Annotated in this window: 212 protein-coding genes, 1 tRNA gene and 1 riboswitch (2 of these 214 only partly in view); of the genes, 134 read left to right on the plus strand and 79 right to left on the minus strand. The window is 53.7% G+C overall.

The window, feature by feature from the left end:
- The 3 genes from ACXAF0_RS01895 to ACXAF0_RS01905 form a co-directional block, all read right to left on the minus strand.
- Window positions 1–84: the 5' portion of a hypothetical protein gene (locus tag ACXAF0_RS01895; RefSeq protein ID WP_475343088.1), read on the minus strand. Its footprint begins 210 nt before the window's first position; the window shows 84 of its 294 coding nt (coding positions 1–84); the start codon lies at window positions 82–84; the stop codon falls past the left edge of the window.
- 79 nt (window positions 85–163) lie between these two features.
- A complete protein-coding gene (locus tag ACXAF0_RS01900) occupies window positions 164–1111 on the minus strand; it encodes a 2-hydroxyacid dehydrogenase (protein ID WP_475343090.1) in 948 nt (315 codons plus the stop codon).
- Between the two features lie 168 nt (window positions 1112–1279).
- Window positions 1280–1708 carry a VOC family protein gene (locus tag ACXAF0_RS01905; RefSeq protein WP_475343093.1) on the minus strand — a complete coding sequence of 143 codons (429 nt, stop codon included), beginning with the start codon at window positions 1706–1708 and terminating at the stop codon, window positions 1280–1282.
- A 119-nt stretch (window positions 1709–1827) separates the two neighbouring features.
- Here ACXAF0_RS01905 and ACXAF0_RS01910 point away from each other — a divergent pair, with 119 nt between their 5' ends.
- Window positions 1828–2775: a LysR substrate-binding domain-containing protein gene (locus ACXAF0_RS01910; protein WP_475343096.1), complete on the plus strand. Its 948-nt coding sequence runs from the start codon at window positions 1828–1830 to the stop codon at window positions 2773–2775.
- 48 nt (window positions 2776–2823) lie between these two features.
- On the opposite strand, the gene ACXAF0_RS01915 is transcribed toward ACXAF0_RS01910, so the two are convergent.
- From ACXAF0_RS01915 to ade, 12 genes are all read right to left on the minus strand, one after another.
- Window positions 2824–3309 (minus strand): DUF6314 family protein, encoded by a 486-nt coding sequence (locus ACXAF0_RS01915; RefSeq protein ID WP_475343098.1) that lies wholly within the window; start codon window positions 3307–3309, stop codon window positions 2824–2826.
- Window positions 3310–3391: 82 nt separating this feature from the next.
- Window positions 3392–3763, minus strand: a complete 372-nt coding sequence (locus ACXAF0_RS01920) for a histidine triad nucleotide-binding protein (RefSeq protein ID WP_475343100.1) — start codon at window positions 3761–3763, stop codon at window positions 3392–3394.
- A gap of 51 nt (window positions 3764–3814) precedes the next feature.
- A complete protein-coding gene (gene rhuM / locus ACXAF0_RS01925) occupies window positions 3815–4846 on the minus strand; it encodes a RhuM family protein (protein ID WP_475343103.1) in 1032 nt (343 codons plus the stop codon).
- A 31-nt stretch (window positions 4847–4877) separates the two neighbouring features.
- Window positions 4878–5216, minus strand: a complete 339-nt coding sequence (locus ACXAF0_RS01930) for a phosphoribosyl-ATP diphosphatase (RefSeq protein WP_475343107.1) — start codon at window positions 5214–5216, stop codon at window positions 4878–4880.
- A 4-nt stretch (window positions 5217–5220) separates the two neighbouring features.
- The gene (gene hisF, locus ACXAF0_RS01935) at window positions 5221–5982 is read right to left on the minus strand and encodes an imidazole glycerol phosphate synthase subunit HisF (RefSeq protein ID WP_475343109.1); all 762 of its coding nucleotides are present in this window, start codon (window positions 5980–5982) and stop codon (window positions 5221–5223) included.
- 22 nt (window positions 5983–6004) lie between these two features.
- Entirely contained in the window at window positions 6005–6733 is a 729-nt protein-coding gene (gene hisA, locus ACXAF0_RS01940; protein WP_475343112.1) for a 1-(5-phosphoribosyl)-5-[(5-phosphoribosylamino)methylideneamino]imidazole-4-carboxamide isomerase, read from the minus strand.
- Window positions 6730–7284 (minus strand): N-acetyltransferase family protein, encoded by a 555-nt coding sequence (locus ACXAF0_RS01945; RefSeq protein WP_475343113.1) that lies wholly within the window; start codon window positions 7282–7284, stop codon window positions 6730–6732. The genes hisA and ACXAF0_RS01945 overlap by 4 nt, the downstream gene beginning before the upstream one ends.
- A complete protein-coding gene (hisH, locus tag ACXAF0_RS01950) occupies window positions 7281–7931 on the minus strand; it encodes an imidazole glycerol phosphate synthase subunit HisH (protein ID WP_475343114.1) in 651 nt (216 codons plus the stop codon). The genes ACXAF0_RS01945 and hisH (ACXAF0_RS01950) overlap by 4 nt, the downstream gene beginning before the upstream one ends.
- On the minus strand, window positions 7928–8371 hold the full coding sequence (locus ACXAF0_RS01955; protein ID WP_475343116.1) for a DUF2628 domain-containing protein: 444 nt from the start codon (window positions 8369–8371) through the stop codon (window positions 7928–7930). The genes hisH (ACXAF0_RS01950) and ACXAF0_RS01955 overlap by 4 nt, the downstream gene beginning before the upstream one ends.
- Before the next feature lie 82 nt (window positions 8372–8453).
- Complete coding sequence (gene hisB, locus ACXAF0_RS01960) at window positions 8454–9053, minus strand: imidazoleglycerol-phosphate dehydratase HisB (RefSeq protein ID WP_475343118.1); 600 nt, start codon at window positions 9051–9053, stop codon at window positions 8454–8456.
- Between the two features lie 157 nt (window positions 9054–9210).
- On the minus strand, window positions 9211–11346 hold the full coding sequence (locus ACXAF0_RS01965) for a cache domain-containing protein (protein WP_475343121.1): 2136 nt from the start codon (window positions 11344–11346) through the stop codon (window positions 9211–9213).
- Between the two features lie 142 nt (window positions 11347–11488).
- On the minus strand, window positions 11489–13219 hold the full coding sequence (gene ade, locus ACXAF0_RS01970) for an adenine deaminase (protein WP_475343125.1): 1731 nt from the start codon (window positions 13217–13219) through the stop codon (window positions 11489–11491).
- Window positions 13220–13426: 207 nt separating this feature from the next.
- On the opposite strand from ade, the gene hslV reads away from it, so the two are divergent.
- From hslV to ACXAF0_RS01985, 3 genes are all read left to right on the plus strand, one after another.
- Entirely contained in the window at window positions 13427–13987 is a 561-nt protein-coding gene (hslV, locus tag ACXAF0_RS01975; RefSeq protein ID WP_475343127.1) for an ATP-dependent protease subunit HslV, read from the plus strand.
- A gap of 181 nt (window positions 13988–14168) precedes the next feature.
- Complete coding sequence (gene hslU, locus ACXAF0_RS01980; protein WP_475343129.1) at window positions 14169–15479, plus strand: ATP-dependent protease ATPase subunit HslU; 1311 nt, start codon at window positions 14169–14171, stop codon at window positions 15477–15479.
- Between the two features lie 138 nt (window positions 15480–15617).
- The gene (locus tag ACXAF0_RS01985; RefSeq protein WP_475343131.1) at window positions 15618–16361 is read left to right on the plus strand and encodes a DUF3800 domain-containing protein; all 744 of its coding nucleotides are present in this window, start codon (window positions 15618–15620) and stop codon (window positions 16359–16361) included.
- 149 nt (window positions 16362–16510) lie between these two features.
- Here the strand turns inward: ACXAF0_RS01985 and ACXAF0_RS01990 are convergent, their stop codons facing one another.
- Both ACXAF0_RS01990 and ACXAF0_RS01995 read right to left on the minus strand, forming a co-directional pair.
- Window positions 16511–17920: an ATP-binding protein gene (locus tag ACXAF0_RS01990; protein WP_475343133.1), complete on the minus strand. Its 1410-nt coding sequence runs from the start codon at window positions 17918–17920 to the stop codon at window positions 16511–16513.
- A 272-nt stretch (window positions 17921–18192) separates the two neighbouring features.
- Entirely contained in the window at window positions 18193–18774 is a 582-nt protein-coding gene (locus tag ACXAF0_RS01995) for a malonic semialdehyde reductase (RefSeq protein ID WP_475343135.1), read from the minus strand.
- A 252-nt stretch (window positions 18775–19026) separates the two neighbouring features.
- Between ACXAF0_RS01995 and ACXAF0_RS02000 the strand changes: the two genes are divergently transcribed.
- The 7 genes from ACXAF0_RS02000 (at window position 19027) to ACXAF0_RS02030 (ending at window position 25423) form a co-directional block, all read left to right on the plus strand.
- The gene (locus ACXAF0_RS02000) at window positions 19027–20325 is read left to right on the plus strand and encodes a polysaccharide deacetylase family protein (RefSeq protein ID WP_475343137.1); all 1299 of its coding nucleotides are present in this window, start codon (window positions 19027–19029) and stop codon (window positions 20323–20325) included.
- A 185-nt stretch (window positions 20326–20510) separates the two neighbouring features.
- Window positions 20511–21743, plus strand: a complete 1233-nt coding sequence (gene coaBC / locus ACXAF0_RS02005) for a bifunctional phosphopantothenoylcysteine decarboxylase/phosphopantothenate--cysteine ligase CoaBC (protein WP_475346211.1) — start codon at window positions 20511–20513, stop codon at window positions 21741–21743.
- Window positions 21744–21817: 74 nt separating this feature from the next.
- A complete protein-coding gene (gene dut / locus ACXAF0_RS02010; protein ID WP_475343140.1) occupies window positions 21818–22282 on the plus strand; it encodes a dUTP diphosphatase in 465 nt (154 codons plus the stop codon).
- A gap of 94 nt (window positions 22283–22376) precedes the next feature.
- A complete protein-coding gene (locus ACXAF0_RS02015; RefSeq protein ID WP_008888834.1) occupies window positions 22377–22832 on the plus strand; it encodes an RrF2 family transcriptional regulator in 456 nt (151 codons plus the stop codon).
- Between the two features lie 203 nt (window positions 22833–23035).
- Window positions 23036–23986, plus strand: a complete 951-nt coding sequence (gene cysK, locus ACXAF0_RS02020; protein ID WP_475343146.1) for a cysteine synthase A — start codon at window positions 23036–23038, stop codon at window positions 23984–23986.
- Between the two features lie 212 nt (window positions 23987–24198).
- Window positions 24199–25002, plus strand: a complete 804-nt coding sequence (locus ACXAF0_RS02025; protein WP_475343148.1) for a HesA/MoeB/ThiF family protein — start codon at window positions 24199–24201, stop codon at window positions 25000–25002.
- Window positions 24992–25423: a DsrE family protein gene (locus ACXAF0_RS02030; protein ID WP_475343150.1), complete on the plus strand. Its 432-nt coding sequence runs from the start codon at window positions 24992–24994 to the stop codon at window positions 25421–25423. The genes ACXAF0_RS02025 and ACXAF0_RS02030 overlap by 11 nt, the downstream gene beginning before the upstream one ends.
- Window positions 25424–25435: 12 nt before the next feature.
- Here ACXAF0_RS02030 and ACXAF0_RS02035 read toward each other — a convergent pair whose 3' ends face one another.
- Window positions 25436–26116: a LysE family translocator gene (locus ACXAF0_RS02035; protein ID WP_475343153.1), complete on the minus strand. Its 681-nt coding sequence runs from the start codon at window positions 26114–26116 to the stop codon at window positions 25436–25438.
- Window positions 26117–26233: 117 nt separating this feature from the next.
- Here ACXAF0_RS02035 and ACXAF0_RS02040 point away from each other — a divergent pair, with 117 nt between their 5' ends.
- Both ACXAF0_RS02040 and ACXAF0_RS02045 read left to right on the plus strand, forming a co-directional pair.
- The gene (locus ACXAF0_RS02040; RefSeq protein WP_475343155.1) at window positions 26234–27121 is read left to right on the plus strand and encodes a LysR substrate-binding domain-containing protein; all 888 of its coding nucleotides are present in this window, start codon (window positions 26234–26236) and stop codon (window positions 27119–27121) included.
- 95 nt (window positions 27122–27216) lie between these two features.
- Complete coding sequence (locus ACXAF0_RS02045) at window positions 27217–27744, plus strand: MgtC/SapB family protein (RefSeq protein ID WP_475343158.1); 528 nt, start codon at window positions 27217–27219, stop codon at window positions 27742–27744.
- 38 nt (window positions 27745–27782) lie between these two features.
- On the opposite strand, the gene ACXAF0_RS02050 is transcribed toward ACXAF0_RS02045, so the two are convergent.
- Window positions 27783–28823, minus strand: coding sequence for a LacI family DNA-binding transcriptional regulator (locus ACXAF0_RS02050; protein ID WP_475343161.1), 1041 nt, complete (start codon window positions 28821–28823; stop codon window positions 27783–27785).
- A gap of 50 nt (window positions 28824–28873) precedes the next feature.
- Window positions 28874–30205 carry a GH1 family beta-glucosidase gene (locus ACXAF0_RS02055; RefSeq protein WP_475343166.1) on the minus strand — a complete coding sequence of 444 codons (1332 nt, stop codon included), beginning with the start codon at window positions 30203–30205 and terminating at the stop codon, window positions 28874–28876.
- A gap of 239 nt (window positions 30206–30444) precedes the next feature.
- Here ACXAF0_RS02055 and ACXAF0_RS02060 point away from each other — a divergent pair, with 239 nt between their 5' ends.
- The 4 genes from ACXAF0_RS02060 (at window position 30445) to ACXAF0_RS02075 (ending at window position 34673) form a co-directional block, all read left to right on the plus strand.
- The gene (locus ACXAF0_RS02060) at window positions 30445–31689 is read left to right on the plus strand and encodes an ABC transporter substrate-binding protein (RefSeq protein ID WP_475343169.1); all 1245 of its coding nucleotides are present in this window, start codon (window positions 30445–30447) and stop codon (window positions 31687–31689) included.
- Between the two features lie 91 nt (window positions 31690–31780).
- Complete coding sequence (locus ACXAF0_RS02065; RefSeq protein WP_475343174.1) at window positions 31781–32731, plus strand: carbohydrate ABC transporter permease; 951 nt, start codon at window positions 31781–31783, stop codon at window positions 32729–32731.
- Between the two features lie 2 nt (window positions 32732–32733).
- Entirely contained in the window at window positions 32734–33588 is an 855-nt protein-coding gene (locus ACXAF0_RS02070) for a carbohydrate ABC transporter permease (RefSeq protein WP_475343177.1), read from the plus strand.
- Between the two features lie 5 nt (window positions 33589–33593).
- Complete coding sequence (locus ACXAF0_RS02075) at window positions 33594–34673, plus strand: ABC transporter ATP-binding protein (protein ID WP_475343179.1); 1080 nt, start codon at window positions 33594–33596, stop codon at window positions 34671–34673.
- A 62-nt stretch (window positions 34674–34735) separates the two neighbouring features.
- On the opposite strand, the gene ddpX is transcribed toward ACXAF0_RS02075, so the two are convergent.
- Window positions 34736–35296, minus strand: coding sequence for a D-alanyl-D-alanine dipeptidase (gene ddpX, locus ACXAF0_RS02080; protein WP_475343181.1), 561 nt, complete (start codon window positions 35294–35296; stop codon window positions 34736–34738).
- A gap of 70 nt (window positions 35297–35366) precedes the next feature.
- On the opposite strand from ddpX, the gene tsaB reads away from it, so the two are divergent.
- Together tsaB and rimI are read left to right on the plus strand one after the other, a co-directional pair.
- Window positions 35367–36116 (plus strand): tRNA (adenosine(37)-N6)-threonylcarbamoyltransferase complex dimerization subunit type 1 TsaB, encoded by a 750-nt coding sequence (tsaB, locus tag ACXAF0_RS02085; RefSeq protein ID WP_475343184.1) that lies wholly within the window; start codon window positions 35367–35369, stop codon window positions 36114–36116.
- On the plus strand, window positions 36113–36631 hold the full coding sequence (gene rimI / locus ACXAF0_RS02090) for a ribosomal protein S18-alanine N-acetyltransferase (protein ID WP_475343186.1): 519 nt from the start codon (window positions 36113–36115) through the stop codon (window positions 36629–36631). The genes tsaB and rimI overlap by 4 nt, the downstream gene beginning before the upstream one ends.
- A gap of 167 nt (window positions 36632–36798) precedes the next feature.
- Here the strand turns inward: rimI and ACXAF0_RS02095 are convergent, their stop codons facing one another.
- Window positions 36799–37047, minus strand: coding sequence for a sulfurtransferase TusA family protein (locus tag ACXAF0_RS02095; protein ID WP_475343188.1), 249 nt, complete (start codon window positions 37045–37047; stop codon window positions 36799–36801).
- 252 nt (window positions 37048–37299) lie between these two features.
- Here ACXAF0_RS02095 and ACXAF0_RS02100 point away from each other — a divergent pair, with 252 nt between their 5' ends.
- The 30 genes from ACXAF0_RS02100 (at window position 37300) to ACXAF0_RS02245 (ending at window position 70678) form a co-directional block, all read left to right on the plus strand.
- A complete protein-coding gene (locus tag ACXAF0_RS02100; RefSeq protein ID WP_475343191.1) occupies window positions 37300–37722 on the plus strand; it encodes a Fur family transcriptional regulator in 423 nt (140 codons plus the stop codon).
- Between the two features lie 162 nt (window positions 37723–37884).
- Window positions 37885–38679: a GNAT family N-acetyltransferase gene (locus tag ACXAF0_RS02105; RefSeq protein ID WP_475343192.1), complete on the plus strand. Its 795-nt coding sequence runs from the start codon at window positions 37885–37887 to the stop codon at window positions 38677–38679.
- On the plus strand, window positions 38676–39581 hold the full coding sequence (locus ACXAF0_RS02110) for a lysophospholipid acyltransferase family protein (protein ID WP_475343194.1): 906 nt from the start codon (window positions 38676–38678) through the stop codon (window positions 39579–39581). Before ACXAF0_RS02105 ends, ACXAF0_RS02110 begins: the two co-directional genes overlap by 4 nt.
- A gap of 169 nt (window positions 39582–39750) precedes the next feature.
- Window positions 39751–41142: a tRNA (N6-isopentenyl adenosine(37)-C2)-methylthiotransferase MiaB gene (gene miaB / locus ACXAF0_RS02115; RefSeq protein ID WP_475343195.1), complete on the plus strand. Its 1392-nt coding sequence runs from the start codon at window positions 39751–39753 to the stop codon at window positions 41140–41142.
- A complete protein-coding gene (locus tag ACXAF0_RS02120; protein WP_475343199.1) occupies window positions 41139–42242 on the plus strand; it encodes a PhoH family protein in 1104 nt (367 codons plus the stop codon). The genes miaB and ACXAF0_RS02120 overlap by 4 nt, the downstream gene beginning before the upstream one ends.
- A complete protein-coding gene (gene ybeY / locus ACXAF0_RS02125) occupies window positions 42226–42822 on the plus strand; it encodes an rRNA maturation RNase YbeY (protein WP_475343203.1) in 597 nt (198 codons plus the stop codon). The genes ACXAF0_RS02120 and ybeY overlap by 17 nt, the downstream gene beginning before the upstream one ends.
- An 84-nt stretch (window positions 42823–42906) precedes the next feature.
- On the plus strand, window positions 42907–43848 hold the full coding sequence (locus ACXAF0_RS02130) for a hemolysin family protein (RefSeq protein ID WP_475346212.1): 942 nt from the start codon (window positions 42907–42909) through the stop codon (window positions 43846–43848).
- On the plus strand, window positions 43841–45418 hold the full coding sequence (gene lnt, locus ACXAF0_RS02135; RefSeq protein WP_475343207.1) for an apolipoprotein N-acyltransferase: 1578 nt from the start codon (window positions 43841–43843) through the stop codon (window positions 45416–45418). Before ACXAF0_RS02130 ends, lnt begins: the two co-directional genes overlap by 8 nt.
- A gap of 111 nt (window positions 45419–45529) precedes the next feature.
- Window positions 45530–46000: a helix-turn-helix domain-containing protein gene (locus tag ACXAF0_RS02140; protein WP_475343210.1), complete on the plus strand. Its 471-nt coding sequence runs from the start codon at window positions 45530–45532 to the stop codon at window positions 45998–46000.
- A gap of 307 nt (window positions 46001–46307) precedes the next feature.
- The gene (gene metK, locus ACXAF0_RS02145; protein WP_475343212.1) at window positions 46308–47480 is read left to right on the plus strand and encodes a methionine adenosyltransferase; all 1173 of its coding nucleotides are present in this window, start codon (window positions 46308–46310) and stop codon (window positions 47478–47480) included.
- Window positions 47481–47623: 143 nt separating this feature from the next.
- A complete protein-coding gene (gene trmB / locus ACXAF0_RS02150) occupies window positions 47624–48343 on the plus strand; it encodes a tRNA (guanine(46)-N(7))-methyltransferase TrmB (RefSeq protein WP_475343216.1) in 720 nt (239 codons plus the stop codon).
- A gap of 233 nt (window positions 48344–48576) precedes the next feature.
- Window positions 48577–49086, plus strand: coding sequence for an RNA polymerase sigma factor (locus ACXAF0_RS02155; RefSeq protein ID WP_475343218.1), 510 nt, complete (start codon window positions 48577–48579; stop codon window positions 49084–49086).
- A 138-nt stretch (window positions 49087–49224) separates the two neighbouring features.
- The gene (locus ACXAF0_RS02160; protein ID WP_475343219.1) at window positions 49225–50133 is read left to right on the plus strand and encodes a FecR family protein; all 909 of its coding nucleotides are present in this window, start codon (window positions 49225–49227) and stop codon (window positions 50131–50133) included.
- A gap of 149 nt (window positions 50134–50282) precedes the next feature.
- Complete coding sequence (locus ACXAF0_RS02165) at window positions 50283–53075, plus strand: TonB-dependent receptor (RefSeq protein WP_475343221.1); 2793 nt, start codon at window positions 50283–50285, stop codon at window positions 53073–53075.
- A 180-nt stretch (window positions 53076–53255) separates the two neighbouring features.
- Window positions 53256–53993 carry a calcium-binding protein gene (locus ACXAF0_RS02170; RefSeq protein WP_475343222.1) on the plus strand — a complete coding sequence of 246 codons (738 nt, stop codon included), beginning with the start codon at window positions 53256–53258 and terminating at the stop codon, window positions 53991–53993.
- Between the two features lie 167 nt (window positions 53994–54160).
- The gene (locus tag ACXAF0_RS02175) at window positions 54161–55843 is read left to right on the plus strand and encodes a type I secretion system permease/ATPase (protein WP_475343223.1); all 1683 of its coding nucleotides are present in this window, start codon (window positions 54161–54163) and stop codon (window positions 55841–55843) included.
- The gene (locus ACXAF0_RS02180; protein ID WP_475343225.1) at window positions 55840–57189 is read left to right on the plus strand and encodes an HlyD family type I secretion periplasmic adaptor subunit; all 1350 of its coding nucleotides are present in this window, start codon (window positions 55840–55842) and stop codon (window positions 57187–57189) included. The genes ACXAF0_RS02175 and ACXAF0_RS02180 overlap by 4 nt, the downstream gene beginning before the upstream one ends.
- Before the next feature lie 134 nt (window positions 57190–57323).
- Complete coding sequence (locus ACXAF0_RS02185) at window positions 57324–57920, plus strand: biliverdin-producing heme oxygenase (RefSeq protein ID WP_475343227.1); 597 nt, start codon at window positions 57324–57326, stop codon at window positions 57918–57920.
- A 200-nt stretch (window positions 57921–58120) separates the two neighbouring features.
- Window positions 58121–58621, plus strand: coding sequence for a ribosome maturation factor RimP (gene rimP, locus ACXAF0_RS02190; RefSeq protein ID WP_475343229.1), 501 nt, complete (start codon window positions 58121–58123; stop codon window positions 58619–58621).
- A 9-nt stretch (window positions 58622–58630) separates the two neighbouring features.
- Window positions 58631–60187 (plus strand): transcription termination factor NusA, encoded by a 1557-nt coding sequence (gene nusA, locus ACXAF0_RS02195; protein ID WP_475343231.1) that lies wholly within the window; start codon window positions 58631–58633, stop codon window positions 60185–60187.
- Between the two features lie 18 nt (window positions 60188–60205).
- Window positions 60206–60796 (plus strand): RNA-binding protein, encoded by a 591-nt coding sequence (locus ACXAF0_RS02200; RefSeq protein WP_475343235.1) that lies wholly within the window; start codon window positions 60206–60208, stop codon window positions 60794–60796.
- Between the two features lie 80 nt (window positions 60797–60876).
- Window positions 60877–63549: a translation initiation factor IF-2 gene (infB, locus tag ACXAF0_RS02205; protein ID WP_475343239.1), complete on the plus strand. Its 2673-nt coding sequence runs from the start codon at window positions 60877–60879 to the stop codon at window positions 63547–63549.
- 17 nt (window positions 63550–63566) lie between these two features.
- Window positions 63567–63986 (plus strand): 30S ribosome-binding factor RbfA, encoded by a 420-nt coding sequence (rbfA, locus tag ACXAF0_RS02210; protein WP_475343243.1) that lies wholly within the window; start codon window positions 63567–63569, stop codon window positions 63984–63986.
- Window positions 63986–64912, plus strand: coding sequence for a tRNA pseudouridine(55) synthase TruB (gene truB, locus ACXAF0_RS02215; RefSeq protein ID WP_475343246.1), 927 nt, complete (start codon window positions 63986–63988; stop codon window positions 64910–64912). The genes rbfA and truB overlap by 1 nt, the downstream gene beginning before the upstream one ends.
- Before the next feature lie 17 nt (window positions 64913–64929).
- Window positions 64930–65199: a 30S ribosomal protein S15 gene (rpsO, locus tag ACXAF0_RS02220; protein ID WP_062957144.1), complete on the plus strand. Its 270-nt coding sequence runs from the start codon at window positions 64930–64932 to the stop codon at window positions 65197–65199.
- A 209-nt stretch (window positions 65200–65408) separates the two neighbouring features.
- The gene (gene pnp, locus ACXAF0_RS02225) at window positions 65409–67532 is read left to right on the plus strand and encodes a polyribonucleotide nucleotidyltransferase (protein ID WP_475343251.1); all 2124 of its coding nucleotides are present in this window, start codon (window positions 65409–65411) and stop codon (window positions 67530–67532) included.
- 98 nt (window positions 67533–67630) lie between these two features.
- On the plus strand, window positions 67631–69025 hold the full coding sequence (locus ACXAF0_RS02230; protein ID WP_475346213.1) for an NAD(P)H-dependent flavin oxidoreductase: 1395 nt from the start codon (window positions 67631–67633) through the stop codon (window positions 69023–69025).
- Window positions 69026–69215: 190 nt separating this feature from the next.
- On the plus strand, window positions 69216–69656 hold the full coding sequence (irrA, locus tag ACXAF0_RS02235; RefSeq protein ID WP_063086087.1) for an iron response transcriptional regulator IrrA: 441 nt from the start codon (window positions 69216–69218) through the stop codon (window positions 69654–69656).
- Between the two features lie 214 nt (window positions 69657–69870).
- Window positions 69871–70305 carry a rubrerythrin family protein gene (locus ACXAF0_RS02240; protein WP_475343255.1) on the plus strand — a complete coding sequence of 145 codons (435 nt, stop codon included), beginning with the start codon at window positions 69871–69873 and terminating at the stop codon, window positions 70303–70305.
- Window positions 70306–70393: 88 nt separating this feature from the next.
- Window positions 70394–70678, plus strand: coding sequence for a YciI family protein (locus ACXAF0_RS02245; protein WP_475343256.1), 285 nt, complete (start codon window positions 70394–70396; stop codon window positions 70676–70678).
- Here ACXAF0_RS02245 and eutC read toward each other — a convergent pair.
- The 5 genes from eutC to ACXAF0_RS02270 form a co-directional block, all read right to left on the minus strand.
- Window positions 70675–71448 carry an ethanolamine ammonia-lyase subunit EutC gene (eutC, locus tag ACXAF0_RS02250; RefSeq protein WP_475343258.1) on the minus strand — a complete coding sequence of 258 codons (774 nt, stop codon included), beginning with the start codon at window positions 71446–71448 and terminating at the stop codon, window positions 70675–70677. The two genes, ACXAF0_RS02245 and eutC, sit on opposite strands and share 4 nt — an antisense overlap.
- On the minus strand, window positions 71449–72840 hold the full coding sequence (locus ACXAF0_RS02255) for an ethanolamine ammonia-lyase subunit EutB (RefSeq protein ID WP_475343261.1): 1392 nt from the start codon (window positions 72838–72840) through the stop codon (window positions 71449–71451).
- A 167-nt stretch (window positions 72841–73007) separates the two neighbouring features.
- Entirely contained in the window at window positions 73008–73832 is an 825-nt protein-coding gene (locus tag ACXAF0_RS02260) for an ABC transporter ATP-binding protein (protein WP_475343264.1), read from the minus strand.
- Window positions 73826–74887: a FecCD family ABC transporter permease gene (locus tag ACXAF0_RS02265; RefSeq protein WP_475343265.1), complete on the minus strand. Its 1062-nt coding sequence runs from the start codon at window positions 74885–74887 to the stop codon at window positions 73826–73828. Before ACXAF0_RS02265 ends, ACXAF0_RS02260 begins: the two co-directional genes overlap by 7 nt.
- On the minus strand, window positions 74887–76017 hold the full coding sequence (locus tag ACXAF0_RS02270) for an ABC transporter substrate-binding protein (RefSeq protein WP_475343267.1): 1131 nt from the start codon (window positions 76015–76017) through the stop codon (window positions 74887–74889). Before ACXAF0_RS02270 ends, ACXAF0_RS02265 begins: the two co-directional genes overlap by 1 nt.
- 164 nt (window positions 76018–76181) lie before the next feature.
- Between ACXAF0_RS02270 and ACXAF0_RS02275 the strand changes: the two genes are divergently transcribed.
- Window positions 76182–76976, plus strand: a complete 795-nt coding sequence (locus ACXAF0_RS02275) for a class I SAM-dependent methyltransferase (protein WP_475343270.1) — start codon at window positions 76182–76184, stop codon at window positions 76974–76976.
- Between the two features lie 2 nt (window positions 76977–76978).
- Here the strand turns inward: ACXAF0_RS02275 and ACXAF0_RS02280 are convergent, their stop codons facing one another.
- From ACXAF0_RS02280 to ACXAF0_RS02290, 3 genes are all read right to left on the minus strand, one after another.
- Window positions 76979–77437: an OsmC family protein gene (locus ACXAF0_RS02280; RefSeq protein ID WP_475343274.1), complete on the minus strand. Its 459-nt coding sequence runs from the start codon at window positions 77435–77437 to the stop codon at window positions 76979–76981.
- Between the two features lie 17 nt (window positions 77438–77454).
- Entirely contained in the window at window positions 77455–78063 is a 609-nt protein-coding gene (locus tag ACXAF0_RS02285) for a GntR family transcriptional regulator (RefSeq protein WP_475343275.1), read from the minus strand.
- Between the two features lie 142 nt (window positions 78064–78205).
- Window positions 78206–80572 (minus strand): alpha/beta fold hydrolase, encoded by a 2367-nt coding sequence (locus tag ACXAF0_RS02290; protein WP_475343276.1) that lies wholly within the window; start codon window positions 80570–80572, stop codon window positions 78206–78208.
- A 320-nt stretch (window positions 80573–80892) separates the two neighbouring features.
- On the opposite strand from ACXAF0_RS02290, the gene ACXAF0_RS02295 reads away from it, so the two are divergent.
- Entirely contained in the window at window positions 80893–82188 is a 1296-nt protein-coding gene (locus ACXAF0_RS02295) for an MFS transporter (protein WP_475343277.1), read from the plus strand.
- Between the two features lie 59 nt (window positions 82189–82247).
- Window positions 82248–82817 carry a CHAP domain-containing protein gene (locus tag ACXAF0_RS02300; protein ID WP_475343279.1) on the plus strand — a complete coding sequence of 190 codons (570 nt, stop codon included), beginning with the start codon at window positions 82248–82250 and terminating at the stop codon, window positions 82815–82817.
- 537 nt (window positions 82818–83354) lie between these two features.
- Here the strand turns inward: ACXAF0_RS02300 and ACXAF0_RS02305 are convergent.
- Window positions 83355–84008: a GntR family transcriptional regulator gene (locus ACXAF0_RS02305; RefSeq protein WP_475343282.1), complete on the minus strand. Its 654-nt coding sequence runs from the start codon at window positions 84006–84008 to the stop codon at window positions 83355–83357.
- A gap of 139 nt (window positions 84009–84147) precedes the next feature.
- Between ACXAF0_RS02305 and ACXAF0_RS02310 the strand changes: the two genes are divergently transcribed.
- Entirely contained in the window at window positions 84148–86634 is a 2487-nt protein-coding gene (locus tag ACXAF0_RS02310) for a plasma-membrane proton-efflux P-type ATPase (protein WP_475343283.1), read from the plus strand.
- Between the two features lie 69 nt (window positions 86635–86703).
- Here ACXAF0_RS02310 and ACXAF0_RS02315 read toward each other — a convergent pair whose 3' ends face one another.
- The 10 genes from ACXAF0_RS02315 to ACXAF0_RS02360 all read right to left on the minus strand — a co-directional run bounded on the left by ACXAF0_RS02315 (window position 86704) and on the right by ACXAF0_RS02360 (window position 97276).
- The gene (locus ACXAF0_RS02315; protein WP_475343285.1) at window positions 86704–87453 is read right to left on the minus strand and encodes a proteasome-type protease; all 750 of its coding nucleotides are present in this window, start codon (window positions 87451–87453) and stop codon (window positions 86704–86706) included.
- A 15-nt stretch (window positions 87454–87468) separates the two neighbouring features.
- On the minus strand, window positions 87469–88287 hold the full coding sequence (locus ACXAF0_RS02320) for a transglutaminase family protein (protein WP_475343287.1): 819 nt from the start codon (window positions 88285–88287) through the stop codon (window positions 87469–87471).
- Window position 88288: 1 nt separating this feature from the next.
- Complete coding sequence (locus tag ACXAF0_RS02325; protein WP_475343289.1) at window positions 88289–89236, minus strand: alpha-E domain-containing protein; 948 nt, start codon at window positions 89234–89236, stop codon at window positions 88289–88291.
- Between the two features lie 17 nt (window positions 89237–89253).
- Window positions 89254–90657, minus strand: a complete 1404-nt coding sequence (locus ACXAF0_RS02330; protein ID WP_475343292.1) for a circularly permuted type 2 ATP-grasp protein — start codon at window positions 90655–90657, stop codon at window positions 89254–89256.
- 173 nt (window positions 90658–90830) lie between these two features.
- Window positions 90831–91592 (minus strand): precorrin-4 C(11)-methyltransferase, encoded by a 762-nt coding sequence (gene cobM / locus ACXAF0_RS02335; protein ID WP_475343295.1) that lies wholly within the window; start codon window positions 91590–91592, stop codon window positions 90831–90833.
- The gene (gene cobJ, locus ACXAF0_RS02340; RefSeq protein ID WP_475343298.1) at window positions 91592–93556 is read right to left on the minus strand and encodes a precorrin-3B C(17)-methyltransferase; all 1965 of its coding nucleotides are present in this window, start codon (window positions 93554–93556) and stop codon (window positions 91592–91594) included. Before cobJ ends, cobM begins: the two co-directional genes overlap by 1 nt.
- Window positions 93553–94290 carry a precorrin-2 C(20)-methyltransferase gene (gene cobI / locus ACXAF0_RS02345; RefSeq protein ID WP_475343300.1) on the minus strand — a complete coding sequence of 246 codons (738 nt, stop codon included), beginning with the start codon at window positions 94288–94290 and terminating at the stop codon, window positions 93553–93555. Before cobI ends, cobJ begins: the two co-directional genes overlap by 4 nt.
- Window positions 94287–95540: a precorrin-6y C5,15-methyltransferase (decarboxylating) subunit CbiE gene (cbiE, locus tag ACXAF0_RS02350; protein ID WP_475343303.1), complete on the minus strand. Its 1254-nt coding sequence runs from the start codon at window positions 95538–95540 to the stop codon at window positions 94287–94289. The genes cobI and cbiE overlap by 4 nt, the downstream gene beginning before the upstream one ends.
- Window positions 95537–96220 (minus strand): precorrin-8X methylmutase, encoded by a 684-nt coding sequence (locus tag ACXAF0_RS02355; RefSeq protein ID WP_475343305.1) that lies wholly within the window; start codon window positions 96218–96220, stop codon window positions 95537–95539. The genes cbiE and ACXAF0_RS02355 overlap by 4 nt, the downstream gene beginning before the upstream one ends.
- Window positions 96221–96253: 33 nt before the next feature.
- A complete protein-coding gene (locus ACXAF0_RS02360; RefSeq protein WP_475343307.1) occupies window positions 96254–97276 on the minus strand; it encodes a sirohydrochlorin chelatase in 1023 nt (340 codons plus the stop codon).
- A gap of 428 nt (window positions 97277–97704) precedes the next feature.
- Between ACXAF0_RS02360 and cbiB the strand changes: the two genes are divergently transcribed.
- Entirely contained in the window at window positions 97705–98748 is a 1044-nt protein-coding gene (gene cbiB, locus ACXAF0_RS02365) for an adenosylcobinamide-phosphate synthase CbiB (RefSeq protein WP_475343310.1), read from the plus strand.
- Window positions 98745–99380, plus strand: coding sequence for a nucleotidyltransferase family protein (locus tag ACXAF0_RS02370; protein WP_475343313.1), 636 nt, complete (start codon window positions 98745–98747; stop codon window positions 99378–99380). The genes cbiB and ACXAF0_RS02370 overlap by 4 nt, the downstream gene beginning before the upstream one ends.
- On the opposite strand, the gene rfaE1 is transcribed toward ACXAF0_RS02370, so the two are convergent.
- Together rfaE1 and ACXAF0_RS02380 are read right to left on the minus strand one after the other, a co-directional pair.
- Window positions 99377–100849, minus strand: a complete 1473-nt coding sequence (rfaE1, locus tag ACXAF0_RS02375) for a D-glycero-beta-D-manno-heptose-7-phosphate kinase (RefSeq protein WP_475343314.1) — start codon at window positions 100847–100849, stop codon at window positions 99377–99379. The genes ACXAF0_RS02370 and rfaE1 overlap by 4 nt on opposite strands.
- 54 nt (window positions 100850–100903) lie before the next feature.
- Window positions 100904–101488 carry a D-sedoheptulose 7-phosphate isomerase gene (locus tag ACXAF0_RS02380; protein WP_475343315.1) on the minus strand — a complete coding sequence of 195 codons (585 nt, stop codon included), beginning with the start codon at window positions 101486–101488 and terminating at the stop codon, window positions 100904–100906.
- Window positions 101489–101847: 359 nt separating this feature from the next.
- On the opposite strand from ACXAF0_RS02380, the gene ACXAF0_RS02385 reads away from it, so the two are divergent.
- Complete coding sequence (locus ACXAF0_RS02385; RefSeq protein WP_475343317.1) at window positions 101848–103077, plus strand: EAL domain-containing protein; 1230 nt, start codon at window positions 101848–101850, stop codon at window positions 103075–103077.
- A 45-nt stretch (window positions 103078–103122) separates the two neighbouring features.
- Here the strand turns inward: ACXAF0_RS02385 and cobT are convergent, their stop codons facing one another.
- Window positions 103123–104157: a nicotinate-nucleotide--dimethylbenzimidazole phosphoribosyltransferase gene (cobT, locus tag ACXAF0_RS02390; protein WP_475343318.1), complete on the minus strand. Its 1035-nt coding sequence runs from the start codon at window positions 104155–104157 to the stop codon at window positions 103123–103125.
- A 194-nt stretch (window positions 104158–104351) separates the two neighbouring features.
- On the opposite strand from cobT, the gene cobS reads away from it, so the two are divergent.
- Both cobS and ACXAF0_RS02400 read left to right on the plus strand, forming a co-directional pair.
- Window positions 104352–105176 (plus strand): adenosylcobinamide-GDP ribazoletransferase, encoded by an 825-nt coding sequence (gene cobS, locus ACXAF0_RS02395; RefSeq protein WP_475343319.1) that lies wholly within the window; start codon window positions 104352–104354, stop codon window positions 105174–105176.
- A 34-nt stretch (window positions 105177–105210) separates the two neighbouring features.
- Window positions 105211–105813, plus strand: coding sequence for a histidine phosphatase family protein (locus tag ACXAF0_RS02400; RefSeq protein ID WP_475343321.1), 603 nt, complete (start codon window positions 105211–105213; stop codon window positions 105811–105813).
- Between the two features lie 9 nt (window positions 105814–105822).
- Here ACXAF0_RS02400 and ACXAF0_RS02405 read toward each other — a convergent pair whose 3' ends face one another.
- Window positions 105823–106497: a hypothetical protein gene (locus ACXAF0_RS02405; protein WP_475343322.1), complete on the minus strand. Its 675-nt coding sequence runs from the start codon at window positions 106495–106497 to the stop codon at window positions 105823–105825.
- A 255-nt stretch (window positions 106498–106752) separates the two neighbouring features.
- A riboswitch (cobalamin riboswitch) is annotated at window positions 106753–106943 on the plus strand.
- A gap of 58 nt (window positions 106944–107001) precedes the next feature.
- Here ACXAF0_RS02405 and cobU point away from each other — a divergent pair.
- The 8 genes from cobU to ACXAF0_RS02445 all read left to right on the plus strand — a co-directional run bounded on the left by cobU (window position 107002) and on the right by ACXAF0_RS02445 (window position 117455).
- Window positions 107002–107541: a bifunctional adenosylcobinamide kinase/adenosylcobinamide-phosphate guanylyltransferase gene (gene cobU / locus ACXAF0_RS02410; RefSeq protein WP_475343323.1), complete on the plus strand. Its 540-nt coding sequence runs from the start codon at window positions 107002–107004 to the stop codon at window positions 107539–107541.
- Window positions 107542–107585: 44 nt separating this feature from the next.
- Window positions 107586–108626 carry a cobalamin biosynthesis protein CobW gene (cobW, locus tag ACXAF0_RS02415; protein WP_475343324.1) on the plus strand — a complete coding sequence of 347 codons (1041 nt, stop codon included), beginning with the start codon at window positions 107586–107588 and terminating at the stop codon, window positions 108624–108626.
- Between the two features lie 99 nt (window positions 108627–108725).
- Window positions 108726–112490 (plus strand): cobaltochelatase subunit CobN, encoded by a 3765-nt coding sequence (gene cobN / locus ACXAF0_RS02420; RefSeq protein ID WP_475343326.1) that lies wholly within the window; start codon window positions 108726–108728, stop codon window positions 112488–112490.
- Window positions 112491–112676: 186 nt separating this feature from the next.
- Window positions 112677–113378, plus strand: coding sequence for a hypothetical protein (locus tag ACXAF0_RS02425; protein ID WP_475343328.1), 702 nt, complete (start codon window positions 112677–112679; stop codon window positions 113376–113378).
- 197 nt (window positions 113379–113575) lie between these two features.
- Window positions 113576–114202 carry a cob(I)yrinic acid a,c-diamide adenosyltransferase gene (gene cobO, locus ACXAF0_RS02430; RefSeq protein ID WP_475343329.1) on the plus strand — a complete coding sequence of 209 codons (627 nt, stop codon included), beginning with the start codon at window positions 113576–113578 and terminating at the stop codon, window positions 114200–114202.
- Window positions 114203–114241: 39 nt separating this feature from the next.
- The gene (locus tag ACXAF0_RS02435) at window positions 114242–115765 is read left to right on the plus strand and encodes a cobyric acid synthase (protein WP_475343332.1); all 1524 of its coding nucleotides are present in this window, start codon (window positions 114242–114244) and stop codon (window positions 115763–115765) included.
- 206 nt (window positions 115766–115971) lie between these two features.
- Window positions 115972–116646, plus strand: coding sequence for a glutathione S-transferase family protein (locus ACXAF0_RS02440; protein ID WP_475343333.1), 675 nt, complete (start codon window positions 115972–115974; stop codon window positions 116644–116646).
- Window positions 116643–117455, plus strand: coding sequence for a class I SAM-dependent methyltransferase (locus ACXAF0_RS02445; RefSeq protein WP_475343334.1), 813 nt, complete (start codon window positions 116643–116645; stop codon window positions 117453–117455). The genes ACXAF0_RS02440 and ACXAF0_RS02445 overlap by 4 nt, the downstream gene beginning before the upstream one ends.
- 48 nt (window positions 117456–117503) lie before the next feature.
- Here the strand turns inward: ACXAF0_RS02445 and ACXAF0_RS02450 are convergent, their stop codons facing one another.
- A complete protein-coding gene (locus ACXAF0_RS02450; protein ID WP_475343336.1) occupies window positions 117504–118532 on the minus strand; it encodes a substrate-binding domain-containing protein in 1029 nt (342 codons plus the stop codon).
- Between the two features lie 111 nt (window positions 118533–118643).
- On the minus strand, window positions 118644–119459 hold the full coding sequence (locus ACXAF0_RS02455; RefSeq protein WP_475343338.1) for a tetratricopeptide repeat protein: 816 nt from the start codon (window positions 119457–119459) through the stop codon (window positions 118644–118646).
- A gap of 275 nt (window positions 119460–119734) precedes the next feature.
- On the opposite strand from ACXAF0_RS02455, the gene ACXAF0_RS02460 reads away from it, so the two are divergent.
- Window positions 119735–120640 carry an SDR family oxidoreductase gene (locus ACXAF0_RS02460; protein WP_475343341.1) on the plus strand — a complete coding sequence of 302 codons (906 nt, stop codon included), beginning with the start codon at window positions 119735–119737 and terminating at the stop codon, window positions 120638–120640.
- Window positions 120641–120848: 208 nt separating this feature from the next.
- Complete coding sequence (locus ACXAF0_RS02465; RefSeq protein ID WP_475346214.1) at window positions 120849–121856, plus strand: complex I NDUFA9 subunit family protein; 1008 nt, start codon at window positions 120849–120851, stop codon at window positions 121854–121856.
- 115 nt (window positions 121857–121971) lie between these two features.
- Here ACXAF0_RS02465 and ACXAF0_RS02470 read toward each other — a convergent pair whose 3' ends face one another.
- Both ACXAF0_RS02470 and ACXAF0_RS02475 read right to left on the minus strand, forming a co-directional pair.
- Complete coding sequence (locus ACXAF0_RS02470; protein ID WP_475343344.1) at window positions 121972–122652, minus strand: GntR family transcriptional regulator; 681 nt, start codon at window positions 122650–122652, stop codon at window positions 121972–121974.
- Window positions 122652–123548, minus strand: coding sequence for a dihydrodipicolinate synthase family protein (locus tag ACXAF0_RS02475; protein ID WP_475343346.1), 897 nt, complete (start codon window positions 123546–123548; stop codon window positions 122652–122654). The genes ACXAF0_RS02470 and ACXAF0_RS02475 overlap by 1 nt, the downstream gene beginning before the upstream one ends.
- Before the next feature lie 196 nt (window positions 123549–123744).
- Here ACXAF0_RS02475 and ACXAF0_RS02480 point away from each other — a divergent pair, with 196 nt between their 5' ends.
- From ACXAF0_RS02480 to ACXAF0_RS02490, 3 genes are read left to right on the plus strand one after another with little or no spacing between them, the layout of a single operon-like run.
- Entirely contained in the window at window positions 123745–124755 is a 1011-nt protein-coding gene (locus ACXAF0_RS02480) for a sialic acid TRAP transporter substrate-binding protein SiaP (protein ID WP_475343347.1), read from the plus strand.
- Between the two features lie 7 nt (window positions 124756–124762).
- Complete coding sequence (locus tag ACXAF0_RS02485) at window positions 124763–125320, plus strand: TRAP transporter small permease (RefSeq protein ID WP_475343348.1); 558 nt, start codon at window positions 124763–124765, stop codon at window positions 125318–125320.
- A complete protein-coding gene (locus ACXAF0_RS02490) occupies window positions 125317–126612 on the plus strand; it encodes a TRAP transporter large permease (protein WP_475343349.1) in 1296 nt (431 codons plus the stop codon). Before ACXAF0_RS02485 ends, ACXAF0_RS02490 begins: the two co-directional genes overlap by 4 nt.
- A 92-nt stretch (window positions 126613–126704) precedes the next feature.
- On the opposite strand, the gene ACXAF0_RS02495 is transcribed toward ACXAF0_RS02490, so the two are convergent.
- The 3 genes from ACXAF0_RS02495 to ACXAF0_RS02505 all read right to left on the minus strand — a co-directional run bounded on the left by ACXAF0_RS02495 (window position 126705) and on the right by ACXAF0_RS02505 (window position 131173).
- Window positions 126705–128852 carry a methyl-accepting chemotaxis protein gene (locus ACXAF0_RS02495; RefSeq protein WP_475343350.1) on the minus strand — a complete coding sequence of 716 codons (2148 nt, stop codon included), beginning with the start codon at window positions 128850–128852 and terminating at the stop codon, window positions 126705–126707.
- A 322-nt stretch (window positions 128853–129174) separates the two neighbouring features.
- A complete protein-coding gene (locus tag ACXAF0_RS02500; RefSeq protein ID WP_475343352.1) occupies window positions 129175–129960 on the minus strand; it encodes a cobalt-precorrin-6A reductase in 786 nt (261 codons plus the stop codon).
- A gap of 94 nt (window positions 129961–130054) precedes the next feature.
- On the minus strand, window positions 130055–131173 hold the full coding sequence (locus tag ACXAF0_RS02505) for a cobalt-precorrin-5B (C(1))-methyltransferase (protein ID WP_475343353.1): 1119 nt from the start codon (window positions 131171–131173) through the stop codon (window positions 130055–130057).
- 223 nt (window positions 131174–131396) lie between these two features.
- On the opposite strand from ACXAF0_RS02505, the gene cobA reads away from it, so the two are divergent.
- The 7 genes from cobA to ACXAF0_RS02540 all read left to right on the plus strand — a co-directional run bounded on the left by cobA (window position 131397) and on the right by ACXAF0_RS02540 (window position 139227).
- Window positions 131397–132257, plus strand: a complete 861-nt coding sequence (gene cobA / locus ACXAF0_RS02510) for a uroporphyrinogen-III C-methyltransferase (protein WP_475343355.1) — start codon at window positions 131397–131399, stop codon at window positions 132255–132257.
- Window positions 132258–132376: 119 nt separating this feature from the next.
- The gene (locus ACXAF0_RS02515; protein ID WP_475343357.1) at window positions 132377–133153 is read left to right on the plus strand and encodes a sulfite exporter TauE/SafE family protein; all 777 of its coding nucleotides are present in this window, start codon (window positions 132377–132379) and stop codon (window positions 133151–133153) included.
- A 179-nt stretch (window positions 133154–133332) separates the two neighbouring features.
- Window positions 133333–133947 carry an SCO family protein gene (locus tag ACXAF0_RS02520; protein WP_475343359.1) on the plus strand — a complete coding sequence of 205 codons (615 nt, stop codon included), beginning with the start codon at window positions 133333–133335 and terminating at the stop codon, window positions 133945–133947.
- A gap of 104 nt (window positions 133948–134051) precedes the next feature.
- Complete coding sequence (locus ACXAF0_RS02525) at window positions 134052–135377, plus strand: cobyrinate a,c-diamide synthase (RefSeq protein WP_475343361.1); 1326 nt, start codon at window positions 134052–134054, stop codon at window positions 135375–135377.
- Between the two features lie 88 nt (window positions 135378–135465).
- Entirely contained in the window at window positions 135466–135930 is a 465-nt protein-coding gene (locus ACXAF0_RS02530; RefSeq protein ID WP_475343363.1) for a YcgN family cysteine cluster protein, read from the plus strand.
- Between the two features lie 853 nt (window positions 135931–136783).
- Window positions 136784–138274, plus strand: a complete 1491-nt coding sequence (locus ACXAF0_RS02535; protein WP_475343365.1) for a methyl-accepting chemotaxis protein — start codon at window positions 136784–136786, stop codon at window positions 138272–138274.
- 200 nt (window positions 138275–138474) lie between these two features.
- Window positions 138475–139227: an MBL fold metallo-hydrolase gene (locus tag ACXAF0_RS02540; RefSeq protein WP_475343367.1), complete on the plus strand. Its 753-nt coding sequence runs from the start codon at window positions 138475–138477 to the stop codon at window positions 139225–139227.
- Between the two features lie 91 nt (window positions 139228–139318).
- Here ACXAF0_RS02540 and ACXAF0_RS02545 read toward each other — a convergent pair whose 3' ends face one another.
- The 6 genes from ACXAF0_RS02545 to ACXAF0_RS02570 form a co-directional block, all read right to left on the minus strand.
- Window positions 139319–139585, minus strand: coding sequence for a DUF1150 family protein (locus tag ACXAF0_RS02545; RefSeq protein WP_475343370.1), 267 nt, complete (start codon window positions 139583–139585; stop codon window positions 139319–139321).
- A gap of 16 nt (window positions 139586–139601) precedes the next feature.
- On the minus strand, window positions 139602–140099 hold the full coding sequence (locus ACXAF0_RS02550; protein WP_475343372.1) for an Hsp20 family protein: 498 nt from the start codon (window positions 140097–140099) through the stop codon (window positions 139602–139604).
- 179 nt (window positions 140100–140278) lie between these two features.
- A complete protein-coding gene (locus tag ACXAF0_RS02555; protein WP_475343374.1) occupies window positions 140279–141949 on the minus strand; it encodes an adenylate/guanylate cyclase domain-containing protein in 1671 nt (556 codons plus the stop codon).
- Between the two features lie 212 nt (window positions 141950–142161).
- Entirely contained in the window at window positions 142162–142887 is a 726-nt protein-coding gene (locus ACXAF0_RS02560; RefSeq protein ID WP_475343376.1) for a glutamine amidotransferase-related protein, read from the minus strand.
- 727 nt (window positions 142888–143614) lie between these two features.
- Window positions 143615–144040: a DUF6691 family protein gene (locus tag ACXAF0_RS02565; RefSeq protein ID WP_475343378.1), complete on the minus strand. Its 426-nt coding sequence runs from the start codon at window positions 144038–144040 to the stop codon at window positions 143615–143617.
- A complete protein-coding gene (locus ACXAF0_RS02570) occupies window positions 144040–144477 on the minus strand; it encodes a YeeE/YedE family protein (protein ID WP_475343379.1) in 438 nt (145 codons plus the stop codon). Before ACXAF0_RS02570 ends, ACXAF0_RS02565 begins: the two co-directional genes overlap by 1 nt.
- Window positions 144478–144895: 418 nt before the next feature.
- On the opposite strand from ACXAF0_RS02570, the gene ACXAF0_RS02575 reads away from it, so the two are divergent.
- The 3 genes from ACXAF0_RS02575 to ACXAF0_RS02585 all read left to right on the plus strand — a co-directional run bounded on the left by ACXAF0_RS02575 (window position 144896) and on the right by ACXAF0_RS02585 (window position 147332).
- A complete protein-coding gene (locus tag ACXAF0_RS02575; protein ID WP_475343381.1) occupies window positions 144896–145555 on the plus strand; it encodes a hypothetical protein in 660 nt (219 codons plus the stop codon).
- Entirely contained in the window at window positions 145552–146211 is a 660-nt protein-coding gene (locus tag ACXAF0_RS02580) for a hypothetical protein (protein WP_475343384.1), read from the plus strand. Before ACXAF0_RS02575 ends, ACXAF0_RS02580 begins: the two co-directional genes overlap by 4 nt.
- Before the next feature lie 146 nt (window positions 146212–146357).
- Entirely contained in the window at window positions 146358–147332 is a 975-nt protein-coding gene (locus tag ACXAF0_RS02585; RefSeq protein ID WP_475343386.1) for a methyltransferase domain-containing protein, read from the plus strand.
- An 86-nt stretch (window positions 147333–147418) separates the two neighbouring features.
- On the opposite strand, the gene ACXAF0_RS02590 is transcribed toward ACXAF0_RS02585, so the two are convergent.
- Window positions 147419–147766, minus strand: a complete 348-nt coding sequence (locus ACXAF0_RS02590) for a hypothetical protein (protein ID WP_475343387.1) — start codon at window positions 147764–147766, stop codon at window positions 147419–147421.
- Window positions 147767–148016: 250 nt separating this feature from the next.
- On the opposite strand from ACXAF0_RS02590, the gene ACXAF0_RS02595 reads away from it, so the two are divergent.
- From ACXAF0_RS02595 to ACXAF0_RS02715, 25 genes are all read left to right on the plus strand, one after another.
- Window positions 148017–149162, plus strand: coding sequence for a sialidase family protein (locus ACXAF0_RS02595; protein WP_475343390.1), 1146 nt, complete (start codon window positions 148017–148019; stop codon window positions 149160–149162).
- The gene (locus ACXAF0_RS02600) at window positions 149162–149722 is read left to right on the plus strand and encodes a GNAT family N-acetyltransferase (protein ID WP_475343394.1); all 561 of its coding nucleotides are present in this window, start codon (window positions 149162–149164) and stop codon (window positions 149720–149722) included. The genes ACXAF0_RS02595 and ACXAF0_RS02600 overlap by 1 nt, the downstream gene beginning before the upstream one ends.
- Window positions 149719–150981: an aminotransferase class I/II-fold pyridoxal phosphate-dependent enzyme gene (locus ACXAF0_RS02605; protein ID WP_475343395.1), complete on the plus strand. Its 1263-nt coding sequence runs from the start codon at window positions 149719–149721 to the stop codon at window positions 150979–150981. Before ACXAF0_RS02600 ends, ACXAF0_RS02605 begins: the two co-directional genes overlap by 4 nt.
- Window positions 150971–151990 (plus strand): UDP-2,4-diacetamido-2,4,6-trideoxy-beta-L-altropyranose hydrolase, encoded by a 1020-nt coding sequence (gene pseG, locus ACXAF0_RS02610; RefSeq protein WP_475343397.1) that lies wholly within the window; start codon window positions 150971–150973, stop codon window positions 151988–151990. Before ACXAF0_RS02605 ends, pseG begins: the two co-directional genes overlap by 11 nt.
- Before the next feature lie 30 nt (window positions 151991–152020).
- On the plus strand, window positions 152021–153073 hold the full coding sequence (gene pseI, locus ACXAF0_RS02615; protein ID WP_475343399.1) for a pseudaminic acid synthase: 1053 nt from the start codon (window positions 152021–152023) through the stop codon (window positions 153071–153073).
- Complete coding sequence (locus tag ACXAF0_RS02620; protein ID WP_475343403.1) at window positions 153063–153686, plus strand: formyltransferase family protein; 624 nt, start codon at window positions 153063–153065, stop codon at window positions 153684–153686. The genes pseI and ACXAF0_RS02620 overlap by 11 nt, the downstream gene beginning before the upstream one ends.
- Window positions 153683–154618 (plus strand): polysaccharide deacetylase family protein, encoded by a 936-nt coding sequence (locus ACXAF0_RS02625; protein ID WP_475343404.1) that lies wholly within the window; start codon window positions 153683–153685, stop codon window positions 154616–154618. Before ACXAF0_RS02620 ends, ACXAF0_RS02625 begins: the two co-directional genes overlap by 4 nt.
- On the plus strand, window positions 154615–155409 hold the full coding sequence (locus ACXAF0_RS02630) for a formyltransferase family protein (RefSeq protein WP_475343406.1): 795 nt from the start codon (window positions 154615–154617) through the stop codon (window positions 155407–155409). Before ACXAF0_RS02625 ends, ACXAF0_RS02630 begins: the two co-directional genes overlap by 4 nt.
- 26 nt (window positions 155410–155435) lie before the next feature.
- Window positions 155436–156365: a methyltransferase domain-containing protein gene (locus tag ACXAF0_RS02635; RefSeq protein WP_475343407.1), complete on the plus strand. Its 930-nt coding sequence runs from the start codon at window positions 155436–155438 to the stop codon at window positions 156363–156365.
- Between the two features lie 7 nt (window positions 156366–156372).
- On the plus strand, window positions 156373–157722 hold the full coding sequence (locus tag ACXAF0_RS02640; RefSeq protein ID WP_475343411.1) for a hypothetical protein: 1350 nt from the start codon (window positions 156373–156375) through the stop codon (window positions 157720–157722).
- On the plus strand, window positions 157719–158555 hold the full coding sequence (locus ACXAF0_RS02645; protein ID WP_475343413.1) for a Gfo/Idh/MocA family protein: 837 nt from the start codon (window positions 157719–157721) through the stop codon (window positions 158553–158555). Before ACXAF0_RS02640 ends, ACXAF0_RS02645 begins: the two co-directional genes overlap by 4 nt.
- 30 nt (window positions 158556–158585) lie before the next feature.
- Window positions 158586–159608 carry a Gfo/Idh/MocA family protein gene (locus ACXAF0_RS02650; RefSeq protein WP_475343415.1) on the plus strand — a complete coding sequence of 341 codons (1023 nt, stop codon included), beginning with the start codon at window positions 158586–158588 and terminating at the stop codon, window positions 159606–159608.
- Window positions 159609–160709, plus strand: coding sequence for a hypothetical protein (locus ACXAF0_RS02655; RefSeq protein ID WP_475343416.1), 1101 nt, complete (start codon window positions 159609–159611; stop codon window positions 160707–160709).
- A complete protein-coding gene (locus tag ACXAF0_RS02660; protein WP_475343418.1) occupies window positions 160706–161629 on the plus strand; it encodes a cytidylyltransferase domain-containing protein in 924 nt (307 codons plus the stop codon). The genes ACXAF0_RS02655 and ACXAF0_RS02660 overlap by 4 nt, the downstream gene beginning before the upstream one ends.
- A 23-nt stretch (window positions 161630–161652) precedes the next feature.
- Window positions 161653–162684 carry a UDP-N-acetylglucosamine 4,6-dehydratase (inverting) gene (pseB, locus tag ACXAF0_RS02665; RefSeq protein WP_475343420.1) on the plus strand — a complete coding sequence of 344 codons (1032 nt, stop codon included), beginning with the start codon at window positions 161653–161655 and terminating at the stop codon, window positions 162682–162684.
- Between the two features lie 27 nt (window positions 162685–162711).
- Entirely contained in the window at window positions 162712–163902 is a 1191-nt protein-coding gene (locus ACXAF0_RS02670) for an N-acetyl sugar amidotransferase (protein WP_475343423.1), read from the plus strand.
- A gap of 47 nt (window positions 163903–163949) precedes the next feature.
- Window positions 163950–164867: a Gfo/Idh/MocA family protein gene (locus tag ACXAF0_RS02675; protein ID WP_475343425.1), complete on the plus strand. Its 918-nt coding sequence runs from the start codon at window positions 163950–163952 to the stop codon at window positions 164865–164867.
- A gap of 8 nt (window positions 164868–164875) precedes the next feature.
- Window positions 164876–165841: a sulfotransferase family protein gene (locus tag ACXAF0_RS02680; RefSeq protein ID WP_475343426.1), complete on the plus strand. Its 966-nt coding sequence runs from the start codon at window positions 164876–164878 to the stop codon at window positions 165839–165841.
- Window positions 165842–165857: 16 nt separating this feature from the next.
- Entirely contained in the window at window positions 165858–166691 is an 834-nt protein-coding gene (locus tag ACXAF0_RS02685) for an ABC transporter permease (RefSeq protein WP_475343429.1), read from the plus strand.
- Between the two features lie 22 nt (window positions 166692–166713).
- Window positions 166714–167988, plus strand: coding sequence for an ABC transporter ATP-binding protein (locus tag ACXAF0_RS02690; protein ID WP_475343433.1), 1275 nt, complete (start codon window positions 166714–166716; stop codon window positions 167986–167988).
- Between the two features lie 6 nt (window positions 167989–167994).
- Entirely contained in the window at window positions 167995–169557 is a 1563-nt protein-coding gene (locus ACXAF0_RS02695; protein WP_475343435.1) for a capsular polysaccharide export protein, LipB/KpsS family, read from the plus strand.
- Between the two features lie 250 nt (window positions 169558–169807).
- Window positions 169808–170503, plus strand: coding sequence for an imidazole glycerol phosphate synthase subunit HisH (gene hisH / locus ACXAF0_RS02700; protein WP_475343438.1), 696 nt, complete (start codon window positions 169808–169810; stop codon window positions 170501–170503).
- A 45-nt stretch (window positions 170504–170548) separates the two neighbouring features.
- Entirely contained in the window at window positions 170549–171301 is a 753-nt protein-coding gene (locus ACXAF0_RS02705; RefSeq protein ID WP_475343441.1) for a HisA/HisF-related TIM barrel protein, read from the plus strand.
- A gap of 6 nt (window positions 171302–171307) precedes the next feature.
- The gene (locus ACXAF0_RS02710) at window positions 171308–172297 is read left to right on the plus strand and encodes a Gfo/Idh/MocA family protein (RefSeq protein WP_475343443.1); all 990 of its coding nucleotides are present in this window, start codon (window positions 171308–171310) and stop codon (window positions 172295–172297) included.
- A complete protein-coding gene (locus ACXAF0_RS02715) occupies window positions 172294–174351 on the plus strand; it encodes an aminotransferase class III-fold pyridoxal phosphate-dependent enzyme (RefSeq protein ID WP_475343446.1) in 2058 nt (685 codons plus the stop codon). The genes ACXAF0_RS02710 and ACXAF0_RS02715 overlap by 4 nt, the downstream gene beginning before the upstream one ends.
- 198 nt (window positions 174352–174549) lie before the next feature.
- Here ACXAF0_RS02715 and ACXAF0_RS02720 read toward each other — a convergent pair whose 3' ends face one another.
- From ACXAF0_RS02720 to ACXAF0_RS02780, 13 genes are all read right to left on the minus strand, one after another.
- Entirely contained in the window at window positions 174550–175662 is a 1113-nt protein-coding gene (locus ACXAF0_RS02720) for a glycosyltransferase (RefSeq protein WP_475343448.1), read from the minus strand.
- Window positions 175663–176616 (minus strand): glycosyltransferase family 2 protein, encoded by a 954-nt coding sequence (locus ACXAF0_RS02725; protein WP_475343452.1) that lies wholly within the window; start codon window positions 176614–176616, stop codon window positions 175663–175665.
- Window positions 176613–177575, minus strand: a complete 963-nt coding sequence (locus tag ACXAF0_RS02730; protein WP_475343454.1) for a glycosyltransferase family 2 protein — start codon at window positions 177573–177575, stop codon at window positions 176613–176615. Before ACXAF0_RS02730 ends, ACXAF0_RS02725 begins: the two co-directional genes overlap by 4 nt.
- Before the next feature lie 48 nt (window positions 177576–177623).
- Window positions 177624–178838, minus strand: coding sequence for a glycosyltransferase family 4 protein (locus ACXAF0_RS02735; protein ID WP_475343458.1), 1215 nt, complete (start codon window positions 178836–178838; stop codon window positions 177624–177626).
- On the minus strand, window positions 178826–179740 hold the full coding sequence (locus ACXAF0_RS02740; RefSeq protein ID WP_475343461.1) for a glycosyltransferase family 2 protein: 915 nt from the start codon (window positions 179738–179740) through the stop codon (window positions 178826–178828). Before ACXAF0_RS02740 ends, ACXAF0_RS02735 begins: the two co-directional genes overlap by 13 nt.
- A gap of 30 nt (window positions 179741–179770) precedes the next feature.
- Window positions 179771–180535 (minus strand): class I SAM-dependent methyltransferase, encoded by a 765-nt coding sequence (locus tag ACXAF0_RS02745; RefSeq protein WP_475343465.1) that lies wholly within the window; start codon window positions 180533–180535, stop codon window positions 179771–179773.
- 26 nt (window positions 180536–180561) lie between these two features.
- On the minus strand, window positions 180562–181245 hold the full coding sequence (locus ACXAF0_RS02750) for an acylneuraminate cytidylyltransferase family protein (RefSeq protein WP_475343468.1): 684 nt from the start codon (window positions 181243–181245) through the stop codon (window positions 180562–180564).
- A 26-nt stretch (window positions 181246–181271) separates the two neighbouring features.
- On the minus strand, window positions 181272–182639 hold the full coding sequence (locus ACXAF0_RS02755; protein ID WP_475343470.1) for a CDP-glycerol glycerophosphotransferase family protein: 1368 nt from the start codon (window positions 182637–182639) through the stop codon (window positions 181272–181274).
- Window positions 182640–182686: 47 nt separating this feature from the next.
- Window positions 182687–183844, minus strand: coding sequence for a UDP-N-acetylglucosamine 2-epimerase (neuC, locus tag ACXAF0_RS02760; RefSeq protein ID WP_475343472.1), 1158 nt, complete (start codon window positions 183842–183844; stop codon window positions 182687–182689).
- 173 nt (window positions 183845–184017) lie between these two features.
- Complete coding sequence (locus ACXAF0_RS02765; RefSeq protein ID WP_475343474.1) at window positions 184018–185163, minus strand: N-acetylneuraminate synthase family protein; 1146 nt, start codon at window positions 185161–185163, stop codon at window positions 184018–184020.
- Window positions 185164–185671: 508 nt separating this feature from the next.
- Window positions 185672–186589, minus strand: coding sequence for a class I SAM-dependent methyltransferase (locus ACXAF0_RS02770; RefSeq protein ID WP_475343476.1), 918 nt, complete (start codon window positions 186587–186589; stop codon window positions 185672–185674).
- Between the two features lie 275 nt (window positions 186590–186864).
- Window positions 186865–187083, minus strand: a complete 219-nt coding sequence (locus tag ACXAF0_RS02775; RefSeq protein ID WP_475343477.1) for a hypothetical protein — start codon at window positions 187081–187083, stop codon at window positions 186865–186867.
- A gap of 610 nt (window positions 187084–187693) precedes the next feature.
- Entirely contained in the window at window positions 187694–188482 is a 789-nt protein-coding gene (locus tag ACXAF0_RS02780; protein WP_475343478.1) for a class II aldolase/adducin family protein, read from the minus strand.
- Between the two features lie 163 nt (window positions 188483–188645).
- Here ACXAF0_RS02780 and ACXAF0_RS02785 point away from each other — a divergent pair, with 163 nt between their 5' ends.
- From ACXAF0_RS02785 to ACXAF0_RS02795, 3 genes are all read left to right on the plus strand, one after another.
- Window positions 188646–189602, plus strand: a complete 957-nt coding sequence (locus ACXAF0_RS02785; RefSeq protein WP_475343479.1) for an NAD(P)-dependent oxidoreductase — start codon at window positions 188646–188648, stop codon at window positions 189600–189602.
- Between the two features lie 126 nt (window positions 189603–189728).
- Complete coding sequence (locus ACXAF0_RS02790) at window positions 189729–190427, plus strand: TetR family transcriptional regulator C-terminal domain-containing protein (protein WP_475343482.1); 699 nt, start codon at window positions 189729–189731, stop codon at window positions 190425–190427.
- Complete coding sequence (locus ACXAF0_RS02795) at window positions 190424–191593, plus strand: pyridoxal phosphate-dependent aminotransferase (RefSeq protein WP_475343484.1); 1170 nt, start codon at window positions 190424–190426, stop codon at window positions 191591–191593. The genes ACXAF0_RS02790 and ACXAF0_RS02795 overlap by 4 nt, the downstream gene beginning before the upstream one ends.
- Window positions 191594–191628: 35 nt before the next feature.
- Here the strand turns inward: ACXAF0_RS02795 and ACXAF0_RS02800 are convergent, their stop codons facing one another.
- The 3 genes from ACXAF0_RS02800 to ACXAF0_RS02810 form a co-directional block, all read right to left on the minus strand.
- A complete protein-coding gene (locus ACXAF0_RS02800) occupies window positions 191629–192093 on the minus strand; it encodes a YtoQ family protein (RefSeq protein WP_475343486.1) in 465 nt (154 codons plus the stop codon).
- Window positions 192094–192178: 85 nt separating this feature from the next.
- Window positions 192179–192254: transfer RNA gene (locus ACXAF0_RS02805), tRNA-Ala, on the minus strand.
- Window positions 192255–192350: 96 nt separating this feature from the next.
- On the minus strand, window positions 192351–192638 hold the full coding sequence (locus tag ACXAF0_RS02810; RefSeq protein ID WP_475343488.1) for a TIGR02300 family protein: 288 nt from the start codon (window positions 192636–192638) through the stop codon (window positions 192351–192353).
- A gap of 372 nt (window positions 192639–193010) precedes the next feature.
- Here ACXAF0_RS02810 and aroA point away from each other — a divergent pair, with 372 nt between their 5' ends.
- From aroA to ACXAF0_RS02850, 8 genes are all read left to right on the plus strand, one after another.
- A complete protein-coding gene (gene aroA / locus ACXAF0_RS02815) occupies window positions 193011–194354 on the plus strand; it encodes a 3-phosphoshikimate 1-carboxyvinyltransferase (protein ID WP_475343490.1) in 1344 nt (447 codons plus the stop codon).
- Between the two features lie 95 nt (window positions 194355–194449).
- Entirely contained in the window at window positions 194450–195094 is a 645-nt protein-coding gene (cmk, locus tag ACXAF0_RS02820; protein WP_475343493.1) for a (d)CMP kinase, read from the plus strand.
- Window positions 195095–195326: 232 nt separating this feature from the next.
- Window positions 195327–197030 carry a 30S ribosomal protein S1 gene (gene rpsA, locus ACXAF0_RS02825; protein ID WP_475343494.1) on the plus strand — a complete coding sequence of 568 codons (1704 nt, stop codon included), beginning with the start codon at window positions 195327–195329 and terminating at the stop codon, window positions 197028–197030.
- 358 nt (window positions 197031–197388) lie between these two features.
- Complete coding sequence (sppA, locus tag ACXAF0_RS02830; RefSeq protein ID WP_475343497.1) at window positions 197389–198312, plus strand: signal peptide peptidase SppA; 924 nt, start codon at window positions 197389–197391, stop codon at window positions 198310–198312.
- 71 nt (window positions 198313–198383) lie between these two features.
- On the plus strand, window positions 198384–198659 hold the full coding sequence (ihfB, locus tag ACXAF0_RS02835) for an integration host factor subunit beta (RefSeq protein ID WP_475343498.1): 276 nt from the start codon (window positions 198384–198386) through the stop codon (window positions 198657–198659).
- A 229-nt stretch (window positions 198660–198888) separates the two neighbouring features.
- Window positions 198889–199197 carry a LapA family protein gene (locus ACXAF0_RS02840; protein WP_475343500.1) on the plus strand — a complete coding sequence of 103 codons (309 nt, stop codon included), beginning with the start codon at window positions 198889–198891 and terminating at the stop codon, window positions 199195–199197.
- A 239-nt stretch (window positions 199198–199436) separates the two neighbouring features.
- The gene (pyrF, locus tag ACXAF0_RS02845; RefSeq protein ID WP_475343503.1) at window positions 199437–200159 is read left to right on the plus strand and encodes an orotidine-5'-phosphate decarboxylase; all 723 of its coding nucleotides are present in this window, start codon (window positions 199437–199439) and stop codon (window positions 200157–200159) included.
- 194 nt (window positions 200160–200353) lie between these two features.
- Window positions 200354–201562 (plus strand): MFS transporter, encoded by a 1209-nt coding sequence (locus tag ACXAF0_RS02850; protein ID WP_475343504.1) that lies wholly within the window; start codon window positions 200354–200356, stop codon window positions 201560–201562.
- A gap of 75 nt (window positions 201563–201637) precedes the next feature.
- On the opposite strand, the gene ACXAF0_RS02855 is transcribed toward ACXAF0_RS02850, so the two are convergent.
- Window positions 201638–202441: a TSUP family transporter gene (locus ACXAF0_RS02855; protein WP_475343505.1), complete on the minus strand. Its 804-nt coding sequence runs from the start codon at window positions 202439–202441 to the stop codon at window positions 201638–201640.
- A gap of 176 nt (window positions 202442–202617) precedes the next feature.
- Here ACXAF0_RS02855 and mutM point away from each other — a divergent pair, with 176 nt between their 5' ends.
- From mutM to ACXAF0_RS02895, 8 genes are all read left to right on the plus strand, one after another.
- Entirely contained in the window at window positions 202618–203457 is an 840-nt protein-coding gene (gene mutM, locus ACXAF0_RS02860) for a bifunctional DNA-formamidopyrimidine glycosylase/DNA-(apurinic or apyrimidinic site) lyase (protein WP_475343508.1), read from the plus strand.
- Between the two features lie 269 nt (window positions 203458–203726).
- Entirely contained in the window at window positions 203727–204503 is a 777-nt protein-coding gene (locus ACXAF0_RS02865; RefSeq protein ID WP_475343510.1) for an enoyl-CoA hydratase, read from the plus strand.
- A gap of 185 nt (window positions 204504–204688) precedes the next feature.
- On the plus strand, window positions 204689–204949 hold the full coding sequence (gene rpsT / locus ACXAF0_RS02870) for a 30S ribosomal protein S20 (protein WP_475343512.1): 261 nt from the start codon (window positions 204689–204691) through the stop codon (window positions 204947–204949).
- Between the two features lie 392 nt (window positions 204950–205341).
- Complete coding sequence (dnaA, locus tag ACXAF0_RS02875) at window positions 205342–206904, plus strand: chromosomal replication initiator protein DnaA (RefSeq protein WP_475343515.1); 1563 nt, start codon at window positions 205342–205344, stop codon at window positions 206902–206904.
- Window positions 206905–207236: 332 nt separating this feature from the next.
- Window positions 207237–208355, plus strand: a complete 1119-nt coding sequence (gene dnaN / locus ACXAF0_RS02880) for a DNA polymerase III subunit beta (RefSeq protein ID WP_475343517.1) — start codon at window positions 207237–207239, stop codon at window positions 208353–208355.
- Window positions 208356–208418: 63 nt separating this feature from the next.
- Window positions 208419–209579 carry a DNA replication/repair protein RecF gene (gene recF / locus ACXAF0_RS02885; protein ID WP_475346215.1) on the plus strand — a complete coding sequence of 387 codons (1161 nt, stop codon included), beginning with the start codon at window positions 208419–208421 and terminating at the stop codon, window positions 209577–209579.
- 19 nt (window positions 209580–209598) lie between these two features.
- Entirely contained in the window at window positions 209599–212055 is a 2457-nt protein-coding gene (gene gyrB, locus ACXAF0_RS02890; protein ID WP_475343519.1) for a DNA topoisomerase (ATP-hydrolyzing) subunit B, read from the plus strand.
- Window positions 212056–212409: 354 nt separating this feature from the next.
- Window positions 212410–213516, plus strand: a complete 1107-nt coding sequence (locus ACXAF0_RS02895; protein WP_475343522.1) for a Fic family protein — start codon at window positions 212410–212412, stop codon at window positions 213514–213516.
- An 11-nt stretch (window positions 213517–213527) separates the two neighbouring features.
- Here the strand turns inward: ACXAF0_RS02895 and ACXAF0_RS02900 are convergent, their stop codons facing one another.
- On the minus strand, window positions 213528–214505 hold the full coding sequence (locus tag ACXAF0_RS02900; RefSeq protein ID WP_475343524.1) for a hypothetical protein: 978 nt from the start codon (window positions 214503–214505) through the stop codon (window positions 213528–213530).
- Window positions 214506–214619: 114 nt separating this feature from the next.
- Between ACXAF0_RS02900 and ACXAF0_RS02905 the strand changes: the two genes are divergently transcribed.
- From ACXAF0_RS02905 to ACXAF0_RS02940, 8 genes are all read left to right on the plus strand, one after another.
- A complete protein-coding gene (locus ACXAF0_RS02905) occupies window positions 214620–215267 on the plus strand; it encodes a TnsA endonuclease N-terminal domain-containing protein (RefSeq protein ID WP_475343526.1) in 648 nt (215 codons plus the stop codon).
- The gene (locus tag ACXAF0_RS02910) at window positions 215267–217270 is read left to right on the plus strand and encodes a Mu transposase C-terminal domain-containing protein (RefSeq protein WP_475343527.1); all 2004 of its coding nucleotides are present in this window, start codon (window positions 215267–215269) and stop codon (window positions 217268–217270) included. The genes ACXAF0_RS02905 and ACXAF0_RS02910 overlap by 1 nt, the downstream gene beginning before the upstream one ends.
- Entirely contained in the window at window positions 217267–218277 is a 1011-nt protein-coding gene (locus ACXAF0_RS02915; protein ID WP_475343529.1) for a TniB family NTP-binding protein, read from the plus strand. Before ACXAF0_RS02910 ends, ACXAF0_RS02915 begins: the two co-directional genes overlap by 4 nt.
- Window positions 218278–218282: 5 nt before the next feature.
- The gene (locus ACXAF0_RS02920) at window positions 218283–220148 is read left to right on the plus strand and encodes a helix-turn-helix domain-containing protein (protein ID WP_475343531.1); all 1866 of its coding nucleotides are present in this window, start codon (window positions 218283–218285) and stop codon (window positions 220146–220148) included.
- 269 nt (window positions 220149–220417) lie between these two features.
- Window positions 220418–221923, plus strand: coding sequence for an ATP-binding protein (locus ACXAF0_RS02925; RefSeq protein WP_475343532.1), 1506 nt, complete (start codon window positions 220418–220420; stop codon window positions 221921–221923).
- Window positions 221913–224636: a Z1 domain-containing protein gene (locus ACXAF0_RS02930; RefSeq protein WP_475343535.1), complete on the plus strand. Its 2724-nt coding sequence runs from the start codon at window positions 221913–221915 to the stop codon at window positions 224634–224636. Before ACXAF0_RS02925 ends, ACXAF0_RS02930 begins: the two co-directional genes overlap by 11 nt.
- Complete coding sequence (locus tag ACXAF0_RS02935) at window positions 224629–225615, plus strand: PD-(D/E)XK motif protein (protein WP_475343536.1); 987 nt, start codon at window positions 224629–224631, stop codon at window positions 225613–225615. The genes ACXAF0_RS02930 and ACXAF0_RS02935 overlap by 8 nt, the downstream gene beginning before the upstream one ends.
- Window positions 225608–227686, plus strand: a complete 2079-nt coding sequence (locus ACXAF0_RS02940) for an AIPR family protein (RefSeq protein WP_475343537.1) — start codon at window positions 225608–225610, stop codon at window positions 227684–227686. The genes ACXAF0_RS02935 and ACXAF0_RS02940 overlap by 8 nt, the downstream gene beginning before the upstream one ends.
- 44 nt (window positions 227687–227730) lie before the next feature.
- On the opposite strand, the gene ACXAF0_RS02945 is transcribed toward ACXAF0_RS02940, so the two are convergent.
- Complete coding sequence (locus tag ACXAF0_RS02945; protein ID WP_475343538.1) at window positions 227731–229224, minus strand: DNA cytosine methyltransferase; 1494 nt, start codon at window positions 229222–229224, stop codon at window positions 227731–227733.
- A 91-nt stretch (window positions 229225–229315) separates the two neighbouring features.
- Between ACXAF0_RS02945 and ACXAF0_RS02950 the strand changes: the two genes are divergently transcribed.
- Window positions 229316–229762 carry a very short patch repair endonuclease gene (locus ACXAF0_RS02950; RefSeq protein ID WP_475343539.1) on the plus strand — a complete coding sequence of 149 codons (447 nt, stop codon included), beginning with the start codon at window positions 229316–229318 and terminating at the stop codon, window positions 229760–229762.
- Between the two features lie 416 nt (window positions 229763–230178).
- On the opposite strand, the gene rhaI is transcribed toward ACXAF0_RS02950, so the two are convergent.
- On the minus strand, window positions 230179–230686 hold the 3' portion of the coding sequence (gene rhaI / locus ACXAF0_RS02955) for an L-rhamnose catabolism isomerase (RefSeq protein ID WP_475343541.1). 791 nt of this gene lie beyond the right edge of the window; 508 of the gene's 1299 nt are visible here — the last part of the coding sequence; its start codon lies off the right edge, out of view; it ends in the stop codon at window positions 230179–230181.

A 230686-nucleotide genomic window follows, 5' to 3' on the forward strand; every position in this document is an offset into this window, starting at 1 on the left:
GAAGATGTTGTCGATTGTCACATTTTCGAATCTCTCATGGATTGAGCTCTTAATTAAATCCTTGAGTTTCTTGTGTTCTGCCATCTCAATCTCCACTTACGCTTGCCAGCATAACTGGGTTTAACAAGCATGTGAATCCAGATTTTTTTGACACGCACATAACCTAGTAACCGTTTTCGCGATCAACAAGTCCGCGCGGGGGTTCGCCGCGCGCCAGACGATCAAGGTTTTCGGCAATCTGATCGACGGATTCTTCAAACCGGGTGGCGGCCGCAATATGCGGGGTGATGCGGATTTTCGCATGATCCCAGAACGGATGGCTTTCGGGCAGCGGTTCGGTTGCCGCAACATCCAAAAATGCACCGCGCAGATGGCCGGTATCAATCGCGCGCAGCAAATCGGCCTCGTTGATCATCGCACCACGCGCGGCATTAATGATCGCGGCCCCCTTGGGCAGGAAGGACAGCGTGCTGCTGTTAAGCACATTTTCGGTTTCCGAGGTGCGCGGCAGCAAGCAAATCAGGATATCGGACTGACCGAGGAATTCGGCTAGCGTCTCCTTGCCGGCAAAAGTCGCAATGCCCTCGATCGCCTTCATCGAGCGGCTCCAACCCGATACAGAGAAGCCGAGATTGGATAGTGACACGGCAACGGCAGAGCCGAGCGCACCCAGCCCCATGACGCCCACCCGGCATTGCGAAATGCGTGCGACGTCATGCTGGGCCCAGTCGGCCTTGGCCTGCTGGGCGCTATAGACATCAAAGTCGCGCATGAAATGAAGCGCCGCATATAGATGATATTGCACCATCTGGTCGGCCATGCCGGCATCTTCCAGGCGAATGACCGGCAATTCCGTCGGCAGGCTGGGGGATGACACAACATGATCGACCCCGGCGCCGAGCGAGAAGATGGCTTTGAGGTTCGGCAGCGTTTTGATCAGACCCTGCGGCTGTTTCCAGAACAGGGCATAGTCAATCGTTTCAGGATCGTAACTGTCGTCCCCGGTCACAATATTGGCGTCCGGCAGACGATCGACCATCACGCTTTTCCACTTCTCATCATCGCCGGCAGCGGAAATCAGAATGTTGAGCGGGGCGTTGGTGGTCGACATCGGGGTCTCCTGGTCAAAGCTTTGAGTGTTGGGGCGATAAACGGGGCAACTATTAAGGTTGCACATATCAAACGCGCCAGAGCGCAAAGCGTTCCGGCGCGGTCAATACAGTTTGTCATGGACCGGGCCGGTTTCACAAGGCCGGTTGCGTGCTTTTAAGCGGCAAAATCAATGAGCAAAGATCATGGCCGGATCGCGGAAGGTCTTGAATTCAAGGCCATTTCCCGCCGGATCTTCGACAAAGAAGGTGCCCTGCTCGCCCGGTTCACCCTTAAAGCGGATCTTGGGCTCGAGCAGGAATTTGACATTGGCGGCCTTCAGCTTGTCGGCAAGCTGATGCCATTTTTCCCATTCCAGAACCGCCCCGAAATGCGGGATTGGCACCGCATCCCCATCAACATCACCCGATCCCTTGTTCTGGCCTGCTTCCGGGCGGACATGGGCGGACAGCTGGTGGCCAAAGAAATCAAAATCAATCCAGGCCTCGGTCGAGCGGCCCTCGTCACAGCCGAGAATGTCGATATAGAACGCGCGGGTGTCCGCAATCGATTTGATCGGAAAGGCCAGATGGAACGGTGGCAGGGATGGCGAAGACATGGTCAATCTCCAAGGTTATCCAGATTATCTAACGATGTGTTGTTGGAATTACTCTAATACGTCAGAATGCGGCGGGTAAAATCAGAAGTTCTGGACCTATCAACAGGAAAACTAATGCTATGGCGCTGCGCCCGACCACTCCGCCGCTCAATGCCCTGCGTGCGTTCGAAGCCGCCGCCCGGCTTGGCAGTTTTGCCCGCGCGGCCGAGGAACTTTCAGTGACATCGGGCGCGATCAGCCAACAGGTCGCCAATCTTGAAGCCAGCCTTGGCATGGTTTTGTTCGAGCGCAATGGCCCGAAACTGAGCTTGCACGACGCCGGACGGGCCTATTTGCCAAGTCTACGCCGGGCGCTCGACGAGATCGAGGCTGCCACCCTTGATCTGGTTACCCATGGCGCGGGGGAGCGGAAACTGGTCATTGGTGCGCTCCATACCTTGGCCAGCAGTTGGCTTATTCCAAAATTAAATCGATTCCAAAACGAATACCCCGATATCCGCCCGGTGATCGAGACCCTGGCGCTTAATTTCGCCACGCCCGAACGCAGCCCGGACCTTGGCGCACGCCAGATCGATGTCGGGCTTTATTTCGGGGATGGTCGCTGGCCCGGGATGATATGCGACAAATTTTTTGATGAAATTCAAGTGGTTGTCGCCAAACCCGGATATGTTGCTTCAGGTGATGGAACGGGCGAAAATGGCCCTGTTGACCCGGCAGACCTGATCGGGCGCTATCCGCGACTGGTCCATACCACCCGGCCCAAAGCCTGGCATGACTGGGCGCAGGCCAACGGGATTGCGATTACCGGGGCGCCCGGACCGGCGTTTGAGCACTTCTTCATGCTGATCGAGGCGGCCAAGGCCGGCATGGGAATCGCCCTGTTGCCAAGGGTTTTGATCGAAGGACCGCTGGCGGAAGGCAGCCTTGAAATCATCAGCCAAGCCCGCCTGAAATCACGTGGGGCATACTATCTGATCACGCCCGAAAGCCGTCAGGACGTGCCGGAAGTCCGTGCCTTTCGCGACTGGGTACTCGGTTTGGCAAGTGAATCTGAATTGTCAGAATAGTGCTATAACTATCTGTAAGTAAGTAGGTATTTTCCGCGTGGTACGGTGCTAGGCGCGGCGATAGATGCTGTGCAGCAGGTGATCTTTCTTCGGACCGGTGATTTTTATTTTTGTTTCGAAATGATCTGGCCCGTTCCAGATCATGCAATGGTGATAAAAGTCATCTCCACAGGGGTGAATGTCACGCGCACAGAGACCGGTTTCGCCTGTTTCACCCGGCTCACTCTCTTCGCCAAACTGCAGCAGCACATAGCGATTGCCGAAACTCAAAGGATCACGAAACAGAAGCTCAATCGCGCCCAAGTCCTCGTGCAGGACAAAGTCATATTCCCGATAACCATCAAACCGCTTGCCGTCCGGGCGAGTCAAAAGCCCCTCCTCGCGATAGCGCAGTACGTTGGGTTGGGCCGGATCGGCGGCATGAAACGTGACATCGCCGGTAAACTGCCCGGCCTCCCCCAGATCGCGCATGAGCGTCCAGTTGCCGGTAAGGGCCTGGAAAATCTCGGCTGCGGTGGGGACGTTGGATACCATTGATGTTTTCAGGTCCGTGTCGGGACAAAAAAGGCAGGGCGCGAAATGCGGGACCCTGCCTTTTGAATGGGGTTTTGGTCGCTTAGGCGCCTGGCAGCATCCGCGGCAGTTTTTCGCCACCCAGGATATGCACATGCAGGTGCGGGACGTCCTGGCGACCGTGTTCGCGGGTGTTCGCGATCAGGCGGTAGCCGTCTTCCACGACGCCAGCTTCCTTGGAGATTTTGCCGATTGCGCGGGTATAGGCGATGATTTCGGCGTCCGAGGCATTCTGCGCGAAGTCGTCATAGCTGGTATAGGCGCCCTTGGGGATGACCAGCACATGGGTCGGGGCCTGGGGCGCGATATCATTGAAGGCCAGCACATGGTCATCTTCATAGACCTTGGTGCACGGGATTTCACCGCGCAGGATTTTGGCGAAGATGTTTTCCGGATCGTAGGGCTGAACGGCCATAATTATGCTCCTGAAATTCTTATTGGATTTACGACAAATTTTTTCGTGCGGTTATTCGCTTGTAAGGTTCCGTCTTTTTTCAGCAAAGATTTGATATTGCTCTTTTACATAGGCATCTGCAGCGCTTTTCGATGTCGTACCTGGTCCACTGAGCAGAGGGCGCTCGTTGTTTCGGATAAATTTATCCAGAGAAGACCGCGCATCGTCCATCGTAACCAAACGCTGTAAATCTGTTTCCTGTTCAAAATAATCTAGAAGCATGCCCGTAAACCGGTTGAGGTCTCTAATCTCGGCGTCTCCAAGATAGTTTTTTGCAGTGTACACATCTTTTGAAAGGGGGTATTCGCCTGACCAAGAATTCAAGCCCATTGACGGCAAGTTTGCGTCTGCTCGATGCATTCGGAGTTCAGCGCCTGTCATGCCTGTAACGGCGTAATGCAACTTATTCTGAATGGTCGCAAAAAACACATTCTTGTCTTTCTCCGTCTGCAAATGGTAGTCGCTGCAAAGTGAGCAAATTTGCCTTACTTCTTTGTAGAGGTTTGCTTCTGATGCTCTGATTTCGCGAATGATTTCGCGAAGTTCGGCGAAATGATCGCGCTGATCAGGGTTTTTCAAGCGTTCTACATCTACAACAAAGCCTTTCAATGCAAATTGAACAAGCTTCTCGGTTGCCCATTTTCGGAACATCGTCGCTTCTTTTGAGGCAACGCGATACCCTACAGATATCACCATATCCAAGCTGTAAAGCGTGACAGGTTTTGTAGAGGAAGCAATTTGCATTTTTTGCAAATTGCTCTCGCTATCGAGCTCACCGTCTTCCAAAATATGACTAATGTGCCTTGAAATGACAGACACATCACGGCCAAATAGCGCCGCCAATTGAGCCTGCGTCATCCACAGAGCATCACCCTCGTAATGGATCTGCACCTGAAGGCCATGGGCATCAGAATAAATTAGAAACCGATCTCCAGTGTGTTCATCCTCGGTTAGATGAACAGGACCATTTTCAGAGATTTTCTCGAGCTTTCTAACTTCTTGGTGGAGTTTACCGCTGCCTTGGGTTGAACCTTTATCAGTCATTTAACTCTCCACCATTCCAAGATTTAGTAATCTAATCTTTGCTGCGCGATGCCTTTTCGGCAATACCTGAAATGCCCTGACGCTCCGCCAGGATCTTCCAGACACCTTCGGGATTAACCCCCTGATCGGCCCAAAGCACGGTCAGATGATACAGCAGATCGGCACTTTCCGACGCGACCTTTTCCGGGCTTTCGGCCAAAGCGGCGATCACGGTTTCAACGCCCTCTTCGCCGACTTTCTGGGCGATTTTGGGGGTGCCTTTGGCAAACAGCTTGGCGGTATAGCTGGTTTCCGGGTCCGCACCCTTGCGGGCAGAGACGGTTGCGTAAAGCGCATCAAGGATATGTTGGCTTTTATCCGTATCGGGCATGATTTCAGTCCTCGCGCACCGGAATACCGGCCGCTTTCATGTGGTCCTTGACCTCGCGAATGCGATAGGTGCCGAAATGGAAGATCGAGGCGGCAAGAACGGCTGATGCGTGGGCATCACGCACCCCTTCGACCATATGGTCCAGCGTCCCCACCCCGCCCGAGGCAATAACCGGCACATGGACAGCGTCAGCAATGGTTTTGGTCAGCGGGATGTTAAAGCCCGACTGGGTGCCATCTCGATCCATCGAGGTGACAAGAAGCTCCCCCGCGCCGTATTCGACCATTTGTTTTGCAAACGAAACAGCATCGATCCCGGTGGGTTCACGCCCGCCATGGGTAAAGATTTCGAACTTGTCCGGGCCGGTTGATTTGGCATCGATCGAGACCACAATGCATTGCGAGCCGAACTTGCGCGCGGCTTCGCGCACGAAATCGGGGTTTTTCACCGCGGCGGTATTGATCGAAACCTTGTCCGCACCGGCCAGAAGCAGCTTGCGGATGTCTTCAAGGGTACGAACCCCACCACCAACGGTGACCGGCATGAAGCAGGCCTCAGCCGTGCGGGCGACCACATCAAAGATGGTGTCGCGGTTATCACTTGATGCCGTGATATCAAGGAAGCAGAGCTCGTCTGCGCCCTCGGCATCATAGATGCGCGCCTGTTCGACCGGATCGCCGGCATCGATCAGATCAACGAAATTGACCCCTTTGACGACACGGCCGTCCTTGACGTCAAGACAGGGAATGACACGGGTTTTCAGCATGGTCTGTTTCCTGTTGGGTCGGTTACGAAAGGGCCGCGATGGCCTCTGCCAGATCGATGCGGCCATCATAAAGCGCACGACCGGAAATCGCGCCATCAATGCCCGAGCTTGTGTGTTGCTTGACCGCGACCAGATCATCAAGCGACGAAACCCCGCCCGAGACGATCACAGGGGTCGAGATTTCCGATGCCAGGGTCACGGTGGACTCGATATTCGGGCCACCCATCGCACCATCCCGGTCGATATCGGTAAAGATGATCGCCGCCACACCGCAATCTTCAAACTTCTGGGCCAGTTCAAGTGCTGTGACTTCGGAGGTTTCCGCCCAGCCTTCGACCGCGACATAACCATCACGGGCATCAATGCCAACCGCGATCCGGCCCGGCCATTTTGCGCAGGCTTGCTTGACGAAATCCGGATTGCGAAGGGCTACTGTGCCCAGGATCACGCGCGTGATGCCCTTAGTGAGCCAATAGTCAACGGTTTCCATGGTGCGGATACCGCCACCCAGCTGCGTTTGGGCCTTACCCGAGACGGCGGCAAGGATGGAGTCCACTGCTGCACCATTGACCGGCTCACCGGCAAAGGCGCCGTTCAGATCAACGATATGAACCCAATGACAGCCCGCTTGCACAAATTCGCCGGCCTGTGCGCCCGGGTCATCGTTAAACACGGTTGCCTTGTCCATGTCGCCGCGCAGCAAGCGCACACAGGCGCCGTCTTTCAGGTCAATTGCGGGATAAAGGTTCACTGATCGGTGTCCTGTATTTTCTTGGTGTAGTAATAGCCTTCGATCATCTTGCCATCGACCATCGCGTAATAGGGGTTGATCCCCCAACGGACATAGCCAAGCCCGTTATAAAGCGCGATGGCGGCTTCCTGCGTTTCGCGAAGGTCGAGTTTCAAGACGCTATAGCCCGCTTCACGGGCGAAATATTCAATCGAACGCACAATCGCCTTGCCGTTGCCACGCCCGCGCGCCCAGGGGGCAACGAAATGGCCGGAAATCTGGGCAGAATGACGTTGCGCTTCGAGATTGGCCGGGGTTTCGATCAGCTGGGCCGCACCTGATATCACGCCATCAACGCGCGATACAAACAGATGGCGACCGGGCATCAACAACACACCACGCCAGTATTTCTCCATGTCCGGGCGATCCGGCGGGGTCAGCCAGCCAAAGCCGCCACCTTCGACAATCGCCTGGGTACAGGCATCGACAATGTCGGAAAGCTCGCCTGCGGTCAGTTCGGTGACGCGTTCAGCACTTACACCCGGATCAATGGTATCTGATGGTGCGATCATGGCTTCCATCCCAGGAAGTTACCAATAATGGTCAGCCCGGTTTTCTGACTTTTTTCCGGGTGGAACTGGGTGCCAATCATGTTGTCACGCCCGATCATGGCCGTCAGGTCGCCGCCATAGGCAACCGATGCCAGACGCTGATCCGGGTTGGTGACATGCATGTGATAGCTGTGTACGAAATAGGCGTGATCGCCATCGGAAATGCCGTTCAGCACCGGGTGTGCCTTGCCCGCCGGATCAAGCACCAGCTCGTTCCAGCCCATATGCGGGATTTTAAGCGACGGGTCGCTGGGCTCGATCGCAACAACCTCGCCGGCAATCCAGTCAAGGCCGTCGGTGACGACAAATTCACGGCCAACGGTCGACATCAACTGCATGCCGACACAGATGCCAAAGAACGGTTTGCCGCCCTTGATCACCTGTTCGGTGAGGACATCAACCATGCCGGTGACAGCATCCAGACCGGCCCGGCAATCGGCATAGGCACCAACGCCCGGAAGCACGATATGGCTGGCGTTGCGGACCTTTTCCGGGTCATCGGTGACAATGATCTCGTCAGAAAAGCCGGTTTCACGCGCAGCACGCTCGAACGCCTTGGCGGCAGAGCGCAGATTGCCGGAACCGTAATCAATAATCGCAACACTCATGGGTAGGATGGGCTCCCGGTTGAGGGGGTGGAGGTAAGGGCAGCTGCGGACTGTGGGACGCGCAGCCGGGAATTTTTTGACCGCTCAAAGCAGCGATGTTCGGCGTCGGTTTCATCGTGGCCGGCAACGATATCAATCATCTGCCAGCCATTTGCGGCCAGCTTGCGACGGCGCAGATCATTGGCAATCAGGCCAAAGCCGATCCCGGTCACAAGGGCCAGCGCAAAGTCCATTTCCGGCCCGCCGTCAAACAGCTCGACCGCAAAGGTGCACAGAAGCGACACCACGACCAGGCCGATAAAGCCCAGCCACAGGCGATGGTACAACGCCCAAAGACCCGACAGCAGAAAGGCCCAGAAATTGAAGCCTTCGCGGATCAGGATGGCGTTTTCCATCGGATCGGCATCGCCGGGATGGGTATGGACTGTGTAAACCTTCATCGAAAACCGGTTCTTTGGGCCGGTGGCAGTTTGTTATCAATTCTGCCACCGGTTACTTTTCGATCAGATCGAACTGACCTGCTTACAAGGAGCCGCCAAGCGTGCCCTTGGTCGAGGGAATGGCATCGGACTTGCGCGGATCAATTTCGATTGCCGTGCGCAAGGACCGTGCAAGCGCCTTGAAGGCACTTTCGATGATATGGTGGTTGTTCTCACCATACAGGTTTTCGACATGCAGCGTGATGCCGGCCGCCTGGGCAAAGCCCTGGAACCATTCACGGAACAGCTCGGTATCCATATCGCCCAGCTTGTCGCGGGTAAATTCGACATTCCAGATCAGATAGGGACGGCTTGAAATATCAAGTGCCACACGGGTCAGCGCCTCGTCCATCGGAAGCAGGCAGCTGCCATAACGCGTGATGCCCTTCTTGTCGCCAAGCGCCTTGGCAAAGGCTTCGCCGATGGCAATGCCGCTATCTTCGGTGGTGTGGTGGAAATCAATATGCAGGTCGCCCTTGGCCCGGACTTTAAGGTCCATCAGGCTGTGACGCGAAAGCTGTTCGAGCATGTGATCAAGGAACCCGACCCCGGTCTCGACGTCATAAACGCCGGTCCCGTCAAGGTTCACTTCGACCATGATCTGGGTTTCGTTTGTGTTACGCTCAACGCGGGCCTTGCGCATGCAAAGCTCCTTTCCTGCAGATATTGATGCATATGACGGGTCGTATGTAGCAATAAAGCTGCCCAAAAGCCAGTTTTAGGTGCCTACGTATTGGCCGCAATCATCGGTTTTTCCACCTGCATCGGACAGCTCATCGGGCTGTGCGGTGATCTTGGGGTTATTTCCGGGTCAGATGATTGACTTCATCCCAGTTTTGTTCTGGCGGATGATCGATAAATTCCCGGCATCTTTCGATATAGATTTCAACCAGTTTTGGTGTGGTTGCCGCACCCAAGTGGGCCTTGAAGGCATCATGTGCCTCGGCCCATTTCTGATCGTGATAGAGGTCCATGCAGGCATCCCAGGCAGCGATTTCGATTTCCTGTGCGGCAATATCGACAAGGGCATTGGTCTTATCATCCCGATCGCCAATCAATTCATAGATATCAATCGGCAGGCTGGTACCCAGCGGGACGACACGATCAATATATCGAAGCAGGAAGTTGTCGGATGCACGTTTGGCGACGGCATCACTGACAAGGATGCGGGTGCCGTAAATCTTGTTGAGCCCCTCGATCCGCGAGGCAAGGTTCACCGCCTCGCCAAGGGCTGTGTATTGCAGGCGATGTTCGGAGCCGACATTGCCGACAACCACCTGATCGGTGTGCAGGCCAAAGCGGGTGTAAAGCGGAAACAGACTTGAATCCTGCGAGATGGAATTAAGCCGCCTTCCGGCCAAACGGCAGGCCAGTGCCGCCTTGCAGGCATGATCGATATGGTCGGGGTCGCTGGTTGGCGCGTTCCAGAACGCCATGATGGCATCGCCGATATACTTGTCGATGGTGCCATTGCCGTTGATGGTGATCTGCTGTTCCATTGCGGCAAAATAGTTCGAAAGCTCATGTGCCAGATCGGTCGGCGAATAGTTTTCAGTTTTGGCGGTAAAGCCCTCGATGTCGGTAAACATGATCGATAGTTCACGCGATTCGCCGCCGATTTCCACCGGATTGCCGTCTGACATGATTGATTTCACCACATCGGCCGGGACATAGGCACCAAAGCTTTTCAGGCTGAGCTTCATGTTTGCCACGGCCTTGGACAGGGCATCGACCTCGTAGATATGCGATTCCATATTGAAATCGCCGCCCAGATCAAACTGGCCGATCTTTTCGGCTTCTTTGGCGACGGCATTGATTTGCCGACTCAGCATGCGCGAAATGATGGCGATCAGAATGATGGTGAAGACCAGGATCGCAGTCGCGATCTTAAGGACGTTTTGCGTGGTTGCCTTGATATCGCCGACAAACTCGTCCTCGGGCACGATCAGGCCCAGAACCGGTGATACGCCAAATGTTTCCGGGATCGCCGCCGCAGAAGCGAGGTACTTTTTACCATCGGTTTCATCGACAAATTCAAAGAAGGTGTCGGGATGGTTGCTCCAATGTGTGATGGCGCGACTGACAATCGGATCTTTGATTTCGCGATTGCCGATCTTAAAGAACGTCTCGTTTGTATTACTTCCATAGGGGCCGCTATAGGCCAGTACCCGGTTTTCCTTGCCGAGCATGAAGACTCGGCCCTCATCACCAATGCGAATATCTCCCAAAATTTTCGTCACGCTATCGAGTGTCAGATCGATACCAAGAACGCCCATCAGAGAGCCATCCGGGTTCATGACCCGCTTGGCAAAGGTTACACCTGGTTTGTTTGTACTGTTAAACGTATAGAACGGGCTCACGAAAACGTCGTCTTTTTGCTTTGCGCCCTCGTACCAGGTGCGGCGTCTCGGGTCATAGGTGACCTCGCTATATTCCGTGCCGGTAACTGTGCCCCAGTCCGATTGATAAAGGTAGGTATCAAGCTTGCTGCCCGACATTGCGTAATCAATCGTGCGATAGATGATCCGACTTTGATCGGGTATGGGGCTATTGTTCGGGCCGAATGTTTTCAGCTCCTCGGGGATCTGGACAACCTGAAAGAACCGCCCATCGTCTTCGAACCCGAAAAACAGGCCGTAAACTTGTGACAGACCCTTGATCTGGCTTGCCATGACCGATCCACCGGTGGGCTCGGATATCGTATCAGGGAAGGCATTGATCATATCGGCTGTGGTGGTGACAACCTGCCCAACGGGCACGATGACGTTGATCAGGCCATCAATGGTTTTCTGCCGGGCATTTTCCATCTCGGCACGTGCGGTTTGCAGCGCAAGGTTACGATTGCTTTCATAGAGAAAGGCGACCGTCACACCCAGCATCACAACCGCAATCGTCGTAAACGCAGCGGTAACGCCAATCTGAAGCCTGATTTTCACCTGATAGAATGTCCATCATGCCAGGCAGCGGAGTGCCACCTGTTCGTATAATCATACCTTTAGATTAAGCCGCGATGGGTGAAAAACAACATTAAGTTGAGTAGTCAGGTGAAAAAAATCATAATGGTTACTTGGAGTTGTTCTAAACAAAGTCGAATTTATCAACGTCAAACAGGCCGCGATCGGTCATTTTCAGGTGCGGGATCACCGGCAGGGCCAGGAAGGCGACCTGAAGGAACGGTTCGGGCAAAACGCATCCCAGATCCTTGGCCGCCTTGCGCAAATCGATCAGGTGTTCCTCGACGGTTTCAAACAGCTCAAGGCTCATGAGACCCGCAACCGGCAGGGCCAGTTCGGCGGTGACCTTGCCGCCATCGGCAACTGCAAAGCCGCCGCCCATTTCAATCAGGCGATTGACGGCGGCGGCCATGTCGGCATCATTTGCGCCGACCACGGTGATGTTGTGGCTGTCATGCCCGACGGATGAGGCAATCGCCCCGCGTTTCAGGCCAAAGCCGCGCACAAAGCTGCGTCCGATATTGCCGTTGATGCCATGGCGTTCGACGACGGCCACCTTGATGACGTCATTATCAAGATCGGGTTTGAGGCCGTTTTCGCCAATTTCAAGTGTGGCTTCATCGCGGAAGGTCAGGATAAGTCCCGGCTTGACCTTGATCACCGGGGTCTGGTTCTGCCCCGGTTTGGGGTCGCAGGCAAATGCCTGTGTCGAGACCGGGGTGGCTTTCATTGAGCTTAGACCGACAGGGTCGATGGTTTTGCGTTTGGCGAACAGGTCCTTGGTGACAAGGCGACCACTGGCAATCACATCGGTGACGTTGCAGCTATCGAGATCATCAAGAATGGCGATATCAGCCCGCCAGCCCGGCCCGATCAAACCACGGTCGCGCAGGCCGAAAATCCGTGCTGCCGAGTGGGACGCGGCGCGATAGGCATGATGGATCGGGCAATTACGCGCCTTCAAATGCCCAATTAATCGCGCAACAAGACTATCAAGGTGACCTTCTTCGCCGATATCGAGCGGATTGCGGTCATCGGTGCAGAGTGCCAAGAAGCTTGAGCTGTTTTCATCGAGAATTTCGGCCAGGGCCTCAAGGTCCTTGGACACCGATCCTTCGCGGATCAGGATTGCCATGCCCTTGGCGAGTTTTTCGCGGGCTTCCTCGGCCGAGGTGGCTTCGTGATCGGTGCGGATGCCGGCGGCCATATAGCCATTGAGGTCTGATCCCCGCACCAGCGGCGCGTGACCATCAATATGACCATCCTGAAACGCTTCGAGCTTGGCCATGATGCCCGGATCAAGGTTGAGCACGCCGGGATAGTTCATCATTTCTGCCAGCCCGACGACCTTTTCGTGCGAGCGGAACGGCAGAAGGTCTTCGATTTCAAGCCGCGCGCCAGCGGTCTCAAACGCGGTGGCCGGGACGCACGATGACAGATTGACCCGCACATCCATCACGGTCTGCTCAGAACAATCAAGGAAGTATTTGATGCCTTCGGCGCCCAGCACATTGGCGATTTCGTGCGGATCACACAGCACCGTAGTCACGCCATGCGGCAGCACGCAGCGATCAAATTCAAGCGGGGTAACGAGCGAGCTTTCAATATGCAGATGGGTATCGATAAAGCCCGGAACGGCGAACTTGCCGGTGCAATCAATCTCGGTCTCGCCGGCATAGGTATCATGGGTGCCAACGATCCGGTCGCCGACAATGGCGATATCGGTTTCGGTGACCTTGCCGGTGATGACATCGAGCAAACCGATATTGCGCAGGACCAGATCCGCCTTGATTTTGCACTGACCGGCAAGGATGCATTTGCCAAGATGGGTTTGGGTAAGGTCGGTGCTGGTCATGGGTTCTGGTCCTGTCGTTCTTGAAATTCTTTTCTGCCCCCAAGGGTAAAGCATGTGGCCCTTGAGTGCTTTGAAATTTTTATGGAAGGGCCGATTGAAACTGTGTTTGCGTTTTGGGGAAAGCGCGCGCGCCGCCTTGGCCCTTGACCGGGGCGTCTGCCGTGCTAACTCTTGGGCGAAGCAATCGAGAAGATTCAAGGATTATTCATGAGCGAACAACAAAGCTGGCATGGCACGACGATCCTGTCCGTGCGCAAGGGCAACGAAGTCGTGGTGGCCGGTGATGGTCAGGTCTCGCTTGGTCCGACGGTGATCAAGGGCAATGCGCGCAAGGTGCGCCGGATCGGCCAGAAAGGCGAGATCATGGTGGGCTTTGCCGGGGCAACGGCAGATGCCTTTACCCTGCTTGAGCGGCTTGAAGCCAAGCTGGACCGTCATCCGGGCCAGACCATGCGCGCCTGTGTCGAACTGGCCAAGGACTGGCGGACCGATCGCTATCTGCGCAAGCTCGAAGCCATGATGGCGGTGGCCGACAAGGATGTGTCACTGGTTCTGACCGGCCAGGGCGATGTTCTTGAACCCGAAGATGGCATCATTGCCATTGGATCGGGTGGTAACTATGCGCTTTCTGCGGCGCGCGCCCTGATTGATCAGGATCTCAGTGCCGAGGAAATTGCCCGCAAGGCGATGGCGATTGCCGGTGAGATTTGCGTTTACACCAACGGCAATGTCCTTCTTGAAAAAATCGATATCGAGGATGCCAAATAGCGGTGCCAACGAACGTCGCCTTTCGGGCTGCAAATAACGAAGACCTGCGCTTCCGGTGCTCACGCACATCAAAGTGCGCTGCGCTCCGGTTCTCGGGCTCCATCATTTTCGCCACGAAAATCGACGTTTAAATTGAATGGGCCGCTTCTGCATTCGTCGCAAAAAGATACGGAATAAATTTATGACCCAACATTACAGCCCGCGCGAAATTGTTTCCGAACTGGACCGGCACATCATCGGTCAGAAGGATGCCAAGCGTGCGGTCGCCATTGCGCTGCGCAACCGTTGGCGCCGTCAGCAGCTTGACGAAACCATGCGCAATGAAGTGCTGCCGAAAAACATCCTGATGATCGGTCCGACCGGTGTCGGTAAAACCGAAATCGCGCGCCGCCTTGCCAAACTGGCCGAGGCGCCGTTCATCAAGATCGAAGCGACCAAATTTACCGAAGTCGGCTATGTCGGGCGCGATGTTGAACAGATCGTGCGTGATCTGGTGGAAGTCTCCATCGACCTGACCCGCGAAAGCATGCGCAAGAAAGTCCATGCCAAGGCGGAAATGCAGGCCGAGGAACGCATTCTGGATGGTCTGGTCGGTGAAAATGCCTCGCCGGAAACCCGCCAGAAGTTCCGCAAGATGCTGCGCGAAGGCGAGCTTCAGCAAAAAGAGATCGAAATCAACGTTCAGGAAAGCAGTTCGGCCTCGATGCCGACCATCGATATCCCGGGCATGCCCGGTGCACAGATGGGCATGATGAACCTGAACGACATGTTCGGCAAAGCGTTTGGCAACAACACGACGCCGAAACGCATGACGGTCGAAGAAGCCTTTGAACGCCTGATTGATGAAGAAGGCGACAAGCTTCTTGATAATGACAAGGTCACCGCCGAGGCGATCGAAAATGTCGAACAGAACGGCATCGTGTTCCTTGATGAGATCGACAAGATCACCGCGCGTCAGGAACGCGGCGGTGATGTGTCTCGTGAAGGCGTTCAGCGTGATTTGCTGCCGCTGATCGAAGGCACGAACGTTTCAACCAAGCATGGCACGGTCAAAACCGACCATATCCTGTTTATCTGCTCGGGCGCGTTCCATCTGGCCAAGCCATCCGACCTTCTGCCGGAATTGCAGGGCCGCCTGCCGATCCGTGTTGAGCTGAAGGCGCTGACCGAGGGTGACTTCCGCCGCATCCTGATGGAGCCGGAAGCATCCCTGATCAAACAGTATATTGCCCTGATGCAGACCGAGGACGTCAAACTCGACTTCACCGATGATGCGGTCGATGAAATTGCCAAGATTTCGGCCAATGTGAACGAGACGGTCGAGAATATCGGCGCGCGTCGGCTGCATACGGTGCTTGAAAAGCTGCTCGATGACATCAGCTTTACCGCCACCGACCGTGCTGGTGAGACCTTCAAGGTCGATGCGGCCTATGTCCGCGAGCAGGTCGAAGATCTCGCCAAGGATACCGACCTTTCGAAGTTTATTCTGTAATCGAAACATTTGATCAGATCAGAGATGCGAAAGGCCAGCACACTGTTGCTGGCCTTTTTGTTTTATTGCACGATATTTGTTCCTGTGGTTGAATTTATAAGTTTATTTTCAACATAATAAGGAAATGCCGTGTATCTCATGTATGTCGATGAAAGCGGTGATACCGGTGTTGAGGCGCTGCACACACAGTACTTTGTACTTACGGGCTTAGTAGTTCACGAAACGCGTTGGCGTGAGTTTATCGAAATCCTTGTCGGCCTTCGTAAGCGACTGAATGACAGATATGGGTTGCCAGTTCGTGCGGAGCTTCATGCTTCAGAGTATATTCGCAAACAAGTTTTCAATATTGCCAAGCATGACAGACTTGCAATTATGCGCAATGTACTCGACGAGATTGCGAAATATGATTTCATATCAATAACCAACATTGTGGTTCGTAAAGATAACAAGCCAGAAGACTACGATGTTTTTAACAATGCTTGGCAGGCGCTTTTTCAAAGATTCGAAAATACTCTAAGAAGCGGTAACTTTCCGGGAGCTTATCGAACTGATTATGGTTTGGTTTTTACAGATGCAACTTCGGGAGAAAAGTTGACGAGATTGGTGCGCAGAATGTCAGTTTATAACCCGGTTCCTAATAGGAATGGTGCTGGTTATCGAGATCTGCCAATTGTAAAGATTATTGAAGATCCTCACGAAAAGGATTCCAAGGACTCTCTTCCTATCCAGATATGCGATGTTTGCGCATATTTTCTGAAGCAGTATTACGCTCCAAACGGTTATGTGAAACGCAAGAGAGCGGGGAAGTATTTCGAAAGATTGGATGGTGTATTGAACAAGAGAGCTAGTGGCAGCCATCCACTTGGGGTTGTGGAGCTTTAAAAAGGGCGGGAGTGTTACCTCCCGCCGGGAAGATCCTACTACTAGGTTATGCCTAGTTTCAGATCTTATAGGAAACATATCAGATTTATTCAAAAGATTCAACTGCTTATTTTCGAATCTTTATCAAGGACTTACGGTAATCTTACCATTCACGCTGAATGCAGTTTCCGGACATTTCCGCCGGTTTTGGCTGGCAGATAGACCGTAAAGACCGATCCCACGCCCTGTTCACTTTCGATCTGCATGGTGCCGCGGTGGCGTTGCACCAGGTGTTTGACGATGGCGAGGCCCAAGCCCGTACCGCCAACCGCGCGCGAACGGGCGGTATCGACACGATAGAAACGCTCGGTCAGGCGCGGCAGGTGTTCACGGGCAATGCCATCGGAATGATCGCGGATGGCAACAGCCATGATGCGGTCATGGCGGAAGCGGGCCAGTGCGCCGGGCGGGTTTTTGGCCAGACTGATCGAGACTTCGACATCTGAATTGGCATGGCCGTATTTGATGGCGTTTTCGACCAGATTGACAAATACTTGGGTCAGTTCCTTTTCCTCGCCCACCATTTCGGTGTCATCAAGCGTGCTGGTGACACGGATATTCATGCCCTTGTCCTGCGCCTTCATGGCAAGGCTTTCGGCGACCTTGCCAATGATCTTGCCGACATTGCAGTCCTCGGATGGCGGGGTGTGTTCGTTGAGCTCAATCCGGGCCAGTGACAGCAGATCTTCGATCAGATGCTGCATGCGCTGGGCCTGATCGCGCATGACCGGCAGGAACTGGTTAAGTGCATCCGGATCATCCTTGGCCGGGCCTTCAAGCGTTTCGATAAAGCCAAGCAGAACCGAAAGCGGGGTGCGCAGCTCATGCCCGGCGTCGGTTGCGAAGTCCGCGCGCATTTGCTCAAGCTTGCGAAGTTCGGTCAGGTCCGAGAATGTCAGGACATAGTTGCGGTCCCCGGTCGCAGCCGGCAGGCGTGCGGTCAGCACGTCAAAGTGACGGTGCGCGTCAGATGCCAGAACAAACTCCGCATGCTTCATGGTCTGACGTTCGCTGGCGACGTCATCAAAAGCATCCAGCAGGATCGGGTCACGAATGAACCGGGTCAGGTCACGGCCGAGTTCAAGATTGTGAAACAATCCCTTGGCCGCCCGGTTAAAGCCGGTCACCACGCGCTGGCGATTGACCATCACAACCGGGTTCGGAAGATGATCAAGGATTTCGGCATCGGTGCTGGTTTGCGCTTCAAGCAGGGCGATGCGATCGCGGAAGGCTGCGGCAATCTGGGTATAAAGCGAAGACAGCTCGGACGCGGCGGCAAAGGAAATGTGTTGCGGCGGGGTGCCTTTATATCGGTCGCGTAAATCGGTGGCATAGCGGGCCACGCGGCGCAGATCGCCGAAATAGATGCGCAACATCGCCACCACGCCGACAAAGGACAGGATTGCCGACAGGAGTGCTGTTCCCACGCCAAGCTGCCCCATCGCCGCAAGGACGATGAAGACAATGCCGACCGGAAAGGCAACGGCCAAAGCCGTAAGTATCAATTGGCGGAAACCCAATTAACGCTCCTGTTTAAATGTGTGGCGGGGGTTTAGCACGCGCGTATTAAAAAGTGGACCTAAAATGGTTATGCGCCGGTAAAGATCAAATAAAAGTTTGATGACAGTTTTCTGAGCCTTGAAGTGATTGAAAATATCTGTCGGGTCCGGCGTCCCCAAGGCGGCTGATCATCGGCTTGTGACGGTCACGGCATTGGTCGGGACATCCGGACTCCATCGGTCGGCGAGCGTGTGTTTTGCGGCCCGCCGACAGATACCAGATGGGCGTTTGATCAGATGATTTCAGCACCCTGATCAAAACCGAGACGCGGCTGGCGATCAAAGAGCTTGCTACCATCGCCGTAGCCGATATTGAGCAGGAAGTTGCTTTTATAGGGCGTGCCGGCAAAGAACTCGGCATCGACCTTTGCGTTGTCAAAGCCCGACATCGCCCCGCTATCGAGGCCAAGTGCGCGCAGGGCTAAGATGAAATAGCCCGCCTGCAGGGTGCCATTGCGAAACGCGGTGGCCTTGATGGCATCATCCTTGCCAGCGAACCATGAACGTGCATCGGTATGCGGGAACAGGTCGGGCAGCTTTTCGTAGAATTCCATGTCGTGGGCGATGATGGCGGTCACCGGGGCGGTCATGGTTTTTTCAACATTGCCGGGGGCCAGGCACGGTTTAAGCCGTTCGCGTGCTTCATCGGTGGTGACAAAGGTAATGCGCATCGGTTCGCAATTGGCGCTGGTCGGAGCCAGAACGGTCAGGTCCCAAGCCTGTTTGAGCAGGGCCGGATCAACCGGTTTGTCCTGCCAGACATTGTGGGTACGGCCATTGCGGAACAGAAGGTCTAGTCCATCAGAATCAAGCATGGGGCTTCTTTCGTAATATGAGGTCGGCAAACTATCGATATAGGGAGCTTATCGCTTATGACGCAATGCACAATTGGCAAGACCCCATATGAACTGTGGAAAAACAATCAGTTCACTGGTATTTTCGAAGTCAAAATGACCCTGCATAACGCTCTGCGTTGGGCAGGAGACGGGTTTTCTACTGGGGGGAGACCCGAGGCGCAAACGGGTTGCGTCGCGGCGTGGGTGAATCGCAAGATACTGGAAGCAGATATGGCAATTGAGACCAAAGGGCACAGCGCGATTTCGGCATTCATGCAGGTGACGTCGCCGCGCAGATTGCAGGGCCTTATTCTTGGTGTCTCTTTCGCGGTTGGACTTACTGTTGGGGCGTCAACGGGTTTTGCTCAGGTGGCTTCAGACGAAGTCCCGGCAACCGAGGACGCGGTTCAGGAAACACCAGCCGCGTCGACGGCAATGGATGTAACCGAGGCCCCGGAAACGGAGGCCAGCGAAACTGAAGCCCCGAAAACCGAAGTATCGACAACCGAAACCCCCGTGGCTGAGGCAACCGTGCAGGAGCCCGCACCAGCAGATGCGGCGGAAAGCGCAGCTGAGGAAGTGATGGTGCCCGGTGGCGATGCGACCTCGGCCGTGGTGTTTATGTATCATCGCTTTGGCGAGGGTGACTATCCGTCGACCAACATCACGATGGACCAGTTCACCGCCCATGTAAAAGAACTGACAAGCGGACCTTATACCGTGATGGGCGTTCCGCAGATCGTCAGTGCGCTTGCAGATGGCAACGGACTGCCGGATCGGACCATTGGCATCACGATTGATGATGCTTATCGCTCTGTTTATGAAAAAGCCTGGCCGGTATTTCGTGAAAACGACATGCCTTTCACGGTGTTTGTCTCCACCGAACAGCTTGATTCGGGGTATGCCAACTACATGACCTGGGACATGGTGCGTGAGTTGTCCGAGGCTGGCGTGACGATTGGCGGCCACAGCCAGAACCATTCCCATCTGCCGGATCTGCATATCGAGACGGTCAAGGCCGAGCTTGCCCATTCCGCCGAGCGGTTTGAGGCCGAGCTGGGTTATGTGCCCGAAATCTTTGCCTACCCTTACGGCGAAGCCAGTTCAGAGGTCATCGCAGCGGTCAAGGAAGCGGGTTATCGCGCATCCTTTGGTCAGCAAAGCGGTGCGATGCATACCGGCTCGGACTTCATGTATTTGCCGCGCTTTGCGCTGAATGAGCATTACGGGGCGATGGATCGCTTTGATCTGGCGGCCAATTCCCTGCCGCTCGTGGTCAGTGATATTACACCAAGCGACTATACCCTGTCCCGCAACCCGCCGGCATTTGGCTTTACCCTGGCCGAACCGGCACCTGGAATGAATTGCTACCCGTCCGAAGGGACCCCGACCATGTCGCGCCTGGGTGAGGAGCGGGTTGAAATTCGCCTTGATGGCCCGATTTCAAGCGGGCGCTGGCGGATCAATTGCACCGCGATGGGGGCGGATTCACGTTGGCACTGGTTCGGGATGCTTTATACCGTGCCATAAGAACGGGCTTGCTATCTGGTGAATAGCCAGTTTAACCCCGCGATCAAAACATCAATAAAATCAACGCCATGTCCGACTGTTGGGCATGGCGTTTTTCGAATCTGCATTTGCTTCTCATTGGGTTCTTGCGCGCGCTTGGGGGACAATGTAGGTTAACCACACTTCTTAACCGTAATTAATTGGTAATCACAGTGTCAGGTGCCTTAAATCAAAAAAGTATCCTGTTGATCATCTCGGGTGGCATTGCCGCCTATAAGGTGCTTGAGGTGATCCGTCGGCTGCGTGATCGCGGGATCAATATCCGTGCGATCCTGACCAAGGGCGGCGCGGAATTCGTGACCCCGCTTTCGGTTGCCGCCCTGACGGAAAACAAGGTCTATCAGGATCTATTTTCCCTGACCGATGAAGCCGAAATGGGCCATATCCGCCTGTCGCGCGCGGCCGACCTTGTTCTGGTCGCACCCGCCAGTGCCGACATTCTGGCCAAGATGGCGACCGGACAGGCCGGTGATCTGGCGACCACGGCGTTGCTTGCCACTGACAAGCAGGTGATGATCGTGCCTGCCATGAATGTCGAAATGTGGAACCATCCGGCAACACAGGCCAATATCGCAACCCTTGAAAGCCGCGGTGTATTGCGCGTTGGTCCGTCTGCGGGGGACCTCGCCTGTGGCGAAACCGGGTCTGGACGTCTGGCCGAACCGGCCGAGATCATTGCAAGTGTTGTTGATTTCCTTGAGCAACAAGATGCGCCCAAGCCGCTTGCTGGCAAAAAGGCGGTGGTCACCAGTGGCCCGACCCATGAGCCGATTGATCCGGTGCGTTATATCGCCAACCGATCATCAGGCAAGCAGGGCCATGCCATTGCCGAGGCGCTTGCAGCGGCCGGGGCCGATGTGACGCTGGTGACGGGTCCTGTGACCCTGGCTGATCCTGCCGGGGTCAAGGTTGTGCGCGTTGAAACCGCGCGCGAGATGCTTGGTGCCGTGCAGGGCGCCTTGCCGGCTGATATCGCAATTTGTGCTGCGGCGGTGGCCGATTGGCGTACTGCGGATGAAGCCGGTCAGAAGCTCAAGAAAGATGGGTCGGGTGTGATCCCGGACCTTAAGCTTTCGGAAAATCCCGATATTCTGGCGACCATCAGCAAGGCCGGGGCAACCCGCCCGGGGCTTGTCATCGGGTTTGCCGCCGAGACCGAAAATGTTACCGACCATGCGCGGGCCAAAAGGGCGCGCAAAGGGTGCGACTGGATCCTCGCCAATGACGTGACGCCGGCAACCGGCACCTTTGGCGGTGATGACAACGAGATTTGCCTGATTTCAGGGGACGACGAAACAACTGATGAGCGCTGGGAACGCCAAAGCAAGACCGGGGTGGCCCGCGCGCTAAGTGCCCGCATCATCAAACATTTTTCCTGATGGGCACCGCCCGGATGGCAAAGATAAAGACACGACCGGCAGATGATCCTGCCCGACGAAGACAAGGATAAAGAATGTCGCTTTTAAGCGTTGATTTGAAACAGCTTCCCCATGGCGCGGATTTGCCGTTGCCGGAATATGCCACCGCGCAGTCAGCCGCCGTTGACTTGCAGGCGGCCATTGACGGGAAGCTTGTTTTGGAACCGGGCAAACGGGCCATGGTTGAAACCGGGATTGCCATCGCCCTGCCCGCCGGTTTTGAGGCGCAGGTTCGCCCGCGTTCGGGTCTTGCGGCCAAGAACGGGGTGACGGTTTTAAACAGCCCGGGCACGATTGATGCCGATTATCGCGGCGAGATCAAAGTCATCCTGATCAATCATGGTGACGTAGCCTTTGAAATTGAACGCGGCATGCGCATTGCCCAGCTGGTTGTCGCCCCGGTGACGCAGGTGAGTTGGACTGCCGTAGAAGACCTGGATGAAACCGCGCGCGGTGCGGGTGGTTTTGGATCGACCGGAACGGCCAGCCCGGCCAAATAGCTGCGGCGATCGCGTAAGGGTCGATCAAGTTTGACGTTGTCTGGTGCTGTCGTCAGGGGGGATGGCAGAGCCACAAGGGGAGTTGAGTGAAAAGATGCTAAAGCTTTCTAAGAAAATGTTGTTTGCGATCGAGGCGGTCGTGGACATTGCCTATAACGCGGCGGGTGAGCCGGTCCAGAGTCGGGACATCACCGCCCGTCAGGGCATTCCGAAACGCTATCTCGAACAGACCCTGCAGCAATTGGTGCGCGCAGACATTCTGGTCGGTGTGCGTGGTCCGCGCGGTGGCTATCGACTGGCGCGCGAACGCCGTCGCATTACGCTGGCCGACATCGTGTCGGTCATCCGCTCGATGGAAACATCCGATGACCCGATCGAGGATCCGGCTGGATCGCCACTCGGCAAGGAAGTCGTGCGGCCGTTGTGGCGGGAATTGCAGGACGAAATGATGAAGCAGCTTGAAAAGATCACGGTCGAAGACCTGTGCAACCGTGCGCGTGATGCCGGCCTGCGCAGCGGGATCGAAGAGTCCCCTGATTTCATCATTTGATCTTATCGGGATGCAGCGGTTTGGTGTATCGTCATTCAACAAGAAACTGCTGCTATTGACGGTAAAACTACAAGTTTATGGAACGTTGCCGGGCACCGGACATGTAAAAAATTCTTCTATCCATTTGACCTGGATGAATAGCGAGATAAATACATGTGAAACATGTGCTTGATGGCAAAAATACAGAAACGTGCGAGGAAAACATGACTGAGTTTCGCGGCAAGATTTACGACAGCATCATCGACACCATTGGCGCAACCCCGCTGGTGCGTCTTTCGCGCCTGGCCGAGGCCGAAGGTGTCAAAGCCGATCTGATCGGCAAGCTTGAATTCTTTAACCCGCTGGCCTCGGTCAAGGACCGTATCGGCCTTGCGATGATTGAAAATGCCGAGAAATCTGGCAAGCTCAAGCCGGGTGCAACCCTGGTCGAGCCGACCTCTGGCAATACGGGTATTGCGCTGGCCTTTGTGGCGGCGGCCAAGGGTTACAAACTGATCCTAACCATGCCTGAAAGCATGTCGCTGGAACGTCGCAAGATGCTGATGCTTCTGGGGGCACAGATCGACCTGACCCCGGCGGCCAAGGGCATGAAAGGTGCGGTTGCCCGTGCCGAGGAACTGGTGTCGGAAATCGATGGTGCCGTCATGCTCCAGCAGTTTGACAACCCGGCAAACCCGGACATCCACCGTAACACCACGGCCGAGGAAATCATCAAGGACACGGCTGGCAAGATTGATATCTTTGTGTCTGGCGTGGGGACCGGTGGTACCCTGACGGGTGTGGGTGAAGTGCTGAAAAAGCATAACCCGGACATTCAGATTGTTGCGGTCGAGCCGGAAGATAGCCCGGTCATTTCCGGTGGCGCACCGGGCCCGCACAAAATCCAGGGTATTGGTGCTGGCTTCATTCCAGGCAACCTCAATACTGATGTGATTGACGCGGTCATGACCATTGGCAATGAAACCGCCTTTGCCACCGCGCGTAAACTGGCCAGCATCGAAGGCCTGCCGACCGGTATTTCGTCGGGTGCGGCTGTTGCGGCCGGTATCGAGCTTGGTCAGAAGCCGGAAAACGAAGGCAAGCGCATCGTTGTGATCGTACCGAGCTTTGCCGAACGTTACCTTTCGACCCCGCTGTTCGAAGGTCTGCAATAAGCAGCCTCAAAGGCATATTTTTCATAGGGTCCGGCACGATGTGCCGGACCTTTTTTTGTTGGGGACCTCAGGTTTTCTTGGGGATGGCGGCGCGCGGAAAGCATTTTGTTTCGATATAGCATTGAAATCTTTCCTTGAGGCGACGGTTCCATGGGCTATATGCAAAAGCCATATGATTTAATCAGCGCCGTTCTGACAGGAAGCCTGCCCGCGTGAGTGATTTCGATTTCAACGAAAGTGAAGTGCAACGCTATGCCCGCCATATCGTCCTTAAGGAGGTTGGCGGCACGGGGCAGATGAAGCTCAAGCGCGGTCGGGTTCTGATCGTCGGTGCTGGCGGGCTGGGTTCGCCACTTGCCATGTATCTGGCTGCTGCCGGGGTTGGCACGATTGGCATTGTTGATGCCGACACGGTCGAGCTTTCCAACCTGCAACGTCAGATCGCCCATGGCATGAGCGATATCGGAGCGCCCAAGGTCGACAGTGCCAAGGCGACCATGACGGATATGAACCCGGAAGTGACGGTTCATGCCCACATTATCCGCCTGGATGCCGCAAATGTCATGGATCTGATTGCCGATTATGATGTAATTGCCGACGGCTCGGATAATTTTGAGACGCGCTTTTTATTGAATGATGCCTGCTATCTGGCGGGCAAGACGCTGGTGTCTGGTGCTGCCCTTCGCTTTGATGGACAGGTCTCGACCTTCAAGGCCCATTTGGGTGCGCCCCATCCCTGTTATCGCTGTATTTATCACGCACCGCCGCCTGAAGACGCCATACCATCCTGTGCGCAAGGTGGTGTTCTGGGATCGGTTGTCGGTATGGTCGGGGGTGTTCAGGGGACCGAGGTACTGAAAGAACTGATGGGAATCGGTGATAGCCTGTCAGGGCAGCTTTTGATTATGGATGCGCTGTCGGCGTCTTTCCGCAAGATCAAGGTGCCGCGCGATCCGGGCTGCCCGACCTGTTCAGAAAACGCCACAATCAAGGACCTGTCTATTCATGAGCACTGAGCTTGATACGCCCAAAAAACTGTCCCTTGTGGTGTTTTCCGGGACTTATGAAAAAGTTCATTACGCCCTCGTAATGGCGTCTGCAGCGCTTGCATCCGGGCGGGGCGTGACCCTGTTCTTTACCATGGATGCCAGCCGGGCATTGTTTGCGCCGTCAGGGTGGCGTCATCTGCGCACCGAGGTTGACGGGGCAACCGCGACCTCGATTGATCTGAGTTATTCAACGCGCGGCATCGGGACGTTTGAAGAGCTTCTGTCGGCCTGTGCTGGCCTCAATGCCAAATTCATGGTCTGCGAAATGGGGCTGCGTGCGCTCGGGCTCGAAGATCAGGCCAAGCGTGAAGACCTGTCGATTGAAACCGGCGGCGTGGTGACGTTTCTTAATGATGCCAAACAAAACGGCGAGATGCTGTTTATCTGATATGGCTGACTGTCAGCTTGAAAGCAGCTTGATGCCAAGCCCTGCCAGACACAGTCCGGCCCCGCGTTCGATCCATGTTTTCAAGTTTGCAATGCGTGCTTGCACGGATGGCAGGGTAAGCGCAATCGCGACCAACGCAAACCAGCCCATATGGCAGGCGGCGATGTAAAACCCGTAACCGATTTCCTGAACCAGTCCTGTATCTGGTGAAATTACCTGACTGAACAGCGAAACGATAAACAGCATCGTTTTCGGATTAAGGGCATTGCAGGCAAACCCGATCCAGAAAGCCGATCCATCGCCGCGGTCTGGTTTTGGCGATTTTTCAGCAATGCTATTGCGGGCGTCATCGTGGCGCGGCGGCTTTGGCGCCAAAAACAGGGCGCGGATATCGGGCCAGAGTGCTGAAACACCAAGCCAGATCAAATATGCCGCGCCAAGATAACGCAGCGTACTCAATACCCAAACATTATTGGCAAACAACACCCCCATCCCGATCAGTGTATAGGCCAGATGGACTGAGACCCCACTGCCAATCCCGAGCGCACATAACACACCGGCACGACGTCCACGTGCTAGTGCAATGCGGGTGACCATCGCAAAGTCGGGGCCCGGACTGATCACTGCCAGAATGGTGATGATGCCAACAGCAATGAATTCAATCGACAGGGCGGCGGGTGTGCTTTCAAGCATGACATTCATCCGGTTTCGTCTTGATCTGTGAATAAATTCAGTATCAATCTATTGTTTGGCCCATAAAATCGAAAAATATCGGTATTTATTGTGAGTAATATTCACAGAAAGCGTCGCTTGCCACCGCTTGCAAGCTTGCCCGCCTTTGAAGCAGCTGCCCGCCATCAGAGCTTTTCGCGCGCTGCAGAAGAACTGAACCTGACCCATGGGGCAGTCAGCCGGGCCGTGGCCCAGATTGAGGACCGCCTTGGGGTCAAGCTATTCGTGCGGCGCAATCGCAGGGTATGGCTAACACCCGCTGGGGAAAGGCTCTTTCTGGCAACCGGTCGCGCGTTTGATGGACTTGACCACGCGGTTGAGGATATCCATCGCCACGATGGAAATTCACCAATCCTGACGGTGTCGTGCGAACCCAGCCTTGCGATGCGCTGGTTAATGCCGCGTCTTGGGGCGTTTCGTGAGGCATATCCGGATTTGCATATCGATCTGCGTCTGGCCGGCGGACCGGTGGACTTGCTATCTGATAGCTGTGACGTGGCCATTCGCCGCGCGGATTACGGCATTGCCGAGCATTACATCACCACCCACTTGTGGGCTGAATATGCCGGCCCGGTCTGCGACCCCGAGTGCTGGAACACCATTCTTGAGCGCGATCTGTCAAACGCCCGCTGGCTTCACACCCGGACCCGCCCGGAGGCATGGGACGACTGGAAACGTGCCAGTGGCAGCGACGCATCCCCGGCGAGTGAGCAGTATTTCGATCATTTCTTCTTTGCCCTGCAGGCGGCGGTAAACCGACTTGGAACGGCGATTGGGCCACTTCCCCTGGTCGCAGATGATTTGACCGCGGGGCGTTTGATCGCGCCGCATGGCATGGTGCCGACCGGATATGATTATGTCCTGATTACACTGGACGCGCCAAAGCGCGACCCGCGCATTGCAGTGTTTTTCAATTGGCTGATGACGGCAGCGCATGAGATGGAGTTGCCGCCAAAAGCTGATTGATCATCGCGTGCTGGTATCGGGCTTTGGATCGCTGTGGGGAACATTTACAGAATTCCAGGCGTTTAGGGAGTTCCTGAAACCATAAAGGCCCGGCCATGTTGACCGACCTTCCCTATTTTGCGACGGCGGAAAAATACTTTGATATTGGCGTGATCGATATGATAGCACGCCTGTGTGCGGCAACGGTCATTGGCATGCTGATCGGGCTGAACCGTGATGTGAATGGCAAGCCGACCGGCATGCGCACGCTGGCTCTTGTGTCACTGGGGGCGGCCGTTGTTTCGGTGGTGGCGGTTCATTTTCAGGATCTGATTGATCATCCCGATGCGCTGTCACGCGTTGTTCAGGGGATTTTGCAGGGTGTTCTAACCGGTATCGGCTTTATTGGCGCGGGTGTGATCCTGCGCCAACCCGAAAGCATGTCGGTTTCAGGGCTAACCACGGCGGCGACCGTTTGGATTACGGCAGCCCTCGGCATTGCCTGCGCGCTTGCCGCTTGGCACATAGTGGTGATTGCGACCGTGCTGACCTTTATTGTTCTGATTGCGCTGAAGCCGGTTGAGCTGATGCTGGTGCGCTGGGTCGCCAATGAAGAGGCCGAGAAGGACGCCAAGGACAGCTAGAAGGATAGCCGGTGCAGACCGACTAAGCCGGTCCGTACCTAGAAATCCTCGCCCTCGCGGAAGGCGGCAAGGTCGTCAATGCGGTGATACGGCAGAAGGGTCTGGAGGTTTTCGGGCGGCGTGCCGTTCATCAGATCATGCAGATGGCGGGCAAGGACTTCGCCGACATGTCGCTGCGGCTGGTAGTAATAGGCAAGCTTTTGCCGAGACAACATACGGAACGGCATGCCGCCAAATCCGACAACACCAATCCCGTCGCGGATGGTGTCCATGCCAAGCTCCATCATTGCTTCAAGCGCGCCAATCATCGTCATCTGACTTGCGCAGACAACAGCCGTTATGTCGCGCTCGGCGCTAAAAAGCTTTGTTATTGATTCGCGTGCGGCCCGAACCGAGATGTCTGACGGCATCCAGATCAGACTGTCCGGATCACGTCCGGCATCCGTCATGGCCCGCCTTGCACCCTGCTTGCGGTATCCGAAAAAGGTCAGGGCTTCGGGCGGATCAATCATGCCGATCTTGCGATGGCCATCATCCAGAAGCCGTTTTACAGCATCATAGGCGGCCTGTTCGTCATCGTGGTCGACAAAGGCGTGCGGTGTCAGAAGTTCGGTACGGCCAAAGCTGACAAACGGGAAGTCATGTTGCAGGCAGTATTTCGCGCGGCTGTCCTGCAAGGTTGTGCGCGAAAACACGACAGCATCTGCCAGACGCTGGGTATGGACTTTGCGCACCGGATCAAGCGGATCTTCGCCGCGGGTCTGGGCCAGCACCAGCAGGGAATAATTATCGGCTTCAAGCCCCTGTGTCATGCTTTCGACCTGGGCCAGGAAGCCCGGATCGCCGTAATCACCGACTTCGGGGGAATACAGAATGGAACAGACCTGCATGGTTTTGCCGGTTCGAAGCATGACGCCACGGGCATCTGGCTGATAACCGATTTCTGCTGCGGCTGCCTTTACCCGTGCAACGGTATCGGCTTTGACTTCCGGCCCGTCTTTAAGCGCACGCGAGACTGTCGTGATCGACAATCCAAGCCGATCGGCAATCGTGCGCAAATTGGGGCGAGCAGCAGACATATACAGGTCCGTTCCATTCAAATTTCGGACAATCTAAGCGCCCGGTTGGCCTATGGCAATGCGTTCTGTGAAATCACCTTGCGCATGAAATCATAGGATGCCTTGGGGGTGCGCTTCTGGGTGGTGTAGTCAACATGCACCAGACCGAAACGCTTTTCATAGCCATACGCCCACTCGAAATTATCAAGCAGTGACCAAGGCATGTAACCCCGAATGTCCGCACCTTCGGAGGACGCGCGAAGCAATGCTTCAAGATATTCGGTGTAATAGGCGATACGGTCCTGATCATCAATTTGGCCGTTTGCCTGCGGGATATCGCTGAAGGCACCGCCGTTTTCGGTGATGAAAACAGGCGGGTTGCCATAATCATCCTGCAGGATCTTCATCGTGCGATAGAAGCAATCCCCGTCAATTGCCCAGCCCATTTCGGTCCGACGGAAATAATTGGGCGGCTGGGCATGCTTGAAGGGCCATGCTTCACCTTCGGCGGCCTGAATATAACTTGGGAAATACTGGTTCAATCCCTGGAAATCGACCTTGGTTTTGATGGCTTCAAGATCACCATCCTTAATATGGGGCGCCATGCGATCCATAATCAGGTCGGGATACCGGCCATAATATACCGGATCAAGAAACACGCCGTTCCATTTGGCTTCGAACAGATCAATCAGATGCGCATCCTGTTCGCGGCGGTGCGGAAGCGTATAACCCTTGTGCATTGGCAAGACAAAGCCGACAGGGGCATCGGGATAATGGTTTTTGATCACCTCAGTTGCGCGTGCATGGCACAGGTTCAGGTGATGGGCGGCGCGCATTGCGGCGCGCGGATCGGTAATCCCCGGCGCATGGCGGCCTTCTTCGTGGCCAATCCACGCCACGACATTGGGTTCGTTAAAGGTGATCCATGATTTCACGCGGTCGCCGAGGCGGGTTACCAGAAGTTCGGTATAGTCACCAAACCAGTCGACGATGTCACGGTTGGTCCAGCCACCGCGATCCTGAAGAGCCTGCGGCAAATCCCAGTGATAAAGGCACAGCCAGGGTTCAAGGCCACGTTCAAGCATGCCGTTGATCAGGCGGCTGTAAAAATCAAGACCGGCTTCATTCACCTTGCCGGTGCCGTCTGGGATCACGCGCGGCCACATCACGGAAAACCGGTAATGTTTCGCGCCCAGTCCCTTGATCAGATCAAGGTCTTCCTCCCAGCGATGATAATGGTCGCAGGCGACGCTGCCGTCATCGCCATTGGCAACCCGGCCCGGCGTTGCGCAGTATGTGTCCCAGATGCTGGCACCGCGCCCGTCATCTTTTGCGCCACCTTCGATCTGATAACTCGATGTTGAGACACCCCAGCGGAAACCGTCAGGAAATGATTTGGTCATGTTCGCTTCCTTGCCCTAGCCTTGGATGTCTTTGTTGAATGCATCCAAAATCGTAACGTTTCGGAAAATACAGAAAAGTACATTCCGTATTTTTGTATTCGCCCATTATGGTAAGGTTTTGGTGATTGACAAGGGTGAATAAAGCGCTTATCAAAAAAATCGTAACGTTACGATTTTCCGACCGTGCACATTAATAAGAAGTCGGGCGTGAACGTGTCCTTTAGGGAGGAACATCCGTTATGATGAAATTTTCAAAATTTGCCGCATGTGCGGCGTTTCTGAGCGTCGGTGTATCCGCCGGTGCACTTCATGCCCAGACTGCAGAAGTCCTGCATTGGTGGACTTCGGGAAGTGAACAGGCAGCCCTTGGCGAAATCCGCAAGGCGTTTGAGGCCAAAGGCGGCACTTGGGTCGATACCCCGATTGCCGGTGGTGGTAACGCCCGTGCAGCGGCGGTTAACCGCATGCTGGGCGGTGACCCGGCGGCTGTTTTCCAATTTTCCATTGGTCAGCAACTGCGTGAATTGGCCGATCAGGGGCTTTTGGCCAAAGTAGGTGACGTTGCTAAGGCTGAAAACTGGGATGAAAAGCTGCCGCCACTGATTGTCAAAGCGGCGAAATATGACGGCAACTATATCGCCGCACCGATCAACATCCATGGCGAGAACTGGATGTTCTATAACACGTCGGTTCTCAAAGAAGCTGGTGTTGCGGTCCCGAAGACATGGGACGACTTGATTGCTGCAGCAGAAAAGCTTGAGGCCGCAGGCGTGACCCCGATTGGTCTTGGTGGTCAGCCCTGGCAGGAACGCATCATGTTCAACAGCGTCCTTTTGGGTGTTGCGGGCCGTGAATTTTATGCCGAGCTATACAGCACACTTGATGATGACCTTCTGAAATCAGACACGATGCGTAAAGTGTTTGAAACCTTTGCCGCGTTGAAGCCGTTTGTTGATGAGGCAAGCCCGGGACGTAACTGGAACGAAGCCACCAACATGGTCGCCAAGGGGGATGCCGCCTTCCAGTTCATGGGGGATTGGGCCAAGGGTGAAATCATTGCAGCCGGGATCGAGCCTGGCACGACAGTCGGGTGCGCTTTCGCGCCAGCAATTGATACGGCCTATATCATGACGGTGGATGCGTTCGCGTTCTCAGCGATGGATGGAGAGGATGCGACTCCGGCACAGGCGCTGATGGCGCAGGTGATGCTCGAACCAGATGTGCAAATTGCCTTTAACAAGAAAAAGGGATCGATTCCGGCCCGTCTTGATGTTGCTGCAGACAGTTTTGACGTCTGTGCTCAAACCGCAATCAAGACCCTTCAGGACAAGAAAACGCACCTTGTCAGCACCGGTTTGTTTGGTGTGCCAAGTGCGGTTTCGGGTGCGATTGATGACAGCATCTCCAATTTCTGGAACAGTGCAGATATGAGCCCGGAAGAGGGTCAGGCACAATTCCAGCAAGCGATTTCCTACGCAAAATAACGATTTTGCGAAATTCCGGATATTGCGGAAAAGCGCCGCTGATGCCCCGGATTTGGGTGCAGCGGCGCCTCCATAAATAGGCGAGAATGTCATGGCCGAACCGGCACCGGACGTGTTGCAGCGTTCCGAAGATCGAAAAATCACAGCCAAGTCTGGAAAAAAGCGCTGGCGGCCGCAATGGAGTGCTGGTGTGGCACTGATCCCGGCAATGACAATCACGATTGTCTGCTTTTACGGGTTTATCATTTGGACGTTCGTCATCTCACTGACCCGTTCGCGGCTTTTGCCTGTCTATAAATTCACTGGTTTTGATCAGTATGTCCGCCTGTTTGCCAATGAGCGTTGGTGGACGGCGATGCAGAACTTGGCGATTCACGGGTTTTTGTTTATCGGTTGCTGCGTTGTTTTTGGCTATTTACTCGCAATCCTGATTGATCGTGGGGTCAAGGCAGAGGGCATGTTTCGAACGCTCTTTATGCTGCCGCTTTCAATGTCATTCATTGTCACAGGGGTAATTTGGCAATGGGTAATGAATCCGGGGCTTGGCCTGCAAGAGGCGGTACGAGCCCTTGGCTGGGCCAGTTTCGAATTCAACTGGATCGTGCGGCCTGACCGATCAATTTATACGCTGGCGATTGCCGGAATCTGGCAGCAGGTCGGGCTTTGCATGGCGCTGTTTCTGGCCGGTCTTCGCAATGTCGATCCCAATATCTGGAAAGCATCGCGCGTTGACGGCATCCCGGTGTGGCGGGTCTATCTGCATATCATCACGCCGCTGATGCGCACCGTTTTCTTCACCGTCTTTATTCTGATGAGTGCGATTGTGATGAAGGCGTTTGATCTGGTTGTGGCGCTGACCGGCGGGGGGCCGGGCTTTTCATCGGATTTGCCGGCACGTTTTGTTGTCGATCATATCCTGAACCGTCAGGAACTTGGTTTGGGGGCTGCGGGGGCGTTTGTTTTGCTTTGCACCGTCATAGCCGTGATTTCCCCCTATATCTATTTCGAGCTCAAAAAAGAGCGCGGCGGGCGGGAGCATTGATCATGCGATATAATCGATGGGCCCTTTACGGATTGCTTTGCCTGGCGGCCATTATGATCATGGCCCCGGTTTTCATCATGATTTCGACATCACTGAAATCAATGGATGAAATCAGAAACGGCAGCATCTTTACCCTGCCGGCAGACCCAAGCTTTGCCGCCTGGAGCAAAGCCTGGTTCGGTGACTGTACGAAGACACTTGGCAAGAAATGCGGCGGGTTGTCATCTTCGTTCATGACTTCGGTACAGATCGTCATCCCGGCCTTGTTCCTGTCTGTCGGGCTCGGGGCGGTGACGGGCTATTCGTTGGCTGTTTGGAAGATGAAGGGGGCGAATGTGATGTTTGCTGCCCTTCTGGTCGGGATGTTCATTCCCCCGCAAGTAACGCTTTATCCGCTGATCATCATGATCCGCGAGTTGGGGATCTTCGGGTCCATTCCGGGTCTAATTCTGGTGCATGTCATCTGGGGTGTTGCGTTTACCACGATGATGTTTCGCAACTTCTTTAAAACCGTTCCGCAGGATCTTTTGAAGGCGGCCCGCATTGACGGGGCCGGGTTCTGGCGATTGTTCTGGCATGTGATGTTGCCATTGTCGTTGCCGATCCTTGGTGTCGCGATGATTTTGCAATTTACCTATATCTGGAACGATTTCCTGTTGGGGCTGACATTTGGCGGACGTTCGGGTCAGCCGATGACAGTGGCACTGAACAACCTTGTCGGATCACAGTTCGGCGAGAAGGAATACAATGTTGATATGGCTGCAACCATGCTGACGGCCTTGCCTACACTGGCGGTTTATCTGCTTTCGGGGCGGCTGTTTGTACGCGGTATTGCTGCGGGTGCAGTGAAAGGATAACGGGAATGAATGGCGTCGAACTTCGCAATGTGACAAAGGCCTATGCCGGGATCACGGTTATGGAAAACATCGATCTGGAGGTTGCCGACGGTGATTTTCTGGTGTTGCTGGGTCCATCGGGGTGCGGAAAGTCGACTTTGCTGAACATGATTGCGGGGTTGGAGCCGGTAACAGCGGGATTCATCGAAATTAACGGGCGTGACGTGACCAGGCTTGAGCCCGATGAACGCGATATCGCGATGGTATTTCAGTCCTACGCACTTTATCCGACGATGTCGGTGCGCAAAAATATCGGCTTTGGCCTTAAGATGGCGGGAATGCCCAAGCCCGAGATTGAAGAACGGGTGAAAGAAGTTGCCGAACTTTTGCAGATCACGCCGCTTCTTGATCGCAAGCCATCCCAGCTTTCGGGTGGGCAACAACAACGTGTTGCGATTGGGCGGGCTCTTGTGCGCGAGCCGGCAGTTTTCCTGTTTGATGAACCGCTATCTAACCTTGATGCCAAGCTGCGTGCAGATATGCGGATCGAGCTTAAACGTCTGCACGAACGTCTGGGTCGGACGATTGTCTATGTCACCCACGATCAGATCGAGGCAATGACACTGGCAACCAAGGTTGTCGTGCTTGATCGCGGAAGTATCCAGCAGGCTGACACCCCGGAAAATGTGTATCGCAGTCCGGCAAACCGCTTTGTCGCCAGTTTTGTCGGTGCACCGACAATGAATTTCGTTGATGGGGCATTGGTGCGCGAAGGCGATCAAATGTTCTTCGATACTGGCAAAGGCAAATTGCCGCTGGTCGATGTGCCTGCCCAGGCAAATGAAATGGTTGGGCGTTCGATGACATTGGGGGCACGACCGGAACATCTGATGTTTGACGATGCGGGGATTTCTACGCGCGTCGTGCTGGCAGAACCGACTGGCCCCGATCAATATGTGCGTCTTAGTGTCGCAGGAGCGGAATTGACGGCTCGAAGCGGCCCGGAACAGGCCTTTAAGCCGGGGTCGGATATCGGCATCGTGATTGATGGAGCGCGAATGTCGCTTTTTGATCTGCAAAACGGACAGGCACTTTTGCACGGTTGAGTTTGCTGTTGGGTATGTCGGCGCATTGAAAAACGGCGGGCTGCAATGCAGCGCCGTTTTGCTTATTTGATCATCATTGGTTCGGGCAGCGAGCTGTCGGAAAACAGCGGATAGAGCGCGCGCGCACTGGGCAGCTGATAATGCCACCATTCGTGATCGTAATATTCGAACCCCGAACTGACCATGATGCCAAGTAGCAAAAACCGGTTGGCTTCTGCCTGTTTGGAGATCAGATCAGACCCGTGATAGGAGCGGATATGCATTTCATCAAACCCTGCCCCCATATCCAGTTCCTTGCCGTTTTGATCAATCAGGGTTAGATCAATGGCCACACCACGACCATGTGGCGATCCGAAATCCGGATGGGCGACGAAATCGGGGTTGGGCGTATGGTTCCAAAGCGCACGCTGTGCTTCCTGGGGCCGGAATGCATCAAGAATGCGGAGCTGCACCCCCTGACGGCGCGCCATAGCAGAGGCCTTTTTCAGGCACTTGGCCGCATCCGCATGAAGATAGCAGGCAGGTCGTGTATAAATCGGTGCCCCGGTGAAATTGCGATCCGTGGCATAGACGATATCAATTTCGACATCATATTCTTGTGGCGTAATTTCGACCAGCGCCATCGCCGGAGGCCCCCTGTTCTTGTCGTTCACCGATTACATAAAGAAAATGCTGACTGGACAGTCGCACCGATTGGATAAGGCCGACCATAGCGCATCCGATGCGGCAAAGCCAAAGGCCGAAAGGTCCGGACCGACGATTTTGGCGATTGATACCGCCTCAACGTCGCTGTCGACTGCGGTTTTGATTGATGGCGTGGTCAAGGGCGAGCTCTATGAGGATATGGAACGCGGTCAGGCCGAACATTTAATCGGCTTTATTGCCAAAAGCCTTGAGGCTGCCAAAGTCGATATTGCCGATCTTGATGGCATCGCCGTGACGGTGGGCCCGGGTGCGTTTACCGGTATGCGCATCGGCCTTTCGACTGCGCGTGCCCTTGGTCTGGCGCGGAAGATTCCGGTGGTCGGTGTCAGTTCACTTGAAGCGGTGGCCTATGGCGTGTCTGAGCGCGATCAACAGGGGCGCAATATCCTGGTCGCGCTTGATAGCAAACGTAACGAGATTTTTGCCCAGGCCTTTGATGGCAAGAAACGCCCGCTCAGTCCTCCGGAATGTGTCGCGCCGCGTCAGGCGCTGATGATGGCACCGCCGGGTGATACGTTGCTGGCGGGGGATGCGACCCCGCGTCTTTTAACGGCTGCTGCCCATGCGCCCGATGCGTTTTATGATTGCACTGCCCCGGGTTTGCCGCGGGCCGGGAATGTGGCACGGATTGCGGCGGATCGCTGGGAAAGCGAAGAAAATCTGGCGCCGGTGCCGCTTTATCTGCGGGCCCCCGATGCACGGCGCATCGAAGATCAGGGGCCGCAGAAAAAGAAATGACCCCACCCAGCCCCACCGATGGCCGTTCTGATGGCGACGCCCCGGATATTGCAGTGGTGCCGCTAACTGCAGCCTTTGCGTCGGTGGCCAGTGCACTTCATGCCAAGGGGTTTGAGGATGCGTGGGACTCGGATGCGATCATTCGCCTGCTTGATGTGCCAGGTGCATTTGGCATTTTGGCGTATCGCCCCGGTGATCCGGCGCAAAATGCCCAAGACCAGCCACTTGGCTTTGTTCTGATGCAAACCGTTCTGGACGAAGCGGAAATCAATACCATTACGGTCGATCCAGATGCGCGCCGCATGGGGGTTGGACGGGTACTCCTGAATGCCGTTGAGGAGCGCCTGCAGGAAGCCGGGGTAACCCGGATGTTGCTGGAAGTGGCGGTCGATAATGACGGCGCGATTGCGCTTTATCAGCAGAACGGTTTTGCCGAGGTCGGACGCCGCAAAGGTTATTATGCCCGCCAAGACGGGCGCAAAGTTGACGCACTGGTTCTTGAACGTTTGCTCTAGAAGATTTTCGGGCCCACGGATTTGCCATCCGAGAGATGATAGGAAGTTTGGTTTCCCAATAGGGTCTTAGGCAATTTGGAGCAATTTTAATCCGCTATATCCACATAAATAGTGTGGTTTTGAACGCCAACCTGTTGTAGTGTAAGCCTGCATTGGAACTGGCGGTTTCACGATCCCTTGCGGATTGTAAGCCGGTAGGTGCCCGGTGTGTCAGCGATTTCGACCAGTTCGATGACTTCGTCGCCCATCTCGGTTACCGAGCGCGGAACGTTTTTAAGCGGCTCTCCTGCGCCAAGGGTAACTTCAAGAATCTGACCCGGTGTCATGGTTTCGAGTTTGAGGCGGGTGCGGACAAATGTCATCGGGCAGACATCGGCGGTGATGTCTATTTTCTGGTCCGGGATTGCGGTGGCCATACGGTCTCCTGCCTTGATGCGTGACTTTGAAGTAGCGTCCTTCACTGCGGGTGGCAAGTGGCCACGAGAATGCCGATATGATTGTGATTGTTGGTGATTGATACCGGCGATTTACAGGAAGCGGAATTTATCGCGAATTCGACCTTGCGATATGTGGCGGATTTTTCGATATTTAGCCACAAGAGATCGACGCTTGAGACACGTCTCGGCTGGGGACAGGTGGAACCGGAAACGGAAACGAGAAACAAGACAATGCTTGCAGAATCAACTATCGAGCAGAAATGCATCGACGCGGGTCTTAAAATGACCGGCCAACGCCGGGTGATTGCCCGTGTACTTTCTGAGTCCGAAGACCACCCGGACGTCGAACTGGTTTATCGTCGGGCGACCGAAATCGATCCGAAGATTTCGATTGCGACCGTGTATCGCACCGTGCGCCTGTTCGAAGAGGCCGACATCCTTGAAAAGCACGATTTCGGTGACGGTCGTGCCCGTTACGAGGAATTGACCGAAGAGCATCACGATCACCTGATCGATATGCGCTCGGGCGAGGTGATCGAGTTTTCGAACGAAAAAATCGAAAAGCTTCAAGAAGAGATCGCCAACGAACTGGGCTTCCGCCTGGTTGGCCATCGTCTTGAGCTTTATGGTGTTCCTTTGAAAGACGGCAAGTAATTCTTCCGTTCAATCGCGCACGCGACTTCTGATTTTCAAGGCCACTTGCTGATCTCGGCAAGTGGCCTTCATATTTTTGTTACCTGTTCTTCACAAAGCCTTCACTCGCTCTTCACGCTGTTCTTGCGCAAAATCCGTGCAGTTGAACGAAAGGGTGTTGTCATGCGTGACGAAAAACAGCTTCAGCGGCTTGAGGTGCGCCTCGCCGAGAATCAGGATGAAATTCTCGCCAGCCAGAAGCTTCGCTATAAAGTGTTCTATGAAGAGCGCGGCGCCAAACCAAGCGACGAAATGGCGGCCGAAAAGCGCGACTTCGATCACTATGATCCGCTGTGTGACCATCTGCTTGTTCTTGATCACAGCCGCGGCGTTGGTGCCGATGCGGTTGTGGGCACCTATCGTTTGCTGCGCCAGTCGGTTGCCAATGAACATGGCGGCTTTTACAGCGCGGACGAATATCACATCGAAAGCATGCTCAATGCGGTGAAGGAAACCGGCGAAATCATGGAACTGGGTCGTTCCTGTGTCGAAGCCGAATACCGCACCATGCCGACCTTGCAGCTTCTGTGGCAGGGGATCGCGGCCTATGTTTTCAAATACGACATCAAACTGATGTTTGGCTGTGCGTCCTTCCACGGGACGGATCCGGATGCCTTCAAGGATGTTCTGACGTACCTGCATCACAATCACCTAGCACCCGAAGACATGCGCCCGCGCGCGATTGCCGATCGCTACGAGCCGATGATGCGCGCCGAGATCGACGGCATCGATCAGCGTCAGGCGCTGCGCGATCTGCCGCCGCTGATCAAAGGCTATCTGCGGTTGGGTGGCTTTGTCGGTGACGGGGCGGTGATTGATCACCAGTTCAACACCACCGATATCTGCATCGTGTTGCCGACCGAAAAGGTTACCGATCGCTATTACAAGCATTACGAACGTACCGCGAGGGTATCGTGAACTGCTATGTGTGTGCTGCCATCCGCCTGATGGCCTATGCGCTTCTTACGCTGGTTCTGTTGCCGGTTCAGATGGTGGCAATTGCCGCGCGATTGAAACTGGCTGATGAATTGCCGCGCTTCTATCACGCGCTTTGCCTGCGCATCCTGCATATCGAGGTTCGGGTTTCCGGCGTTGATATGATGGATGGGCCTGGCGTGATCGTGGCCAATCACGCATCCTATCTTGATATCCCGGTACTGGGCGCTTTGACGCGTGGCAGCTTTATTGCCAAGACCGAAGTCGCCGACTGGCCGGTCTTTGGTTTGCTTGCCAAACTGTCGCGCACCACGTTCATCGAACGTCGCGCGGCGCGTTCACGCGAACAGAATGACCAGCTCAGCCAACGCTTGGGCAATGGTGACAAGCTGATCCTGTTCCCGGAAGGCACCAGCAATGATGGCAACCGGGTGTTGCCGTTTAAATCAACGCTGTTTGCCTCGGCTGAGCGGGTTATGCCCGATGGATCGCCGGTGCGCTTCCAGCCGATTTCGATTGCCGCCACCCGTCTTGACGGGGCGCCGATTGGCCGTGATTTGCGGGCGTTTTATTCCTGGTACGGGGATATGGACTTGGCCCCGCATTTGTGGCAGTTTCTCGCGCTCGGCAAGGTGACGGTGGAGATTGTGGTCCATCCGCCCGTGACGCTGGCAGATGCAGCCGGGTCGCGCAAGGAGCTTGCCCGGATGTGTGAAACCCGCGTTGCCCAGGGACATCAGGCAGCTTTGCGTGGTCTGCATCAGGGTGTGCCGGTTCAGTTGATTGACAGCGATCTGTCCGGTGAACTGATTGGCAGCTCGCCACTTGCGATCATTTCGGAAGATTTTCGACTGTTTGGTCCGGATCGACAGTTCGGCTCCTGACCGTTTTGCCGTATAATGCACCGGTTGATGTGAAATTCGGTTTCACCTGACCGGGATTTCAGATAACGAGATGTCCGACGGGTTCCGGTGAGTGCGTATGCGGAACTCAAGCGCGGTGTGAGCGATCACACCGCTTTTCGGCGTTTTGAGAGAGCGAAACGGATCTGGCGTGACGGAAGCGAAGAAACTTTTTGTAAAAACCTATGGCTGTCAGATGAATGTCTATGACAGTCAGCGCATGCAGGATGTTCTGGCGCCACTGGGCTACCAGTCGGTCGACAGTGCGGAGGGGGCCGATATGGTCATCCTCAATACCTGCCATATTCGCGAAAAGGCCGCCGAAAAGGTGTTTTCCGATCTGGGGCGCGTGCGCAAGCACAAGGAAGCCAAGGAAGCCCAGGGCGGCGACAAGATGATTGTCGCAGTGGCGGGTTGTGTTGCGCAGGCCGAAGGCGCGGAATTGATGAAGCGCGAACCCATGGTCGACATGGTGTTTGGTCCGCAGACCTATCATCGTCTGCCGGAAATGGTTGCGCGTGCCAACCGCGCAGTTGGCCGCAATCGCATCGTTGATACCGATTTCCCGGCCGAGGAAAAATTCGATCATCTGCCAGAGCAGGTTTCAAAACAGGGCTATTCGGCGTTTCTCGCCATTCAGGAAGGCTGCGACAAGTTCTGTACCTTCTGTGTTGTGCCCTATACCCGTGGGGCGGAATATTCACGCCCCGGTGCCGATGTCATCCGCGAAGCCAAACAGTTGGTGGCCCAAGGCACACGTGAGCTGACCCTTTTGGGGCAGAATGTGAATGCCTATCACGGCGAAGCCCCCAATGGCGGGGAATGGACACTTGGCCGCTTGTTGCGCGAGCTTGCCGAAATCGACGGGCTGGATCGCATTCGCTACACCACGTCGCATCCGCGTGATGTGGATGAAGACCTGATTTCCGCCCATCGCGATCTTACAAAACTGATGCCGTTCCTGCATCTGCCGGTTCAGGCGGGGGGCGATCGGGTTTTGCAGGCGATGAACCGCAAGCATACCAACGAGGATTACCGCGAGATCGCCAAGCGGCTCAAGGATGCCTGCCCGGACCTTGCGCTTTCATCGGACTTCATCGTCGGGTTCCCCGGCGAATCCGACAAGGATTTCGAAGACACGATGGAAATCGTCCGCGATATCACCTTTATTCAGGCCTTCAGCTTTAAATACAGCCCGCGTCCGGGCACCCCGGCATCGGCAATGGAATTGCAGGTACCCGAAAAAGTCAAAACCGAACGCATAATGCGTCTGCAAGCACTTCTGGCTGAACAGCAACTGACATTTAACCAGAACAGTGTCGGCAAGGAGATGGATGTTCTTCTTGAGCGGCGCGGCAAATATGAAGGCCAGCTGGTGGGCAAAAGCCCCTATATGCAGCCGGTCCATGTCAGCGGTTTGCCGGAATCAGCGCTTGGACAGATTGTGCGCTTGAAAATCACCGAAGCGCTGCCTAATTCCCTTGGCGGCGAACTGGTCGACGCCACCCGTAGCGACCAGAAATCTGAAAGGAACGTTGCGTGAGCGGCACCCCCACGAAAAGCAAGACCAACAGCAAAACCAAACATGCCCCCAAGGATTCCGATCAGATCGAGTTTCAGGACAATGCGCTTGCGCAGGTTTTGTACGGACCGCAGGCCGAAAACCTGACACGTCTGTCTGAACGCACCGGGGTTCAGGTTTCCAGCCGCGGGCTGGTGGTAATGCTGGCCGGTGATCCGGCCAAGGTCGCCCAGGTCAAAAAGGTTCTTGCCCAACTGTATGCACGCCTGCGCGACAAGGAAATAGATCATATCGATGTCGAAACGGTGGATGGTGCCGTGCGCCTTTCCGAGCCGGACGACGCCGATCCATGGAGCGGCCAGACCAAGGACATGTTTGGTGGATCGCGTCTGACGATCCAGACCAAGAAGCGCCGTATCTCGCCGCGCTCCAAACGCCAGAAAGACTATGTCGAGGCGATCCTTGATAACGAGCTGATCTTTGGTATTGGCCCGGCCGGTACCGGCAAGACCTATCTTGCGGTCGCCATGGCGGTGCAGGCGTTTATTCTCGGTCAGGTGGATCGCATCATCCTGTCCCGTCCGGCGGTCGAAGCTGGTGAACGCCTTGGGTTCCTGCCGGGTGATCTGAAAGACAAGGTCGATCCGTATCTGCGCCCGCTTTATGATGCGTTGCATGACACGCTTCCGGGTGATGTCGTGATAAAACGCATGGAAAGTGGCGAGATCGAAGTTGCACCGCTGGCCTTCATGCGTGGTCGCACGCTTTCGCATGCCTTTGTCATTCTGGACGAAGCCCAGAACACCACGCCCATGCAGATGAAAATGTTCCTGACCCGTCTGGGTGAAGGATCGCGCATGGTCGTGACCGGTGACATGACCCAGATCGACTTGCCGGACGGCACCAAGTCGGGTTTGCGCGATGCGCTTGAAACCATTGGTGATGTCAAAGGGGTTGCGACGATCAAGTTTGATCAGCGCGATGTCGTGCGCCATCACCTTGTGACCCGTATTGTGCAGGCCTATGATGCGGCCGATGCCCTGCGTGATCGTCTGAAAAAAGGCTATCGCGGCGAAAAGGATAGTGCAGCCAAGGATGCTGGCAATGACAGCACCGCTTGAACTGGACCTTGAGGTCGAAGCAGGCGACTGGCAACGCGAAGAGGTTGCGGCAATCGAAGCCGCCGTGATCGCGGCCCTTGATGGTGCGCTTTCCGATGGCGCGCTTTGGGATGACAACGCTGTTCCGAGTGATGGCACAAAGGACGAAGGCGGTGGCGCATCGCTTTTATCTGTTGCGCCGGTGATCGAGCTTGGGGTGCGGCTGTCTGATGATGCATCGGTTCAGATCCTGAACCGTGATTACCGCGAAAAGGACAAGCCGACCAATGTGTTGTCCTTTGCCGCCCTTGAAAGTGCCGAGGATGCCGAGGCCTTCATGATGGCACCGGATATGCCCTTGATGCTCGGTGATATCGTGATTGCGCGTGAAACCTGTGCCCGTGAAGCCATCGAGCAGCAAAAGCCATTGAAAAATCATCTGGTTCATCTTGCGGTTCATGGCACGCTACATCTTGTCGGTTACGATCATATGGTTGATGATGAAGCCGAAGAGATGGAAGAGCTTGAACGCCAAATTCTTGCCGGACTCGGGATCGATGATCCCTATGCGCCGATTGAAGATGACCCAACGATAACGTGATCCAGTAACCGGTTTGTTTGAACAAAAGGATGTCGAAACCGACCCATGAACGACTCTAGTCAACGCGACGACGACCACGAGAGTATGCGCCCTCGCAACGGCGAGGATATAAATCAGGACGCCGAAAACGGCTCCTTATGGGACAATGTGGCCTCTGCCCTGGGGTTGAAGCGGGGCAAGTCGCGCAATGGCGAAGCATCGCTTTCTGATACGCTCGAAGAACTTGCCGAGCGGACCGAAGAAGATGACGAGCCGGTCTCGCTGCACGAACGTTCCCTGTTTGAAAACATTATTGCCCTTCGTGACATGACGGCAGAGGACGTCATGATCCCGCGTGCCGATATTGTGGCGGTGCCCAAGAATATCGAGCTGCAGGACCTGGTCGATGCAATGGTCACGAAGGCCCATTCCCGTCTGCCGGTTTATGGTGACACCCTCGATGACATTGCCGGCATGGTGCATATCAAGGATGTGCTGGGCTGCGTTGCTGCCGGTCGCGAGTTTAGCCTGCAGTCCTTACTGCGTCGGGTGCTATTCGTGTCGCCGGCCATTCGCGTGCTGGATCTTCTTTCGGAAATGCGGCTGTCGCGCACCCACATGGCGCTTGTGGTTGATGAGTTCGGCGGCATTGATGGCCTGATCACGATCGAGGATCTGGTCGAGGAAATTGTCGGTGAGATTGATGACGAGCACGACATCGACCAGACCCCCAAACTGATCCGTCTTTCGGACGGGTGCTATATCGCCGATGCGCGTTTTGAGGTCGAAGACCTTGAAGAAAAGCTGTCCTTTGGCTTGCTCGATGAGGATGAAGACGAAGACATCGATACGCTTGGTGGTCTTGTCTTCTCGCTTGCCGGGCGTGTTCCGGCGCGGGGCGAGTTGATCGAACATCCAAGCGGCATTCAGTTTGAAGTCCTTGATGCCGACCCACGGCGCATTCGACGCCTGCGCATTCACATGGTGCGGCGTGACGATCAGACCCCTTCCGAGGGTAAAGAAACGCAGGAAAAAACGGATGATTGAAGCCATGGCGCGCCGATTTGCCGGTCTTTCGGGCTGGCGCAGGCGTTTTGTCTGGTTGTTATCCGGGGCGGTGGCGGTTTTGGCCCTGCCGCCCTTCTTTATCATCCCTGTTCTGCCGGTCTGTTTTGCCGTTCTTCTGTGGAGCCTTGAAGGCGTTCGCTGTAACAAGGGCGCGCTTTCGGCTGGTTGGTGGTTTGGTACCGGCCACTTTGCGGCAGGCTTTTACTGGGTCAGTCATGCCTTTTTGGTACAGCCGGAAGTTTATGGCTGGATGATTCCGTTTGCCCTACTTGGGCTTGGTGGGGGACTTGCGATTTTCCCGATGCTGGCGGTCTGGGCAAGCTGGCGTCTTGGCGATGGTCTGATCCGTCGGGCGGTGCTGCTCGCCGTGTTCTGGGCGGTGGTGGAATATCTGCGCGGTCATGTTTTGACCGGTTTTCCCTGGAACCTTCTCGGCCATGTCTGGGCGATTGATGCCGCCCCGATGCAGTTTGCTTCGGTCGTCGGGGTTTATGGCCTGTCCTTTGTTACCGCACTGTTTGCGACCTTGCCTGCGGCCTTCATTGCCGGAAAACGCGGCAAAGCTGCCGCCCTGGGTGGTGTGATGATTGCGGCTTCATTGTGGGGTGGTGGTGCGGTGCGCCTGATGATGGCAGGCCCGGATAGATCCGATGTCGTGCTATCGGATTTGCCGAGCGACGTGCCGATCTTGCAGATTGTTCAGCCCAATATTCCCCAGCGGGAAAAATGGCGCCCGGAACTGCAAAACCAGCATTTTTCCTTGTTGCTTGAAATGTCGCGCCGCCCGGCTGATTTGCGCCCGGATCAAAAGCGCATTGTTATTTGGCCGGAAACGGCTGCGACCTTTTTTGTTGAAACCCAGACTCAGGCCCGCATGGACATGGCCGACATTCTTGGGCCGAATGACATCCTGATTACTGGGGCACCGCGCACCTATCCCCGCGATACCGATGAATACAAGGTCTGGAACGCCATTCAGGTGATTGATGCCAGCGGTCAAATTGTTGCGAGCTTTGACAAGTTTCATCTGGTGCCATTCGGGGAATATGTGCCGTTTCGTTCGTTCTTGCCTTTTCCCAAGCTGACCGAGGGGCGGACCGATTTTTCAGCCGGGCCGGGCCCTCAGACGCTGTCGGTCAATGGCCTGCCAAGCTTTTCGCCGCTGATTTGCTACGAAGTCATCTTCCCCGGCGCGGTGATCGATGTCACAGATCAGCCCGATTGGTTGTTAAATCTGACCAATGACGGGTGGTTTGGCCGCAGTGCAGGCCCATATCAGCATATGGCAGCAGCCCGTTTCCGGACTCTGGAGGAGGGTCGGCCGTTGGTGCGGGCAGCCTATACAGGAGTATCGGTAGTCTTTGACGCCTACGGGCGTAAGGTTGCAGACCTGCCCTTACGGGAGAGGGCTACCCTTGTGCTCCCCCTTTTGAGCGATAAAAACCATACAACAGTATATTATTTGTGGCGTGACTTGCTATTTTACGGTATTGTTACCTTCTTCGCCGTTCTCGCTATGGGATATAGACGCAAATTAAAATCCCTCTAGGCGGCTGAAAAATTTGCCAAACCGTCCGGAAATTGTCCCGCAAAATCACGGACGGATAGGTCGGAGTGAAAGAAGGAACTACCTTAAATGTCGCCTAAGGATGAAAACACGATGGTAAAGAACACACGCGGTCGGGGTCGTGGCCGGACTGCAAGTGGCGCCCCAAATCCTGTCGATATTCACGTTGGTGCACGTGTTCGCCTGCGCAGGACACTTCTTGGCATGAGCCAGGAAAAGCTTGGCGAAGCAATCGGCCTGACGTTCCAGCAAGTGCAGAAATATGAACGTGGTGCCAACCGTGTTGGTGCGTCGCGTTTGTATGATCTGTCACGCGTTCTTGACGTGCCTGTATCATTCTTCTTTGACGACATGCCTGACGAGATTTCATCAAAATCGGTGCATGAACGTCGTGAAATGTCTGAAAGCCCGGACCCGTTCGACAACGACCCGATGAACCGTCGTGAAACGTTGGAGCTGGTGCGTGCCTACTACCGGATTACCGATCCGAACCAGCGCAAGAAAATCTTTGAACTCGTCAAATCGATGGGTGCATTGCAGGGCACTGATTCCGATCAGAAATAACCGGATTGACCGGACGATTTGGGCAAAAGACGTGGTTTGCAATCAGTGAATCACGTCTTTGTCTTTTGCCCATAACCTTTGCCGAAACAAGGTCTTTCGGGTTACGGTTTTGCGGCAATGATGCTTGACCTTCACAGAGCGATCAGGCACAACCGATATGACAGTTCGGTCAAGAACTGATCAATGTGGACGGATTTGGACCGCTTGCCACCACACAAAAAAAGGCTAAGTGGGCGCTAACGATACGGCCTCGTATCGGGAGCCCTCCGGTCCAGTTTTGGAAACCCATTACCGGAGAAGGTCTTATATGTCTCTTTCCGATTATCTATTTACCAGTGAATCCGTCTCGGAAGGTCATCCGGACAAAGTCTGTGACCGCATTTCCGATTCCATCGTTGATGCTTTTCTTGCTGCGGATGAAGATTCGCGCGTTGCTCTTGAAACGCTTGCTACCACCAACCGTGTGGTCCTGGCAGGCGAAGTACGCGGCCCCGAGAGCGTGACCAAAGAGGTCATGATCGAAAAGGCCCGCCAGGCAATCCGTGACATCGGCTACGAGCAGGATGGCTTCCATTGGGAGACGGCTGAAATCGACTGCCATGTGCATGAACAGTCCGTAGACATCGCACAGGGTGTTGATTCCGCTGGTGAAAAAGACCTTGGCGCTGGCGACCAGGGCATCATGTTTGGTTATGCTTGTGACGAAACGGATGAACTTATGCCCGCACCGATCCAGTTTTCGCACCGTATCTTGCGTGCCATGGCTGCGGACCGTCACTCGGGCAAAGCCCCGCAGTTCGGCCCGGATGCCAAAAGCCAGGTCACCCTGCGTTATGCCAATGGCAAGCCGGTTGCAGCGACCTCTGTGGTTGTTTCGACCCAACATGCCGACGGTCTGACCCAGGACGCCGTCCGCGAACTGGTTCTGCCTTATGTCGAAGCTGCCCTTCCGGAAGGTTGGCTGCCGCCGACAGATGAAATCTACATTAACCCGACGGGTCGTTTCGTTATTGGTGGTCCTGATGGTGACGCCGGTCTTACCGGTCGTAAAATCATCGTGGATACCTATGGTGGTGCGGCCCCGCATGGTGGTGGCGCGTTCTCGGGCAAAGACCCGACCAAGGTTGACCGTTCGGCTGCATATGCTGCGCGTTATCTTGCAAAGAACGTCGTGGCAGCTGGTCTTGCTGAAAAATGCACCATTCAGCTTGCCTATGCGATTGGCGTGTCCAAGCCGCTGGCACTTTATGTCAACAACCATGATACCGGTAATGTTGATGAGCTGAAGCTGGGTGACGTTCTGCGTCAGCTGATGGATCTCAGCCCGCGTGGCATCCGTGAGCATCTTTCGCTCTGCCGTCCGATCTACACGCCGTCTTCTGCTTATGGCCACTTTGGCCGTCAGCCGACCGATGATGGTGGCTTCTCCTGGGAGCGCATCGATCTGGTTGGCGAACTGAAATCGGCCTTCGGTGCCTGATTTGCAGAAAGCGCGTTAAAAAGTGCGATTTGCCAAAATCGCATGACGTGATAAGAGGCGGGCGGCCCGAAAAAATCGGGTCGCCCGTTTTGATTTTCAGACGACCCGACCACTCATCCCGACCCTGATCGACAGAAACGACCATGCGCAACAAAGACCGTCCGATTCCGACCGCTGACCGACCAAATTTCTATGGCCGTCGCGGCAGCCGCCCGCTCAAAGATTCCCGCAAGGCCCTTGTCGATGCCATGCTGCCTGAAATCGGGATTACATACCCCGATGCGGCCGGCGTAGACCCCAACAGCTATTTTGCGGCAAAGCCCAAGCAGCTTTGGCTTGAGATCGGTTTTGGTGGTGGGGAGCATCTTGCAGGTCAGGCCGAAGCAAATCCGGATGTCGGAATTATCGGCGCCGAACCGTTCATGGACGGGGTGGGAAGCCTGCTGCGCCATCTTGATGAGCGCAACCTCAGCAATGTGCGTGTGATCGCCGATGATTCGCGCCCGCTGCTCTATAAGCTGGTCGATGCCTGCTTTGATCGGGCGTTTTTGCTGTTTCCCGATCCGTGGCCTAAGAAACGCCACGCAGAACGCCGCTTTATCGGCCCCAAGAACCTGGCGCTGCTTGCACGTCTTCTGAAAGACGGGGCAGAGTTCCGGGTGGCCAGCGATGATATGCAGTATATTTCCTGGACCCTGCAGCATATGCACAACCACCCGGATTTCGAATGGCTGGCCAAGGGACCCGATGACTGGCGCACCCCACCCGGCGACTGGGTGAAAACCCGCTATGAGCAGAAGGCGCTGCGCCAGGGCAAGAAATGCAACTATCTGCGTTTCCGGCGTAGAAAACGCGCGGCCTGAAGCCACTCCATCTGATAATTCATATTGAACAAACCCGCCCGTTTCAGGCGGGTTTCTTTTTGTGATTGCGTGGGCTGATCATGCCCCTGTACGTCAGCATAAACAGGTTTATATTGAGAATGATTGTCATGTGCGATAGGGTGTGCTGATCATCTTGTTGATGTTGAAGTCAAACCGGCACGTTTTGGCCCCACCTTTATGCCGGTTTGCAGATCAGTCCAAAGGTCCGACCCGTGCCACATTGGGATGTAAACAAGCTCTTTCGTACCTACCATACGCGGCTTCTGCAGTTTGTGCGGCGGCGCAAGCTTTCATGGCATATGGCAGATGACATCGTGCAGGACACGTTCCTGCGCATCATTGCAACGCCGTCACTGCCTGAACAGGATTTTGCCAAGTCCTATCTGTATCGCACCGCGAATAATCTGGTGATTGATCATTTCCGGCGTGAACGGATCCTGAGCTTTGTCCCCGATCCGGACAAAGCATTTGAAATGCTGGCAGACGATACCCCGTCGCCCGAGCAAATCGCCTGGTCGCGTCAGGAACTGAAACGACTGCAGAAAATCCTGCAGAAACTTCCCAAGCATCAGCGCGATGTGTTCATTCTGGCCCGCATCGAGGGTCTGACATATGTGCAGATCGGCGAAAAACTCGGGATTCCGAGCCAGACGGCCTTTAGCCGCATGGTCCGCGCACTTGGCCTTATCAAAGAGGCAATGGATCAGGCCGAAAAAAAGTGATCGGGACTTCGGATATTTCGCGCGCTCGTTCGTTAAAAACCAAGAGAGCGGAATTTCCCCTGTGTTCGAATGACGCGGGTAGACCGGCGCAACACAGCTGAAAACTGAAATAACCAGACAATGGCACGAGCAAACAGCATGAACTCTTTGCGAGATCCGGTATCAGAGCAAGCAGCCTATTGGTTCGCTTTGCTGCTTGATGGTAGTGAAAGCGAAGATGATCGCCAGAAATTTGCGGACTGGGTGGCGACAGACCCGGCGCATGCAAAGGCATTTGCCGATATCGAGCGTCTGTGGAGTGGTAGCTCAAGCCTTGATATCACGTCTTCGAAGCATATCGGACGGCGCGCCATGCTGGGCGGCTCCCTGGCGGCAATCCTGCTTGCAGGTGGCTGGGGGACATACCGCTACCATCCGCTGGCCGATATTAGAACGCAAACTGGTCAGCGACGTGAAATCAGCATCCCCGGACAACGTGGGCGCAGTATTGTCGCCAGCAACAGCATTCTGTCTTTCGTGTCTGATGGCGCCATGACCGGGGTCGAAATACATCAGGGTGAAGCATGGTTCGAACATGAAGGCGGTGATGGTGCCTTCTTCGTTCGGGCACGTAACGGCAGAACCCTGTCGACCGGCGGAACGTTTGATGTCGCCGCCTATGATGGTGAGGTCACAACGATCGCCGAAACCAATCCGCTTGTGGTCGATATTGCCGGTGGGCGTCATACCCTCGCTGAGGGAAATGCCATGACATACGATGCCACAGGTGTCTCAAGGTCTGCGCATCCGGTTGATGTGCAATCCGCGCTGGCCTGGCGTCAGGGTCAATTGATCTTCATGGGCGAACCGCTTGGGCATGTTGCCACGGTGCTTGAGCGCTGGCAGCCGGGCAAGATCGTTATTATGGACGATGCATTGAAAAGGCGGTCGGTGACACTGGTCGTCGATCTGGACCGGTCGCGTGATGTCGTGCCCGTGCTTGCAGATGTCTTGCATGTCGACGTGACCCGGTTCACCGATTATCTGACTGTTATCCGGGACGTGTGAGCCAAATGTCCGGCACTGTCTCGCAGAGGTCAGCGGACATATAATTACAAATAAAAATTATTTTCAAAAAATATCATTTTGTTTCAGATAAGTGCAAAACCCCCTCGTCTGAGAAAGTAGCGAAACAACAATGCGACTAAGTTGCATTCGTGAAATCAGGAGACCATAATAAAATGCCTTCAGATGGGGTGGGTCGCCTTGGCGATACCAGAAAGACAACTCTCAAATCGGGCACATCCTTGGGGGGTGTGAAGGTTCTGGCGATTGGTGCGCTGGGCTATGGATTGATTGCAATGGCGCCTGCGGGGGCAACTGCACAATCAATCGAAAAATCTACCGCTGACATGCCGTCAGCATTTGAGATTGCACAAAACAATTCATCCTCTTCAGCCCTCTCAAACGAGATCCATGTCTTTGACATTGAGTCACAGCCGCTTGCGATGGCGCTGGTTACCTTTTCGAGAACTTCTGGGGTTGATGTTGCAATTGACGGGGCATTGCCCGACGGGGTTCAAAGCACCGGTATATCCGGGGAAATGAGCGCGACCGAAGCATTGGACAGAATGCTGTCGCAAAGCGGTCTCGGATGGGAAGTGCTGAACGCAACGACGATCTCGGTCATCGACCCAAGCCGTGTAAGCAATGATGATACTAACTTCGTGACAGCACCTGTCGTCGTGACGGCAAGACGTCGCGGCATGGGGCCGAATGGTGTTCCCGATGAGGTTTATTCCACCCCCGGCTCTGTGGCGGTGATCACGCAGGAAAGCATGCGCAAAGCACCAGTGCGTGAGGCGCGCGAGATTTTCAATAATGTTGCCGGTGTGGATATTGCAAACGATGCACAAGATCCTGGTCTGACGGTGAATGTGCGTGGTCAGCAGGAAATGGGTCGGGTAAACGTCAATATTGATGGTGCGCGTCAGAACTATAATCAGCTGACCCATGGCACGGCATCACGTGTTTATGTCGACCCGGCACTTCTGGCCCAGGTTGAGGTCGAGAAATCAGATTTGGCGAAGAATGGCGGTGCGGGTACTTCAGCGGGTATCGTCACCATGCGAACGCTCAATACGCAGGATATTCTAGATCCGGACGAGGACTGGGGCGGCAAAGTCAATCTTAGCCGCGGCACAAACCAGTATGACTTCGCAGGCGACGTTGCCGCTGGTGCGCGTGTTTCCCCGAAGTTTGATGTATCTGCCGCAGTCAGCCGAAAAGTCGTCGGCGATTATCGCCCCGGGACGCATAACCCCGGCCTTTATCAAGAAATCGATGATACACCAAAATATGTCGATGTTTATAGTTCCCGCCCGGAATACAGTTATGTCCGGCAAACGTCAGGTCTGTTAAAGGCGAACCTTTTTCTGACCGAAGATCAGGAAATAAATCTTGGGTATGTCGGGAGCAGCACGTCATACACAAAATCGAATGATACAACGAATAACCTCCAAGACCACAATAAAACGGACGTTCATACCGTAACCGCCAAGCATGTCTGGAATCCGGAATCAGCTCTGATTGACATGAATAGCGGCGTGTATTGGACGCGAACACAAAACCATCAGTTCCGACCGGCGCGATACAAAGACAACGGTGACGTATCGATGGACTCCTTTGATAACCAATATACGCTCGATACTGTGGGTGGTGAGGTTTCAAATAGTAGCAGTTTTGACCTTGACCTCAGCAACGACGTCGCCAGTCACCTCGGTCTGGATTACGGTGTCGAGTATTTTCAGGACAAGGCCAAAACAAGTGCCGAGCTTGGCGGTCTTGGTGGTGCGGGTGCCGCGTATGAAATCGAAGGTGGCACTCCGGCCGGCGAACGTGACGTTTCCGGGGGCTTTGTTGCCGCCACTTATGACCTTAACAACATGTTCGAGCTCCGGGGCGGCCTTCGCTATGACCGGTACTCGCTGACTGGTGATTCCTATTGGTGTGAGGAACAGAACTCCGCCAACTTGTGTGAGGATGGTGGCACGCCACTGAATATCGATCTTAGCGAAGATGGGTTTTCGCCATCGGTTGGTGCCAGTGTCAATGTGACTTCGGGAATTCAGCTATTTGCAAATTATCGCCGGAACATGCGTGCCCCAACCATCATGGAATCAATGATCAAGGGCGATCATATTGGCGACAATGCCGGTTTGCCGTTTTACTCCAACGCGAACCTGAAGCCGGAAGAAAGCGAGACGAAAGAAGTTGGTGTCAACTTCAGCTTCGACAACGTGCTTCGCCAAGGCGACGGGTTCAGGGCAAAACTTGCTTACTATCGGACCGCAATTGATAACTACATCACCTTGGCCACCGTCCCGCAGCCAACCCCACAAAGAACGAACCTTGGGGTTATTACGAATAAGTCGGTTGAGGCCGAGGCAATCGTCAATTTGACTGACCCGGTATACATCAATGGTACCGAAGCCGAGCTGTCTTATGATGCTGGCGAGTTCTATCTCGGTGGTACGATTTCGATTTCCGATACCGATCTGTCAGGCAACCACAATCCATATGTTCTCGACACGGCATATGATCCCTTTGCCGCGGTAAACTATACCCAATTGGGTGGAACTTATCTTGCCTACAACGAAGTCAACTACGGGACCGCTGATCAGCTTTTCGGGATTTATGCAATTCCAAAGCGAAAATACACGGTTGATGGCGGGTTTAGACTGTTTGATCAGGACCTTGTTCTTGGAATGCGGGCGTCATTTGTCTATCCGCAGGACAACTTCGGCAGTAAAAAGTCGTCCTCAATCATCTCTGAGTATTTCAAGTACCGGGTGTTTGATTTCTACAGCTCATATGAAATCAACGAAAACCTTACACTGAGATTTGCGGTGAACAACATGCTGGATGAAGCCTATGTGCAGGGGACGGGCGGAACATTCGCCCCGGCACCAGGACGAACCGCCATACTGACTTTTAGCGGCAATTTCTAACGTAACGCCGCATCGGCAAGATGCTGAACCCAACCAGGTATGTGCCTGGTTGGGCTTTCGTGCTTATCACTATAAACTATTGATAATAAACAATTTTTTCCGTTGACTCTTCAAGATAATAAGAGTCATTCTCATTGTGCTATCCGCTGAATGGGTAGCTTAATGACAGGAGAAACTGACATGACTATTACGATTGATCTCAACGCAGCATCTTCGGGCGCTGGTGTGGACCTGCATGGTGTTATTGAAGACTTCAACACCAACTTCTCCCTTGGTTCGGGCAACCACGGTACTTTCTATGACGGCTTTGCACCGTCAAGCTATTATGGTGGTACACAGTTCCTGGCGACCGACCTGGATAGCAGCAGCAGCTATACCGGTTCTGTGCTTGCGACTGCGGGAAGCTCTGATTTTGCCTACGACATCGGCACGCATACGATCACGGGCAATCTCGACAAACTGTCCTTTGGCAGCACTCTGGGTGTCGCAGACAATGGAACCGAGTTTGACTTCACCGACTCGCCTGTTGATATCTCGGGCCTGAACCTGTCCAACAGTGACACGAACGGCGTTCTTGTCGACATCTATTCTGGCAGCACAGATACGCTGGAATCTGTCCTTGATTCCGGTGTTGAAATCAACGGCAGCACTGGCGATGACGTGATCGGCGGTTGGGCTGGTGACGACGTTCTGACCGGCAATGGCGGGGCGGACACCTTTGAGTTCGATACCTCGTCAAGCTTTGGTGATGACACCATCACCGACTTTGAAGACGGTACCGACCTTCTTGATATCGACTACAGCTCGGTGACTATTGGCGATGATGGCGCGGGCAATGCCGAGATCACCCATGCCAACGGCACCATCACCCTGACCGGTGTTGATTTCAACGACCTTGATGCAACCGACTTCGTTTAACGAAAACGGCCCGTCCCGCAAGCCGCGGAACGGGCACAAGGTCTTGATTGCAGGGTGCCGCGTAACAGCGGCACCCACCCCAACCTAACCCAGATGACTGGTGTATCAAAAGCGTGTTTGTCAAAGCATCCCAAAGCCCCACCCAGCCTTCGACGCATTCCGGTCCGATGAGTCGTGCCCTTGGCGCATTGCGCGGTGCCTTTATGGCCGTCGGCGCGATGAGCGGTGTGTCGAATCTTTTGATGCTGACCGGCCCGCTTTTCATGCTTCAGGTCTATGACCGCGTTCTGGCAAGCCAGAGCATCCCGACCTTGATTGCGCTGATCGGGCTTGTGGTTGGTCTTTATCTGTTTCTTGGTGCGGTTGATGCCCTGCGTGCGCGCATGTTGGTCCGGGTTGGCTGGCGAGTCGATGAACAGATCGGTCCCATGGCCCTTTCCAGTACCTTGGATATGCGCCTGAAAAACGGTCGCGAAACCTCTCAGCCGCTTGGTGATCTGGATCAGATCCGACAGTTCCTTGGCGGTTCCGGGCCTGTCGCGATATGCGACTTACCATGGATGCCACTTTTCCTTGGGATCGTTTTTGCCTTCCACCCCTGGCTTGGCGTCTTGGCCCTTGTCGGTGGGTTGGCCCTGATTGTTTTGACCCTGATCAGTGAATTTGTGACGCGCAAGAAAGTCGCGCGGATGAACGGTCAGATTGTCCGGCGCAATGCGTTGATTGAAGCCGGACGGCAAAATGCCGAGGCCATTTGTGCGATGGGTATGGAAGATGCCTTTCGCGGGGCATGGGCCAACCAAAACAATTTGTACTTGAACGACAACACCGCCGTTGGTGACGTCAACTCAACCTTCTCGGCCTATATCAAGGTCATTCGTCTGGCATTGCAGTCAGGTGTATTGGCACTTGGTGCTTATCTTGCGATCAAGCAGGAAGTCACCCCCGGTGCGATGGTTGCTGCATCGATTTTAACCGCGCGTGCCTTGTCACCGGTCGAACAGGCCATCGCCAACTGGCGCGGCTTTGTTGCCGCCCGACAAGCATGGGGGCGTCTTGATGCGCTTCTGCCGGATATGTCAGATAAAGCGGACACCACAACTCTGCCCGCGCCGTCTGAGAGCCTTTCGGTTTCCGGCCTTGTGATCGGCACGCCCGGCAATCAGAAAGCTGGCAAAGACAAGGTTCTGTTGCGGGTTGGGGAGTTGGTTCTCAAGGCCGGCGACGGGCTTGGCGTGATCGGGCCAAGCGGTTCGGGAAAATCGACCCTTGGGCGTGCGCTTGTTGGTATGGGGGCGTTTCGCGGTGGCAGTATCCGTCTTGACGGGGCGGAGCTATCCCATTGGAACCCGGTCGATCTTGGCCGTCATATCGGGTATTTGCCCCAGGATGTCGCGCTGTTTGACGATACGATTGCGCGCAACATTGCCCGGTTGCAGGCTGATGCGACCGACAGCGCCATTGTCTCGGCGGCAAAGGCAGCTGGCGCCCATGAAATGATCCTGTCCCTGCCCAATGGTTATGACACCCGGATTGGCAGTGGTGGTGTTGTCCTGTCAGGTGGGCAGCGGCAACGCATTGGCCTTGCCCGTGCCTTGTTTGGCGATCCGTTCCTGATTGTCCTTGATGAACCCAATGCCAGTCTCGACAGCCTCGGTGAACAAGCCTTGCTTCAAGCCGTCAGGGATGCGCGCGCCCGCGGGGCGATTGTCGTTCTGATCGCGCATCGGCCCAGTGCGCTTGCAACCGTAAACCTTGCGACCGTTATTCAGGATGGCCGTCAGGTGGCGTTTGGCAAACGCGATGACATCATGCGCAAAACCGTCAGACAGGTGGGAGAAACCGCATGACCAGATTACAGCTTGCCATCGGGCCAAGCGGATCGGCAGATCCCCAGGTGATGTCGCCAGCGATTGCAACACTACGCCGCCATGTTGTTTGGGGGGGCGGCATCGTTGCCGTGCTGTTTGCCAGCTGTGTGTTGTGGCTTGTTTTTGCGCAGCTGTCCGGTGCGGTGGTTGCCACGGGCAAGCTCGTTGTCGAAAGCAACGTCAAGGATGTGCAGCATTCAGAAGGTGGCATTGTCGGCCAGATCAATGTGAAGAACGGTGACCGGGTTGCGGCGGGTGATCTTTTGATCCGGCTTGACGATACGATGGCACGCGCAAGCCTCGGGATTGTTGAAACGCAATTGTCGGCCTTGATTGCGAGACGCATGCGCCTGACCGGTGAACGTGACAACCTGTCCAAACTTGAAGTTCCCGCAGCCTTTGTCGACCGCCAGTCGGAACCAAAGATATCCGAATTGATCGCGGCCGAGGTCAGTTTGTTTGCCGCCCGTAAAAACAGTCTGGAAGGTGAAAAGGAACAATTGCGCCAAAAGCTTTCCCAGCTTTCAGAAACGGTTGTGGGCCTGACCGCACAGAAAAACGCCAATGAGGAAGAGCGCCATCATATCGTTGATGAACTGACCGGGCTTGAAACCCTGTTTGCCAAACAACTTGTGCCGATCACGCGGGTCGCTGCCCTGCGTCGCGAACGCGCAAGCCTTGATGGTCGGCATGGCGAACTGACAGCCCAGATTGCCGCAACACGCATGCAGATTTCGGAAACCGAGATGCAAATCCTGCAGCTTGACCGCGATCGGCAGACAGAAGTTCTTGGCGAACTGACCGATATTGATCAGCAGATCTCCCAACTAATGCAGCAGGAAATCGCCCTGCGTGATCAGTTGCGCCGGATCGATATTCGCGCACCCTATGACGGCACGGTTTATCAGCTTGCCGTGCACACGGTTGGTGGCGTCATTGGTCCGGGTGACAGGATCATGGGGATTGTGCCGGATCGCGATGAACTGGTGATCGAAGCAAAGGTCAATCCGCGTGACATCGAACAGGTCATGGTCGGCCAGACCGCCATGCTGCGTTTCACAGCGTTTAATCAGCGAACCACCCCGGAACTTAGCGGTCAGGTTTCCTTTGTTTCAGCCGATCTTGATCGCGATGAACTGACCGGTGAGACCTATTATAACGTACGCGTGCGCATCGAAGCCGGTGAAGTGGCCAAACTTGAGGGTCGCGAACTGGTGCCCGGCATGCCGGTTGAGACATTCCTTGCAACCGGGGAACGTTCAGCACTCAGTTATCTGTTCAAACCACTGTCTGATCAGTTTGCCCGCGCGTTTCGCGAGGACTGATCGTTCCCTTGCAATGATTTCGCACGGTGAGTTTCAGATATCAGCCCGCCTGACCCGTCTTGGGAAAAGAGAGCCGAACGGCAATGAACCATTCGGCCGGACTTAGGACCGGACTTAAGGAAAGGGCAACGGCAATGAATGCTGTATCAGGTCAGGCACTGGCGGGCATGACCCGTCTTGAAGAACTCAAGCAATCGACGCGCAGCGCACATCAGTCGGTGGATGACATGGTTATGGCCATGGAACCGTTCGACAGCCGCGACAACTATCTGCGTTTCTTGCGCTTGCAACATATATTTCATGGCCGGATGAAATCACTTTATGCGGCAGCTGATCTGAATGACGCCATTCCGGGTCTGGCAGAACGCAGCCGATATGAAGCTGTCTGTGCCGATATGGCGGACCTTGGCTGTGATGCGGAAGAAGACTGGAGTCGGATGCCGATTAACGCCGATGGTGCGGAAAGAGTGGGCTGGCTTTATGTTTGTGAGGGCTCATCACTTGGTGCGGCCTTCTTGCTTAAGGCGGCTGACAAGATCGGCCTTCATGCGCAATTTGGCGCCCGCCATCTGGCCGGTCATGTCGAAGGCCGTGGCAAGCACTGGCGTGAATTTGCAGAGCAGGTCAATGGCTTGGCGCTTGATGCAAAGGACGAGCAAGCAGTGCGGGACGGGGCTGTGAATGCCTTTGCCTTCTTCCGTGGCTTGGCCGCCCCACAGCCGTTGGTTTGAACCCGCCCGGAATCCTTGGGTTGAATGACGTTGTATGCCGGTATCCTGACTTGATTTCTGCGCAAACCGGCTGTATAAAGCCGCCAAGCTTTTTGTAAATTCTGACAAAGAGTGGGCATCGCGCCCGCTCTTTTGTGCTTTTTGGGGTATGGCATCGCTTTATGGCTGAGCTGATTGGACAACAGTTAAAAGACCCGTTGATGGCGAAAATCGCAGAGATTATCGAGCCGTCACTCAACACGCTGGGCTTTGAGCTGGTTCGCGTTTCGATGACCGGGCAGGACCATAATATCCTGCAGATCATGGCGGATCGTCCGGAAGCCAAAGGCAGCATCAATGTTGAAGATTGCGCCGAAATCAGCCGTACGGTTTCTGCCCTGATGGATGTCGAGGATCCGATTTCGGGTGCCTATCACCTTGAAGTCAGTTCCCCGGGTATCGACCGCCCGCTGACCCGTGCCGCGCATTTTGATGTGTGGAAGGGATTTGAGGCAAAGGTCGAGCTGGTGATGGCCATGAATGGTCGTCGCCGTTTCAGCGGTGTGCTGGATGGGATTGAAGATAATGCGGTCGCCCTGATTGTGGATGGCGAACGTGTCTTGTTGCCGTTGGCCGATATCGCGAAAGCGAAATTGGTGCTGACAGATGAATTGATCGCGCACGTCACCGGTGATCGCCGGACTGACGATAACGCAGAATAGAGGTTGGATATGGAAGCAACTTCGGGAATGCCGCGGCCGGAACTTTTGCAGGTCGCTGATGCCGTTGCCCGTGAAAAGGGCATTGATCGTGACGAAGTTCTCGGTGCCATGGAACAGGCCATTCAGAAGGCCGGTCGTTCCAGATATGGTCACGAGCATGATATTCGTGCGCATATCGACCGTAAAACCGGCGAAATCAAACTCGCCCGTTACATCGAAGTCACCGATGAAATCGAAAACGATTTCACCCAGATGTCGCTCGAACAGGCACGTATCCGTGACGAGAACATCAATCTTGGTGAGTTCTTGGTTGATCCGCTGCCGCCGATCGATTTTGGCCGTATCGCTGCCCAGACTGCAAAGCAGGTCATCGTGCAGAAAGTGCGCGACGCAGAGCGCGAACGCCAGTTCGAGGAATACAAGGATCGTGCAGACGAAGTCATCAACGGCGTCGTCAAGCGTGTCGAGTTTGGCAACGTTCTTGTTGATATCGGCCGTGCCGAAGCCATTCTGCGCCGTGAAGAACTGATCCCGCGCGAGACCGTGCGTCAGGGGGACCGGGTACGTGCCCTGATCCTTGATGTCCGTCGTGAACAGCGTGGCCCGCAGATCTTCCTGTCGCGGACCCACCCGACCTTCATGGCAAAACTGTTTGCCCAGGAAGTTCCGGAAATCTACGACGGCATCATCGAGATCAAGTCGGTTGCCCGTGACCCGGGTTCGCGCGCCAAAATCTCGGTTCTGTCCTCGGACAACTCGATTGACCCGGTTGGCGCCTGTGTCGGTATGCGCGGTTCGCGCGTGCAGGCTGTTGTTGCCGAACTGCAGGGCGAGAAAATCGACATCATCCAGTGGTCGGAAGATCCGGCGACCTTCGTTGTGAACGCATTGGCCCCGGCCGAGGTCACCAAGGTTGTTATTGATGAAGAAACCAACCGTATCGAAGTCGTCGTTCCGGACGATCAGCTGAGCCTTGCCATTGGGCGTCGCGGTCAGAACGTGCGTCTGGCTTCCCAGCTGACCGGTTGGGATATCGACATTCTCACCGAGGAAGACGAAAGCGAACGTCGTCAGGAAGAAGCACGCAAGCGTGCGGAAATGTTCATCAAGGCCCTTGATGTTGACGAAGTTATCGCCCATCTCCTCGTTGCCGAAGGCTTCACCTCGATCGAGGAAGTCGGTTACGTGCCGCTGGCAGAACTGGCCGAGATCGAAGGTTTCGAAGAAGAGATCGCCGAAGAACTGCGCAACCGCGCACGTACCTTCCTTTCCGAAGAGGCAGAGCGCCTTCAGAAGCGTCGTGAAGAGCTCAAGGTTGCCGACGATCTGGTCGAATTCCCGGGTCTGTCGCTTGCCGTTGTTGTTCGCCTTGGCGAAAACGATGTCAAAAACCTTGAAGACTTTGCCGATCTCGCAAGTGACGAGCTGATCGAATATGTCGCCGATGCCGATACCATTACCATGGATCAGGCCAACGACATGATCATGGAAGCCCGTCGCAAGCTTGGCTGGTTCGATGGTCTTGAAGAAGAGACCGAAGAAACTGCCGAAGGCGAAGAGGCGTAAGCCTGATCGGAGGATGCCATGTCGCATCGTAAAGGCGGCAAGGTAGCCGAGGTTCCGGAACGCCGGTGCATTGTCACCGGCGAAGTCCGGAACAAGGAAGATCTTCTCAGGGTTGTAATCGGGCCGGATGGTTCGGTTGTTCCCGACCTTGAGGAACGGCTGCCGGGACGGGGATTATGGTTGTGCCCGTCGCGGGATGTGATAAATACCGCCTGTGCAAAGAACGCCTTTGCCCGGGCGGCCCGGCAAAAAGTCGTGGTCGACACCGCACTTGCAGACCGGATCGAGGAATTGCTGACGCGCAAATGTATCGATCTGTTGTCGCTGGCGCGACGTGCCGGACAGGCTGTTGCAGGATTTGAAAAGGCCCGTGCCCAGATTGCCGAGGGCGCAGCCTTGATATTGGCGGCACGCGATGGTGCCGCAGACGGAAAATCCAAGATCGAGGCCAAGGCCCGGGATCTGCCGATTTATTCCGTTCTGGATGCTGCTGAAATCGGCGCGGCTTTTGGTCGCGAAAAAGCAGTACATGTGGCCGTTGCGCCAGGGGGCCTTGCCAACCGGTTGGGGCGTTCATGCAAGCGGCTTGAAGGATTTCGCGCTGTCTGAGATCAGACAAGCGCCAGACGGACAGGACAGGATCGGCAGATGTGCCCGATCCCGCAGGAAATGAGGAAGTTGGACGGATTATGAGTGATCGCGAACAGGAGAAGAAACCGCTGAGCCTCAACAGATCGAAGCTTGAATTGAGCAAGACGATCGAGGCCGGGCAGGTTCGCCAGAACTTCTCGCATGGACGGTCAAAATCTGTGACCGTCGAAGTGCGTAAGAAGCGTACATTCGAAAAGAACGAATCCGGTCGCTTCCGTGAAGTGAAGAAGGATCTCGTTGAAGAGCAGGCACCGGCGGCAGAAAAGCCGGAACCGGAAGTCAAGAAAGAGCCGGTTGAAGAGCCGAAATCGCGTCCGGCCGTTGATGATCACGGCAATCTGACCGATAGCGAACGTGCCGCCCGCATGGCTGCTTTGAAGGCTGCTGAAGAGCGCCGCAAGCAGGACGAAGCGGACGCCGAAATTCGCGCGCGTGAAGAAGCGGCACGCAAGGCCGAGGAAGAAGCCCGCAAGGCAGAAGAAGCCAAGGCAAAGGCCGAAGAAGAGGCCAAGAAGGAAGAAGCACCGGCTGAGGCCAAAGGCGACTCCCCGTCTGTGGAAGAAGTCGAACAGCAGCTTGCTGCCTCGACTGCCAAGGGCAAGACTTCCAAGCCGAAACCGGCTGCCAAGCCGAAGGCTGAGGAAAACGTCATTCAGGGTGAGCCGGCAGAGCCGCTCGTTCCCGAAGAACGTCGCCGTGCTGCCCCGGCAGATGGCAAGTCCAAAAGCCGCAAGGAAATTGAAGAAGAGAACGCCCGTGTGGCTGCGCGCAAGCGTGCGGAAGAAGAAGCCGGTCGCGCAGCGCGCGGCAAGGGTGACGATGGCCGCCGCCGTGGCAAGCTTTCGATCAACAATGCAATGAGCGGTGACGAAGGTGGTCGCCGTCGTTCCATGGCATCGATCAAGCGCCAGCAGGCCAAAGCAAAAGCGCGTGCCCAAGGGCCGCAGAAACCGAAGGAAAAAGTCGTGCGTGATGTGGTTATCCCGGACGTTATTACTGTCCAGGAACTCGCCAACCGTATGGCTGAACGTGCGGCAGACGTTATCAAGACCCTGATGAGCATGGGCGTTATGGCGACCATCAACCAGAGCCTTGATCCCGATACCGCACAGCTGGTGGTCGAGGAATTCGGCCACAACATGCGCCGTGTTTCCGATGCTGACGTTGAAGAAGCACTGGTCAGTGCTGACGACAACGACGCACAGTTGGTCGGTCGTCCGCCGGTCGTGACCGTCATGGGCCACGTTGACCACGGTAAAACCTCGCTGCTTGATGCGCTGCGTTCCACCGACGTTGCCGGTGGCGAAGCCGGTGGCATTACCCAGCATATCGGTGCCTATCAGGTCACCATGGCAACCGGCTCGAAAATCACCTTTATCGATACCCCGGGCCACGCCGCATTTACCGAAATGCGTTCGCGCGGTGCGCAGGTGACCGATATCGTGGTTCTGGTTGTTGCGGCCGATGACTCGGTCATGCCGCAGACCATCGAGGCGATCAGCCACGCCAAGGCAGCTGACGTTCCGATGATTGTCGCGATCAACAAGATCGACAAGCCGGGCGCGAATGCCAACAAGGTGAAAACCGAACTTCTTCAGCATGAAGTTGTGGTCGAGGAAATGGGCGGCGACGTTCAGGCGGTTGAAGTTTCCGCCAAACAGCGCACCGGTCTGACCGAACTGGAAGAAGCCATTCTGCTGCAGTCCGAGGTGCTTGACCTTAAAGCCAATCCGGAACGTGTTGCCGATGGTGTTGTTGTCGAAGCCCGTATGGAAAAAGGCCGCGGTCCGGTCGCAACCGTTCTGGTTCAGCGCGGTACGCTGCGCACGGGTGACATCTTTGTCACCGGCCCGGAATGGGGGCGTGTCCGTGCCCTGATCGATGATCACGGTAACCGTGTTGGCGAAGCCATCCCGGGGATGCCGGTCGAGGTGACCGGTCTGAACGGTGTGCCGTCTGCCGGTGACGACTTTGTGGTTGTTGAAAACGAAGCCAAGGCACGTGAAGTGTCTGACTTCCGTCAGCGCCGCATTCGTGAAACCCAGGCTGCCGCGATGAAGAAATCCGCGCTTGAGAACATGTTCTCGCAGAGCGGTGAGGTCAAAGAACTCCCGATCGTCATCAAGGGTGACGTGCAGGGTTCTGTCGAAGCGCTTATCGGCACCTTGCAGAAACTTGGTAACGAGGAAGTCTCGGTCCGTGTTCTGCATAGCGGTGTCGGTGGTATCAACGAATCCGACGTTACACTGGCGCGCGCATCCAATGCGCTGATCATCGGCTTTAACGTGCGTGCAAACCAGCAGGCCCGTGAACAGGCCCGCCGTGACAACGTTGATATTCGTTACTACTCGATCATTTACGATGTTGCTGATGACATCAAAAAGATGCTGTCGGGCATGCTTTCCCCGGAAGTTCGCGAGAAATTCCTGGGTTACGCAGAAATCCGCGACATCTTCACCATCTCTGGCAACAAGATTGCCGGTTGCATGGTCACCGAGGGTATCGTCAAACGTGGCGCAGGTGTGCGCCTGCTGCGCGACGATGTCGTTATTCATTCCGGCGAACTTTCGACGCTCCGTCGTTTCAAGGACGAAGTCAAGGAAGTCCGCGAGGGCTATGAATGCGGTATGTCGTTTGCCAAATACAACGATATCCAGGCTGGCGATGTCATCGAGTGCTTCGAGAACGAGGAAATTGCCGTCGAACTGTAAGACGGTGAGGAACTGAAATGGCGAAGCAACCGGCCAAAGCACCAAGTCAGCGACAGCTCCGCGTGGCGGAAGAAATCCGTCAGGCGCTGTCGCAGGCATTGGAGCGTGGAGACATTTACGATCCGGAACTGACCCGGCGCCCGGTGACCATCACGGGTGTCAATCTTTCTCCGGATATGCGCAATGCAATGGTATCCTTTACCCCGCTTGGCGGCGGTGAAGCGGAAACGTCGATGAAGGCGTTAATGCGTCAGAAAGGACACCTGCGCAATCATGTGGCCCATACGGTTCATATGAAATATGTGCCTGCATTGCGATTTGTCGAAGACAAGAGTTTTGATGTCGCTGACCATATAGGCGCCCTCCTTCGTGACCCGCATGTCGCGCAGGATCTTGTGGATGACCGGTCGGGTGACCCGGAAGATGAGGACGACTGATGGCGCGTCGCCGTCGCGGTAAAAGCATTAATGGCTGGCTGGCGGTCGACAAGCCCCTGGAGATCACGTCATCAACCGTGGTCAATCAGGTGCGCCGTCTGTTGGATGCCAACAAGGCCGGACATGGCGGGACACTTGATCCGCTGGCGTCCGGCGTTCTGCCGATTGCCTTTGGCGAAGCAACCAAAACGGTTGCTTATGTCATGGATGGCAGTAAAAGCTATCGCGTGACGCTGAAATTCGGCGAAGCGCACAGTACGGATGATGCCGAAGGCGAGGTGATTGAAACCTCCGACCATCGTCCGACTGAAGACGAAATCAAGGCTGTGCTGGGTGAGTTTATCGGTGAAATCCAGCAGGTGCCGCCAAAGTTTTCGGCGATCAAGGTCAATGGCAAGCGTGCCTATGATCTTGCGCGCCGCGATGAAGATGTGGTGTTGCAGCCACGTCCGATTCTGATCAAGGATCTTCGACTGGTCGACATGCCAGATCGCGATCATGCCGTGCTTGACGTTGTGTCGGGCAAAGGTGCGTATATGCGATCTTTGGCGCGCGATATCGCGCTGCGCCTTGGAACTGTCGGCTATATCGCCGCGCTTCGCCGGACTTCGGCGGGGCCGTTTTCGGAAGGGAACGCCATTCCCCTGCAGGAACTGCTGGATATGGACCCGGACGAGGTGATGAAGAAACTGCTTCCGGTTGAGACCGCGCTGGACGACATCCCGGCGCTGGCCCTGACCGAAGTCGAGGCGCAACGCCTTTCCTCTGGCCAGCCTGTCGGGCTGTTGCCGGTGGCAAAGCGCAATGCCCTTGAAAACCCCGTCGTGCAGGACGAAATCGTCTGTGCCATGCTCGATGACCGCGCGGTAGCGTTGGCTGAGATCAATGGTGGCGAAATCCGTCCTGTGCGTGTTTTTAATCTCTAAAGGCGAAAGGATGCCTGATGTCGATTACTGCTGAACGCAAAGCTGAGCTGATCAAGGAATACGCTCAGAAAGACGGTGACACCGGTTCCCCCGAAGTCCAGGTTGCTATCCTGACCGAACGGATCAAGAACCTTACCGAGCACATGAAAGAACATAACCACGACTTCCATAGCCGTCGTGGTCTTCTCATGATGGTTGGTCAGCGTCGCCGCCTGCTGAAGTACCTGCAGCGCAAAGACCAGTCGCGTTACGAGAGCGTTATCGAACGCCTCGGTATTCGCCGCTGATATCGAACTGCGGCGGAGGGTGACCTCCGCCGTCGTTTTTTTATTGTTCCGGTGGATCGGAACACGAGAAGCAGGGTCGGATGGGCCGACCCGATGCTTACGCCGGACCCATTACTCATGACGCTGTCATGCAAGCCTCATGAGTAATGTGTTCGGAACTCGTGTACACTTTCGGGTCCGCCAGAGGTTTGTAAGAGGAAAAGAAAATAATGTTTAATGTCGTCCGTAAGGAAATGCAGTGGGGCAATGCCAAACTGGTTCTTGAAACCGGTAAAATTGCCCGTCAGGCAGATGGTGCCGTCAAGGTCACCTACGGTGAAACCGTTGTCCTGTGTACTGCTGTTGGCGCAAAACAGCCGCGCCCGGATGTCGACTTTTTCCCGCTGACGGTTAACTACCAGGAAAAAGCATTTGCCGCTGGCAAAATCCCGGGTGGCTTCTTCAAGCGTGAAGGCCGTCCGTCTGAAAAAGAAACCCTTGTTTCGCGTCTGATCGACCGTCCGATCCGTCCGCTGTTCCACCCGCAATACCGCAATGACACCCAGATCGTTTGCACCGTTCTGTCGCATGACATGGAAAACGATCCGGACGTGGTTGCAATGATCGGTACCTCGGCAGCGCTGACCATTTCCGGTCTGCCGTTCCTCGGCCCGATCGGTGCGGCCCGCGTTGGTTACAAGGATGGCGAATACATCCTCAACCCGTCGACCGAAGCGGTTAAGGAAAGCGACCTTGATCTTGTTGTTGCGGGTACCCGCGACGGCGTGATGATGGTTGAATCCGAAGCATCAGAACTGTCCGAAGACGTCATGCTTGGCGCGGTCAAATTCGGTCACGAACAGTTCCAGGGCGTTCTCGACCTGATCATCGATCTGGCTGAAGAAGCTGCCAAAGAGCCGCGCGAAGTTGCCGGTCTTCCGGATGGCTATGACGCGCTGGTCGAAAAAGTTGCTGCTCTGGGCACCGAAGGCCTGACCGCCGCGTACGCAAACGTTGTCAAACAGGAGCGTTCGGCTGCTGTTGCTGCGGCAAAAGCCGACATCGTTGAAAAACTTGGTGATGACGTTCCTGACGAACTCAAAGGCAAGGTTTCCTCGATCATCAAGGATCTGGAAAAAGACATCGTTCGCGGTGCGATCCTGAAAACCGGCAAGCGTATCGATGGCCGTACCGGTGCTGACGTTCGTCCGATCATGGGCGAAGTTTCGGTACTGCCGCGTTCGCACGGTTCCTCGATCTTCACCCGTGGTGAAACCCAGGCGCTGGCTGTTGTTACCCTTGGTACCGGTCAGGATGAGCAGATCGTTGACGCGCTTGACGGTGAATACCGTGAAGGCTTCATGCTGCATTACAACTTCCCGCCCTATTCGGTTGGTGAAGCTGGCCGTATGGGTTCGCCGGGCCGTCGTGAAATTGGTCACGGTAAACTGGCATGGCGTGCCCTGCATCCGCTGATGCCGAGCAAGGATGCCTTCCCGTACACCACCCGTATCGTTTCGGAAGTCACCGAATCAAACGGTTCGTCCTCGATGGCGACGGTTTGCGCAAGCTCGCTTGCAATGATGGATGCCGGTGTTCCGCTGGCACGTCCGGTTGCCGGTATCGCCATGGGCCTGATCAAAGAAGCCGATGACTTCGCTGTTCTGTCCGACATCATGGGTGACGAAGATCACCTTGGCGACATGGACTTCAAGGTTGCTGGTACCGAGAACGGCGTTACCTCGCTGCAGATGGATATCAAGATCACCTCGGTGACTGCAGAAATCATGCAGATTGCTCTGAAACAGGCACGTGATGGCCGTCTGCACATTCTTGGCGAAATGTCCAAGGCACTGCCGGAAGCACGTGGTGAAGTTTCGGGCAACGCACCGACCATTACCCAGTTCTCGATCCCGAAAGACAAAATTCGTGATGTCATCGGCTCGGGCGGCAAGGTCATTCGTGAAATCTGCGAAGAAACCGGTGCAAAAGTTGACATCGAAGATGATGGTTCGATCACTGTCGCACATACCGACGGTGCCAAAGGCAAGCAGGCAGTGGATTGGATCAAATCCATCGTTGCGGAACCTGAATTGAATCATATCTATGACGGTAAGGTCGTTAAGGCTGTTGATTTCGGCGCATTCGTGAACTTCTTCGGTGCGCGCGACGGTCTTGTTCACATTTCCGAACTGGCACCTGAGCGTGTCAAACAGGTTTCGGACATCGTGAAAGAAGGCGACCAGGTTAAGGTCAAAGTCATCGGTTTCGATGATCGCGGCAAAATCAAACTGTCGATGAAACGTGTTGACCAGGAAACCGGTGCTGACCTCGAAGCAGGCGACGCCGAATAAGCTAACGGGATGCCGGACGACGATAAAAACGCGACGTCGTCCGGCACTCTGCGCGATACCTTGGTATCGCGGGCAAATGCCGAATGGGAGAGACGAATTTGAAAGCCCTTAAACCGCTCGTCATGTCGGGTAAAGAAGTCTTGCCAGTTATTGAAGGTGGCAAAGGCGTTGCTGTATCGACGGGTAAAAGTTCCGGCGCATGGGCTGCTGCCGGTGGTATCGGGACTTTTTCCGCTGTGAATGCCGATTCTTATGACGAGAACGGCAATCTGGTCCCGATCGAATATGCAGGAAAAACCCGTAGTGACCGTCATCAGGAACTGATCGCCTATGGCATTCGTGGCGGGATTGCGCAGGCGCAGATTGCACATGAAATGCGCAATGGCGAAGGCCGCTTGCATATGAATGTTTTGTGGGAAATGGGCGGTGCTGAACCCATTCTCCATGGTGTTCTTGAAGGTGCCAAAGGTCTCATCCACGGTGTGACCTGTGGTGCGGGTATGCCCTACAAGATTGCGCAGATTTCTGCGCAGTATGGCGTGCATTATTATCCGATCGTGTCTTCGGCGCGTGCGTTTCGTGCGCTGTGGCTGCGCTCGTACAAAAAGATCCCGGAATGGCTGGGCGGCGTGGTCTATGAAGATCCGTGGCGTGCCGGTGGCCATAATGGCCTGTCGAATTCCGAAGATCCGCTGGTCCCCGAAGATCCGTTCCCGCGTGTGGCCGCCCTTCGTGAATTCATGAATTCCGTTGGCCTGAATGATGTTCCGATCATCATGGCCGGTGGGGTTTGGTATCTGCGCGATTTCGAAGACTGGATCGACAATCCGGAAGTCGCCCCGGTGGCCTTCCAGTTTGGGACGCGTCCGCTTCTGACCCAGGAAAGCGAGATTTCCGATGACTGGAAATCCCGTCTGACCAGTCTGCAGAACGGCGATGTGTCGTTGCACAAATTCAGCCCGACGGGCTTCTACAGCTCGGCTGTGCGCAACGACTTCCTCGAAGACCTTCATCAGCGTTCTGATCGTCAGGTCCGCTATTCGCGTACCGCCGAGGCAGATCTGCATGTCGGTATTCCGTTGGGCCGTCGTGGTCGTCCGATCTATGTGCGTGAAGATGATGCCGACAAGGTCAAGGGCTGGCTTGAAGCCGGTTACACCGAAGGCATGCCGACCCCGGATGACACCATGGTGTTTGTCACCCCGGAAAGCGCGCTGACGATCAAAAAAGACCAGATCGACTGCATGGGTTGCCTGTCGCAGTGCCAGTTCTCCAACTGGGAACAGCATGAAGGCACCACCGGTAAACGTGCCGATCCGCGCTCCTTCTGCATTCAGAAGACGCTGCAGAATATTGCCCATGGTGCCGATGTCGAACATGAGCTGATGTTTGCCGGTCACAATGCCTACAAGTTTGGCGAAGATCCGTTCTATGCCAACGGCAATATTCCGACCGTGAAGGAACTGGTCGAACGCATCATGACGGGCGACTGATCCCGATCTCGGATCAAATAAAAAAGGGGCTGGTTTTTACCGGCCCTTTTTGTTTGTATTTAGCGTTATTTCACCCTGCGATTATAGTTGATCAAAATCAAAGAACAACGCGTCGGGGTTCTTTAGTCTATGCCAAGAATTCAACAGGGCCATGCGGATTTTGGCCCGACCACGACAAAGGGGCAAAGCTATGGGACATACATCGCGTCCATATACCAACGCGCTTAACCGGCTCAAGGATGCCAATCTGCGTCCCACGCGTCAGCGTCTGGCACTGGCACGTTTGCTGTTTGATGATGGTCATCGTCACGTCACGGCAGAACAGCTGCATTCCGAAGCCATGAGCAACAATATAAAGGTATCGCTGGCAACGGTTTACAACACTTTGCACCAGTTCACCGATGCGCGCCTTCTCAATGAAATCGTGATTGATTCGGGTCGGTCCTATTTCGATACCAACACCGAACCGCATTACCATTTCTATTGCGAAGAAGACGGCATGCTGTCCGATATCCCGGCTGGTGACGTCAAGATCGCCAACATTCCGAACATGCCGAACGGTACGGAATTGGCATCGGTCGATCTCGTCTTCCGTCTGCGTCGCAATCAGGCGGCAAAAGACGCGGCCTGACATAATGCGCTGTCCCTTGCGTACTCGTGCGCAGGTGACAGGCAGATGAAATCTGACGTCTGATCAGTGCAATTGCCCCTGCTCTGCTTGACGACGGTGGATTTGACAACAAATAAAGGGCGGCAGAACCATATGGTTCTGCCGCCTTATTTTTTGCGACTTTTGCCCTTACACCATCAGTGTAACGGGCGAACAATAACAAGGATCAGCGCACATGGCGCTCAAGGGAACACGTACCGAGGCAAACCTGCGCATGGCCTTCGCCGCCGAGGCGCAAACCAACCGACGCTATCTTTACTTTGCCCAGCAGGCCGACATCGAAGGCCAGGCTGAGGCGGCTGAGCTGTTTCGTACCGCGGCCGAGGCCGAAACAGGCCATGCATTCGGCCATCTGGAATTTCTCGAATCCGCGGGCGATCCGCTGACGGGCAAGGATATGGGGACAACGCGCCTTAACCTTGAAGCTGCCATCGCACAGGAAAAGGATGAGGCGGAAACGGCCTATCCGGAAATGGCGCGCATTGCCCGTGAAGAGGGCCTTGAAGATGTCGCTGCCTGGTTTGAAAGCCTGGCGCGGGTCGAAAGTGCGCATGCGGATCGGATTGAACGCCTTCTTGCCCGGATGGGCAGTCAGGCGGATGCGACCTGATCCCCGGTTCTGATCGCCAGAACGTGATTTGTGGTCGGGTCTAAAACCAACGAGTTTTGGACGTCCAAAACCGAAGACAGGAAAACCGATGTTTGTCGTTTCGCTGAGTTACAAGGTCCCACTCGATCAGGTTGATGCCCATATTGAAGGCCATATTGCCTGGCTCAAGCAGGCCTATGCCAAGGGCATGTTTCTGGCATCCGGGCGCAAGATCCCGCGCGATGGCGGGGTGATTCTGGCCAAGGGCGACCGCGCAGCGCTGGAAGACGAACTGACACGCGACCCGTTTCACCAGCATGATCTGGCCGACTATCACATCACGGAATTTGATCCGGTGATGGTTGCAGACGGTCTTGAAGCGCTTAAGGCTTAGCCCTCGATCAGGTTGGGGTTGGATGAATTGTCCTTCAATGCCACACCCGACAGGCCCATCTTGCGCGACTCGCTCATCAGATAGGCGATCTTTTTCGCGGCCTTTTGCGGGTTCAGGCCGGCCGGGCGGATGTTTGATACGCAGTTGCGATCGGCGTTCGAACGGCCGCGCTTGGGTCCCCATGTCAGATAGCAACCAAGCGAGTCTGCACTCGACAGACCCGGGCGTTCGCCAATCAAGATCACCGTCAGCTTTGCCCCCAACGCCGCGCCAATTTCATCGCCGAGACCGACGCGTGATTGGGTCGCGAGCGTCACCGGTGCGACCGACCAGCTTTCACCCAACTGATCAAGTATCAGCGACAGGGTATTGGCCGCGTGGTCATGGGTGGCACGCGCCGACAGGCCATCGGCCAGAATGAAGGCGACGTCATATTCCCCGGCATGTTTGCCAAGCGCCGCAGTCGACTCGTCATCAAGCAAACGACCGAGATCAGGCCGCTGCAGATAGGTCGGGCGATCCGGGGCGGCGGAATGGACATCAAGGATCGGCTGATCCAACCCATCAAGCTGGGCACGGACGGATCCGGCATCAAAGGCCATATGCACCGAATCCCGGGCGCGCGCATGCGCCATCTGAAATTCCAGCAACCGTTCGGTGGGTAATCCGTCACCCACCCGGCCAAGGCCGATGCGGGCATCGGTATGCACGCGCAATGTGTTCCACGGATCAAGGCCGCTCGGGATTTTCTTGTCGGTCAGGTTGCTCATCTAAGCGGCCCCCGACCAAGCCAGAAGGTTCTGGGCGGCCTGCCCGTCAAGCTGCGGACGGGTGCGGCCATTCTGATCAAGGATTTCCATCTTGCGCAGCCAGGCGGCAAATTCCGGCGCGGGTTGCAGTCCCAGGACAGAGCGCAGATACATCGCATCGTGGAAGCTTGTGCTTTGGTAATTGAGCATGATGTCATCTGCACCCGGCACCCCGATGACGAAGTTGCACCCGGCAACACCCAGAAGGGTAAGCAGGTTGTCCATGTCATCCTGATCGGCCTCGGCATGATTGGTATAGCAAACATCACAGCCCATCGGCACGCCAAGCAACTTGCCACAGAAATGGTCCTCAAGGCCCGCACGGGTGATCTGTTTGCCATCAAACAGATATTCCGGCCCGATAAAGCCAACCACCGTATTAACCAGAAGCGGCGAATATTTGCGTGCGACCGCATAGGCGCGTGCCTCGACGGTTTGCTGATCAATGCCTTCGTGGGCATCAGCCGAAAGGGCGGCCCCCTGTCCGGTTTCGAAATACATGACATTGTCGCCGACCGTGCCACGCTTAAGGCCCTTGGCGGCGTCTTCGGCCTCGGCCAGCATGGCCAGATTTATGCCAAAGCTTTCATTGGCCTTTTGCGTGCCGGCGATTGACTGGAACACCAGATCAACCGGGGCATTGCGCGCCATCACGTCAATCGCCGTGGTCACATGGGCCAGAACGCAGGATTGGGTCGGGATATCGATCCGTTCGCGGACTTCGTCAATCAGTTTGAGAAGCTCGATCATGGCATCCGGGCTGTCTGTCGCCGGATTGATGCCAATCACCGCATCGCCACTGCCATGCATCAACCCATCGAGGATCGAGGCGGCGACACCAGCGGGATCATCCGTCGGATGATTGGGCTGCAAACGGACCGAAAGATGGCCGGGCAGGCCAACCGTATTGCGAAAGGCCGTCACCACATGGCATTTCTTGGCCACCGCAATCAGATCCTGATTGCGCATCAGTTTTGAAACAGCCGCCACCATTTCCGGCGTCAGGCCGGGGGCCAGATGTTTCAGTGCTTCGGGGGTGGCGTCGTCAGTCAGAAGCCAGTTGCGAAATTCACCCACCGTCATCGAGGAGACCGGTGCAAAGGCATTGGCATCATGATCATCAATGATCATGCGGGTGACGTCGTCATCCTCATAAGGAACAAGGGCCTCGCTTAAAAAGCGTTTAAGCGCTACTTCGGCCAGCGCAAAGCGTGCCGCCACCCGTTCTTCATCCGAGCTTGCGGCAAGGCCCGCCAGCACATCGCCCGACCGAAGCGGACTTGCCTTCGCCAACAAGGTTTTCAGGTCGGGAAAGGTAAAGCGTTCAAAACTGAATGGCGCGCCGGTCTGCAAATTCTGCCTCCTGAAGCATGAAAAACATCGCAAGGGAATTTCCCCCTGTCCGCAAAGGAAAACAGCGCCAAACATGACGCTGTTGCGATGCATGATCATCATTCTTCCATGGAAGCAGAAAATGCCTTAAATGCAAAGTTTTTAATCACAAGGAAAGCTGCGCCTTCCTATTGAGCAGCCAATGCGGTGTCTGCCAGTTCGTTGTGACCAACGGCGGTATTGTGACGGCTGTTGGTTTCATCGCTTGGGCCGCGCAGCACGATATGCGGATGGCCAAGCGAGTTGAGCTCGACATGGCCGTCGACCTGATAGACATCGCGCAGAAGATCGCTGTCGATGACATCCGAACACGGGCCAAACGCCACCATCCTGCCATCGCGAATGGCCATGGCCTGATCGCAATATTGGAGGGCATGGTTCAGGTCGTGAATGGCGATCAGGACGATGATGTTCTGATTTTTTGCCACGTCGCGCATGAAGGACAGGACTTCCATCTGCCGATGCAGATCAAGGGCCGATGTCGGCTCATCCATCAGAAGGATCTTAGGATCACGCACCAACGTCTGGGCAATGGCGACCAACTGGCGCTGCCCGCCGCTTAACTCGCCAAGGTTTCGTCCAGCAAGATCACCAATACGAAGGGCGGCAAGAATCTCATCGATCCGGGCCAGTTCCTCGGCGCGCACGCGAAGGCTCGAACCCTGTTTGGCGGCGAGAATGACCGACTCATAGACTGACAGAACGGCGGTCGAACCGGTATCCTGCGGCATATAGCAAATCGTGTTGCGATCGGGGCTATGTGATCCAAGATCGACAACGCCGCCGCCCTGTGCAAGGCCGGCAACACGGCGAAACAGGCTGGACTTACCAGCCGCGTTCGGGCCGATAACGGCGGTTACCGTGCCCGGCTGAATGGTCGGGGTGGTGACACCGGAGACCACCTGCACCTTACCATAGCGGGTTCCGATATCTTCAAGACGCAGCGTTACCATGATTTCCTCCGACTTGCGAAAATCAGCGAGAAGAAGAAGGGCACACCGACAAGGGCGGTAATCACCCCGATCGGCAGGATCGCACCCGGGATCAGCAATTTCGACAGCACCGAAGTGGCCGACAGGATCAAAGCCCCGCACAGAACCGATGCTGGCAGGAAGAAGCGTTGATCTTCACCGACCAGCATGCGGGCAATATGCGGCCCGACAAGGCCGATAAACCCAATCGTACCAACAAACGAGACCGGAATGGCGGCCAGAAGGCTTACGATCAGCATGGTACGCAGTCGAAGCCCCTGCACATTCACGCCAAAGCTTTCCGCCTTTGCATCGCCCAGACGAAGGGCGGTCAATGCCCATGCCTGACGGGTAAAGAGCGGAATGGCAATCACGACCGCAACGGCAGTGACAGCCACCTTGGTCCAGGTTGCCTTGACCAGTGACCCCATAGTCCAGAAGACAACAGCCGCCAGCGCCTGTTCACTTGCCAGATACTGCAACAGGGCCAAAAGCGCGTTGAAGGTAAAGACCAGCGCGATGCCAAGCAGCACGATGGTTTCGACCGTCACACCGCGCAGGCGGCTAAAGAAATGAATGATCAGTGCCGTGCCCATCGCCATGATGAAGGCATTAAGCGGAATGATGAAATCCACAAAGGCCGGCAGAAGCGCCACACCAAGGACCAATGCCAGTGCCGCGCCAAACCCGGCAGCGGCCGAAATGCCCAGCGTAAACGGGCTGGCCAGCGGGTTGGCAAGGATGGTTTGCATCTGTGCGCCGGCGGTCGACAGGGCCGCACCGACAGTCAGCGCCATCAGTGCGACCGGCATGCGGATATCCCAGATCACCACGCGCATCTGATCGGTGGCTGACCATGGATCAAGCAGGGTGGCGATCACGTCCGATAACGGATAGTTCGCCGGGCCCGTCGCCAGATCGATGGCAAACGAAAGAAACAATGCCCCCGCCATTGCAAGCAGGAGCAGAAAACGACGCAGGGAGCGTGCCTTGTAATGCACGCTCCCGGCTTCGACGCTGAGTTGGTTGGTCGCCATTAGTTTGTGGCTGTATCGCTGCTCGAGATGAAATAGCCCGGCGTATAATCGAGCGGCAGGAAGCGATCATGAAGCTCTTTGAAAGTTGCTTCGGGATCGATGTCAGCAAACAGGTCAGGGTGGAACCATTTTGCCATCTGTTCGATTACCACGAACTGATACGGGCTGTTATAGAATTGGTGCCAGACCACGTGAATGTTGCCGTTCTTGGTGGCATCAATGCCGGTAAAGGCTGGACGGTCCATCAAACCGTCAAGCTTGCGCTTTGCTTCGGTCATATCAGCGCCCGGTCCAACCGGAACCCATCCCATACCCGGTGCATAGGCTTCCCAGTCACCGCCGGTACCAACGAACTGGTCCGGGTTGGATGCGATTACCTGTTCAGGGTTGATGGTGCCAAATGTGCCCGGAATAATTGATGCTGCGATGTTTACACCACCAGCGATTTCGACCATTTTGCCGAAGTTTTCATTCCCGAAGGACATGCAGCATTCCTCGGAATAGCCTGCCGCACGTTCAATGAAGACCTGCGGCTTTTCCGGGTTTGCCTTGGCAATACGATCGGTGACGTTCTTGATGCTGTCGGCACGGAACTTGATGAATTCCGCCGCACGGTCTTCCTTGCCGGTCAGCAGACCAAGGATTTTCATGCTGGTGTCGGTATTTTTCATCGGCGCTTCGCGGAAGTCGATATAGACCAGCGGAATGCCAACAGCGGCGAGTTTTTCGTCAAAACCGCCATCTTCGGTGGCGCCTTTGGCTTCCAGGTTCATGATCACGACGTCCGGATTGACCGAAATGGCCTGTTCGATGTCGAACGTGCCGTCTTTCATGCCGCCAAAGGTCGGAATGTCGTCAATGCGCGGATATTTCGCAGCATAAAGGCCGTATCCTTGCGGGTCGGCTTTTTTGAGGTCATCGCGCCAGCCAACGACACGCTGGAATGGGTCTTCGCTATCAAGCGTTGCCAGACCATAGACCAAACGACCTTCGCCCAGAATGACCTTCTGGACTGGTACTTCGACTTTGACTTCGCGTCCTGTAACATCGGTTACAGTGACCGATTCTGCTGCCTGTGCAGTGCCTGTAACCAGCATTGTCAGCGCAGCAAATACACCCAAAAGTTTCATTCCCGTTTCCTCAGATTAGGATTGCCTGCGGAGGGATTTACCAGTTATTGAGAATGAAAATCAATATTTTTCGCAATGAAAATGCAAATCATTTGTTCGTTGGGATGCGCAGTTTTCTTTGTGATAGTAAAAAAACCATAGTTTCGCCGAGAGCAGAGCAAAACATGAATCAGGCTCGCAACTACGATCTGCGCGAAGAGATCAAGGAATACTGGTCGATGCGCGCAGAAACCTTTGATCAGCAGCCCGGACACGAAATCTTTTCAGAGTCCGAGCGCAGTGCATGGCATGCCCTGTTTGAGCGCCATTTTGGCAAGGGTGACGGGCGCAAGGCGCTTGATCTGGCCAGCGGTACTGGCGTGATCAGCCATCTGATGCATGATCTTGGTTTTGATGTGACCGGCATGGACTGGTCGGAAACCATGCTTGAAAAGGCACGCGCAAAATCAAAGCAGCGCGGATCGAATATCCGCTTCCTGCTGGGCGATGCCGAAAGTACCCTTGAAGATGACGACAGCTATGACGTGATCGTCACCCGTCATCTGGTCTGGACGCTGGTTGATCCGGCGGCGGCCTTTGCCGAATGGTTCCGGGTGCTCAAACCCGGTGGCAAGCTTCTGGTGGTTGATGGTGATTTCGTCTCTCCGACCTGGGCGACGAAATTCAACAAGGCGATGGCAGGTTTCCTTGAAATCGTGGGTCTGCGTAAACCGGTTGAAACGGTTGCGCACATGAAGACCCACCAAGACATTCTCGCCCGCGTGCATTTTTCAAACGGGGCACGGGCCGATGACGTCAAAGCCATGCTGGCCCGGACCGGGTTTGATCCGATTTCGATCGATTTCGATCTGAAGCAGATCCACAGTGCTCAGAAAATGCACATCAGCTTTGCCAAGGGCCTAGAACGCGGTGTCCAGCACCGCTATGCGATCTGTGCGCAAAAGCCGGTTTCAAACTGACTTCAAGCGGCTTCGACCATGACTTCCGTTTTGACCGAATTGGCCAGAAAGCAGGCCTCGTGTGCGCGGTGATGCAGGTTGGCGACAAGTTCTGCGTCGGGTGCCCTGCCGCCATAACGGATATCGGGGCGTAGCGTTACTTTGGAGATCATGGTTTTGCCATCGACGTTTTTCATCTCGCCCATCGCCGCATCGGCATAATGATCGACTACCAGTCCGGCATCGGATGCGAAATGCAGGAAAAATAGCATGTGACAGCTTGAAAGAGTCGCTACAAAGGCTTCTTCCGGGTCGACATTTTCTTCCAGTGAATAGGGCAGCGGCACCACATGCGGGGATGAAGAGGCCGGGACCTCGACCCCGCCATCAAAGCGCCAGACATGACCTCGTGAATAACGCCGGTCGGTGAAAATTTCGCTGTCCTTGCGCTGCCAGATGACTTCTGCGCCAAAACTGCTCATGTGGGGCTCCTTGGTCTTCAGGATTGATCAATCGGGATCAGGGTTCCGGCGGTGACGCCGATATGGGTGCTCAACACCTTGCATGCGGTGGCGATATCGCCGGCCTCAAGGGCAGCAAGGATCTGTTGATGTTCTTCATAAAACGCGCTTCGCGGCCGCGATCCCTTGGGTTGCAGGGCATAGGCGCGCTTGGCCTCGCCGCGAAATCCCTCAATCATCGTCAGCAGCCTTTGATTGCCGCACGCGCCATAGAGGGTCGCGTGAAATTCCTGATCGAGTTCCGCCAGCATGTCGGGATCGTCTTCCTCAAAAAGATCTGCGTTCAGGCGTTTGGCCTTGCGCAGGGCTGACGGGCTCAGATTGGGGGCGGACAGCTCAAGGGCCGTGACCTCAAGCGAGATGCGAATTTGGCAAAGCTCGCGGACGTCTTTTTGCCGAAGGCCGGTGACGGCAAGGCTTCTGTCCGGACGTTTTTCAAGCAGGCCGGATTCATGGAGCCGTTCAAGGGCGTGGCGGATCGGCTGGCGACTGACGCCAAAGCGCGTGGCGAGGCTCTCCTGCTTAAGCACCGTTCCGGGCGGCAAGCTCCCGGCTTCGATTTCTTCTCGAAGTGCCTGTGCAATCATATTTGTATCCATGGATCCAAATTATGACGGGGCGGGTTTTTCGTCAAGAAGAACTGCGGGCGGGTCGAAGGTGTTTGGGCGTCGAAGGGCTAGGTCGCGCGGTCGTTCGCGGAGTGTGCCAATACGGCGACGCCACCCGCAATCACTCGGCGGGGATGGCTTCCGTCTCCCGATCCGCTGTATCGCAGTGATTTTGGACAAACGTGATGATGCGGGTATGGGCATCGTCGATATCCTCATTGACGATGCCGTGGCGCTCGGATTTCAGCATCTGGACGTCGATCTCGGCGGTTTTGTTTTTGCTGGTGGCAAGGCGTCGGATCATGCTGGCGCTGGCGCTGGCGGGGTCGACGACCTTGTCCCCGTCCCCCTGCAGGATCAGGGTCGGGCAATCGAGATCGGGCAGGCGTCGCTGCATCTCGGCCACGGTCTGGCGCAATTGATGCAGTCCGCCAATCGGGATGTTGCGGTAATTGATGTCGGGATGTTCGGATTCGTTGGGTCGGAAACTCAGCAATTCCTGTGCGGACGGCATCCAGCCCATCAGCTTGTTCGCACCATAAAGCAACGGCACAAACATCAGATTACGATTGCGGAATTTAAGCGGCGTGCCCGCCAGAACAAGTGCGCGCAGTTTTTCGGGTTTGTCAGCGGCATGGATGGCAGAAAGTGCGCCGCCAGTCGAAAAGCCGACAATGATCACCTGATCACAAAACGGGCTGAGGATTTCATAGCCGCGCCGGACCGATGCCAGCCAGTCGGTCCATTTGCGTTTTTGCAACTCATGGGGTGACGTGCCGTGCCCGGCAAGCCGAACCCCCATCACCGCATGACCCATGGCCGCAAACTTGTCGCCCAGATCGCGGAGTTCCGCCGGTGACGCCAGAAAGCCATGCACCAGCAACACACCACAGGCAAAACGCGTCTGCCCGTTGGGCAGCAGCAAATAGGGGCGGCTATCGGCGGTCGCGGTTTCCTGACTGTTGATTGCGTCGTATTTCGGTTTCTGGAATTTGCTGTGGTTCCATTGCCAAGCGAGAATTTCATCATCAAAGCGACGCCGGGCGATGTCGGTCGGGCGTAGATGGTCGACCTCGATCCGCGCGCGTTCGAGTGCCTGCCAGGCGGAATGGATCGGTGCCATTTCGTTGGCATAAACCATGATCGGATTGTCCATGCGGATCTGATCAAAGTTGGCCTCGGCCTGCAATTTTGGCAGGAAACAGTATTTCTGATCGCGCCGTTCAATCAGGCCCAGCTGCACCGCACTGTCGATAAAGAAGCGGATTTGTGGGCAGTTGAGTTCGAAAATGCCGACATAATCGGCCGGATTGCGCATGCCGCGATGCAGATGGACATTTTCGGCCTGCTGGATGTTCTTGATCGCCAGATAAAGGGTGCGGTCAAAATGGCTGATATCAATCTCGGTCACGCCATCCTCAAGCCACATCATGATCAGGCGCGATGCCAGATGACTGACATTGATCGTGAGGTTCGAATACATCACTGACATGCAATGATCGCGCAGCGGTTTGATATTGCGCGTAATGGCAAATTGCGGAATGCGCTCGGTGATCCTTTCAAGGCTCTTGGCCGGTTTGAACAGGTCATCCATGCAGGCGGCCTGTTCCACCCGCTTGGCCAGCAACCGCCGATCAAGCCAGTTGAACTGATCGCGTGGATCGACCGGATTGCCAAGGCGGATGTCCATGTCGGTCTTCTTGAACATCAGATTGCCTTCGATGATCATTTCCTCGGCCATTTTGGGGCTGAGCCCGCCGGTAAACATGTCGGCGGCGCGGGCCAAAAGGTTCTGATCCACACGCAGTGGATGGAAGGTGATATTGGCCGGAAACATCAGGGTCGGCTTGGCTAGGGTTGCGCGCAAATCATCTTCGCTGCGCTCCAGAAGGGCCGCCCAGCGTTTGAGTTCATCGGTTTTGCCCTTCTCGATCAGGGTGGAAAGCCCGATCTTGAAGCCATCAATACAAAGCCCAAGCAGGGCGGCACCGGTGTGATGTGCGCGTCTTGTATCAGCCGATCTGGAATAGATGCTGTAATCCGGGCGTTTGTGGTGTGGCCGGGTATCGGTCAGAACCCGGCGATCTTTGACCATGCCACCTTCGGGAAAGACCACGACCTTGCCACCGCGCAAAATCTCCTCGGCGAGAAAGGGCAGAAGGCGCTCATAATCATTGGGCACGCCGCCCAAGGCGCGCAAATAGCGTGAAAAGCTGTTGTCCTGGGCAAAAAATTCGCCCGATGCGATGGATCTGCAATAGACACCGGTTTCCAGCGCGATCAGGAATTGCGGGATAAAGGTTTCAAACCGGGCGAAGTGGTTGAACATGAAAATGTCGCCCTGCGACAGATGGTCGCGCGGGCCGTGCATCTTGATATTGATGTCGATATTGGCGCGCAATGCCGTCATCGCGCGAATGGTCCATTCGCAGGTCTTCGGGCTGATGGCGAATTTTTCACGTTCGATATCGCGGAATGTCTGAACCATGCTTGGCAATATCCCGGCCAGGGCGGAAACCCTGATATAAGGCGTTGGTTTCTTGGACGATTTTATCTGTTATTGATGACTTTGTGCTTAAGATAGATATGTGTCGCACTTCCCGGTTTTGGAAGGCGTGCCGTCTTCGATTTGCGAAGATTTGGTGCCAGAACGATCTGTCTTTACTATAATCCCCGGATCTTTCGGGCCGTACCCTGCCCGCATGCGCCTGTCAAAACCGGATCGGTCGTCATCGCCGCGTCACCAACCTGGCACCATATTGATGATCAAGAAACCCGGTTTATCCCGCCCACCGACAAGGAGGCCTCGTGCCCGTTCCTGACTCCGACCCTGCCCCAGATCCGGATCAATCCAGCCAAGCTGCCAAGTCGGGCGCGGCACAAGGATCGATTTTTTCCGATCGCAATTTCCTTTTGTTTCTGGTCGGGCAATGCATCACGACCCAGGGGCTGTGGATTCAGAAAATCGCCATGTCTTGGCTGGCATGGTCGCTGACCGGGTCTGCTTTCTGGACCGGTATGATCGCAGCCCTTAATTTCGCGCCGGCCTTTTTCCTTGGGCCGATTTTCGGGGTGATTGCGGACCGGGTCGATTTGCGGCGGACAGCCATGCTGATCAATCTTGGTCAGGCGGGTGTTTCGTTCCTTTTGATGGGCTTGTCCTTTGCCGACATGATGACCCTGCCCTGGATGGTGGTGTTGGCAGGATCGATGGGGATTCTGGGCAGCGCGATGACACCTATTCGCCTGTCGCTGGTGCCTGTGATTGTGCCGCGAACTTTCATGAACCGGGCGGTGGCCTATGCGGCGATGAATTTCAATATTTCGCGGCTGGTCGGACCGGCGGTGGGTGGTGTCGTGATTGCCACCTGGGGCACCGGGGCGGCGTTCATGATCAATGCGATCAGTTATCTGCCGATGGTGTTTGTCATCTCGGTCGTGACCATTCATATGGAACGCGCACCGGATGCCAAAAGCCGACGTATCTGGACGTCGCTTGTTGATGGGGCGCGTTATGCGCTGAACCATTCGATGATCCGCTCGGTGCTGGCGCTTTCCTGTTTCGTTTCGTTGGTCGGGACCGGCATGGTCGAACTGATGCCGGTCTTTGCCGAGGCGGTCTATGATCGCGGTGTGACCGGGCTTGGCATGTTGGCATCAAGTGCCGGGATCGGGGCGGTGACATCGACCTTTATCCTGTCGCGGATTGCTTCGGATGCCATTGCCTATCAACGGGTGACCATTATCGGGGCCTTTGCCGCAGCCATCGGCATGACGGGACTTGGGTTTGCGCCGTGGTACGAGCTTGCGGTGGTTCTGGTGGCCCTTACCGGGGGTGGTTTGACGCTGGTTGGTGTCGGCTCGCAGACGGCCTTGCAGCTTACGGTGGATAATCGCCTGCGCGGTCGGGTGATGAGTTTCTGGAGTGCCACCAGCTTTGGCGGCATGGCGCTTGGCGGGACGTTGTTGGGCGCGATTTCCGAAGCGGGTCATATTCAATATACCGCGCGCGGCTCGGGTATCCTGATATTGTGTGCGGCCTGTGTCGGGCTTTGGCGGGTGTATCGCATCGGGGCTTTGCCGCGTGCTGGTGTGTTGCGGTAAAGGATTCTTAAGGCCTGCCATCCTATGGTGATCCATCGTGAGAAGATGGGGATTTCCTGATGCGTTTGGTTGGTATTGTCGGACTGTGTTTGTTGCTTTCGGCCTGCTTTAGTACGGGCAATACCGCAAGTCGTCCGACGGGCCCGATGCCAAGTGATACGGTGCAATCGGTTGCCAGTGTCACCATCCCGTCCTCACCGCTGAACAACTTTGCCCCGACCAACAAGTTCCTGCAATGCGTGCCTTACGCGCGCGAAGTTTCCGGCATCCAGATCTATGGTGATGCTTGGACCTGGTGGGGCCAGGCCGGTCAGAAAAACTTCCAGCGCGGCAACCGTCCGCAAGTCGGTGCCGTCCTTGCGCTACGCAAGACATCGCGTCTCAAGCTCGGTCATGTGGCGGTGGTCTCTGCCATCCTTGATGATCGCAAGATCCTTGTGAATCACGCCAACTGGGGCAGCGATTCGCGTACGCGCGGTAAGGTGCATTACCGGCAGCCAGTGGTGGATGTATCGCCGAATAATGACTGGTCGGAAGTCCGGATGATGAACACGCTTGGTTCATTCGGGAGTGTTTATCCGGCCCACGGCTTCATCTATCAGCCGCGCGAAACCGCCGAGGCGAACTAGGCCATCGGCTCCGGCGTCGAGGCGAGCGCCAGATATTCCCGCATCACAAAAGAAAAGTGGCGAAGCCCCCACGGATAGAGAGCTTCGCCAATTAAACCCGTGCGGGCGGCACGGGTTCGGGGGTTGAACCCGACAAGCTGTTCGGAGGGCCGTTGTGGCCGGGCGGGCATCATTGCGCAGTGCGATGATCACGGCGCATTTCAGTGCGGCATTCGCCGCGTAAATGTCATCCCGATCCCGTTCGATACAGCTTGAATTCGATATTATCTATAAAATGACGTTTTCTACGTTAATTACGCCGCGATCCCGCGTTGAAATCAACGCCAAAATGACCTTTTAGTCGCTGTTAGAGGCGTATTTTCAGATGATGATATCTAGGTAATTGATTTTTATAAATAAAAATTATCTATAAAATATCGTGATTTAGCCGCTGTGACAGTCTGGTCGTGCGCAAAGGTGCCCGTTCGCTCTGAATCGGGTGGCATTACACGTACATTTGCCGGTTTTTGGGGTCAGATAACGGGGAAACGGTCGGTCTTAGTTTGGCGCCATCGGGCGCCCGACCTTGCCGGATTTATTGCCGATCCATTTGACGTGACGGGCAAGGGTCGCAGCGGCGACGTCGATTTGATTGCTGCGCAGTGCGGCCAGGATCGCGCGGTGGTCCTGATCGGTCGGGGCTTCCCATTCCATGCGAAAGCCTGAAAACAGAAACCGCGCGCTGGCGGCATGCAGATCATCAATCGATGCCAGCAGGCGCGGCATGCCACACGGTTCCAGGATCACCCGGTGAAACGCCTTGTTGGCTTGCTCCCACGCCTGGACGTCGGCGGCGTTTTCGCCGTCCCGGTTATGGGATTCCGCCTGATCAAGAATTTCGGGGGTAAGATTGGGGGCAGCATGGCGCAGTGCCAGCACTTCAAGGGATGCTCGCATTTCAGCAACTTCACGCACTTCGGCAATGTCAAAGCTGGCAACCCGAACGCCACGGCGCGGTTCACTGACAGCAAGACCTTGCGCTTCGAGCCTGCGAAAAGCCTCGCGGACGGGAACGTGACTGGCGCCGAATTCCTCGGCGAAATGGTCCTGACGCAGTTTCATGCCCGGTTCAAACTCACCGGAAATAATCCGCTCGGCCAGGGCGCGGGTAATGCGGCCTGCGACCGTGGTGTCTGTGCTGCGTTTTGTCATATTTTATAGATAATTTGTGACAATTGATTTGTCGACCAGATTGATGTGCAACAATGTTGTGCGGTGCAATATAATCTAGAACTATTGGCGTTCCCGATATCGTCCACATAACGTCCACCGGGGCTCAGAGGGCACCATCATGATGGAACAGACGACCAAACGTGATTTTCCCGAAATTGATCCATCCTTGCTGCAAACAGACCCGAAAACGGGGCTCGGCGCAGAGGACGTAAAACGCCGGACCGAGCAGTTCGGCGAAAACCGGCTCAAGGATGATCAGACCAGTGCGCTCAAAAAGCTTCTTTCATTTTTCTGGGGGCCGATCCCGTGGATGATCGAAGGGGCCGCCATTCTGTCAGCCGTGGTACAGCACTGGTCAGACTTTACGATCATTATGGTGATGCTGGTGCTCAATGCCGGGGTTGGCTTCTGGCAGGAATTCAAGGCTGATAACGCCATTGCGGCACTTAAGCAGCGCCTTGCCCCGGATGCCCGCGTTTTGCGCGATGGCGCCTGGTCGGATCTTCCGGCACGGGAACTGGTGCCGGGCGACCTTATTCGCATCAAGCTGGGCGATATCATTCCCGCCGACGCCAAACTGTTGGCGGGTGATTATTTGCGGGTTGATCAATCCGCTCTGACTGGTGAGTCGCTGGCAATTGATATGAAGGTCGGGGATGAGGTCTATTCCGGCGCAGTGGCGCGTCAGGGGCAAATGACCGCCATGGTGACGGCGACCGGCATGGCGACCTATCTTGGCCGGACAGCAAGTCTGGTCAAAGGGGCCGGCAAGCAATCACATTTTCAGCGCGCGGTTTTGCGCATTGGTAACTTCCTGATCCTGATTACGCTGGGTCTGATTGCACTGATCATGACCGTCGCCCTGCATCGCGGCGACCCATTGATGGAAACGCTGCTGTTTGCCCTGATCCTGGCGGTGGCGGCCATTCCGGTTGCCTTGCCAGCGGTTCTGTCAGTCGCACTGGCGGTCGGGGCCGAAAAGCTGGCACGGATGAAGGCCATTGTTTCACGACTTGTGTCGATTGAAGAACTGGCAGGCATGGACATCCTGTGTTCTGACAAGACCGGCACCTTGACGCAAAACCATCTGACGGTCGGAACACCGGTTCTGATTGACGCCGAAGATGAAGACGCGGTCATACGCGCGGCAGCCCTGGCGTCAGAGGCCGACAGTCACGACCCGATTGATAGCGCGGTCTTTGCCACCCTTGGCGATACGGCAAAGCTTGATGGCTATGACGTCACCATCTTCCGGCAGTTTGATCCGGTGCGCAAACGGGCCGAGGCCGAAGTCACCCGGGACGGAAAGACCATTCTGGTGGCCAAGGGCGCGCCGCAGGCGGTTCTCACGCTTCTGTGTGGGGATGAGCGATCCGATATTGAAAGTGTCGCGGCCTATCGCCCGGTGATGGACGCAATCAAAACCATGGCAGATCACGGATATCGTGCCCTTGGCGTGGCGCAGCGTGGGGCGGGCGACAATTGGCAGTTTCTGGGATTGCTTCCGCTGTTTGATCCGCCGCGCGAAGATGCGGCATCGACAATTGCCGAGCTGCGCAGCAAGGGTGTTGATATCCGCATGATCACCGGCGATCACGAGGCGATTGGTCGAGAAGTTGCTGGTGAATTGGGCTTGGGCCAGAATATCCTGCCTGCCGATGCGGTGTTTGACCGCAATAATCAGGCCCGTGATCCGGTGATGATCGAACAGGCGGATGGCTTTGCGCGTGTCTTTCCCGAACATAAATACGCGATTGTCCGTCAGTTTCAGGATCGCGAACATATTGTTGGCATGACCGGCGACGGGGTGAATGATGCGCCCGCGCTCAAACAGGCCGATATCGGTATTGCGGTGTCAAACGCCACTGATGCGGCGCGCGCAGCGGCCGATCTTGTTCTGACCGCGCCGGGGATTTCGGTGATCACCAGCGCGATTGAAGAATCGCGGCGTATTTTTGAACGTATGGGCAGTTACGCGACCTTCCGGATTTCCGAAACGATCCGCGTTTTGCTGTTCATGACAATTTCGATCCTGGTGTTCGATTTCTATCCGGTGACAGCGGTGATGATCGTGTTGCTGGCACTGCTCAATGATTTTCCGATCATGATGATCGCCTATGACAATGCCGATGTTGCCGAGCACCCCGTGCGATGGAATATGGGCAATACGCTGACCATGGCATCCCTTCTGGGGGCCATCGGGGTGGTTTCATCCTTTACGTTGCTATGGGTTTCGGAAATCTGGCTGCACCTGCCCCCGGAAGAGGTCCAGACGTTGGTGTTCCTCAAGCTTCTGGTGGCAGGGCATCTGACGATCTATCTCACCCGGCACAAGGGGTTCTTCTGGCAGAAACCCTATCCCAGCATGAAACTGTTTCTGGCAACCGAGATCACGCAGGTTATTGGCACGTTGGCCGCAGTATATGGCTGGTTCGTACCGCCGATTGGCTGGTATCACGCGCTGGTGGTCTGGGGCTATGCGCTGTGCTGGTTTGTGGTCGCAGGCATCATCAAGGTCTGGGTCTATCGCCTTCTGACCCATCGGCATCAAAGCCATCACAGCCATCTGGCCCGGGTTGAAGGGTTCCTGCATCGCGGCAGATAACACTGGCATGCCCATAAACAAAAAGCCGGACCATTTGGGTCCGGCTTTAAATCTCGCGACTGATCGCGCCTATTCGGCGGCGATGTCGCAATGCTCATCTGGCATGTCGGCAAAGGCATCGCGCAGTGCATTTGACCAGGCTTCCGACAGCGCACGGAAGCCCCGGTCATCGGCCTCAATGCGGCGGATTTCGGAAAACTGGCAGATGTCATCAGGCAGCACCGCCAGATCAAGCGGCATGCCGACCGACAGGTTGGAGCGCAGCGTTGAATCCATCGACAGCAACACCGCCTTCACCCCGTCCTGTATCGGCGTGTCGGGTGTAATCACGCGATCAAGGATCGGTTTGCCGTATTTATGCTCGCCAATCTGAAGATAGGGCGTGTCGGATGTCGCTTCGATGAAGTTGCCCGCGGCATAAACCAGAAACAGGCGTTGGTCGCCACCCTTGCGCTGCCCGCCAATCATGATCGAGGCCGCACTGCTTTCATGATGCTGTTCAAGCGTGTCATGGTATTTCAGCTGAACCTTGCGCATGGCTTCGCCGACCAGTTCGGCGACGCGGAACATGCTGGGCGCGCTCAGGATGCAGTTGCCCGGTTCGGTGTCGGGATCGTCAATGGCCTCAAACAGGGTGCTCATTACCGCCTGGGTGATGGCAAGATTGCCAGCCGAAAGCGCGACAATCGCGCGTTCACCGGGGACTTCCCAAGTGAACATCTTGCGATAACGCGAAATGTTATCAAGGCCCGCATTGGTCCGCGTGTCCGAAAGGAAAACCAACCCTTCGTTCAGCATCAACCCGACACAGTAGGTCATCTTTTTGTAGTCCGATTATTGTTGTGACTGCGAAATGACGACTGTTACATCCAAATTCTCATTCGCGCCACCAGTATGTACACCACGCACGGGTGTTGCGACCTGTCCATCAAGCCCCGCCCCGAGCCGGATGTAATAATCGGTCGGGCAGCACTTGTTGGCCGGATCAAACCCCACCCAACCAAATTCCGGCAGATGCAGCTCCGCCCATGCATGGGATGCCTCATGCGGTTTGCCTTTGTGATCGGCAAACAGATATCCCGATACATAGCGCGCCGGAATGCCAAGATGGCGGGCCGCCGAGATCAGAACATGGGCATGATCCTGGCAAACCCCCTTGCCATCGGCAAGCGCATCGGCTGCCGTAGTATGGACGTGGGTTGTGCCCGGGGCATATTCAATGGCCTCTGCAACGGCACCGGCAAGACCGTGTGCCAGATCAAGCATCGAGCCATCCTTGGTCTTCTTGGCGACCTTGTCGGCAAGTTTGCGGATGGCGGCACTTGATTTGGTCATTGGCGTGGTGCGCAGGAACACAGCCGGAAAGGCACGTTCCTTGTGACCGCGCAAAACACCCGCGGTGTCGGTTGTTTCCACTTCGCCCTTCACGACGATTTCAATCGCCTCGACCGGGCCGTTCGAGGTCAGCGTGCTGATGACATCGCCATTGCCATCGGTGAATTCCGATCCGATGGCGCATCCCTCGGCCGTGATCGACCAGTTGATGATTTTCTGGCCTTCGAATTCAGCCGGGGTCAGCTTCAGGCTTTGCACCGCATGATAGGCCGGGCTTTCATAGCGGTAATGGGTTCTGTGTTCGACGTTCAAGCGCATCTTACTGCCCCCCGAAATGATAGGCATCAGCAATCGCCAGCGACAGGATGCGGTTGCGGCCCTGGAAATCGTTCAGGAATTCATGCAGCCCGGTCGAGAAGATCTCGTCCATGTCGCTTTGCGTCAGCAGGGAATATATCTCGACCGCCTGACGATGCACGCTATGGCGTTGGCCATAATGGCGGGCAAGCCGTTCAAGATGCTGGGTAATCTGTTCGGCACAATGGGCAAGTGACCGTGGGCTGAACGGATTAAGGATCAGGAAATGCGCAATCCGGTGCGGCGAATAATCATCGCGATAAACCCAGTGGAAGGCGCGCAGTGATGACGCTGCGCGCAAGACCGTGGTCCATTGATAGTTATCGACACCATCGCCAACCATGCTGGTTTCCGGCAGCAGGACGTAATATTTGACGTCAAGAAGTCGCGCGGTGTTATCGGCCCGCTCGATATAGGTGCCCAGACGGATGAAGTCATAACCGTCATTGCGCAGAATGGTGGAATCTGTGGCGCCACGGAACAGCGCGCCCTGCTTTTTGACCCAGTCGATGAATTCCGGCAGCTCATTCTTGGCCAGATTGTGCATCGACGGGCGCCTAAGCTCCATGATCGCATTGTTCAATGCTTCCCACATTTCTGCGGTAATGGCGGTGCGCATGGCGCGCGCATTGGCACGTGCATATTCAAAGCAATTGATGATCGATGAATGGTTGTCACGGTTAAAGATCAGGAAATTGGCGACCTCTTCCTGACGCAGCGGCGCATCGGGATCATACCCCGCCGCGCAACCCGATGCGGACAGGACCGATTCCCATTCCGACCGGTTGCCGCTTGCAGCTGCGGGCATAAGGGCCATGCGATAGCCCATTTCCATCAGGCGGGCCATGTTTTCAGCCCGTTCAACATATCTCGACAGCCAGAAAAGGTTGTCTGCGGTACGACTAAGCATCTCTCAACCCTTTCCTTTTAATCGCTCATGATCCAGGTGTCTTTGACACCGCCGCCCTGCGACGAGTTCACGACAAGCGACCCTTCGCGCATGGCAACACGGGTTAACCCGCCCGGTGTCAGGCGGACATCATCACCGACAAGGCAAAACGGTCGGAAATCGACATGTCTGGGGGCGATCCCACTTTCAACGAATGTCGGGCAGGCCGACAGTGACAAGGTCGGTTGGGCGATGAAATCGCCGGGATCGGCTTCGATCCGTTTGGCGTAGGCGGCTTGTTCTTCCTTGGTCGATGCCGGTCCGACCAGCATGCCATAGCCCCCCGACCCGTGGACTTCCTTGACCACAAGTTCGCCAAGATGCTCAAGAACGTATTTCAGGTTATCGGGCTTGCCGCATTTCCAGGTCGGGACGTTATTAAGGATCGGTTCCTGGCCCAGATAGAAACGGATCATATCAGGCACAAAGGTATAAACCGCCTTGTCATCGGCAACACCGGCCCCCGGTGCCGAACAGATCGCCACCCCGCCGGACCGATAGACATTCATCAGGCCGGGAATGCCCAGAACCGAGTCCGACCGGAAGCACAGCGGATCGATATAGGCATCGTCAATACGACGATAAATCACATCAACCCGGGCCGGGCCGCGTGTGGTGCGCATATAGACCCGGTCTTCATGGACGAACAGGTCCTGTCCTTCGACCAGCTCAACCCCCATCTGATCGGCCAGGAAGGAATGCTCATAATAGGCGCTGTTCATCGCACCCGGGGTCAGAACCACAATGTTGGGGTCGCGGTCACATTTGCGCGGCGCGATGCTTTTAAGGGTCTTAAGCAGCATGTCCGGATAGCTTTCGACCGGCTCGATCCGCAGGCTTTTGAACAGATCGGGGAACATGCGCATCATGATTTCACGGTTCTCAAGCATATAGGACACGCCCGATGGCGTGCGGCAGTTGTCTTCGAGAACATAGAAATCTTCGGGCCCGGTACGCACGATATCGACACCGACAATGTGGCTATAGACATTGCGCGGCGGATCAATGCCGATCACGGCCGGTTCGAACGCCTCGTTGCGAAACACCAGATCCGCCGGGACAATGCCGGCCTTGATGATTTCAGCATTGTGATAGACGTCATACAGGAACGCATTCAGTGCCCGGGCACGCTGTTTGACGCCGCGATCAAGCTTGCGCCATTCCTGTGATGTGAAGATGCGCGGAATCAGGTCAAAGGGAATAAGCCGTTCAGGATCGCCACCCTCGCCGTAAACGGCAAAGGTGATGCCGATCTTGCGGAAAAGGGTTTCGGCTTCAAGGCGCTTTTGTTCGAGAACCTCGGGGCCGCTTGCTTCCATCCAGTCAACCAAAGCGCGATAAGGCTCGCGAATTTGGTCGTCTACACTCATCTCGTTGAACATGCATACTCCCCTTTATTACCCTTTGATTAAAGGGTGCAGGGTGAGGACGGTCAAGGATGTTCAAAGTTGAAATGACATATTTTTCAGCAAACTACTGATCTGCTGAAAAAATAAACTTGGTGATTAAAGGGTTTGTACAAAAAACGGGCGGACTTTCGATCCGCCCGTGCCAATCATGCTTTTGCCGGGCGCAGAACATGGGTGTGATCGGCGGCATAAAGTCTAGAGTCGGTGAAATCCTTGCGACCGAAAACTTCGCCAACCATGATCAGCGCGGTACGCGTGATGCCGCTGCCTTTTACCTTGGCACGGATATCGCCAAGGGTGCCGAAAATATATTGCTGATCAGGCCAGGTGGCGCGATAGGCAATCACAACCGGGCAATCTTCGCCGTAATGCGGGGTCAGATCGCGCACCACATTGACCAGATTATTGATCGACAGATGCACCGCAAGCGTCGCGCGCGATTTGCCAAGTTCCTTAAGGCTTTCACCATCAGGCATGCTGGACGACCGCATGGCGGTTCTGGTCAGGATCACGGTTTGGGAAATATCAGGCAGGGTCAGCTCCGCCCCGATTTCCGCTGCTGTTGCGGCATAGGCCGAAACACCCGGCGTAATGTCATAGGGAATGCCGAGATCATCCAGACGGCGGATCTGTTCGGCAATCGCGCCGTAAATTGACGGGTCACCGGAATGGACACGGGCGACATCCTGGCCCTTGGCGTGGGCGGCCTCGATCTCGGCCATGATTTCATCAAGGTTCATCGGCGCGGTATCAACCACATGCGCGCCATCGGGGGCTGCTGTGACGATTTCCTCGGGCACCAGTGATCCGGCATACAGGCAGACCGGGCATTTTTCGATCAGGCGCAAGCCGCGCACGGTGATCAGGTCCGGGGCGCCGGGACCGGCGCCGATAAAATGAACAGTCATTAGTCTGCCCCGCTTTTCATGGAAGTCTCGTTTTTGGGGGTGTCGGAGGTGCTATGCGCTGAGGTGCTAAGTACCGGGGCCTGGGCCGCATCCGGGCCCTTTTTGGCGTAACCGCGCGGGGTATAAACCCATTCGTTTTCACCGCGCGTGATGTGGCGACTGTTGCTCGATCCGACCAGGACGGTGGTCAGCATGTCGACCATGTCGACTTCCAGTTTCGAAAGCGGAACGACCGTGATTTCCTCATCCGGGCGGCCAAGCTGACGGCCAAGAACAACCGGTGTATCATCCTGTCGATGTTCAAGCAGGATGTCGCGCGCCTTGGCCAGCAGATCGCGGCGGCGTTTCGATACCGGGTTATAGAAGGCAATCACGAAGTCGCCTTCGGCTGCGGCTTTCAGCCGGCGCAGGATATCTTCGCGCGGGGTCAAAAGGTCCGAAAGCGAAATCGCGCAGAAATCATGACCCAACGGCGCCCCGATCCGCGATGCGGCAGCCTGCAGGGCGGAAATGCCCGGTGATACCTGCACCGCAACCCGGTTCCAATCCGTGCGATTTTCACGATCAAGCAGTTCAAACACTAGGGTCGCAAGCGCATAAATCCCGGCATCGCCCGATCCGATCAGGGCTACGTCCTTGCCGGTCGCGGCCAGTTCCAAGGCGTGTCGCGCGCGGGCTTCTTCGGCACCCAGATCGGAATGGTGGCAATTCTTGCCATCAATCAGCGGTCCCAGAAGATCCAAATACATCTGATAACCGACGATATCGGTCGCGCGGCCGATCAATGCGGTGGCCTCGGGACTGCGCCAGCCGATCTGACCGGGGCCGATCCCGACAATCGAAAGTCTGCCCTGTGCGGTTCCGGCATTCTCCGGGATGATGTCATCCTGGGACAGGGCGACGGCACAGGTGGATTTCTTCGTCTTGTGTTTGGGGACGATCAGTTTGCCCTTGGCACCCACCGTGGCCAGTGCCGCACCTTCGGCAACGCCGTGGCAGCCGGTCTCGGCGAAGACGACGTCAGACGGGGTGACAAGGCGATCTGCCTCGGCCTCAAGGGTTTTGGCATCAAAGAACCGTGCCGGCACACCAAGACGGTTTGCCAGTTCATGCACGGCCGCTTCATCGGCCTTGAGATCGATCGAGGCGACACAGGCAATTGCCTTGGGGCTCAGACATTGTCCGGCCAGTGTTTCCATCACAAGATCATAAAGATCATCGACCGGGCAGCCGCGTTCACAACCGACACCCAATGCCAGAACCGGCGGGTTATAGGTGATGGCGGTTTCCGGTCCGGAGTCATCAGAGTCGGTTTGGTCGGTGGCGCGAGCAGTCGCCGTGATTACGACACTGCCGTCATCAGATTGGGCAATCGCACTGTTGGTCAACCATGCGGCTGATCCCGCCTCAATCTCAAACCGGGCAGATGCCCCTGCCAGCAGGGCGGCGGTCGCCGGTTTGACAGTTTCAGGAGTTCCGAGTTTCCAGCCTGCCGGCGGCTCGTCAAGGGCAAGACCCAGCATCGCATCACCCGGTGTGGTGATCGCGGCAAAGCCCCCCAGCCGGTCGGCCAGATCGCGCGCCAGCCGGTTGCCCCCGTGATGCCCACCCAGGAGCGGGATAAAGGTATCACCCGCTTCATCAACAGCGATCACAGCCGCATCCTGCCACTTGCCACTTAGAAGCGGCGCAAGGGCGCGGATCAGGATGCCCGATGCACAGACACCGATAATGACATGCCCGGTTGAAAAGGTTTGTTGCAGATGTGCAATGGTATCATCAAAGGCGAAATCGACATCACCGGTCGAAACACGCGTGCGCAGGCCATGCACAGTCGCCCCTTGCAGGCTGGATGCAATCTTGCGCGCGGTCGGAAGGGCGCGCTGGGTGAGACAGATCACCGCAATCGGGGCAATCGGATCGGTCGGCAGTATCGGATTATTATTGTTGTTTTGGGCGGTCATCGCCATGCGTCTCCGCGACGGTGGATCAGGATCATGGAAAAGTATGGTGCCTTGGCATCCTCTGGCAATTCGCCAAGCGGGACCATCTTCTGGGTTTCAAGCGTCGCGCGTTCGATATAGCGCGCCCGGTCTGTCAGGCCCAGTTCATTGATCACAGCACGCACTTTGGCAAAATGGCGGCCTAGTTTGATGATGGCGGCCGCATCGGTCTTAGCCAGCTGTTCGCGCAGCCGATCGGCATCCAGCGGGCCGGGGATGACTTGCAAGACGTCGTTCTTGGCGGCCAGTGGTGCGCCAAGCTGGGCGGCGCAAGCCATCATGGAACTGACCCCTGGCACGGTCTTGACCGGATATCCGGCCTCGGCCAGCCGGCCAAACAGATACATGAAGCTGCCATAAAAGAACGGGTCGCCTTCGCAGAGCACAGCGACGGTTTTGCCATCTGCCAGATGCTTGCCGATTTCCATCGCTGCTGCGTCATAGACCGGATCGGCGGGCTTGCCCATTTCAATGCGAATGGCGATTTCAATCCGGCCGTTTGGGATGTGCGGGTCAACGATCTGGCGGGCTAGGCTGACACCATCTTCAAGGGCGGGATAGGCAATAACATCGGCCTTTTGCAGAACGTTATAGGCCTTGAGCGTGATCAGATCCGGTTCGCCCGGCCCGATACCAAGCCCATAGGCCGTGCCAGCCACCGGAAGGGCCGTTGCTGGACTTTCCGCACTGCTCATGCTTTTACTCCGAGGTAATGGGTGACCGGGGCCAGATTGCTCCACCCCTTGAAACCGCCGCGCGGCACCAGTCGGGAAACCGACAGGCGCGTCAGGCTGCCACCGTTTTTATTGTAAAACCGTAATAATTTTTCTTCGCCCTCAAGCGTGACCGTATTGGCGACCAGTCGACCATGCCGTGGTAATAGATCCCAACAGGTATCAAGCAGGCCATCAATCGTAATCCCGCCACCGATGAAAATCGCATCGGGTTTTGGCAGACGATCGGCAAAGGAAAGGGCCTCTTCGATTGATTTCTGCTCGACCGCCAGGGTCGGCACGCCAAGACGAATGGCGTTCTTGCGGATCAGGTCGCAGCGTTCGGCATCGCGCTCAATCGCAACCGCCAGACCGCCCATACGTTTCCATTCAACCGAGATGGAGCCACATCCAGCGCCAAGATCCCAAAGCACGCCCCCGGCAAACGGGGCAAGCGAGGATAGCGTTTGCGCACGGATTTCGGATTTCGTGATCATGCCATCATGGATAAAGGCATCATCAGGAAGACCGGGGCCCTTGGGCAGTGGCTTGGCGTTGGGACCAGCTTCGAGATCAATCATGATCAGGTTGAGCGGATCAATCGGCTTGATATCGGGCATCGATGTCGCCCGTGACTGCCAGGTTTGTGCGGTCTGGGTGGTAATGCGTTCATCCGGGCCGCCAAGCCGTTCGCACACCGACATGCGACTTTGATCAAAGCCAGCCTCACACAGCATGACGGCCACCAGGGCCGGGGTCGATCCATCAGCGCTGAGCGCGATCAGCTTGCCATGCGGGCGCAGATGGCTACGCAGGCTTTCGGGATCACGGCCATGCAGGGTAATGACATCACAATCGGAAAGCGGCCAGCCAAGGCGCGACGCCGCCAGTGAAATACTGGAAGGTGCCGGGATGGCATAAACCGGTTCGGGTCCGAAATATTTAATCAGCGTATTGCCAACCCCGAAATACATCGGATCGCCACTGGCCAGCACCACCGGGTTTTGATCAAGGCAATCCTCGATCAGGGGCAGGTTGGCTTCAAACGGTGTGATCCATTTATTCTGGGTGGCGGTGTTGGTGCTGGGCAGCATGGCAATATGGCGCTTTCCGCCAAAGATGATGCTGGCTTTCTCCAGGATCTGGCGGGCAATCGGCGAAAGTCCGTCATAGCCATCCTCGCCAATGCCAATCACTGTGATGCGGCCCTTGATCGGGGATTGTTCGTTCATGACACCCCACCTTTCTTGCGATCAAGCGTGCCGTCGGGGGTGGTGTTATCGTCGCGCGCCATGCGGGCCAGTGCATTGACCGTGGCCGCAGTTACGGCACTGCCGCCAAAGCGCCCCCGCAGCGTGACAAACGGAATGCCGTTGGCGTGGGCAATCAGGGCTTCCTTGCTTTCTGCCGCACCGACAAACCCGACCGGCATGCCGATGATGACAGCTGGCTTGGCCATACGGCCATCATGGATGGCTTCAAGCAGATGGAAAAGCGCGGTTGGGGCATTGCCAATGGCAACTATTGCGCCTTCGATATGATCTTTCCACCTTTCGACAGCCGCGGCGGATCGTGTGGTTGCCAACTCCGCTGCCAGACCATGTGTGTCGCCGTCATTCAAGGTACAAAGCACCTGGTTTTCGGCGGGCAGAAGCCGGGTGATGATGCCGTGGCGGACCATTTCCGCATCACACAGGATGGGTTTTCCGGCCTGGAGTGATGCGGTTGCCGCAGCGGCGACATCGCGGCCAAAGGCAATCTGATCGGCCATCTCGACCATGCCACAGGCATGGATGATGCGAATGGCGATCGGGCGTTCATCCTCTGAAAAGCGCGCAAGCTTTGCCTCGGCCTCGATGGTGGCAAAGCTTTTGGCGTAGATTTCCTGCGGGTCACGCAGATAGTCAAACATTACCGCGCCTTTCAGGGGACAAGGATCGACCGGTCAGGAACCGGTCGGCTTTTTGGCATCGTCATGATCATGGCTATGGCTGTGCCCGTGATCATGGCTGTGGGCATGGCTATGACCGTGATGATGATGTCCGTGTCCATGATGATGGTGGTGACCATGATCGTGGCTGTGTCCATCCGTGCCGATGCCCATCACATGATGGTGATGGCCGACCTGCGGGGTGCCGACATCGCCTTCATAGCCAATGATCTGCTCGCGATATTTGCACAGCTGGCAGTTCATGTTGTTGTCGCCGGTATCAATCTCGGCCAGGCGCTCGGCAAAGCTTTCAAGCACCATCGGATGGTCCTTGAGGTAACCCGCCTTGATGAATTCGACATCAGCAAATTCTGCGGCGACCTCGTCAGTATGTGTGTAGATGCGGTCAATCAGAATGCCGGCAAACAGGAAATAGGGGAAAACGACAACGCGCTTGTAGCCAAGCTTCATCGCTTCGCGCAGGCCGGCATTGACGCGCGGATGGGCAACACCAGAATAACTGATTTCGGTCCGGCCAAAGCCCATGCCTTCCTGAAGCATGCGCGCGACCTTGTAGACATTGGAATTGGCGTCCGGATCGTTGGTGCCGCGCCCGACCACCATTAACAGGGTGTCTTCACGCGCAACACTGTCATCAGCGTCGACCAGTGCTTCTTCGATACGCTCTTTTGCTGCCATCAAAAGCTTGGGATCAATGGCAAGATCACGGCCCAACAGGACTTCGATATCCGGGTTTTCGTGGGCGAAATTGTTTACTTCGCTCGGCAGGTCGTTTTTGACGTGACCGGCGGCAAACAGCATGCCAGGCAGGGCATAAATCTTTTTGTGGCCCATGGCTTTAAGCTTTTCAAAGCCGTCACGCAGGATCGGGTGGGCAAATTCGAGAAAGCCGCTTTCGACATCGTATTCAGCCAGGTGGGTTTGTTTCATCGCTTCAACCATGGCGTTGAACTGTGAAACCGCGCGTTCGTCGCGCGAACCGTGACCGCAAATCATTACTGCGCCTTTGGGGGACATAAAAGGCTGCTCCTTTGTCTCTCTCTGATGGTGTTCCACGCACGACATTTTTTGCCATGCGGTACCCGATGCCACCCCCGTTTTCACCGATTGGCCTGCGGAATGCAAGCGGCAGCTACGCCAAGATGATGTGCAAGGGGCATGGGCGACGAAAATACTACTTATTGTGGGCCGCTATTGGCCCGATATCGAAGATGTTGTGGGGCGGTGTTCTGACCTTTGGTTGTTGGTTGGTTCGTACGGCAGGGCTGGTGGGGACCGAATGATGATGTTCTGCATACGCAGTTCTCGGCAGGCAGATTTGCAAGAAGAAGTTATGATAAAATAAAAATTCGTATGAAATTATTTCTAGCAAAGCCAAAACCCGATGGCAAATTTCGTGATCAGACGGGCACTTACCTGTATTCCCCGTCATTGTGATTGACGCTTTGGCGATCACCGCGCACATTGCCGCCATGGAACCGAACTTCACCGATTTTCTCATCCCGGAACCCGCATTTTTCGGGCCGCTTTTTACAATGCTGGTGCTGGCACTGGTGTTGGATGCGGTGTTTGGTGATTTCCCGTGGCTGTTTTCACGCATCGGGCATCCGGTGGTCTGGGTTGGCAACCTGATTGCGTGGTTTGAAAAACGCCTGAACCGCACAGATCGCAGCAATGCTGACCGGCTGCTGCGCGGCACGATGACAAGTATCGCCGTCATCGCGGTCGCAGCGGCAGCGGGTGGTCTGGTGCAGTTCGTGTCCTCAATGGGTGATGTTTTCCGGGCGCCCGAAGTTCTTCTGGTCGCGGTTCTGATCGCGCAAAAAGGGCTTTATCAGCATGTCAAAGCCGTCTCGGTCGCGCTCAAGAAGGATGGCATTGCGGGTGGGCGCAAGGCGGTCGCGATGATTGTCGGGCGCAATCCCGATACGCTGGACGAGGCCGGGGTTAGCAGGGCGGCGATTGAAAGCTGTGCGGAAAACTTCTCGGACGGGGTGGTCGCACCACTGTTCTGGTATGTGGTGGGTGGGCCGATTGGAATTTGCGTCTATAAGGCGATCAATACGCTTGATTCGATGATTGGCCATCGCAACGACCGCTATCTTTATTTTGGACGTTTTGCCGCGCGCCTTGATGATGCGGTGAACTTCATCCCCGCCCGGATTGCCGGCGGTATAATCTGCCTCGCCGCGTGGATTGGCGGGAAAACCAGTGGCAAAACTGCGTGGCAGACCATGCTGCGCGACGCCAAAAAACACAAATCCCCAAATGCCGGTTGGCAGGAAGCAGCCTTTTCCGGGGCGCTTGAAATCGCCCTTGCCGGTCCCCGCCAATATGGCAGTGAAGTGGTGGATGATCCTTATATCGGGAACGGGCGTCGCGACCTGACAGCCCTTGATATTGACCGTGCATTGCGGCTTTTCACCACGTCCTGTCTGATCAACGGGGCCTGGCCGATTGTCCTTAAAGTGATCTGGGTCGCGCTATGAGTAGCGGGCAATCCGCCAGAGACATTCCGCAGGGCCGCGAGTTCCTTGAAGGAATCCTGCGAAATCCGATCAATAGTTTGATCCTTGACCGGTTTGCAAAATGCGGGATCGCAGACTGGTGGCTGACCGCAGGATGTCTTGCCCAAACCATCTGGAACATCAAGGCCAACCGCGCCCCGGACTCTGATATTGCCGACTATGATCTTTTTTACTTCGATCCCGATACGTCATGGCAGGCCGAAGATCGTGTGATTGCACAAGGTGCTGAATTGTTTGCCGATCTCGCGGTTTCGGTCGAGATCCGCAATCAGGCGCGCGTCCCGATCTGGTATCCGGAAAAGTTCGGTGTGCCTTATGGTGCCGTGCGTGCTGCCAGCGACGGTATCGATCGCTTTGCCTATCAGACCAGTGCGATTGGCGTGCGCAAGGATTGGGACAAGGATGGGATCGATGCCTACCGAATCTATGCACCGTTCGGCCTGTCGCTTGTGATGGAAGGCCGGGTCATCCCGAACACGGTTTTGCCGGTCAAAACGGTTTACGAGGCCAAGGTGGCCCGCTGGCAGAAAATCTGGCCTGACCTCATCATCTCACCTTGGCCGGATGACGATGATTTGGGGGCGGACGCTTAATCCTTGCCCTTGTTCATCCGGGCGATGGTCGATGTGGTCGAAAAGCCGTCTTCAAGATTGGCCAGAACCACTGTGCCGCCATAGGCCTGAACGATTTCGGCACCGACAACCTTGTCGATGGTGTAATCCGCGCCTTTGACCAGAATGTCAGGCTTGATCGCCGAGATCAGTTCAATCGGCGTGTCCTCGTCAAAGATTACCACCCCACTGACGGTTTCAAGCGACCCCAGAACCGCGGCACGTGCGGCCTCGGACTGAACGGGGCGGGCTTCGCCCTTAAGACGTTTGACCGATGCATCGGAATTCAGCCCGACAATCAGACGATCACAATTTGCCCGCGCCTGTTTCAGCAGGCTGAGATGGCCCGGATGCAGCAGATCAAAGCAGCCATTGGTAAACCCGACTGTATATCCCTTGCGCCGCCAGCGCTCTGCGCGGTCCACCATGCGATCAAGCGGCATCAGTTTGGCTTCGCCAATCATCAGATCATGATGATGCAGGGTCGAAATCAGCTCGTCCGGGTAAACAACTGCAGTGCCGATCTTGCCAACCACGATCCCGGCCGCGACATTGGCGATGCGCGCGGCATCAGCAAGGCTTGACCCGGCTGCAACGGCAGATGCCAGGCAGGCAACGACCGTGTCACCAGCACCGGAAACGTCAAAGACTTCGCGGGCTTCGGTCGGCAGATGAAGCGCCTCGCCGCCCTTGGTGACAAGTGTCATGCCATCCTGACTGCGGGTAAGCAGGACATTTTCGATACCGCATTCGGTAATGATTTTGGTGGCAGCCGCAACCGCATCTTCATCGCTGTTAACCGCAATACCAGTCGCCGCTTCGGCCTCTGCACGGTTGGGAGTGACGACGGTTGCCCCACGATAGATGCTGTAATCATGACCCTTGGGGTCGACAATAACCGGTTTTCCAGCCGTGCGTGCCGCCTTAATCGCTGCGGCAACGACATCGGCATGCAAAACGCCCTTGCCATAATCTGAAAGAATAATTGCCGCGACATCCGGGGCCAGCTGACCCGCCAGGGTGGAGATATTGCTGATGGTGGCAGGTGTAATGTCGCTTGTTGTTTCGTTGTCAGACCGCAACAATTGCTGTCCGCCCGCAATATAGCGCGTCTTGATCGTGGTCGGACGGTTGCGCTCTGTCTGAATATAGGGCTCAACACCCTTGTCATTTGCGACATATTCCATGACTTCGCGGCCGGGCAAGTCATCCCCAACCAGCGACAGGAACTGCACCGACGCGCCAAGGGCGGTGGCATTGCGCGTGACATTCCCTGCCCCGCCCAGCATCGCACTTTCGCGCTCGACCCGGATGACGGGAATGGGGGCTTCGGGCGAGATGCGGTTAACCGATCCATAGACAAACTGGTCAAGCATGACATCGCCAATGCAAAGGACTTTGGCATCGGTCAGTTGTTCAACCTGGCGGGCCAGATGGCTAAGATCGGTCATGGTCGCAATTCTTTGTTCTGTCGGAGTCTTCAGGTGGTTTTGGTTGCTTGCAGGCTAGTTTTTGGTCAGGCCAAGCGTGTGTTCAAGTGCACCGACCAGCATCTGGCCAATCTGAATGTGCATTTCCTGAATGCGTGCAGTGGTGTTGCTGGGCACGATCATCAGCGGATCACACAGACCCACCATGTCGCCACCGGTCTTGCCGGTCCAGCCGGTCGCAATCAGACCCATTTCCTTGGCCTTGGCCAGACCAAGATTGACGTTCTTGCTGTTGCCTGATGTCGAAATGCCGATTGCAACATCGTCCGGATTGCCAAGCGCTTCGATCTGGCGCGAAAACAGATGATCAAACCCGAAATCATTGCCGATCGCGGTCAGGGCAGAGCTATCGGTGGTCAGTGCAATTGCCGGTAACGCACGCCGATCATTAATATAGCGAACTGTAAATTCAGTAGCGATATGCTGGGCGTCCGCAGCAGAACCGCCATTGCCGAAAAACAACAGTTTGTTGCCGTCATTCAGTGCATCGGTGCAAATCTCGACCAGTTCGATAAAGGCATTGCGCGTGGCTTCGCGGGTCTTGTTGACCAGGTCAAGATGCTCGTCAAACTCGGCTTCGAAAAAGGCTTTGATATCCATGGGTAATTCAGGTCCTGCTCGCTAAATCGTCTCAGCCGTGTTTTGCAATCAGATTGCGGAATTTTCCGAGTATTTGAAGAGGCCAAGCGTTTGTATGCGTGCCCAAAACGCGCTTGCGTCGCCACATATCGTCTTTAACCTTATCGCTCTGACATCAAAACGGGCTGAAACTAGCAGCTTGGTTGGCGGAAAGCTACGACTTATCGTTTCCTCGATATGTCTGAAATTGCCCGATATTCACGTTTGGTTTCAAAGGTTATGAATGCTAATACATAACCTGTTAATGGACGGGCGTTATCGTGGTTCGGGCAGATTAGCGGCTGTGATTCCGTCAAAACAATCTTCTGGTTATTGCATTCATGTCTGATAGCTCAATTCCATCGCCCGAAGCCTTTCTCGTTGACTATGTGCGACGCCTTGAGCGGCGCAAGGAAGGTGTTGGTGCGATCCATGTGCATTTTTCCAAATTGTTGCCCTTTAACCGGCGTGACCATCACATCCGGACAGCCATTGGCGCCTTTGAAGAAATCGTGCCGGAAGTCACCGGACGCATTTTCACCCTGTCGAACCAGGATCTGATTTTCATTTTTGATGCGGCCGAGATGGACGAGGTCAATGCCGTCATCTTCCGGCTGAAATTCCTGTTTAATGACGACCCGCTCATCAGTGACGGCAAGGATGAAAGCGGTGCACCCGCAACCTTCACCGACTATTACGATGTCGGTCAGCAATATAAGGAATTCCTGCATCTGACCCAGATGCTGGTGCGCGCCAACGCCAATCGGCCCAAAATCATCAGCAAGGCCGCCGAACGCCACAATGATCACCCGGAACTCAGCGATGATCGCGCGCCGCTCACCCCGAAAATTCTGGGGCGCATTGATGAATCCCTTCGCCGTGCAGATCTGTCCAATCTAATGCGCCGCCAGGCAATTTGTGCTGTGGTCGGTGATGCGCACCCAACGCCGGTGTTCCATGAATTGTTCATTTCGATCAAGGATTTGCAGGAAACTCTGTTGCCTGACGTCAACGTGCTGTCAAACCGCTGGCTGTTTCAGCATCTGACCGAAATTCTTGATCGTCGGATGTTGTCGCTTCTGACGCGATCGAATGACGCCTCGGTGACTGGCTCGGTCAGTATCAATCTGAATGTCTCCACCTTGCTGTCGCCGGATTTCCTGACCTTTGACAGTAACGTCAAGGCCGGTCAGCGCGGCACCATCGTGCTTGAGCTGCAAAAAATCGATATCTTTGCCGATCTTGGGGCGTTCTTCTTTGCCCGTGATTTCTGCCGTGATCGTGGTTATCGCATCTGTATTGATGGCATCAGCCATCTGTCCCTGCCCTATATCAACCGCAACAAGCTTGGCGTTGATATGATCAAGATGCTGTGGGATCCGGAAATGGAAAACATGGATGACGAACATCGTGAAACGATGCGCGCCGCTGTGGCAGAATCGGGGGATACCCGCGTCATTCTGTGCCGCTGTGATGACGAACGGGCCATCAAGTTTGGCCATTCGATCAACATCACCATGTTCCAGGGCCGCCATGTCGAGCATCTGATGAACGAACGGACAAAAAAATAGCGCCGTTACCGGCGCTATTGGTTTTTGGTCTACCGAAACCGGAAATCAGTCGTCTTCCTTGCCATCAATCCCGGCTTTCTCAAAGGTCGCCATGCCGGTGTGACATTCTGCCGATGCGCGCAAAAGCGGGATGGCAAGGGCTGCTCCCGATCCTTCGCCAAGACGCATGCCAAAATTGATCAGCGCTTCCTTGCCGAGCTTCTCGATCAGGCGTGCATGACCGGGTTCTGCCGATACATGCCCGACCAGACAGTGATCAAGGGCGTCACTGCGCATCGCGGCCAATACCGCCGCCGCCGCACAGGATACATAGCCATCAAGCAAGACCGGAACCCGTGAAAAACGTGCGGCAATGATGGCACCGGCCATGGCAGCAATTTCACGGCCCCCGACACAGCGCAAAACATCAAGCCCGTCATGCATCTGGTTTTTATGCAGAATGATGGCATCGCCCACCACGCGGGTTTTACGGCCCAGGGTCGTATCATCAATCCCTGTCCCGCGTCCGGTCCAGTCTGCGGCATCGCCGCCATAAAGCGCGTGCGAAATTGCCGCGGCTGCGGTGGTGTTGCCAATACCCATTTCCCCGGGCACAAACAAATCGAGCCCCTTTTCAATCGCGCTCATGCCAAAGGCCATCGCCTCTGCACAGCCTTCGTCATCCATTGCCGGCTCAGTGGCGAAATCGTTGGTCGGAATTTCAAGGGCGACTTCCATCACGCGCAGTTCCGCATCGACCGATTTGCAAATCTGGTTGATTGCCGCCCCGCCATTGATGAAGTTTTCCACCATCTGCTGGTTCACACTGGCGGGGAAGGCCGAGACGCCCTGGTCGACCACACCATGACTGCCGGCAAAGACCGTTACGCGCGGGCGTGACATGCGCGGGCGTGATGTGGCCTGCCAACCGGCCAGCCACTTGCTGAAATCCTCAAGCCGTCCAAGCGACCCGGCAGGCTTGGTCAATGTCGGTTCGCGCGCGGCAACAGCGGCCTGCGCCTCTTGGTCGACATCGGGAAGTTCTGCGAGAAGGGCGCGAATTTCCGCAAGATTTTGCGGCGGATGTTTCGGGTTGAACATGTGGGTCTCCGGCTGGCGGCATCGGTGCTTGATGTGTTCCGCTTGGCTTCCGCGATGGTAAGGATTAGGCTCGGAAACCAATTGTTTAAAGCGGTTCAGGAAGTCAGCCCAAACTAGGCCCGGGCGCAACAGATTGCCAGTTTGAAAATCGGAAATTTATGGTGTCCAAAGATCATAACCAAAACGAAACAAATATGCAAAGCGCAGATTCAAGGGCCGGCAGTGGCGCGGATGCGTATATTGGCAAAGGATCTGAGACCACGATCAAGACATCTCCGATCTCTGATTTCTGGCGGGCGCTGGCGTTGCTGAGCCGGGTAGCGGTTACCGGTATTCACGACTTTTGCCCCGAATTGATCGCAAGATCGGTATGGTCCTGGCCGCTGGTCGGGTTGTTGCTGGCCGGGTTTGCCATATTGCCGGCAATGCTGGTCTATCAATTGACGGACAACCTCCTGATTTTTGCAATCATCGCCTTGGCAGGCATGGTGCTTTTGACGGGCTCGATGCATGAAGATGGCATGGCCGACTGCGCGGACGGATTTGGCGGTGGGTTTGAGCGCGCGCGCAAACTCGAAATCATGCGCGACAGCCATATTGGGACTTATGGTGTGGTTGCCCTGATCCTGTGTTTTGGGCTGCGCATCGTTCTGTTATCTGCAGCCGGTGACAGTGGGCAGGCGGCGATCCTGTTTCTGGTCATGGCCATAACATCCCGCGCAGCCATACCGGTTGTGATGCATGTTTTGCCGCCGGCGCGTGACAATGGTTTGGGCAAAGGTGCGGGATCACCAAAATGGGTGATGGTTGGCCTTTCTGTGATTATCGCTGCCATCCTGTCATTCGTTTTGGCGGGCTTGATTGCGACCCTTGCGGTTCTGGCGGGCGCGGTCCTGGCTGTTGGTCTTGTCGCGGTGGTGGCGAAATGGCAGATCGGTGGTCAAACAGGGGATGTGTTGGGCGCCACCCAATTGGTAAGCGAGCTTTTTGTCGCAATTGCCTTCATCGCCGTCATCTGATGATTTGGTACAAGAAGAAGGGGTCATAAACCGAATGAGAACAACACGCTGGTGGTTGGTGCGCCATGCCCCGGTCAAAAACCCCGAACGACTGGTCTATGGTCAAAGCGATATGCCCGCCGATCTGACGGATCAACAGGCGCTCGCATCCCTTGCCGGGCAGTTGCCAAGGGATGCGGTCTGGGTCGCCAGCCACCTGTCGCGGACCCACGATACGGCCCGCAGCCTGCAGAGTTTCATGGATATCGACGTCGCCCCACAGGGCGAAAACGGTTTTGCCGAACAGCATTTCGGTGATTGGGAGCTGCAAAACTGGAACGACTTGCCCAAGGGCGAAACAACGCGTTTCTGGACGGACTTTGCCCGTCAGCATCCCCCGAAAGGTGAGAGCTTTGCCGATGTTGTCGGGCGCGTCGGGCCAGTATTCGGGCGATTAAACGATGCGTTCGCCGGGCGTGATATTGTCGCTGTGCTTCATGGTGGCACGGTGCGTGCCGTATTGGCCAACGCACTTGGCCTGTCGCTTGAAGCGGCACTGGCGTTTCATGTCGATACTTTGGGTTTGACCACGCTTGAATATATCGACGAGGTCGAAGAACCCGGTTGGCGTGTGACAGCCGTTAATCAGCGATTTTAAGCAAGCCTTTTACGCAGAAGCCAGTTCGACGTCTGATGCCATGTCATCAAGGGCATGTTCGGCCAGATAGCGGTCCACCATGTCCGGGCTCAGGTCATGTTTTTGGCAAATATCGAAAACATCCCGCAGATAGGCCTGATAATACGGTACCGGCCGGCTGCGTGATTTTGCACGGAGCTTGGCGACATTCGGGAAATCGCCAGCAAAGGATGCGCTTTCGATGACCTGAATGATGGTGTCGTCAATGATGGCGGCTGGCATGCCGCAATAGGTTTTGCCACAGGCTGACAGCATCTTGCTTGCGGTCGGAACAGAAATGCCTGGCTGTGAAAGCAGTTCGTTCAGTTCTTCCTGTCCGAAATCGGCAATCGACATCAGGGTCACAAGGGTCGACATATCGCGCACAAGCAGCGATAGCGCATTCACCCGAATGCCCCGTTCGTGCGACCAGATGATGGTCGCGATCACGCCCTTTGAAGCATCCTTGGCAAAGATTTCCCGGACATCACGCCGTGCCAGCGTGATTTCGCCTTCGTTGGCGTATTCCTCAAGAAAGTCCTGAAAGGACGGGTTTGGGCTGTTCAAACGACCAAGCAAACCCAACCACATGTCCTTGCGAGAGGACGTGGTCCAGGTTGGCGCATTCAACTGTCGGATTTTCGATAGGTGAGAGCGTATAGCCATGTGTTCTTGCAAACTTCCAGTTTACCCCAAGAGTTTCGGCGCAGATTTTTCTGCTGCCAGCCGGGTTTTGTGCTTTTCAATCCCGGGTTTTCGCCAGATTGCGGATTTTTCCGTCTCTGATTCCAGCGCAACGGTTTTGATGTTGGCTGAAATGGTATGACCTCTCAAGCAGACAATTCTTACAAATACTGACCTTCCGATTAGGGTGTGTGCGCAACGAAGGGTTAAGTCCCCAGAATGACCTTTGGCATTTTTGGCAAACCTGATAGGTTCGGCGCACCGTTCGGTGATGGGAAATCGGTGCAAGGCCGATGCTGCCCCCGCAACTGTATCGGGTTGGGAGATCCGGGTCGGCGCGATGGCGCCAGACCAGCCACCGGGCAACCGGGAAGGCGGATCGCTTTCATGCCCGCAGCCAGGAAACCTGCCGAAGGTGTCACTATTCTTTTGATGGTGGCGACGCAATCGGGCCTCGGTGGGAGGCCATGGCGAGGAATAAACGGGATGACCCAGACTTTACCCCCCACAGCACCCCTTGGCGGGACGCATCTGATCCTTGGCGGGGCGCGCTCCGGTAAAAGCCGGTTTGCCGAAAACATCATCAATCACGCGGGCGGCGGAACCTATATCGCAACCGGACGGGCCTGGGATGATGAAATGGCCAACCGCATCGATCTTCACAAACAATCGCGCGGCGATCTTTGGCACACCATCGAAGAACCGCTTGAACTGTGCGCAGCACTTCGGACCTGTAATGTTGCCGGTGGCAAGCCGGTTCTGGTCGATTGCCTGACCTTGTGGCTGACCAACTTGATGCTCGAAGATCGCGATATTGATGCCGAGATCTCAGCACTTTGTGAACTGGTGCCAACACTTGTCGTGCCGGTCCTTTTTGTGTCAAACGAGGTCGGCTTTGGCATCGTGCCGGAAAATGCAATGGCGCGCAGTTTTCGTGATCATGCCGGGCGCCTGCATCAACGCATCGGGGAGCTGGCAGACAAGGTCACCCTTGTGGTGGCCGGCATTCCGATGCAAGTCAAATAACAACATATAGCAACACAAAGAATTGATTTTTAAGGATTTCAGAAATGGCACAATTGGGCAAAATCCCGGCAACCGTCATTACCGGTTTTCTCGGTGCAGGCAAAACAACCATGATCCGCAATATGCTGGAAAATGCAGATGGTAAACGCATTGCGCTGATCATTAACGAATTTGGCGATCTTGGTGTTGATCGCGGCATCATCAATGGCTGTGGCATCGAAGGGTGCGCAGAAGATGACGTGGTTGAACTGGCCAATGGCTGCATCTGTTGCACGGTGGCAGATGATTTTCTGCCGACCATTCAAGGCCTGATTGATCGTGATACGCCACCAGATCATATTGTTATCGAAACATCTGGTCTTGCCCTGCCAAAACCCTTGGTAAAGGCGTTTAACTGGCCCGAAGTCCGGTCGCGCGTGACGGTTGATGGTGTGGTGGCTGTTCTGGACGGGGCCGCACTCCGCGATGGTTTGTTTGCCCATGATCACCACGCGGTTCAGGCCCAGCGCGAAGCTGATGACAATCTTGATCATGAAAGCCCGCTTGAAGAACTGTTCGAAGAACAGCTTCACTGTGCCGATATGGTGGTTTTGAACAAAACCGATCTTCTCACCGATGCCGAACGCAGCAAGGTCGAAGCCGATATCAGGGCGGAGCTTCAAAAGCCGTCAGTCAAGATCATCGCGACCGATCATTCGCGGGTTGAGAATGCCATCCTGTTGGGCCTTGGTGCCGCCGCTGAGGACGATCTTGATAGCCGGCCCAGCCATCATGACGATGGTCACGAACATGATCATGACGATTTTGACAGCTTTGTTGTCGCCCTTGATGCGATCAGCGATCCGGCAGCCCTTGAAAAGCGCCTGATTGATGTCGTGCGGCAGTTTGATGTCCTGCGGATCAAGGGGTTCCTTGATGTGCCGGGCAAACCGATGCGCCATGTGGTGCAGGGTGTTGGCGAACGGTTCCAGCGCTATTTCGATCGCCCGTGGGCAGACGGGGAAACTCGCCGGTCGGAACTGGTGGTGATTGGTTTGCATGGTCTCGACCGTGCCGCCATCGAGGCCGCAATAAAGGGGGCATAAGCCGGTTTGTTCACGTTTTGTTTCATGTGAAACATCATCTGAAAAGTGGTCTAAAAAAACGGCCTTAAAAAAACGGCCTCAAAAAAACGGAAAGAACCGATGCATCTTTTGGCAGCTCAGCCCGGAATGGTGACCGATGGCAGTGAGGCCGTGGACCTTGGACAGCAACCCGGTGATGTGGTGATCCTGTCGGCGGCTGAATCCGAACTGGCCTGTCTTGCCGGGGCGCAGGGGCGTCTGGTCGATGCATATCATGACGCGGTTCCGTCCTTGCGACTGGCAAGCTTGCTTCAGCTTGGTCACAACATGTCGGTCGATCTTTATATCGACGATGTGCTTTGCGATGCCAAATTCATCATCGTGCGCATTCTCGGCGGGTGTGGCTATTGGGATTATGGCATCGAACAACTGGTTGCTCTTGCGCGCGCCAAGGACATTCCCTTGGTCCTGTTGCCCGGTGATGATCAACCTGATGCGGAGCTGTTGTCGCTTTCGACCGCCAAGGGGCGTGAATACCAGAATATCTGGCGCTATCTGATCGAGGGTGGACCACAAAACTCCGAGAATTTACTGCGTCTTATATACGAAAACCTGAATTCAAATGTGAATTGGAACTGGTCACCCGCCGCCCCGCTGGTCAAGGCTGGCGGCTATTGGCCGGGAAAGGCACAGGCAAGCCTTGATGACATCAGGGCGAACTGGGTTGAAAATCAACCGGTTACACCAATTGTCTTTTATCGATCGCTGGTGCAGGCCGCCAATCTGGATGTCATTGACGCGCTGGTTGAGGAACTTTGTGCCAACGGTCTGAATCCATTGCCGATTTTTGTCGCCAGCCTCAAGGACCCGGTGGCCGCAGCATTGGTTGAAGACTGGCTGTGCGAAACCGATGCGGAACTGATTTTGAATACCACCGGTTTTGCGATATCCGTTCCGGGATCAGAACGAAAAGGCGGACCGTTTGATGCGGTAGATGCACCAGTGTTTCAGGTGGTGCTTTCCGGCGGCGGCGAAGAAGCCTGGCGCGAAGGTGTGAATGGACTGGCTGCGCGCGATATCGCAATGAATGTCGCCTTGCCCGAGGTCGATGGGCGTATCCTTTCACGCGCCATCTCGTTCAAGGGATCGGCGGGTAAGGATGACCTGACCCAGATTGATCTGGTGAAATACATCCCCGTGCGGGATCGCGTGGGTTTTACCGCCAAACTTGCCGCCAACTGGGTACGCCTTCGTAACTCTGATGCCGCGTCGCGCAAGGTTGCGATGGTGATGGCCAACTATCCCAACAAGGATGCCCGCCTTGGCAACGGGGTCGGGCTTGATACCCCGGCCGGCATGATTGAAACACTGCGTGCCATGCAGGGTGAAGGATACCGGGTCAATGATCTGCCCGCCGATGGCGATGCGCTGATTGCTGCGATCAAGGCCGGTCCGACCAACGATTTCAAATCGCTTGCGACCCGCGAAATTCGCGTGACCCTGGCGCAAAGCGACTATCAAAAGGCATTTGATGATCTGCCCCGAACCATCCGCGATCAGGTGAGGGAAGCCTGGGGAGATCCGAAAAACGATCCGTTCTATCTGGCAGACCGCGATGCCTTCGCGCTTTCCATCCTGCCGCTCGGCAATGTGGTGATCGGGTTGCAGCCGGCACGTGGCTATAATATTGATCCGCTTGAAAGCTATCACTCGCCCGATCTGGTGCCGCCGCACAACTATTTCGCGTTTTATATCTGGCTGCGCCATGTGTTTGGCGTTGATGCCATCATTCATTTTGGCAAGCATGGCAATATGGAATGGCTACCGGGCAAGTCGCTGGCATTGTCCGAGGATTGCTTCCCCGAGGCGGTATTCGGCCCGACGCCGCATTTCTATCCGTTTATTGTCAATGATCCGGGCGAAGGCACACAGGCCAAGCGGCGCGCACAGGCCGTGATCCTTGACCATTTGACCCCGCCTTTGACGCGCGCTGAAAGTTATGGGCCGCTTAAAGATCTTGAGGCGCTGGTGGATGAATATTATGACGCCGCCGCAGTCGATCCAAGGCGCCTAGCGATCCTGAAACGCGACATCCTTGAATTGGCGATCCGCATCGGGCTTGACCGTGATTGCGGGATCGAGGCCGGCGAGGACGAAGAAAGCGCGCTGGCAAAGCTTGATAACTATCTGTGTGAGCTTAAGGAACTTCAGATTCGCGATGGGCTGCATATCTTTGGCAAGGCACCGGAAGGGGATCTGTTAACCGATCTTCTGGTGGCCCTTGCGCGGTTGCCGCGCGGAGCGGATAGCGGGCCCAAGGCTTCCCTGCACCGTGCAATCGCCAAGGATATTCTTGGCGATCGGGCATTCGATCCGCTTGACTGTGCCTTTGCCGAGTTTTGGCCCGGCGCCAAGCCCGATATTCTGGCCGCCTATGACAGCGCGGACATCGGACCATGGCGCACTACGGGCGATACTGTGGAACGGATCGAGCTTCTGGCGCGTGATCTGGTCAAGGGCACTGTAAAGGCCGATCCGGCATGGTCGGCGGTCGTTGATGTTATTTCCGATATCGAAACGAATATTCGGCCCGCTGTCACCGGCTGTGGCCCGGCCGAGATCAAAGGTCTGTTACGTGGTCTTGCCGGGAAGTTCGTGGAACCCGGCCCGTCTGGTGCGCCGACCCGCGGGCGCCCCGATGTGTTGCCAACCGGGCGCAATTTCTATTCGGTTGATACCCGCACGGTGCCGACCCCGGCGGCCTGGCAGTTGGGCTGGAAATCAGCGGAATTGTTGTTGGAACGCCACGTTCAGGATCATGGCGAATGGCCAGCTGCCCTTGGTTTGTCGGTCTGGGGGACGAGCAACATGCGTACCGGTGGCGATGATATCGCACAGGCGCTGGCGCTGATGGGGGTACGCCCGACATGGGATAGCGCATCGCGCCGCGTGACCGGGTTTGAAATCATGCCGGCATCGGTGCTGGGGCGTCCGCGTGTTGATGTGACCTTGCGCATTTCCGGTTTCTTCCGCGATGCTTTTCCGGGGTTGATTAATCTGTTTGACAGTGCGGTGCGCGCGGTGGCCGACCAATCCGACGAACCCGATGACATCAATCCGATTGCCGTGCGGGTAAGGGCCGAGGCGGAAAAACTCCGCAACCAAGGTATCGCGGATGATCAAGCCGCCCGACAGGCCGGTTTTCGCGTTTTCGGCTCCAAGCCGGGGGCGTATGGTGCCGGTCTACAGGCGATGATTGACGAAAAGCTTTGGGAAGACGAATACGATCTTGCCGATGCCTATCTTGCCTGGGGCAGCTATGCCTATGGCAACGGGGCCGAGGGCACGGCGGCCCGCGATCTGTTTGAAACCCGTCTGTCGAAGGTTGATGCGATTGTCCATAATCAGGACAACCGCGAACATGATCTGCTGGACTCCGATGATTATTATCAGTTCGAAGGTGGAATGACATCGGCGGTGCGGAGTCTGTCGGGCAAACAGCCCACAGTTTATCACAGCGACCATTCCCGCCCCGAAAGCCCGAAAATCCGCACCCTTGAAGAAGAAATCGCCCGTGTTGTCCGCGCCCGTGTGGTGAACCCCAAATGGATCAAGGGCGTGATGCGCCATGGATACAAAGGCGCGTTCGAGATGGCGGCAACAGTCGATTATCTGTTTGCCTTTGCCGCCACGGCGCGTTGTGTCGCCGATCATCACTTTGATCTGGTCTATGATGCCTATCTGGGAGATGCCGAGGTGCGCGATTTTATTGCCGATCATAACCCTGATGCATTGCAAGATATTAAGGACCGCTTGCATGAAGCGATTGAACGCGGTTTGTGGCAACCGCGCCGCAACAGTGTTGCTGTCGATTTGGAAGGGTAAGGGATCAACTCTTCCTTGTTATTGGAATCACAGTAATTTTACCGTGGGAACAATGTGGGGAGTTGAAACGTTACGTTTTCGCACCATATCTCAATTAACCAACTGTTAATCAGTTGCGTGGGACGGGGCACACCTTTCGGATCGCCTGCATGGGAAGCAGGGTGATCGAACAGATCGGAGGCCGCGATGGATATCAAGACCAACGTTCGTTTGTCGGATTATTTGCAAACCCCGATGCCTGCTCATGATCGGCATGCAGATATCATCAACTTCATGCTTTCTGATTTTGACATGCCCGAATGGTTGCGCGCAGACTTGCACGGCAATGGGCGCTATCGCCCGGCGCGCGGGGCCATTCGCGCGGTCCTTGACGTCCGCGAACGGTTTAACGGCGTGCATCGTCCGGTAACATTCGATGAATTTCATGCTGGCATGACAGAACTTGCGCATCATCTTCCCGGTCCGGATCAGACGAAGTTTGAAATCAATGCCAAGGTAAAGATCTATTGGCGATACCTCCAGGGCGTCGAACGTCAGGTCTGGCGCACCGCCATAGCGGTGGCGCATCTGCGGCTTGATCATTTCCCGGTTGTGCGGGATTTCAAAACCCTGATCGAACAGGTCGCGATCAGCCGCGATTGGCTGGAAAGACGCCTTGCGGTGATCGAAAAAAGCTTCCAGAGCCCGGCCGCCCCCCGCAATGACGCAGTTCGCAAGGCGCTGCACCGTTTGCGCCGCATGTCGCCCGGTGACCGACTGCAACTGTTTAACAAGGCCCGGATGCGCCGCCCGGAATTGCGCCATATCGACATGCGTGAGCCCGACAAATGGGCCGATCTGGTGACCGGTGATCTCGGCCTTTCAACAAGGGATGGTGCAAGTTGGTAATCTTCTGATTGCCGCCAGTTGCGACGCCGGAACACAGCAATTTGCATATCATTCACAGCGCGGCCGGACGGGCCGCGTTTTTTCGTAACCACCCACCGTAACCTTGATCCGAAACCTGATCCGATCTGGCAAAACGGCCCTTGATCCCGGGACTGCTTTCGCCGCATTCTGGGGCGGCATTTCAAAGGGAAGAAACAATGTCCGACAAAAGCCAGCCAGACGTCGATATCAATGCGCGCCATGATGAAAAAATGAAGAAAATCAAGGCCGCGCGCGACAAGATGATGGCCCAGAAGATCGATAAAAAGGGTTTGATCATTGTTCATACCGGCAAGGGCAAGGGCAAGTCATCCTCGGCCTTCGGGATGGCGATGCGCTGTGTCGGACATGACATGAAAGTTGGTGTGGTCCAGTTCATCAAGGGGGGCTGGGAAACCGGCGAGGCAAAACTATTGAAAAAATTCCCCGATCTCAGTGAATTTCATGCCATGGGGGCGGGATTTACCTGGGAAACCCAGAACCGTGCGCAGGATGTGGCACTGGCCCGCGAAGCCTGGAACAAGGCGTTGGAAATGCTGCGCGATCCAAGCTATGCGATGGTGATTCTGGACGAAATCAATATCGTTCTGCGCTATGATTTCCTGCCGCTTGATGACGTGCTTGAAGCACTCGCCAACAAACTGCCTGATCAGCATATCGTTCTTACCGGGCGCAATGCCCCTGATACCCTGGTCGAGGCGGCTGATCTGGTGACAGAAATGACCATGATCAAACATCCGTTCCGCGAACAGGGGATCAAGGCACAGATCGGGGTCGAATTCTGATCGCGTGTCGATCCTTTGCAAGAAAGTTTTGAACCCGGAATGAATGCGCAATCTGTTCCCGCCCTAATGTTGCAAGGTACCGGTTCCGACGTCGGGAAATCCTTGCTGGTGGCCGGATTGTGCCGGGCCTATGCGCGGCGGGGTTTGCGCGTGCGTCCGTTCAAACCGCAAAATATGTCCAACAATGCTGCTGTTACCGATGATGGCGGCGAGATCGGCCGCGCACAGGCGTTACAGGCGCGTGCCGCCGGTGTGGCGACCACGGTTCATATGAACCCGGTTTTGCTCAAACCGCAAAGCGATATCGGTGCGCAGGTGGTCGTGCAGGGTAAGGTCATGACCAGCGCCAAGGCACGCGATTACTACCGGCTCAAACGCGATCTTCTGCCCAAGGTGGTCGAAAGCTTCGAGATCATGGCATCTGATGCCGACCTTGTCCTGATCGAAGGCGCCGGATCACCGGCCGAGGTCAATTTACGCGCATCCGATATTGCCAATATGGGCTTTGCCGAGGCCGTTCAGGTTCCGGTCCTTCTGGTGGGCGACATTGACCGTGGCGGGGTGATTGCCTCGATCGTTGGCACGTATGCGTTGTTGTCCGAGGATGACCGCCGCTGGCTTAAGGGTTATGTGATTAACAAGTTTCGCGGCGATGTGTCGCTGTTTGAACCGGCGACCGGCATCATTCATGACACCTGCGGTCTTGAAAGTTACGGTATCGCAACGTACTGGCAAAATGCTCACAAGCTGCCCGCCGAAGATGGCGTCGCGCTCGAAAAGGCCGGGAAATATCACCGCGAAGCCGGGGATGAGATGGGCGGCGTTCTGCGCATTGCAGTACCCCATCTGCCGCGCATTGCCAATTTTGATGATCTTGATCCGCTGGCGGCCGAGGATGATGTCGAACTGCTGGTGATCAAGCCCGGTCAGGTGATCCCGGGCGATTGCGACCTTGTGCTGCTGCCGGGCTCAAAATCCACCATGGCCGACCTTCGGTTCCTGAAGGAACAGGGCTGGGACATCGATATTCTCGCCCATCACCGGCGCGGGGGCCATGTGATCGGTATTTGTGGCGGCTATCAGATGCTAGGCCGCATGGTCCACGACCCGGATGGGGTCGAAGGCGCGCCTGGCAGTGAGGCCGGGCTTGGCCTGCTTGATCTTGAAACCGTCATGGCCGGCGACAAGACGCTTCGCAAAACAACCGGCATAACCATTGGCGATCATGCCGGGCCTGCCGCCGGAACGCCTGTTGAGGGCTATGAAATCCATATGGGTCAAACGGATGGGCCGGATCGGGCACGCAGTTGGCTTGATCTGAATGGCGTTTCTGATGGTGCAATCAGTGACGATGGCCGGGTTCTGGGCTGTTATCTGCATGGCCTGTTTGCCAGTGATGATTTCCGCCACGCCTTTTTGGGGCGGTTGCGGGCCGGGGATGCCCATCAGACGACGCATTTCGAGGCCGGAATTGATGCCGCCCTTGATGAACTGGCTGATCATCTTGAAGCCTGCCTTGATCTGGATGGCATGCTGGAGCTGGCCAAAAGCCGCACCCCATAGTGGGTGTTCGGGTTTTCCGGGTTATCGGCGTTAAATTCGCATCTCGGAGCCGTTCTAGGCCTTTACTTCAACCGCGTTGCATGGTTTGAGATATCTTGCAGTTCCGGGTTGGAAACGACCCCGTGTCTTTGCGGTTATTGGAATGTTTTCGCCCGCATGCCGGGTCTTTGCGAAACGTTCATTCTTGATCGGGTATCTTCACGTTTATGCGTCAGTTATATCATTTTTGGCTTTCACCTTTTTCGCGCAAAGTGCGCCTGGTTCTGACCGAGAAGAAGCTTGATTTTGAACTCACAGCTGAACCGGTTTGGGAGCGGCGTGACGATTTCCTGCTGCTTAATCCGGCAGGCGAAGTCCCTGTTCTTGTCGAAGAGGACGGGGCGGTTCTCTGTGATTCCGTTGTGATTTGCGAATATCTCGACGAAGTCTATGAGGACGAGCCGAAACTGTTCGGATCTGACGCCAAGGAACGTGCCGAAATCCGCCGTCTTGTCGCGTGGTTTGATGGCAAATTCAATCGCGAGGTCACCGACCACCTGCTGGGCGAGAAGCTTTTGAAACGCTTCTTTTCGACCGGCACCCCCGATACCAAGGTCCTGCGCGCCGGGCGCACCAATGCGGCCTATCACATGAATTATATCGGCTGGCTGTTTGAACGTCGGAACTGGCTGGCCGGCGACCATCTGACCATGGCCGATCTGGCCGCCGCCGCACAGGTCTCCGTGATCGACTATATGGGCGATATCAACTGGTCGAAACACCCGCGTGCCAAGGACTGGTACATGCGGATCAAAAGCCGCCCTGCCATGCGCGATATCCTCGCAGACCGACAGGCCAGTTTCCCGCCATCCAGTCACTATGCGGAACTGGATTTTGAATGACGAGTTCATCCGTATCAGATGAATTCTACCCTGCCGGAGGCCTCAATACGGCCAGTTACGATCTTCGTGCTGATCTTGATCGCAAGATTTTTGAAGATCCCATTCCCTTCTATACCCGTCTGGCAGAAAGCCTTGCGAATGAAAACGGTGTGCTTGAACTGGGCTGCGGGACGGGGCGGATCAGTGCCGCAATTGCCAAACTCGGCATCGCGGTCGAGGGGCTTGATCTATCCCCCGCGATGCTGGATCAGGCGCGCGCCAACTACCCCGATCTGACATGGCATCTCGGCAATATGTGTGACTTCGACTTGGGCCGGCAATTTGATCTGGTGGTCATCCCGTTTCGCGGGCTTCAGGAAGTCACCGATGCCGATGATCAGCGACGCGCCCTTGAACGGGCCTTTGCCCATCTGAAACCGGGCGGGGCGATTGCACTGGATCTGATGGATCCGGATTTACGCTATTGCCTTCCCGAAGGCGATCTGGAGCATGTTGAACTTCCGATCTTTCCGATGCCAAAGGGTGTCGGGCAGCCGGGCAACGGGTTGCGTATCACGGCGATGGAACGCACCAACGATCCCCTGACCCAGAAATTCAGCGAACATTGGCGGTTTGAAGAAATCAACGATCAGGGGGATGTCCTTAAGCGCGAGGAGTGCTGGCATCATCTGCGCTGGGTGCATCGCAGTGAAATGCGTTTGATGCTGGAACTGTCCGGTTTCATTTCGATAACGGAATTTTCTGATTTTCAGGGCAATCCACCGAAATATGCTAGCAATCAGGTCTGGATGGCAAAACGGCCGGACTGATGCCCGGCCGCTTATTCTGGATATACCCGGTGTCGATCCGTTTGTTGATCAGTTCCCGGCAAACTTCGCAGCACTGGTCATGTTTTCCGCGCGCTCGTCACTGGTCAGCGGCACCAGACCGTTATCGGCAAGCAAACCTTCATCGCCAATGACCGCTTCCGAGACATAGGTGTAAATAAACGCACCCAGGCTCTGAACCAGTTGCTGGTGGTCATCCTTGACGTAAAGATACAGCGCACGCGATGCCGGATAGCTGCCATCCAGGATGGTTTCGTAATCCGGCTCGATGCCATTGATCGGAACCCCCTGCAGGCGTTCGCGGTTGCGCTCCAAGTTGTTAAAGCCCATCACGCCATATGAGGTCGGATCTTTTTCAAGCTTGCTGATGACAAGACGGTCATTTTCACCCGCTTCGATATACGCACCATCTTCGCGAAGTGTACGGCACAGCAGGCGGAAGCTATCCGGATCAGATGCCTCAAGGCTTGCGATATCGGAAAATGTCGAGCAGCCCTGATCAAGCAACAGCTGCCCCATCAGATCGCGCGTACCTGATGTTGGCGGCGGGCCATAAACCCGGATTTTAAGGTCCGGCAGGCTCGGGTCGATATCCGACCATTTTTCATGTGGGTTCGGCACACTTGCACCCTTGACCGGAACCGTGCGCGCAAGGGCCAGATAAAGCTGGCGGGCAGTAAGCGACATGGCTGGTGCATCGCGCGAACCCAGCATGACAATGCCGTCATAGCCGATTTTGATTTCGGTAATTTTATCGACCGAGTTGGCCGCGCAGATCGCGGTTTCCGACCCGGCGATCGGGCGCGATGAATCCACGATATCAGGGTATTGTTCACCGATACCACCGCAGAAAAGCTTAAAGCCGCCACCCGATCCTGTACTTTCGACGACAGGGGCATGGGCGCCGGTGGTTTTGGCGAAATGCTCGGCGACCTTGGTGGTCAGCGGAAAGATCGTCGATGATCCGACAATCCTGATCTGATCGCGGGCCTCTGCAGCCGGTGCTGTCAGAAGTGCAATCGATGCGGCTAGGGTAGCCAAGGCAAGCGTGCGACGCATTTCGTCCCCCAAAACGTAGCCGGTGATGGACCGGCAGATGATTCTACCGGTCATATACAAGGAAATCGATCACCGTGAACCTGTTTTCTCGGCCCGAAGGCACCTGTCACGTCAGTTTGATCCGGTGCGAACATCCATCTTCTCTATATTCGCTTTTGCCGCGTCGGCAACAGGGGTTCCGTTTGAAAGTTCTATGACAGTTAGCCAATCGCGACGTGCCAAATCTTTGTCGCCGGCGATCTGATGGAGTTTGCCGCGCTCAAAAAGTGCCTGAACATTCTGTGGTTCGCGGCCCAGAACATTTTCAATATCAGTCATTGCCAAATCGTAACTTTCAAGCAGTCGCCAGGCAGATGCCCGGTAAATCAGGGCTTCGGTATGATCGGGTTTAAGGTCAAGTGCCGCATTGAGATCGTCAATCGCCTCCCAATATTGTCCGGCAAGGCCAAGCGCCATGGCCCGATCCACCCAAAGCTGCGGGTTGTTGGGCACCAGTTCAAGCGCACGGCTTTGGTCGCGCCAGGCAAATTCAAGGTTATCGGCCATCATCCAGGCTTGGCCTGCCTGCGCCAGCATGCCGGCAACCACGTCCGGCCCGGCTGGGCTGTCCCTGGCAAGAGCATCAAGACGGGTGGCGGCTTCTTCGTATTTGCCAAGCGATATCAGGGCGACTGCAACACAATGGCGGGCTGGTTCCCCGCCGCCAAGGTCGCGCCAGGCAATCGCACTTTCAAAACCGTCTTCGGGTTTAATCTGGGCCAGCTTGATGCAGTCACGATATTGCTGGCTTTCTTCCTGTGTCATGCCGCCGTTGCTTTCGGTCTGGGCACGGGCATCGGGCATGTAAGCGCTGATGCCAACCACCCCCGCCAGACACAGCAAGCCTGTGGCGCGTGCAAGGAACGAGGTGCCGGAAAGTCGTGACATGAATAAAGCTCCGTCTTTGGCAAAAATTGCTGGCCGCTAGCATAGAAGATCCGTCGATCGATCGACCATGCCTGAATGCGCATATCTGAAAACTGACAGTTTGAAAGTCTCACAGTCCCAGAGTCTCACACCATGAAAACGGCAAGATCATGATTGTTGTTCCTGACACGTGTGTGTTTTCGGGAACAAATCATGCTGCCAAAAGGTTTTGTTTGTATGTTGCTGGGCCGTTACTGTGCCCTCACACTATGTTCGCCGTTACAAAAGGTACCTTGATGACCAATAAGCTGTTCTGTTTCGGATTGGGGTTTTCCGCCCGTCTTGTTGCCCGCAGGTTGCAGGCGGACGGCTGGGAAATTGCCGGAACCACGCGGAGCACCGACAAGGCCGCGCAGCTAAAGGCTGAAGGCATCGAACCCTTCATCTTTGCCGATGATCACCCGATCAAAGACATCGCCTCGGCCCTTGAGGGCGCAACGCATGTTCTGGCCTCGGCCCCACCCGGTGGGCAGGGTGATCCGGTGATCCATCATCACGGTAGTGATCTGGCAGGCCTGCCGGCCGGCACATGGGTTGGTTATCTATCGACCACCGGGGTATATGGGGATTGGGATGGCGCCGAAGTTACCGAGGAAGATGAACTCCTCCCCAGTGGCAAGCGAGGGCGCAGGCGGGTCGCGGCAGAAAAGGCATGGTTTGACCTTGGTCGCCGTCATGATTTGTGTGTGCAAAGCTTCCGCTTGGCGGGCATTTACGGGCCGGGGCGCAATGCGCTTGAAACCGTGCGTTCAGGCCGGGCGCGCCGGATCGTCAAACCCGGTCAGGTCTTTTCACGCATCCATGTCGAAGATATCGCCCAGACGGTGCTGGCCGCGATCAAGCGCCCCAATTGCGGGGTGGCATATAATGTGTGTGATGATGACGCGGCCCCGCCGCAGGATGTCATTGCCCATGCCTGTGGGTTGCTCGGTGTGGATCCACCGCCGGAACAGGACTTCGCCACCGCCAAGCTCAGCCCGATGGCGGCAAGCTTTTATGAAGACAACAAACGGGTTTCAAATGCGCGGATCAAGCAGGAACTGGGTGTAAAGCTGCGTTATCCGGATTATCGGGCCGGTTTGATGGCGCTTTATGATGAAATATTGGCCAAATCGCAGGCCAAAGACGAAATTGTTTCATAATACCGCATTGTTGACGCGGGTTTTGCGTCGTATATAACCGCAAGTGCCTGCGGACACTCATATCGTCTTCTGTTAGGGCACAATATGATTGTCCACAGGATCAAATTCGGTTCGGATGGCGTGGTCTTCCGAACCCCAAAGCCACCGCGTATCGGCACCTGATGTGGAATACGTTCGCATCTTCCCGACCGGCAAGGAGAGAGCAAGCATGGATCGTCGTATTGTAACCGTCTTTGGCGGCACCGGATTTGTCGGACGTCATATAGTCAAGCGCCTGCTGGAACGTGATTTTATCGTTCGTGTCCCGACCAGAAGCTTTGAGCGCGTCAAAAAACTCAAACCGATGGGCTATCTGGGCCAGGTTGTTCCGGTCCATTGCGATGTCCGCGACGAAGACAGCATCAAGGACGCGATCGAAGGGTCCGAAGCAGTCATTAACTTGCTGGGTATTCTTTATGAGCGCGGCAGCAAGAATTTCCTCAACATCCACGTCAAGGCGGCCAAACGTATTGCCGAGGAAGCCAAGGCAGCGGGCGTAAGAACGCTTCTGCACATGTCGGCCCTGGGTGTGGATAAAAACACCTCTGCCAACTATGCGACTTCGAAACTGGCCGGTGAAAAGGCCGTGCGCGAGGTCTTCCCGGATGCGATAATTTTCCGCCCGTCGGTCATTTTTGGTCCGAATGACAACTTCCTGAACAAATTCGCCACAATGGCGCGTTTCTCGCCGGTTCTGCCGGTTGTCGGTGCGCCGGGCCTGCCAAAAGTTGATCTTGGCGAAGGCAAGGTCGATCTGCATGGCGAAGGTGGTCCGAAATTCCAGCCGGTCTATGTTGGCGATGTTGCCGATGCCTTTGTTACTGCGCTTACCGAAGGCAAGTCTGCTGGCAAGACCTATGAGCTGGGCGGGCCGGAAACCCTGTCCTTCATGGCACTGCTTCAGGACATGCTGCGCATCACCCGTCAACGCGCCATTCTGATGCCGGTTCCGTTCTGGCTGGCCTCGATCAAGGCATTCTTCCTGCAATTCCTGCCGGTCCCGCCGCTGACCCCCGATCAGGTCCGGTTGCTGAAAACCGATAACGTGGTGTCCGAAGGCGCAGAAGGTTTTGCCGAACTTGGCATTACGCCCAACAGCCTCGAAGCGATTGCACCGTCCTATCTGAAACGTTTCTGCCCGCCGCGCAAATCCGGCGAGTTCCGCCGTTTCGTTTAGAGCAATTTCCGTTTAGATCGAAACTGCTCCAGGATGCAGCGTTCCTGAATATGAAAAACCCCGCCGACGCTTCGGCGGGGTTTTGTGTTTTGGCAGATACTGAATTGAGGGCGGTTTATCGATCCCCCAGACCCAGTGCGCGTCCGCGTGCATTTTCAAGATGCTGGCGCAGGCATGTGGCGGCCTGTTCCGGGTCACGTTTTTCAAAGGCAGCAATGATCGCAAGATGATCGTTCATCACATTCTGCAACAGGCTTTCTGACAGCCGAAAGCGTTCCTGGCGTATCAGGCGGATCTTGACGGAATTGACCTTGTAGATCTTTGAAATAATTTCATTATCAAGTGAATCTATGATCGTGTCATGCAGCGACCAGTCCACGGTCTGGGCATGTTCAAGCAGTTCCGGTGTGATGCCATTTTCGCTGGCCGAGTACAGGACGTCTTCATGTGCCTTGCGAAGCTTGGTCAGCGTCTGATCACTGGCCTGTATGGTGAACAACCGTGCGGCTTCGAGTTCAAGAAAAAAACGAAGCTGAAAGGCATTGCGTACAAGTTCAAGATCAATATGGGCGACCTGCATTCCACGCTGCGGCACAGTAGTTATCAGACCGTCAGCTTCAAGGCGCGGGATCAGTTCGCGGATAGCGCCAAGCGGCATATCGGTAATTTCGACAAGTTCACGCTGCGAGATAAACTGACCGGGCCGGATATCACGGGCCAAAAGATGTTCGGTGAAGCTGTTATAGGCTTCGCTTCGCCGACTTTGTCTTAGTGGGTGCCGCTTGTTTACGCTCATCAATCATTCCTGGCTGCGAACAGGGTATCGTAAGAATTTGTGATCCACTCATACTGTTCCTGCGTCAGTTCGACAAGCGGCGCGCGCACGCGCGACCATTGCGCACAGCCGGTTCTGTGCGCAACAAGCGCCTTGACCGCTGGCGTTACAGGAAGTTCGATCAGGGCATTAACAAGCGGTGCCAGTCGCCGATCTGGTGTCTTGCCATCCAGAAGCGGAACTAAGAGGTCCGGGGCAAAATTTGCCACGCCGCTGATCGCGCCTGATGCGCCCAATGCGATTGCCGCCCCCAAAAGACGTTCATCCCCGATCAGGATGTGCCGGTCGGAAAACCGGTCGAGCAAGGTTTTCGCATTTTCCCAGTCGCCCGACGAATCCTTGACCCCGGCAATCATGTCAGGGTGGCTTTCAATCAGGGGGGCGATCATGTCCGGGCCGACCGGGGCGGCTGAGACCTGTGGGATATGGTACAGAATGACCTGAAGTCGGGTGTCACTGATCGCATCAAGAAACTGCCGGAACCATATGATCTGCCCGGCATCGCTGGACCCTTTGAAATAATAGGGTGGTGTTACCAGAACATATCTTGCCCCAAGCGAATCGGCTGTTTTTGCAGCCTGAATAGCGTCTGAAAGTGCGGATTCGATGATGCCGACAATGATCTGGGTTCGAGCAATACCGGATGCCAGCAAAGCCTTGTGTGCGGCGATTTTTTCATCACCAGACAGATGTGGCCCCTCGCCGGTTGTTCCGCCAAGGGTGAAAGATACACACCCTTTGGAAAGCAATGATTTGGCATGTTTGCACAGCAGGTCGATATCGATCGTGCCGTCAGGGGTAAAGGGCGTTGTAATCGCAGCGGAGATGCCGAATTTGTCTAATCTGGTGGCGGGCATGACACATTCCTGTTTCGCGCCAGATAACCTGACGCAGTGTTTATTGGTGTTGAAACAGTTGTCTATCACTAACATGTTAGTTATACAATAGGTGTCGTGTCAGTGCAGATGTTGTTGATTCTCATCTGTGGAAAGACCTAAAAATAATAACGACACACAGAAAAACAGATACTTAATGTCCTTTAGGGAGGATTAAATGACCAAAACACCCATGGCACGCAGCCTGGTAAGGCTTGCATCGGCAGCAATCTGCACCTTTGCAATTGGTGCAACATCGGCCTTTGCCGCAGACGCGGTAAAGCTGCGCATTTCAACACCAGCCGTTGAATCCGACTGGCACGCCAAAATGCTGACCGTCTTCAAGGACGAACTTGCAAAGACGGCACCGGGCGAATTCGATATTGAAATTCACCTGAATGCCAGCCTGTTCAAACAGGGAACAGAACCCGCCGCAATGCAGCGTGGCAATCTTGATATGGCGATGATTTCGGCACAGGACATTGCCAAACAGATACCGGAATGGTCGGTATTTACCGCTGGTTACCTGATCCGTGATCCGGAACATCAGAAAAAAGTTTTCACCAGCGACATCGGTAAGAAATTCTATCAGATGGTCGCTGATGACATGAATATCGAAATCCTTGATGTCGGTTATCTTGGTACCCGCGAGCTTAACCTTGCCAATGACAAGAAAATCACCACCCCGGATGACCTGAACGGCGTGAAGCTACGCATGCCGGGGTCCGATGCGTGGTTGTTCCTTGGCAATGCGCTGGGTGCCGATGCAACACCACTGGCATTTGGTGAAGTCTACACCGGGCTTCAGACCGGAACGATTGACGGTCAGGACAACCCGCTGCCAACGGTTAAGGCTGTTAAATTCTATGAAGTCACCAAGCAGATCGTTTTGACCGACCATCTGGTCGATGCGATTTTCCTGTCGATGGCAAAAAGCACCTATGACGATCTGAGTGCAGATCAGCAAAAAAAGGTCAAGGACGCTGCGGCGGTTGCGACCGCCTACAACAACAAAATGCGCATTGAAGATGAAGAGTCGCTGATTGATTTCTTCAAGAAAGAAGGCCTTTCGATTTACACCCCGGACGTTGCTGCATTCCGCACCAAAGTTCAGAATGCCTATCTGGAAAGCGAATTTGCCAAGGATTGGCCGGCGGGCATCGTCGAGCAAATCAACGCGGTGAAGTGATCAACTTGTGCGTGATTTGACCAGACCCTTCAAAAAAGGTGCCGAAAGCATCGCGGTGGCATTGTTCATCGCGATGTTTGGCACATTTCTTTTACAGATTTTTGCGCGCTATGTTCTCAATAGCCCTCTTGGCTGGACGGTTGAGCTGTGCATCATCCTCTATATCTGGCTGGTGTTCTGGACGTCCGCTTTCTTGCTGCGTGAACATGACCATGTGTCGTTCAACATGCTGTTTCTGGCAGCCCCGCCACGCGGGCGACGGGCCATGGCAATTATTGGTCTTGCATGTATTGCAGGCGCCTTCATCGCCGGGTTCCCGGTGATTGTGGATTACGTCATGTTCATGCGGATCGAAAAGGCACCTGTCACGCGCATTACCCTTGATTATGTCTATGCCATTTTTCCGGTCTTTATTGTTGCGCTGATCATCCGCAGTGTCATTTCCCTGTGGCGTTTGATGCGGGCTAAAACCTGTGATCGGGAAATCGCGGCAATTTCTGGTGAACTATCACAATCGGACCAACCCAGTTCTGATCCGTTAATGACACAGGAGCCCAAGGCATGAGCATGGCTTTTTTGATCAGTCTTGGGGGATTTTTGCTGCTTGGTGCGATTGGAATGCCAATTGCAATCGCGGCCTTTGCGGCCTCAATCGGCTATATGTTCATTTCCGGACAGGATGTTGGTCTGGTTGCCGAACAGGCGTTGAATGGCCTGTTTAACAGTTATGTTCTGCTGGCCGTGCCTTTGTTTATCCTTGCGGCCAATTTCATGAACGCCGGGACGATCAGTGAACGGTTGCTGACATTCAGTATTGCGATTGTCGGTCGTTTTCGCGGCGGGCTTGCCCACGTCAATGTGTTTGCCAGTGTGATCTTTTCAGGGATGTCGGGATCGGCAATTGCCGATGCGGCCGGGATCGGGCGCGTCATTATTGATCTGATGACGCGTAATAACCGTTATCCGGGTGGATATGCCGCCGCCCTGACCGCGGCATCAAGCGTTATCGGGCCGATTATTCCGCCTTCGATTCCGATGATCCTTTATGCGCTGATATCGGGATCATCAATCGGCTATCTGTTCCTTGCCGGTATCGTGCCGGGACTGTTCTTGGCCGTGGTTTTGATGGTCGTCAATGTCGTGGTCGCCCACAAGCGTAATTTCAAACGTGATGACGTCGTGCCGTTACGTAAAATTCCGGCAGTGACACTGCGTGCATTCCCGGCATTGATGCTCCCGGTGATCCTGCTTTACGGGATTTATGGTGGCATCACCACCCCGACAGAGGCGGCGGCGATTGCAGCGGTCTATGCCCTTATTCTTGCGGCATTGTTTTATCGGTCGGTGAGTTGGAAAGATTTCTATCATCTGGTGCTTGATGGGGCCAGGTCGACCTCGGTCGTTGGTCTGATCATCGCATCGGCACTTGTCCTCAATTATCTGGTAGCAAGTGAAAACCTGCCCGCACTTGTTGCGGACGAACTGGCGGCGATCAATATGTTGCCCTTGATCTTCATGCTGGTGATCAATGTGATCATTCTGCTGCTGGGCTGTTTGTTTGATGCGACGACACTTCTGTTGATCGTGGTGCCGCTTTTTCTGCCCACAGCAGAACTTCTTGGCATTGATCTGGTCTATTTCGGGGTCGTTATCACTATCAATATCATGATCGGTCTGATCACACCGCCCTATGGCATTTTGCTGTTTGTTCTGAACGGTGTTACCGGCATTCCCTTGCGCGATATCATTCGTGAAATCTGGGTGTTTGTGGGGGTATTGATCGGGGCGTTGATTGTGCTGGTTCTGGTCCCCGAAATGGTCTTGTGGTTACCCCGTTTGTTTGGATATACCGGTTAGATCACCATTGGCACGGTAACATCAGCGACAATAAAAAAGACCTCCGCCGGGCGCACAGCCGGCGGAGGTCTTTGTCTTTCTCGCAAACAGCGTTAGCTTGCCCGCACGCGGGTAACAAAACCGTTTGCCTCATCCTGAAGGCGCTGGGACTTGTTCAAAAGGTCCTCGGCTACGGTGCGGGCCGAACCTGACATTTCGCGCACTGCCTCGGCTGCACGTGATACATCGGCCATATTGTCCGAAACATGGCGTACACCGTTGGCGGCTTCTTCCGATCCGCTGGCAATTTCACCCGTCGCAGCACCCTGTTGGCTCATGGCTGCCGCGATCGAGCTTGAAATGCTGTCAATTTCGCCGATTGTTCGGGCAATTGTCGAAATCATTTCGACGGCCTGGTTGCTGACTTCGCGCATTTTGCTGATTTGCTGGCTGATATCCTCGGTGGCGCGCTGGGTTTGCGACGCCAGATTTTTGACCTCGTTGGCGACAACGGCAAAGCCCTTGCCAGCATTCCCGGCCCGCGCACTTTCGATGGTAGCATTCAGCGCCAGTAGGTTGGTCTGATCGGCAATGGTGGTGATCAGTTCGATCACCTCGCCAATGCGATCGGCCGTTTCTGACATCTGGCGCACCGTTTCATCGGATTTCCGGGCTTCAGACACGGCCGTCTGCGAAATCTCTTCGGCCTTGGCGACCTGTCGTTCGATCTCGCGGATCGACGCTGACAGTTCCTCCGTTGCAGATGACACCGAACTGACATTGCTCGATGCGTTCTGGGATGCCTCGTTGACCTCGGCCGCGCGGGTGACGTTATCGCCCGCATTGCGTTCCATATTATCCGCCGTGTCGCGCATTTCATTGACGGCCGTCAGAAGCTCCGTCACCAGCGAATTGACCGAGCTTTCAAATCCGTCGGCCATTTCATTTAGGGCCGTACGACGTTGTTCTTCGGCGCGTTCCTCGGCTTCCTTGTTTTGCGCGCGCAGGCGTTCGGCCTCACGAGCGTTTTCACGGAATGTCTCAACCGAACGGGCCATATCAGCAATCTCGTCCGATCCGCTGTCTTTGACCTCGGCGTCAAGGTCACCCTTGGTCAGACGCGTCATCGCGCCATTAAGACCAATCAGGCGACGCAAAAGGTTGCGGCTGACATAAAGCCACAGGATCAGGGTCGAAATGACGATGGCGGCAATCGCCACGATGATCATGATGATTTCGGCTGTTGCAATGGTCGTTGCCACGCCGCTATTGGCGACGTCGATCTTTGTGCGCATGTCGCCCAGAAGGCGCTCGGCCGTTTGGGCGATCTGTTCGGTGATCGCCCCATTTTCATTCAGAATGGTGTTGAGTTCGGCCACCGTGGCAAATTCCGCCTGACGTAGCGAAAACAGGTTTTTGGGCTTGGCCGGATCAAGGGCTGCTTGCAATTCGGCCAGGGTCGCCTGGGCTGCTTCCTTGGCCTCTGGGTTGGGCATCAGATCGATGCCTTTTTGCAGGTGGGTCAGGATCGGGTTGATGGCGAACTTGACCTTATCAAGGGCATCATTGTCGCGCGCGGCGACGACCTGTTCTGCAAGGCCCGGGATCTGAAACGCGATGGCGCGCAGATCGCTCATATTCTGGGCATCAAGCGCATCAACATCGAGAAGCTTATCAAGCGTATCAAACGCCTCGTTTGTCTGCTCCGGGCGTCCGACCAAGGCATAAAGTGCGGACGCACTGTTGGTCAGCGCCATATTGGCATCGGTATTGAGTGTACGTGCCGATGCTTCGATCGCATTGGCGCCGGTGACGATTTGCTCAAGCAAAGCCTGGGTTTCGACCGCATTGGCAAACAGGGATGTCTGCATGTCTTTAAGGTCGTGGATATTGCCAACCAGCATTTCCGTCTGACTGGAAAATTCGCCAAGAATGCCGGCATCAACGCCAAGCGCGCCAAGGACCGCGATATCTTCATTCAGTGCAGATGCTATCTGATCCAGTTCGGCACTGACGGCTTCGATTTCTTCTGCGTTCTGGGCGACCGCAACGTTGCGTGCGATGTTGCTGACCAGGTTGCTACGCGCATAAAGCCCCTGTCCGGTGACAAGGGCGGGAATGGCTTCATCCGAGACGACGGATTGTTGTGTTTGCGTGATGCGAAAGGCAAAAACGGCCAGTGCTGCTGCAATAACGGCGAGCAACGCGATGGGCACAATGGCCATCATCAAGCGTCCTCGCAAACCAAGGTTGCCAGTCATTTATCAAGTTCCCCCAACGGCACATATTTTGTCCGGCGGCTTTTGCCTTTGCTTCGGACCTTAAGGACGTTTTCCCAATGTCGGATAACAGATCGCGCAATGGTGATTGCAGCGGAAACGCGTTATCCGCCCCACGGGGGAACTATTCAAAAGCCGCGAAGCGCTTGCAAGATTAATCGTCTCGCGTGGAAGAGTTTCGTGAAATGTTTGAGAATTCCGCCCGTCATCGCCCTGAAATTCCACCCCGGGGAGTTTTGGGCTGGAGCTATTCTATCTGGGGAGGGGCTTAGGGCGCTGCAGATTCGACGAGGCCCTTGTCGAATTAGGCCTGATCAAGAATCTGGCGGACATTTTCAATGATCTCGCGGCGCGACGGCGCCTGAATGACCGGCTCGCCGCCAGGGCGTTCGATCATGATCACCGGAATACCCAGATTACGGGCCGCCTCGATCTTGGCAAAGGTTGCATCGCCGCCGCTGTTTTTGCTGACGATGACATCGATCTCGTGACGTTCAAGAAGCTCGGTCTCGCTTTCGACACTGAACGGACCACGGGCAAACAGCCATTCACCATGTTCAAGATCAAACGGGTCGCGCGGCGCATCGACCGTACGCACAAGCAACCAGGTTTTTTCAAGCCCCTCAAAGGCATGCAGGTTCTTCGCCCCGCTTGCGATCAGCGCGCGTGTGCCGACGTCGGGCAGGATTTCGGCGGCTTCTTCGATCGATTTCACCGAAATCCAGTTGTCCTGATCGGTCTTTTCCCAGGCCGGGCGGTGGAACTGAATGCAGGGCATGGCAACCGCGTGGCAGGCCTGGGCGATGTTGTGCGATATCTCGGTGGCATAGGGATGGGTGGCGTCAATCACCAGATCAATCTGTTCGCTTTTGACATAGGAAATGATGCCTTCCGGCCCGCCAAAACCGCCAATCCGCACTGGCACACCATCGGGAAGGCTGGGCGCGCTGGTACGCCCGGCAAGCGAAAGCTGCAGGCGAATATCGCGGCCGAATTCATGCATCAGGTCTTCGGCAATGCGATTTGCGTCTCCGGTCCCGCCAAAAATAAGGATGTGTTTCGGACGGCTGGCAGGACGGGAGAGAGACATGGGCAGAAAACCTTTTTGTTACTTTGTGGGGTCCGATTGGACCTGTCTTACGGGCACGGGGCCTTATTGTAACCGCCAGATGGCGCAGGCGCCACTAGGGTGCGGTTGGCCTGAACTGTTCAAAATCGCCCATGCCATGGCGGGCGATGATGGTGCCGCTGCGATCGGTGATGACGATTTCCACGGTACAGGCACCATCAAGCGTTGCGCGTGCGGATTCGCAGGCCTGACGGGCAATGGTGTCTTCAATCTTAACGTTTGCCGCCTGACAAAGTTCCAGAACCTGCTTGGCGGTATTGGCGGTGCGACACTGATCTTGCAGACTTTCATCCCCGCCACATGCCGCCACGGTTTGTGCCAGCCGGTCGAAATCGACCTGTGATCGGCTTGAATGCAGATCAAGATGGCCTTGGGCAAGCTTGACCAGTTTGGCAAAACCACCCGCGATGCTGACAAACGGCACGGGATTCTTGCGCAGATATTTCAACATCCCGCCAACGAAGTCGCCCATATCAAGAATGGCTTCTTCGGGCAGGCCATAAAAGCTGCGAATGGCGGCCTCGGAGGTTTTGCCGGTCGCGCTGGCAACATGGTCGCGCCCTGTGGCCCGCGCGACATCAATGCCGCGATGGATCGAATGAATCCACGCCGAACAGCTAAACGGAATGACAATCCCCGTCGTGCCCAGAACCGACAAGCCGCCAACAATGCCAAGGCGCCCGTTCCATGTTTGTTTGGCAGTTTCCGCTCCGCCGGGAATGGAAATTTCGATCTCGACATCGGGGCTTGCGCCAAACTGATCGCAAAGGGCTTCGATCTGGCCGACCATCATTTCGCGTGGCTTGGGGTTGATCGCCGCCTCGCCCGGTGGCAATGGCAGGCCCGGTTTGGTGATGGTGCCCACCCCGTCCCCGGCATGAAATGTGATGCCGCTTCCCGGTTTTCCAGGGCGCACGGTCGATATGATTTCCGCCCCGTGGGTGACATCGGGGTCATCGCCGGCATCCTTGATCACACTGGCGCGTGCCCAGCCATCGCCCTTTTCCGCCTTGATCAACTGAAATGTCGGGGTTTCACCGCGCGGCAGCGTGATGGTGACCGGATCAGGAAAATCACCGGACAGCAATGCCTGCCACGCCGCACGGGTTGCGGCGGTGGCACAGGCCCCCGTCGTCCATCCCTTGCGCAGTGGTCCGTCCGGTTTTCGCGTCATCAGATGATTTTTTCCTGTTAATCCTGCCGGTGTTTTCGTTATTGAGGGCGGGCGAGATCCCTATCGGAAACTCAATTAAACATGAATAATTATGTTATTTGAAAAGTTATACGAAAAAATCTCGGAAATATGTTGTGCGTATCGTTTGATTGCTGTTTAACATATCTTCTTGATGTGGTCCTGCACAGAGGGCTGCATTTCATTTAAGTAGAAGTAATGCGTGATGACGAAGCTTGGTGTTGATTTTCCGGTTTTTGAGCCGGGTTGGGTATGGCTTGTTGGTGCGGGGCCCGGTGATCCCGGTCTTTTGACGCTGCATGCCGTCAATGCCATGCAACAGGCAGACGTCGTTGTCTATGACGCGCTGGTCGATGACCGTATCCTCAACCTGCTACGCCCGGATGCCAAACGCATTTACGCCGGCAAGCGCGGCGGTCGTCCGTCATCCAAGCAGACCGACATTTCCCTGCAGCTTGTCGAACTGGCTAAACAGGACCTGCGTGTTCTGCGCCTCAAGGGCGGTGATCCGTTTGTCTTTGGTCGTGGCGGCGAAGAGGGCATGACGCTTGTCGATCACAATGTGCCCTTCCGGGTTGTGCCGGGCATTACCGCCGGGATCGCAGGCGCAGCCTATGCCGGTATTCCGACGACCCATCGCGATTGCAATTCCTCGGTGACCTTTGTGACCGGCCACGGGTCCAGTGGCCAAGTCCCTGACAACATCAACTGGGCAGCCCTTGCCAAGGGTGCGCCGGTGCTGGTCATGTATATGGCAATGAAACATCTGCGCCGGATTTCCTCGGAACTGATGGCCAATGGCCGGGCGGCGGATGAACCGCTTGCCGTGATCAGTCAGGCAACCACACCGGGGCAGGGCATTCTGATCACCACGCTTGAAAAGGCGGCCGATGATGTCGAACGCGAAGGCGTTGAACCGCCTGCGGTCTGCATTCTGGGCAAGGTTGTTGGCTTGCGTGATCGTCTGAACTGGCTTTCGCCGCAGGATGATGTGCGTGCGGTGCGCCATGTGCCGTTCGAACAGGTGCTTGATCTCATCACCACGCCGGCTGATCCCCTGAAATAACAGCTCCCACTCCGGGCTTTATGATCTGTCCATTTCTGACGGCAAGAGATTGATATATATCGTTGCCGGTGCGATTGGTGATTGTACAATCGCAGCACTTCTCTTGACCCGGATGGATCATGGACGAACAGCAGGTATTGATACGCATCCTTGAAAGCGGTTGGGCACAATGTGCTGATATCGTGCGCACGGATGGCGGCGTGCTTTTGACGGCACTTGTGGCGGGCCTTGTAGGCAGTGCCACCCATTGTGTCGGCATGTGTGGTCCGTTCGTCATCAGCCAGGTCACCAGCCGGATGGAGCAGCTCCCGGTCGAGAAAATGAGCGAATTCCGCCGTCTGACAGGGGCGGCCTTGCTGCCCTATCAGTTCGGGCGTTTGTCGACCTATTGCCTGCTCGGTGTTCTGGCCGGTTACTTTACCGACAGCATCAGTGCCCTGACCCGTGTCTGGTGGATCGGGCCGGTCTTGCTGATTGCAGCTGGTTTGTTTTTCCTTTTGTTTGGGATTCTTGGTCTGATGCCCCATCTCGGTGGGTTGTTGCCCTCAACCGGCGAATCACGTTGGTGGAACAAGCTGGTTGGCAATCATGCGCGTGGGCTGTTTGCGGCGCCTTACGGCTGGCGGGGCTATTTGCTCGGCGTGATGCTGGGCTTTATTCCCTGTGGTCTGGTGTATGGCGCGCTTGTCATGGCGGCTGCCACCGGGGCGGCGCTCAATGGTGGGGTGGTGATGCTGGTCTTTGGTCTTGGCACCGTGCCGATGCTGTTTGTCACGGGCTTTGTCGGACAATATGCCGCACAACGTTTCCGGGCCCTGATGGTGCCGGTCGGGCGCGGGCTTATGATTATTAATGGCATGATCCTGTTTGCATTGGCGGCAACCACGCTTGCCTAAGTCAGGGTCGGCTGGCGGCGAGATGCCAAAGCCCCGTTTTTTCAGGGGATTGTGACCAAGTGTGAGCTTTCCCACAGGGGCCACGCTTGCAAGAATGACCGGGATATTTATAGTGCCGGTTCAGTTTGTGACGCACAAAGATCGGTTGTCCTGACCGGCAAAGACATGAGGGTGGACGCGTGAGCAAAAAGACGCTTCTGGCAATTCTGGGCATTGCCCTGGTTCTTGGGATCGGGCTGACCTATCGTCTGATGATGATGGGAACCGAAACCGGTTCATCGGGATCGGCTGCCATCGGCGGACCGTTCGAGCTGGTCAACCAGGACGGCGAAACTGTCACCCAGGAAGACTTTGCGGGCAAATACATGCTGGCCTATTTCGGCTATACCTTCTGCCCGGATGTCTGCCCGACCGAGTTGCAGGTCATGGGCACCGCCCTTGATATGATGCCCCAGGACATCGCCGACGAAATCACTCCGGTCTTCTTCACCGTCGATCCCGAACGCGACACGGTCGAAGCGGTTGCTGAATACGTTCCCTATTTCCATGAACGCATGGTTGGTCTGACCGGCACGGTCGAACAGACGACGGCGGCTGCCAAGGCCTATCGGGTCTATTACGCCAAGGCGATCCCCGAAGGTCAGCCCGAAGATACCGACAGCTATCTGATGGACCATTCGTCCTTTGTCTATCTGATGGACCGTGATGGGCAGTTTGTCCGCCATTTCAATTACGGCACCAGCCCCGAAGACATGGCCAAGGGCGTAACCGAGGCCGTCAAAAAGAACGGCTGATGATGTGATTGAGTTTGGCTCCCAAGCCGCGCAATGCCATGATCATGGCAGATGAATTCGGCTGGGCGAGCCATTCACAGCAAATTTGTAGGTCCTGACCCTAAATGCCTGACACCATTCCGGGGGTCGTAATCGCGGCCCCCGCGTCCAACAGCGGCAAAACTGTAATCACGCTGGCGCTTTTGCGTGCCCTGACGCGCAACGGTCATGCGGTTGCGGCGGCGAAAATCGGGCCGGACTATATTGATCCGGCCTTTCAGGCAGCTGCGTGTGGCGATAGCTGCATCAATCTTGATCCATGGGCGATGACGCCCGATCAGATCAACGCCCTTGCCAGCGAACATGTCCAAGGCAAAGCCTTTTTGATGTGTGAAGGGGTGATGGGCCTTTTTGACGGGGCAGCGAATGGCGATGGTTCAACCGCCGATCTTGCGGCCCTTGCCGGGTGGCCGATTGTTCTGGTGGTCGATGTCAAAGGCCAGTCGGCCTCGGCAGCGGCGGTGATTTCGGGCTTTGCCAAGTTTCGTGATGATATCAATGTCGCCGGTGTGATCCTCAATCGTGTCGGCAGTGACCGCCACAGGCAAATGATTGTCGATGCCTGCGCCAAATATCTGCCCGACCTGCCGGTTCTGGGCGCGGTTCGGCGCAGCGAAGATCTGATCCTGCCCGAACGTCACCTTGGATTGGTGCAGGCGGGCGAGCATTCTAAGCTTGATGCGTTTCTGGGTCGCGCCGCTGATATCATCAGCGAAGATGTCGATCTGGATGCCCTGACCGGTTTGCTCGATCAAAAAGATGGCCAGACGGAAGAGCCAGTAGTACGGGCCGCGGCAATCGCCCCACTCGGTCAAAAGATCGCGGTGGCGCGGGATGCGGCCTTTGCCTTTAGCTATCCACACCTTCTGGATGGATGGCGTAAGGCGGGGGCGGAGATTTCCTTTTTCTCACCGCTTGCCAATCAGGCCCCCAACCAAGATTGCGATGCGATCTATCTGCCCGGCGGCTATCCCGAACTTCATGCCGAAACACTCGCTAAGGCAGATGCGTTTAAGGCCGGGATGCAGGATGCAGCAAGCCGGGGTATGCTGATCTATGGCGAATGCGGGGGCTATATGACCCTTGGCAAGGGCCTTGTCGATGCAAGTGGCACGCGCCATGAAATGCTGGGGTTGTTGCCGCTTGAAACCAGTTTTGCCGCTCGCCGGCTGCATCTTGGCTATCGCGAGGCGCAGCTTGGCATGCCGACCCCGTTTGGCCCGGCGGGCATGAAGCTGCGCGGGCATGAATTTCATTATGCGACGACAGTTTCTGAAAACGGGATGCCGTTTTGTCGGATGAAAACGGCGACAGGCCTTGATCTGGGCCCGGCCGGTCTGGTGGAAGGGTCGGTGTTTGGCTCCTTCTTCCATATGATCGCACAGAGTTGATCACACGGTTGGCAGACGTGAATTCATCGGGGCATACGTGCGGGTTAGAGTGTGTTATGTCTGATCGACGGCCCGATTGAGAGAGACCATGAATAAAAAAGCCCCCGCTGCAATAGGACCTGAACCGTTCTGGGAAACCAAGACTCTTGCTGAAATGACGCAGGAAGAATGGGAATCCCTGTGCGATGGCTGTGGCAAATGCTGCCTGCACAAGCTTCAGGATGAAGAGGACGATTTCGTCTATTACACCTCGGTCGCGTGCCGGTTGCTTGATTGCCATTCGTGCCGGTGTAAGGACTATCCCAATCGCACCGAACACGTTCCCGATTGCGTTCAGCTTTCCAAGGAAAATGTCGAAACCCTGACCTGGATGCCGTCCACCTGTGCATATCGCCTGCTGGCTGAGGGCAAACCGCTGCCCGACTGGCATCCGCTTAAAACCGGCTTTCCGGACTCAGCCATCATGGCGGGCATGTCGGTGCGCGGCATGGCCATCCCCGAAGACGAAGCGCATCCGGATCTGACCCGCTATATTGTCAAATGGCCGGCCTGATACGATTTGGCGTTGTCAGGGAACTCGATAGCATTCCAAGGATGCGGGCTAGGTCAATAATAGCCAGAATGCGGCCGCTGTACTTGCCGCATAACGCTGCGCAAAACCGGCTGAAAGCATCGGCACGTCATGGCCGCGTGTGGTTTGAATCGGGTGCCGCCGGTATCAAATTTCAAAGACGAATCCCTGAAGACTCGACCCGATCAAAAATCCCCGGACAACCTCAAAGATGACCCGCACTCATTAATGCAACCGAAATACTATCCAAAAGAAGTGTTTTTTGGAAAATGACTGTGTCGGCAGGATGAACAACGCAGATTTCTACGGGTATAGGCCGTTTATTAAATTACTATAATTTGTGAAACAACAGGCTGTAATAATTAAAATAGTTTTTGGAATTACCTCGTTCTCGCCCGCCAAAGGGTATCATAGGTTGGTTTTCAAGGGGCAAAAGTTCAATTGTTCTTGCTCTACACTAATGTATATGATTTTGTCTGTTGATCAGTTGCTCCGGGGTAGGGTAATTGATCGTCGGTGCAGTTTTCCGCCGTTCGTACAGAATGCCAGATCATTCAGGATATCCGGCGCAAAGGTCGAAGAACCGTCAAATGTCCCGATACTGACTGGTCGCCACCTATTTTGGGTTGGTGAGAAGTCATGATCTTCCCGCAAGAACGAACCGTATAACCTGTAACGACGCATAGAACAGCATTGCTGTAATCTCGGTCACACGTCCCGCATGTGTGTCGGGATTTTACATAAGCACAATCTTGACCAAACGGTCGAACAAAAGCGATCCCGGAAAAAATGACGGGATAAACGGGAAAATCCCGTCAACCAAAAGGGTATCGAAGTGGGTATTGGAATCTTTAAGGGTGAGAAGGAAGCGCGGAGCGAACAGCAGGTTGCTGCCGCGCTCGGACGCTCAATGGCGCGCATCGAGTTTGATGCCAACGGTAATATTCTACGCGCTAACGAAAATTTCGAAAAGACGATGGGTTACAAGGCGTCCGATATCATCGGTAAACACCATGCGATGTTTGTTCCCGAAGAAATCGTCAATTCGGCAGAATACAAAGACTTCTGGAAGAAACTCGCGGCCGGTGAGTTTCTGAGCGGTGCATTTCCGCGCAAACGTCGGGACGGATCTTTGATCTGGCTTGAGGCAACCTATAACCCGATCTTTGACTCAAAAGGTCGGGTTACTAAAGTCGTCAAATTTGCGACTGATATTACCGAACGCCGCAACGAGCGTGCTTTGCTGCAAAGCGTGTTTGACGCCATCAGCACGTCGCAGGCCGTGATCGAATTTGATCTGGACGGCACGGTTCTGACTGCCAACGAAAACTTCCTGTCTGTTCTCGGCTACAGCCTTGATGAAATCAAAGGCAAGCATCACAGCATGTTTGTTCCGGCCGATCAGCGCAATTCTTCCGAATACCGGATATTCTGGCAGAACCTTAGTCAGGGTAAATTCCAGGCCGGTCAGTTCCAGCGTGTTAGCAAGAATGGCAATCCGGTATGGATTGAGGCCACTTACAACCCTGTTCTTGATGCCGTCGGTAATCCGATCAAGGTGATCAAGTTCGCCACGGACATTACCGAGCAGACCAAGCTTCTGATTGATCTCAAACAGATGATCGATGGCAACTTCTCCGAGATTAACGATAATATCGAAGAGCTCAACACACGTACGCTACAAAGCGTCGATGCGTCGACCAATACCATGGACCTGACACGCAATGTTGCGGCCAGTGCAGAGCAAATGGCGGCATCTATTGCTGAAATCTCGCAGAGTATGTCGCAGTCCCAAGGTGAAACCGAACGGGCTTATGTTCAGACCAACACCGCTAACGAAATGACCCAACGCATGACCGGTGTGGTCGATGAAATGGGCAATATCGTTGAGGTTATTCGCAATATTGCAGGCCAGATCAACCTGCTGGCGCTGAACGCGACGATCGAAAGTGCGCGTGCTGGCGAAGCTGGCAAAGGCTTTGCCGTGGTCGCCAACGAGGTCAAGAACCTTGCCAATCAGGCTGCCCGTGCGACTGAGGACATCACGCAGGAAATTAGCGGCATTCAAGATATCTCTGCGGAAGTCGCTGGTGCGCTCGAGACCATTCGTGGCTCGGTCGAGACGGTGCGCAATGACGTGACAAACATTTCTTCTGCTGTCACTCAACAAACTGCCGTGACGGAAAATGTCAGCTCAAGCGTGCGTGAAATGGCACATTCGGTTGAAGGCATGTCCCAGAACCTTGAAGCCATTCGCACGACAACTGACACCGTAGCTGCTTCGGTTCGTCGAACCCGTGAAGCTGCCGAGGTGCTTGCGCGTTAAATCCGGCCAAGTCACTTTGAAAATGCCTTTTGGGGCGGGACCGTTTGGTTCCGCCCCTTCCTTTTGGAATATGACAGTTCGAAGATGATCATTGTGACAAACGCAGAACCCCTTGCCTTGTGATGCTCGAAATCACAAGAATATCGGTCTGAAAATGGTATAGTTGGACCCGATAGGGGCAATGGCGGGGCAATAAGGCAATGAACAGCGATCATCTGCGCATTGATGTTCTGGGCGTCGGCGAGGCGTTTGACCCGAATTTTGAAAATTCGTCTGTTGTGGTGTCGGCGGGTGACTTCCGGCTGCTGATTGATTGCGGGGCGACGGTTGCCGGCCATCTGATGGGTAAGTTTCCCGATCCCGACGCGATTGATGCGATCTATTTCACCCACATGCACCCGGATCATATTTTCGGTCTGGTGCCGATCATGCTCAATTGGCGTGATGACGGGCGGTCCAAACCATTGCGCATTCTGTGTTCGCCGCAATTGCGCAGCCATCTTGAAAAACTGATGGAGCTTGGCTTTACCGGTCTGGGGTCGGCCTGGCCCTTTACCATCATCTGGCATTCGATTGCCGATACATCAAAGATCGGACCGTTTGAATGCCGCTTTGCCCGCTCGGACCATAGTGTTCAGAACCACGCCATCCTGCTGCGGTATGCCGATAAGGGATTTGCCTATTCCGGCGATGGCAATGTGACGGCTGATACCGCTGCCCTGTTTACCGGTGCCGATCTTGTGTTTCAGGAAACCTATCTTTTGAAACATGATCCCCAGCACGCCGCCCATTGCGATCTGGAAACCGTATTGAAGCTGGCATCCGACATGCCCGGTGCCCGGTTCTGGCTTTATCATGTCAAACGCGATGTGCGGGCCGAAATGGCCCAGGTTGTTCAGGGCAATGAACAGGTCCGCATCGCCGTTCCGGGCGAGGTCATCGAAATTCGCTGACGTTTTGCGATTGCCTGCCAGAAGGATCCCACAACAAAAAATGCCCGGCACACAGCCGGGCATTTTGCATTTCTATCAAACACCGTTTTGATCAGTGAACGGCGCGCGGTTCCATATCGTGCTGGCGGATGGCGGCATCCGCGACGGCATGGTTTTCAAACGATGCGATATGGGTGCCGTCTGCGGTAAACACGCCATAAACCAGTTCGTCACTGTCTTCCTCGGTATTGGGGACCTGACGGACATAGGCAAAGTCATGAATACCCAACAGGGCAAAATCACCATTGGAAAGAAGGCCGGTATCCTGGCCGATCCGCTGATCGCTTTTGGTATCGTGGTTGGCTGTTCGATTTGTCATTTGAACCACTCCTTGGTTAGGCTTTGCCGTCTTCTTTGTCGGCAGCGCTGTCCTCTTCGGAGACCTTCATGTCGATGGTCTTGGAAGGCACAGCTTTTTTCTTGTTCGATCCAATCGCGATTTCACGCACGACCGGTTCCGGCAGGGGTCTGTTCAGGTCAACATGCAGAAGACCGTTATCCAGATGCGCGCCGACAACTTCGATGCCTTCGGCAAGAACGAAGGAGCGCTGGAACTGGCGTGACGCGATGCCACGGTGGATGTAGACACGTTCGCTGTCATCATCGGTATGTTTGCCCCGAATGATCAGCTGATTGTCTTCCGTGGTTACCGACAGATCGTCTTCGGCAAATCCGGCGACCGCGACCGTAATACGCAGCTTGTTTTCACCGATCTGCTCGATGTTATAGGGCGGATAGCCCTCGGCCTTGGTTTTCGAGACCTGATCAAGAACGCGTTCGATCTGATCAAAACCCAAAAGCAACGGGCTGTTGAACATTGAAATTCGCGACATTTGCAGCACCTCCTCCGTCAGAGCGAGTGTGGTTATATTCGGATCCCACGCAATCTGCGTTCTGGGCATCCGGGTGTCCGACCCGAGCCATTCGGCACCGGACGTTTCATCTATTCAAATAAATGTGGTTTTCCCGCCAATAGTCAAGCCTTGCCTGCATTGCGTGACCCGCATGGGGCCTATTTGCCGGTCTGTGTCAGATCCGGCATAGTATCAAGCGCATAATACGCCACCGACTGGTCCTTGCCGCGCAGCGCGACCTCATGCATCACCGCATTTTCCGGCAAGGGAATCGGCCCGTGATCAAACAGCGTCTTGGAAATCACCAGCGGCACGCCATGTCCCTTGGTTTGGGCCTCCAGACGGGCGGTTGTGTTGATGGTGTCGCCAATCGCACTGATGTTTTCGCGGCCGGGTGGGCCCATCTCGCCGACGATCGCCTTGCCCATATGAATGCCAATGCCGATGCGAAGCGGGTGGGGCAATTCGGATTCCAGATGTTCGTTAAGCCCCTCGATCCGGCGCAACATTTCGGCCGCCCCTTCAAAGGCCTGCAAGATGGTGCGTTCGGTATCGTCGCTTTCATGCCCGTAAAGGGCCATCAGGCCATCACCGGTAAACTGCGCGTAATAGCCCCCGGTCCCCCGCAGGGCTTCGGTCATCTCGGCAAAGAACTGGTTTAAGATGAAAAGCACGTCATAGGGCATCTTGCTTTCGCCAAGCTTGGTCGAATCGCGCAAATCGATAAAGATGCAGACAACCTGTCTTTCACTGCCCGAAAGCCCGCCCGGGCGTCGCCCGTCTCGCGCGGTGGCGTTTGGCGGTAACAGCGGCGCAACCGCCAGGTCATTTTGCGGGCGGATCTGACAGGCAAGACGCATGCCCTTGGGCGCCTGAATGCTTTTAAGGGCGGCGGCCTCGATCTGGCCAGGGGCGGCAAGCTGATCGGTGCCAGACCCACAGTGGATGCGGCATGTGGTGCAGCGCCCATGGCCGCCACAAACCGATGCCATCGGAACGCCCGCATCGCGCAGGGCTTCAAGGGCTGTGGCACCCGGTGGTACGCGAATAAACCGCCCATTGGGCAGGCTCAGCATCGGACCGCGTTTGACCCGGTCAATGGTCTGGCGGATTTGCCGCACACCAAAGGGCGCAAGCGCAAGCGCGATGCTGACAATCGTAAAGGGCAGAATGGCGTTTTCATAGAACGTGATGGCGGCCTGATTGACATTGGCGGCATCGAGCACGCCAAACACATATTTGCGCCCGCCTTCTTCGGCACGACGGGCAATTTCGGCTGCGGCTGCGCCGTAACCGGCAAGTGCCAGTGTCGGGATCAGGATGGATAGCGTCCCAAGTGTGTTGCGCCATTTCGGATAGAACGGTTTGACCCGAAGCCAGAAATGAATGCCGATGCAGCCATGGGCCCAGACCACAATGACCGTGATCGCCTGCAACACCCCCTGAAACGGAATGAACACCGCCAGATCAAGCAGAACGCGTTCATATGGCGATGCCACGTCAAAGCCCAGATCAATGACCCGGGTCGCAATGATGTGACGAAACAGCAGGAACGGAATACACAGGCCCAAAATCATCTGCGCCCATTCGGATTTGCGCAAACGCAATGTCCGACGGCTGGTCAGGCGACCGGTTGCCAGCAAGAAGTGCGTGACAAGTGCGACCAGCAACAGGATTTCAAGCGGCGGGAATTGCCAGATTTCGGTGGTGTAGTCGCCAACGGTCTCCATCAATTCCGGTGAAACGATGCCTGCGACATGGTTCAAAAGATGAGTCAGCACATAGGCAAACATGGTCAGGCCGGAATACAGCCGCAAATTCTGGATCATCGGTTCGGGTGCCCGTTTTCATTTGTCCCTAAGCGTCCCAATCGGGTGTTGACTTCTGCGGTCGATCGGTGCCGGCTGGTACAGTCCTGTTTTGACAGGATCATGCAACACCTTTGGTTGATAAAGTGTTTTATGTCTTCAGGCACGAAAAAAGCCATCAGAGTTTCTGATGGCTTCTGTTCATTGGTATATGGTTTGAGACCGGTTTGTGGTCAGGCCGCGGATTTAACGCGCTTTCGCGTCATGAATTTCACCATCGAACGTGCGAAATCAACGCTCGTGATCGGCGTTTCAAGCGATTTCATCGCGGCTTGATGCACATCATCCGGGATCAGGTCGCTGCGCGCCTGCAGCAGGGCCTCTTCATAGGGTTTCATGAATTCCGGATGCGGCTGGATCGAAGCGGCATTTTCCCCGTATTGCAAGCCGGCATAAGGGCAGAAATCCGAACTTGCCCAGACCGTGGCACCTTTCGGCAGCTCGACGACCTGATCCTGATGGAAGGCATTGATACGGATGGTTTCCGGGCTATCTGAAAGCCAGTCGCTTTTGCTGGCATCAACCGCATAGTCGTGGGCGCCAACGCCCCAGCCCTTGTCGGACTTGATCACCTTGCCGCCGAGCGCAGTGGCCAGAATCTGGTGACCAAAACAGATACCAAAGACCGGCTGACCAGCACCAACGGCATCGCGCAGGAAATCCTGCAGGCGGATCATCCAGGGCGTGTTTTCATAAACCCCGTGTTTGGAGCCCATGATCACCCAGCCATCCGCATCATGGATCGACGCCGGAAATACGTCTTCAAGCACCGTCCAGGTTTCAAACTCAAGGCTCGGGTCAACATCACCAAGCAGCTTTTCAAGCATGCCGGGGTAGGATGCGAAATCTTTGCGAAGTTCTTCCGGGGCGAACCCGGTTTCAAGAATGCCGATCTTCATGCGGAAACCTTTATGGACGTCAATGTGGCGCTAGGGTCAAAACTCACTCACATAATCGTCCCGGTCTCCCGGATTTGTGCGGATATGCAGAGCAAAATCGCAGGAAGATCCATATCTTTCAAGATTTTGCGACAAAATATTCCGTGTAAATCCGGGTGATCCGAAGGACAACTGATATGAGAGAAAGCCTCTGCGTCAAATCCCTTGAACGGGGAACACCCCGCTCTACGGTATTTTCCTAGCTTTTTCTCTCATATCAGTTGTCGGGATGGTCATGTGAGTGAGTTTTGATCCTTAGCTCAGTTATGGGATTTTAGCGCCAAAGACAAGCCCGGTGCTGCGAGAATTTAGGCTCAAGACCTATTAATTTGATTTGAATGGCAGACGTTATATTTGTGAAATCCAAGGAAAAGCCTGCAGGGCGGGCTGGCTGCCCGGCCAAGGGGTTTGACGCAGGAGTTCGCAAATATAACGTCTGTCCTTCGGATTCACCGGGTTTGCACGGGCTACTTTGTCGCAAAGCCTTGAAAGATCTATATCTTCCTGCGGTTTTGCTTCGCGTATCCGCACAAACCCGATGAACCATTCAAACCAAATTAATAGGTCTTGAGCCTAGGCAAATTTTGACCGGAAATGCGAAACCGCCCGGCGTGATGCGCGGGCGGTTGCAAAACCTGCGGCCATTTGGTCGGGGGGACCAGACCGGCCGCAGATGATGTGATCAGACTTATTTGTTCAGGCCAACAACACGGGTAGCCCCCATGCCGACAATCATCGCGACGACAAAAATGATCGTGTCGCTATGCCCGAATGCCAGCGCGCTCAATGCCGGGCCCGGGCAATAGCCGACAAGTCCCCAACCGGTCCCGAACAGAACACCACCTGCAATCAGTTTGGTGGTAATGGCGCGGTTGGTCGGCAGGCTCATTTCGCCGCCACACACGGCTTGGCTTCGGTTTTTGGCAAACTGGAAGATCGGAATGGCAACCGCCAGACCGCCGCCCATGACAAAGGCCAGGCTCGGATCCCAACCGCCATCGGCAATCGCCCAGATATCAAGGAAGCCCAGAACCTTTTGCGGATCGATCATGCCCGAAATATAAAGGCCAAAACCGAAAATCGTGCCGCAAATCAGGGAAACAAGCGTACGCATTACATGCCCCCCATCAGATGACGGGTGACGAGAACGGTGACAAAGCCCGCCGCCATAAAGGATAGGGTCGCAACCAGCGAACGCAGCGAAAAGCGCGACAGGCCGCAAATGCCATGGCCACTGGTGCAGCCGCTGCCGATCGTGGTGCCAAGACCCACCAGAAGGCCGGCGACAATGATCACCGGAAGTGAACTGGTTACGACACTTTGGGCGGCAATTTCGGTTGCGTTCATCAGGATAAGCGGCCCGACAACCAGACCAATGACAAAGGCAAGGCGTTGAAACACGGCCGAGCCGCCCTTGGTCGGGGTCAGCAACCCACCAAGAATACCGCTGATGCCGGCAATCTTGCCGTTAAGCAAAAGATAAAGGCCCGATGCCAGACCAATAAGTCCGCCGCCAATCAGGGCGGAAATCGGCGTGAAGTTTTCCATCATTCAATCCATCGAAATCAAAATTTATATTAATGTATGCGCATGCATTAATTTTATCAATGGGGCAGGATAAAATTTTATCGCAATGCCAAGGAAAGACTAATGTACAGGCGGTTTTAAGAGCCGTTTTAAACTGGCGGGCTGCTTTGGAAACCCGCGACGCCGTCGCGTTGTCTTCGCCGTAATTTCCCCGTCAATTCAAACCCCGCACCACACCTGATCAACCGGTCGGCATATTTCAATACCGCAGGAAAAACAGACCATTTTGATGTTTAAATATGCGAATGGTTCGCAAAATAAATTGCAATATTGCGATGCCGATGCTACCCGGAAAGTCCCCGTCAAATTTGCGGGTACCATGATTTAGTGACTCGCCGGCTCAGCGGACCGGGCGGGCATTTCAACAAGGCGGATATAAAACGTGCATCCGGATCAGAACATCCATGTTGCCTGTATCGGGCCCGATAAAATGGCGCCGTCGCTTGCCGATCGGGACCGTTTCGCACCGGTGATTTTCGAACGTCTGGGGCAATATGATCTGCCCGATGTTGATCTTGCGCACTATGCCGCCTTGGCGATTTCCATTCATGCCGATTTACGCTTTTTGCTGGCCAACAAGGATGTCCTGGCCGGCTACCTTGATCAGGGGGGTGTCATCCTGTGGAGCGGCCCGATGGCTTATCCGGTGATTGACGGTGTTGGCGAATTCATCCCGCGCCCGAAACGCAATCTGGCGGGGCTCAAGATTACCTGCCTGGCCGAACATCCGCTGTTTGATGGCGTAACCGACGAAGACCTGACATTTCGGCGCGGCGTTGCCGGTTTCTGGGGACGCGGCCACAACCCGGCACCCGACGGGGCCGTGTTGCTCAACGGGATGGACGCAGAACCCGAACAGGCCCCGATTGACTGGATCTGGCAACGCCCGGCCGGCGGGATTGTCATCTGCCATGCCGGAAACGATTTTCTGACCTTTGCCCAGGCCGGTGTCGGCACGACAGCCGACCGGCTTGCGCCCAACTTTGCCAAATGGCTGACCGGTCAGCTGCACGCATCAGCACGGCAGGAGGAACGGGTATGAGCGCAGCCACGAATACTGCAAACCCATCCCGCCCCAAGCTGATCGCGCTTGATGGTGGCATGGGCTATCACAAGGCAACGCTTGAGGATCCCCAGATTGCCCCGCATATCGATGAGGTCATCTATATCTGCGATCTTGGCGATGAAGACCTTAAAGACGCAGCCGGTCTGATCATTTCATGTCGAACCCCGGCCGAGGTCATCGTGCCACATGCCAAGCGTATTCGGGCGTTTCTCGATCGCGGCGGCATGGTGGTCGCCATGGGCGATACGGAGCAGGAAAAATGGCTGCCGGATGTCTCACGCGAACAGGTCGAAACCAATTTCTGGTGGTGGCTCGAACCGGGGGCCGACCTTGGTCTCGAAATCGCGGCACCCGAACACGACATGTTCACCGATCTTGGCAAGGGTGATGTCAGCTGGCATCTGCATGATCTGTTTGATGTCCCAGACAGCGCCAGATCGCTGGTCGATTACAAGGACGGGCGGTCGGTGCTGTATGAAGACACCACCAGTTTTGCCGGTCATCTTGTCGTGACGTCACTGGATCCGATGTATCACCATGGGGCGTGGTTCATGCCGGCAACCACGCGCTTTCTATATGGTTTTATCCCGTGGATTCGCCGAACGCTGGACGCGAAGGCAGATTTGTCCTGAGGCAAAATCACTGAATTCGACTAAAAATCTGATTTTGAACGATTTTATCTATCTTGCCAAAATCCTGAAATAGGCAGATATAGCATTATCTTTGGTTGTGGTTTCGGCATCGTGCTCAAGCCCCCTATTCGGAAATCTGTACATAGATGAGCATAGATCGTCTGTCGGCCAGTCGGCGGCTTGATGTCGCACTGGCACTGGTCTCGCGGGGCGACCATGTCGCTGCGGTTGAGGTTGCGCGTGCTGCTTTGGCTGCGGACAGTGAATGGGACGAAGCCCATTTCACGCTGGGCGACATCTATGAACGCGCAGGCGAAACCGAAAACGCCATCGAGGCTTTCCGTCAGTATCTTATCCTCGATCCCAAAGATCGCATGGGCGCGGAAGTACGTTTGACATTGCTCGGCGCAGCTACCCTTCGCGATCGCCTGCCGCCGGATTATGTCCGCGCCCTGTTTGATGATTATGCCCCGCGCTTTGAAATCAGCCTGCGGGATCGTCTGGCCTATCGCGGTCCGGAATTGCTGTTTGAAGCCATCCGGCCTCTTTTGCCCAACACGTTGCGCCCGCTCGAGGTGCTTGATCTTGGCTGTGGCACCGGCCTGGTCGCCGAGGTCTTTGCTGCCCATGTCGATGCGATTGATGGTATCGACCTGTCGCCGCGGATGATCAACCGGGCGCGCGCCAAGGGGCTGTATCGAACCCTGATCGCCGGTGACATAACCGACATGCCCAATGAAATCGGCACCGATTACAGCTTGGTGATTGCCGCAGATGTTCTGAATTATCTTGGCGATCTGGCGCCGGCCCTGCAGGCGGCGCATGCGCGGATGCGGCCCGGGGCGCTTTTGGTCTTCACGCTCGAACATGGGGATGCCTTCCCGTTTGACCTTGGCCCCGGCCAACGGTTCCGCCATCACCAGCGCGCCATTGGTGAATGGTTGGCCGAATGCGGGTTTGATGTGGTTTCAGATACGCTGGGGGTTCTGCGACAGGAAAAAGGTAGCCCGGTCGAAGGTCGGATTATCGTTGCGCGCGCCAGTGACAATTTGGCGCTTTTGGCAGGGGATCTGATCATACCGGGTGAACCCGATCAGACCTCTGGTCAGACATTGCATTAAGGTAGCAGCCTTCTGGCCCAAACGAAAAAACGCCCCGCAGCCAAGGCTGCGGGGTGTTGTTGTTTTGATCTGAATGGTGATCGATCTTAGACCGGCACGCCGCGAATGACCGCCACTTCGTGATAAAGCGGCACATTCGGATCCTTGTTGATCATTTCCTGGGCCTTGGTGGCCGAAAGCGGTTGTTTGCCTTCCGGGTCGCCATAGAACTTGCAGACCAGCTGCTTTTCAAGCCCGGTGCCACTCAGCGCCTTTTCGAGCATCACAAAGAACGAGATATCCGTGCCGGCATGTTGCAGCACGATTTTCGATGCGATTTTCTCTGGGCGATAGCCATTGGCTTTAAAGCACTCGCAAATGATTTCGGTGCCGATGCGGCAGCCGAAATTCATTACCAGTTCGGCCTGCGGTGCATGTTCGCGAATACGGCGCATCAGAGCCTCGTTCAGGCCAAGCCCGACCGAGTTAGCTCAACCTAGCTGAGGCTTGAATTTGTCACAATAAGTTCAAGCCTCTTGTGAAATTGAATGGAGAAACACCCCTCTTGCTTTGTTTAAGTTCCAAGGAAAAGGCTAGGTTTTCTTGAGCCGTCCAGAGCTTTATGCCAATTCAGAGCCTTGATACATATTTCATTCGTGATAAATACGAGGCATTCGAGATTACATCTGGGCGAGGCGCGATATTATGGAACATATCATCATACACCGTGTGAATGATCGCTACGCCAGTTTTCCATCTGTTGCGCGGCTTTCTGACGGTCGTCTTGTCTGTGTGTTTCGAGAAGCTGGGCCAGAAAGCGCACGGGCTGCCATAATGGGTGTTCACACCCATCAAGACATCGACAGCAGGATAATGATCTCGACAGGAGACACCTCTGGTAAGAGTTGGTCAAATGCGCGCGAGGTTATTCGCTCTGGAGAGAATGCTTACAGTGATCCATCCATTATGATTTGTGCTAATGGGACATGGATTCTGAGAGCAGCATGTTGGAGATTAGTTGCATCAAAAGATCGGCACATGCTGAAGGGCCCAATTCATCGCCACTATGTACGTACATCCCAAGTCGGAATGTTGAATGGCAATGAATATTTTATTTCCAGAGATCAAGGAAGCAGCTGGAGCGCTACCGAAAGCCAAGTTGAAGACACTTTCTGGCGACATGCGGTTAGCCGAGAAGCGCCAATAGAGCTTGAAGACGGTTCCCTGCTGCAAGCAGTTTACGGCGGTTGGCCAACAACGACGGAATGTGCAGCGATACTACGTTCTTTCGATGAGGGCCGAACGTGGGGTGATGTCACTAAACTTGCTGGAGACCCCGCCTTAGGCCTCTTGTATCGGCAGCATAAAAATTTCAACGAAGTTTCTTTGGTTTCACTTGATGTGGAAACGATCATCGCGTTGGTTAGAGCAGATACATCTTTTACTGTAGACACAGGTGAACACGTTACGGAAGGCGGGATGGGGCGGCTTCACTGGGCGCGCTCCGATGACGCAGGAATGACATGGACCAAACCAGAACCAACACCGGTGTGGGGACAACCTGCTCATGGACTTAACCTTGGCAATGGCAGGGTCCTATGTACTTTCGGTCACAGAAGAACGCCTTTCGGAATTCAGGCCGCAATTTGCAATGTGTCAGAAAGTTCTTTCAAAGTGGAACGCAAAATTGTTTTGCGCGATGACTCTGCAGGGTGGGACTGTGGTTATCCATGTTCTGTGATGCTCAATGATAAATCGATACTATCAATATACTATATTCACGGCCCTGATGGCATAAGGCACATCTCAGCTACCAAATGGCGTATCGAAGAAATGGAGGAGATCGCGTAATGAATTATGACTACGCGGCGATTGCTGAGGTTATGAGTTTAGATGATGTGTCACTCGACGTCTTCGATCCAGCCCATGTCACTGCAGAATATGTTTCCTGGATCAACAATCCAGCGGTTGTACGCTATACAGAGGCACGCTGGATGAGCCACACATTGGAATCGGCGCGAGCGTATGTGAGTTCAGCAGCTAATTCCAGTAAGTCGAAGCTGTTTCGGATATGCTTGGATAGCGTACATGTGGGTAATCTTCGGTTATCAGCAATTGATAGGCTTCATCGGAGGGCAGAAGTCGCATTGCTCATTGGTGAAGCATCGGCAAGAGGCCGCGGTGTTGGTCCGAAGGCAATTACTATTGCAGCTGCGCATGCCTTCTCTACGATGTCATTGGTAAAGCTGACTGCAGGTATATACGAACCGAATCAAGCATCAGAAAGTGCCTTCAGGAAGGCTGGCTTTCATAAGGTGGCTACATTGCGGAACCACTTCAGTTTTGAAGGGCGGTACGTAGACGGAACTATTGTAGAGCTAATGTCTCCATTCTCTGGAGTTGGCCAATGAATTCGACGCATCGAAAAACGTTGCTACCGTACGGTCGTCAGTCGATTGAGGACAGCGATCTTGACGCGGTTTGCAAAGCTCTTAAATCTGACTTCCTAACAACTGGGCCGATCGTCGAGGAGTTTGAGGAGGCCTTCAAATCCGTCACAGGATCTGGCCATGTTTGCGTCGTTAATAGTGGTACTGCAGCCTTGCATCTGGCAAATCTCGCTCTGGGTGTACGAGCCAGCGACGTTGTTATCGCGCCTGCCCTGACATTTGCGGCTACAGCAAATGCAGTTCGACTATGTGGTGCCGAAGTCGTTTTTGCCGATGCCGACCCAAAAACAGGTCTTGTAACTACCAAAACCCTAGAAGCAGCTGTTCTGGAGGTAAAAAAAATATATGGGAAGTTGCCGGTTGGTGCGTGGATAACGCACTACGCAGGGCAAATGCCGCGAATGGATGAACTTGCACAAATTGCCAATAAGTTTGGCTTCTGGCTTGGTGAGGACGCGTGTCATGCTGTCGCGACCGAGTACGATTTTGATGGTTTAGCAGGAACTGTTGGCGATTGTCGTTGGAGCCGGGCTACTGTTTTCTCATTCCACCCGGTAAAAACGTTTACCACTGGTGAGGGTGGGGCAATTGCCACGAATTGCCCTAGGCTCGATAGGAAGGTAAAGCAACTGCGTAGCCATGGCATTTCCAGAGACGTGAATGAAATTGCCGAGAATCCACTTGCCTTTGCTGATACCGAAAAAGTACTGAACCCGTGGTTCTATGACATGGTAGACTTGGGGTTGAATTACCGTTTGCCAGACATTCTTTGCGCGCTAGGGCTTTCCCAACTGAAGCGACTTAACCAATTTATCGACCGGCGAAAGGCCTTGTCGAGAATCTACGATTCATCGTTTTTTTCAGCTCATCCTTGCCTGCGCCCACTTGACCGAATTGAGGGTGTCAGTCCGGTGTGGCATCTCTATGTTCTCTTAATTGATTTCCATAAGATCGGTATGAATCGGGCAGAGTTTATGGATAAATTGAAACAGAAAGGAATTCTGTCTCAGGTTCATTATATTCCATCGCCTTTGCTGAGATACTATCAGGAGCGCTACGGTCGAGAGCGGATGTCTTCCGTTCATTTTCCGGGGGCAACAGAATTTTATGACGTCTGTATTTCGCTTCCATTGTTTCCGGAAATGAAGGATACCGACGCTGTATTTGTAGCGGAAACCGTTTTGGGTATTGTCGGAGAAGCAGTTGCGGATGCACGATAATGGCCGTGTAGTCTTTAGAGCTGATGCTGACAGGAAGATTGGTGCGGGACACTTGGTACGATCAAGTGCTCTTGCCGCAACATTCCGAAACCTTGGTTGGCAGACTGAACTGGTTACCCAAAGGAACTCGGAACCATACCTTCCTGTGGTTAAATCAGCTTTCGATAAGCTGTGTCTTGTATCCAACGATGACGAAGCAGCAGTCAACATTCTTCATGATGTAGATAGCAGATCGAAGAAAATTGCTGTGATCGATGGATATACAATCCCAATTGGCCTTGAGACACGGATTAAACGTCATATGCCCGTAATGGCAATCGATGACAGGCCTGTAAGGTGCCACGATGTTGACTTCTTACTCGACCCAACGCCGGGCCGTTCTGTAAGCCAGTACAATGGCCTTGTGCCGAAGGGGTGCGATGTAATTGTCGGGCCACACTATGCGTTGCTACGTCCTGATTTTCATAAACCTAGAGAGCCTCGTGTAGCTAGCGATCCGCGCCGCCATTCGTTTGTTCTTGTCATGTTCGGTGGAAGTGATCAGGACGAGTTATACGAAACTTCGCTTAGAGTTCTGATGAGGATGGAATATTCGTCTAAACTCCATATTGTCTGTGGCAGTAAGCTGAAAAAGAAGCTTAAAGACTTTGCACCACACCTTTCTGTGACGGTTAACGCAAGCGGCAGTGAGATTGCGGACTTGTTGGATCGCTGTTCTTTCTCAATCGGTGCGTCTGGCTCTGCAAGTTGGGAAAGATGTGCTTGCGCTGTTCCCTCCATTGTGACGTCTATTGCGGAAAACCAGAATGACATCGCGCGTGGACTGCAAGAAGCTGGCGCTGCGTACTTTGTTCCCGTGGACTCGTTTGAGACTGAATTGGTCGGGGCGCTAGAGCAGATGACCGAATCAAGCTCACAATATTCAGTAATGTCAAAGGCGGCTTTGGGCCTGTGCGATGGTCAGGGTGCGTTGCGTATAGCTGAGAAGCTCACAGCCGCTTGTAATTGAGTCAGACTATTATAATTAAGGTACCAAATCATGGTGTTTGCCATTAAAAACCGTCTTATCGGGGCACAGCATCCCCCCTATGTAATTGCCGAACTTTCTGGCAATCATAATGGAGATATTGAACGGGCGAAGGAAATGATTCGGGCGGCGAAAAACGCCGGTGCCGACGCAGTTAAGCTGCAGACTTATACTGCAGACACCATCACCATTGATCACGCATCACCTGATTTTCAAATTGACGGCGGTCCTTGGGCGGGGCGACACCTTTATGAGCTATATCAAGAAGCCCATACTCCATGGGAATGGCATAAGGAGTTGTTCAAAACCGCCGCCGAGTTGAATATCGCAATTTTATCGTCTCCTTTCGACTTTACTGCTGTTGACTTTCTAGAGGAGCTGGGGACACCCGTATATAAGATCGCTAGCTTTGAATGCATTGACATTCCGTTGATTCGTTACGCTGCATCTAAGAAAAAGCCGCTTATTATCTCTACTGGGATGGCTACGATGGATGAGGTGGAGGAAGCCGTCGATGCTGCCAGAGATGCTGGCGCGCCTGAGGTTATTTTGCTCCATTGTATTAGTGCTTATCCGTCGAAGCCCGAGGACTACAATCTGAGTACGATCCCTGAGCTTGGTCGCCGTTTCGGTGTGACCGTAGGATTGTCTGACCACACACTCGGTACACTGGTTGCTAACTCTGCGGTGGCGCTGGGAGCGTGCGTAATTGAGAAGCATGTTACTTTAAGGCGAGCAGATGGCGGCCCCGATGCTGCATTCTCGCTCGAGCCAAATGAACTGACTGAACTTGTCGATCAAGTAAAAACAGTGCATTCAGCTATCGGGTCTCCTCGTATTGGCGTGACCGATGCTGAAAAAGGATCAATGGTGTTTCGTCGATCACTTTATGTTGTCCAAGACGTTGAAAAAGGCGAAGCCATTACCTCGGAAAATGTCAGGTCAATTCGGCCAGGATTTGGCCTAGCTCCAAAGTTTTATGATGAAGTAATGGGATTGCGTGCAGCAGAGAAACTATCACGGGGAACTGCTCTTCGTTGGGATCATCTTATCCATGGTTCGTAAACCCTTTCAAGAGCCGTTGAGGGTTGGCATTTTGTCACCAGAACCAGAGCCCATTGCATGGCCAATTGAAAAGTGTGGTGACATTTGGGCGAGTGTGGAAGACCTTAAAGAGGCGCATTTGCAGGAGTTTGATTATTTTGTTTCTTACGGTTACCGGAAAGTGATCCCAGAAACTATTACCAAACCAGCTTTTGGCCGCATATTGAACCTTCACATTTCCTACCTGCCGTGGAACCGGGGGGCTGATCCAAACTTTTGGTCATTTTTCGATAATACACCTAAAGGGGTGTCTATCCATCTTGTTGATGCGCAGTTAGATACTGGTCCTATCCTTGCACAAGAAAAGGTTGATTTTGTTGATGGAGATACACTTAAAAGTAGTTATTTTACCCTAAAGAGGCGAATAGAAGAGTTGTTTGAAAAGACATGGCCAGCATTTAGGGCTGGTTGTGTTAACCCGATAATACAACCGCCTGGTGGGAGCAGTCATAGCCGCAAGGCGTTTCAACAGCTATGGACACAGTTACCTAAGGGCTACGACACGGAAGTCTCCTTTGTATCAGAGCTAGGTAGAAAATTGCGTGCAATGTCTGAATCTGAGGCGACCAAATGATAGAAGATAGTGCATTTGGACTTATGTTTCATAGCTTCCATGGCTCCAGCCATCCGAAAATGACAGGTACGATAGATGGTCAGTGCCTTGAGAGAATACTTGAGCATGCCAGCCAACACTACAGGCTGCATGATGCATTGGAGTGGGCTGAAAAGGCGCGCAACGGAACTTTGCAAGGACGCGATATTTGCCTCACCTTTGACGATGGCCTTGCTTGTCAGTATGACATAGCTTTGCCTGTGCTAGAAAAATTCAATTGTACGGCCTTCTGGTTTTGTCCGGGAGCACCACTTACTGGCGTCTCAATCCCTAGCGACATTCACAAGCATTTTATAGCGACATCCTTTAATTCCTTTGACGAATTTTATGACGAATTTTTTGAGACCTGTATAGAAACTAGTTGGAAGGATGCCTTTTTGGCGGCAATTTCTGAGCCGCAGGCTGTGTCCTATTTGAGTGAATGGACATTCTATACGCGAGCAGAGCGGTCTTATCGATTTGTTCGTGACATTAAGCCGGGCGAAGTTTGCTGCAACGAGGTTATCGACATGTTGATGCTTAAGAAGGGTGTGAAGGTGTCTGATCTCGTAAAGCAACTTTGGCTGAAGCCAAAGAATTTGATCGAACTTGAAGCAAAGGGTCATGTAGTCGGTCTGCATTCTTATAGTCATCCAATGAGGATGGATCTCTTAGCAGTGGATTTGCAGGAAGCAGAATACAGGAAAAATTCTGAAGTTTTGTCTGAGGTTTTGCGGAAACCTCCAGAAACCGTCTCTCATCCGTGTAACGCATTTACAGACCAAACCATCGACATTTTGCGTGATCTGAATATAAGCATTGGATTCAGGGCTGATATGAATCCTCCGATAACTCGCAATCTGGACTACAGACGTATCGACCATATGTATTATCTTGATGAGATGTATTCATGAAAATCTTGCTTTTCACCAATAATTCTGCACGACATATTGCTTTTGCTGAACGGCTTGCGCAGGAATTTGACGACGTTTTTGTTATTCAGGAAACTAACACGCTGTTTCCGGGAAAGGTCGAAGATTTTTTCCGGAAATCCGATGTGATGCGGCAATACTTTGAGAATGTAATGCGCGCCGAAAAAGCTATTTTTGATGTCCCCCGATTCCTGCCGTCAAACCTGCGGACACTCGCGCTCAAGTATGATGATCTGAGTTTAGTGCCGCCCAAAATTTTGGGGGAGGCTGCCGAAGCAGACGCCATGATCGTATTTGGTGCCAGTTATATCAAGAATGACATGGTGGAATTGTTAATCAATAAGAAGGCTGTCAATATTCATATGGGCCTCGCTCCTTGGTATCGTGGACATTCTTGCAATTTCTGGGCTGTCAGAGACCAAAGGCCAGATTTGGTGGGAGCGACAGTTCATCGTATTACAAGAGGGCTGGACAGTGGCGCGATAGTTCGTCATGCGATGCCCAAAGCAGAGGAAATAGATCCCTTTATTTACACGATGCAGGCAGTAAAGGTTGCTCATGAGGCCATCGTCGACGACCTAAAAAGTGGAATGCTCACGCAATTTGAACCTGTTCCTCAAGACAAGAGTTTAGAACTGCGCTATTCGAGAGGCGTCGATTTCACCGATGCTGTTGCTGCCGATTTTCTGGAGCATCAGCCATCTCCGGAAAAGCTTTGTGAGTTAACGAGCCGCAGAGTTACTGCACAATTCACCCGCCCATTTATTAATTGATCGACAATTCGCCAATGGACAAGAAAATGCTTCCTTCTGAAAAATACTTGCGCGCTTTCCTTAATATTTACTGGCTGCGTCCAGAAAACGCTATGTGGCGAGCAATCAACTGTATGGCTATGCAAGATATTATCTTCGAATCTCCGTCGCTCGACAGCAGCTGTGGAGATGGTCTGTTCAGTTTTCTTCGTGCAGGCGGCGAGCTCGCACCTGAATTTGATGTTTATAACTCAGTTGATAGACTTGAATCGTTTTACTCTGGTGCCGACATTTATGACGCTTGGACTGATAGCTATAAACCACTAGTAACAAAGCAGTCAGCTTACAGGATGGACTGGGGAATTGACTGGAAAGAGGATTTACTAAAAAAGTCGGCCGCTGTTGGTTTTTACGACAATTTGAAAGTACACGATAACAATACGCCGTTACCGTTTGAAGACGGGTACTTCAAAAGCATTTTTAGTAATAGCGCCTACTGGGTATCCAACCTCGATTTGCATTTATCTGAGTTGAAACGCGTTCTTGCAGAAGACGGCATCTGTGTCCTCCCACTTATGACACGTTCTACGCAAGACTATACACTAGACCAATACGAGGGGGTACTCGGCTCCGAATGGTTGAAGTTGATCGATCGTGGCAGAAAAGAGAACTATAAGGGGCTGCGAGGGGCAAATGAATGGGATGATATCCTCACAAACGCTGGCTTTGAAATTGAATCGAAGCGCCCACAAATGACGTGGGTGCACAGCATGATCGAATACATTGGTCTCAGACCAATTTCGCCGGTCATGGTTAAAATGGCGCAAGCCTTGCCATTGGACAAGCGCACCGAAATCAAGCAGGAGTGGATCGACATCTGGGTTGACCTTCTACGCCCGTTCGTGAAACCAGAATTGGATTTTGGACAGAAAAAGGCTCCAGTCGAAATTATTTATGTTCTTAGAAAGCGCGGGTAACGGGCATTTGACGCAAGATACTGTGCTTTTTTATTGTGCGCATCCAACTTCAATTCAGCCTTATCAGCAAATAGCGCGGGTTTTGGATCAAAAGCATGGCATTAGCGCCGCTTACGTTGCTAGATCCCGTGAAACGGCCGCTTGGCGCATAATCGATAGCGATGCTTCTTTGAAACCAAGCACAAGGGTGCTAGTCGATTTTGAGGCGGCGGGGATGTCAGGGAAGTTTCGGAGATGGATTTTCCGTGCGTTTAGAGTTGTGCAATTTCGGATTTTCCGAGATGTTCTAGACTTGTCAGATCGAATGTGCGGGGAATTGCAGAGGTCATCGGCCTTGCTTGATAGCGTAAGGCCGACTGTCGTGGTGGTTCCGGATGATCGTCTGCCTTTTGTGACCCTTCCGTTCATCAAGACCTGTTATAGAAGAAAAATACCTGTAATTTTGCACAGTGGCGCTCTTGTTTCCTCGCCGGCTAATATCGAAATGCGGCGGCGTCAGAGATCAGATACTTGTCTGCATGGTGTAAAAGCATTTCTTGCAAGTAAATTGCTTCCGGCCGGGATTAGGGTTAGAGGCAATAAAGTTGTGAGTTTCTATAACTTAGCGACGACCTTGGTCCTCAAGGTATTTGGGTTCAATATCAAAAATCCTTGGGTAATGGGTGGTAGTGGGTATGTAGACGCACTCGCGGTTCAGAATGCGTCTGAAAACGACGATATTGTGTCTGATATTGGATGGAAGCCAGCACCAATTCTGGTTGTTGGCGCTCCGGCGCTTGATTTCCTTGTTACATCACAAGATACGATCGGTACAAGAAATCTACCTCCAGTGGCGGTTTTTTCGGTCCCGCAGCACTTCTCTGATGCGCCAAACTTTTCATCAGAAGTGCTTGAACAAACAGTCGAGCAACTCATCCTGGCTGGATATAGGGTTATTCTCTCAATTCATCCAAAGGACAATCCAGAGCGTCATGAACACCTTGAGCGCTTAGATAGTCAATGTTCAATTAGTCAGTTGAAGCTCTCGTACGTCTTATCAGGAGCGGACATCTTTATTGCATCTTACTCAAGCACAATTAGTTGGGCTGGCTCTATGGGAATACCGTCTGCTGTGATTGACTATTATCAGGAAAATGCGCCGATTTATAAGAATTTTAAAGCACTCAGAATTCTTAGAACGCCAAAGCTTGTCGGCGATTGGGCGCGCAGCATGTTGGATAAAGATTTACGATCTGTTGTGTCGGCTCAAATCAAAGAAGAGTTTTCGAGAGAATTGAATGTCACCGGACACGCCGCAGATGATGTTGCCTCGCTATGCGTGTCTTGCATTAAGGCAAACAAGAAAGGGGCGGCATGATTCGGTTAGCGCTTTTGCAAACGGACAGTTCCCATGCGGAGGTCTATCAAGACTATGCTGCGCAAACTGATGGCGTGGCAATCACCAGTCTTTGGGGGACGGACCCAGTTCATACTGCCCGCATCGCTCGTCCAGGGGTCATGGTCGCGGAGCGGTTAGAGCAGGCGATCTCTAATGTAGATGGTATAATGATTTGTGGACGTTGGGGAGACACCCACAAGGAGGTTGCAGAGCGGGCACTTGATGCAGCCGTTCCTGTATATGTCGATAAACCTTTTACAAACAGTCTTGCTGAAGCCGATTATCTATTTGGTCTCTATCGAGAAGCCAAGACTCCCATTTTTTCTGCTTCCCCTTTGCGATTTGCAAAGGAGGTTGAAGACGTCGCTGACCGCTTGAGTGAAGATGAAATAATTGGCGGAATGGTTGCAGGTTTAGCTCAATGGCCGGATTTTGGACCTAAGGGATGCGAAGCATATTTCTATGGGATCCACGCAATGGAACTGGTCACTGCACTGTTTGGATTAGGTTTGGAGATAAGCGGCATTAGAACCAATTCACACATATTGGAAGCCCGTCTGACCCATCCGAACGGATATGATGTAAATCTATGTCTTCTGAAAGAAGGGTCAGAACGTTACGATGCGCACGTTGTTGGAACAAAACAAACTTGGAATGTTTCAGCAAACCCCGAAGGTGATTTCTATAAACGTACATTAGATCGTGTTGTAACTTTCGTGCGTACTGGCATAGCACCTGTTGATTCGCAGGAAACGTTACAAAACATCCGAATCCTTGATGCTATTGAGGCATTTCGGAAAACCGGAAACTGATATTCTCCCGACCGATAAAGAGTGGAATGTATGGATCAGGTATCGTTTTTGGTTGTAGGTTGCGGGCGAATGGGCCTTCGGTATGCGCGCCTTCTGCATGAGCATCCATGTGCCAGTATTGCAGCGTTGGTTGGGAACTCCGAAGAGAGGGTGAAACAGGTTCGGGCAGAATTTCCAGATGTCCCGGTTGTTGCTGGGGGGCTGCGCCGAGATATACTTGAGCGATTTTCAGAGATCGATGCAGTCGTCATTGCTACCCCCGAATGGGCACATGAACCGGCAGCTATTCTTGCTTTGGAGTATGGCAAGCATCTGCTAATTGAAAAGCCAATAAGTGACGATTTCGGTTCCGCTCAACGCATCTTCGACGCTGTTAAAAGCAGTAACAAAATCGCCATGCCTTGTCATACGGTTCGTTTCGATGCTCGCGCGGTATCAGCGCGGGAGCTTTTGCATCAGAGTGGAAACTCGAGAACTGTTCGACGTATATACGGTCGACGAAATGCGGATCGTGAAGCCTTTGCACGGCTTTCCGGAAGAACTGATCCGGTATTCTGGTTATTGCCGCACGATCTTGATTTGCTTGTTTACCTCACAGGAAGCGCAATTTCTGAAGTCTCTGGGCGAGAGATAAAGGTGCAGGACGGTAAGACAGGCGGGATTGTATGTGATGTGAAGCTGGCAAACGGCGCAGACGCAACCCTCGAGACAATGTGGCTCACTCCACCACTTTCACAGCTTTCGAAAACCGTTTTTATGGATATTCTTACGGATGATGGGGCGATCGAACTTGACTTACATCGTGGTGGGGTCACGGCGTTTTCGAGCTCTGAGACAGTTAGCAGTTCTGACCCGGCATATACGCTCCAGACCAATAGATTCCTAACAGGTGCAGACGCCGGTTTGATTGACCATTTTATACGGGTTGTGTTAGGCCTTTGCGAACCGTTATGTACCATAAAAGACGGGCTTGATGCTGTAAAAGCTGCGTCTGCGGTGCGGGCATCTATCGACGGATGCAGCGAAATGAAACAGATAACGAAATCACGATAAATGGCAAAAAAATATCTCCTCGTTGCTGCAAGAGATCCGGGGGCAGCAAATGTGCTGACAGGATTTTTATCGTCTTGGTCGGAGCTTCCTAAGGAGCAGGTTCGGATTTGGGCAATGGGCAAAGCTATCCCGCTTCTAAGTAGCCTCGATCTTCAGATGAAAACGTTTCCCGAAAATGTGTCTGAAGAGGAACTGTTTGAATGTTGGAATGAAGACCCACCTGCCGCAGTTCTGACAGGTAGCAGTCATTATACTGCTTTCGAAGCCCACCTTTGGTCTTTTGCTGAACGAGGCGGTATTGACGCATTGTGTTGGATTGACTACTGGAGCCACTTAAATGAACGCTTCAGGTTTGGGCGCCCGCCACGTGTCATTGCCCTTGACAAGCAGCAGGCAGGTCAACTTGCAAATAATGGCTTCAAACCTTCTGAAATTATGGTAGGCGGACACCCCGCACTCAGAAAGATGGTTGAACAGCGTCCAAAACGTAAATTTGGATCGCAGCATCAGCTAGGTGCGGAAGCGTTAAGGTGCTTGTTTATCAGTGAACGTTTCCACGGTGATGTCACGGATGGACTGATCAAATCTCCAGGTTTTGACGAAGTAAATTCTTTCGAAATCGTTCATACCGCTGCAATCGAGGTAGCAGAACGCGGCAACCCTGTTGAGCTAACGGTCAAGTTTCACCCGTATGAGGAGACAACCCGCTTTCGAGAAATTGTAAGTGAATATCCAGGGCACCACAATTTACAACTAAAGTTCTTGCCTCCCGAAGTGCGTCTTACAGACGTCCTTTCAGACCACGATCTTGCATTTGGAATGTGCTCAATTGGCTTGATCGAAGCTCTTATTTCAGGAGTTCCTGCCAAATCAGTGCAACCAAACCGTATAGGAACTGACTTGTTCCCTCCGTCAGCAAGCGGCTATGTCCCAGTGAATACCGACCCGGAAGTTCTGATGCAGGAATGCAAGAACCTGATGCTTTCCGAAAAAGTTAGGCATGAACTCCTTCAAGCTTACCAGCTCTTCCTGGAAAATGTCACGGGAAAGCCGGACTCAGTTGCTCAGTGGGTTGTTGCCAAATTGGCAGTAAATAAATGAAAACAATTGGACTGGTGATCGCCCGAATGGGCTCTTCTCGTCGCCCTGGGAAAAGCCTTGCCAATGTCGGTGGAAAGCCCTTAATCACGCGCATTATCGACCGCCTACATTCGTCTGGGCTGTTTGACGAGGTTGTCTTGGCTTCTCCAGATACGCCTCAGGATGTGCCGTTGCTGGATGCAGGTGCGCAAGCTGGTGCGACACCTTTTGCTGGTGCGAACGAGGACGTTTTGGACAGGTTTTACCAAGCCGCAAAATATACTCATGCTGACAACGTTATACATATTGGCGGGGATTGCCCATTTCCGGATCACGCGATTATGCACCGTCTCTACTCGATGATGATTGAGAGTGACGCCGATTTCGTTAGCAATATCGAAAAACTGACCTTCCCGGCGGGAATGGATACAGACGTAATTAGGTTCGATGCCCTTGAAAGAATGTGGAAAGCTGCAAACCTCAAGACTCATCGCGTCCATTGCCTGTCTTACATCCACCATTTCCCTAGTCAGTTCAAAACACTAAACCTTGAATGCGATGAACAGCTTGGTCATCTTCGATGGACAGTCGATTATCCGGAAGACGTTACTTTTGCAGACGCCATTTACAGCGCTCTTGGCTCAGACGAGCGATATTTTTCTATGCAAGAAATTTTAGACTTTGTTCGACGTCACCCAGAAATTGCCGGTCTGAATGCTCACTTGACTAACTTCGTGGAAGGGCAACCCGCTTATTGGGATAGTGAAGGTTATATGGCTGATCTGCGCGATGATACACTTAAAGCTGTTGCACAGGCGGTTGCATCTGATAAACAAGGCGCTCTTGCCGATGCAACGGAACAGTACGCACTTGCAGAGAAACTTCTGGCAGAGCTGTTAGACAGAACGCGACAGCTCGGCAACCGCACCCCAAACGTTTGAAGCGAAAAGACGAGTATTGCTATATGCCTGAATCCAAAATGAGTTCAGTATTTGACGGAAAGAATATTCTTGTTACAGGCGGCACCGGATCTTTCGGTCATGCGTTCGTGAAAAGGGTTCTATCCAGTTCCAGGCCGAACAAACTCATCGTCTTTAGTCGCGACGAGTTCAAACAGTATGAGATGTCGCAGCGGTTCAATCCGGCAGATTATTCTTGTATGCGTTACTTTATCGGGGACGTTCGTGACGAAGCGCGGCTCAGAATGGCCATGAGAGAGGTCGATTATGTCGTCCATGCTGCGGCCTTGAAGCATGTGCCGATCGCGGAATACAATCCTTTTGAGTGTATTCGAACCAATGTTATTGGTGCTGAAAACGTTGCAACAGCAGCCATTCACGCTGGGGTGCAGAAGCTAGTGGCCTTGTCGACAGACAAAGCAGCGAACCCTATTAATCTTTATGGTGCCAGCAAGCTTGCCTCTGATAAAGTTTTCATTGCTGCTAATAACTTGTCCGGCGAAAGTGGTACCCGTTTTTCAGTTGTGCGCTATGGCAATGTTCTTGGTTCGCGTGGATCTGTCGTTCCATTCTTCAAGAAGATCATCGGAGAAGGGGCTTCGGAGCTTCCAATAACAGATGAACAGATGACACGCTTCTTCATCACGCTAGAAGAGGGCGTTGACCTTGTTTTGGCTGCTTTTGAACACACTAGCGGCGGCGAAATATTTGTACCGAAAATCCGCAGTGCGAAAATTACTGAACTTGCTAAGGCTATGGCGCCGGAATTGCCGCACAAGATCATTGGTATTCGCCCGGGCGAAAAACTTCATGAAATGCTGATTACACGTGATGACGCGCGCCTTACCTATGAATACGATCAAGGGTACATTATTGCTCCACAGTCTGATAACTGGGCCTTGTCGCCGACACTCGGAAATGATGTGAAGTTGGTCTCTGCTGATTTTGTTCTTTCCAGCAACGAAAATGTTGAAGAACTGTCTATACTGGAAATTCGGCATCTCCTAGAGCAGCACGGCTACCTTCCACTGACCTAATATCTAGAATTCAGAAAGGGCATACAAATGAGATATTGCTCACGTTGTCTCATGCCTGAAACGGCAGAATCGTTGACTTTTGACGACGAGGGTGTTTGCTCAGTTTGTCGGCAAATTGAACATAAGAACACTGCAGTGGATTGGGATGCTGCTTATAGTCGATTTTCAGATATAATCGAACGCGTTAAAGGCAAGCACGACTATGATTGCATCGTCCCATTCTCTGGGGGTAAAGATTCAACCTATACGCTTTGGTATATTGTTAAGAAATTGGGTTTGAAGCCCCTCGTTGTTCGGTTTGATCACGGATTTTTGCGTCAACGGCTTAATGACAACGCTCGAAAGACATTTCGGCGGTTAGGCGTTGATGTGCATCACTTCACGCCTAACTGGCAGGTTGTGCGGAAATTGATGTTCGAAAGCCTGCGGCGGAGAGGGGATTTCTGTTGGCATTGCCACACAGGCATCTTTTCTTACCCGATGTGGGTAGCCCTGCGCTATGATGTTCCTCTTGTAATTTGGGGCGAACCATCTGCGGAATATTCGTCGTTCTACAGTTACGAGGACGATGAAGAAGTTGACGAACGCCGATTCAACGCGTTCGTAAATCTTGGTATTAATGCCGAAGATATGATCGGCATGCTTGACAATACGATATCTGATTATCCGGTCACGGAGCGCGATTTGAAACCTTATAGGTATCCGTCCGCCCGAGATATCCGGCGCCAAAAAGTTCGTTCAGTTTGCCTCGGTTCTTTCATTCCCTGGGACGTAAAGAAACAAGTCGACATCATTGAGCAGGAACTCGACTGGCAAGGCGACGAGGTTGAAGGTGTTCCAGACGAATATGGCTATGAGAAAATTGAATGCTTTATGCAGGGTGTTCGTGACTATATCAAATATCTGAAACGTGGTTTTGGTCGCACGACGCACCTAGCATCCATTGATATCCGCAATGGTCGACTTTCTCGAGACGATGGTGAAAAGCTGGTCTCGGAGTATGATGGTCGACGTCCTTACGCGCTTGACTTCTTCCTAGAATATCTTGGAATTGACGAAGAGACCTTTATGAAACTCGTAGAACCTCATGTGGTTGCTCCGCACTGCATGCCTGATATGGCTACTTGTCATTCATGCAAAGCAGCCAGACCGCCACATGATTTTGATAATTGGCCGCCAGCCACAGAGTTTCGCAAACCAGTTTTTGAAAAGAGCTGAACGACGTGGGACATAAGACCGTTGTTGTCGGGTGCGGCGGGATGGGAATGCTTTATGATCCTTCAATCCCAGATGTTGATGGGTTTCCGCAAAGCCATGCTCTCGCCGTTCAACGGCATCCTGCGTTTGACCTTACTGGCCTTGTCGACCCATGTGAAGAAAGGCAAAAGGAAGCGGTAGCCCGCTTTCCTGATACGCCGGTGAAGCTAACTGTACTCGACTTCGCTGGCCTCAACCCAGATCTCGTTGTTGTCGCGACGCCTTCAAACTATCGCTTGAGCATCGTAAATGACGCCGTAAAGATCGGCGCAGGGCACATCTTTTGCGAAAAACCTCTAGCGACAACACGTCAAGAGGCAGATGAGTTGTTTGCTGTCTGCAGACGTGAAAATATTGGCCTTACTGTCAATTACTCTCGGCGCTGGAGCAAGGCGTTGCAGCATTTACGAAACGAGCTTGTGAGTGGTCGTTGTGGACAAGTGCAACTTGTTACCGGATTGTATCGCGGGGACATAAGTAACAACGGTGTACATCTGTTAAACCTTGTCTCGTGGATGATTGGTTCCCTCGAGCTTAAAAGTGTTTGCCCGGGTAATAGTTATGCATCCCCGCATGTGTTGCTCTCGGGCTGTTCAGACGGTTCGGCTATTTGGCTTCATCCGCTTGCTCGCGACGGGATTGACCTATTTGAGCTCGATATTATTTGCACGAGGGGCCGAATTCGTTTTACCGGTGGCGGATATCATGCAGAAATAACACTGACAAAAGAAACGACGATTGGTTCGGTTCCGTACGTCTTGCCAGTCGTGACGAACAGCGTTGAAGTAGATTCTGAGCGTGTGCTAATGAACGCGTACGATGAGCTTGAGGGTGTTGTTTCTACTGGCTGGAAGTTGACCTCGGCGCTAGAGAGTGCCTACAACACTACCGTTTTGCTCGACCAGATCCATAGATGCTGCGAATAGGAAGCAGAATGTTTAACGATTTGATTAAAAGGCTGATCGGCTATCAGCGAGATTTCTTTGAGAAATTCCTTCGTTGGCAGAAGACAACGCGCCCGATTTTCGTCGGGGGAATGCCGAAATCGGGAACTACTCTGGTTCATGCTTTGCTCGATGGCCATCCAGAAATCATGGCTTTTCCGGAAGAATCAATTGCGATTAAGCTTGTTCATAGACCAGGGAAATTTTCAAAAGATATGAACTGGATGCTTCGGGAAGGAGGATTGTCTAACTTTAGGGTTGAGCGGGCTATCTGGGGTTCTGGGACAAGGGACTACTCTCACATCGACTTCTCAAAGCTCTCACATCTAGCCAAATCGGCATGGTCGTTTAGTGACCACAATGTGAAAACGCTTCTTGAAATATCGATTTGGGCGTACGCTACAGTAAGTGGTCAAGAGAAAAAGCACCTTTGGGCAGAAAAGACCCCTAAGAACGAACAATATTCCGATCAATTATTGGCGCAGTGGCCCAATGCTATTTTCATTACTGTCTTGCGAGACTCTATTGTAAATTTTCTTAGTTATAGAAAGCATAGTATTAAGAAAAAGAGAGAGATATCTACAGCAGGTTTTTGTTCTGATTGGCTGAAAACGGCAGATGCTATAGAGGCGTTATCCAAAAAAGAAGACGTGAATTCTGTAGTTGTTGTTTATGAAGATTTGGTCGAGAACCCAAAATCCATCATGTCTTATGTGGCGAAAGAATTGGGAGTGGTGGTAGATAACTGCTTTTTTCAGCCAACAAAAGCCAAAAATGAGTGGGATGGAAATAGTTCTAAGGATCATAAAATTTTGGCGATTGAAGATCAAAATCAATTTGCCGACACCCATCTACTAGACGAACAAGCCAAACGTGATTTAGCGCCAGCAGTTGAAAGATATCACCGCCTCCGAGCGGAACTCTCACAATCATATCCGACCGATAATGGCATCTAATAAGGATACAACGGATTTGTCCACAAAACGTCTGCATAGTATGGAAATTGGGCCGGGGTATTCGAGTGCCTTTAATGAATTGCGCAGCTTACATCGCCATATTCATTTGATATGGCTTTTGTCACGTCGGGAGCTAGCAGCTAGATACAAACAAAGTTTGCTTGGACCCACTCTGATTGTTATCCAGCCACTTCTTCTCACGCTTGTCTTTACTTTTTTGTTTGGTGTTGTTGCCCAGACTGACACTAATGATGTGAACTATACGGTGTACGCGTTCGCCGGAGTCCTTCCTTGGACATTTGTTCAGCGTTGCGTCGGCTCTGCCGGAACAAGTTTGACAAGATATGGTAGTATTCTCTCAAAAGTCTATTTCCCGCGCGTTATAGCTCCTCTAACTTCGATTGTCTTGGCATCGATTGAGTTTCTGATCTCCGTATTAGTGTTTATCGTTGTCGCAGCGATATTCGGGTACTACCCAACCTGGAAGTGGTTTTTACTTCCAGCCGTTATGCTCTACGGGACCCTGATTAGCCTTTCTCTTTCACTATGGATCACATCACTGAATTTAGATTTCCGTGATATCCAACATATGTTGCCTTTTGCTCTTCAAGCATTGATGTATATCTCTCCTGTTGCGTACAGCTTATCTGCTGTTCCAGAGGCGTATCGAATGCTTTACGAACTTAATCCGTTGGTAGGGTACATTAGCTTCGCACGCTGGATTCTTCTTGATCAGCCACTGGTGTCATTAACGACTATGTTAATCTCGCTAGCGATAAGTGCGGGTATATTGGTTGGTGGTTTGATGTATTTTTCAAAAACTGTCCAAACCTTTGCCGATCGCCTTTAAAGAAAATGCCAAGGTTGCCAGAATGAAAAAATCAGCAATTGTCATCCGTGATATTGTAAAAGACTATCGCATTGGCGAGTATCATGGTGGAGGCATCGTAAACATTGCTGCAAACATCATTCGTAACAAAAGGCCGTTTGTACCGGACCGACAATTTCACAGGGCACTAGATGGCGTCAGTCTTGACATCAAGCAAGGTGAAGTTGTCGGGTTGATCGGGCATAATGGTTCTGGGAAGAGTACTCTTCTTAAGATACTTGCGCGAATTACAGATCCCACTCAGGGTCATGGTCGAATTGAAGGGCGAATTGCGCCGCTACTCGAAGTGGGTACCGGATTCAACCCTGAGCTTACCGGGCGTGAAAATGTTTATGTGAATGGTGCTCTATTGGGGATGTCGCGGGAAGAAATTCGCAAAGAATTTGACAATATCGTCGAGTTCTCCGGGGTAGGAAAATATATAGACACACCTCTAAAGCGATATTCAAGCGGTATGAAGGTGCGTCTCGGTTTTGCGGTTGCTGCTCATCTTAAGCCAGAAATTATGTTGGTGGACGAAGTACTCGCTGTCGGAGATGCTACGTTTCAAAGAAAGTCTGCTGAAAAACTCGCAGAGGTAAATAAAAGTGGACGTACGATCATTTTCGTAAGCCATCAGTTAGAGTTGGTGAAAAAGATTTGCACTCGTGCCATTCGTCTCGATCAAGGGCGTATTGTAGATGATGGTCCCGTTGATGATGTTATCTCGGCATACTTTTCATCTTTGCTCGGATCCGATGCGGCAGTGCGCGACCTCTCGCAAAGACCTCGTGATATAGGAACCGGGACTTTGCGGTTTACGAAAGCATCAATTTTGCAAAAGGATGCCAGCTCTCAGCATGAGAATGTCATTGTGGCTGGACGGCCAGCCATATTGAGCGTTTCTTGGCAAAAGCATTCGCCCGAACCAGTGAACTACGTAAATTTTGAAGCGTGGATACAGGATCTGGAAAACTCAAAGCTTGCCGTACTTTCAACGAAGCATATGCAGCAAATGGTTCGCAAAGTAGAAGGCGACGGCCAGGTTGTTTGCGTAATTGAAGATATCAATTTAGTTCCGGGGCGATACAAAATCAGATTGATTGCAAAGGAAAATAATTCCGGCTGGGCCGATTGCGTCGAGGACGCGGTAATTTTTGAAGTCGTACCGAGTGATTACTTTGGCACTGGCCAATCGACACATGGAAATGCGGTCATTCAGCTTCGTCACAGTTGGATTACCGACGATGCGGAACAAAAAATCGAATACTTGGATTAAGCTGGTATGAAACGAGTAATTATTCTCGGAGTTGGAGACGCATATTGGCTTGATCTCGTATCAACTTTGAAAAATGAGGCGGAGATTGACGTAGTGTTTTGGTCTGGGGCCAAATCACATCAACCCACCCTGTCAGATTTGTACCCAGATTGCATATTTCATGAACCGATACAGGATATGCTGATGCAGGGGCCGGCTCATGACATGGACTGGCCCTCTTTTATCATAGATAAGGAGTTGGGCGACTCTTTGGCTGTGGTAGAGCGAACAGCGCTGATGATGATGGACCGAATGGATCCAACTGGCGTCTCATTGCCGTTCCAGATGCGTAAACGTCACTTCAGACGTCTGGTAACTTTCTGGGGTGGGGTGCTAAAGGGGCTCCAGCCTGATCTTGTCTTGTTCCAGATTTCACCACACATGGTATATGACTATATTGTTTATGAGTTGGCCAAGTTTTTGGGGCTGCAAACACTGATGTTCGAAAGGTCTGGGTTGCCAGGACGTGCTTTTCTGACCGAAGAATATGAGAAACCTCCTCTGTACCTTGAGCGTGCCTATCAAAAGGCTCTTGAAATTACTGCAAAGCCGGGACGTTATGGGCAGGACTTTATTCAGCGTAGTGCAGGGATTAATCGGGACTCAACGGCGCCTCTTTTTGAGGCAAAAATGCGCCGATTAGGACTGAAGTCAGGTAGCTCCGCGGAAAATCTAGATTGCTTGAGCGTTTTTAAGCGCGAGATAACTCAACTGAAACACCTATTCCGTAGAAACGGACTAACAAGGCAAGATGTTTATTTCATTGCTTCAGGACAACGCCCGGAACACTCATCTATCTCATTTACTCGCCTTGTCTATTTGAGGTGGCTTGGTCGTCGGAAACAAGCTCGACTTCGAAGGAAGCTTAATGAACTTGCGATTCCCTTCACGTTTGACGATACGGTGCCGTATGTTCTGTTAATGCTTCATTATCAACCTGAGCGCGCAACCTTGCCTCTTGGTGGTATTTTCGCTGACCAAATTGTAATGGCACAGGCCCTCTCTGCTACTCTTCCAGATGGGTGGAAGCTCGTTGTGAAAGAGCATCCTTGGCAATTATCGCCCTATTCACGTGGCTTTTTGCAGCGTAGCGAAGAATTCTATGATGACCTGGCAGCGCTTGATAACGTGATTTTAGTCAACTCGAACGTGCCAACCGATACTCTTATCAACGGCGCAAAAGCTGTCGCGACGATAACTGGCAGTGCAGGATGGCAAGCCGTTTGTAGGGGAATTCCGGCTCTCGTTTTTGGTGCTGCATGGTACAAAATTTGTCGTGGCGTGTTTCCCATTAGAACAATTTGTGATCTTTCAAGGGCGATTAAGCATGTCACCGAAGGAATCAAAGCTTCTCCAGATGCGGTGGGAGCGTTTATTAGTGCAGTTGAAGAGGTCGCAATTCCTGCAGTTGTTGAGCCTAAAGGCGAAAATTGTCCGAATGTCAACCGTAAGGAAAATGGCCAGATTCTAGCAAAGGCGATTATTCGTTATTTCAATGAACAAGAGCAGAAAACGGAACATCTGGGGTAATTCATTGGCTAAACCCATCTTGGTTCAACAGGGTGATATCGTTGTACTCGTTGGGAAGTATATTTTGCTTAGCATAATGGCGAAACGCAGAAAACGTGTGGTGGCTTAGAGTTTTGATAAACTGAATGATTTCTGGTGTTTAGCCGCTTTAGTCATGTGATGGTTTTTGCTGTTTTCGTTATAAGCCAACCAGCTATTTCTTGAAATAGCGTCACCTTAGAGCTAATTTTGGTGTGGAGTTCGAGACATTGTGTTTTTAAGTCTCGATCACATTGAACATCCTTCAAGAAGCTCCTTCGAGCACGAGTGGTATCCTTTGACAGAGTTATCCATCATCAATTTCGGTATCGGAAATGTTCGTTCAGTAGCGAACGCCTTCGACCGAATTGGCGCTGACATTCGTGTGATAAGTAAACCGGAAGAGATTGTTAGCGCTGACCGTTTGGTTCTTCCCGGTGTGGGAAACTCCAATGCGATGCTGACTGAATTGCGTGAGAGGGGGCTTGACTTAGCGTTAAATGAGGCGGTGCAACAACGGGCAACCCCGCTACTGTCCATTTGTGTTGGGATGCAAGTTCTTGCTTCTCACTGCCACGAAACGGCTACGCAACCCGGGCTGGGATGGTACGATGGAGACGTGCGCCACATCAGCAACTTCCAGAAAGAACGGCTAGCTGTCCCTAATGTCGGTTTCGCTGACGTTGCACTAACAGAGCGATTCCCGTTTCGTGCTGCATTTAGAAAAATTCCAGTAATGTATTTTACGCACAGCTATGGTCTTCTAGCTTCGAAAGACGATGATGGGCTTTGTGGTACAGTGGACTACGGATGTTCTCTTGGCGTCTGCTATAGCAAAGAGACTTGGGTGGCAGTTCAGTTTCATCCAGAAAAAAGTCAACAAGACGGAGTTAAATTTCTTGAGGCTTTTTTGGACTGGGCACCATAAGAAAGCATAATTCAAATCCCTTAGTAGAAGACGCGTTAACTTATCGTGGCATACATACGAATTATTCCATCATTGCTTTTGTCAGGGAACAGGCTTGTAAAAGGCCGGTACTTTGAAGACCTTAAAGATGCCGGGTCCCCTGCGACAACTATTCGGGCGCATAATTTCCAAAACGCCGATGAGGTGATGTTGCTCGATATTGACGCCTGCCGCGAGAATAGGTGTCCGGAATTCGAGAAGCTTGAACCGCTTGGATATGAAGCAGAAATGCCTCTAACCATAGGGGGAGCGGTATCCTCATTGGAAGATGCTGAGGTGTTATTTTCTTCCGGAGCTGACAAAATAGCTATTGGCTCCGGCCTGTATCGTGATGTTGGGCTAGTTGGCCGGATATCGGAACGTTTCGGTTCTCAGGCCATTGTCGGCTGCCTCGATATTATAAAAACCGATGATGGCTACCGGCCCTTCGACTACCTGACGCGAACAACACATGATATCAATTGGATCGATTTGGCGAAGCGTGTTGTCGATGCCGGTGTTGGTGAAATACGCCTCATGCGTGCGGATCTTGAAGGGAGTAGGGCTGGAATGGATAGTCGCGCTTGGCTCGAGTTGCGTGAGGCGATAACCGTTCCGATCATCCTGGAGGGAGGTGCTTCCAATCTCGACGACGTTCTGGCGGTAGCCCAGAGTGGTGTCGATAGTTTAGCGCTTGGTACTATGCTGGTCTTTTCCGACAACAATATTGTTCAGATAAAACGGCATCTAAAAAATGCCGGTGTAAAAGTCAGGCTTTAGATCATAATGTTTCAGGACAAGGTTGCTGTCTTAGGTTTAGGTTCGATCGGCCTCCGACACGCAAAAAATGCGATGTCGCTGGGCGCACATACCTTTGGCTACGATCCCTCAGAAAAACAGTGTGAGATCGCAGCGAGAGCGGGACTAAATGTATGTAACAGTCGGGACGAAGCAATTAGCCAGGCTACCCACGTTGTAATAGCAACGCCGTCAATCCATCATGCTGATGATCTTGAGGCTTGCTTAGGGACTTCATCACGAGTTCTGGTGGAAAAACCACTTACCCACGATCCGGAAGGAATAAAGGTTGTACTCGATAGAGCGCAAGAAGCATCAACGGATGTGTTCTGTGGCTTTAATCTGCGGTTTCACGAAGTCGTTCGAGAGGCGAAAAAATTTCTTAATAGTGGGCAGGCTGGAAAAACTCTTTGGTGTTCAATTATTGCCTCAAGTGACTTGCGTGACTGGAGACCTGGGCAGGATATACGGCAGAATTACACAAACCATCCGGAGGCAGGTGGTGTTCTATTTGACTACAGTCATGAAATTGACTTGGCATACTATCTCTTTGGTTCTGGAAATCTTGCTTTTAGTCATATCTCTCAAAGCGGCATTTTGGATCTGCAAGTTGAGGATTTTGCGACTGTTGGAATTATTCATGACGCCGGCCCACTCTCAACGGTTCAACTTGACTACTGTTCAAAACCTGCGTGTCGTACTGTACTTATCAGAGGAGAACGCGCAACGCTCTCCCTTGACCTTATTGCCCGTGAATTTTCCGCTGTAAGCGCAGATGGACAACCTATCGCTACTTTCAGCGGAACAGAATGTTTTGATTTCGACTATGTAGCGGAAATGACGGCCTTTCTAGGGCAAGACCATTCTGCCGTAGTTCCTGCACGCGCCTCTGATGGATTGGCTGTCTCCAATCTTATCGTAAACGCACGCAAGGCAGGCCTTTTTCAAACTTTTCACTCGAAAGAGACTTACAAGTGATACAGTCCGAGAATACGCAAAATAAGGCTGTTGCTGTTATTCAAGCACGTATGGCCTCCTCTCGCCTGCCGGGCAAGGTACTTGAAGATCTTGATGGAAGACCTGTTTTGGGTTGGGTTGTCGAAGCGGCATCTCAAATCCCTGATATTGACGGAGTGATTGTTGCGACATCATTGGAAAAAGACGATGATTTGATCGCAGACTGGTGTGCTGGAAAAAATATAAATGTTGTTCGGGGGCCGTTAGATGACGTTCTAGCGCGTTTTGTGCAAGCGGCTTCTGAAACAAATGCGGATATCGTTTTACGCCTTACCGCTGACTGCCCGTTTTTTGATCCACATGTCGCGGGTCAAGTTCTTACGCTTCTGAAATATGCGGATGCTGATTATGCATCGAATACACAACCACCAACATGGCCCGATGGACTCGACTGCGAAGCTATACGCACTGATTCTTTGAGGCGAGCCCATGAAATTGCTGTTCGCCCCAGTGATCGAGAGCATGTCACGCCAGTTATCTACCGCAACCGCTCCCTATTCAATGTTGCAAGTCTACGTTCTCCAATTGCTGGTTTGCACAAGCTTCGCTGGACGATTGATACACCTAGTGATCTTTCGAGAGCACGACAGATGGCTAAAAAGCTCAAGCCTGGTAGCAGATTTTCGAAGACTCTCGAAATATCGCAATCTACAGGTGGGGGGAGTAGCGAGCTCCCCCCGCGTAATGAGGGGTTTGACCTTAGCAAAGCTGCCGAAGCAGCTCATCGTAATACATGCTTCGAACGCTCAAACGCTAGTTTTGAAACAACAACCCGGCGCATTCCGTTAGCTTCTCAAACGTTTTCAAAATCTCACCTTCAGCTTCCCGCCCCGTTTGCGCCGTTATTTGTGACGCATGGATTGAATGGCCGAATTTTCGATGTCGATGGAAATGAATACGTAGACATGATGATGTCTTTGTTGCCGGTGATTCTAGGTTACTGTGACCCAGACGTGGATGCTGCTATTGTTGATCAAATCAACCGCGGCATCATTCATAGTATGCCCACAGATCTAGAATACGAGCTGGCAGAGCTTTTAGCTCAAACCATTCCTTCGGCGGAACAAACGCGATTCGGAAAAAACGGCTCCGATGCAACCGCAGGAGCTGTTCGTCTCGCGCGTGCCATAACAGGTAAAGATCATGTTATTTCATGTGGTTATCATGGTTGGCAGGATTGGTATATCGGTGGCACTGCACGTAGTCTAGGTGTGCCCCAAGCAGTGCGAGACCTCATTCATATGGTGCCCTACAATGATTGTGAGGCGCTTGAACGAGAGTTGCTTCTTCACAAAGGGAACGTTGCGGCAGTTATCATGGAGCCCATGAATACGACATATCCTAATGCCGGGTACCTCGAAAGTGTGAAGCAGCAGGCGCATAAACATGATGCACTTTTGATTTTTGATGAGGTTATTACTGGGTTTCGCTTTGCCGCAGGAGGTGCACAAGAGCTTTTTGGTGTTGAACCGGACCTAACAGCATTTGGTAAGGGAATGGCAAATGGTATGCCATTGTCTGCTGTGACTGGGCCCGAGGACCTAATGAAAAAGTCGGAGGAAATTTTCTTCTCATTTACCAATGGCGGGGAAGCCCTATCGTTAGCGGCTGCTTTGGCGACGGTTCGCAAAATCCGCGATGAAAAGGTCCCGGAACGACTAGCGTTGAACGGCAATCTCTTGCTAAGGGCGGTAGAAAAAGAAGTCTCAGAAATCGGTCTTGATCAGGTAATTAGTTTCTCTGGCCATCCGTCGTGGAAAGTGATGACTGTAAAAGATCACCCAAATGCTCGCAAGGAAGCCATAAAAACGCTGTTGCTAAAAGAGCTTATCTCGCGCGGAGTTCTTTTTAGTGCAAGCCATAATATGTGTTTCTCTCATACTACATTTGACCTAGAGCAGGTGGTATTTGCTTGGAAGCATGCACTTCCAATACTAGCTGAAGAACTGGAAGCAGGGAATTTAGAGAAAAACCTTTCTTGTCCGATCATAGAGCCCGTTTTTAAAGTGCGTTAGAATAATATTAATTTAAGTAATTATTAATAATATTCACTGGAGCGTCTCTGTTATATTTGGAGGGAGTCGATTCAATAAGTGTTCCGATCCCTCATTGGGAAGGACTTGTTCTGTCTGTTCTTCAGATGCGCATTGTTTGCTGCTCAAGTCTGGCGCCCAAAATCAAATGTTTGGGAAAACTGAGACAAGTGTTTGTTCTTATACTTGTCGGTTGCTGGATACATCTCTCAAATTTAAAGCCAGTCGCCAACTGTCGATCCACGATTTAGGTGTGTATTTTTCAGTGATCTTCATCGCATTTTTAGATAGTTGATCGTGATTGGCTGTGTCTCTGACCGCATGAACAATCAGCTCTGCGAGAGATTTGTCCGAGGGGGGCATGTTTGATAGGTAACCGGTTGTGCCTGCATCAATAAGATCCGCGACTCCTGGCGTTGAGGAGAAACCTATCGGAATTGCGCCATGGGCCATGGCTTCGGCTTGCGCGTTTGGAAAACCTTCCCACTTTGACGGTTGGCAATACAGGGTTGCCTTGCCAAACCAGTCTGCCAAGTCTGCTGTTGAAGTCCTCAGATGAATTCGATTTGAGAAGCCACTTGATCTAATTTCTCTTTTTAGATCATTGGTGTATTCGCCATCTCCAATAATAACCAGCTGCCAATCTTCAATTTTCTGAAATGCTCGCGCGCAAGCACGGATCAGTAAATCAAATTGTTTTTGTTCTGAGTGTCGTCCTACAGCGAGTATGAGTTTCTCTCTAGGTAAATCTGTTTTCGAAATTGGAAAGACTGGATTATGAACAACAACAATACGATTTCGTAAATAGCGCGGATAGTCAGCTATATAGCTGGGAAACTGCACGGTAATACGATGTACAACAGACATAAGAAAGAAATTCAGGTTCCATTTTTGGGCGCGAATATACTTGTACATTGCTAGTGAGTTTCGTTCCGAGCAAATAATCCGAATACCACTTCCAAGCGAAGCAATAAGAAAGCGAATAAGAATGCCGTGATGAAAGCAGACCAAATAGTCGCACGGTACAGGACGAACTAGTGCTGAATGTATACGTCTAATCAATTCGATCCTCTCACGAAAGTGGATTCGTTTATGTGGTTGTGTTTGACCTACGCGATGCCAGACTACGCGCGAATCCAATTCAAAGAATGAAGTTGCGTTCGGAAGATCAAATGTAATTAGAGATACATCATGGCCTTCAGCTACGAGGGCGTTGGCTAAATAGCAGATGTTGCGTTCGATACCGCCTGCTGTTCCGTTTAGAGCGATTGTCCCAAGTGCTATTCGAGCCATTTAGTCAAACCTGCGCGTAATTTTATAGTCATGCAACAGCCGTCGGGGGGCTGTTTGAATAAAGTGTTTTAATGTCCATCTGGGATGTCGGACGAATAAATCAGTAACACAAAAGAAGGCGCGTAGTAGGTGGCCTGAGAAATAATAATATCTGAGTCGTTGCCAATTCTTAGCGTAATAGTATCTCTTCTTACTTTCCAGATAGGTCCGGTACTTTTCGACAACAGCAGTTTGACTTTCCAGCCAGGAACTTGGAGCTTTGTCGCTTCCCTGTGTAGCGTACTGTTCTATAAGAATTTCGGGGCAGCCAATGAAAGTGCCTTCAGAAAGTGCAAGGCGTATCCCGAAATCAATATCCTCACCTTTTCGCAAATTTTCATCATAAAACCCGATCAGATCGAAAACACGTTTTCGTGCCATTAGCGCACAGCTTGGCGTGCCGCTCCCGAAAAAGACGTCAGGTTTACGATCAAAGAAAAGGGTATAATCGATAAATTCTTCACCACGCGGGTGACGATGTCGCGAGCCAATCGCTTCAAACCGCTTTCTATAACCGTTTTCATAAATTTTTATGCGAGAGCCGTAACAGGCAACAATTGTGTCACCTGTTTCGTGTTCATACTCTGAAATGCGTTTGTATTGGGTGCTCAACCGATTAGGGTGGCTGACATCATCATCATCAAAGATTGCAACGAATTCTCCTCTTGCCTGTGAGAGTATGACGTTAAGCGCGCCAGGGAAGCCTTTGTTTTGGCTATTCTGGATGAATTTAATTTTCGAATGCTGGGCCGCATACTTCTCCACTATTGCTACAGATTCGTCAGTTGAATCGTCGTCAACGACGATGATTTCAAAGTTCGACCAATCTTGTTTAACTGCTGAGTCGAGAGCCCTAGATATCGTATCAGATGCATTGAAGCATGTTATGCCGATTGTGATCAGCGGATTATTCATTTGGGTTGCCTATGAAAATTTATAAAATGGAAATTGGTTTTAAAATTCTGTAATGAAAGTATCAAACGTTGAGCAGTTTTATTAGGGTGAAGCAGTATAAGCTTTAGAAAGATTGGTAAAATATTTATATAGTTCCTTTCAAAAACGGCCTTGCGAAAATTGAAAAAGCAAAGGGTGAAATCGTAAAGCCCTTCAGCCTCAAGAAAAGCGCGATGTTTCTCAATCATATAGAATTGGTTCCGCGACTCCTCGTTAATACTTTTATCGTTTGTCGCTGTCATGTGCTGGATAACAAGCGGGGCACTGATACCGACAAAATGGCCACCGCAAAGTGCCAGTCTGATGTTTAATTCTGTGTCTTCACTTCGTCTAAGCTGCGGGTCAAATCCACCCAGCTCAAGATAAACTTCTCTACGTGCCATTTGGCAACATGTTGGGCAGGCACCGGAAGCATTTTCTAGTCGATTACCTGATAGTATACGGCGAGCAAGAGCTTTGCCGCTTGGTGCGGGTTGGTCCAAAGCGGTTCCCATGGTTGGTTGTACATGTCTCTTGCCATCCGCATAAATAACCTCGCGAGCACTGTGGCAGATTACTGGAGAGTCTTGGCCATATTCCTGTTCATACTGGCATATTCTCTCGACTTGCTGAGAAACCCGCTCTGGTACGCTTTCATCATCATCATCGAAAAAGGCAACGAAGTCTCCTTTGGCCTCCTGAAGGATTTTGTTCCGGGTTACTGCGACTCCAACATTTGAGCTGTTGAAGAACAATAGGATTTCTGGATGTTTCGTTGCCAAACTGCGTAGAATAGCAGGTGTATTGTCGCTGGAGGCATCGTCAACCACAATAAGTTCGATTGGGCGCCAAGTTTGGCTCAAAGCGGACATAACAGCCCGCTCAATGGTATCGGAAGCATTAAATGCTGTAAGTCCGATGGTTACCAATGGTTTTGACATCTTTGAATGTTTTTCCATTTCCATACAACACAGGACTGGGTCTTAAAATTAAAGACAAGTGTCTATCAGGTGTTCCCATTGCTTCATCACATCGGATTTGCAATACCGCCTGGCAGAGGTGCGAGCATTTTTCCCAAGTTGCACGCGAAGGTATTTGTCGCACATCAGAGTATCAAGGCCTTTCGCCAAAGCTGTAGCGCGGTCCTTCGTATCGACAAGTAGGCCGTTGCACCTGTCGGATATTAATTCTCTATTTGCAGCAACGTCGTTGAAAGCAATAACGGGTAAACCACAAGACAGGGCTTCCAAGGTTACGTTTCCAAAACCTTCAAATCTGGATGAAAGTGCAAAAATCTGAGACAGAAGCATTGCTTCTGTAACATTTGTGGTGGGGCCTTTTAGAAAAACGCGATCCTGGAGACCTAGAGAGTGAATCTTCTTCCGTAGATCATCTTCCATAGGTCCGTCGCCGTAGATCCACAGCAACCAATCTCTATGGCGATCAGTTAGCTGAGAAAATGCCTCTATTAGAGTAAGTTGATCTTTTTGGAAATAAAGCCTGCCGACATTTAAAATAATCCGTTCCTTTGGCGAATTTTCAATGTTTGCTACCGTTTCGGGGAGGTCTACACCATTAGGAATAGCTATACAGTTCTTTTGCAGACGCTTCGGATATTTGTCTCGGAAATCGTTAATAAGAACTCTTATTTTGGTTGCTTTTGTTAGGGCATGATGAATTACATGACGGTCTATCATACAAAGATAGTGATGATAGAGGATTTCCGGCGGATTGTGTTCTGATGCTATTATTGGGATACCAGCCTTCGCGCTAGCTGGAATCATGTAGCGGTGAAAATGCGTCTTGAAGCTGATGACAATATCGGGTGCTAAAGTCTCGAGTGCGCGGGTTACGATGGGTATCTCTTTGCAATTTGCCGTTATATACCTTTTTAGGGCTAAAAAGTTTCTCGCTACGTTCGTCAAACATTTTGGCAACTGTTCTTTCAGTCGTTCGCGAGAAGCCTTTTTATCCTGATAGAGTAGACCATCAATCAGGCTCAGGCAGTGGCGCTCTATCTCTGAAGAAAGAGGGTAAACGGGAGAACCTGCTTCGTCCTTTTCAAAAGTAAGAACCGTTACACGATAACCAGCACCGACGAGGTGGTTCGCCAGATTGACAACTGTTCTTTCAACACCTCCGTGGATGCCATTTAACTCCTCTACAGCTAACAAAACGTGACAAGTGTTGGTCATGGCAGCCATTTAATCACGAAGTCTTTAAAAAGGATGTGAGGTGCTAGCAGTTTGGCGCAGATAACGAACCATACGCCGCCAATTCTTTTGCCTTTTGTGAAATAGAACTGTGCATATGTTGTCGCTAAAGCGGCCAAATAGGCTTTCTTACTTTTCAAGTAAGCCTGATGTTTTCGGCGCAACATCATATTGTAAGTCAGAGGTTTCGTGCCGGATTTATCCTCGGAAACGCTGACATGCTGCATTAGGAGTGGTTCATTGACAGCAATAAACCAACCATTTTTCATGGCAACACGCACTGCAAAATCCCATTCCGCTGACCTCCGGAAAGCGGTATCAAACTTGAAATCGTTAAATACAGAGCGAGAAGCCATCATTGTACCACTGCCGAGTGCACCCCAGACAAAATTCGTTGGACTGCGTCGCAAGAGAAGGTGATCTGCAACCAGTGAGCCATGTGGTTCAGGTGAAACATGACCAATGGCCTTTACCGTGCCATTTTCCACACCGTTTACAAATACGCGCCGACCCGTATAGCACACCACTGGTTCATTAGGTTTGGTGGAGCTAAAGTTAGTAATACGATTGTACTGCTTTGTTATCCTTGTCCGATCACTTTCGTCATCATCGTCAAAAAATGCAATATACATGCCTTTGGCATTATCGATGATTGTGTTGAGCGCCGCAGGAAAACCTCTGTTCTCCGGGTGTCGTAGCAATTTGATACGAGGATCGGATTCAATTTGGTTCAAGATGGTTCTCACCGAATCATCAGAGGACCCGTCGTCAACAATTACAATCTCAATGTTTGGCCAATTCTGAGCCTGAGCACTTTCGATAGCCCGGCTGATAGTATCAACTGCATTGAAGCATGTAATGCCGATAGTAATAAGGGTATTGTCCTTGTTCATTTTCTTTGAGCAGTCACGGATCAAATCCGGTCAGAGTTTTTGGTACAAAGCGACAAGGTGCTGCCCGCTTGATGCGTCGACTTTGTTTGCTGCTTCCCACGTCCTTTTCCATAACAATTTTCGGAGTGGATGAAACTCACCTTTGAAATAGCGGTTGTCACAAAGCCGGTTGTAAAGCTTGAGAAGCCCAAGGTCTCGATAGAAGTATTTTACCCATATAGGACGTAAGCCGCGTTCTTTAGGTCGAACATGCTTTTCGAGAAGCTGTGGGTCATAATGTCGATAATGTTTTTTGTTTAGCGGGACATTTGTGCTCGGAACAGTAAGGTAAACATAACCCTTTGTTTTGGTGCGTTCTACGAGTGTTGTAAGGAAACTATCGACTATATCATCAGGAATGTGTTCTAGAACCTCCATTGCCGTGACAGTTTCAAATTGAACATCGATGTCTGCGGCGTTTGCGCAACAAATGTCTGCGTGGTGAAGGTTGAATCCTTTGGCGAATTCTGTTGCAGGTTTGGACAAGTCAACGCCGGTTAGTTCTATGTTGCCGTCGATTGCACGTATCAAAGCTCCGTCTCCGCAGCCGACATCAAGCAACGTTGTGGGTTTCAGTCCTTCGATCGTCTGCTTGGTATAGAGTAGTAGGCAAAGATACTCAAAGCCCCAATGTAGTCGTCTCACGGTCGAACCAATGCCCTGATCGTCGAAGTGCGGCAGGTGATGGTATGGAAAATCGTAAAGCTTTTCCTGTTCGTGAAACACCATACTGTCTTCAGAAGATGTTTTTGTCATAGGTTTCTCCAATAGGAAGGGCCGGTTTATCGTGCGGCCCACAACAGTCTGGCAAGTTTGAGATCAAAGGCATCGTCTATATCAACTGAACTTTCCCGATCCATAATGTAGGGGCGCGTGTCACCACTATAGAAGGAGCCTGTATCGGTAAAAAAAGATGTTCTCAGAACGAGAATGGCGGGCCCATTTCGCGCATAGAAGGTCGGCTTTGATTGGCGCAACAAAGTAATTTTATTTGTACTATCATAGGCTTGTAGTCGACCATCTGCGGTTTGAAGCATTATGGACCCTGGAATGCAGTTGTGCGGCACTTCTACTACACTCACAACAGTATCTGCACCGGTGGTAGTTATGATCTCAATTGCATCATCTATGTGCTGTGTCCGGCGCAGTGGTGACGTCGGTTGTAGATAACATATATGTCCAATAGTGTGATCGGTGCGGATTGATCTGATGGCATGGTTGATGACGTCCGCAGCCGGACTTTTGTCATCGGCATATTGCGTCGGCCTTTTAAGTGGAATTGCACCATACTTTTCAGCGGCAGCTAGGATATCATCATCGTCAGATGTTACAAAGACTCGGTCGAGTTTACTATCGAGAGCGGTTTCAATCGTTCTAGCTAGCAGAGGCTTGCCTCCAAAATCTATGAGATTTTTGCCCGGTATACCTTTGGATCCTCCCCGCGCGGGGATCAGTCCTATGATCATGCGCTTTTGCCCTAGTTTTGAGACCGCTACTGTTGGCAGGCTAATATCGCCCTAGCCATGCGATTGGCGCTTCTTCCATCGAGCGGTTCCAGATGAAGTCGTCTCAATGTTTCCCGTTCTTTTTTTAGATAGGTGGGGTCCGTCGCGAACCGCCAGATTTCTTCGTGCAAGGCTTCTTGTGTCTCTGCCAGAGGAATAGCACCGGTTTCAAGTACCGCTGCAAGGTGTTCATATTGATATCGGATATCAGTTCCGTGCTGCACCGAACCACTTAGTGTATCGGCTAGGAAGACCGTTGGCCTGTCAAGTGCTGTGGCATCAAGTGCTATTGTGCCTCCCGATGTGAGGACAATGTCAGACATCATGATCTGATCTCGTAACAACCTGAGATCGTCCAGTTGTTTATCGGCAAAGGTAAAACGCGGATTATCAATAAAACTGCGAAAACGATCTCTAGCAGTCGTGTCCTTTGGGTGAGGTCGGAGAATAACATGCAGGTTTAGTTCTTCGGCTTTGTCTGCCAAGAATCGAGCCACATCTGGCTCGTGCTTTCCTAGGCGTTCGGAATACAGGCCAAAAAGTACCACCGTTTTGTCTAGGGTGATCCCGGTTTTGTTTCGGAAAGCTGTAGTCTGGTTCTTGCTTGGGCGGTCAGCATAGCAATCCATTTGAGCCCACCCCGTAACACTGATCTTGTCGGAAAGAACCCCGTGCCATTTACTGATACGTTCTTTCATCCATGAGCTTTGCACAACATATGTTTCTAAGTCTTGTGGTAATGGTCCCTTCGTCGTTGGTTGATCCCAACTCATGACTATCCCTGCGACTGACGTTCCCATTTTCTGTGCAGCACGAATTAAATCATGTTGTCCAGCAGACTGAGCCTGACCAAGTACGAGTATGTCTGGCTCGAAATCATACAATTCAGTCATACTGTTGGACTTGGTTGCGAATGAAGACCAGTAAAGACGTGATAAAATGTTGTAGATCAACTTCGACTTGGGAAAAGGAAAGCCGTACCGTCTCGCTACATAGTTTCCAGCCAAAATTTCATGTTTTTTTAACTTTTTCGTTAATTTTGACTTTTCACGATGCGCTACAAAGTTGTTTATCTCGTTGAACCGATATGCGAGAGCTCTATAGCCAAAAATTGGGCATATGATCTGGGCACAGTTGAGGATTCGATCGCTGTGCCTCCTAGTCAGACTTGGGAGTTCACGGAATTCAACCTTAGTTATCCTAGTGTTGCCGAGGAACCTTTTAATAATTGGTCTAGGCGCAAGGCACCGTATTTCTGCGCCTTGCTGCAGTATTTCCATGACACCGGTCTGAATTATATTTCGTGCTGCCATGTAGTTTGGCAGCACGAACAATATTTTGGTTTTTTGGGGCATGGATTTCCGAAGATCGCTAGAAGGCGAGAAGCTGAAGTGGTCTCAATTTAGTATGTCATTCGTTTTTCGATCTGGATATTGGTGCGAGCGAGAATGTCTGCAATTTGTTTCGCGGCTCGCCCAGTCCCGTAAACGGGTTCCATTTTGGGGGTGTATTCGTTCATACGATTCCAGATCGCATTTACAATGCTCTCACGATTATTTTCAGCATCAATCACATTGCTACCCCGCTCGCGATTGACTTGTCGGTTTCCGATATTTACCGAAGGTGTTCCGATAAACGCACCCTCACGGATCGCGCTACTCGAGTTCCCAACTTGACATACAGTTTTCCGCATTAGCCAAGTGTAGTGATCAATCGAAAGATTCTTGAAGAAGTGCATATTCAGCTCACCATTGTTCTCGCGGTATTTGCGGATTCCGCGTGATACGTTTTCGGAGCCAGCATCTGCATTCGGCCACAGAACAATTGTTGGCAAGCCAATCTCTGCGACTGCATCTAGCGTCGTTTTAATTTGTTGCTCGCCATCCTCATACTCGTAAGTCACTGGATGTTGGGACACCAAGATAAATGGTTTGTCGGGGTCGACATGTCTCCCAACGCCGTCTTTGCGACAAATTTCCTTAAGTCCCTCGGGTTCCGGGCCTTCTAGTATCTCTGCAACAAGGTCAATACGTGGGCAGCCCACCATATGAATACGGTGGTTTTCCTCTCCCATGCGCCGGATACGTTCCGCAGCATCATTACTTGCTGGAAAATGGAGATGTGAGAGTTTGGTAATAGCATGGCGAACGGTCTCGTCAATATTACCGCTTACTTCGCCACCCATTGTATGGACTAGTGGTATGTTCAGATAGCTTGCGGCCAGCGCCGTGCTCATGGTCTCGAAGCGATCTCCAATAGTGACCACAGCATCTGGTTTCATATTGTCCAGTGTGGTCGAAAGCTCAATCAGTCCAAGCCCGGTTGACTTGGCCATGGTGAGAGGGGTCTCCCCCTCTACAAGCATAAAAACGCGCGCATCAGTTTGGAAGCCGTCGGCTGCTATTTGGTCTTCTACATTCCCATATCGGTCAAGAAGCGCAGAGGCGCCGACAATGACTTTCAGTTCTAGATTTTCATGCGTTTTTATTGCGCGGCAAATTGACTTCGCAGAGCTGTAGTTTGCTCTGGATCCAATTACCACGCAGATTTTTTTCGTCATTCTATTCTTTCTTCCCGTCTTGCGCCAATGGTCGGTTCACGTTCGATGCATGAATATGTTCACGCAACAATGTCTACCCTGTAGCAGGGTGCTGCACAATGGTATGATCTGTTTGATTTACATCGCCCAAAGAGAGCTCTTTAAATCACCGCCATGCCTAGTATACCACGTTTTCAGTCTGAAATATCATTCTCGGTAAGCAGATAATCTGCCGGAAGAGCGTTTACTGCTTTTCTACCAAGCATTTCGTTGAATTTTCTGGCTGGAATTCCAGACCCTGGTTTTTTTGTTGTAATATTGTCACGGGAAAGAATCTCTCCTGCTTGCAGCGCGTGACGTGTTACTATGCTTTTTTCGAACACACGTTTCATTTCTGTGTATGCTGAAACATCGTCCTTATCAGTTCTTACGTTCAGCATTCGGGTAATCTCCCGGATGCCATGTACCATGGAGCCAAATGTTTCAGGCTCTGCAGCGTTTGCAGCATCCGATCCATACATTGCTCGGCTAAAAGTTAGATGTTTTTCAACAACAGTGGCTCCAACCGTCACAGCTGCCAAAGCTGCAGCAATGCCATCTGTATGATCAGAAAAACCGACAGGTAATCCATAGCGCTTCATCATTTCGCTAATCACATTGAGTCCAACCTTTTCTGGCGGACAAGGATAAGCGGAAGTGCATTGCATAACTGTAAGTTCGGATGAGCCTTTCTTCAGAATTTCAACTGCTTCATCAAGTTCGGCCCAATCACTCATTCCTGACGAAAGGATAACAGGTTTTCCTGTATGTGCGACGGCTTCCAACAAGGGAGTGTTTGTTACTTCTCCAGAAGCAATCTTGTATGCGTCGACACCAACGTCCTCCAGAAGATCAACCGCCTCAACCGAGAATGGAGAGGATAAAAACTGGACTTTGCATTTCTCGCATGTAGTTCGAAGATCTATCCATTGTGCTCGTGTAAATCCGGTTCGCTCGAAATAGGAGTATCTATCCTCCCCGGAAAAATAAGACGGCGATGGTGCCGTGCGCGTTGTTTCAGCCTCAGCAATATGGGTTTGAAACTTAACCGTGTCAGAACCGAGTGTGGCAGCGAGTTCGATAAGTTTTACGGCGTTTCCGAAACTGCCGTCATGGACCGATCCGATTTCGGCTATGATCTGGACATGGTTGTTCATTTGCTTCATCTCTTCAGTCACTGGTCTTTCGCAATCAACGGATTCGAAGGCAGCAAAAGCTTTAATATTTTTCGTTCGCTTAGACAAAAAAATACCATTGCGTTTCGGGGCCTGGGTCGTCCGCCTGCCAAAGGTTAATCTCATCTTCGATATCATGCATTGTCTAGATGGGCAAAGCTCCATTCAGCAAAGGGTTTAGTGCTGCGGATCCGGAAGACGAGATTTCCTAAAGCAAACAAACTTTATGTTGAAGTATGCAGTAGTTTTAGATGTTGACTTCGGAAGACTTTGCCGATGGTGGCGGATGTGAGAGCAGTTTTTTGCTCTCGGTTAGATCGTTCGAGGCGGGAAAGCGAGAAATGCTCTCTATTAGGTTGCAACCTCCGCCGAGGTTCCGTGGCATTGAAGGGATTAGACTGTTTGAAAATGTCAAGGAATTGTTAAGATGTGTTCAGGTTGATGGCGGGTCGTCTTTGTGAGAATGCGAGGTTTGTCAATTTATGGCTTTTTGTGATGATAGGGCATCTTCTCAGATCTTTCACCAAACAAATAGCTGTTTTATTTAATCGCCTTTTACGAGGCCAAAGTATAAAACACCCCGCAACCAAGGGCTGCGGGGTGTTATTGTTTTTGATCTGAATGGTGATCGACCCTAGACCGGCACGCCGCGAATGACCGCCACTTCGTGATAAAGCGGCACATTCGGATCCTTGTTGATCATTTCCTGGGCCTTGGTGGCCGAAAGCGGTTGTTTGCCTTCCGGGTCGCCATAGAATTTGCAGACCAGCTGCTTTTCAAGCCCGGTGCCACTCAGCGCCTTTTCGAGCATCACAAAGAACGAGATATCCGTGCCGGCATGTTGCAGCACGATTTTCGATGCGATTTTCTCTGGGCGATAGCCATTGGCTTTAAAGCACTCGCAAATGATTTCGGTGCCGATGCGGCAGCCGAAATTCATTACCAGTTCGGCCTGCGGCGCATGTTCGCGAATACGGCGCATCAGGGCCTCGTTCAGGCCAAGTCCGACCGAATTATACGGATACTCGTCAAACAGGCTCCAGGGATAGTAATGCGCGATGTGATCTTCGGCCTCATCGCCGGCCCCCTCGGCCAGTTCAATCGATTGTGCTTCGCGAAAGGCGGTCAGGCGTTCGTCACTGGGTTCGCCCACCTGTGGAATGCAGGCGATCACCACATCGGTCTTGCCGACTTTTTCGCGTGCCTCGTCGGTATCGACAAGGCTGACGCTGCCATGGACCGGTTTGAAATGTTTGGCATGTTCGGGGGACAGGCTTTTGATATTGCGCTCTGCCAGAACCACAAGGCGGGGATCAAGATCGCTGCCATAAACGGTGGCCGCCCCGCAATTGCGCAAAATGAACGCCACATTGATGCCCGTCCCGACACCGACCTCATAAACGGTCTTTCCCTTCAGGTTGGACCGTGCAAGGCCTTCCTGAAAGGTTTGCGTCCACGGATCATCGGGATCAAAGGCAAAGTCGGGTCGTTCGGGGTCACTTTCGTATCGACTGGGTGTCTCGCTGCTCTCGTCAGTGGGATCTTCTAACATGGTGCTTCCTATTATCTTGCGCATCAGCCGGTCGCGGGACACAAGCGGGCATGTCAAAACCACCAAAGGACGTGGCGACAAGGCAACCAGATACTTTGGCGTGACAGGCCCGTGTGGCGGGCAGCCGTGATCGACACCCCTGTGCCGATGCGCAGTTCTTTATTTTAGGACCGTCGCGCCCACTTCAAAGCGACGGGATGCCCTTTTGGCATCATGGACGGGAAAGTTTGCCGGCAACGATGTGCCGGCATGGGCAAGGCGCTGCTTGGCGCCGCTCAGTTTAGCGTGGCAAACTGTTTTGCATCACTTGCCAGCTGAACCTCTTCGGCCAGTGGACCAAGCGAGTCCGCCAGACGTTCACAATTGCAATCTGATCCGACCAGAACATTGAGCGGGGATGCGCCGTCTTCACGACCGACCAGTGCCTGCATGATCCGCAGAAGGGTCGGGGCCGGGGACAAACCGTTACAATCAATTGTGTTCGATACTTGCATGTGTCTTCTCCTTGTCTGGCGAGCAGGAGCTTCGGCACACCGCCGGGGACGGTAAGAAATGCCGCAGCATGACGTGTTCCCAATGCCCACATCAAATGCGGGCAGACGAACAGAAACACTTTCGACCTTTGCGCGATCCCAGCATCAAGCCACCCTTGGGCGGCGTCTCTGGCGTGACAGGCGACCTGATCAAAAGGTCAACGCTGTCGGCTGGGCGGTCTCGAGGGTCAATTTTGGCAATTAACCCGTTTTGGCCTTAAACTTCGTATCGCATTGCGACTGTCGCGCATCAGCACAAGTCATTATTTTCAATGCGGTAGGTCCCAAAATCACCTTGCGTGATCGCTGTTCGAACCCTGACCAAAACACACCGGAAAATTCTCCGGATCGACCTTGTTGAATTCAATCGTAGCAGTCGGCGGGAGGGTGTCAAGCAGCGATTTGATTATCTTTTGCGCAATTCACCCCGAAGATTAAATTTTAATCACAATTCTCCCCTGTTCCGGTCCACGGACTTGGACCGGTCCGACGGTGGTGTCAAAAATGTGAAAACCCGCAAGCATTTACCGCGCCTGCGAAAGCGCGGACTGCAGTGCGGTGGCGTGATACTCTAGGCGCGGAAACCGGGGTCCAGTCGGTCGGCAAGGCGCATTTGTGCGTCCCATTCCAATGCAACATCCCCGTCGTCATAGGCCATCTGGCTGAACTGATCGGAAACGCGTTTGATGATGGTGTCATCAATGGCCCGAAGCGGGCGCCCCATCGCCAGTGTGGATTCTTGAATCTCGCACGCCCGGTTCAGATAAAACATATTGGAAAACATCTGCCCGGCGGTCGCACCCACGGTCAAAAGACCATGGTTGCGCAGGATAAGCGCGATGTTCGTGCCAAGCGCTTCAACGATTCTCTCGCGTTCATCAAGATCAAGCGCGATGCCTTCGTAATCGTGATAGCCGATCTGACCATAATACTGCAGCGCGATCTGGTTAAGCGGCATCAGACCTTCTTCGAGGCAGGAAACGGCAAATCCCGACCGTGTGTGGGTATGCATCACCCACGCGGCATCATGGCGCCCGATATGCACGGCACTGTGGATCGTAAAGCCGGCCGGGTTCACCCGATAGGGGCTGTCTGCGACCTTGTTGCCATCGACATCAATCTTGACCAGCGAGGAGGCGGTAATTTCCTCCCACATCAGCCCATAGGGATTGATCAGAAAATGTCCCGGCTCGCCCGGCACCCGGGCCGAGATGTGGGTATAGATCGTGTCCGTCATCTTGTAGTGCGCTGCCAACCGGTAACAGGCGGCAAGCTCGATACGGCACTGCTTTTCAGCATCGCTGATTTCGGTGTCGCTCATGACGCTGGTGTCGGCGTCCTTTTGTGTCGCGATATGCATCCCGGACTCCATGGATCTGATCAAACGGCTTTACTCTTTGATATACACTTGTTTAACTGAGGATGAAACCAAAGCGCAAATTTTCTTGTGTTGGTGCCCGTAAACCGGGTGCGCCACGCGGGATTAGAAGCGCAGAAAATGACTGTTCAGGGGGCTTTGACTGATGGCGGCGGCAGAACCGATTTACGGTGTTCTACTTAGCGATTCGATGGATCTGAAAAGCTATTATTCGCTTGATTTCGGGGACGCGGCCCCGGATGTCCGCCTTCTTAATCCCGATGAAGTCACCAACCCGGATCTGATCCGTTTCGCCGTGTGCTGGCTGCCGGGACAGGTGGCCTTTTCGCCCTATCGCAATATCGAAATGGCGATGTCGGTCGGGGCCGGGGTGGATGATTTGCTCAAACATCCGGGCTTGGGCAAAGACATCGCGATTTGCCGAGTCCGTGATCCCAATCAGGCCGATCTGATGGCGGGCTACGCGGTGCATGAAGTCGTTCATGTCGAGCGCGGCTTTGCCCAGATGCAGCAAAACCAGGCCAGGGCAGAATGGGCGCCCCCGGCGATTCGCCCGCCACGTGATCTTAAGGTCGCGGTACTCGGCCATGGCTCCATGGGGGCTGCGGTGGTTCAGGCGTTGGCGGCTTCGGGCTTTAGTGTTTCTGTCGCCTGCCGACGGGACCCGAGCGATCCGGTCGAAGGGGTAAAGTATTTCACCGGCGACGACTCGGTACTGCAATCGGTGGCCGGGCAGGATGTGGTGATCAATGTTCTGCCACTAACGGCTGAGACCGAAGATGTCCTGAATGCCGACCTGTTTTCCAAAATGGCCAAGGGCGGCTGGCTGATCCAGATCGGGCGCGGCGAACATCTGGTTGAGGATGACCTTGTTGCCGCCCTTGATAACGGACAGCTTGCCGGGGCGACCCTTGATGTCTTTCGCACTGAACCGTTGCCGTCCGATCATCGCTTCTGGGCGGATCCGCGCCTGCGTATCACCCCGCACATCGCCAGTGATACGACCCCGCATATCGTTGCAGAGCAAGCCTTGCAATCGGCGCGTGAACTGCATGCCGGCAAGTCGCTCAGCCTTGCTGTCAGCCGCGGTCAGGGCTACTGACCGCCGCGTTTGACTGGACTGCATGAAACTGCGGGCTTGAAACAAAATTGAAATTATTCAATTGTATAACAAGGTGCCGTCCGGATGATGTCGGCACGCGCCCCATCAGCCATCCGGGAACCGGGAATGAGCCGAAAAACATTTCAACGTCTGTCGCTTGATGTGCGCCGCCGCAGTTTGATGGAGGCAACGCTGACCTGTGTGGCCCGCTATGGTCTGCACGGGGCATCGGTGCGCCGGATTACCGAAGAAGCCGGGGTCACTGTCGGGTTGGTGCGCCACTATTTCGGCAGCAAGGATGACATGATCCGCAATGCCTATGCCTATCTGGTCGGGCAGCTGACAGCACAGGCCAGTGAAAGTGCGCGTGCGACCGAAGGCACACCCGAAGCCAAACTGGCAAGCTTCCTGCGCGCCAACATGACCATGCCCAACATGGACGAAGAAACCGTGTCGCTTTGGGCAACCTTCATTGGCCGGGTGCGTCACGATCCGGGCTTTGCCGAAATTCACCGCGATGGCTATCGCGAATTTCTCAGTGCCCTTGAAACCCTGATCGAGCCGGTCCTGATCCATCACGGCTGCCCCTACAGTGTTGCGATTTGCCGCAACCATGCGATTGCGCTCAATGGTCTGATTGACGGGCTCTGGATGGAAGGGGCGCTCAATTCCGGGCTGTATGCCCAGGATATCCTGCCTGATCTGATCACGGGTGCTGCCGAACGCCTGCTTGAATTGCCCGCCGGGGCGCTGTCTGCGTCCGAACTTGCACTGCATTCCGCCCAACATCCCACCCACCCCGAACAACAAAGTAAGCCGTCATGAGATATGCGAAAATTACCGACCGTCTTGCCGAACTGGGCGGGGCGAAATGGGCCGTTCACAACACCGCACGCGATCGCGAAGCCGAAGGCGCGAAAATCATCGAGCTGACGATTGGCGAGCCCGATATTCCCGTCGATCCGGCCCTGATTGACGCCTGCGAGGCTTCCATGCGCCGTGGCCGCACGCATTATTCCAATGGCCGGGGCGAGGTCGGCCTGCTCGATGCGCTGGTGGAAAAATACAAACCGGTCTGGCCCGAAATTACGCCCGAAAACATCCTGTGTTTCCCGGGCACGCAGACCGCCCTTTATACCGTCATGACTGCGCTTGTGGATGCCGGGCAAGGGGTGCTGGTCGGCGATCCCTATTATGCGACCTATGCCGGGGTGATTCGCGCATCCGGGGCCGAATTGCAATCCGTTCCGCTGTCGATTGAGCATGGCTTTATCATGCAGCCCGATGATTTGCGCGCCGCGATCACCAAGGACAGCCGCGTCTTGCTGCTCAATACGCCGCACAACCCGTCGGGCGCGCTGCTTGATCGTGCAACGCTGGTCGAACTTGGCAAGATCGCCATTGAACATGATCTGTGGATTGTCTGTGACGAGGTCTATGAGGATCTGGTGTTTGAAGGCACCTTTGCCTCCCCGCTTGAAATCGCAGAGCTGCGTGATCGCACCATCGTCACGTCCTCGATCTCGAAAACCTATGCCGCCACCGGTTTTCGCAGTGGTTGGTGCGTTGGGCCGGAAGAACTCTGCACCAAGGTGCTGCCGATTTCCGAAACCATCCTGTTTGGCAATCAGCCCTTCATTGCCGATGCGACCGAGGTTGCCCTTCGCGGCAATTTCGATACCGCCAAACGCATGTGCAAAAGCTACGCCGCACGCGTCGACATGATCGAAACGGAACTGGCCGGCTGCACCGTCCTGAAACCGGGCAAGGTATCAGGCGGAATGTTCGCCATGATCGATGTTGGCGGAACCGGCATGAATGGCGAAGAATTCGCCTGGGGGCTTCTTGATGATCAAAACGTCGCGGTCATGCCCGGCGCATCCTTTGGCGAAAACGCCAAAAACCTGATCCGCGTGGCGCTGACCGTGCCTGACGAGGAACTCCGCGAAGCCGTCAAACGCATCCGGGCCTTCGCCGAAAAATCGGCCTAAAGTAAAGGCCCGGAGCTCAATGAGTGCGCGTTGGCTTACGCCTTGGGCATGTCACCACGGATGATATAGGCCAGTGCCGCAACCACCTGTTCGGGTTCGCGGGCGACACCATTGGCCGCGCCATCCACTTCCTTAAGCGCGTGATCATGCTCGGCGGGGTGCAGCGTAATATAAGGAATGCCAAGGGCGGCCGCCTGACCGGCATCAAAGGCAGCGTTCCACTGCTTGTATTTCTCGCCAAAGCGAATGACGGCAAGGTCGGAACCCTCAAGCAGGGTTTTGGTGCGCATGGCGTTTAGCTGCGCGCCCTTGCGGTCATGCCAGAACTTGTTTTCTTCCGCGCCAAACACGGCAACGCCGCAATCATCAGAATCTTCATGCACGGTAATCGGGGCGACCAGTTCGACCGGAAGGCCGGCTTCTTTCACGCCGGTTTCAATGCGCTCGCGCCAGTCACTGTGAATTTCGCCCGACAAATAAACGGTCCAGACTTTGCTCATCTTTCTCTCCCTTGGTGGTCGTTATGATGGGGTACGTCAGACCCTAAAACGACAAAACCCGTCGCCAAAGGCAACGGGTTTTGAATGGTGGAGCCGATCAGGATCGAACTGACGACCTCTACAATGCCATTGTAGCGCTCTCCCAACTGAGCTACGGCCCCACTTTGTCCGCGACGCAGTCTGACAAGCAGGCTCTGCGGCGCGGCGCATATTTAGAAGGTTCGCCAAATGTTGGCAAGACCCTTTTTCAAAATTTCTTAGCGTTCGTCGTCTTCAGATTCGACGTGCTCGTAAACTTCGTTCAGATCGTCGTCGTCTTCACCAAGATCAGATGCATCTTCCAGGATATCTTCGTCGATATCGCCATCCACATCATCATCAACGTCTTCGTCTTCTTCCGGTGCCGGTTTGGCAACCGCGGATTTCTTGACCTTGGTGAGCCCGTCGGGCGTCTTGCATTTCGGGCAGACAACCGGGGTCCGGTTCAGGTCGTAATACTTGGTATCACAGGCGAGGCAGTGACGTTTCTTACCGCGTGCTGACATTACGGCAAATCCTCTTAATTACCGTTATCAATTAAGAAAAAGACTGTGTGTCGCAAACGCGCAACAAGGCTGCGCACAGCGTCTTGTCTGAAAGGCCCAATTGCCATCTTGTCGGCCCCTTGTCAAAAGGAAATTGCGCGATTTTCCCTTTGGCAAATCAATAGGTCCTGACCCTAGTTAAATTTGCCTCACATTGCGGCAAATTCCCATCCCGAATTTCGGGTTCGATACTGGTGCGTGCCAACCGCTTGTGCTAGAGCATTGGTCCCCTGATTGAACGGCCCGCGCGCGCCTGAAAATGTGGCCGCAGCGCAGCGCTTTTTCAATCAGCCTTTTTGTTGATGGTAAAACAGTGATTGGCAGGTACGAACCATGAGTTCTTCGCAAACCAAACGCCCGCTTTCCTCGGCCAAGGCCGGGCCGCTTACGGGTGATATCCGGGTGCCGGGTGACAAATCTATTTCTCATCGCTCCCTGATGTTTGGTGGTCTGGCAATCGGTACGACCAAGGTGACCGGCTTGCTCGAAGGCGAAGACGTTCTGGCAACCGCGGACGCCATGCGCAAACTGGGCGCGACCGTCACCCGTGATGACGACGGCACCTGGCATGTCACCGGTGTCGGTGTTGGCGCGCTGCGCGAACCGGACAGTGTCATTGATATGGGCAATGCCGGGACCGGCATCCGTTTGATGGCGGGTATTGTTGCCACCCATCCGATCACGACCTTCTTTACCGGTGATGCGTCGCTGTGCAAACGCCCGATGGGCCGGGTTGCCGATCCGTTGTCCGAATTTGGTGCCGAGTTCATCACCCGGGATCGCGGCCGTCCGCCAATGGCGGTGATTGGCACCGACGAAGCAAAGCCTGTGACCTATACCCTGCCGATGGCATCGGCCCAGGTGAAGTCGGCAGTCATGCTGGCGGGTCTTAATACGACCGGCACGACGACAGTGATCGAACCCAAACCGTCGCGCGATCATACCGAACGCATGCTGCGTCACTTCGGCGTGGATGTCGATGTGAAGGTCAATGACGATGGCGGCCGCACCGTCAGCCTGACCGGCCCGGTCGAAATGAAGGCCGCCGACATTGTCGTTCCGACCGATCCAAGCTCGGCAGCCTTCCCGTTGGTGGCTGCTCTGATCAATCCGGACTCAAATGTCACCATTCGTGATGTTTGCCTCAATCCGCTGCGGACCGGTCTGATCACCACGCTTGTTGAAATGGGTGGCGATATCACCATTACCAATGAGCGCGAAGAAGCCGGCGAAACCATCGGCGATCTGGTGGTCACCGGCAAAAACCGGCTCAAAGGCATTGTCGTTCCGGCCGAACGCGCCCCATCGATGATTGATGAATATCCGGTGCTGGCGGTGGCAGCCGCCTATGCCGAGGGTGAAACCCGCATGTGCGATCTTGAAGAACTGCGCGTGAAGGAATCGGATCGTCTGGCGGCGGTGGCGGCCGGTCTTGAAGCCAATGGTGTGATCCACCGGATCGAAGGTGATGATCTGATCGTGACCGGCGGTGTTGTGCCGGGCGGTGGCATGGTGGAAACCCATCTGGATCATCGTATTGCGATGTCGTTCCTTGTTCTGGGGCTGGGTGCCCAAAAGCCGGTTGCGGTCGATGATGCCAATCCGATTGCGACAAGCTTCCCGAACTTCGAAGGCTTGATGGATGACATGGGCGCAAAATTCGCCCTGCATTCCTGACCCGGCCGCCCAATATATAAGTCACTGATGTAAGTCACAGCGGCCAATCTGACCGGCACTTATATAAGCAGAATTAATCACAGGGAGTGACCCACATGATCATCGCCATTGATGGGCCGGCCGCGTCCGGCAAGGGGACCTTGGCGCGTCGAGTCGCAGACGCAATGGACTATGCCTATCTTGATACCGGCCTTCTTTATCGTGCGACCGGTGCGAAAGTTCTGGCCGAAAATGGCGACCCGGCCGATGAGGCCGCAGCAGTTCATGCAGCAGAAAATCTCAGTGCCGCCGATCTCGAAGGCGACGCGCTTCGCAGCGAGGAAGTCGGCACGGCTGCCTCAAAAGTTGCAGCGATTCCAAGGGTTCGCGCCGTATTGCTTGATTTCCAGCGTACCCTTGCCAGTACGCCACCAGGCGGTAAGCGCGGGGCTGTTCTGGATGGCCGGGACATCGGAACAGTGGTCTGTCCGGATGCGCCGATCAAGTTTTACCTGACCGCCAGTGTAGAAGAACGTGCAAACCGTCGGTTCAAACAGTTGCAGGATAAAAATCCCGCTGCTATATACGAGCGCGTTCTTAAAGAGCTTGAAGAACGGGATGCCCGAGACAGTGCTCGCGATGTCGCACCGCTCAAGATGGCAGATGACGCAATCCATATTGATACGGATCGTCTGAATGCCAACGCAGTGTTCGATGCCGTCATGGCACATATCCATACCCATATGGGTGCGGATGACTGATCAAAGGGCGTTTTAACCGTCAGGCGTTGAACAACTCCGAGGTACCGGTCCTATGGCCTGTCCCTAAGGTGAACGACTTGTGCGTTCACCTTTTCGTGTATGGAAGGTTCGCCTTCACATGCGTTCGGGTTTGAACAGTGAATGACAAATCGCCGCGATTTTGCGGCAAAGACCACCGGACACAACCGGTTGGCCAGAATATAGTGACGATACTCGAAAGGAAGTCTGGTTTATGACCACCGCTGAAGAAGCACAATTCTCAACTGGCGAAGATTTTGCCGCCCTGCTGGCTGAAACCCTTGGTTCTGAAGACGAAGGTTTTGTTGGCCGCGTAATGACCGGTTCGGTCGTTAAGAAAACTGACGATGATGCCATCGTCGATGTCGGCCTGAAATCCGAAGGCCGCGTTCCGCTTAAAGAATTTGGCGCAGGCGAAGTAAACATTGGCGATACCGTTGATGTTTATGTCGACCGCTATGAAAACAAGGATGGCCTGATCGTCCTGTCGCGCGAAAAAGCGCGCCGCGAAGAAGCTTGGGTTGAGCTGGAAAAACAGTTCTCCGATGGCAAACGCGTCGACGGCACCATCTTTGGTCGTGTTAAAGGCGGCTTCACCGTTGACCTGTCGGGCGCTGTTGCGTTCCTGCCGGGTTCCCAGGTTGACATCCGTCCGGTTCGTGACGTCACCCCGCTGATGAACAACCCGCAGCCGTTCCAGATCCTGAAAATGGATCGTTCGCGCGGTAACATCGTTGTTTCGCGTCGTGCCGTTCTCGAAGAGACCCGTGCAGAACAGCGTGCTGAACTGATCCAGAACCTTCAGGAAGGTCAGGTTCTTGACGGCGTTGTCAAAAACATCACCGATTACGGCGCATTCGTCGATCTTGGTGGCGTTGATGGCCTGCTGCACGTTACCGACATTGCTTGGAAACGTATTAACCATCCGTCCGAAGCTCTTCAGATCGGCCAGACTGTCAAAGTCCAGGTTATCCGCTTCAACAGCGAAACCCAGCGTATCTCGCTTGGCATGAAGCAGCTTGAAGCTGATCCGTGGGAAGGCGTCGAAGCCAAATACCCGGTCGGTTCGAAATTCGAAGGTCGTGTCACCAACATCACCGATTACGGCGCATTCGTCGAACTCGAAGCTGGTGTCGAAGGCCTGGTCCACGTTTCCGAAATGTCCTGGACCAAGAAAAACATCCACCCGGGCAAAATCGTTTCGACCTCGCAGGAAGTCGAAGTCATGGTGCTCGACGTCGATGCTCAGAAACGTCGTATCTCGCTTGGCCTCAAGCAGTGCACCTCGAACCCGTGGGATGCCTTCCTGGCAGCTCATCCGGTCGAGTCCGAGATCGAAGGCGAAGTCAAGAACATCACCGAATTCGGTCTGTTCATCGGCCTCATGGGCGGTATCGACGGTATGGCTCACCTTTCGGACCTGTCCTGGGACCGTGCTGGTGAAGAAGTCATCAAGGAATACAAAAAAGGCGACATCGTCAAAGCCAAGGTTCTTGACGTTGACGTCGAAAAAGAACGCATCTCGCTCGGCATCAAACAGCTTGCTGGCGATCCGTTCAAAGAAGCCGTCACCGGCATCAAACGTGGCGACGCTGTAACCTGTGAAGTTACCGAAGTAAACGACGGTGGCATCGAGGTTTCCGTTGGCGACACCGAACTCAAAGGCTTCATCCGTAAAGCTGAGCTGGCGCGTGAGCGTTCTGAGCAGCGTCCGGAACGCTTTGCAGTTGGTGAAAAAGTCGACGCACGCGTTACCGCGATCGATTCCAAAACCCGCAAGGTTTCCCTCTCTGTCAAAGCTCTTGAAGTTGCTGACGAGAAGAAAGCAATGGCGGATTACGGTTCGGCAGACAGCGGCGCATCGCTCGGCGATATCCTCGGCGAAGCTCTGCGCAAGAAACAGGAAACCGGCGAATAAGCCTTTTCCGACGAAATACGCTCTGCAATCTTGCAGAACGAAAAGACGGGTCGCGCTTTGCGCGGCCCGTTTTCTTTTGCCTGACTTTTCGTCCGCAGTCTGATGCTCCTGGTGCCATCAACGCATATTTTGTCCTGAGCTGGGCGGGCGTTTTTATCTGCCGAAATTGTATATCATCAGGTTTATCGGTCGGATTTTTCGCCCGACTCTGCTGATATCGGCGAATTTCGCGAAAATTTTGATTTTAAACGCTTTTTGTTCTTGCCTTCCGGGGCGAGAAAAACCATTTGAAGAGACAGGTTTAAGGGGTCACACTCTTCTAAGTATTTGATTGAACAATTAGAACCGGAATACCTCTATGGCGCTGGATGCCGATATCCTGCTGGATCGACGTCGATTGAAAAAATCCATCTTTCGCTGGCGCGTGGTGGCGGTGATTGCCGTGCTTGCGGTGATCGTTGTCGGCCTGTCGGGCACCCGTGTGAAGGACAGTGTTCTGGGCGGACTGGGGCCGCGTATTGTTGAAGTCACCATCGATGGTGTGATCACCGAAGACCCCTATCTTCTTGATGCGCTCAGCGCGATCGAAGAAGACAGCGACGTTGTCGGTGTGATCGTTCATATCAACAGCCCGGGCGGCACCATGGTCGGCGGCGAAACGCTATTTGAGGCGCTGCGCCGCATTGGCGAGACCCGCCCGATTGTTGCTGAAATGGGCACGGTTGCTGCGTCTGGTGGGTATATGACGGCGATTGCCGCAGACCACATCATTGCGCGGCGTGGCACGATTACCGGGTCGATCGGGGTGATTTTCCAGTCGATGAATTTCAATGGAACCCTTGAGAAACTTGGCGTTGAACCACTGACCGTGAAAAGCGGTCCGCTGAAAGCTGCACCCAACCCGTTCGAACCCGTTGATGATGTTGCAAAATCGGCCATGCAGGGCCTGATTTCGGACATGTTTGATGTGTTTGTTGAGATGGTTGCAACCCGCCGCGATATGCCGGTGGACACCGTTACGACCCTTGCCGATGGCCGTGTCTATACCGGTCAGCAGGCGGTCGCCAACGGATTGATTGACGAAATTGGAGGCCGTCGTGAAGCCTTGCGCTGGCTGGAAGAGGAAGCCGGTGTCACGACGGATGCGCAGGTAGTGCCACTTGAAATCGAGTACCCGGAAGACGATTTTATGAGTGCTGTTCTTGAGGGAAACCTTGGAAAAGTACTGTCATCTGAGGGGCTTAAACTTGACGGTTTGCTGACGGTCTGGCAACCTGAGTGATAGCTTTTCTAAGATATAATCTAATCCGTGGTTGAGTGTGACTGTCAGCATCAACAGGATGGGGCCTGGAAATGACAAAATCTGAATTGATCGCCCGCCTTGCCGAGATGAACCCGCATCTCTTTCAGCGCGACGTTGAACGGATTGTTGCGACGATCTTTGACGAGATCACCGATGCGCTTGCGCGCGGCGACCGGGTCGAGCTTCGCGGCTTTGGCGCGTTTTCCGTCAAGGAGCGCGATGCACGTGTCGGCCGTAACCCGCGTACCGGGGAAGCCGTCCCTGTCGGTGAGAAAAAGGTTCCCTATTTCAAAACCGGTAAGCAGCTTCGCGAACGTTTGAACTGATTTGCGTCTGATCTTTTCTGACCGGCGATCGGGCGTAGAGTCACCTGCGTCACCCGCAATCCGCCTGATCTGGCCTGTGTGCGACACACAAAATCTGTGTGACTGTCGCCATGGATTTTGTCCGGTTCTTACCCCATACTGATCAGCCTGATGACCAAACGTGACCTCTGCCGGGTCCTGAACCATCCTTTGCGGGGGTGGGTTAGGGGCGGCACAAGGAGCTTAAGTAATGCGCTTCCTGTACTGGATTATTTCCATTCCGCTTGCTGTACTGATTGCGGTTTTTGCTGTTTCCAACCGGGCCTTGGTAACGATTTCCCTCTGGCCGTTGCCGTTTGAAGTCGACCTGCCACTGTTCCTGCCGATCATGATCGCACTTCTGATTGGGCTTGGAATCGGCTTTGCTTTTGAATGGTTGCTCCAGGGCAAGCACCGCCGGGCCGCCCGGCGGATGGATAGCGAACTCAAGCGCATCAAAACCGATGACACAGTACACGACGCACCCGATAGCAATCAAAAGGCCATCGGCCATAGCTAATCGTTAAAGGGCTCCGTTTCGGGGCCCTTTTGCTATCTGGCCCAACCGATCCGGATGCCTTTGCCGCATGGCGCCCCTGCGCATGTCGCCCCGATTTGACATTGGCCTTTGCGCTCAAATCGGCTAAGCCATCTCCGGTCCGCCCGCGCAGGGAAATCTGTTCGTCATCCTGACAGTTGTGGGCCGATAAACTGCAAGCTTTCTGCCCGCTTGCCATTGCCCGCATGAAGGAGGACCGCATGACCCAGACCCTTGCCGCCAAAGACCGTATTTTCTGTGCGATCGATACTACTGACCTTGATCATGCGATCAATCTGGCATCAAGTCTGTCGGGCATCATTGGCGGGGCCAAGCTGGGCAAGGAATTCTTTGCCGCCCACGGACCGCAGGGTGTCAAAGCGGTCGCCAAGGCCGGTATGCCGATCTTTCTCGATGTCAAATATCACGATATCCCCAATACGGTGGCCGGGGCCGTGCGGGCGGTAACGCCGCTTGGGCTCAAGATCGTTAATGTTCATGCGGCCGGCGGTCTGGAAATGATGAAACGTGCCGGTGGAGCCGCGCGCGAAGCCGCCCACAAGGCTGGCGTTGATGTGCCTTGGGTGATTGCTGTCACCATCCTGACCAGCATGGATCAGGGCGACCTTGATGATGTCGGCCTCAAAGGCCCGATCGAGGATCGCGTCGTTAAACTGGCCGAACTGACCCAAAAGGCCGGTCTGGACGGGGTTGTCTGCTCCGCACAGGAAATCACTCCGGTGCGCAAGGCCCTGGGTCCGGACTTCAAGCTGATCACGCCCGGTATTCGCCCGGCTTGGGCGGCGACGGACGATCAGAAACGCATCGTCACCCCGGCTGATGCGGTCGCCATGGGCAGTGACGTTCTGGTGATTGGCCGTCCGATTACCAAGGCCGATGATCCGGTCGCGGCGGCAAAGAAAATCGTCGCCGAACTTTCCTGATCCATCTTTTGATCCGCCGCGGTGGTAACAGGCTACCATGCAAATTTCGCGGTGGATTTGCGCGTGGCATTACCCCAGAATTGAATCGTTTCAAAAATTGGTGCATGATGCGTATCTCGCAGTTGCACAAAACTTGGCCGTGCGGTTTGCGCCACCTGCATTGCGCGGGCCAATGCTGATCTGGAAATTCTGACATGACGAATACCGCCACCCGCCCCGGATTTTTCGGGAACCTGCCGATTCTTGCACTCGCCCTCGCATCCTTCGGGATCGGCACCACCGAGTTTGTCATCATGGGGCTTTTGCCCGATGTGGCCCTCGATCTTGGTGTCAGCATCCCCGATGCCGGACTGCTGGTGACGGGTTATGCGCTGGGTGTGACCTTTGGCGCACCATTTCTGGCGATTGCCACGGCGCGCATGGATCGTCGTCGTGCTTTGCTATTGCTGATTTCGATCTTTATTCTTGGCAACTTCCTGTGTGCGATTGCCCCGGATTACTGGCTGTTGATGGCTGCCCGGGTGGTTACCGCGTTCTGCCACGGTGCCTTCTTTGGTCTGGGGGCGGTTGTTGCCTCCAACCTTGTCGCGCCGCATAAGCGCGTGCAGGCAATTGCCCTGATGTTTTCCGGCCTGACCCTGGCCAATGTGCTGGGTGTGCCGTTTGGAACGGCACTGGGTCAGGAACTTGGTTGGCGGTCGACCTTCTGGGCGGTGGTCGCCATCGGTGTCTTTGCGGCCAGCGCACTTTATATCGCCCTGCCGCGCAAGATTGCCGCATCGACCGGCAGTCTCTGGCTTGAAGCCAAGTCGCTTGGCAAAACGCAGGTATTGCTGGCCATGCTGATTTCGGTGCTGGCCTCGGCCAGCATGTTCAGCGTCTTTACCTATATCACCCCGATGCTCCAGGAAATCACCGGCATCACCCCGCGTCAGGTGACCTATGTGCTGTTGCTGTTTGGTGTCGGTCTGACGCTGGGTAACTATATCGGTGGCCGTTTGGGGGACTGGCGTCTGATGCCAGCAATCATCATGACCTTTGTGTTGCTGATCGCCATCCTTGCCATGTTTACCGAAACCCTGACCTCGGTCATTCCGGCCGTCGCAACCGTGATGCTGTGGGGTGTGGTGGCCTTTGCACTGGTTTCCCCGCTTCAGATGCGCGTCGTGAACGAGGCATCCGATGCGCCCAACCTGGCCTCCACCCTTAATCAGGGGGCCTTTAACCTTGGCAACGCGGCGGGGGCGTGGTTTGGCGGTATCGCCATCACCCAGGGCGTTTCCTATCAGCATATCCCGTGGCTGGGGGCAGCAATTTCTGTTCTGGCCCTGCTGTTCACGGTCTGGAGTCATCTTTTGGATCGCCGTGACGAGGTCTTTGCCGAAAACGGCGCCAGCGCCTGATAAATTGCCCGATCAAATGCAAAACCCGTCATCCAAATGGCTGACGGGTTTTTCTTTGGCCGGTCCGTGTTTTCTTTAACCGATCCAGTGACGCAGTTGATCCCAGCTTTGGCTGATGGTCGTTCCGTACTGATCAATGATCAGCTTGATCGAAATCGCGATCGAGGTCACGACAAGCAGCGGCCGCACCAGACGCGCGCCGACTTTGATCACCATATGCGATCCGACCTGCGCGCCGATTAGCGCGCCAACCGCCATCACCCCGCCAACGATCCACACGACCTCACCGCCGGCAATAAACATCACAAGCGACGCAAAGTTCGATGTGAAGTTCAGGATCTTGGTATGGGCGGTCGCCCGGGTCATGTTGAACCCAAGCAGGGCGACAAAGGCGATGGAGAAGAACGACCCGGTGCCCGGCCCGAAAAAGCCGTCATAAAAACCGATGGCAAAACCGGCGGTAAAGGCAAATGTCGTCTTGCCAATGATCTGATGGGCATCAATGTCGCCCACGCGCGGCGAAAACAGGAAATAAAGCGCAATCAAAATCAAAAGAGCCGGCAGGATGGTCATCAGAATGCCCGGATCAAGCATCTGCACCAGAACCGTCCCCAAAGCCGACCCGGCAAAGGTCAGGACAATCGCCAGAACCATATCGCGCGGATCAACATGCCCTTTGCGGATGAAATTCAGTGACGCGCTGAAACTGCCAAAACTGCCCTGAAGCTTGTTGGTTGCCAATGCCTGGGCCGGGGTGACGCCTGCCCACAACAGGGCCGGAATGGTGATCAGCCCGCCGCCCCCGGCGATGGCATCGACAAAACCGGCAAAGGTGGCAACAGCAAACAGGATCACAAGCAGTTCAAAACCAAATTCCATCGGCGGGCTTTCACTAAAGGAGGCGCGACTGCACGGTGGGGGCGATACAGTCTGTCAAAACAGCGCACATCATATGGCTTTGCACCCCCACGTCCAGTCGGATTGATTTCAGGCGTTGAATTGCCATGAACCAGTGGTCTAAAAGCGTCACACCATTCTTTGTATGAGTTCCAGATATGCCCGAATTGCCAGAGGTCGAAACAGTCACCCGTGGTCTGATCCCCGTCATGGAAGGACGGGTTGTCGATCATGTTGTGCAGCGGCGTGCGAACCTTCGCTTTGCATTTCCCGACGGGTTTGCTGATCGCATGGCCGGGCGCCGGATCAATCAGCTGACCCGGCGCGCGAAATACATCCTCGGTTATCTTGATGATGGTCAGGTGCTGCTGGTCCATCTTGGCATGTCTGGTCGCATGACCATCCATAATGACCCAGCCGTCGGCGTGCCGGAACCGGGCAAACATGATCATGTCGATTTCGTCATGGCCGATGGCGCGGTGGTGCGGTTTAACGACCCCAGGCGCTTTGGTGTGATTACCCTGATCCACGGGGATGAGGTCGCCACCCACAAGATGCTGGCGGGCATCGGGCCCGAACCGTTGGGCAATGCATTTAACGCCGCCGTGCTTGCCGCCGGGATCGCCAAACGCGCCAGCCCGATCAAGACGGTTCTGCTGGACCAAAAGCTGGTTGCGGGTCTGGGCAATATATATGTCTGCGAAGCGCTGTTTCGATCCGGCATCGCCCCGGACCGTCTGGCAAAGGATTTCAAGCCTGGCGAGATCGATCGTCTCTATCGTGAAATCCGCCTTGTGCTGGAAGATGCGATTGCCGCAGGCGGCTCAAGCCTGAAGGACTATCGCCAAAGCGATGGCGAGCTTGGCTATTTCCAGCACAATTTCCGCGTCTATGGCCGCGAAGGCGAAACCTGCATCGCCGATGGCTGTGATGCCACGATTGAACGCATCGTACAGGCCGGACGATCAACCTTCTTCTGCCCCAGCTGCCAGAAATAGGCAGTGCCTCAAAACCTTCTCGGGATTGCCACACGTTATGTACCGGCCAATGTGCCAGATTGTCGTAACGGCATTCTGGCAGGTGGGGATATCATCAGGGCCGTCACGCATCCGAACGTGGCGAAATCACTGACAGGGTTGGTTGCGGCGCGCATGCAAAATCGGTAAAACAGTATCAAAATATGGTTTCAGCCGAATCGGTCCGATCACGCCACAGTAATCCGTAATCGGAGTCCCACGGACCGAACAGCGCATAAAGGATCACGTACATGTCTTATGAAAACATCATCGCCGAGAAAAAGGGCAATGTCGGCCTGATCACGCTTAACCGTGCCAAGGCGCTCAATGCGCTGTGCGATGCGCTGATCAAGGATATCGGGGCTGCCCTTGATGATTTCGAATCCGATGAAGACATCCGTGCGATTGTCATTACCGGGTCGGAACGGGCCTTTGCTGCCGGGGCCGACATCAAGGAAATGGCCGATTACGACTATATGGATGTCTATAAGAACGACTTCATCACCAAGGGTTGGACCCGTGTCGCATCGTGCCGCAAGCCGACCATTGCCGCAGTTGCCGGCTTTGCGCTTGGCGGTGGCTGTGAAATGGCGATGATGTGCGACATCATGATTGCGGCTGACACCGCCAAGTTCGGGCAGCCGGAAATCACCATCGGCACCATCCCCGGTGCGGGCGGGACCCAGCGTCTTACCCGTGCGGTGGGCAAGGCCAAGGCCATGGAAATGTGCCTGACCGGACGCATGATGGATGCCGAGGAAGCCGAACGCGCTGGCTTGGTTGCGCGAATCGTCCCGGCCGACTCGCTTCTGGACGAAGCGATGCAGCTTGCGGAAAAGATCGCTTCCTTCTCCGGCCCGGTCTCGATGAAGGTCAAGGAATCGGTCAACAAGGCCTATGAGATGACCCTGACCGAAGGCCTGATGTTCGAGCGTCGCGAATTCCATTCGACCTTCGCGCTTGAAGACCGCGCCGAGGGCATGAAAGCCTTCAGCGAGAAGCGCAAGGCAGACTTCAAGCACCGTTGATTGTTTAATCACCGGTCAACTTGACCCCTGATTCCGCGTGCGCATATCTGTGTTGCGGGGCAAAAGACTCAGAAGCCGCAGAAATTGAGGCGTTATGGCTGTATCGGGGGTTGACGGGGGTGTCGGACGGAGCTATAAGCCGCGCTCCGAATTACGTAACATTTGTTTGAAGAGACAGGTTCGCAATGGCTCACCATAAATCGGCCAAGAAGCGCATTCGCCGCAACGCCGCACGTGCAGAAGTTAATGGTGCACGTATCGGTCGCATTCGTACCTTCGTTAAGAAGGTCGAGGCTGCGCTGAACGTTGGCGACAAAGATGCTGCTCAGGCTGCGATGAAAATCGCCGAGCCGGAACTGGCGCGTGGCGCACAGCTTGGCGTTCTGCACAAGAACACCGCTGCTCGCAAGGTTTCGCGTCTGACCGCACGCATCAACGCACTTTAATTTATCCCTTACGGGATGGCGAGTCGAAGGCCGCACCTCTGGTGCGGCCTTTTCGCTGCCCGGATTTCGCAGAATCACCTTTTGTTCCTTGGTTGCGCGGGTGCAAGAAACCGCAGAAAACAAGGGCCGTTTTGGTTGCGAAATCCTTTTAACGTTCTGTTAAAGATCGCCTTGCCTGATGTGGGTCACATCAGTACAGTGTTTGGACTTTGCAGGTCGCGCAAAGCGACTGGCAACGAAGAACCAAAAAAACAAAAGGCGCGAGTACACTTCCCTGATCTTGTGGAAGGCCAGCGTGTTGATCACCGCGGTGATGAACGCGACGCAGTACCATTTTGTCTTTTGCGGTCTTTGTGGTGGTAAAATAGGGATATTCGGGGAAAGGTTTAACAGTGCAGCACGCCGTGAGGGACACACAATCGGCACTTGGGCAATCCAGCGGGGGGATTGCGGGTGACCAGCACGCAGCACTTGACGATCATGCAGTTGCAACCTGGCAGGTGGTACGCGAAAAGCTGCGCGCTGAGTTTGGCGCAACGGCTTATCGCTACTGGCTTGAGCCAGTTGCCTTGATCGCAGTTGAGGCCGGTGTGGCGCGTTTGGGTGCGCCGACCCGTGCCATGCGCGACTGGGTGACCCAGCACTATCTCGACCGTATCCAGAAATTCTGGCATGCCGAAGATTCCGATGTGCATTTCGTTGAAATCAACATCGTATCGGGCGCCAAATCCGGCGCCACCGGCAACACCGGCACCAAAGGCAGCAAGCAGGGCGCATCTTCCCCCGCTCCGGCGTCAAATGCTGCGCAGGCTCCGTCGCGTGCCAAATCAACGCGAACTTCAGACTCGCAAGACGCCGGCACTGTTGCGGAAGCGCCATGTCAGCCAAGTGCTGCCGGCCGCACGGCAATCGCCAGCATGTCTGATGATGGCATCTCGGCCGCCCTTGATCCGCGCTACACCTTTGACAATTTCGTTTTGGGCAAGCCCAACGAGTTCGCCTATGCCGCCGCCCGCCGCCTGGCAGAGGCCGAATCGGTGCCGTTCAACCCGCTGTTCCTTTATGGTGGGGTTGGTCTTGGTAAAACCCACCTGATGCATGCGATTGCGTGGCATATTCGCCGCACCCAGCCGCACCGCACGGTGATCTACCTTTCGGCCGAGAAATTCATGTATCGCTTCATTCGGGCGCTGCGTGACAAGAACACGGTCGATTTCAAGGACCAGTTCCGCTCGGTCGATGTGCTGATGGTCGATGATGTCCAGTTCATCTCGGGCAAGGATTCGACCCAGGAAGAATTCTTCCACACCTTCAATGCGCTGGTCGATCAGGGCCGTCAGATCATTGTGTCGGCCGACAAGTCGCCGTCCGATCTTGAAGACATCGAGGAACGCCTGCGTTCGCGTCTGGGGTCTGGCCTTGTGGCCGACATTCACGCAACCACCTATGAGCTGCGTCTGGGTATTCTCGAAGCCAAGGCCGAACGTCAGGGTGTTGAACTGCCCCAGCGGGTCATGGAATTCCTCGCCCACAAGATCACCGCCAACGTGCGTGAGCTTGAAGGCGCGCTGAACCGCGTGATCGCCCACTCCCAGCTGGTCGGGCGTGAAATCGGGCTTGAGATGGTTCAGGACGTACTGCATGACGTTCTGCGCGCGTCCGAGCGCCGGGTTTCGATCGAGGAAATCCAGAAACGGGTGGCTGAGCATTTCAACATCAAGGTCTCGGACATGCATTCGGCCCGTCGTGCGCGTGCGGTGGCCCGCCCGCGTCAGGTGGCGATGTATCTCTCCAAGCAGCTCACCACCCATTCCCTGCCGGAAATTGGCCGTAAGTTTGGCGGCCGTGACCACACCACGGTGATGCATGCCGTGCGCAAGATCGAAGAACTGCACGGTACCGATCCGTCGCTGTGCGAAGATATCGATCTTCTGCGTCGGATGCTGGAAAGCTGATCGGGGCTTCCGGCCCGCTGCAAAATCGATGTAAATCTTGATGAAATCCGCCGTAAATTTCGGCGGATTTTGTTTTTGAATCGGGTGGTTTTTATACCTGATTTCACTCATCAAAACTGCGAGTCGGGCGGTTTGCGCCGCTTTGCGCGTTTCAGGCGTATTTTTGTCCGCCGACTCCTTTTATTTGCTTGGGTTTAAGCCGTAAAAATCCTTCGATTTCCGAGTATGCATGTTATAATGCGCCTTCCGCACCCGAAAGGGTGTGGGTCAGGTAGGAAAACTGATTAAAAATCAATTTGTTAAACAAATACTGACAGACGGATAGGACGGGCATGAAGCTGACCATCGAACGCGCGGCGCTGTTGAAATCGCTGACCCATGTTCAAAGCGTTGTTGAACGACGTAACACCATTCCGATTCTGTCCAATATTTTGCTGCGGGCAGAGAATGATCGTCTCTCGCTGACCGCGACCGATATGGACCTCGAAGTCATCGAAACCACGACGGCTGAGGTATCCGAGCCGGGCGCGACCACAACCCCTGCACATACCCTTTATGAAATCGTGCGCAAGCTGCCAGAAGGCTCCCAGGTGCAGATCGCGCTTGAGCCGGGCGCTGGCCGACTGACCCTGTCGGCGGGGCGTTCGAAATTTAATCTCGCCGTTCTGCCGGTTGATGATTTCCCTGTCATGTCCGGTGGCGATCTTCCGGTCAGCTTCGGTCTGGCTGCGGCTGAGCTGCGCGGTCTGATTGACCGTGCTGAGTTCGCCATCTCGACCGAGGAAACCCGTTATTACCTCAACGGGATTTACTTCCACGCCACCGACGCCGAAGGCACCAAGATCCTGCGCGCAGTCGCAACCGACGGTCACCGTCTCGCCCGTGTCGAGGCGCCGCTGCCCGAAGGTGCGGAAAACATGCCGGGCGTTATCGTGCCGCGCAAAACCGTTGGCGAGCTGCGCAAACTGATCGAGGAAACCGGCGAAGCGGTTGATATCGCGCTTTCGGATACCAAAATCCGCTTTGGCTTTGGTGATGCGGTTCTGACCTCGAAGCTGATTGATGGCACCTTCCCGGATTACGAGCGCGTTATTCCGTCGGGCAACGACAAGACGCTTGATATCGAATGCAAACCCTTTGCCGATGCCGTCGACCGTGTGTCGGCCATCTCGATTGAAAAATCGCGCGCGGTAAAGGTTGTTCTGTCGGGCAATACCCTGACGCTGTCGGCTTCAAGCCCCGAACACGGCACCGCGTCCGAGGAACTCGAAATCAATTACGATGCCGAGGATATCGAAATCGGCTTTAATTCGCGCTATCTGCTCGACATCGCCAAGCAGGTTAAGGGCGATACGCTTAACCTTCTGATGTCGGACGGGTCCAGCCCGACCATCCTGCGTGATACCGACGACCTTTCGGCATTGTATGTTCTGATGCCGATGCGTGTTTGACGGTAAGCACGATACGCTGTGGCTGCTCTTGCCAATAACCTCATGCCAAAAGACGGGGTGTCGATGACAAGCCGTCTTGCCGTTTCCCGTATCCAGCTGAGCGAGTTTCGCTGTTACGAAGGCCTGCGCCTGTCGCTCGACAGCTCGCCGGTTGTGCTGACCGGGCCAAACGGGGCGGGCAAGACCAACCTGCTCGAAGCCGTGTCGCTTCTGGCCCCGGGCGGTGGATTGCGCCGCGCCAAACTGGGCGAAATAGCGCGCAGCGTGCCACCAACGGATACCGGGGCGCCCCGCGCCTGGGCGGTGTCGGCCGATATGGAAACGCCTGACGGGGTGTTTCAACTTGGCACCGGTCTTGATCCGGCCGCCCTTGAACAGGGGCGTGAACGCCGGGCGGTCCGGATTGATGGCCAGGCCCAGCGTGGGCAGGCGGCCTTGGGCCGGGTATGTGCCGCAGTTTGGCTGACGCCACAAATGGATCGACTGTTTCTTGATGGTCCGTCCGCCCGCAGGCGCTTTCTGGATCGGCTGGTCTATGGCCTCGATCCCGATCACAGCAGCCGTGTTGCGGCCTATGAGTATTCCTTGCGTTCGCGCGCCAAGCTGCTCAAGGAAGGCAAGGGCGACGACAAATGGCTGGCCTCGATCGAGGATTCGATGGTCCGCCATGGCATTGCGGTTGCTGTGGCACGTGGGGAATTGCTTGAACGGTTGCGCCGTGCGGGAACCATGGCCATCGGGCCGTTTCCGGCAGCCCGTATGGCGCTGACCGGGGATCTCGAAGACTGGCTGGAAAACCTGCCAGCGGTCGAGGTCGAAGACAAAATGCGGGCTGCGTTGCGCGATGGACGGTCGCGTGATGCGACCTATGGCGGGGCGGTGGTCGGCCCGCAACGCAGTGATTTTCTGGTCTGGCACGATGCAAAGGGCCAGTCGGCAGATCAATGTTCCACCGGGGAACAGAAAGCGTTGTTGCTGTCGATCATCATGGCCAATACCCGCCTGCAGACAAAGGCGCGCGGGGCTGGCCCGCTGCTGTTACTTGACGAGGTGGTTGCGCATCTGGATGCAGAACGCCGCAACCATTTATTTGATGAAATCGTGGCGCTTGGCGTCCAGGCCTGGATGACAGGCACGGACCGGGCGCTGTTTGAAGGTTTGGACGGTCGTGCGCAATTCTTCCGCGTGGAAGATGCCACACTGACCCTAGAAACCACTCCGTGAATGCCGAGGTTGTGACCCTATGACCAACGAAACAGAAACGCCGAACACTGGTGAAATGTCGCCGGAGTATGGTGCAGAATCGATCAAGGTTCTCAAAGGCCTCGAGGCGGTGCGCAAACGCCCGGGTATGTATATCGGTGATACCGATGACGGTACCGGTTTGCACCATATGATCTACGAAGTCGTCGATAACGCGATCGACGAAGCGCTGGCCGGTCACTGTGACACCGTCTGGGTGCAGCTCAATGGCGATGGTTCTGCCACCATCCGCGATAACGGGCGTGGCATTCCGACCGACATGCACAAGGAAGAAGGCGTTTCCGCCGCCGAGGTCATCATGACCCAACTCCATGCCGGCGGTAAGTTCGACCAGAACTCGTATAAGGTTTCCGGTGGTCTGCACGGCGTGGGTGTGTCGGTGGTGAACGCGCTTTCGACCCTGCTCAAACTCCGCGTCTGGCGCAACGGCAAAGAACACTACATGGAATTCTCCGGTGGGGATGCCATCAAGCCGCTCGAAGTTGTTGGCGACGCCCCGGTCACCGAGGACGGAACCCCGCTTTCGGGCACCGAGGTGACTTTCTATCCGGACGGCGAAATCTTCACCAAGCTTGATTTCGACCTGCCGACCCTGGAACACCGCCTGCGGGAACTGGCCTTCCTGAACTCGGGCGTGATCCTGACCCTGCGGGACGAACGTGGCGGCGAGCCGGTTGAAACCAAGCTGCATTACGAAGGTGGTATTCGGGCCTTTGTCGAATATCTTGACCGGAACAAGACGCGCCAGATCGAAGAAGCGATCAGCATCGAAGGCGAAAAAGACGGCATCACCGTCGAAGTGGCGCTTCAGTGGAATGACAGCTATCACGAAACCACGCTCTGCTTTACCAACAACATCCCGCAGCGCGATGGCGGCACACACATGGCTGGCTTCCGTGCGGCCCTGACCCGTCAGATCAACGCCTATGCCCAGGAAAGCGGCATCGCCAAAAAGGAAAAGGTTGCCCTTTCCGGTGATGACGCCCGTGAAGGGCTGTCTTGCGTGATCTCGGTCAAGGTGCCCGATCCGAAATTCTCATCCCAGACCAAGGACAAGCTGGTTTCATCCGAAGTCCGTCCGGTGGTGGAAAACATCCTTAATGACAAGCTCGCGCAATGGCTTGAAGAACATCCGCAGGATGCGCGTAAGATCGTTACCAAGGTGGTCGAAGCGGCATCCGCCCGTGAAGCCGCACGCAAGGCCCGTGAACTGACCCGCCGTAAGGGCGCGCTGGATATCTCGTCCCTGCCGGGCAAATTGGCCGACTGTCAGGAACGCGATGCGTCCAAAGCCGAACTCTTCATCGTGGAGGGTGATTCCGCAGGCGGATCGGCCAAACAGGGCCGCGAACGTGGGTTCCAGGCGATCCTGCCGCTGCGTGGTAAGATCCTGAACGTTGAACGCGCGCGCTTTGACAAGATGCTTTCAAGTCAGGAAATCGGCACCCTTATTACCGCCATGGGTACGGGGATTGGCCGCGATGACTTTGACATCGAAAAGGCCCGCTACCACAAAATCATCATCATGACCGATGCTGACGTCGATGGCGCGCATATCCGAACCCTGCTTCTGACCTTCTTCTATCGTCAGATGCCCGAACTGGTCGAACGCGGCTATCTCTATATTGCCCAGCCGCCGCTCTATCGTGCCAAGCGCGGGAACTCGGTCCAGTATCTCAAGGACGACCGCGAGATGGAGCAATACCTGACCGCACAGGGGACCGAGGACGCTGTCCTGACCCTTGCCGATGGTCAGCAGCTGGCCGGTCCGGATCTGGTCCGTGTCGTGGAACTGGCGCGTAAGGCCAAAGGCTTCCTTGAACCGCTTTCCATCAAGCTGCCGATTTCGGTCCTCGAACAGGCATCGCTTGCCGGTGCGCTGAACCCTGCACTTCTTGACGATGATGGCAAACGCCTCGAAGCCGCCGAAACGCTCGCTAAACATCTCGACAGCCTCGAAGAAGACTACGACCGTGGCTGGCACGGCGAAGCGCCGATGGATGAAATTGTCCTGTGGCGCATGCTGCGTGGTGTTGAACAGCGCCATGTGATTGACGGCAATATCCTGCGCTCGGCCGAAGCCCGCGCAATTGCCGGCATCCTTGGGGATCTGCGCGAACTGTTTGAAAAGGGCGCGCAATTCGTTGCCAAGGAAAAGACCTGGAAAATCAATGGCCCGGTCGATCTGGTCAATGCGGTGATGGAATTCGGCCGCCGCGGCATTTCGGTCCAGCGCTATAAGGGTCTGGGCGAAATGAACCCGGATCAGCTTTGGGAAACCACGCTTGATCCGAATGTCCGATCCCTGCTGCAGGTCAAAGTCAGCCACGCCGATGAGGCCGAAGAAGTCTTCTCCACCCTGATGGGCGACGTGGTTGAACCGCGCCGCGACTTCATCCAGTCCAACGCGCTCAAGGTCGCCAACCTCGACGTTTGATGCACTGGCTGTGAATTGACTCATAAAACTGGAAACGCGACACATAAATTTAGAATCTGTGACGCATAAAATTAGAACGAGCAGAGCAAGTTCAAGTGAATGCTATGAATGCGCTCTACTCGTATTTAACCGCTGAGATTTGTTGCATCTGGGCGCCTAGTTAAGTTAGAATCGTACCAACAACACCCCCCACGCTTAGCCTGCAGTTCTTAGGAGCTCAGTGATGCGCCTCTTGGGGGGTTATTTTTTGCCAAAATCGCGAGTTGTTGTAGGTTTTGCCTCTTCCGTGAAATTTATTCACGTCAACATGTGAGCCGAATATGGTGATTAATCGGCTCACGAGGGGGCATTGATATGGGCAAATGGAATTGGCAGCATGGCGACTGGCCCAACTTCACTTGGGACGGGCAGCAGATCCAAGCTCGCTTACCCTCTGTTTATCATAAACAGGGACACGTGGCCGGATTGGTCAACTCCCTGAACGGCACCCAAGCCTTAAACACCAAAGCACTTACTGAGAACATTGTTGCGTCTTTTGCAATTGAGGGTGAGCGCCTCGACGCAAATGTTGTAACCGATGAAATCGAGCGCGGCTTTGATCAAACCATCTCTCCCGAAGCAGCCAACAGTATCGGTCCCCTGGAGGCAAACGCTGCTGCTTTGATATCAAACGTTTTTGATGAGCCGTCTGAAGACCTTACTCGGCATCGGTTAGGGGTGTGGCAGCGCTGCATGTTCGAGAGGACGTACTCATCGACTCAAATCGGGCAGCCTGCAACATGGCGAACCGAAGATATCAACGTGGTTTCCAGTGGAAGCGGCGACCGGAAAATTCATTTCGAAGCCCCTGACGCATCACGCGTTGCAATTGAGATGGAAACATTCCTTAATTGGTTTGTTTCCAGTCGGGAAGCCAAAGAAATAGATCCGATTTCGAGAGCTGCTTTGGCTCACCTGTGGTTCGTGACCGTGCATCCGTTCGAAGATGGCAATGGCAGGAGCGCACGCGCGGTTGCTGACCTTGCACTATTCCAGTCAGACAAAAATGCTGTCTTGTACCCAATGGCGCCTTACATTTTAGCCGACCGTGAGAACTATTACCGAGTGTTGGGACGAACTCAGTCTTCCGGTTTGGACATAACGGAATGGATGATCTGGTTTTTCAAAACTTTGGAAAATGCACTTGATGGGGCAATCACGAGATTAAGCTGGAATATTGAAGCAAACAGCCTCGTGACAATGCAGCCAGAAAATCGACTTCTGACGCAACAAGTTAGAATTCTTGTGCTTCTGCATGATGATGCGGATCAGAATGTCATAAGCGCATCACAATATGCTGCGATTAACGACGTTAGTAAGGCGACAGCGACGCGCCACCTTACTGACCTGGTCGACAAAGGCTATCTATGCGTTTGCGAAGGACGCGGGCGTTCGACGAAATACCGTTTGTCAGGTAAATAATTGATCAGGTATCACACCATGCCAAAATCTGGTATGCCCTGACGCATGATTTCGCGAAGGGTTAGAGAATAGCGCGAGGGTCGTGCGTCTCCTTTTGGACGACGAACAATCTTCATCTCGCCGCCCTCTTCGTCAAATTCGATGATCCCAACTTGATGAATGTCCAGAGCGTCAATCGCAGCATTAATTTCTTCTGATGGCCATCGGAACGAGCTGTTTCTGCAAAGCCATACGTGGCGGAAAAAACTCGAGCGATAATCGATATCCGACAGCAGGTTCTGGAAAGCCAGTTTGTGTCTTGCGGGAATACTGGTCATGAACATGAAACCGTCAACCAGCTGCAAGGCGCCATCATCGCCACAGCGAATGCCAACAGCGTCGATGCTGACGAATTCAAACTCATACCTCTTGAAATAGATACTGACATCGTCACCTCCGTACAGAAGGGACTTGTGCTCATCAATTAAAGCGAGAGCTTGTTCTCTATGAAGTGCGTCTTTGCGCGTCAAGAACGTTGGCTTCGCCGACGAAGAGTGCTTTCGGTTCGTTACTTCACTGAGGATTTCCTTGATACGCACCACCGGGACCCTCTCGTCGCGCATTTGAGCCAGAAGATTGAATGCAGCATCCGGATCAGCGCTGTAAATACGTGCGAACAGCTCAGCAGTATGAAAGTGGCCCAGTACGTCAAATAGGGCATTTGGTTCGAGTGAACGCTGTCCGAGAATTTCTTGCAGTTTCGTTTTTTCGCGATCTGCGATGGCATTGCCGCGGATGAGTGTTGAGCGCATCCGTTGTAATGCATTGCGTGTGTATCGCGTTTTCTGAGCAAGCATCTCCCAGAAATGTTCTTTATTTGCAGAGTATTGCTTGCCTGCTGGCGTTTTTTCGATCTCGTTGATGATCGACGCAATTTGTGTCCAGGGCATCCGCCGGCCCCGTGCGTCGTCCAATTTTGCAAGCAGTTCATCAAAGGATTGCGCGTTCATCTTGGGGAGATTTCCTTGCGTTAAAACATCTTTCAATTACCCATAGCAGAATTTTTCGATTGTGCAAAGGTGATTTGAATCATAATATGCCACGAATCATAACGTGGATTGTGAATGATGTTTGATCCCCATGCACAAAGAAGCAGGAAGGTTGTTCGGCGGACAACGCATCGCGTTGTTGGTCGGTTTCCAAGCTTGAAATCCAGCCGGGTCGTCCACTGGGAGTCCCAGCTCGAGCGCGACATGATACGTTTGTTGGAGTTTGATCCGGCGGTGTTGTCATATCGGGAGCAACCCGAACCTATTGCGTATTTCGAGAGCGGAAAAAGGCGTAAATACACACCCGATTTTATCGCGCGGATGACGACTGGTGTAACTGTCTTTGAAGTGAAGCCTTACGAACAGTCCATAACAAGCCCCTTGAAAGAGAGACTTGTGGCATTCCGGGAGCACTATGCCGCACAAGGCGTAGATTTCCTCGTGATGACTGAGCGCGAAATCCGAAAAGAACCGCGACTTTCAAACATCACCAAACTCTTGCGCTATCAGCGCGAAATCATAAATCCTGCCAGCAAACAGGTGGTTATCGATCTCATTGATAGCGGTGTTCAGACCCTTGCGGGGTTGTTCGAACATTTGAAAGAGCATGGTGTTCCGTTCCAGCAGGTCTATGCACTCATTGCTCAAGGCATTCTTGGCGTCGATATTAATCAACCAATCGACAACGAAGATACACCTGTTTGTTTGCGGAGGGTTTCGTAATGGTTGCTGTTCGCATCGGTATGGGAACTGAGGTGTCTGTTGGTGAAACCATCTATGCCGTTCGTCGTTGTCTTGCAGGGGATATTCTTCAGCTTGAGTCAGAAGATGACGGTCAATTGGTGAAAATCCCAAGACCTGAGTTGGCATTTTCCGTGGCCAACGGTGAAGCTTCCATCATAGTTGGTGACCGGAAGCACCAAGTTTTAGAACGCCAGGACCTGAGTGTCCTTCCCGACAAAGATCGCGATGAGCTTCGTCGCAGGCTTGCCTACGTAAAATTGGTCGAGAAGCCAAGGGTTGCAGAGTGCGGCGCAGCTTTGGTCAAAGCCAGCATCGAAATTGGTGCGGCACAACTTAACGACCTTAAACCGCCGTCTGTGGCAACGCTCTATAACTGGTGCAAACTTTACCGTCAGGCTGGCGGCGATCCTGCGGCTTTGGTGCCGCAAACAAAGCGCCGCGGAAACCGACAGCGACGATTTTCTCCAGAGGTACTCGAAATCCTTCAGGCCGTAATTAATGAGCGATTTCTGGTTACGTCCAGGCCTAGGCCGACGGATGTTTACTCCGCTGTCGTCGTCGAGATCGAACGACTGAATGCATACAGACCAACATTTGATCAACTGGCAGTGCCGACGCTCAGAACTCTTTATCGCGAAATCGAGAAACTCGAGCCCTACACATACTTAAAGGGCCGATACGGGAAACACATTGCCGACAAGGAAACACGACACGTGGGAAAAGGTGCATTCTCCTCTCGACCACTTGAGCGGGTAGAGATCGACCACAGTCTTCTCGATATCATCGCCTACGATGAGGATCTCGACATTCCACTGGGGCGGCCAACACTCACATTGATCATTGATCATTTTTCACGGATGCCTTTGGGCTTTTATCTCGGTTTCGAAGCGCCAGGTTCAGCGAGTGTAATGATGGCACTGCGCAATGCGATTGGAACCAAGGAATGGGTTAATGAGCGTTACCCAGACATTGAAGGCACATGGCCTTGTTATGGTGTGCCCGAGGTTCTTGTTACGGATAACGGGCCTGAATTCCATTCCAAAGATCTGGAAATAGCGTGTGCCCAACTAGGTATCACCATTCAGCATAACAAAGTGAAGTCACCATGGACCAAAGGTGTTGTGGAGAGGATTTTTGGTGAGATCAACCGATCTCTTCTGTGTGATGCGCCGGGAAAGACCTTTCACAACAAGGACGCACGCTCAGAGAATGATGCGGTTGGAGAGGCTAGCGTTCCTATCGCACTTCTTGAGCATGTCTTGTGTAAATGGATTGTCGAAATTCATGCCAGGAAGATGCACGAAGGTATACAAGCAATACCGCTTGAAAGATGGACTGAAGGTGTGGAGACGTTTCCGCCTCGGCTTATTTCCGATCAGGAGGACCTCAATGTTCTTCTTTCCTGCTTCAAGGAAGTTCGGAAAATTCATCCCAAAGGGATTGTGATAGAGGGCATTTGGTACAGCTCAAGAAAGCTGACCGAGCTCCGCAACAGCTCTAACAAGGATTTCCAGGTAGATATGAAATTCGACCCGACCAATATGGGGCGCATTCATGTCCGTGATCCAAGAACCAATACCTATTTCGAGGTCCCAGCTTTAAACCCTGAATACGCAGAAGGGCTCGGGTTATGGCCGCACAAGATCGTTCGTAAGTGCCTTCGGAAAATGGGGGCGCGCAAGATCGATCCAACTGAACTTGCAAAAGTCAAAGAACAGATTCACGACCTTATTCAGGAAACGGCCAAGACCAAGAAGCGAAAACGCACAACCAATGCACGGATTGGACGGTTTCGTGAGTCCTCCAGTCAAGCACCCTCGAATGAAGATCGGATTGTCGAGCAGAACACCTCTTATGAGATCTCATTTGATGCTGCACCAACGGGCGAGGAGGAAGATTATCGTGACGACCTGGTCGAAGATGACGATTTTCTTGCTGATGGCATGCAGCGTATTCAGGCTGTCGGAAAGGATGACGTATGAGTATTGCTGTTAATCCAGACAAGCTTTCTGACATCAATCAGGTGATGGGTGATGTTCTTATCCGCCATCGTTCTTTCAAGACCGGTTTGGCACGGCTTGATGAATGCATGCAGTCCTATACGGGCTATGGAGAACCGGTTTGTATGCTTCTGCATGGTCCATCAGGTGTTGGGAAGTCGACGCTTGCAAAGGCTTTTCTCGTCGATAACCAGCCTGTCGAAACCCAGGACCGTAAACTGGTTCCTGTTCTGAGCGCGGTAATTCCGGTGCCGGCAACGATGAAGAATATGGCGTCCGAGCTTCTAGATAAGCTTGGCGACCCTCTTTCTGATCGGGGCACACTTGAGCAAAGAACCAAAAGGCTTCGCAAACTGCTTCGGGAGTGCGGCACGAAACTCATCATCCTTGATGAGTTTCAGCACTTTATCGATCGCAAGAGCGAGCGGGTTATCCTCGATGTTTCTGACTGGCTGAAGAATCTTATTTCCAACACATCGATCCCGGTGGCTTTGGTTGGGCTTCCGTATTCGAGAAATGTGCTGACGGCAAATGAACAGCTGATGCGGCGCTTTAGTTATCAGACTAAACTCTCGCCCTTTGATTGGAACGACAAGGCAGAGCGTGCAGAGTTCACAAGGATCCTTGACGCGGTAGACGGAAAGCTTGCGGAGATTTTGGGAGGCAAAAGCGATTTGAAGGGCCAAGCTGTCCGCTGCCATGCTGCGACAAAAGGTCTGATTTCTCTTTTGATCAAGCTGATCCATGGTGCCGCATACGAAGCAGCCAAATGCAATGATTCGTCGATAACCCGGCAGCATCTCGCCAAATCGTTCAGGGAGCGCCTTGTGCCGGACAAAGCAGTTCTCAATCCGTTTCTCGACAGTTGGGATGGGCAAGCAATCGACCCGCTTCCCGAGAGCAGGCACATGTCGGTGGCGGGATGCATCCCATCGATTAGCGCGAGATCACGTTCTCAAAACATCAACGAAGTCCTCTCAGCGAGGTGAGACACATGTCAGGTGATCTGTCACTATTGGTACGTCCTAAGCCGGAGAAGGCTGAAAGCTTCCGAGGATATCTGCTCAGGGTTTCGACGGAAAATGGTTATCACAATCCAAACTGGATGCTGAGGCAGCTTGGTATTCACCCACGCACATATTTGCCGCGTGATGACATTGCAAAGTTGGCAAGCGCGCTAAATCTCCAGGGCCGCGAGCTTTCAAATATGCAGAACCAAGTCGTGGCGCCTCGGTGGGTTCGTGTGGGGGCGCATGAAGTTCACATCTGTGCAAAGGAAAGGCGTTCTTTTCGCTATTGTCCTGACTGCTTGAGCGAAGCTCCGTACCATCGTGCCGTGTGGGATCTCAAGCCTTTGAGTGCCTGCCCGAAACACGGGATCTATCTGCTTGAGAGTTGCAGAAAATGTGATCGTCGTGTTGGTTGGGGGCGTGAGAACCTTCTCGAATGCGCCTGTGGAGCGGATTTAAGGCCGTTTCGGCCGCGTTCAGCACCCGATAAAACACTAGATTTCTGCAGGTTGCTAGAGAAGCGCTTCCACGGTCAGCTGGCAGACGAAAAGTGCGCCTTGCATCCGGCATTTCAGAAGTTGAGTTTCACAGATCTTCTGAACCACACGATGTTCTTGGCGGCCTATATTTCCGGTCGCGGGCGAGGAACCGGCCGACAATTGTTTTACAATCTTACTGCGGACGCATTGCGCGAGGTGTTTGATCGGGTTTCTATGATTCTTGCCGATTGGCCGAACGGGTTTCACTTGCTGCTCGATGAGGTGCGGCAATTCACCGAACAGGATGTTGAAAAACACGTCGGGCTCGAGGCGGAATTTCGATCACTCTACACCAATCTGTTTCGCAAGCAGCAGGAGGTTGAGCATCTGCATCTCATCCGTGCCGAATTTGCTAAATATATTGAAGGTAAATGGTTTGCAGGGTTTGTCGTGCCAACCAGTAAACGATTGTCTGATGAATGGTCCCAGGATCAATCGTTTGTTACCGTTGCGGAAGCGGCACGACGCCTTGGTATTCATCCAAGTATCCTGAGACGTGATATCACCGAGGGGAGTTTGGCCGCAACCACAAGACAGATGCAAAGCAGATGCCTTCGCGTCGTAGAAGTCTCGGAGGTTGAGAGATACCGAAACGCGCGTGAGAACCTGCTGAGTACCTTTGATGCGCAAGAGCTACTAGGCGTTTCAAAGCACCCCTTCATGAAATTGGTGAATGCTGGCCTGATCAAAGCCGTCAAGGGGCCGAAGGTTGACAATTCCCAGCACTGGACTTTCAAGAAGCAGGATGTCGATGAGTTTATTGCATCTGTGACAAAACAGGCAACCTATTGTCGGTCCGCAGATGAGCCTGTGACTTTTACCAAAGCGTTACGTCGCTGTACCGCCAAGGGGCTTTGTATCGTTGACCTTATCCAGGGTTTGCTCGGTAGCGAGTTGAAAGCACTGAAGCGTTCGACAAAAGTGATCAATCTCAAAGATCTGTTCTTCAATGACGTAGATTTCACAGCTTTTCTTTACAATGAGAAACGGACAATCAAATGGGCCGTTACCATTCGCGAAGCGTCAAGGATGCTTGGGCTAAATGAAGAAGCAACACGTCATCTCGTGCATAAGGGTTTCCTCGAAACAATCTCTGTCCCGGTAGATGGGCGTCTTCGCAGGCAGGTTTCATTGGATGCGATTGAGCGGTTCAAGGCAACTTACGTCTCCGCTTCAAGCTTGGCAGCCCATAAGAATACTTCGGCACGATCAGTCGTTGCCCAGCTGCAGGAACTAGGAACCAACCCTGTTACCGGGCCAGCGATTGATGGAAGTCGGCAATACTTCTTCAGAAGATCCGCGACAGCATAGGACGCTAGCTTTAACGGGTCGGCTGCGGGCCGAACCGGCGCGAATTGAATGGCTCTTCTTCAGTATGCCGCCAGTCTGATGAATGTGACGCAACGACAGCAGTGGTTGCCCAGCTTCCAAAGCCCGCGCTTGTCGCGGGCTCTTGTGTTTTGTGTCAATTAAATCGAACAGCTAATGGACAGTCATGAGGGATGGTCGATTGAAGAGAATTTTTTTTGACAACAACCATTTACGTTAGAAAAAAAAGATGATCACTATATTAGGAGGATATGTTCTGGATAGGGTTTCGACGCTTGGTGAAATACACGAATAATCCACCTGATGCGGCTGCGCTTATGACATCAGCGCGAAGCTTCGGAAACTACGACTTGCCAAGTGCACTTGCTGACTTGCTGGACAATAGCATCAAGGCCAAGGCGCGCTCTATCGATATTCTTTGTTTACGTAGCGACGGCGAACCGGAAGTTCGAATTCTCGACGACGGCCATGGTATGAGCGAAGAGGAACTTTGTGATGCCATGCGACCAGCAAGTGCAAACCCTGATGACGAACGTGCTGACGACGATTTGGGGCGCTTTGGTTGGGGTATGAAGTCCGCGTCGTTTTCCCAATGCCGGCATTTAACTGTTCTGACGAGAAAGAATGGGGGTCTATCTGGTGCAAGCTGGGATCTTGACGATCTTGCAGACTGGAAAATGGCGATACTCGAGCCTTGTGAAATTGATAAAATTGCAAATAGCAAGCTTCTTGAACATGATGGAACTGAGGTCATATGGACCAAGTGCGACCGACTTTCCGAGTTCGGAAGGGTTAGCAGCAAGGGGTTCAACGAGATAGTCGCGCACGCCAAGTCCGAATTAGCACTTACGTTTCATCGCTACATTGCGGGGGAGTTCGGGCTCAGAAAGCTGAAGATTTCTTTCAATGGTGGGCTGCTCTCTCCTGTCGATCCGTTCTTGCGCGATCATTTGGCTACACAGGAAGGTCCAGTCGAGCATCTCGAGTTGGAAGGTAAACCGTTCAATGTTCAGGCCTTCATCCTTCCGCATTTCTCGAAAATTTCGTCTCATGACCATGAAAAGTTGGGCGGCGAGGAAGGGTTCGTACGAAACCAAGGCTTCTACATCTATCGGCAACATCGTTTGATAATGCATGGCACTTGGTTTCGGCTGGTGCGTCACGGTGAGTTGTCTCAGTTGGTCAGGATAGCTGTGAATATCCCCAATAGCCTTGACGCAATCTGGAAGATAACGGTGGATAAGTCTGAAGCCCAGCTACCATCTGGTTTGCGTTCACGGCTGAAAGAAATCGTAAAGGGCCTCAAAGGTCAGTCCGGCAAAGTGTTTCAATCGCGCGGAGGTCGGATCAAGCCGACCGACGGTAAAACTCCCGTATGGGCAAAGTATGTCCGTAACGGTGAAGTTCGATATTACCTCAATCGCGAGCATCCCCTCATTGTGCAGTTGCTTGAGCATGAGAATGCTGAAGTCGCCCAAACCTTCACTGCTGCGTTGGGCGTCATTGAGGACTGCTTTCCGGCAATCAGCATTGGCGAAGACTTTGCCGTGCGCCCAGAGATGATGAACCAGAGCGCTCTGGATCGGGACGCTTTTGTCGAACGCCTTGAAACAGCTTTGCCATCTCTCTTGGCGCGCTCAGAGGGATCATTCCAGAAGCTGTGGGAATTGCTGCAGGTGACAGAGCCTTGGGCGGGCCAAGCATCTGTTGTCGAAGAGCATTTGAAGTCGAAAGGATGGTGGAAGAATGTACGATAAAGAGCTTGCGTATTTCCGTATTCATATAGAAGCGGAATTTTCGGATATTTTCGCCACCGGTGCCGGCTTGCCAGAAGGTAAAATCGAAGAAATCGTTCGTGAAGGTCCGTTCACGCATCTTGGTCCTGATGAGTTGGCCTCGATCGCCCGGGAGCTTAAAGCGAATTTTCGGGTGACACAACGGCGTGGCGCAGTGATTTCAAAGGGGCATAGACCATGGCTCTCAGGAAAAAAGTCAGAACTCAACCTTTATTATTGGAACCGTCTCAGAAAATACTACCGGACAACTGGAAAGTTGCCTTCAGAGGTCGTAGCGACCCTAGATTCTGACACTGATGAAGTTTTGGATCTCTGTGGTGACCCACTAGACCCGGCATACCACGCAGTTCGTGGCATGGTTATGGGCAACGTACAGATGGGAAAAACAACCAATTATTCAGCCCTGATTTGCAAGGCAGCAGACGCAGGATATCGTGTAATCATACTTCTTGCTGGTATTACGAATTCTCTACGTACGCAGACACAGGAGCGTCTTGACGAGACATTTATTGGTAAAGTGTCTCTTCGAAACGCTGCAGCTCAACAATCCCTACCCATTCAGAAGTTTGCTGCAGAGAGGAGGGTGCCTTCTTTCGGTACGACAAGGGACTCCGATTTCAAATCTAGTAGTGAAGGAATTTACTTTGATTTGACGAGTCACGCAGAGCCGATAATTTTCGTGACTAAGAAGAATAAAGCGGTACTCGAAAGGCTCGATGAATGGTTAGAAGAGCAAGAGGATACCGGAGGGTTCGATCTGCCGTTACTTCTTATTGATGACGAAGCTGATAATGCGTCTATCAATACAGCTAATGAGCCTAAAAACACCACGGCGATCAATGGACTCATAAGGAAAATCTTGGCTCGTTTCCCGAGGTCGGCCTACGTCGGATATACGGCTACTCCTTTTGCAAACATTTTTATTGATCCGGAAACCTCCGAGAAAATGGAGAACGACGACCTGTTTCCGGGGAATTTCATAAAGGCACTCGAGCCGCCATCAAACTACATAGGTTCCCACCGTGTATTTAGGGATGGCGGCGACTTGCGTTCCGAGATGGTCAAGATCGTTGACGATTATGATCCGCTTTTGAAGTTGAATCACAAGAGTGGAGATAAGATCGCTGATCTTCCTGACAGCTTAAAGCATGCCATCCGAGTGTTTTGTTTGACGCGCGCAATACAAGTTTTCCGGGGAAAGGGTGATTCCAGCTGTTCGATGATGATCAACGTGAGTCGCTTTAATGCAATACAAGAGCAGATCCTTGGTCACGTCCATGAGTATTTGTCTGAGCTAAAGGATGCTGTTTCTGTATACGGAGCACTTGAACCCAGAAAAATTCGCGACATTACCATCGCCGAGCTGCAGGAGAGCTTTAACAAGGAGTATTCGAACTCGGGCTATTCGTGGACGAACATACTAGGGTGCCTTAACGAGGGGATTCAAAGTATTAGAGTTCGTACCATCAACATGAGAGGTGGGACACTCGATTATTCGTTTAACAAGGAGCATGGGCTGCATGTGATTGCAATAGGCGGTCTTGCCTTGTCCCGCGGGTTAACGTTGGAAGGACTGACAGTTTCGTATCTTCTCAGAAATGTTGCAGCAAGTGACACGTTGATGCAAATGGCCCGCTGGTTCGGCTATCGCCCTGACTACGAACATATCTGCCGTCTTTATCTTCCGAAGAGTTCCTTAGAACATTACAAGTATGTTGATGAGGCGACGGAGGAGCTTCGGAGAGAGGTGGTTCGGATGAGGGCCTCAAACCGCACCCCGGCAGATTTTGGCCTCAAGGTGCGCCAAAGTGACTTAGCAATCCGTGTGACCGCAGCTAACAAGATGCGAACTGCCCAGGAGTTGACGATTGCCCAAGACTACTCGGCTCGTCATGTCGAAGGTCACTCGTTGCCCAATGATAGTGAGAAAGCAGCCCAGAATCTTTCAATAGTTTCAGAGTTTCTTGAGTTACTGAGCCCAACTAAGCAGCTAAAAATGCCTGAAAAAGGAGAGATCGCTCATATCTCTTGGGCAGCAAACGGAAAAGATGTTTTAGATCTCATAGCGAATTTTGAATTTGGACCTCACATCGATCTAGCCAAGATTTCGAACTCTTCCCTGTTGCAAGATTATATCAAGGATCGGATATCAGACGAGATGTCCGACTGGGACGTCGTTCTTCCAATGTTGAGAATTGGAGACGAAGAGGTCTTTGTCGGCGAGACAGTTCGTTACAGGAGAAGAAAGCAAGGCACCGTATCGGACGGCTGCTACAGAATTTACGGTGCCAGAAGCCGCGTTGCTGATCCAGGAGATGCATGGATTGGACTGGATGCGGATCAAATAAAAGAAGCTGAAAGAAGGGTGGGCGCTGACGAGTACAAAAGAGAACGTGCAGCATGCAGTGTTCGCCAGAAGCCAATGCTCATTGTACATTATTTCGCGCCTTCGTTGGCGAAGCGAGATAGCGATGAAGATAAAAAGCATTCAGATGACAAACTTCGTGTTGGCGACCGTGCCGTTACACTTTCATTTTGCATGCCAGAGACCAGTAAGCCGGCTAAGGAACATACATACCAAGTAAATGCGGTCTATCTTGCGCAACTGAAGGAGCAAATCCAGACCGAAGAAGATGATGACGCAGAGGCTATTGCAGGTGTGCAGGATGTTTGAGCGTTGGAAAGCCCTTGGACCTGCACCAGAACCAGGGACATTGAACGTAAGCCTAGCGGATAGTAGCCATTCTCTTGAATATAGCATTGCTCGAGATAGCCGAGGTAAATACCTCTTTCTTCTCGATACGGATCTGCAAAATGGTGCCAAATCTGTGTTGCCGAGGGTGGTGGGCATGTCCATCGAACTCGAACCTTGGTCCAACCATCGGACACGTCTTGTTGTTACCCTTCATGATGATAATGACGCTCAAAATTTCTCCCTTATGTGCAGAGGAGTTATGCTCGCTACCCAATCAATGTTGAGTTCTAACTCTCGTGAGGCTCTTACTCGAACTCTGCAAGAGTTGCACCGTTGGCAAGAAATGCTAAAGCAGCGTTACGATAAACGCCTTTCGCGAAGTGAAAGAATTGGACTGATTGGTGAGCTTCTTTTTCTTAGAGACGAGCTCGTTCCGAGGATGGGACTTGGAGCCGCACTTCTCGCTTGGACAGGGCATGAGGGGCACGAGCAGGACTTTGTAATTTCCTCAGCGATTTTTGAGGTGAAAACTCAAGTAGTAACCGCTGACCGCATGATTTCGATTTCATCGGAGGATCAGTTGGACCCGGTGCAGGGTCAAATATTTCTTTGCAACCAAGGTATTTCCCCAGTGCCAAGCAGTGCATCCAATGCCTGCACTCTCAATTCTATTGCGAAGGAACTGATTAAGCTTGGGGAAGCTGCTGGAGGCGCAGCGTCTGATCTTCTTGCTATCGGGCTGCTGGAAGCAGGGTATGAACCACATGAAGAATACGATGACGAAGTCTGGATGCTGGTGGACAGGGCCCTTTATAAAATCAGGGATAATTTTCCGCGGATAGAACGGGCGGAACTTAGGCACGGAGTGGAACAGGTACGTTACAGAATTCGGGTATCTGACTGTCAGCCTTACCTTGTAGATCTGCGTTCGACTTTGGAGGAGTTGATAGGTGGATGAGCTCGACACGGCGTTTCAGGATCTGCGCGAAGATGTAATGCTTGAGGCGGAAGCAAGTGGATTGTTTCAGGAAGAAGCGTTCTTTGAAATATACGCCGAGGCCGCGAGCGAGAACGGCGACACAATAGATCTTGAGTACGGATACTGCAGAAAAGAAGGAGGTGCTCGACCTTATCGTGTCGATGGCCATGCGTTTGATGCAGATCGTGGTACGCTTTATTTGGCGGTCTGTGACTACCGGGAGGGAAAGGATCTACAGTCACTTCAGGCGTCACGAATTGATTCTGCATTGAAGCAGGCGAGCAATTTTTTTGAGAATGCTCTCTCACCTGATTTTATCAATGCGCTCGAAGATAGTAGCTCTGCGTTTTCAGCTGCCTATCCGATATATTCGAATCAGCACACCATCCGACGTTTACGTGTGATTTTACTGTCGAATGCTCGCCTCGTTGCTAGGAAGCCTCCACAGCTAGTGGGTGATGTTGCTGGGATTCCTGTCGTCTATACAGTGCTTGACGTTGCTAGGTATGCTGAGATTCAGAAATCAAGGGCAGCACCTGAAGCTATCGAGGTCAATCTAGAAGAAATCTCCGGTAGCCCAATTCCTTGTCTACGAGCTTCTCGCTCATCGGCTGATTATGAATCCTATCTGTTGGCAATCCCGGGTGAACTGTTGGCCGAAGTTTATGGGCTCTATGGGGCGCGTTTGCTTGAACAAAATGTAAGAACCTATCTCCAGGCAAGAACGAAAGTGAACAAGGGAATTCTCGCGACGATCCGCAAAGAACCTGAGATGTTTTTCGCCTATAACAATGGTTTGACAGCGACGGCATCCGAGGTAGAGCTCAAGGAGCTGGGTGACGGTCAGCTCGCCATCTCGGCTATTCGTGACCTTCAGATCGTGAACGGGGGACAGACAACAGCTTCTATCCTGTATGCAAAGGATGTGGGAAAGGCTGCACTAGACCAAGTTCATGTTCAAATGAAGTTGTCGGTTGTACCCGAAACTGCCGTCGAAAAAGTAGTTCCGCTTATTTCACGTTATGCGAATACGCAAAATCGTATCTCGGAAGCGGATTTCTTCTCAAATCATCCATTTCATTTGCAGATGGAACGCTATTCGAGGGTTCTTGCAGCTCCGCCTCAGGATGGGGCGCTTTCAGGAGAAAAATGGTTCTATGAGCGTGCGCGGGGCCAGTACCGCGATGGTATGGCTTATGCTAGCCAGTCCGAAAGACGAAAGTATCAGGTTGAGTTTCCCAAGGCTAAAGTTATGGTCAAAACGGATATCGCAAAATACTTAGTCACCTTCCGTTGTCGTCCTGACATTGTCTCGAAGGGGGCGCAGAAGTGCTTTATGCATTTCGCCGACGAAACAGCGAAGTCATGGAAGGCCCATCAAGCTGATTACAACGAAACGTGGTTCAAAAATGCGTGCTCTATGGCGCTGTTGTTCAGGTGGACCGACAAGATGATCGCGCAATCGGATTGGTATCAACTTGATCGCGGCTTCAAGTCTCAGACTGTCGCTTACACGTTGGCTTGGCTTGCTCATCATATACGTAGTATTGGGCAGGCGTCTCTCAACTGGGATATCATTTGGTCGTCGCAGGACGTACCTGACGAGCTTCAAGAGTTCATCACTGCGCTTGCGCCTCAAGTGGCTAGTGCGATTAGAAGCACTCCCACAAATGTGCGAAATGTAGGCGAATACTGCAAAATGCAGGCTTGCTGGGAGGCCGTTTCAAAGACTGACTTCGATGTGACAGCTCTCCCTGAGCATGTTTTGGTCAGTCTTGATGAAGAAAAAGATTTGAAAAAAGATGGGCGTGACACGAAAAAAATAGATAATGAAATTGATCTTGATGTCTTGTTGCTTTCGATTGTCGCTAAAGCGGAGATTGTTCGCAAAAATGCAAAAGAAAAGCATCTTCTTACCGACAAATCTAATAGTGCCTTGGTGAAATTGGCCGTTGGAAATATCTCGCTTTCCAGACCTGAAAAGAATGCGATGAAACTTCTTATCGACCGATTGGCTGAAGAGGGCACCCCTCTGGACGCGCTTGGTTAGAGATCTTTTCGACCTATCTGATTAAGTCAACATTCAGGCTGTCTTTATCTCAAGATTTTGTGAACCGCTTTAGCTATTTGCCACGCCAAGTAAGGTGGTACCGCGTTGCCCACTTGATGATACTGTTTGGTTCGAGACCCACAGAAAAAATAGTTGTCAGGGAATGTTTGCAAGCGGGCAGCCTCCCTTACGGTCAGTGAGCGGCACTGGCTGGGATCGGGATGGATAAAATAATGACCATCCTTGGATATGTGACTTGTGACGGTGGTCGATGGGCGGCCAGAAACTTGGGTTCGGAATCGATCTGAAAAATGTCCAGAATCCCGGTTCTTATGAGCTGGCAGTAAAAACTCTGGAAACTCGTCCAGTTTCGGAGAGCGTGAGTGCACGCTGGAGAAAGCAGACGAGAAAAGGTAGCGGCCAATATCGTCTGGGATGTGTCCTCGGGTCTCATGATGGAATGTTGCACGAAGTCGTTCATCATCGAACCACTTGAGGAGATGTTTTGGCATATCACCAGCAATCGTCTTCGCGCAGCTTGACCTTGCTTCAGGCAGGTTGTTGGCAGAAGAAATTCTTTGCACGATATTCCTTACTTCTTCTGGAATGCCTTCCGTTCTGGCAATGCGCATGGCCTGTTCAACTACTGTTGTTTTCCAAGCTTCTGTCGTGTCGCCGCGGCTAAGTCCACTGCGTAGAGGTGAGAGGCCATCAATTGCGCTGCCCACGTTCACCTGCTTTTGGGGTTTGCCGATAAGCGGGCCATCAAGTTTCAGGCGTTGTGCCAGATCCGCCCGAACTCCGAGAATGATTACTCGATGGCGGGCTTGCGGAACTCCGAAGTCTTCTGACCGTATCAGAAAGTCTTTGGCCGAAGCTCGGGAGCCGTCGGGTGGGGAGGAAGCTGCTAGCGGTAACAAACGGTACCCGTCTCCCGCCTCCTCAAGATCGTCAAGTACTTTGCTGAAAATCCGACCGCCATTGATTTGGCTCGAGAGCATCCCCTTAACATTTTCCATCACAAAGGCAGCGGGGCGAAGCCGGTCTAGAATGCGCACATACTCGCGATATAGAAAATGCCGATTATCATCCTCGGGAACGTAACCTGCCTTCCCCCGATTTCTCGATCTTCCAACCAAGGAATATGCTTGGCACGGAGGTCCTCCGATCAAGATAGTATCGCCATGATGGCGTTCGCGGACTTGATCGAGCTCCGTCGCCAGTTCCTCGAATACGCCATCGCTTCCCAAAACACGTTGACGTACCTCCTCGTCAGCAACTTTCCAATTGTTGGGATAGAGCTCAGCCCAGTCTGGAAGCTCAAGACCACTATTGATAGCATCGTAATATTCTTGGGGAAATCGGTCAAAGGACCGCAGGAAGGCTCTCAGTCGCAACGTTTGAATTGCATGGTCATCCATCTCGATTGAGAGATGGGTCTTCATTGGAGTTTCCTCGTCGCGTCCTGCCCTTGAAAATCCTTCACCCAGCCCTCCAGGCCCGGCGAACAAATCAATGATGGCAAAATCTTTGGACATCGTTTCTCCCTATAATGTCGAGCCTTTTACCAGGTTTCACCAAGTGTCACCAGGTGGAAAATAAGCTTGATTGCGCTATGTTTGTGAAATCATGGATATAGTTGACTCCAAAACACGCTCCAGAATGATGTCTGGCATCAGGAGCAGAAATACGAAACCAGAGGTTCTGCTGAGAAAAGCACTGCACGCTGTGGGTTATCGTTACAGACTCAATGTACGTCTGTTGCCGGGCTCACCGGACATAGTGTTGCCGAAGTGGCGAGTTGTGATTTTCGTGCATGGTTGCTTTTGGCATCGTCATCCGGACTGTAAAAAAGCGACGACACCGGCAACAAACACTGACTTCTGGAATAAGAAATTTGAGGCCAACACTAGGAGAGATAAAACAGCGATAGAGGAATTGCATAAATTGGGTTGGCGCACTGCCATTGTATGGGAGTGTGCTATTGGGTCAAAGATCGATGTTGAGCTTATCGATGACTTAGCTGGCTTCATAAGCCAAGCAGCTAAAGAGCATGTCGAATTTGGTTCTCCTTAGAAAGGCAGCAATTAACGCTAGCCCAGATGAGTATCTTGGAGCGTGATATCCGGTTCGATACATGACTAGGTTACACCACAAGTAAAGTTCGACACATAATCTTCGAAATTTGCAGCCCTTTTCTCAAACTAGATGTGATGCAAGTATTTGATTTTATGTATTTTACAAGGAATAGAGAGAATTCTAACATTATGCTTCAAAACCTTTCAGCATAATGCGTCGCGAAGTTCGAGATTTCGTTGGCAAATGGTAGCGTGAGTTTCTAGATTTATGCGTCAATTCACACTGGCGATAATGTGAATTGACTCATAAAACTGGAAACGCGACGCATAATTTTAGAATCTGTGACGCGTAAAATAAGAAGCCGAAGGCATTGCCTTCGGCTTTTCTAGTTTTTTCGGTGAATTACCGGTCGCTTAAACTATTCCACCACCACTGCTGCGACTGGCCGGGCGTTGTTTGCCAACAGCGTTTCGATAACCGGCTTTACGATAGGCGATAACCGGGTCAATTGCACCGCCAGCACGCTGGCGCGCCATGGCGAGTATTGGTGAGACATCGGTGTTGTATGCTGCCTTGAGCGTGCGGTTTGCCATCATCACATCATTTTCGTCCTGATAGCCTTCAAGCTCAGCACGGTCGACGAGTAATGCCTGCACATAAGCCCGCTGGACTTCAGCCGCACTCGAAATCAGGCTTTCGATCGGATCTGTGACATTGTGGGATTGATCAAGCATGTAGGCAGGATCGAATTTTTCCGGCGCACGGCGCTCAGCCTCGACCAGTTCATTGAAAACAAGGAACAGCTGATAAGGATTGATCGATCCGCTATCGAGATCATCATCACCGTATTTGCTGTCATTGAAATGGAAGCCGCCAAGCTTACCGAACTGAAACAGACGGGCCACGATCATCTCGATATTC

The organism is Thalassospira sp. ABD4_177, assembly GCF_056160125.1.

Coding starts and splice junctions, on each gene's coding strand:
- ACXAF0_RS01900 (WP_475343090.1), bottom strand. CDS start 1,111: ATGTCGACCACCAACGCCCCGCTCAACATTCTGATTTCCGCTGCCGGC.
- ACXAF0_RS01905 (WP_475343093.1), bottom strand. CDS start 1,708: ATGTCTTCGCCATCCCTGCCACCGTTCCATCTGGCCTTTCCGATCAAA.
- ACXAF0_RS01910 (WP_475343096.1), top strand. CDS start 1,828: ATGGCGCTGCGCCCGACCACTCCGCCGCTCAATGCCCTGCGTGCGTTC.
- ACXAF0_RS01915 (WP_475343098.1), bottom strand. CDS start 3,309: ATGGTATCCAACGTCCCCACCGCAGCCGAGATTTTCCAGGCCCTTACC.
- ACXAF0_RS01920 (WP_475343100.1), bottom strand. CDS start 3,763: ATGGCCGTTCAGCCCTACGATCCGGAAAACATCTTCGCCAAAATCCTG.
- rhuM (WP_475343103.1), bottom strand. CDS start 4,846: ATGACTGATAAAGGTTCAACCCAAGGCAGCGGTAAACTCCACCAAGAA.
- ACXAF0_RS01930 (WP_475343107.1), bottom strand. CDS start 5,216: ATGCCCGATACGGATAAAAGCCAACATATCCTTGATGCGCTTTACGCA.
- hisF (WP_475343109.1), bottom strand. CDS start 5,982: ATGCTGAAAACCCGTGTCATTCCCTGTCTTGACGTCAAGGACGGCCGT.
- ACXAF0_RS01945 (WP_475343113.1), bottom strand. CDS start 7,284: ATGATCGCACCATCAGATACCATTGATCCGGGTGTAAGTGCTGAACGC.
- hisH (WP_475343114.1), bottom strand. CDS start 7,931: ATGAGTGTTGCGATTATTGATTACGGTTCCGGCAATCTGCGCTCTGCC.
- ACXAF0_RS01955 (WP_475343116.1), bottom strand. CDS start 8,371: ATGAAGGTTTACACAGTCCATACCCATCCCGGCGATGCCGATCCGATG.
- hisB (WP_475343118.1), bottom strand. CDS start 9,053: ATGCGCAAGGCCCGCGTTGAGCGTAACACAAACGAAACCCAGATCATG.
- ade (WP_475343125.1), bottom strand. CDS start 13,219: ATGACCAGCACCGACCTTACCCAAACCCATCTTGGCAAATGCATCCTT.
- hslV (WP_475343127.1), top strand. CDS start 13,427: ATGAGCGAACAACAAAGCTGGCATGGCACGACGATCCTGTCCGTGCGC.
- hslU (WP_475343129.1), top strand. CDS start 14,169: ATGACCCAACATTACAGCCCGCGCGAAATTGTTTCCGAACTGGACCGG.
- ACXAF0_RS01985 (WP_475343131.1), top strand. CDS start 15,618: ATGTATGTCGATGAAAGCGGTGATACCGGTGTTGAGGCGCTGCACACA.
- ACXAF0_RS01995 (WP_475343135.1), bottom strand. CDS start 18,774: ATGCTTGATTCTGATGGACTAGACCTTCTGTTCCGCAATGGCCGTACC.
- ACXAF0_RS02000 (WP_475343137.1), top strand. CDS start 19,027: ATGGCAATTGAGACCAAAGGGCACAGCGCGATTTCGGCATTCATGCAG.
- dut (WP_475343140.1), top strand. CDS start 21,818: ATGTCGCTTTTAAGCGTTGATTTGAAACAGCTTCCCCATGGCGCGGAT.
- ACXAF0_RS02015 (WP_008888834.1), top strand. CDS start 22,377: ATGCTAAAGCTTTCTAAGAAAATGTTGTTTGCGATCGAGGCGGTCGTG.
- cysK (WP_475343146.1), top strand. CDS start 23,036: ATGACTGAGTTTCGCGGCAAGATTTACGACAGCATCATCGACACCATT.
- ACXAF0_RS02030 (WP_475343150.1), top strand. CDS start 24,992: ATGAGCACTGAGCTTGATACGCCCAAAAAACTGTCCCTTGTGGTGTTT.
- ACXAF0_RS02035 (WP_475343153.1), bottom strand. CDS start 26,116: ATGCTTGAAAGCACACCCGCCGCCCTGTCGATTGAATTCATTGCTGTT.
- ACXAF0_RS02045 (WP_475343158.1), top strand. CDS start 27,217: ATGTTGACCGACCTTCCCTATTTTGCGACGGCGGAAAAATACTTTGAT.
- ACXAF0_RS02050 (WP_475343161.1), bottom strand. CDS start 28,823: ATGTCTGCTGCTCGCCCCAATTTGCGCACGATTGCCGATCGGCTTGGA.
- ACXAF0_RS02055 (WP_475343166.1), bottom strand. CDS start 30,205: ATGACCAAATCATTTCCTGACGGTTTCCGCTGGGGTGTCTCAACATCG.
- ACXAF0_RS02060 (WP_475343169.1), top strand. CDS start 30,445: ATGATGAAATTTTCAAAATTTGCCGCATGTGCGGCGTTTCTGAGCGTC.
- ACXAF0_RS02065 (WP_475343174.1), top strand. CDS start 31,781: ATGGCCGAACCGGCACCGGACGTGTTGCAGCGTTCCGAAGATCGAAAA.
- ACXAF0_RS02070 (WP_475343177.1), top strand. CDS start 32,734: ATGCGATATAATCGATGGGCCCTTTACGGATTGCTTTGCCTGGCGGCC.
- ACXAF0_RS02075 (WP_475343179.1), top strand. CDS start 33,594: ATGAATGGCGTCGAACTTCGCAATGTGACAAAGGCCTATGCCGGGATC.
- ddpX (WP_475343181.1), bottom strand. CDS start 35,296: ATGGCGCTGGTCGAAATTACGCCACAAGAATATGATGTCGAAATTGAT.
- rimI (WP_475343186.1), top strand. CDS start 36,113: ATGACCCCACCCAGCCCCACCGATGGCCGTTCTGATGGCGACGCCCCG.
- ACXAF0_RS02095 (WP_475343188.1), bottom strand. CDS start 37,047: ATGGCCACCGCAATCCCGGACCAGAAAATAGACATCACCGCCGATGTC.
- ACXAF0_RS02100 (WP_475343191.1), top strand. CDS start 37,300: ATGCTTGCAGAATCAACTATCGAGCAGAAATGCATCGACGCGGGTCTT.
- ACXAF0_RS02105 (WP_475343192.1), top strand. CDS start 37,885: ATGCGTGACGAAAAACAGCTTCAGCGGCTTGAGGTGCGCCTCGCCGAG.
- ybeY (WP_475343203.1), top strand. CDS start 42,226: ATGACAGCACCGCTTGAACTGGACCTTGAGGTCGAAGCAGGCGACTGG.
- ACXAF0_RS02130 (WP_475346212.1), top strand. CDS start 42,907: ATGCGCCCTCGCAACGGCGAGGATATAAATCAGGACGCCGAAAACGGC.
- lnt (WP_475343207.1), top strand. CDS start 43,841: ATGATTGAAGCCATGGCGCGCCGATTTGCCGGTCTTTCGGGCTGGCGC.
- ACXAF0_RS02140 (WP_475343210.1), top strand. CDS start 45,530: ATGGTAAAGAACACACGCGGTCGGGGTCGTGGCCGGACTGCAAGTGGC.
- metK (WP_475343212.1), top strand. CDS start 46,308: ATGTCTCTTTCCGATTATCTATTTACCAGTGAATCCGTCTCGGAAGGT.
- trmB (WP_475343216.1), top strand. CDS start 47,624: ATGCGCAACAAAGACCGTCCGATTCCGACCGCTGACCGACCAAATTTC.
- ACXAF0_RS02160 (WP_475343219.1), top strand. CDS start 49,225: ATGAACTCTTTGCGAGATCCGGTATCAGAGCAAGCAGCCTATTGGTTC.
- ACXAF0_RS02170 (WP_475343222.1), top strand. CDS start 53,256: ATGACTATTACGATTGATCTCAACGCAGCATCTTCGGGCGCTGGTGTG.
- ACXAF0_RS02175 (WP_475343223.1), top strand. CDS start 54,161: ATGAGTCGTGCCCTTGGCGCATTGCGCGGTGCCTTTATGGCCGTCGGC.
- ACXAF0_RS02180 (WP_475343225.1), top strand. CDS start 55,840: ATGACCAGATTACAGCTTGCCATCGGGCCAAGCGGATCGGCAGATCCC.
- ACXAF0_RS02185 (WP_475343227.1), top strand. CDS start 57,324: ATGAATGCTGTATCAGGTCAGGCACTGGCGGGCATGACCCGTCTTGAA.
- rimP (WP_475343229.1), top strand. CDS start 58,121: ATGGCGAAAATCGCAGAGATTATCGAGCCGTCACTCAACACGCTGGGC.
- nusA (WP_475343231.1), top strand. CDS start 58,631: ATGGAAGCAACTTCGGGAATGCCGCGGCCGGAACTTTTGCAGGTCGCT.
- ACXAF0_RS02200 (WP_475343235.1), top strand. CDS start 60,206: ATGTCGCATCGTAAAGGCGGCAAGGTAGCCGAGGTTCCGGAACGCCGG.
- infB (WP_475343239.1), top strand. CDS start 60,877: ATGAGTGATCGCGAACAGGAGAAGAAACCGCTGAGCCTCAACAGATCG.
- rbfA (WP_475343243.1), top strand. CDS start 63,567: ATGGCGAAGCAACCGGCCAAAGCACCAAGTCAGCGACAGCTCCGCGTG.
- truB (WP_475343246.1), top strand. CDS start 63,986: ATGGCGCGTCGCCGTCGCGGTAAAAGCATTAATGGCTGGCTGGCGGTC.
- rpsO (WP_062957144.1), top strand. CDS start 64,930: ATGTCGATTACTGCTGAACGCAAAGCTGAGCTGATCAAGGAATACGCT.
- pnp (WP_475343251.1), top strand. CDS start 65,409: ATGTTTAATGTCGTCCGTAAGGAAATGCAGTGGGGCAATGCCAAACTG.
- irrA (WP_063086087.1), top strand. CDS start 69,216: ATGGGACATACATCGCGTCCATATACCAACGCGCTTAACCGGCTCAAG.
- ACXAF0_RS02240 (WP_475343255.1), top strand. CDS start 69,871: ATGGCGCTCAAGGGAACACGTACCGAGGCAAACCTGCGCATGGCCTTC.
- ACXAF0_RS02245 (WP_475343256.1), top strand. CDS start 70,394: ATGTTTGTCGTTTCGCTGAGTTACAAGGTCCCACTCGATCAGGTTGAT.
- eutC (WP_475343258.1), bottom strand. CDS start 71,448: ATGAGCAACCTGACCGACAAGAAAATCCCGAGCGGCCTTGATCCGTGG.
- ACXAF0_RS02260 (WP_475343264.1), bottom strand. CDS start 73,832: ATGGTAACGCTGCGTCTTGAAGATATCGGAACCCGCTATGGTAAGGTG.
- ACXAF0_RS02265 (WP_475343265.1), bottom strand. CDS start 74,887: ATGGCGACCAACCAACTCAGCGTCGAAGCCGGGAGCGTGCATTACAAG.
- ACXAF0_RS02270 (WP_475343267.1), bottom strand. CDS start 76,017: ATGAAACTTTTGGGTGTATTTGCTGCGCTGACAATGCTGGTTACAGGC.
- ACXAF0_RS02275 (WP_475343270.1), top strand. CDS start 76,182: ATGAATCAGGCTCGCAACTACGATCTGCGCGAAGAGATCAAGGAATAC.
- ACXAF0_RS02280 (WP_475343274.1), bottom strand. CDS start 77,437: ATGAGCAGTTTTGGCGCAGAAGTCATCTGGCAGCGCAAGGACAGCGAA.
- ACXAF0_RS02285 (WP_475343275.1), bottom strand. CDS start 78,063: ATGATTGCACAGGCACTTCGAGAAGAAATCGAAGCCGGGAGCTTGCCG.
- ACXAF0_RS02290 (WP_475343276.1), bottom strand. CDS start 80,572: ATGGTTCAGACATTCCGCGATATCGAACGTGAAAAATTCGCCATCAGC.
- ACXAF0_RS02300 (WP_475343279.1), top strand. CDS start 82,248: ATGCGTTTGGTTGGTATTGTCGGACTGTGTTTGTTGCTTTCGGCCTGC.
- ACXAF0_RS02305 (WP_475343282.1), bottom strand. CDS start 84,008: ATGACAAAACGCAGCACAGACACCACGGTCGCAGGCCGCATTACCCGC.
- ACXAF0_RS02310 (WP_475343283.1), top strand. CDS start 84,148: ATGATGGAACAGACGACCAAACGTGATTTTCCCGAAATTGATCCATCC.
- ACXAF0_RS02315 (WP_475343285.1), bottom strand. CDS start 87,453: ATGACCTACTGTGTCGGGTTGATGCTGAACGAAGGGTTGGTTTTCCTT.
- ACXAF0_RS02320 (WP_475343287.1), bottom strand. CDS start 88,287: ATGCGCTTGAACGTCGAACACAGAACCCATTACCGCTATGAAAGCCCG.
- ACXAF0_RS02325 (WP_475343289.1), bottom strand. CDS start 89,236: ATGCTTAGTCGTACCGCAGACAACCTTTTCTGGCTGTCGAGATATGTT.
- ACXAF0_RS02330 (WP_475343292.1), bottom strand. CDS start 90,657: ATGTTCAACGAGATGAGTGTAGACGACCAAATTCGCGAGCCTTATCGC.
- cobM (WP_475343295.1), bottom strand. CDS start 91,592: ATGACTGTTCATTTTATCGGCGCCGGTCCCGGCGCCCCGGACCTGATC.
- cobJ (WP_475343298.1), bottom strand. CDS start 93,556: ATGACCGCCCAAAACAACAATAATAATCCGATACTGCCGACCGATCCG.
- cobI (WP_475343300.1), bottom strand. CDS start 94,290: ATGAGCAGTGCGGAAAGTCCAGCAACGGCCCTTCCGGTGGCTGGCACG.
- cbiE (WP_475343303.1), bottom strand. CDS start 95,540: ATGAACGAACAATCCCCGATCAAGGGCCGCATCACAGTGATTGGCATT.
- ACXAF0_RS02355 (WP_475343305.1), bottom strand. CDS start 96,220: ATGTTTGACTATCTGCGTGACCCGCAGGAAATCTACGCCAAAAGCTTT.
- ACXAF0_RS02360 (WP_475343307.1), bottom strand. CDS start 97,276: ATGTCCCCCAAAGGCGCAGTAATGATTTGCGGTCACGGTTCGCGCGAC.
- ACXAF0_RS02370 (WP_475343313.1), top strand. CDS start 98,745: ATGAGTAGCGGGCAATCCGCCAGAGACATTCCGCAGGGCCGCGAGTTC.
- rfaE1 (WP_475343314.1), bottom strand. CDS start 100,849: ATGACCGATCTTAGCCATCTGGCCCGCCAGGTTGAACAACTGACCGAT.
- ACXAF0_RS02380 (WP_475343315.1), bottom strand. CDS start 101,488: ATGGATATCAAAGCCTTTTTCGAAGCCGAGTTTGACGAGCATCTTGAC.
- ACXAF0_RS02385 (WP_475343317.1), top strand. CDS start 101,848: ATGTCTGATAGCTCAATTCCATCGCCCGAAGCCTTTCTCGTTGACTAT.
- cobT (WP_475343318.1), bottom strand. CDS start 104,157: ATGTTCAACCCGAAACATCCGCCGCAAAATCTTGCGGAAATTCGCGCC.
- cobS (WP_475343319.1), top strand. CDS start 104,352: ATGCAAAGCGCAGATTCAAGGGCCGGCAGTGGCGCGGATGCGTATATT.
- ACXAF0_RS02400 (WP_475343321.1), top strand. CDS start 105,211: ATGAGAACAACACGCTGGTGGTTGGTGCGCCATGCCCCGGTCAAAAAC.
- ACXAF0_RS02405 (WP_475343322.1), bottom strand. CDS start 106,497: ATGGCTATACGCTCTCACCTATCGAAAATCCGACAGTTGAATGCGCCA.
- cobU (WP_475343323.1), top strand. CDS start 107,002: ATGACCCAGACTTTACCCCCCACAGCACCCCTTGGCGGGACGCATCTG.
- cobW (WP_475343324.1), top strand. CDS start 107,586: ATGGCACAATTGGGCAAAATCCCGGCAACCGTCATTACCGGTTTTCTC.
- cobN (WP_475343326.1), top strand. CDS start 108,726: ATGCATCTTTTGGCAGCTCAGCCCGGAATGGTGACCGATGGCAGTGAG.
- ACXAF0_RS02425 (WP_475343328.1), top strand. CDS start 112,677: ATGGATATCAAGACCAACGTTCGTTTGTCGGATTATTTGCAAACCCCG.
- cobO (WP_475343329.1), top strand. CDS start 113,576: ATGTCCGACAAAAGCCAGCCAGACGTCGATATCAATGCGCGCCATGAT.
- ACXAF0_RS02435 (WP_475343332.1), top strand. CDS start 114,242: ATGAATGCGCAATCTGTTCCCGCCCTAATGTTGCAAGGTACCGGTTCC.
- ACXAF0_RS02440 (WP_475343333.1), top strand. CDS start 115,972: ATGCGTCAGTTATATCATTTTTGGCTTTCACCTTTTTCGCGCAAAGTG.
- ACXAF0_RS02445 (WP_475343334.1), top strand. CDS start 116,643: ATGACGAGTTCATCCGTATCAGATGAATTCTACCCTGCCGGAGGCCTC.
- ACXAF0_RS02450 (WP_475343336.1), bottom strand. CDS start 118,532: ATGCGTCGCACGCTTGCCTTGGCTACCCTAGCCGCATCGATTGCACTT.
- ACXAF0_RS02455 (WP_475343338.1), bottom strand. CDS start 119,459: ATGTCACGACTTTCCGGCACCTCGTTCCTTGCACGCGCCACAGGCTTG.
- ACXAF0_RS02460 (WP_475343341.1), top strand. CDS start 119,735: ATGACCAATAAGCTGTTCTGTTTCGGATTGGGGTTTTCCGCCCGTCTT.
- ACXAF0_RS02465 (WP_475346214.1), top strand. CDS start 120,849: ATGGATCGTCGTATTGTAACCGTCTTTGGCGGCACCGGATTTGTCGGA.
- ACXAF0_RS02470 (WP_475343344.1), bottom strand. CDS start 122,652: ATGAGCGTAAACAAGCGGCACCCACTAAGACAAAGTCGGCGAAGCGAA.
- ACXAF0_RS02475 (WP_475343346.1), bottom strand. CDS start 123,548: ATGCCCGCCACCAGATTAGACAAATTCGGCATCTCCGCTGCGATTACA.
- ACXAF0_RS02480 (WP_475343347.1), top strand. CDS start 123,745: ATGACCAAAACACCCATGGCACGCAGCCTGGTAAGGCTTGCATCGGCA.
- ACXAF0_RS02490 (WP_475343349.1), top strand. CDS start 125,317: ATGAGCATGGCTTTTTTGATCAGTCTTGGGGGATTTTTGCTGCTTGGT.
- ACXAF0_RS02495 (WP_475343350.1), bottom strand. CDS start 128,852: ATGACTGGCAACCTTGGTTTGCGAGGACGCTTGATGATGGCCATTGTG.
- ACXAF0_RS02500 (WP_475343352.1), bottom strand. CDS start 129,960: ATGTCTCTCTCCCGTCCTGCCAGCCGTCCGAAACACATCCTTATTTTT.
- ACXAF0_RS02505 (WP_475343353.1), bottom strand. CDS start 131,173: ATGACGCGAAAACCGGACGGACCACTGCGCAAGGGATGGACGACGGGG.
- cobA (WP_475343355.1), top strand. CDS start 131,397: ATGACGAAGCTTGGTGTTGATTTTCCGGTTTTTGAGCCGGGTTGGGTA.
- ACXAF0_RS02515 (WP_475343357.1), top strand. CDS start 132,377: ATGGACGAACAGCAGGTATTGATACGCATCCTTGAAAGCGGTTGGGCA.
- ACXAF0_RS02525 (WP_475343361.1), top strand. CDS start 134,052: ATGCCTGACACCATTCCGGGGGTCGTAATCGCGGCCCCCGCGTCCAAC.
- ACXAF0_RS02530 (WP_475343363.1), top strand. CDS start 135,466: ATGAATAAAAAAGCCCCCGCTGCAATAGGACCTGAACCGTTCTGGGAA.
- ACXAF0_RS02540 (WP_475343367.1), top strand. CDS start 138,475: ATGAACAGCGATCATCTGCGCATTGATGTTCTGGGCGTCGGCGAGGCG.
- ACXAF0_RS02545 (WP_475343370.1), bottom strand. CDS start 139,585: ATGACAAATCGAACAGCCAACCACGATACCAAAAGCGATCAGCGGATC.
- ACXAF0_RS02550 (WP_475343372.1), bottom strand. CDS start 140,099: ATGTCGCGAATTTCAATGTTCAACAGCCCGTTGCTTTTGGGTTTTGAT.
- ACXAF0_RS02555 (WP_475343374.1), bottom strand. CDS start 141,949: ATGATCCAGAATTTGCGGCTGTATTCCGGCCTGACCATGTTTGCCTAT.
- ACXAF0_RS02560 (WP_475343376.1), bottom strand. CDS start 142,887: ATGAAGATCGGCATTCTTGAAACCGGGTTCGCCCCGGAAGAACTTCGC.
- ACXAF0_RS02565 (WP_475343378.1), bottom strand. CDS start 144,040: ATGCGTACGCTTGTTTCCCTGATTTGCGGCACGATTTTCGGTTTTGGC.
- ACXAF0_RS02570 (WP_475343379.1), bottom strand. CDS start 144,477: ATGATGGAAAACTTCACGCCGATTTCCGCCCTGATTGGCGGCGGACTT.
- ACXAF0_RS02580 (WP_475343384.1), top strand. CDS start 145,552: ATGAGCGCAGCCACGAATACTGCAAACCCATCCCGCCCCAAGCTGATC.
- ACXAF0_RS02585 (WP_475343386.1), top strand. CDS start 146,358: ATGAGCATAGATCGTCTGTCGGCCAGTCGGCGGCTTGATGTCGCACTG.
- ACXAF0_RS02590 (WP_475343387.1), bottom strand. CDS start 147,766: ATGCGCCGTATTCGCGAACATGCACCGCAGGCCGAACTGGTAATGAAT.
- ACXAF0_RS02595 (WP_475343390.1), top strand. CDS start 148,017: ATGGAACATATCATCATACACCGTGTGAATGATCGCTACGCCAGTTTT.
- ACXAF0_RS02600 (WP_475343394.1), top strand. CDS start 149,162: ATGAATTATGACTACGCGGCGATTGCTGAGGTTATGAGTTTAGATGAT.
- ACXAF0_RS02605 (WP_475343395.1), top strand. CDS start 149,719: ATGAATTCGACGCATCGAAAAACGTTGCTACCGTACGGTCGTCAGTCG.
- pseG (WP_475343397.1), top strand. CDS start 150,971: ATGCACGATAATGGCCGTGTAGTCTTTAGAGCTGATGCTGACAGGAAG.
- pseI (WP_475343399.1), top strand. CDS start 152,021: ATGGTGTTTGCCATTAAAAACCGTCTTATCGGGGCACAGCATCCCCCC.
- ACXAF0_RS02620 (WP_475343403.1), top strand. CDS start 153,063: ATGGTTCGTAAACCCTTTCAAGAGCCGTTGAGGGTTGGCATTTTGTCA.
- ACXAF0_RS02625 (WP_475343404.1), top strand. CDS start 153,683: ATGATAGAAGATAGTGCATTTGGACTTATGTTTCATAGCTTCCATGGC.
- ACXAF0_RS02630 (WP_475343406.1), top strand. CDS start 154,615: ATGAAAATCTTGCTTTTCACCAATAATTCTGCACGACATATTGCTTTT.
- ACXAF0_RS02635 (WP_475343407.1), top strand. CDS start 155,436: ATGCTTCCTTCTGAAAAATACTTGCGCGCTTTCCTTAATATTTACTGG.
- ACXAF0_RS02645 (WP_475343413.1), top strand. CDS start 157,719: ATGATTCGGTTAGCGCTTTTGCAAACGGACAGTTCCCATGCGGAGGTC.
- ACXAF0_RS02650 (WP_475343415.1), top strand. CDS start 158,586: ATGGATCAGGTATCGTTTTTGGTTGTAGGTTGCGGGCGAATGGGCCTT.
- ACXAF0_RS02655 (WP_475343416.1), top strand. CDS start 159,609: ATGGCAAAAAAATATCTCCTCGTTGCTGCAAGAGATCCGGGGGCAGCA.
- ACXAF0_RS02660 (WP_475343418.1), top strand. CDS start 160,706: ATGAAAACAATTGGACTGGTGATCGCCCGAATGGGCTCTTCTCGTCGC.
- pseB (WP_475343420.1), top strand. CDS start 161,653: ATGCCTGAATCCAAAATGAGTTCAGTATTTGACGGAAAGAATATTCTT.
- ACXAF0_RS02670 (WP_475343423.1), top strand. CDS start 162,712: ATGAGATATTGCTCACGTTGTCTCATGCCTGAAACGGCAGAATCGTTG.
- ACXAF0_RS02675 (WP_475343425.1), top strand. CDS start 163,950: ATGCTTTATGATCCTTCAATCCCAGATGTTGATGGGTTTCCGCAAAGC.
- ACXAF0_RS02680 (WP_475343426.1), top strand. CDS start 164,876: ATGTTTAACGATTTGATTAAAAGGCTGATCGGCTATCAGCGAGATTTC.
- ACXAF0_RS02690 (WP_475343433.1), top strand. CDS start 166,714: ATGAAAAAATCAGCAATTGTCATCCGTGATATTGTAAAAGACTATCGC.
- ACXAF0_RS02695 (WP_475343435.1), top strand. CDS start 167,995: ATGAAACGAGTAATTATTCTCGGAGTTGGAGACGCATATTGGCTTGAT.
- ACXAF0_RS02710 (WP_475343443.1), top strand. CDS start 171,308: ATGTTTCAGGACAAGGTTGCTGTCTTAGGTTTAGGTTCGATCGGCCTC.
- ACXAF0_RS02720 (WP_475343448.1), bottom strand. CDS start 175,662: ATGGCTCGAATAGCACTTGGGACAATCGCTCTAAACGGAACAGCAGGC.
- ACXAF0_RS02725 (WP_475343452.1), bottom strand. CDS start 176,616: ATGAATAATCCGCTGATCACAATCGGCATAACATGCTTCAATGCATCT.
- ACXAF0_RS02730 (WP_475343454.1), bottom strand. CDS start 177,575: ATGTCAAAACCATTGGTAACCATCGGACTTACAGCATTTAATGCTTCC.
- ACXAF0_RS02735 (WP_475343458.1), bottom strand. CDS start 178,838: ATGGCTGCCATGACCAACACTTGTCACGTTTTGTTAGCTGTAGAGGAG.
- ACXAF0_RS02740 (WP_475343461.1), bottom strand. CDS start 179,740: ATGAACAAGGACAATACCCTTATTACTATCGGCATTACATGCTTCAAT.
- ACXAF0_RS02745 (WP_475343465.1), bottom strand. CDS start 180,535: ATGACAAAAACATCTTCTGAAGACAGTATGGTGTTTCACGAACAGGAA.
- ACXAF0_RS02750 (WP_475343468.1), bottom strand. CDS start 181,245: ATGATCATAGGACTGATCCCCGCGCGGGGAGGATCCAAAGGTATACCG.
- ACXAF0_RS02755 (WP_475343470.1), bottom strand. CDS start 182,639: ATGCCCCAAAAAACCAAAATATTGTTCGTGCTGCCAAACTACATGGCA.
- neuC (WP_475343472.1), bottom strand. CDS start 183,844: ATGACGAAAAAAATCTGCGTGGTAATTGGATCCAGAGCAAACTACAGC.
- ACXAF0_RS02765 (WP_475343474.1), bottom strand. CDS start 185,163: ATGAGATTAACCTTTGGCAGGCGGACGACCCAGGCCCCGAAACGCAAT.
- ACXAF0_RS02770 (WP_475343476.1), bottom strand. CDS start 186,589: ATGTTAGAAGATCCCACTGACGAGAGCAGCGAGACACCCAGTCGATAC.
- ACXAF0_RS02775 (WP_475343477.1), bottom strand. CDS start 187,083: ATGCAAGTATCGAACACAATTGATTGTAACGGTTTGTCCCCGGCCCCG.
- ACXAF0_RS02780 (WP_475343478.1), bottom strand. CDS start 188,482: ATGCATATCGCGACACAAAAGGACGCCGACACCAGCGTCATGAGCGAC.
- ACXAF0_RS02785 (WP_475343479.1), top strand. CDS start 188,646: ATGGCGGCGGCAGAACCGATTTACGGTGTTCTACTTAGCGATTCGATG.
- ACXAF0_RS02790 (WP_475343482.1), top strand. CDS start 189,729: ATGAGCCGAAAAACATTTCAACGTCTGTCGCTTGATGTGCGCCGCCGC.
- ACXAF0_RS02795 (WP_475343484.1), top strand. CDS start 190,424: ATGAGATATGCGAAAATTACCGACCGTCTTGCCGAACTGGGCGGGGCG.
- ACXAF0_RS02800 (WP_475343486.1), bottom strand. CDS start 192,093: ATGAGCAAAGTCTGGACCGTTTATTTGTCGGGCGAAATTCACAGTGAC.
- ACXAF0_RS02810 (WP_475343488.1), bottom strand. CDS start 192,638: ATGTCAGCACGCGGTAAGAAACGTCACTGCCTCGCCTGTGATACCAAG.
- aroA (WP_475343490.1), top strand. CDS start 193,011: ATGAGTTCTTCGCAAACCAAACGCCCGCTTTCCTCGGCCAAGGCCGGG.
- cmk (WP_475343493.1), top strand. CDS start 194,450: ATGATCATCGCCATTGATGGGCCGGCCGCGTCCGGCAAGGGGACCTTG.
- rpsA (WP_475343494.1), top strand. CDS start 195,327: ATGACCACCGCTGAAGAAGCACAATTCTCAACTGGCGAAGATTTTGCC.
- sppA (WP_475343497.1), top strand. CDS start 197,389: ATGGCGCTGGATGCCGATATCCTGCTGGATCGACGTCGATTGAAAAAA.
- ihfB (WP_475343498.1), top strand. CDS start 198,384: ATGACAAAATCTGAATTGATCGCCCGCCTTGCCGAGATGAACCCGCAT.
- ACXAF0_RS02840 (WP_475343500.1), top strand. CDS start 198,889: ATGCGCTTCCTGTACTGGATTATTTCCATTCCGCTTGCTGTACTGATT.
- pyrF (WP_475343503.1), top strand. CDS start 199,437: ATGACCCAGACCCTTGCCGCCAAAGACCGTATTTTCTGTGCGATCGAT.
- ACXAF0_RS02850 (WP_475343504.1), top strand. CDS start 200,354: ATGACGAATACCGCCACCCGCCCCGGATTTTTCGGGAACCTGCCGATT.
- ACXAF0_RS02855 (WP_475343505.1), bottom strand. CDS start 202,441: ATGGAATTTGGTTTTGAACTGCTTGTGATCCTGTTTGCTGTTGCCACC.
- mutM (WP_475343508.1), top strand. CDS start 202,618: ATGCCCGAATTGCCAGAGGTCGAAACAGTCACCCGTGGTCTGATCCCC.
- ACXAF0_RS02865 (WP_475343510.1), top strand. CDS start 203,727: ATGTCTTATGAAAACATCATCGCCGAGAAAAAGGGCAATGTCGGCCTG.
- rpsT (WP_475343512.1), top strand. CDS start 204,689: ATGGCTCACCATAAATCGGCCAAGAAGCGCATTCGCCGCAACGCCGCA.
- dnaN (WP_475343517.1), top strand. CDS start 207,237: ATGAAGCTGACCATCGAACGCGCGGCGCTGTTGAAATCGCTGACCCAT.
- recF (WP_475346215.1), top strand. CDS start 208,419: ATGACAAGCCGTCTTGCCGTTTCCCGTATCCAGCTGAGCGAGTTTCGC.
- gyrB (WP_475343519.1), top strand. CDS start 209,599: ATGACCAACGAAACAGAAACGCCGAACACTGGTGAAATGTCGCCGGAG.
- ACXAF0_RS02895 (WP_475343522.1), top strand. CDS start 212,410: ATGGGCAAATGGAATTGGCAGCATGGCGACTGGCCCAACTTCACTTGG.
- ACXAF0_RS02900 (WP_475343524.1), bottom strand. CDS start 214,505: ATGAACGCGCAATCCTTTGATGAACTGCTTGCAAAATTGGACGACGCA.
- ACXAF0_RS02905 (WP_475343526.1), top strand. CDS start 214,620: ATGATGTTTGATCCCCATGCACAAAGAAGCAGGAAGGTTGTTCGGCGG.
- ACXAF0_RS02910 (WP_475343527.1), top strand. CDS start 215,267: ATGGTTGCTGTTCGCATCGGTATGGGAACTGAGGTGTCTGTTGGTGAA.
- ACXAF0_RS02915 (WP_475343529.1), top strand. CDS start 217,267: ATGAGTATTGCTGTTAATCCAGACAAGCTTTCTGACATCAATCAGGTG.
- ACXAF0_RS02920 (WP_475343531.1), top strand. CDS start 218,283: ATGTCAGGTGATCTGTCACTATTGGTACGTCCTAAGCCGGAGAAGGCT.
- ACXAF0_RS02925 (WP_475343532.1), top strand. CDS start 220,418: ATGTTCTGGATAGGGTTTCGACGCTTGGTGAAATACACGAATAATCCA.
- ACXAF0_RS02930 (WP_475343535.1), top strand. CDS start 221,913: ATGTACGATAAAGAGCTTGCGTATTTCCGTATTCATATAGAAGCGGAA.
- ACXAF0_RS02935 (WP_475343536.1), top strand. CDS start 224,629: ATGTTTGAGCGTTGGAAAGCCCTTGGACCTGCACCAGAACCAGGGACA.
- ACXAF0_RS02945 (WP_475343538.1), bottom strand. CDS start 229,224: ATGTCCAAAGATTTTGCCATCATTGATTTGTTCGCCGGGCCTGGAGGG.
- ACXAF0_RS02950 (WP_475343539.1), top strand. CDS start 229,316: ATGGATATAGTTGACTCCAAAACACGCTCCAGAATGATGTCTGGCATC.